The organism is Rosistilla carotiformis (genome assembly GCF_007753095.1).
Taxonomy (GTDB): domain Bacteria; phylum Planctomycetota; class Planctomycetia; order Pirellulales; family Pirellulaceae; genus Rosistilla; species Rosistilla carotiformis.
In genome coordinates this window covers 4,627,411-4,858,096 of record NZ_CP036348.1, presented here as the reverse complement: position 1 = coordinate 4,858,096, position 230,686 = coordinate 4,627,411, and the positions used below count along the sequence as shown (strand labels likewise).

Here is a 230,686-nt window from a genome sequence, read left to right as displayed (position 1 = left end):
GGTCATCGACAGGTAAGGCGGTTCGGTGATGTCGTCCAACCAGTGGCCTTCGATGCCCACGGTCGATGGATTCATGACATAATCACCGACGATCGTGGCGCCCCCCATGGGGACCGTCTTGCACGGTTCGATGTTGACGATGCTTCCCTTGAGGGCGTCCAATTGAACGAGCGTCGCGCCCGACAGGAAGCTGACATAGCGGTCGTCGACGCCAAGCGAAAATTTGGGCTGGCGTGGCTCACCGGCTCGTTGAACCCACACCGTTTCGCCGGTCTCGGCATCGAGGGCTTGGACGGTACCATCGGCACCCAAGGCATATAACCATATTTGCGGGATGACCTTCTCGCGGATCTCCCCCTTGATTCCGCGCGCTTTTAGGAACAGCAGTTCGCGCTCTGCGGCTTTGCGGACCGCTTCCTCTCCGATGGGCTTTCCGCTGACGGGATCCAAGCGGTCCGTTGGCGTTCGCCAAACAAGCTTTTCACCATCAAAAATATCGATGAACTTTTGCGAGCGGGTTTCGTCGACATGCAGCGCGATGTCGACCAGGCGGCCAACTCCCGAACCGGCTTGCAGCGTTTTTCCCCAGGCCTGTTCGAGTCCCAGATGGGTTGCTTCGTGCGACGAAAGCACTGCGGGATTGTCCCCGTGGGCGATCGATGTGAGCAACAGGAACGCCAGGCAGGGTAGGACTGGGTTTCGGTACGAAAAGTTCATGGAGAGCCTCGAAGAAGGTTCGAGCATTGGCGGTGGACGAAGCTTCGGTAGCAGATGAGCAATCGCTCGCAGACCGCCCGATGCGTTTGATCCAAACATCAGCGAGCGCACGCGAGCGGAAATCGCGGAGACGAACTTCTTCATTGTAGCCAGATGGCCGTGCGTTGCGAAACGAGAAATCAATGAAAAAGCGGGTCGCACCGCGCGTTGGCGGCACGACCCGAGAATTCGGACCCCATTGCGTGTCGGGCTATTTCGAAACCAATTCAAAATTGGCAGCTTCGGATCCCTCTTCGGGGACCGAAAGATTGAGTTCCGTTTTACCCGGATCGCTGTAGCGGGCTGGCAACAACTCCTTGGGCCCCGATTTTGAATTGGCGAGTGCCGGATCACCTGCCATTGCCATCATTTGCCCTTCGTCGATGGCCCCGTCGGCCCCCACCATCGCTCCCTCGGGAATCGACAGCTTACTGATGTAGACGGTGTTCGGACCGGCGATCGCTCCCTCGGAAAGCACATAGGCACCCGAGGCGTCGGTTTTCGCCGAACTGCTGAATTGGCCGTTGATGAAGTAAACATTCGCCCCTTCGACAGGAGCGCCATCGAGCGTCACGGTCCCTTGGACGCTAACGGTCGCAGGGCCGGTCGAAGAGGAATCGCAACCGGCGCAGAGGAGTGCTAAAAGTATCAAAATCACATTAAAACGCATCGATCCATTTCCTAAATAAAATATGCTGCCCGAAGGACCGGTCGACGGCGTCGCCGGTCCTCTGAAAGTCCACCATCCAAGTTTCGATCGGTTTAGTAGTCCGAAGGAACGGGCAGGCCATCACGGATGTAGCCCAGTTGTTGCAATGTCAGATAGTTCATCGTTTCGGTTAACAAGTGGACCGACCCATCGGCAAAGACAAAGTTGGCCCCGCCAGGATGCTTGCTGCCGAAGACCCATGCATAGGTTCGGCCCTGGGCATCGTTGTTGTAGGCTCCGTTGATGCTGTAATTTTGTGAGTAGGCTGCAGCGCGGGTTTGAGAAATCTCTTCGGTGCTGCTGTTGGGCAGATAGCCGTGGCAGCAGGTGTGCGTGCCGGTCATCCCCCAGGGTCCATAATCAGCCGAAGTTTTAAACGCACCACCGGTCGCTTCCCCGATCGCAATTGTCGTCGACGTGCCATCGGTCATGGCGGCAAAGTTTGCAGCCCCATCGTTTCCGAAGACACCCTGGTGGATATTACCTGAATAGGTGTTCCATGGCCCGCTGTAGTCGGTGAAACTGCCAACGGAAAAGACATAGCTGGTACGAATCGCTTCGCGCCGCGAGTACATGCTGGTGCTGCCGGCGGAAGTGCTGACAACCAAGCCGGAGCTTGGATCGGAGGGGCATGCCAGTACATCCAGCGGCGCGTTGTACAGGCCATCGTTGATCGTATCATCCCCCGCGACCAGGCCGCCGTAGGGGCTCGAACTGCTGGAACAGACGTTGTAATCGTACTTGTCGGCGAGCGCCGATTGCTCAAAGAAGGGCAACATCAGTGCCCAACCGGTGGTGTTTTTGATCCCGCCATGCTGCGCGTGATAGGTCGCGTTGTTGTAGCGTCCCGAACCTAGCAATGCGGGGGGGAAGGTCTTGAATGTGTCGTGGTAATTGTGCAGTGCAAGCCCGAGTTGTTTCAGGTTGTTGCTGCATTGCATCCGGCGTGCGGCTTCGCGAGCGGCCTGTACCGCGGGCAGCAACAGTCCAACCAGAATTCCGATAATGGCGATCACGACTAACAATTCGACTAAGGTGAACGCGAATCTTGTCTTTTGCAATTTCATTGAACGAGAGCCCTGTGGCAGCGAGAATTTGCGCCTGTGTTCGAAGGCGAAGATCGAGCGCAAAACGCTCAGAGTGGTCCGCCTAGAACACAGCTGATGAGAACGACGAAAAACGAAGCAAAAATCCGAGTTGAGAAAGCTGTTCGCGGTAGGGGGACGGCACTGTGCGGCAAGGCTACAGCACGAGTTGACCCGAGAGGGGCGAGGTGGGAATCGAACCTTCAGCGAAGCTCTACGAACCAGGTTTTGCTGTCTAGCCTATGGAGCAATGTTTATGCCATTTGCAATATTCTGCTCGCTTCTATGAAACGGTGGCCGCGTTTCCCCTTAACGGCTCTTTAATGTGTGGCGAGGGGACGTTAAAGGGACTGCCCTGTTCAGCGGTAGCGCGTGTTGCTGCAGTTCGTTGCAGCCGCTGCCCATGAAGCGCGCACTTTCCATAGCGTCTCCCGATTGCTCGGGCGACCGGTAGCGTTGGCGATGTTGTAGCGAAGGTTCTTCTTGAAAGTTGGTTCGCCGTTTCGAACGGCTATTTCGCTTCCAAGGCAAAGTTGGCAGCTTCGGTTCCCGGTTCGGGGACTGTAATCGTTAACTCCGTCTTGCTCGGATCGCTATATTTTACGGGGACGATTTCCTTGGGCCCCGACTTCGATCGCGCGAGTGCTGGATCGCCAGCCATCGCCATCAACTGCCCCTCGTCGACTCCGCCGTCGGGGCCCGCCAGAGCGCCCTCGGGGACCGATATCTTGCTGATGTAGACGGTGTTTTCGCCGGGCAAAGCGCCTTTAGTCAGCTCATAAACACCCGCCGCGTCGGTCTTGCCCGCACTGCTGTATTGCTCGCTGAAATAGTAGACGTTGGCCCCTTCGAGAGGTTTTCCGCCAAGGGTCACGGTGCCCCGCACGCTTACCGTCGGCGGTTCGTTGGACCCGGGACCGCAACCGGAACTAACGGCGGTGAGAACAAATAGAAACATCGGGAAGATCGTGCGCATCGGTGATCAACAACCTCTGAAATGGAACGTTGTGACGGGCCGGCCGCACGGAGCGGCCGGCCATCGGAATAGAAGAGAAACGAAAGGGGACGTGGCGCGATTAGTAGTCCGACGGTAAAGGCTGTCCGTCGCGGATGTAGCCCAGTTGTTGCAGCGTCATGTAGTTCATCGTTTCGGTCAGCAGGTGAACCGAACCATCGGCATAAACAAAGCTTGCTCCGCCGGGATGCTTGCTGCCGAAGACCCATGCGTAGGTCCGTCCCAACGAATCGTTATTGTAAGCCCCGTTGATGCTCCAGTTTTGCGTGTAAGAAGCGGCGTAGGCTTGGGTCAGTTCGGTGGAACTGCCGCCGGGAAGATAGCCGTGGCAGCAGGTGTGCGTCCCGGTCATGCCCCAAGGTCCGTAGCTGGACGATGTCTTGAACGGACCACCGGTTGCTTCGCCAATGGCGATCGTCATCGACGTGCCGTCGGTCATGCTGGCAAATTTGGCCGCTCCGTCATTGCCGAAGACGCCTTGGCGTACGTCGCTGGAATAGGTTTCCCATGGGGCGCTGTAGTCGGTGAAGCCGCCTGTGCTGAATAGATAGCTGGTTTGGATCGCATCGCGGCGCGAATAGAATCCGGTTCCGCCGACTTCCACGGACCATACGCGGCCGGCGCTTGGATCCGATGGGCATTCGAGAACGTCGAGCCGCGTGTTGTAGAGGCCATCGTTGATCGAATCGTCCCCCACGACAGCGAGCCCGTAGGGGCTGGAGCTGCTGGAGCAGACATCGTAATTGTACTTGTCGGCGATCGTCGACTGCTCAAAGAAGGGTAACAGCAGTGCCCATCCGGTCGTGTTTTTGACCCCGCCGTGCGCCGCGTGATAGCTGGCGCTGTTGTAGCGTCCCGATCCCAACAATGCCGGTGGAAACGTCTTGAAGGTGTCGTGGTAGTTGTGCAGCGCTAGGCCGAGTTGTTTCAGGTTGTTGCTGCATTGCATCCGGCGTGCTGCTTCTCGAGCGGCCTGTACCGCGGGGAGCAATAGTCCAACCAAAATGCCAATGATGGCGATCACGACTAACAATTCGACCAATGTGAACGCCGACTTCGATTTCTGAATAGTCATCGGTACAAAACCTCCCTAAATATAGAATGGAACCATCCTTTCAGCATCGCAGTGACCGGGGCACGAACGTGCGTTGGAATAAACCGAACTGCGTGCGCGAACAATGTGATAAAGTCGAGTTTCGCAAGCCGAAGCTATTGGGAACGCTTTGACGTCGCGTTCCGCGTTTTGGAGCTAGCAGATAAACAAAAGGTGATAAGAAGCAACGGGGTCCTGCTCTGCGATCAAGACTTCATGCACCTCTTGGAGAAAGCAATGTCTATGCCATTTCCGACGATCCGACGAGCTTATTGCTTGAGGGAAGCGATCTTCTCTTAAGGTGCTGTCACTGGGTATCTGGTTTCCGTTCGCGTTTCGGTGGCAGGCTGTTCACATCCTTTGGTTGCCTGTATTCTTTGCAAGGACTGCCTGTGAAACGCGCAGATTTAGCGCTGACGCCACTTGTTTGGCGCGACGTGCATTCGTCGGTTGAACGCGCGATAGAAGCTCGACAGATCTTCGAAGCCACACTCGAAAGCGATCGAGACGACGGTCCGATCGGTCTGTTTCAGCAGATGACAGGCATGTTCGACGCGTCGGTCGGTTAGGAATTGCAGCCACGTTTGACCGGTCGCTTGGCGAAACAGTTCCGTGAAGCGGCGGCGGCTGATTCCCAGTTTTTGCGCGGCGGAATCGATATCCGACGCGTCGAAGAAGTGGGCGCGCAGTTGTTCGATATATTGAGCGACCGCTTGGGCATGCCCGTGCATCGAGGGGCTGTCTGCGGCTGGCAACGATCCCGGTCCGCGATCGCCCGCCAAGGTTCCCAGCAGTTGAATCGCCAGGCCGGCGATCGTTAGTTCGCTGCCGCGACGCGGAACCGATTGCTCGTACAGCATCCGACGCAGGTTGTCGCGGATTCCCGGCAGCGCGAGTTTGTTGACCGATCGCAGCCCAGGCTTGCACCACTGCGCGGCAGCATCGTGCCAGGCGTATAGCTGCGTCGCGATGCAGACGCCGTAGATCGAAAGCGGATCTTGGGGATCGTCGACGATCGAATGTTCGTCCCCCGGCGGGATGATTACCGTATCGTCGGCTTGGCAGGCGACCTGGCGTTTTCCGATTCGAATCGTCCCGCGTCCCTGCATCACATGGAAGATCTCCAGGAAGGGATGGCGAGACGGTTCCATTTGGAAGTCGGCGGCGTGATGACTTTCCAAAACAAACACGCCCCATGCGGGGATTGTCACCTCGACCGGACGCGTTTGCTTTTTCACAGGTTCGCCTCGTCGAAAGTTTACCGGTCGCGAGCGGTCACGCGCCATCGTTCCCCCGTCACCCGGCCTCCACGGACCACGGTTGCATGCGAATGCAACGCGACCGTTGGGCAAATATGGCGAGGGATGGCGATCACGATATCCCCGACATGAAGCGACGCGGCGTTTGGCGTTTGCAGGACCAAATGCTCTTCGCTTTGTCCGATCGGTTGGGCATCGGGCAGGTCGGGGAATTGGAATCGTTTCTCTAACGGCATCTCTGCGGAGATCGATTTGTGGCCCAGATCGATGCAGATTTTCCCCTCGCCCGGCTTGCTGATGACTCGGGAAATCAGTGCCGCAGCAACGGTCATCGGTAGATCGGGGTGGGCGTTTCCGTATCCGAAATCCCACAACAAAGTGGTCCCAGGACTGCAATGCCACGAGGTTTCGGCGGCCCAGATGCCAAACGTGGGCGATCCACCAACGATCACCCGTGGCGACGGGTGTTGCTGCTCGTGGCGAGCGACTTTGCCAAGGATCTCTTTGACTTTTTCGGTGCGGACTTGCAAGTCGGGATCGTGCAGGTGGCCGTCGTAAACGTGTAAGCCGGCGTAACGCAGCCCCGACAGCGAATCCAGATGCGCTCGCAATGCATCGCTTGGGTTGCCCAAGAGAATCCCGGTTCGATGCATCCCGCAATCGATGTCGATGTAGGCATCCAATGGATTCTCGGCGTCGCCACACTTTTGATTGATTGCATCAGCCGCGTGTGGGTCGTCAACTAGAACCGCAAATTGAGTGTTCGGGAAATCGTCGATCAAAGTTGCTAGACGGTCGACCTTGGGGCCGACCAATTGATGCGCAATCAAGACCTCACGGGCGCCAGCGGTAGCGGCCATTTGAGCTTCCGATAACGTGGCGGCTTTAAATTTTGTGATCCCCGCATCGACCTGCATCCGGGTGATCTCGGGGATCTTATGCGTCTTGACGTGAGGGAACAGGCGGTCGACGTGGTCGGGGCCACCGACAATTTCGATCATCCGATCGATGTTCTGTTGAACCGCGTCGGCATCGATGAGCAGTCCGGGAGATTCAACGCCGTCGAGGCCTGGGATGTCTTTCCAATTCATGATGGCGAGCCTTTGGAGGGATGGATGCGAGGAGATCGCAAAGCCCGCGCGGTGTTTACGTGGGGCGATGGCGATCGGCGCAACGCGGGCGTAACGATTGGAAACGCATCCCGCGTTGTCGGAGGAAGGCGTTTAGCATAACCGACGACGGGCTCACGCAGCAGCCCGCGACGACATGCTGAGCATTTGTGTCAATCCGGCACAGACCTCGGCAACCGGAATCGCCTGCATCGACCAATTGTCGGCGCCACGCCGTTCGCGGCTGCTGCCATCGAAACGCGCCTTCTGAATCGAAAGGTGTTGCGGTCCATAAGGCCCCGACAATTCGGGACGCGTCGGTCCGTGCAGCGATAAGCATCGGGTTCCCACGGCAACCGCCAGATGCATCGGCCCAGTGTCGCTGCTGAGAAACAACTTCGCCTGTTTCAAGACCGCCGCCAATTGCACCAGCGACGTGTCCCCTGCTACCTTGGCAATGCCGTTGGAGGCCGAGCAAATCTCTTCGGCGAAACCGCGTTCACGATCCCCAGCCCATACAACCAAGGTCGGGATTTGATGTTCGCGATGCAGCCAAGTGGCCACCTCGGCGTAGCGCTCGGTCGGCCACAACCGGCTGTCCCAACCGGCTCCCGGATTGATGATCACGGGGCTGGGATGGTCGACGCATTCCTGGACATGTTGTTTTGCCCAGGCAAGCGTTTCGTCGGGGATGTTTAGGTGGAATTGCGGCTTCGACGGCACGATATCGATGGGCTTCAGAAGCGTCGCCTGGGCGTCGATCAAATGCCGTTCGGGATCTCCATCGACGGAAACGGTGTTCAACCAGGGGGCCAGTTCGCGGCCTCGCGGTTTGGCGAATCCAATCCGCAATCGAGCGCCACTCAACCATCCCAGGGCCGCGCTTTTCGTGAGGCTTTGCGGATCCAAGACACAGTCGATCGGTTCCTGTCGAAGCATCCGACGCATCGCCAGCAATTCGCTCGGCTGGCGCAGGTAGCGTTTGGGCACCACGATCACGCGGTCCACATCGGGGCAGATATCCAACAGCTGCTTTGCGGCACACGATACCGCCCAGGTGATCTTGGACTGTGGCATCGCTTGCTTAATCGCCGCGGCCAATGGCATCGTCGCGATGCAATCGCCGATCGCGGACAAGCGAGTAATCAAGATGTGATAGGGATTGTTCGACATGCGAATGCTCGAAAGAAGGGATTCGTGAATGGGGATTCGGGCTGAGTTTTCGGTAAAGTCGACTACTTTGGTTTCGGTTTTGGTTTCGGCGGTGGATCGCCGGGCGGTTTTCCTTCGCTCGATTCCTCGGAGACCTTGGCCGCCTCTTCAAACGAGACGGTTTTCAGTTCATCGCCTTGCGTCGCGTCGAGCACAACCGCCTCTTGGCCTGCCGCCATCACGCCTGGTTGTGGCGGTGCACCGGGGACGATCGGATACCCATCTTCAAACCGGATTTCATCGGATAAATCCACAGCGGGACGCGGCGTCCGCAGATTGCTGGCATGCGGGGTTTCTTCGTCGTGGTGAAATGGCAGGTTCCGTCCGGCCAACCGCGTGTCGTCTCGAACGGTTCCGCTTTCGAACGGCCCAACGCCCATTACCCATGTGTCGCGGGAGTCCGATTCGCTGCGTGAGATTCCCGACTGCCAGACGGCTTTGCGAGTTTCGCGGTCGTAGGCGAATGCTGCGATTTTTGCGGACGCTTCGTTCGATTCACGTCGCGCGAACGAGAGTTCTGGGATCGTGGGAACCGGCGGCGCCTCAGCGACTAGCGAAGCGGCTGTCGACAACGCGTTGCTGGCGGGAATTCCATAGATGACCTGGTAGCCATCGGCCCCCAGCGTTCCGACGCGAGCCTCGATGATCAGTTCGGCATCCTTGCGTTCATCTTCCAATAGGCATCCCGCCGCGATGATCTGTTGTCGCAGCGAACTGATAATGTAGTCCGAGTTTACGAACAACAAACCCTTCACCGGTTGCACATAGGTGGCGTCCAGGTAGACCTTTCTGCCGGTCAGCGGGCGAAAGTCGATCGCCGTGATGCTGCGGTCGACCGCGTCGGACAACAACAACTGGTCGGTTGCGGTTCGCGAACTTGTGGTGCCGCAACCCATTAACAATGAACTGGCCAACGCCCAAGTTAGCGTTGCGACACGACAGTAGGTTTCCAGTCGAGCAGGCATCGTGTGTGGGGGCGGGAAGGAATGGAAGGTGGGCGGGAGTGGAAGGGATGCGAATGTTTGAGGTGCGTTGCGGTTTGCATCTTCCGGCGTCGGCGCACCGGTACCCCATGGACGATCGAAGACGGCCCGTGGGGTGGCGATGCGTGGTCCGAGGCTATCGGTTTTGAGGGGCTTGTCCAGGCGGAAGGTTTCCTTGTTCTTGTGCCATCTTCGGCGGTGTCCCCGTATTGAACTTGTTGCGAATGATTTTCCAATCCGCGGGGGGCGAGACATCGATGAAGTTCTGCCCGAAGATGCCTTCCATCGCTTTGGAGAATAGATTTCCGTTGCGTTGGACATCGGTGAATTCATAAACGTCCCGTTCGGGATTGTTGCGTTGATCGAAGTTTGGCGGAAACAGGACCAAGGCCTTCGGCAGGAATTGCTTGGCATCGATGATGATCATCACCTTCAGGAATTCGGCGCGGTCCTTTTGATGTTTGGGCCACGCTTCGAGCCAATATTCGCCCTGCTCCTTGGGTGGCAGTTCTTGCAACCAATAGCGATCTTTCATCTCTTGAGCGTGCAGGTTGAAGACAAACGGCAGCGGGCTGGAAACAATCTGCGTCCCTTGCATTTCAGGCGGCAGTTCTAAGATCTCACACTTCTTGTTAGCGCGATCAAACTCCAGCAGTTCTTTTCCCGTGCAGACCCACCACTCGCCGGGTTGGTTGGCTTGCTTCTTGTAGATCGGTGCCTTCTCGGGGTCGAATCCGTTGAAGAACAACATCTCTTCAACGCGGTACATTCCTTGCGCGGGCGCTTGGTATTTCACTTCGCCGCGGGCCCAGGTGGCGTGAATTTCTTTGGGAGCTTGCAGCGGACGGAATTGCCATCGCTTGAAACTGGCCGACAGCCGCTTGGTCGAATTGCTGGACGTTTCCCACGCTGAGAGCAACTGGTCCAATCGGGCTTGTTGTTCGGCGGTCAAGGCGGGGAATGGCTGCGATGCAACTTGCGGCGGGGTGTTTCCCGCAGCGGGGGTTGTGGTGCTGGGGCGTTGAGGCTGCCCGTTGTTCGGTTGCTGCGCCAAACAGGTTGCTGCAATCAGCAGGCCCAACATGCCGATCGGTCGAATCAAATGCATCATCCGTGACGCCCTTTGAATGGTGGAAGGTTTGGTTGTGTGCGGAGATCAAAGCGGAACACTAGCAGATCGATCGGCGATTCCGAAGATCGATTGCGACCACTGTGGGGAACAATAAGCGAAGCGATACGGTGGTTGGAATGTCAATTTGCGACAAGCGAGGGCCCTTGGTACGATGCCCCGCACCGATTGGGTGTGCTTGCCCAACAAAATTGCTCCCCCGCAAAGGAAACCTATGTCTGCATTGAGTGGTCACAAAATCTTGGTCTTTGTCGGCGAGATCTACGAAGACTTGGAACTTTGGTATCCAAAGCTCCGCTTGATCGAAGCGGGTGCCCACGTTGTGGTCGCCGGTCCCGAGGCAAATGCGAATTACAACGGCAAAAACGGCTATCCCTGCACTTCGGATGTCGCCATCGCGGAGATCGATCCGGCCGACTTCACCGGCTTGGTCGTCCCCGGGGGCTTTATGCCCGATAAGCTGCGTCGCGATCCCAAAGTGTTGCAGATCGTCCGCGATTTTCACGATGCCGGGAAACCGATCGGTGCGATCTGTCATGGTGGTTGGATTCCGATTTCCGCCGGCGTCTACAAAGGCATCCGCGTGACGGGGTCTCCTGGGATCAAAGACGATCTGGTCAATGCGGGGGCGATTTGGGAAGATGCCGCCGTCGTGATCGACCGCAATCACGTCACCAGTCGTCGGCCCGACGATCTGCCCGATTTCTGCCGTGGGTTGATCGAAGTGCTTGCCGCGGGGGACGTTTGATCTTCGGAAACGGCTATTTGCCGATGCAAAATTCGCTGAAGATGCGATCCAAAATGTCGTCGGTGTAAACCACACCCGTGACCCGGCCGATCGCGTCGAGCGCAAAGCGAAGCTCCGCAGCCACCAGCTCTTCTCCCAATTGGTCGCGGATCACTTGATGGGCATTGGCCAACGCGTCGGTCGCTTGCGCTAGGGTTTCGCGGCAGCGAACCGCCGTCGACGAAATCGTGCTCGATTCGGCAACGTCCGAGGTCTGCAACCGATCGCCGATGCGGGATTTCAAGTTCGCAATTCCCTGGTCGGTCAAGCTGCTGGTCAGGACCCAATCGTCGTCGACCCAATCGGGCAACGTTTGGCAACGGTCTCGTTTGGTGCCAACGAACAACATCGGTCGGCCTGCGGCGCGGTTCCCCGAATCGGCCCCTGCCGTGCGAAGCGTTTGCTGCCACGGCAGCAATGACGTCTGCGTGAGATCGACACAAACCAATAACAGATCGGCTTCTTCGTGCGCCCGATCGCCCAATCGTTGCGCCTGTTGATTGATCGCATCGTCGGTCGCTTCAATGCCCGCGGTATCGATCACACGCACCGCCAGACCACCACAATCGATCGTTCGTTCCACACAATCGCGTGTCGTTCCGGCGAGTTCCGACACGATTGCAATCTCTTGGCCACTTAGCGCATTGATCAGGCTACTTTTGCCAGCATTCGGATCGCCGCGCAAAACGACTTGCGGCGGGCCGGTTGCGGCTTCACGCGAGGTCATCTGTTCGGTGATCGCTTCGATCTGATGGCAGATCCGTTGAATGTTCGACGATAGTTCGGCTTGGGTGATGAATTCGATGTCCTCTTCGACGAAGTCGAGCCCCGCTTCGAGATGAGCTAGCAAATTCAGCAGTTCCGTCCGCAATTGGTTCAACGGGCCCGAGAGCCCTCCGGACAGCTGCCGCAGGGCGGTATCAAGCGTTCGCTTATCGTCGGCATCGATCACGCCCAAAACCGCTTCGGCTTCGGTCAGGTCCAATCGACCGGCCAAAAACGCACGCATCGTAAATTCGCCCGGTTCGGCCATCCGAGCCCCATGATCCAACAAACGCTCAAGGGCGGCATTCAGGATCGGCGCGGCACCGGGCAGATGAATCTCGGCGCTTGGCATCCCGGTGTAACACCGTTCATTGGGCCACAGCAAAATGCTTGCATCAACTTGTCCTAAGGGAGGCCCCAATTCGATCGGCGTGCGGATTCGTGAGGCCCGCGTGGGAATCGAATCGCAACTGGGGCAAATCGTTTGCAAAATCCGCGTCGTTTGAGGGCCACTGATACGGACGATTCCACGAATCGCCGCTCCCGGCGGAGATGCTATCGCGGCGATCGTGTCCTCGTTGGCAAACATAAACCGGGTCCTCTGGCATCGCGGCTGCGATTTGATAGCGTTCGCCGCAGCGGCAAACGACCCTCAAACGCAATACTGCTATTGTCTTATTACACACATCAAAGAAGAATTCGCACAGTCAACCGCACCGGAGCCGTCACCGCATGAACCACCACCAATCCAGCAACCCGTTCGCCTACCGGCGTCAACGGCGTTTCTCCGGTTGGCCCTGGTGGGTTGCAATCGGTTTGGTCGTCGTTTTGACGGTCTTTGTCGTGCCGCGCGTCTGCAATTGGTTTTTGTTGAACCAGCTTACCCAAGGCATCGAAGATCTTCCATCGGGACCTCACAGCGAACGGTTGCAATCGATTGGGCACTTGGGCGTTTCGGGCATTCCCGTCTTGGTGCAAACCTTGGCCCATCGCGACCGCAGCGTTGCGCGTTCGTCATTGCAGGTCTTAAAAAACATGCAGGACGTGATGATGCAAAAGGGGCCCGTCGATGGGGCCGCGTGCCATTTCGAACTCACCCGTCAATTGTCAGAACGCTTGCCTGAAATTCCGAATGAGCGTTATCCATGGGTGAACGAACTGCTGACCCAGACTTTGCTCGATACGTTGGACATCGACCTGCAACGCGCCAAAACCAGCTACCGCACCGCGACATCGCTGTTGTCGCAGATCGGGTTGCCAGCCGACGCGACCGCCGACGCGCCAACTCTGTTGACCACAACGTCGTCGCTACCAACCGTTGCCTCGCCGCAACCCTTTGCCGCGGCTACAACGGGCGAAACCGAGTTGCTTCCCAATTTGCAACCGTTGGATTTACAGCCGATGGAATCGGAGCGGGTCGCAACGAACGTTCTCGATGAAAACATGTGGGTCGATCCCACCCGACGCCCGGCCACCGCCACACCTCCGGCGTTGGTGGAAACCAGCACGCTGCAACCGGAAATGCTGACAAGCGGCCCCGCATCGACGGCGATTGTCCAAACGTTACCGATTGGCGGGGAGGCACCGATCCTTTCGGCGGGAGGCTACTCGACCGACGGTGCGCTGGAAGCCTATTCGACCCGCGCTGTGATCGATCTGTTGTCCAGCATTCGCAAACCGCTGGCCCATGCGGCGCGCAGCGAACTGGTGAATCGTGGATTTCAGCCCGCCGACCTCAGCTTGGCGATTCGTTTGGCGTCGACCAACGCTGCAGTGCGGAACAGCTTGATCGACGAGATCACGCAACGATCGGACATCGACCCGCGTCAGTGGCTGCTTTGGCTTGCCGAAGATGCCGAACGAACGGTCCGGATGCGTGCCTTAGCCGCATTGGGAACGATGACCGACCCGAACATCGCCAAGGAACTTCGCACGCTGCTGTCCACCGAACAGGATCCGGCCGTGGCCGCTCGGATTCGGCAAGCTTTGGTACGCTAGCTGGCGTCGTTCGACGCTCTTAGCCTTCCCCATTGGGAAGCTGACGCACGCTGCCGATCGTAACCGCTTCCCCGGTTTCGGCGCTTTGCACGGCGGCAAAGCAGAGTGCTAATGAATCGAGGTTCTCCCGTGCGTTGTGTTCCGGCAATCGATCGTCTTCGATGGCCGACAGCAGTTCTCCCATCGATCCTTGAAATCCCTCTTTAAACCAGCAACCTTCCAACGGAACGCGATACGAGCCCGCGTCGAGAAAGCCTTCGATGTAGGGTTGATGGTTCAAGCCGGGGCCTTGCGATCGCAGCGTTCCCCGCGTGCCGACGATCGTTGTCGAATCCAATTCGCCACGGGTGACGTGCCCATTAAATGACATCCGGACCTGAGCGGTGGGGTATTGGATTACCACGGAAGCCAACGCGTCGGGGCGGAACTTCTGGTCAACCCTCTGGGTTGTCGCCGCCCAGACCTGGGTTGGCTTTTGGGCGGCCATCCAACAGGTCGTGATGTCGAACCAATGGATCCCAAAATCGAACAGGATCAGATGCTTGATCCGCTCCAACGCCTCGATACCAGCGATCCAGGTTTGATCCCATTGCAGCGAAAAATCGATCGACACAACATCGCCGATCAGTCCCGATCGGACCGCTTGATCGATGTATCGAAAATGAGGTGCCCAACGCCCATTCTGATTCACCGCCAGACGCACGCGGTGCTGTTCGGCCAGCGCGACCAAACGCGCGCCGTCGTCGAGATCCAAGACCAGCGGCTTTTGGCTCAATAGATGTTTGCCGGCAACGATCGCATCTTCAAGGATCGGCAACCGATCGGCGGGATGAGGCGTCACGTCGAAGACTTCCACATCGTCGCGAATCAACAACACCCGGTAATCGGCAATTGCTTCGGCGTTGGGGAAGTAGCGGTCTCGCACCGCTTCGGCTTTGGAAAGCGTGCGGTCGACAATCGCGACGACGTTCAAACCGGCGTCGCGGTAGGCCTGGAGATGCGATCCGCAAATCCCACCCGCACCAATTAAGGCAATCGTGCGATCACGATTGCGTGGCATTGGCGGGCGGTAATCGATGACCGGCGGATCGATCGCGGCCGGCGGTTTCGCCGGGCTGAGCCCATAGTCGTCACTTGAGCTCATCGATGTTCCGCTCCGCAGTCGGCCGGCGCCGAAACCGAGCATCGCTTCCGAGCCGGGGGACGTTCCGTCGGGCCAGGTCGCGGCCGACGGTACAGGCGAACGTGCCGCTTGCGCCGTGCAGCCAAGGCACTACGTGCCGTAGGCCGATTTGAAGAATTCAGCCTTTTCCTTCTTGGCTTCCGCTTCCGACAACGCTTCGTCGGCCGCTGCCTCCAGCTCGCCAACCTTCGTTTTGATGGTCGACAGGTTTTCCTGTTCAGCCGCTTGAGCCTTCTGCATTTCAGCCAATTGAGCTTGCAGCTTCTTCATGTTCTCTTCGAGCTGCTTCAGTTGGGCGTCGCGAGCGGCCATGGACGCGGCAACCTTTTCCGCCGCAGCGGCTTCGGCTTCCATCGCCTTACGTTTGGCTTCGGCTTCCGCTTCGGCCGCCGCTTGCGCTTCGGCCAGCTTTGCCGCTGTCCCTTGGAACGCGACGAATTCGGTCTTCAAGCCTTCGAGTCGTTGTTGCGCGGTGGCCACGTTGGCGCGCGCGCCTTCGGTCTCGGTCTTCGCCGTTGCCAGACCGGCCGTGGCTGCGTCCAGAGCCGTCTTGGCATCGGCGATCTGCTTTTCAATCACGGGGACCTGAGCGGTGTTCTGTTGGATTGCCGCTGCAAACTTTGCGACCTCCGCTGGCTGGGCAGCTGCCTTTTTAGCGAGCTCAGCAACCTTCGCGGTGAGTGCTGCTTCTGCCTCTTTCGCGGCAGCGATCATCGGCGTGACCGTGTCGACCGACTTCTTCATCTCCGCGACTTTCGCCTCCGCAGCAACACGAGCGGCTTCTTCTTTGCCGTCGGTCTCGATCAGCACCTTCTGTTTCGCGGTAAGATCGGCAGTCTGTTTCGCCATCGTGGCCAAAAGGGCTTCGGCTTCCTGACGTGTTTTGGTGACTGCAGCGATTTCCGTGGCGTGCTTTGCCGAGGCAGCAGCTTGCTTTTCACGTTCGGTTTTCGCGGCATCACGCTTTCCCGCCAGATCGGCAATCTGTTTTTGGCTGGCAGCCATGACCGCGGTGCTGTCCGCTTTCTGTTGCTCCATCGTCGCAACCTTGGCTGATGCGTCGGTCAGTTGTTTGTCGGCAGCTGCCTTGGCGGTGTTGGCCGCGGCCAATTGCTGGTCCAAAGCTGCTTTTGCATCGGTGGCCGCTTTCGCTGCCGCCTGAGCTTCCGTCAATTGTTCGTTCAGCGTTTTCTTTTCAGCATCGTCTTTCGCTTCGGCGATCTGCTTCTGCAACGCCACGACGGCGGTGTTCTTTGCGTCCAGGTCGGTTTGAGCTGCAGCAACCTTCGCGCTGAAATCGGTGATTTGATCGGTCGCCTTCTTCTGCGCGCCCTTGGCGGCTTCAACGGCTTGCGTGGCAGCGGGGATCGCTGCGGTCAAATCGGTCACTTGCTTGGTCGCTTCGGCCAATTTCGCTTCGGTCGCTTTGATCTCGGCTTCTGTCTTGGACTGCAGATCGGCAGCGTTCTTTTCCGCAGCGGCGGCATCGGCTTGAAGCTTCGTCAACGCGGCGAGCTTTGCTTCTGTAGCTGCCTTGGCCTGAGTCGGCGCGGCCATGTCGGCGGCAAGTTTTGCAATCGCCGCGGCAACGGTTTGGTTTTCTTTGCGGGCGGCTTCACGGCGGGCGGTGGCGTCGGTCATCGCTTTGCTGCTGGCCTGCATCTGCGTGCTGGCGTCTTGCATTTGCTTGGTCAACGCCGCAACCTTCTGTTTGGCTGCTTCCAAGAGCTTGGTTTCAGCATCTTTTTGAGCCGTCAGCTCGGCAGCCAGTTTTTCGGCGGCAGCCTTATCCGCGGTTGCCTTGGCAAGCGCCGCTTTGGTTGCGGCAAGTTTGGCGACCGCAGCATCGTGTGCCGCTTTGGATCCGTCAGCGGATTTCTGCGCCTCGGCTTGTTTCGCTTCGAGCCCGGCCAACGCCTTCTGCAGTTCAGCGACTTTCGCTGCCTGAGCGCTCTGTTGTTGTTCCAGGCTTGGCGGGTCGGGCGTGATTTCAATCGCTTGTTTCGGATCCGCCACACTCCAAATCACCGTTCGTCCCGACCAATCGCCGCCGACAATTTTTTTGCCGTCGTGGGTCATGGCGACTTCCAAAGCGGGTTCGCCAAACGCTGGTAGGGTTGCAACGGCACCGCCGTTGGCGTCCCACAACTTAATCGTGCGATCCTTCCCGCTGGTCGCGATCTGCCCGTCTTTGGCCATCATGACGCCGGTGACACTGTCGTGCGCCTTGAAGCTTTTCAGTTGTTTGCCTTCGGTCATCTCCCACAGCTTGACGGTGCCGTCTTCGCTGCAGCTGGAGAGGACGTTGGAGTCGGCTCGCCACGAAACGCCCCGAACCGCCGCGGTGTGACCGATCAAGTCGAGATACAGTCGCCCGGTGTCCGCTTCCCAAACGTGCAAGCCGCCAGCTCGATCACCCGAAGCGATCAAGATTCCATCGGGGCTATAATCGACACAGTAGATCCAGTCGGTGTGTTTTTTCAGGTCGAATAGCTTTTCGCCGGTCGACGTGTCAAAGATTCGCAGCATTTTTTCCGGACCGCCCAATGCGATCCGCGACATGTTGTCGTTCATGTCGGCACCAAATGCGGTGTCCAGTTCGTCGCCGACGCGGAACAATCGATCGCCGGTTTTGACGTCGTAAACCGCTGCCACACCCAAGGAGGAGTGGGTGCCTCCGGCAACCATCAGGTAGGCACCATCAACGCTGAAGCGGATCGTTTGCGGAACGCCTTCAGGGAATGGAAGGACACCTTCCAATTGCCCGGTGTCGGTATTGTAAAGAGAGATTTGGCGTTGGCCGCCAACGGCCATCAAGGGAGCCCATGGGCTGGTTGCGATCGCCGATGCCGCAGCGCTGCGTTGGGTCGTGATGACGGGGACCCGCCATACCGATTCGGGCATCGTGATCACATCGGGCTTTCCGCCGGCGTCCATGGCGGTAAACGAAAGCGATGCCCCTTTTTTCTTCTTGGCCTTGCTGCCGCTGTTCTCCAGGACACCGCCATCGATCCAATTCTTGATGATGTCCAATTGTTCCTTGGGCAACGGTTCGGAATTGGGTGGCATCACGGGCGTATCCTCGTGAGTCATCACCTGATACAGCCGGCTGCTGCCCGAGTCCCCATCGAAGACGACTTCGCCACCGCCACCACCTTCCATCAACGCCGCATAACTATCGATCGCGAGGCCACCCTTCGCATCGTTTGCGTTGTGACACTTCAAGCAGTTCTGCCGAAAGATGGGCAGCACATGATCGATGTAATTCAACTTCGGCTTGTCGGTCGGCTTCTCGTCGGCGGCGTGCAAGGTACCCAACGACGAGGCAAACAACAGGAGAAAGGAGATTCGTTTCATGGCGGCGAATGCAGTGGGGTGGGGGAGGGAATCATCCGAACGTCCCGCCGCGCAACGCGAGGTCGCGGTGGGGATTGAAATCGGCGATATCGATCACGCGTCACGAACGTGCGTGGAACGCGAGACCGAGATGGTGACTCGACAACGATCAACCCGTTGTCGAGCGTTCGCAAGCGCCACGCTAAGCGGCGCTGTATCGATCTATTCTACACGCGGATCAGTGATTGAAAACAAATTCTCGGCTGTTTAGCAAAGCCCAGAAAATGTCTTCAAGTCCTTCCTTGGGAGTGGGCGACTTTCCAATCGTTGCCAACAACTCCGTCTTTTCCGCGTCGGTCGGCTTGCGAGACAAGCAACGGATGTAGAGCCGTTCGAGCGCTTGCTCCGGAGTCGCTTCGCCAGCCAACAATTCATCGACAACCTTGCCCTGGGTGATCTTTCCGCTGGTGGTGCCGCTGTTCAACAGGTGCAACGCTTGGGAGAGTGAAGGATCGGTGGAAGCTTCGCAGTCACATACGGTGTCGCGTGGAGCGCGGCCAAAGGTGGTGAGGAAGTAAGTCGACGTGCGACCGTCGGCAATTTGTACCGCCCGAGCGCCCAATGGAAGACCACGGAACTTCTCGTTCGTGTTGGTCACCTGGCCGATGCAATCGAGCAGCATTTCCGCTGGAATGCGGCGGACGGTTGCATACGCGAAATTGCGGGTGTCGGTCTTGTTGCTTTCGTTTGCCGTCGCACTGCGTTGGTACGCTTCGCTGTTGCAGATGTCACGAACCAATTGGCGGAAATCGAATTTGTACTCGCCAAGTTTGGTGCCCAACAACTCAAACAGTTCCTGATTGGAGGCAGGGTTGCTGATTCGAACGTCATCGACCGGTTCAACGATGCCGACGCCCATGAAGTGAGCCCAGACGCGGTTGGCAATGCTGGTAGCAAAATAAGGATTCTCGGGGCTGGTCAGCCATTCGGCCAGCACAACCCGGCGATCTTTTCCCTTGGTGTCAGCGAATTCACCGCCCAGGAACTTGGGTGGGCTTACCTGGTTGGTAACCACGTGTTTGACTTCGCCACTGCCACGGTTGTAGATGATTCTTTCGCGGTAGTCCTCAGCTCCCTTGCTGCCGACTTGGCAGAAGAAGGCGGCAAAGCTGTAGTAATCGTTTTGCGTCCAGCGATCAAACGGATGGTTGTGGCACTGTGCACATTGCGTACGAATTCCCATGAAGACTTGGGCGACGTTTTCAGCGCGTTTAAGCGTATCGGTTTCGATCTGATAGTAATTGGTCGCTGGGCTGCTGAAGGTACCGCCGGTGGCACCCAACATTTCGCGAACCATTTGGTCGATCGGAACATTGCGAGCGAACTTGTCGGTTAACCATTGGTTGTATAGGAACGCCGACTTGTAGCTCACTTGATTGGAGCTCTTGATCATCAGCAGTTGAGCGAATTTCATCGCCCAGATTTCGCTAAACTCTTTGCGTTCCAGCAAGCGGTCGATCAACTCGGCTCGCTTTTGCGGTGCCGTGTCGGACATGAACGCTTGGTATTCCTCTTCGGTCGGCATTTGGCCGGTGACGTCCAGGGTGATACGACGCAAGAACTCTTCGTCGCTGCACAAACCGCTCGGTAGGATTCGCAACTGGTTCAGCTTCTTGCCGACCGATTCGTCGATGTAGTTCCCCGTGATTTGAGGAGCTTCGTATTCCAGATTCTCGGGCAGCACAATCACTTGGCGGCCTTCGGTCTTTGTTTCGAAGCGAGCCATGATGAAGGCTTCACCACGTGCACCGGCAGTCACGTTCCCAGCGTTGTCGATGGAAGCGGAGGTTTCGTTGTTGGTCATGAACGCGGCGAGGTTGGACACGTCGCGCGTGGTGCCGTCGTCGTAGTGGGCGACTGCAATGAACTTTTGCTTGCTGCCCGCACCTTCGATGACTGCTTGAGGAGGGTAGATTTCCAGTTTCGAAACCGCTGGGGGCGGTGTGGGATCATTGGGGGCGCCGTTCTCGAGCCATTCGAGGATCGTCGCGTAATAGACGCTGTCCTTGTCAAATAGCTTGCCGCCGGTGTGCGTGACCGCGCCGGTTGCTTTGGTTAGAAACAGGCTGTCGGCAGGGACTGCCAAGTTGATCCGACGCATTCCGATTTCACGCGTGATCCGGCTGTAATCCCCTGCGGGGTCGTAACCGAACAGGCTGATCATGAAGCCGTCTTTGCCGATTTTCGCGCCGTGGCAACTACCCGTGTTGCAGCCGCTGCGGGTCATGATCGGAACGATGTCTTTTTCGAAACTGATCGGCAGTTTTTCGGTGGGACGGGTAACCTTGACCGGAATCCGAATCTCGCTGGATCCGTAATTGCAAACCAGTTCGGTCGCGCCTTCGGCCAACGGAGTCAGCTTAGTGCCTTCGAGTTTTGCAACCTTGTCACTGGCCAGCGTCCACTTTGCCGTTTCCGTGACATCCAACGTCACATCGTCTACGCGTTTAACAACGGCGATGAAGTTTTGGTAATCGCGAGCGGTATCCAGCGAAATCTCTTCGGGATAGACGGACAAGTTGACTGACGCCGAGGGGGCGGGGCCATTGGAACTTGCTGCCGCAGGAGCCGCTGGTTCGGCAGACCAGGCAAACGCACTGGTCAACAGGACGGCCGAGAGTGTCAGGGATATTCGACTCATGATCATTACCTTAGGGTCGTTATCGTAGCTTTTAACGGTGGGTGGGCATCCCAGCCCAAGCGGTTTTCCTGTGGCGATCATCCTGATCCGCCAAAACCAATCGAAGCAAGTCTATCGACAATTCCGCCAAACTAGTTGCCGGCGCGGGCTTCTTCACGCATTAAACGAAGCTGTTCCAGACGACTCAACGGTTTGGCTGCCGCTGGTTTGGGTGCTGCCGGTTTTGGGGCCGCAGCAGCCTCTGGTTTGGGTGCGGGTTTCGCCACGGGGGCGGGCAAAGGTTTGTCGACCTGCAAAATGCCGGTACCTTGAGTTTGGGTGATCACGCCTTTGTCGCTGGTGATCTTCGCTCGTGCGACCAGCGTCTTGTGTTGTCCGACGCGCGCCTTCTCATCAACCTTCACGGCGAACACGATTTGTTCGGTTTCGTTGGTGATGGTCTGCTTGGGGGCTTCGCAAGTAACGCCCGCTGGGATGCCAACCAATTCGACTTCGCAAGCGCCTTCGAACGGTCGGCCAATTTCCAGGTCGACGATCACGCTGGCGTCTGCACCCAATTCGGTCGACGTCTTGGGGAAGCCGAACGTGAAGATCTTGTCTTCGATGTTCAACGTGATCGGTTCGGAGGCGATTTCATAGGATCCGTTGCCATCACTGAGGGTGGCACAGGCGATCACGGGCCATTCACCGATCGCTGCCGAACCGTTGGCGGTGATTGGGATTTTTGCTTCGTTGGTCCCCTTTGCGATCTTGATACTGCCGCTGGAACCAATTCCCGGAGGATTGTACAGCAGGCGAATCGCAACATCGGCGTCGTAGTCGCCGCGGTCGATCGTGACGGTCAATTCCATCGATCCGTCGCGAACGACGGGTACTTGCGGCTGAACGATTGCGATCGTGCAGGGTGACTTTTGCGTGACGGCGATCGCAGCGCGATTCGATCGATATTCGAACGGAACCGCATTGTTGAGGCCACCGACCAATTGGTGTTGTTGATCAAACCGAGAGACGATGTCGTCTCGTTTTTCAACCTTGCCAACCAAGTTAACCAATCGCCCGTCCAGCGGTGCTTCGGCGGTCGCGGTCAGCAACAACGGAACGGTTGTCCGATTGGCTGGCATTTGAATGGGTGTTGCAGTCACGCCTTCGGGAAGGTTCAACGCTTCGATATCGATTGCACCGCCAAAGGCCTTGCGAGTCGCGTTCAACATCACGGCATGTCGATTGCCTTGAGGGACAGGAATCATCGTCGCTTCATAGCGGCTGCGATCGGGCAGCGAAAGTGTCAGTTCAGGACCCGCCGTGACGGCTTCCAAATGATAGGCATAGCCTGGGCCACCGCCTTCCAAGTGATCGCTGATGCGAACGTGATACACGCCATCGGCAGGGATCTTGTATTCGAGGAAGCTGTCGGGGCCTCCGGAGTCATCGTTGCCTCCAACACGGCCCCCTTTTTCGTTGTACAGGTTGATCACTCCGTCAAGCTCGGATCGCAACACGTTGCGTGAGAACAACCGGAGGCCAACGGTTTGGTCTTTCTTCGCTTCAAAGCTGAAGAAGTCGATGTCGCCAGGTTCGGCCAAGATGCCACAAAACGCTGCCGGGAGCGTGCCAGCTGTCGATTCTTTGGTCGAGTTGTTCGGCTCCTGTTCGATCACGTTGCCCTGCGGCTGGACGCGGATGTAGTTTGGCGATGGGCTGGTGCCATGTTCGTTGGAGACGACCACAGGAAACGATTCCATCGGTTCGCTGGGCAATTGAATTGATTCGGTCCACTGTTGGCCATCGATCGAAATAAACGTGGCGTTGAGCAATTCGCCAGGTGCCCCGCCCGCGGGAACAACGGCAATCGGACGTGGGAAGGAACCAATGTGCAATCGGTAAGCATCGTTGCGACCACCAAACGAACTGTCGCGAACCATGACGATATAACGGCCGTCTTCGGGCGCCGTGATCGAACAAACACTATCTTGTTGCAACAACGGTGCGTCGTCGCTGAAAGCCAGTTCAAAGCGTTCGCTGTTTAGGATCGCGATGTACGGATCAAAGAAGGGGTCACCGCGGCCGCGACGCAATCGCGTTCCTTCCACCTCGGCCGTCAAGCGTTCGCCTTTCTTTAGATCGACAGCGAAATAATCGACATCCTCGGTGGCGATTTTGCCTTCGATGGTGACGTTGGTTTCGATCAGCTGTGGCGTTTCGATATCGCTGTTCGGTTCGACCTCGTCGACGTTGGGCATCGAGCCCACAGCGAACATGATCATGTCGCTGATATCCGATTCGGTCACCAGGCGAACGGGATACAGGCCTGGCGGGGTATCGGCGGGAACTTCAAGTTCCGCTTCAACCTTGCTGTTGTCGACGGGAGTCACCGAGAGGACGTTGATACCGGGAATGTCAAACAGCAGCTGCCGTCCGTCTTTGATCCGCGTGCCGGTGAAGATCACCTTCTGCGTAGTGCCGCGTTGAATGCCTCGCGGGATCGATCCGCTGAGTCTTGGTTGAGCTGCGGTGGCAAGCCCAGCCAAAACAAAGACGATCAATGACGCCATCGCCAGCTTTGGCAAGGACATGAAGGGAGAGCGGGTGCGACGTTCAGCAGCGGTCAGGTAGCAGGTGCGTTGCATGGCAATCGGTTGCTCGAGCGAGGTGGGAGGGGGGATACGCGGAGCTGGGCGGGCTCGCTCGCAGGTTGAAGTGCGAGCGAGCGGAAGTTTCAACGCCAGCAGGACTGAATCTCTAGGATAGTCGCTGCCGGCAATTCAACTAAGCCAAAATTTCTTTGATGACTTTTCCACCATCGACGATTTCGATCGGGCGGTCACCAGGAGCCATCAATTCCTTGTCGGCGACGATTCCCAATTGGTGGTACATCGTGGTCGCCAAATCTTCCGGCGAAACAGGATCAAATTCAGGTTCCGACGCCGTGGCGTTCGAAGCTCCGTGAATCATGCCACCCTTGATTCCACCACCGGCCAGCATCACGCTGAAGACCTTTGGATAGTGATCGCGGCCAGCATCCTTGTTGATCTTTGGCGTGCGGCCAAATTCGCTGGTGACCATGACAAGGGTCGAATCCAACATGCCACGTTGTTCCAGATCCTTGATCAATTGAGCCAACGCGTGATCCAGTGGCGGCGTCGTGTTCTTCATGCTGTTGGTGATGTTGGCGTGCATGTCCCAACCGCCATAGGTCAGCGTAACCAAACGGCAGCCGGCTTCGACCAACCGACGGGCCATCAGCATTCGCATGCCAGCGGCGTTGTCGCCGTAGGCCGCCTTCATCTTCGCATCTTCTTTGTCCAAGTCAAAAGCTGTCTTGGCTTCTTCACTGCCCAGCAAGCTGTAAGCGCGGTCATAGAAGGTGCTCATCGCCCCCACGTTGTCGGCGCTGGTCAACGAGCCGAACTTTTGGTTGACGACTTCCAACGCCGATTGGCGACGCGCGAAGCGTTCTCCATCGGCACCCTTGTACAGGTCCAGGTCGCGAACCTTGAAGTTCTTGGATGCAGGGTCGGCACCGAGTGCAAACGGGCCGTACGAGCTGCTGAGGTATCCGCTGCCAGCAAATTCGTTGGGCTGGTTGGGGATGCAAACGTAAGGTGGCAAATTGTTGCGAGGGCCGTATTCGTGGCTGACAACGCTGCCGAAGCTCGGGAAGATCAAAGCCGGGCTGGGCTTGTAACCGGTGAACATGTTGTGCGTGCCGCGTTCATGGGCCGCTTCGCCGTGGGTCATCGATCGGATGACACAAACCTTGTCCGCAATCCCAGCGACTTCTTTCATCGCTTCCGAAAAGACTTCGCCCGTGTTGGTCTTCACGGTCTTCATTTCGCCACGGTATTCGATCGGGCTGTAAGGCTTGGGATCGAAACTTTCCTGCTGGGCGATACCGCCGGGCAGGAAGATGTGGATCACGCTTTGCGCTTTGGCTTCGATGAAATCGTAGTGCTTCAGGTCGGCGCGCGCTTGTTGCATCGAGAGCAATTGTGGAAGCGACAGCCCCAAACCGCCCAGGGCACCTGCGGCGACAAATCCACGTCGACTGATTGCGTTACCTTGACACTTATACATCTCAAGAGACTCCTGGCAAATTGGTACGATCAAGCACTGGCGAACCCATTCGATTGCGTTTCAACCAATCGGTTCGTGTTCGTTTAACTGCCGGCCTTCTCCACGATGGAGATGGTCCTGCATGCTGCCGACTTGGGGTAATGGATACAACCGCTTTAGCCACTTCGGCTGGGCGGCTTGTATTTTAAGGTGGGATAACGGAAGGCTAGGTCTTCTGGTGTTACAATCGAGTAATGTAACACAGCCGGCACAGGTATGTCAAACATTTCGGTATTGTGGACGGCCTAAATCAGTCGAACCCGGCTCAAGTGTGCTAATTTCCCGCCCTTTTGGGTTCGCGAAAAAGTAAGGATAATGAGGGTTATCAAGGATGGGCGGGGTAATTGGCCGCTAGCATTCGTCAACCCTCGGGGCCTAAAAAAAATTTAAGATTTTTGCGCAGGCGAATGGTCTATTGGGCGAATTCGCGGCAAGCGACGGCACTTGATGAGTCCCCCTAGGTGGCGTTTGGCGGTCCTTCTGGGAGAGTTTTGAGCCTTCGAACGTCTCCGCGTGACCAAAAGATCGTCAAACCCGCATCGGGTTTGACGAAATTTGTTTCGAACGCGATTTCGCTGGCCTGAAGCGGCTACTAGAATACTCCCTTGCTCGGTTAACCTTTGACGATCGTACTTGGAGAAAACAGATGCGAATGATTGCCGTATTAGGGCTTCTTGGAATCAGTGCGGCTTTGTCGTTGTCGGCGATCGCCGAAGATGGCGAGCCCAAGCATTCGATTAAGGAATGCATGAAGACTTGCTTCAAAGGGCCTTTGGTCAAGAAAGTGGCCGGCGGAGAAGCCTCCGACGAAGAAAAAGCGAAACTGCACGAGATGATGGTTTCGATGGCAAAAGCGACGCCTAAGAAAGGCGATGCGGAAAGCTGGAAGATGAAGACCGAAGCATTGGTCAAAGCGGCCAAGGCGGCAGTCGAAGGTGAAGCTGGGGCGGCAGAGGCGCTGAAGAAAGCTGCCAACTGCAAAGCATGCCACTCGGTTCACAAATAATCGGATTCGGTAACGCGTTCAAATCGGAACGCTCTGAAATAGAGAAAGCCAGGTGAACCCAATGGGGACACCTGGCTTTTTTTGTTGCCCCAGGCCGACGACAAAGCGGCGATCCGGTGAGGGTTGTAGGAGGGGAACGCGGGGGGCTAGACGTACGATGTCCCGTGATTGGGCAACACGAAAACGTTATCTTGAACCGTGTCGGCCGTCGTGTTCTGACGGATGATGTCACTCAGTTGCGTCTCTTTCACCATCGCCAAATCGGATGCCGAAAGGGCTGTCTCGTACCAGTACCGATCACCGTCACGCAATCGTTCAAATTGGTCGACGATGATCGTGCGGAAGGTTTCGCCCAAGTTGCCATCGCCGGCATGGTCTTCCGACAATCCGCCAACCCACAGATCGATGTCGTCGATCGATTCATAGGCCGATTTCAAACGGGCGACGATTTCGGGATCGCTCGAGACTTGTTCGAAGCATTCAAATCGATCCAGACCTAGCGATTCGCGGGTGTCGTTGTAGCTGGACAACCCGTGGTCGCGTCCGCGTTGGATATTCAGGGACGCCAGATCCATGCCGCCTTCACCAGGAGCGCCGAACAGAAAGTTCCGGATGTCATCGATTATATACGGATCGATCGTTTGGCTGACATTCGCCGCCGCACCTTGCAGGATAGGATCGATGCCGCTTTCGATTAACGTATCGGTTGCAAAGAAGGCATCCCTCAAGGAGACATGTCCGGCTGCGATCTCTTTTCCGGCGGCATCCAGTCGCAATAACTGTGGCGATAGCGTGGTGTGTCCAAACCGGAACGCGGCCGTTGAAAACTCGGTGGCGACTGACGGATCCACCGTGGCGTCGTATCCGGTGTAGGCACTTAACGCGCCTTCGCCAAGCAACGTCGGTAGAAACTCGTGGTAGGTGATGTGTTGCAGTTCGGCACCGACAATCGCTCGGGCACGCTGGTAGATCTCTTCGTCGACCGCGGCGTCACTTAAATCGCGGTCATGGTATTCGGTAGCGGCAAGATCGGTTGCGATTCGATTGTGTTCGCGAGCAAACAACGTGTGCATCGAACTCAATGCGATGTTTTCGCCGACGCGTTCGTCACCGGCGTAAAAACTCTTCTGGCCACGTGCATCGATCTCGGTTGGTAACAGGTTCTCGGGCATGTCCAATTGCCCCCCCTCAAAGCTCCGCAGTCGCATCTGCGATTCCGTATCCGAACCGTAGACTTGCGACGCGTCGATGAAAGCGGTTAACACATTGTATTGCTGGCGCGTTCCGTTGGCATCCAGTTCGTATTCCGAGCGTGTTAACGGAATCTCCGCCGTGCCGGTGCCATCGGGATCAAAATAGGGATCGCCCTTCGGAACGGTGATCGGGAACGATTCACCGGAATCCACTTGGCTTAGATCGATGTCATGATCGATGAACTGCCCCCAGAGCCACAGGAAATCGGTAATCCCCTCTTCATTCCTCATGCTCGTTTCTTGGTCGTTCACCAAGTTGCTGATCTCTCGGGCACTCGAGCGATCGGCTCCCGCTGGGGCTTCGAGTCCGTCGGCATAGTCGGCAGGTGCCAGACGAACTAGTGTGCTACCGGTCGCGCCAAATCCGGTACCGTTTTGAAGGTTGTTTTCCGTGCCGTCGATCGTGCGGAAATCATCGGAGAATGTGGCGACAGAATCGTCGGTGGGGCTATCGATAGGCGGGGCAGGGTTGGTGGGATCTGCTGGGAGGGTCGGGAGGTCCCCGTCTCCGCCGGACGTGATTTGGTGTGCGCCGGTAGCGTCTACGTTGAATTGGATGGTTAGATGATTGTTGTCGCCCACGATGTTGATCGTCGGGGCCAGGACGATCTGAACGTCCTTTCCGGTCGCGGATGTCAGTAGGTCGTCGCGAACTTCACGCAACAGGTTTTCCAAGTCTTGAACCAACTGGCTCGTGAATTCGCTGGCGTTCGTCGTGGTGAGATCCAGCGCCGGAGGATCGGTGGTCGGCGAGGTCGGCGCGTGATCGAAGAGATCGCTTTCCCCATCACCGTTGGTCTCCTCAAAGCGATGAACGGTTGCGGGCGTCTCCGATGGGTCTGTATCGTCTGCATCGGGGGGTGCGTATTCGTTAGCTTCAGGGTGATCGACGTTCAAAATATCGCTGACCGCCGCGCCGCACATGCTGCTGGCCGAAAGCACGATCAGTGGTTCCAGCGTTTCTATGCGAAAGTCGTGGCGAACATCACTTTGCGATCCGTTTCGTGGATGCGTGTTGGCGGCAGCAAATAGTCCGGCAGCACGCTTAATCCAAGAATGTGTTGCTTGACCTGACGTGTGGGAGTCTTGCATCTCAATAATTGCCTTTGACCGTTGTAGTAGGGACGGCGGGGCGCAAGTGGGCACCCTATCGATGGCCGACACTTATGCAAGCTAAGTGCCAATCCCTTCGTAACTTGGTTTTCGCAGCAAAGGACACCATTTTGGCTAGGTGACAAAACGTCCCTGTCGCGTTGAGGCATCATGTGGCGTTGAGAAAATACATCACGCGAATCCCAAATGCCCTGTCTCAGGTGCCGTGTTCGAATGGGATTTGATGAAAACGCAGAGTCGCTGAGTGCGCGGAGAAGCGGTCAGATCTTTAGGACGATGCAATCGATGGCCGATGCTATCGAACGCTTTGCCAAAACGACCACGGGTTTCAGTACTACAGCCCATGTGATGGAAGAACAGTTCCGCCCAGCCTCGCGATGAGCCAAGAAGGAGGCGAAGCATATCTCGATAGAGCATCCCGAATCGCCCGAGCAATACAACGATTGCGTGACGCCGGAAACCCTTCAGAAATGCAAGCGACGTCCCGTGCGGTGAACCTCAAGCTGCTGTTGCCGAACGCGTTCGCTGCAGTGAGGAGCGCCCCGACCTGAATTCCGACTCGAGAGTATCCTTCAGCACTGGTTGATTGTCTTTCACAGCGACCAGATATTAACCGCCAGAATCCGTCATGTGTCTTCAGGAATCTCGATGGCAAAACATCGCGTCGCAGGTCACCAGTCGCCTCTCCAAGGCAATGCTTCGCAACAATCGCATCGCCGATTTGTGTTCTTTGGTATGACTTGGCATGCGCGTCTGAGCGAGCACGCCGCCGGTGGCCGTGTCGAGCATCGAAAGCAAGTGGACGCATTGCCGGTGAGGCTGGAAGGTTCGACAAAGCGTCTTGCCATCGAGTGCCACAGGAGCAAGTTCGCCAGGAACGGCTGCAAGCTACTGCGTCACCCAAGCTCGAACTGCATTCTCCCGCGTCTCCGGCGGCAAACCAAGCAAGGCAACTCGAAAGCAGTTTGATATAGGCGGCCTTCTTGTAAAGCTTATCGAACGCCAAAACTCTGGGTGTCGGTCGTGCAACCATTGAGCAATCGCAGTGCATCCTTTAGCCCCGGTTAAGAGACCACAAATGATCGCCGCCTGCATGGCAGCTAGGGAATGGCGTCGTCCCTTTCGCCCGCGCTCGTCGGGAATGGCTGCCAAAACAGACAGTAAGCTTCCAGCAGCCGGAAGTTTTACAGTCGTCTCTCCGTAGTTTGGATCGAACTCCATTCGCCTCGACCAACGAATACTACGCAGCAAGTCCCACAAAATCAAACATTGAATAGCCCTGGAGCTGGGAGTTGCAAACGGGAGGGCAACCAGCGAGAATAAGCAGTGCACTTGAAGCTGTTCTCACGGGGCAACCAGTGACAATAAGCCCATAAATCCTATTCTCAGCCGGGCCGACCGGTGAGAAACATAGTTAGCCAGCAAAGTCGCATGATTGGAATCACTGTTGATCCATGCCCGATGTGCGAGCTATTCGCGCCCATCATCGAAACCGCGGATTCCTGCTGGTGGTTCCTCGGTGGCTACGGAATCCAATTGCCCGCCCCGCCGAACGCCGAAGACCCAAGCGTCGTTTTAAAACACATGGAGTCGCAATCACGTGAGTACGCCAACTGGTTGAACGACGACTTCGGTTATCGCGTGGGTAAGCCCGGCTGGTTTTCACGCTACGCGAACTACGCTGACACAAATTGGGCTATGTATTTCGGATGCAACAATGCGACGGAGATTCCAACACAAACTCTTGATTGGCTGGAGAACTTCACAAGCAACGGGACTGACTGGTTCGGAGATGCTGCACAATGGGGACTCCCAACTGACGTGGCATTCGTTTGCCGAAACATAGATGATGCATTGTGGCATGTATTCACACGTGACCCCCAACATCATATGGCCGTTCAACAGCACCTGACCTTGCAATCGATCACTTTCCGACCGTTCGTCGAAACGGCTGGCTAACAAAAGCGTGAACCGGAGTGGCGATTCACGCCGAATTTGAAATCAACGTCAACCGTCGCCACCCGGTTACGCTAAGCGTTCCCCGACTGAAGAATGAAGCCGCCACGCAGCCTCAAGATTACCGACCACGAAATTGGTTCTGGACGACCATGTGTGCCCGGCGATCTCGCTATCTGCAATTGCGTTTGCACCCAACGCAAAGGCGAGGTGCTGTTTTCCTCTGACACGAACTCCCCGTACCTAATCCGAGTTGGTGGGCGTGACTGCAACGCCGGAATTGAATACGGATTGCTCGGCATGCGAATTGGCGGACGACGGACCGTCATCGTACCGCCCAACTTGACGTATAATGAACGCAAGACATACCCTGACCTTCCCGGAAAAGAATTGTTGGTCTACGAACTGCGACTGATCGACTTGCCCGAGAAATGGGATCCTGAAATGGAGCGTCGCTTGGCGGCGAAAGCCGACTCGTAGTGGATCGACCCAAACGGCGGGGAACCATCACATGCACCGAAGTCGGGCTTGCGGGCTTTTTCAAATGGAACATCAACCGTCCCGACTCGGTGATGTGTAACGTTCGTCGCCTGAAAATCGTCGCTTCATTCTTCGATCACGCCAGACCCGATTAGAATTCGTCAATGCACCCGTTTGTTGAAACAATCAGTATCGCAGGTGGCATTGCCGCGGCAATCGTGTCCGCCATCGTCCTACTGACACTATTCTACAGAGGCATGGCGTGGATCACTGGCGGTGCAAAACCAGACACAATTGCCGTGCGTGGTGTGCTGAAGAAAGACACGCTGGCCACCGTGCACGTCGCTGGCCACAAGCCGTTCGAACGTGTGCGATTCATCGGGTTCACAAATTCCCAAACAATGAAGACGCACCTGCCGTTTGAACTCAACGGCATGGTGATACTCGAAGACGAAGCGAAAACTCGCTTCTTGGTTCGTGCCAAAGACATTAGAATGATCGTCGTGCCGTCAGACGGGGAGCACCTGCCTTCGATGGAATCAAATTTGTAGTCAACGGCGAGGCCGTACGACAATAATCGCCCTAAACACGGCGACGAACAATGTGTTGCACACGGAGCGGCGGGCGGCGTCGGTCTTGAAGTCAATGTCGTTCGCCGCCGCCCGGTGAACACAAGCGTTATCCGACTGAAATCATTCCACTCGCACATCTAATCCAGCGGGACATAAATGGTACTCTATCAATTGTACGCAATCGACACCGCAAAGCTCGATAGTTTGCTTTCGACCCCCAGTGAATCGCAGTTGCGTTCCTTTGCTAATCACTTAACTGAGAACCCCCAATCAAACGCCTATTTCTCTAAAAAAAATCCGCCAAAGTGGAAGTCTGAACCGGTTTCATGGGTCGCCGAACGATTGCTTGCTGACGATTGGTATGCCGACCTATCGGAACCAGAGATGGTTGCTTGGGACGGTGCAATACAAGAAGCACTTCGCGATTCTGAAATGCGATCAACAGGAGACTTCACGATCCTTGACGTCGACGGAGTATCTGCCTGTCTTTTTGATTTCGCCCATGAGGCCGTTGATCAATCTGGCCGCGATGCTAGATATCTGCAACTAACACCGCTTCGATTCCACGAATTGCCTGCCTCGATTAACGCAGTCGAACCATCGGAACGCATCTACTGGCCCGAACACGCCGTCGTATCGCCCACCCAGGTGAAGCAAATCGCCGACACATTTCGCAACTACAAAACTTTGGTCGACGGGTTGACACCCCGAAAGCCGCAGCTTGCCCGGCAGCTCCAGACTGAAGGATTTGACGCCGCTGGGGACATTCCCGACCTGCTGACATTCCTCGATCAACTCGTGTTGGCCAACGCCACTTGGTACGCTCCAGTGGACTGCTGACTGGCGGATAACAATCCCGTGAACCGGAGTCGCGTTTCAAGCGTTTTGGCGATGGTAAACTTTTTCGACGCGACCCGGTTACGGGTGGCGTTCGCCTACAGAGGTCTCCGCCTGTGAAAATCGTTCCCCTCATCGTGACGTACAACGGGGGCGCTAGCGGTCCGTGTATCATGCGATGCGTTGATTTCCTGATGGCCGGTGAACCCGATTCATTCGGGAATGCGATCGAGCAGATTGACATTTACCCCCGCTGCCAGACGCGTGATCCGATCATCACTGGCCTCGAATTCATGTTGGATCGTTTTCAAGAGGGACTGGCGACATTGCCGTTCATTCGATTTCGCCGAAAGGCTCGTCTTTTTGAAGTTTCTTACGCAAGCGCGTGGGTTCACTCGGATTCCATGTTCAGATCATCAATAACTACATTGCCGCCATCGGAGTTCGATTGTCTTGTTCGCGAATTCGCTACTGCACTCTCATTCGTGCGATCGCGTGTCAAGAAATCAGACGACTTCGACGTGGATGCATTTGACGCCCACGTGCGACGACGCGTTGAGAGTTTGGATCAACCTGCCGGTTCACACGCAGATGAGTCGGCGAACAATGCGGTGAACGGGAGCCGCCGATGACGCCGGTTTTGAAATCATAGTTTTTTGGCGGCGGCCCCGTTACCGCTGCCGTTCGCGGAGCCGTGATGTCTCGCCGACCACTCATCTGACACGTTTATGCGATACCAAGTCATATTCCAATTTCCAGAGGCGTATTTCCCAACGCTCGACGATCTCATTGCGTTCGAAGCCAAGCTGATTGCATCACTACCAAAGACCTGCGACGTCGACGGGTACGACACGGGATCAGGGACCACGAACTTCTTCGTCTACACGGACTCCCCATTGGCTGCGTTCAAGAACTTTCGAACCTATCTGGGGACGAACCAGGTCGAAAAGAATCTTCGTGTCTCCTATCGCGATGTAGATGGAGATGCCTACACAAATCTTTGGCCATTTCGTGACTCTCGTCCATTTGATATAATGTACCCCAAGGGCGTTGATCCGTTTTCCGCGAAATCAAAACGCAGTATTCCTAAACGCAGCCCTACAGGTGTATCGAAGCTTGAGACGCCTGCTGCTGACGAGTGGCCAACTCAATGAATTGGGGCAATCGATCGGCATTAACACGCACAAGCGATCCGCGAACCATGCCATGCACCGGAGTGGCGGTGGCCAGCGGATTTGAAATGGAAACTTTACTCCCGCCACCCGGTGATGGCGGTCGTTATCCGGCTAGACGTTCACAATGAATCCGATTCCCAAATCACTCGCGAGTTGGATCACGTCCGTAGTGGCAGACGCTCCCGACAACGTGTCCCTCGTCTACCTTGAATGGAATGACGCCCGACGAGGACCGCGGAAGGTCATCTCCTTCCACGCGTTTGGATACTCACTTCCTGACTTTCACCCTGAAGACCCCTCTTCGCTCGGCGCGCTCTCGGAATGGCAGTGGGAGGCACCGACTAGCGGCGAGATTTCATCTACAAGACAGTGGGACGATTTGGCGTTACGATCCGCCCTGCTCGACTTGTTTTCGCGAGACGAATCCCTCGGATCGCCTCTAACGTCTCGTGGCGGGCAGATCGCCTTTGGCCCTCACGAGAGCACAGTTACCGTCTTCCCGGAGCAAAGTACGCGGCCGTCTTCAAGCGTCTACTACGAACTTCACGTCGCGCAAGCCAGCAACAGCGTTGATGTTCACGATGACCTGCTCGACAATGATCCAGTGATGCTGCAAAGGGTAATTTCCAATCAGAAACTGGATTATCCGCTAACCGAGAATGCCACGTTTCATCTTCAGGCGCGCGGCAAGGAGTTAGACTTGTTGTACGCGGTGCGTTGGTTTATTTGCAGTGACCGGATGCGTGATCTAATTCAGGCAGCCACTCAGCATTGCCAAGTGTTTCCAATTCGCCTCTACCGGTCCAAGAAGGTCGCGCCCGACAAACTGATCGCGGGTTACTCTGTGGTTCAATTGTATGAACAACTGGAGTGTCTTGACCCTGCCGATGTGTTGCCGCCCCCTTACGACGGTTTCTTACCCGAATTCGATCCAGTCAAAGGCTACCGTATCGTCCGGTCGCTTGCGGGTGATCGCGAGATATTTCGGATTGCATATGAATATCGAAGGCTTGTCGTGTCACAATCGTTTCGCAATAAGTGCGACAGTCTTGGAATCACAGGTGTTGAGTGGCTTCGCAGGGAGTCCGTGGAATGATAGTCGGATAACAACGTGATGCACGACGAGTCGCCGAGTCGTGGTTTTTGAAGCGGAGGATCGCTCGCGGCGACCGCGTGATCACAAACGTTATCCGACTGATGTGCGAGTGAAGGCCTGAACGCAAGCCCATGATGCTCAAACTCCGATGCGACAAATACCCTCCGCTAACTATCGTTGCTTGTGCTGACGGAGAACACGAATTTCGCACTGTTGTAACCGATAGTCGATTCAAGTTCGACGTCGTCGACGAAGGCGGATCTATAGTCCTTTCGTCTCGGCCGCACTCGGAACGTGGGCTGAAATTCCTCGCGGGGCATGGTGAACACTGTATCTCTGACGGTACGTCGACTATCGCAGCAATTCACTACGGCGGAATTCTTGGTCTCCGGCGAACTGCAACTGTTGCGGGTACTTCAAATCCCTTTCCACGCTCAAGCAAATTCACCTTCATGGATACATGCTGGACATATTCTGGTAAGATTCTTAAAATCGAACGACTAAATGCCACAACCCTGCCTGCAATCATGGGACTCGCATTCTACTGGATGGTTCGGGCATCGAATTCTGACCACGGATCTTAAAAGCTGCAACGATCCAATGCTCGGCGGATAACCAAGCGATGAACGCGGAGTGGCCGACAGCGCGTTTTCATATGGAAGATCAACCGCGGCCACCCGGTTATCGCTATCGTTATCTGGCTAGAGACCTATGACGCGAACTCCACCCGTACTCGATGAGGCTTTGGTTCAAACGCTTAGCAAATTAGCATCCGAAATTGATGGCTCAAGCGAAACGGATTCTGCGGAACTGGTAAAAACATTCAACGCGATGGCCGGTACCCACATTCCTTATTTGGAATTCCAAGGCGTTTACGGCGCGGAAGAACATGATGCTTATGTGCGGCGTTTACTGACGGCGAAACTGACGAAGGCTGACCCAAGTCTTGATCGAACTGAATTGATCAAAATATTCACGCGTATAACCCAAGATCCAGCGGATGATGCATACCTTCAATATGCGTTTACAACAATCGAGAAATCCTTTGGCGATTCTCAGGTTTCTGATTTGGTTTTTTGGCCCAATCATTATTTTGACGATGGTAGCGACCCGGATGAACTGACACCTGAACAAATGGCGGACGCAGTACTCGATCGCTATGCGAGAAAAGGTGCCAGATAACAATATGTTGAACCGGAGTGGCGAACATGCCGGTTTTTGAAATCAACGTCAACCGTCGCCACCCGGTTAACATTGCCGTTATTTTGCAGGAACTGAATCGTGCATGACTGGCGGCAAGCGCTCCGTGATCTCGTGACGATCGGTAAGTCAGATACTTTTCCGCTGCTAGTATTCACAGCCAATCCGCCCGTCAACGCTCCATGGCCGCAGAATCTTCCGGCCTCAAAACCCGTTCACGAACTATTCCAATTATGTGACGGCGGGTTCTTCGCCGATTACAACTGGCTCGGGCTGTCAACAGAGTTATCGGAGCGTGAACGACTAACCCTTCAAAACGCTTATTGGCACGAACATCTGACAGACTACTATCCCGATGGAACTTCGCCACTAGCGAAAGGACAACACTTGATCCTCGGAAATGATGCCTCAGGTTCTCCGTTGATTTGGGATCGGAACTCGGATTGTGTGTCGACGTTCTTTTTCAAGGGCGGTGATTGGGAACCTATAGCACCAACATTCGAAGAATTCATGACTGACCTGTTCTTTCCCAAGACAATCGATGAGAATGACATGTGGCACGAAGCGTTGGCCCAACTCAAAGAACAAGCAAAATAACAAAGCGTTGGACGCGGAGCCGCCGGTCGCGTCGTTCCTGAAGTCAAGGTTGATTGGCGGCGGCCCGGTCAACGCCGCCGTTCGCCGACAGATACTGATGCTTAACTGGTCACGCTGATTGATACGTCGCTACTCCATCTTTGCCACCTTGCTTGCAGCCGCTTGGGTCGTCATGACCTTCACGCACGAATGCGGACACATCGTCGGCGGCATGGCTTGCGGCGCGACACTCACCGACTTTGACCTCGTCCCGTGGCGGATGCCGTATAGCTTGCACTCTCCCGATCCGCACCCGCTCGTGACTCTTTGGGCTGGGCCACTGCTTGGCGTCGCCGTCCCACTGATTGCTGCGTCGATCATCCGCAAACGCTGGGCTTGGTTCATCGCTGACTTTTGTGTGATCGCGAATGGCGGCTATCTCGCATTGGCTTGGCTATCGGGTGACCGCTTCCTTGACACACCTCGCTTGCTTGCCGCAGGTGCGTATCCCGCATCAATCGTGGTATACTGCATCCTCACAATTGGGGCCGGATATGTCTGGTTCCGGTCTGACTGTATCTACTATCTAGCACCGACGACAAAAAGCGGCGAACCATCCGATGCAACCGAGTCGCGGTAGCGGGGCGTTTCGAAATGGAAGATCAACCACCGCGACCGGCTGATCGGTGCCGTTATCCGACTTAGCATGCTCGAACTTGCGGCGTCTACAAACGCGATTCACACAGCAGGAAAACAGACTGGACGATCATTCGCCCGGCAAATGTCGCTCGTTGCGTCTGAACAAACTTGGCGCAGAACCGGACGCTCGCTCGAATTGCAACTTGGAAATCTGCAATGACCGCCCGCCGTAAAGACCCGAACACGAAATACTACTACTTCATCGACATCGACCTGTACTCACGCCAAATCATTAGCTGGGATACTGACACGCAAAACAATGTTGACTTTAGCGAGCTGACCAACGGTTGCTACCGCGTTTTTCTAACCAAGGGCCAGTACGCCAAACTCGTGAAGCAACTTGATGAAGCCCGGTCGTGATTTGTGCGAGGTCGATGCTTGCAGTCGTCATAGGCGGATCGCTACACTCGTAGTTGTCGAGGGGCGTGCGGTGCGCACCCATCCTCCAACCAAAGCTGCGGATAACAATGCCGTGCACCGGAGTACGGCTTGCAAGGTTTTTGGAATGGAAAATCAACTGTCCGTACCCGGTGACGGCTGGCGTTACCCGACTGAAATCGAATGACACCAACGGAATTCAAATCGCGATACATTGCATCGCTTCCTGATGTGCCAGACGAACTGCGAGAAGAACTTGACCTCGAACGCTTTGTGGCCTTTGACCCTCAAGTCGTTGCCGCACACGAACTGAATCCTCAAGACGCGGCGATTCTCACAGAGGTCGGGTTGCCGAACTCTGCGTCGCCGTGGTTGACGTTCGATCTCGATCCGAAGCGTCGACTATCACCTATCGAGGGATTCCCGCAGATGCTCGCGATTGGCTCCAACGCGTACGGCGACTATGTTTGCCTCGACATGGATACAGGTGCTGAGGTTGTCTACATAAATCACGACAACTTAAACGCTCGAGTTTTCATCAATGCTTCGGTCTCTACTCTCGCCGAATCGCTCTGCCTATACTTAACCCACCGGCATAAGGGAGAGCCCAAAGACTTGTTAACTGCAATTGGTTCCATCGACCCTGATGCAATTGCTGACGGTACCTTTTGGAACCATGAGACTACTGCACTTGCTGAGAACGGCGGGTAACAATCGCATGCAACGGAGCCGGCGGTCGGGTCGGTTTTGAGATCAACGCGTATCGCGCCGGCCCGCTGATGCGTAGCGTTCTGCCAATTGCTTCAATGGACCTACTTGATCGATTCCTCGGACATGACGCTTGGGCCACTGAGCAACTCCTTGGAATCTGTGCGCAGCTGGCAGACGATGAACTAGACCGACCATTCGATATTGGTCACCAGACGATACGTCGAACGCTCGATCATATCATCCACAACATGGAGATCTGGTCGTCACTGATGGCCAACGACCCAATTGAACGCGCTTCGGACGCATCAATCTCTGCTATGACTCGACGGCTCGAGGTCGCAAGCGCACGGTTAGGAACGATTGCTCGACAGACTGCTGATTCCGGCGGTTGGGACGAAATGTGGTACGATCACCTCGAAAACCCACCGCGAAACAAACGGTTTGGCACCGCAATTGCGCACGTAATCACTCACAGTATGCACCACCGCGCACAACTGCTCTACATGCTTCGACTGACCGGGATCACAGACTTACCCGAGGGCGATGTCTTCAGTTGGGAGACCCAGAATCGAGGCAGAACGAACGGATGAACCGGAGGACCGGTGGACAGTTTTCCGAATGGATGCTCAACTCCCGGTCCCCGGTTATCCGGGCCGTTACCCGACGGAAAGCGTGTGACTGGAAACCGTTCTGTGATGCTTGACATTTCGGCTCGCATTGATGCCGCCCTACATTCTGACGATGCATGTCACGACATTCGAATGCTCGCACGAGAATTTGTCTCCGAAGGCCACTCGAAGCATCTCTTGAACGATGCGTTTCTCGACGCTCTCGCTTTGTTCCCCGCCAATATTCGGGCTGCCTACCCGTTTCAACACGAACTCCGAGAAACGCTGCAACTTCTTGCGTTGTGGACTCGCGATCACCACACTCAATGGCCTGCCCCCTGGTACTCCGGGCAGGGATTTGAAAACCACAAGACTCCAGAGGAAGTGGCGACTGCAGAGAACTGGCTGCGCGACGAACTCGCTTTTCGTATTGGACGGGCGCGTGACGGCGGGTAACCATGTGATTCAACGGAAGACGGGTGGTCCGTTTTCTCGTCTGCTTGCAAGCTATTCGCCCGTCCCCGCTGATCACAACCGTTCTGGCTGGCGAGCTATTCACGTACGCCGCTCAATCTCTTCGACATGCATGAAACATCCCTCATCGGCGCGACACGAATGCAAGGCAACTTGATTGCCGCATTCGTCCTGCTTGTGCTGGGCGTCGCGTTGTTGCGATGGCTCCATCGAAAGGACAATGCGAAACGCGGATTCAATTGGGCACCAGTGATCGCATTTATATGCGGTCCTGCGATCGCTACGGCTTACTTTGTTGCTGACGTCCTGTGGTTCGGACACGGCACGTATACCATCGCGAGCGACTACTTCGACACCTTCTGGCGCGTCCTTGTGATCGGTCTGGCTGCTGGGACGCTGGGGGCGATCGCCTTTTGGATGGAACCTAGATCCCGGCGACATCACGCGCAATAACGGGTATACTGGAGCCCAGGATCAACTGTTGCCTTGGTCGTCCGTCGTAAACAGCCAGAACCATGGGATTCAACGGAGCGGCGGTGGTGCGATCTTTCGTGATATCAACGTCAACTCCCGCCGCCCGCTGATCCTTGCCGTTATTTGAGCAAAACCTACCTGAGCGGAAACAATGCTCGACCGACGTCCGAATTTGCCGCTAATCGATTTCGTAATCTCTAACGACGCTTCCACGCACGATATACGGTACCGAACCGTTTGCCACTGCAATCCATTGAGGGACACGGGACTGACCAGACAACGAACTCGACTTTGGTTCTCGGACACCTGGAAACGATCTGCGTTCGATTACTGGAACGCTTGCGATAATCCGGCTATGAACGATCACTTCGTTTACACGTTTCGCGACTCTGCTGCTCGATGCTGGCTCGATGTTTTCGTCACTTCGAAACCGAGATCGCATTCAACCAGATACTCGATTTGCGACAGACAGACGCTTGCGATATCATCGTTCGATCGGTTGCTGGAACTGATCGGCCTCGAAAAACAAAACTCAAATAACCAACGGATGCACCAGAGTGTCGGTGGCCACGGTTGGTGGTAGCTAGACCGTCCAGTGCCGCCACCTGGTGATCCGAAACGTTCTGCCACAAAAGCACATGCCTGACGTAACGTGGGTCCTTGAGCCCGACATCTTTCCTGAGACACACGAGCCGATCCGGAACGCCATCCGTGATCGCGGGCATCGTCTCATTGATTGGTCCGACTCTTGGTGGTCCGATGGGGTCCCATCGCGAGTGCCTAAATCGTCCGTCGTCTTTCATGGCTCGCTCGGTAACGCTGCACGAATCACCAATGAACTTCACTGGACTCCGGGATCGTTTTGCCCAGTCGAATCATTTCGTTGCTCATCATGGTACGAATCTGCGCGGCAATGGCTTGTGCATGTTGAGTGGACGGTCTGCGCCGCAAGCGAACTCGTCGCTAACGCTCGCACGATTGCAGATCAACTCGGCGCAACCGATCGCCTATTTGTGCGTCCCGACAGTCCGCTGAAACCATTCAGTGGGCGGGTTGTCGATATAGCCACGCTGACACTGGCCAAACTCGATCATGGTTTCTACTACGAGGACGATTCGATACCGGTAGTTGCTGCGCCCATTCAGCAAATCGGCCACGAATGGCGTTTCTTGGTCGTGAATCGTGCGGTCATCACCGGATCGGCTTACGATCCACATACCAGAAAGCCCGTAATCGTTCCCTTGGACTCGACGGCCGCAGCATTTGCCTCGACGGTCGCTTCCGCACTTCCGCAACCCGACATCGTCTACGTCCTTGATATTTGCGAATCCAATGGCCAACTGCGTCTCTTGGAATTGAATCCATTTGGTGGGGCTGATCTATACGCGTGCGACGCAGACGCGATAATCAACAGCGTCTCGGCAATCGCAGCCGCAGCGTAAAAGTGGCAGAACCATCGCATGCACGGGAGTGGCGGTGGCCAGCGGATTTTTTAAAATCAACATCGACTCCCGCCACCCCGTGATGCGGGTCGTTCGTCGATAGGAGGTTCTCATTGCAAAAAAATGTCTGGCGAGATGAAGTTGCCCGCGAAAGGCTGGTGGGATGGTTCGATCGCTTTCGCGATAAAATCCAACCGCCTGTCGAGAGCCTCAAGGTGCCATCGAGATATGGCCCGAGCCACGTCTTACTTGCCGGTCAAGCCGACGCGCCACCGCTCATATGCTTGCACGCGATGCGGACCGGCTCGGCATTTCTTGTTTCGGAGCTCAATCCGCTTCTGGACCGGTTTCGTATTATTGCTCCGGACCTACCGGGCCAATCCGTTCACGGTCCGCAAATACGATTGTCCCTGAAAAATGGCGCTCACGCCCAATGGCTATGCGATGTTCTCGATGGTTTAGACCTCGACACGGTCAACATGTTCGGGGTGAGTTGGGGTGGATTCGTCGCTCGCCAGACGGCGACGTTGATTACTGAGCGAATCGATCGGTTGGCCCTGTTAGTCCCGGCTGGAATCGTCCGCGGTTCGCATACTGCCGGGCTTATTAAGATGGCTTGGCCAATGCTTCGCTATCGCTTCTCCCGATCGAAGCGAAATCTGCAACGTTTGATTGCCCCATTATTTACAACATGGGATGACGATTGGGCTGGATACACCGGCGACGCCGTGCACGACATGCCGTTCGACTTTCGAATTCCGCCCCTCGCATCTGACAGCGAATTGCGTCAACTCAGAATGCCGTTGTTGGTACTCGGTGCTGAGGAGGACATTTCCTTTCCCGGTGAGAAACTTGTCCGGCGAATCATCGCAGAAGCCCCCAATGCCTGCGGTGAAGTCATACCGGCATGCAAGCATTGCCCGCCAACAACGCTGGAATTTCGTATTTGGCTCGCACATCGCCTAATCGCGTTTTTCCTCGGAGATCGAAACGACGAACCAAGCGATCCACCCAAGTCGCCGATCGGGCGCGAATTTGAATCATAGTTTTTTTGCGACGACTGGGTGATCGCCAGCGTTCGCCGACTGAAGTGTTGCTAGCGTGCATACGCTACAATTTTGGCATGGACACTGTTTACATTGAAACCTCAATCGTCAGCCACGCGTCGGCACGCCCAAGCCCAAACATCCCGATCGCCGCGCTGCAACATCAGGCCGCGAGTGGTGGAGTGTCGAGCGGCCGAAATTCAGTCTTGTCACGTCGCAGCTTACAATTGTTGAAGCATCTGACGGCGATCCATCAGCGGCCTCCGATCGACTTAAAATGCTAGATGGATTGCCATTGGTTCCCCTCGGCCCAGATGTCGATGCATTGGCCAAATTGATACTTGCCAAGCACATGATGTCGCAAAAGGCGGCCGCCGATGCGGTGCATGTTGCCGCAGCCGCGATCGCCGGTGTAAACTATCTACTGACGCAAAACTGCAAGCACATTGCAAACGCTCACGAACTTCCTCGGGTCTATCGCTTGTTGGAAGAACAGGGTTACGACCAACTGCTGATTTGCACGCCGACTGAATTTTTAGGCGGAGAAAACGATGACGAAGAATCCAATACTTGACGAATTGCATGCGACACGGGAACGACTGCTGGTTGAATCCGGTGGCACAATCTCTGGTCTATTAGATCGCCTTCGCGCCGAACAAGCGACTTCGGACCGCCCAACCTACAAAGCGGCGAACCATGCGATTCAACGGAGCGGCGGTGGTGACGTTGCTGCCAATGGAGAATCCGCTCCCGCCGCCCGCTGATCGCTACCGTTCGCCAATCAAATTATGCTCCCAGAAGACTTAGGAACAGTAGACCGGAACGTCCCTACTGGAGTCTCTCAAGACGTGAGCAACCTTTTTCAGTCCGCCCAGCAGGAGTATCTTTTTTGTGGAGGATGTGTGACGGTGTATTACTAGCGTTTGAAAGCACTTAGAAATGAAAATAAAACAGACACGAACGAAATTTACATTGCCGCTCTTCACAGCTCTGGTAGTTGCTCAGACCGGCATATCACGCGCTGCACCGCCTGTATCGGAGTCGCGTCTCCAGACTTATGAGGAGCGGGTTGAATCCGTGACGGAGACCCCGGGCCTGGTCGCCTTCTGGGATTTTGTGCAACGTGAAGAAGGAGTCAACGGAACAGGGAAGTTTGTTGCGCACACAGCAAAGGGAGATGAGCACCGGTATGTGCTTGAGCCACATAATATTTCTGTAGATTACTGGCACCAGGGGGAAGAGGCGTCATTGGCTGATTTTCCTTTGCTGAATCGTGGACCTTTTGGGCAGGCGGTGCAATTCCGGGACCCGAAGTCCGAGACTGACCTTCCGGTTTTGATGGTTCCGAGATCCTTGCTGCACGATACGCCGCTGGATATCAAAGGGCCCGGTAAATCCGTGACCATGTTGGTTTGGCTCATCTATCAGGGGGAAGATCATGGCATTGCCGGAATGTGGCTCGAGGGCACGGATACACCCGGCGTCAAAGATCCCGCTCCGGTGCAGGTCAAGGGAGCACGGCAGTTCGGCTTATTCGCCGGATTGGGTGCGAATCCAGGTGGCGTAAGTGCCCATATTTCCGAGAATGGTCTCTCGACCTTTGGAGATCGTTATGCGCGGCATATGTCAACGACGTCTGAGAAGATGAAAAAGATCAGCGTAGATGCCAAAGGGGCGGATCTCGATAAGGGATGGTCAACCATTGGATTCACTTTCGATAGCCAAACGAAAGCGGTTAGGTCCTTTCTTGACGGTTCATCCAGCGAAGTGTGGGTCGAGAATCCAGAGAAGGACCGACACTACAAATACGCAGCGGAAGCCTGGCAGAAGGGCAAACTGGCTGCGTCGAAGCAACCGGTAGCGGACTCGGAAGCGAATGAATTTTACTCGCCGCCGGAGACAACTCCTTTGAGCGAAAAGATTGTGTCTGAGACTGCGGGAGAACGCGTTGTCGAGCGCACTTATGAATACACGAAAGTGCGTGTCACTTTACGTAAAGACAGTCAAGGGCAGGTTAGCGAAACGGTCTCCAGCGCGCTCGTAGCGCTGAAATCAAATCCCTATTGGTTTGGTCACGATATTTATGCTCCGCGCACGCTTGCCGAGGGCGGACCATTCACCGTGGGGCGCGTGATTCACAGCAATCGCCACAAAACTCTTTCCGCCTACATTGGAGGTGTTGCCGTTTTTGATCGTGCACTCACATCCGAAGAAATGGCGTGCCTGTCAGCTATCGGCCGCGATCAGCCCATCATCACTCCCAGCAAATAGAACAGACTTCAAGCGTGGTGCGTGAAACGGGTCAGGGTGTGAATGGCACGGTGTTAAGCGACGCCACGTTTCCTTCCTTCGTGTAGTGAGGTCCGAACGGCTAACAAGCCGGCGATGGACAAGCCCGATCCCGTTTCGAGTTGATTGACTTCCCTGATTCGATTCCTTATTCTGCTTTCGAGGCCGCGCTCCCGGATCGGGCTGCCATGCCTCAGACGCTATGCAACCCGTGGAACCAATTGCAATGAATCCACAAACCCTTGCCGCGTGTCCCAACCAGGGGCAGAACACGACTCGCCGTCTTCGTCTTCGCTCACAACCAAAGGTGAAGGTGACTCCATCGCCTCCGGCAGGTCGAATCGTACTATATGCCACCGAACCTCCCCACACCGAAGAGAGCCAGTTTCAACATCACTGCCTCGGCGATAAACGCGAAACACATCCAGCTTAAATCCACTGCCCAAATACTCGACCTCAAAGTCTGGGTCAGTGCGATCCAACATTGCCCCGAATGCACTTAAAACACTCATTGTGATCTCGCATAACCAAGCGATGCAGCGAAGCCGCCGACACCGCGTTTAATTTATAGCAAGCTCTTATTCGGCGGCTCGCTGATCGCCAACGTTATGCCGCTGAACCACACCGAGCTCCATGAACACAATCGCAGCATGTATGCAGCACACGGAGTTCGTATGCGATCCACATCTCGTCATCGCCATTGACGGGGGCCCGCTCGATCGCATCCTCTCTGCTGCTTGTCCGCATCAGAAGCTCAATGGACTTGTGCCAGCGATGCTCGACTGGATTCATGGTGATCGGGAACGTCAAATGGTATGGCAGTGAATAATGCCCGCTCATGCTACGCGTTCGATTGCTCCAGTTCCGATTTGTCCGGATGACCTTGATCTACGATGTTCTGTCATTGTGGCGGACGTTACCTCTACTGCTGACGCAGTCGTGTGGCAACGATTGGGCCTCGACCATTCTGAACCAGACGAGTTGCCTGAAAACATAGGGACGAAGGTCGAATGGCTCGGCGGTGTCGGGCCATTCACATTTGATCGCGTGGAGTACAAACAAATGGTCGATACCTTCCGTCGATCCACAATTCATGAAAACACGGCATAAATCGGGTAGCCGCGGCCATCGCTGACCGCGGCCCCCCACACCACCTAGCGTGCGGGTCCGCACTAGGCGGTTCGACGAAGCGGAGCAAGCTCGGCCCAGAGAGGTTTTATAGAGCTCCGTCCTTTTTCGGCAATCCACTTGTTGGTCATTCCGACTCCACTGGCAATCGTCTTGGACATGCGTCAGGGGCCTTTGAGACTTCGCGCGAGCCGGTACGCCTGACGTCGCAGAACTCCGTGATTCGCGAGCATTTTGCTCGCTCGACCTTCGGCCCCCTCCCGGCTAAATATCGCTTGAGGATCTAACAAGAACGTTGATCAACCAATTTCTGACCTTTCAACACTTCCGGTTGGGGATCGCTTGCGTATTGTGCATGCAATTTGGGACACACTGCCTGACGATGTTGACCTTTCGCCGTCTGCGGAGCAACAAGCCGAAATTGACCGTCGACTTGCTTCCGACCATGTAGACCCATCGACCGCCGTGTCGCGCGATGAAATGATGCGGCGCATCGAGAAGCAACGGTGATGTGGCATGTTACGTAGCGTTCGGAGATCGAAAATGATGTTTGCGATGCCGCCGCTTGGTATGACGACTAGCTCCCGGGACTCGGCGATGAATTTATTGCCGAATACGTTTCGGCGATAAGCTGAATCCAGGGCAACCCACTACTGTTCGCGATCGCCAAGAACGGACTTTGCCCGTGCCGACTTAAGCGGTTTTCCTATATCATTCATTTCAAGGTCGATGGTAGCGATATCTTGGTCGTCGCGTTAATGGGCGGTGGTCGCGATGACTCCTCGTTCATTCACCGCAAAGGTTGGCCAAGGGTTGTTACGGAGCGGCGGTGGCACCCTTTTCCGTTTGCTTAAAAGTCATTCGCCGCCCCCCGCAAAACCCTGCCGTTCTGCAATATGGATCTGAATGAAGTCGCAATTGCTATGAAGGATCCGCCGAGCGGGCCTAGCGGCTTTGTCGACTTCTTCGTACGCACATTGGCAATGTTGCCACGTTCGGTTCGTTCGCAGGCTTTGGGACGCGGATGACGATTCGCGTGAAGGGGCGCTCGCATGGATGCTCAAGCGTGGCGACGAAGATTACAAACTCAATTGGATTGATTCGATTTTGCTTTTACATTGCAGAGCGGTCCTCATAGCCGAGTTCGGTTCCTCGATTGATGTGGTTGCAAAAGAAATCCAAGACAGCGATCACATAACCAACCCAAGCCCGCTACCAATCCAACCGTCGGACTTGACGGACATCGTCATGCCGCTGAACACCCGACGTCATTGAGAGACGCCACGGACCTTTGCCACTATGGGCGGAGGGGTAGGTTTCATCGTGTGAAACGCCAAAAGCTTCCAACTTCTTCAACCGGGTGCAGCGGTTTCCAATTATCCTGTGGGGCACCCCAATCGCTGGCCAACCAAGGCTCCATTCAAAAGAATGTGGTGCCGGTGCGGGAGGATTCGTCGCAGAACGTGGCGTCGGGGATCGAACAACCGCACGAGGTGTCGAGAAGTCGGTTCATCGGGCACGATGGTTTGAGCCACGATTGCGTTGGTGCGATTTCAACTCTGGAGGATTGCGAATTGGGCGTCCCAACGTTTTCGGATGATGAAGTCCCATAAAAGATGGAACGATGGTCAGGGGGCGAGTCGGGTCGCGATGTGTGAACGGGGGCAGCGGGAACGCGGCCGATGACGAAAAGGTGAAGAAGCTGGTCGCTTTGCTAGAGCTGAGGATTCCGCCGATTTGGACCAATTTTAAAGTCATCGGCTGAAGCCTTGACTCCAGCGTTTGACTGCAAATTGAGACGCTTTTTAGGCGGCTTTATCTTCGGCGACCGGGTCGCTTTGCGTTTCGTAGACGCCCGCTTCGCTGGCACCGTCGCCATTCCAGTCGCCCGCGACGGGCTGACCGTTGGGCGAATGGGGCTGATCGAAACGCGTGTCGTCCGCAGAAATCTGACGATCGGAATTGCTGTCGAGGATCCAGGTGTTGCCGCGAACGACGCCTAGATCGTCGATGCCGTCGCCGTTCCAATCGCCAACGATTGGCAGGTCGCCGGGTTCGCCAAATTGGACGGTTTCGTCTCGTGAGGTCCAGCGTCCGTCACCATCGCTGTCCAACATCCAGCGTCCAGCCCGGTAGATGGCGATCGTATCGATACCGTCGCCGTTCCAATCGCCGGCCAATGGCGTATCGGCATTGTGTCCATATCGGAACACGTGATCGATCAGATCGCTGCGGACCTGGCCGTGTTCACGCAGCTGCAACACGCGGTGCCCATCGGTCGCTTCGGGATGCATCGGCGGTTGGTTCTTCGGTCGCAAACGGCGGATGTTATCGGGATCGGGCAAACCGGGATCGCGGACGATCGCTTCGGGATCGCGGTCCCATTCGGGGCCAAAGATGCCAATGTCGTCTTTCCCATCGCCATCCCAGTCGCCAACGACGGGACGGTCCATTTCGTTACCAAGTTGGATGTACAGGTCGTTGCCATCCCACTTGCCATTGCCGTTGACGTCGATGAACCAATGTCCTTCGATAAAGAGGGCCAATTCATCGCGTCCGTCACCGTTGAAGTCGCCAGCCAGAGCGATCGCATCGTCGTCGCCCAAGAGCATCGACGACGACTGGGGCAAGACGTTGCCTTCGCGATCCATCAGGATCCAGTTTCCCTTCTCGCGGAGATTGTTTGTCCAGGCGGCGGTGTCTAACACGATGCCCGCGTTTTGAATCACCTTGCCGCCGGAACTTTGCAACGCCGTTTCGCCACGTGGGAATCCGCCGTCGATGACACTCAAGTGCCATGTGAAGCCCGGATCGTCGTTGGCCCAAATCGGATGGTTGATTTCGATCGCGTCGGCAAAGTTGATCAGCAACGGCGCGACGGGGAACTGTTCAATCGGTGGTTGGATGACTTGGATTGGTGGCGGATTCCATTCGACAGGTGGGATCGACGGAATTTTATCGATCAAGACTTCGCTGAAGTTGTTCTCGACCGACGCGCCACCCACGGGCAGGTCGATCAAGATGATGCCGTCGTTGTTGGGATTCGTGGCGCTGTCCAACGCCAGCGTTTGCAGCTGGAACGTGGTCGTCGAATCTTCGGGCTCGTCGGCTGCATTGACCGCAAACCCGCCCAGGCTGCCGGCGGTGTCCAAACCATCGATGTATCCATCGGGTTGAATCTGGTAGATGTGATACGTCGCCGCTCGCAGACCCGTGAATTCGTAGTAGCCGTTGGCATCGGTGACGACGCGAATTGGTCCGTCGCCATAGACGCCAGGCAACGCATTTTCGCCAAGGAAGGCTTGTCCGAGAACGTTTCGCAGTTCCAGCGTGACGCCCGCCAAGGGGGTGTCGTCGCCCGTGCGAAGACCGTCGGAGATCCCTCGCAAATCTTTCGGGTCGGGAACTTGCGACAGCAACCGCACGCCGCCGTCCTGGAAAACGTATCCGCTGATCATCGCCGGTGGCAACTCACAGAAGTCGTTGTTCAGCGAGTGTTGATTGGCCAGCAAGCCGATCGCCACGATCTGGTTGATGCCCGAATCGTCGCCACCGGTGGTTCCGGCGTGTTGGTCGCCGTCGAAGTATCCGGTCGGTTGCACTTGAATCACCGAATACGAACCCGGTGCGATCTCTTTGAATTCGTAGAAGCCCGCGGTATTGGTGAGCGTCGTTGCAACGAGCGTTCCGTCGGCGGAATACAACTGCATTTCGACGTTGGCCAGCAACTCTTCATCGGGGTCTCGAATGCAATCGCCATCGGTATCGACGTGAACGTAGCCAGAGATCGATCCAGGGGGCAGTTCACAGAAGTCGTTCGATTCGCTGTCTTGACCCGCGGCCAACGGAATCTGCGAAATCCGATTGGTCACCGAATCGTCGCCGCCGGTCGTGCCGGCGTGTTGGTCGCCGTCGTAGTATCCGGTCGGTTGCAGTTCGACGACGGTATAGTCGCCCGGTGCCAAATCGGTAAACTGGTAACGACCGTTGATATCGGTCGTCGTCGTCATGATCAGCGTGCCGTTGCTGTCGTACAGTTCGATCGTCACGCCCGCCAAAAGCAGTTCGTCGGGATCGCGAACGCAATCGCCATCGGTATCGACGTGGACGTAGCCGGAGATCGACCCAGGAGGCAGTTCACAGAAGTCGTTCGATTCGCTGTCTTGACCCGCGGCCAACGGAATCTGCGAAATCCGATTGGTCACCGAATCGTCGCCGCCGGTCGTGCCGGCGTGTTGGTCGCCGTCGTAGTATCCGGTCGGTTGCAGTTCGACGACGGTGTATTCACCCGGAGCCAGGTCGGTGAATTCGTAGCGTCCCAAGGTGTTGGTCGTTGTCGTCGCGATCAACGTCCCGGTGTTGTCGTACAGTTCGATGATGACGCCCGCCAAAAGCAGTTCGTCGGGATCGCGGACGCAATCGCCATCGGTGTCGACGTGAACGTATCCGGAGATCGTTCCGGGAGGCAATTCGCAGAAGTCGTTGAACTGGGAATTGTCGCCAGAGCTGAGCGGAATCTGTGAGATCCGGTTGATGACCGAATCGTTGCCGCCGGTGGTTCCGGCGTGCTGGTCGCCGTCGTAATAACCCACAGGTTGAATTTCGACGACGGTATAGTTCCCAGGCATCAGGTTGGTGAACTGGTAGACACCCGCGTCGTTGGTTGTCGTCCGCTGCAGGAAATTGCCCGCCGCGTCGTACAGTTCCACGACAACTCCGCTGAGCATCAATTCGTCGGGATCGATCTCGCAATCGCCGTCGGTGTCGACATGGACGCGACCGGAGATTTGCGCGGGCTTGAGTTCGCCGAAGTTGTATTCGACGCCGGCAAGTCCTTGTTTCAGCGTGATCTCGACAATCCGATCGCCCGGGTTGTCGGCGCGGCCCACGGTCGCGCCGGCAATGATGCCGGCGGTATCGAGGCCGTCGAGGTATCCGGCAGGCGTGGTTTCACGAAGGGTGTAGTTGCCCGGCAACAGATTGTCGAATTTATAGAATCCGTTGGCGTCGGTTTGTCGCGATGCAACGACCACTCCGGTGGAATCGATCAGATCGACACGGGCTCCCGGAATCGGAGTCTCCGTGGCATCGCGGATGCCGTCGTTGGATTGATCGTGGTAAACGTAGCCCGAAATACTCGCCGGTGCGGCTTCGCAGAAATCGTATTCCGTTCCCACGCCGCCGGCTGCCAAGGTGATCGTCGTGATTCGGCTGCCACCATCGACACTGCCGACCATTTGGCCGTCGATCACGCCAACATGTGCCGCTCCTTCGAGCAGTCCGACGGGGGTGTATTCGATGATCCGGTAGTTGCCTTTGACCAGGCGATCGAATTCATATTCGCCGAGCGAATTGGTGCGCGTCTCGGCGATGAAGTTGCCTGCGGAGTCTTCCAAAACGATCCGGACATCCTCGAGCGGGATGTCGTTACTCTCGTCGTGTGGGCCAAAACAATCTTCGCCGGGAGCGACCAGATAGACAGCTCCAGCCAACGAGCCCAGCGGCAGTTCGCCGAAGTTGTAATCGATACCGACCGAACCGCCTTGCAAATCGATGTCGTTGATCTCATCGCCGGGGTTGACCGCAGCACCAACCAAGATCCCGTCGACGGTACCGGCGGTATCCAAACCGTCCGACAGATCGTGAGGCATCACGGTTTCGACGACTCGGTAACGGCCTGGGGCCAGGTTGGTGAAACTGTAGGAACCGTCGGCGGCCGTCGTGGTTTCGACGATCTCTTCGGGGGCGATCGTGTCGACGGGAATCAGGCGGATCGTTACGCCCCCCAGGCCGACTTCGCCAACATCCTTGATGCCATCGTCGTCGTCGTCGCGGTAGACGAAGCCGCTGATTTTCGCCGGGTCCGCTTCCGCAAAGTCATAATCGACCGCGTGCAGATCGCCCAACGGAATTTCGATACCGGTCAGCACATCGTCGTTCAAAACCGTGCCGATCACGCTGCCGTCGATCGTTCCAGGAACCGCACCGACGCTGAACAATCCGGTCGGCTGCGTCTCTTCGATGCGATAGGTTCCGGGCAGCAAACCCAGTTCGGTTCCAAAGCGGTAGTCACCATTGGCGTCGGTTTTCGTCGAATGTCCGGTGGACTCAAATTGTCCCGACGTTTCGTTCAACAGGTACAGGTGCAAGGAGACGTCAGCGATCCCTTTTTCCGATCCGCTTTGAACCAGATTGAGATCGTTGTCCAAGTAGACGGTACCGGCGATCGAGATCGGCTTGGGCGCTTGTTGCAGTGTCACCAGTGCCGCAGCGGTTCGGTCGGCGTGGCTGAGGACATCGTTCCCCGCGTCGGGAGGAAGATCGATCCCGTACAGCGATTTGGGGTCGCCGTACTTATTCTCGAAGATGTTCGAAACGGTGATGTCAAAGTAATGTGGCGCTTCAAAGGTCGCCGTGAGGATCGAATCGTGGAATTCCTGACCCGATTTGATCACGTCCAAACGACTGTTGAAGAATTCGACATCATCGCTAACCTTCAAGATCTCATCGACGTCCAGACTGAAGATCAGTTTGTCGCCGGCTTGAAAGTTATTGAACTCCAATTCCAACAGCATGCCACCATCGGAAACGGTCGCTGTGACCGACGCGGCGGGATTCGACGAAAGGAGGCTAACCACTTTGAAGTCGTGGTAACCCGCGGTGCCTCGCCCCCCAGCCTTGGTGTCGAAGATGGCGTCGCCAACGGTAAAGCCGTCGTTGTCTTTATCGAGATTGATCGACAACTTCGAAAGCGACGTTCCATCGGCGCCACCGACAAACGACAATTGAAACTGATCGGGGCGCGAGTCATCCCCTTCGTCGATCGTATCGTGGCCGAAGCTGGTTTCCAGGTAATCGGTTTCGATGTACACCAACCCGACATGGATCGGCAGCGCCGCATCCATCACGCAACGCGCTTCGAGTCGCTCGACCGTGCGGAGTCGGCGAATCGCGGCAGCGGAGGGAGTCTTGGATCGCAGGAATTTGTTGAGTGCTCGTTGAAACACCATTATCGCTCCGTTGCCTGTGTCGAAATTGTGTCTGCCGCTTCCACGCCCGGAATACCAGCGACCGTTTCGTGTTGTTGGATCTGTGACAGTCGCCAGAATCGGATCGACGTGTCGTAGCTGCCCGAAATCAAGTGCTCGACGTTTGCCTTGAGCACGGCGACCGTGCCTTGATGACCGGTCAGCTTCTTGGTGATTTCGCCCGTGTTGACGTTCAGAACGCGAATCAGGTTGTCCGAGCCGCCGACAGCCACATGCTGCGAATCGATCGCAGCGACTGACAACAGCTTGCAACCGGGGATCGTGACTTCGCGAAGCATCTTCATTTGCACTGTGTCGACGATCGCACAACGGCCATCTTCGCCGACCGACACGATCATGTTGGCGCCACGGACCAAGGTGCTGTCACGCAAGCGGCCCAGGTGCAGCGAGACGGCACCCAAATTCTCTCCGGTGTCCGGATGGATGAAATGCAATTCACCACTGCGACCGCCAACGGCCAGGATGTCGTTCACCTCGGTGAACAACGCCGTGCGTAGATCGCGGCAATCGCAGCTCAGCTTGGATTTTGGGATCGGATTGGATTGCATCAGAAAAATTTCTGAGTCGAAGCCGACCGCCGCGATTCGTTTGCCGCTGTCATTGAAGCGGACGCAGGCCAGCGCCGGGCCACCGGCGATATCGGTCGGGTTTTCCCATTTGCGGCTTCGTTGCCAAACTTGGATCCGGCCATCGTTGCCAGCCGACAGCAACATCGAGCCGTCGGGGGCAAAGTCGAGCGAGCGGACCCAATCGCTGTGTTGGCCAATGATGCGTTGTTCAGAGAAGTCTTTGCCCGACAGCAGACGGACCGCATGGTCGTCTCCCGCGGCAGCCAGTAATTCACCATCGGGGCTGATCGCCAGGGCGGTGATCACCGGTGGGTAATCGCGGCCGGCAACCGGTTGCAGCCGGATCGATAGGTTGTTTGGGATGGTCTCGATCGCACGGCAGATCGACAGTTCAGTGCACGCCATTACTAGCGTCAGCAGAACCAAAGCAAAGCGATATAACACGGGGATCCCTCTTGAATTTGACAGGCCAACGCAGCTCGGGCAGCGATCGACGCGCAGAACTCCAATAGGCGATATCGGCGTTACCGACCCGTGGCAATCAGCGATTCAAAGCTCAAGTTGCCGTTTATCCCCCTCAAAATCGGACGCTATCAAATGGAAATACTCGGTTCTTGGCGAGATTCGCTGCAGTTGGGGGGGCGATGCGCGGCCCTTTGCGACGGGCCGCCGGGGCGTTGGCGTGGAAATCCGGGGCTCAATCGCGGGCGAAGCAAGAAAGTTTGCCGGATTTAACGATTCTGCCCGGTTTGATTTAAGAAATTCAACATCGATAGCCGCCGGGGACCGTCAATTTGCTTGACCCTTTGTGGGCGGATTCCTACAAATAGATCGACGCCCAATGGTCGCTCGCTCCAACGGAGTCGGCGGCCCTCTTTCTCGCGGGATGCGTGTGAAAGAAGGGGATCAGTTTGGCCAGGATCGATTCCGAAACGCCCTCGAGCGGGAATTGCCTGAGCCGTGCAACTGTTGCAGACGGAGCACCAAATTCAGCTGGTGCGGATTGCGACGGTTAACTCTTCCAAAAACTGATCCACTTTTTTTGACCGGGCACTAAGCGTGACCTATATTCTCGTGGTTGCTAGCTGCATGCCAGTTCCAGCGGCCACCAGTGGTGCCCTTCCCCACCGCTGCCTCCCGCGCTCCGATGGATTCTTTAATGTTACGAGAACACACGGGCTGGCGACCCTCCCTCGCTCTACTGGCTTGCTTGATGGCTGGTCCATCGATTGCATTGGCGCAGCCGACGTCGAGTCCGGCTGCTGTCGATCCGATTTCGGCTCAATATGAAGCAGGCATCGCGTTGGAACGCGCAGGCAAATGGCCTGAAGCGATCCGGCACTACGAAGCGGCATGCCGACAGTATCCCGACCAACAAGCATTTAAAGATCGTTTGACGATCAGCCGGATGCACTTTGACGTGCGTCGGCGCTACCAAGACACCAGCTTCTTGCGTTCGGTCGACACGATGAGCTCGCCGCAGGTGTTGGACATGTACGACGAGATCCTCAAGAATCTCGAACGTAATTATGTCGACGCTCCGGCCTGGACCGAAGTCATGCGTCACGGGACCGCTTCACTGGAAGTCGCCTTGATCGAACCGTCGTTCGTTGAGCGGCATCTGGCGAATGTTCCCGCCGACAAGATCGAAGCCTTCCGCCAATCGGTCCGGTTTTACGTTCAAGATCGCCCTCAAGGGACCCGATTCGATTTGCGAGCGAACGCCTCGTTTGTCGCCGGCGTTGCCAAGCAGCATCTAGGCCTGTCGCCGACCGCCACCGTCTGGGAATACGTTTGCGGTGCCGTCGCCACGCTCGACACCTACTCGCGGTTCTTGACCGGCAACCAACTGGACGAAACCTTCGCGAACATCGAAGGCAACTTTGTCGGTTTGGGTGTGGAGTTGAAGGCTGAAAGCGATCGCTTGCGAATCGTCAGCGTGATCGGGGGCGGTCCGGCCGAACAAGCGGGCCTGAAAGCGGGCGACGCGATCGTGGCCGTCGAAGACAACTGGACCAACAAGGTCACCCCAGATTACGCCGCCGATTTGTTGCGTGGCAGCGAAGGCAGCTATGTCAATGTGGTCGTCGAAAGTTTGGGCCAACCCCAACGCTCCATGAAAGTCCAACGCCGTCGCGTGGAAGTTCCCAGTGTGGAGAATGTCCACATCCAAGACAGGACGGACGGCATCGGATACCTGCGTTTGACAAGCTTCCAAAAGACGACGCTTCGCGACATCGATCAAGCCTTGTGGCAACTGCATCGTGAAGGGATGCAGACGCTGATCTTGGATCTGCGTGGCAATCCGGGCGGACTGTTGACCGCCGGCGTCGACCTGGCCGATCGCTTCCTCAGCGATGGTCGGATCGTGCAAACGCGTGGCCGCAACAGCAACGAAAACTTCGATTACGTCGCCCACCGATCGGGCACCTGGAGTGTGCCGTTGGTGGTTTTGGTCGACGAAGATAGTGCGAGTGCCAGCGAGATCTTTGCGGCGGCGATCTTCGATCACGGCCGTGGCACGATCATCGGCAAGCGAACGTATGGCAAGGGAACCGTGCAGGGGATCTTCCGAATGAAGAGTGCTCACGCCGGACTGTGCCTGACCACCGCCAAGTTCTATTCGCCCAACGGTCGGCCGATCAGCGGAAGTGGCGTAACGCCTCACATCCCTGTCGAAGAACAAGCGGTGGCAATGCGTCCGGTGGTCAACCAAGCCGGCGCCCCACAGCAACCTGCCAAGACCGATATGGTTTTGGAAACCGCGGTTGAATTCGTCCGCGGCAACGCCCGCGTTAGCCTGCGACCTCAGCCGTAGCACCGGCCGTTGCAAGAGATCATGAACCCGAAGCGCGAGCGAAGCAGTCTCGCGACGCTTGCAAAAAGCTTCGCTCGCGCAGCGGGAATTCATGAGTCGGTGTTATCGAGATCACGGCGGGGATCCGCCGCAGCCCGCACGAATCATTCCACCTGATGCGGCAAGGGGTTTCCTTGCAGACCCGCCAGTAGATTGTCTGCCGCGATCGTTGCCATCGCATCGCGACTGGCGACGGTGCCACTGCCCACGTGCGGCAGGATCACGCAATTGCTGAGTCCGCGCAACGGGCTGTCCGCTGCCAACGGTTCCGGTTCGGTTACATCCAACCCCGCGGCGAAGATCGTTCCCGATTGCAGCGCCTGGTGCAACGCTTCCTGATCGATGATCCCTCCGCGAGCCGTGTTGACCAGCACGCTTGTCGGCTTCATTTGAGCGAACGCTGCGTCGCCGAACATCTTCTCGGTTTGAGGGTTCAGATCGGTGTGAACGGAGACGAAGTCGCTTTCGGTCAACAGCGTGGAAAGCTCAACACGCCGTGCGTTCATTTGGTCGTCGATTTCCGGCTTGTCGCTGCGCGATGTGTACAGCACCGACATGCCCCACCCAAAGTGCAGTCGCCGCGCGACCGCAGCCCCAATCCGCCCCATCCCGACGATCCCAATCGTTTTGCCCACGAGGTCTTGGCCGATGAAGCCCATCGGTTCCCAAGTGGCCCACTCCTGGTTGGTGACGTTGTCGATTCCTTCCCGCATCCGGCGTGCCGCGGCCAACAACAGGCCCACGGCGATGTCTGCCGTCGCTTCGGTCAGCACGCCGGGCGTGTTGCCAACGGCGATCCCGCGGCGCGTCGCTTCGGCGACATCGATGTTGTTGTATCCGACCGCAAAATTGCTGACGACTTTCAATTGCGGCCCGACGGCATCGAAGAATTCCGCGTCGATCCGGTCGCTTAAGAGCGTCAGCACTCCGTCGCATCCGGCGGCGCGTTGTTGCAATTGATCGCGCGATGGGGGCATGCGTTCGGGCCAGACGTCGCAATCGCAAACGCTGGAAATTCGATCGAGTCCCGCGGCGGGAATCTGACGGGTAATAAAGACTTTCATGGTGCGGGGGCCCTGGTCTGTCGTGGGGAGAGCGAAATCAGTCTGCCGACGCGGTTGGTCGCGTTATGACCCCGAAACGATGGCGCATCGAGGCACGATCTGGCTGGGAAAGCATACGAAATTTCGGTTTCCAGGGGCAGAAGGCTGCCGACGCCAGCCGGTGCAAGTAGAATTGGGGGTTTGGGGGGAATGTGTTGGCGGGAAAGTCGTGCTCGCGGAATTGCATATTTTGCCCAGCTGCTCTACCTTAGCAAATCTTGGCTTCGATCTCCCACAAGTAACTCCGAAGTACTCTCTTGATCACTCACCTTGGCTCAAGCGGAATTCGCCGCTTCCCCGCTGTCGTTCTCTTCGTGGCGTTTTTGCTGCAAGCCGCCTGTTGTCTCGGCCAGTTGTCCCGTGGGGATAGCGAATACTTTGCCGATCGGATCGATGGCGCCGCAGCGCAGCTGGATGTGGCCGCCGTTCCTTCGTTGGAGGACTTTGTCGTTCGCACGCAAACGGCGATCGCTACGGTCGAACAGGAACTGGGGAAAGGGAACGATCCGGCCAACGCCGCCGCTTGGCTTGGTTACTTGAAGCTTTCGGAATTGTCCGAAGCGTTGGCTGCGTCGGCTCAATGGAAGCAACCACCGACGTCGCGCGACGAAGCGAAGCGTCAGATGTTGGCGATGGCCCAATTGGACAAGGCCTTGGGGGATATGCGATTGCGATTGACGATCAATTATCCGGGATTGGAAAAGGCGCAGATTCCAGCCTTGCGAACCGCCGTGCGGAACTTGGACGCGATGTTGCGTCATCGCGATCCAGCGCGGTCGATCGAATATGTTCGGGTTCAGATGCGAGAGACAGCGAAGGCCTTGCGGGATGCCGACGAAACGACGGCGGCCGAAGCGTTCTACCAATTGGATGAACTGACACGGTTGTTGATCGAGACCGGCCAGGCACCTTTGTTGGTCGCGGACCTTCGCGGCCGATTCCGCCACGCGAATCTGCGCGTTGGCATCGGTGGTAGTCTGATTTCGCGGATCGCCACCCGACCTTTCAACGAACCGACAGCGATTAACGAATGCCTGCTGGGAACTTTTGTTCGTGGGCAGGCGACGCTTCGCGGCACGGTGACCACGACGTTGCTGCCGTCCGATGGCGTCGCGAAGATTCAATTGATTCTTAACGGCGATCTGACCAGCCAGAATCGTGGCTATCGAAAGCCGGTGACCGTCGATGCTTTGGGATACGGTCATGTCACGGCGACGAAGGTGTTGTACTTGGATGATGCGGGCATGCGTTCGGAGCCCGCCGTTGCCAGCGCTCGCTTGTCATCGAAAATCCAACGCGTCAATCACCCGCTGAAGATCGTCCGCAAGATCGCGATGAAGAAGGCACAGGAGCAGAAGGGAGCCGCAAACGCGGAAGGGAGCCGTCGCTTGGAGCGTCGCGTCGCGAAGAACTTTGATCGCCAAACCGACGAAAACGAACCGCTTGGCGATGGCAAATCGACTCCCGTCCGCGATCTGATGGCCGTCTTGGGACGCTTGGGTGTCGAGGAACCCTCGCGTCTCTGGAGCTCCGAAAGTCGCTATCTGTTGACGACGCTACGCCAACAAACCGATCAAGACCTCGCCGCCGCAGTCCCTCCGCCGTCGGTTGCCGGTTCGCATGATTTGTCGATCCAAATTCACGAATCGCTGATCAACAACGTGATGACACAAATCCTGGCGGGCCGCACGATGTCCGGAACGCAATTGCAGCAGCTGGGAAAATCATTGATGCCCGAGCTGGACTTTGACAATCCGGAGACCGTTGGAGACGATTCCGAAGAGTCCGAACCACCGGTCATCACCTTTTCCCGCACGCGGCCGATCATCTTTGAAGCCCGAGACGGTAAGGTTTGGATCGGGATGCGGGGGACACGATTTCAGCAAGGGGATCAATCGCTGAAAATGCCGATCCGCGTGCGGGCAGAGTATCTGCCAACGTTTGTGGTGGGACATGGGTATGTGTTACAACGACAGGGGGATGTCGAAATCGACTTTCCTGGCACCCAGAGGCTGTCGATTGGGCAGATCGCCACGCGCAAGAAGATGGAGCGTGTGTTTGATCGCTCGTTGCCAAAGCAATTGCTGGACAAACCGGTCCGGGTGCCCGTAAAACAATTGCCTGAAAGCGGAATCCGCGTTCAAGAGATCTCAGCTCAACAGGGGTGGTTGTCTCTCGGAATGCGATAGGAAAGCACGTTACGGAGGTTCAACATGGATGATACGCAACAGACACCACCGCGCTGGGTCGAGATCGAATTTGATTGCCTGCCGCTGCGGACGGTCCAGCGTGTCGACGTTCCCTTGGATGCGTCGCCGCGATTCGAAGCGTTTGTGTTGCGGGTCAAACAAGCGATTCAAGAGCATGGGGTGATGAACACCTACTATCTCCACAACGCCCGTTGCACGTTCCATTTCACGAACGATCCCAGCCATGGCATGGTGCAGTTCAAATTCGAAGGAACGGTGTTTACCAACGCGACCGACACCGCAACGATCAGCTGCCATTTAGATGTCCAGCCCGATGGGGAAACCTGCGACTGGTTGAACGAAGCGGTGATGCGTTGGTTGGCCGAATCGGTGCGGCACGCGCTGGTGGTCGAATTCGATCGTTACATTCAAGCCGGCGACCTCTCCAAAGCGGCGCAGCGGATCGAACAGATTCAGGCGGAAAGCGACGCCGCCGAAGGCTATTTAGGTATGTACCTATAGCCAGTGTTTTTTGTCCCCAAGGAGTTTCGTGTGATGAGAACGCTGTTGGTTTGTCTATTGGTATCTCTCGTATCAACGTCGTTGGTTGCTCAAGAGGTTGCCTCGGAGATTTCCGAGCGCGATCAGAAATTAGCGGCCTACTTGAGCGGTTCCAAGTTTATCGGCCAGTTTACCGTGATCGGGAAGGCCGACGACAAGATGCCCAAGGAAGAGTACACACTGAAAACCGTGGAGAAGATTCCTGGGGGCGATCTCTTCATGATCACCGCTCGAATCAAATATGGTGACAAAGACGTGGAGGTTCCATTGCCGATTCCGATCGTCTGGGCAGGGGAGACGCCGATGATCTCGTTGGATGATTTCACGATCCCGGGGATGGGAACGTTTTCGGCAAAGATCGTGATCAACAAAGGACGCTATGCCGGCACGTGGTCGCACGATCAGCATGGGGGTCACATGTTTGGCGTGATCGAAAAGTCCGAGGCTTCGGAAAATGAAGCCTCTCCGAAAACCACCCCCGACGCGACACCGCCGGCCAAGCCTTCATCATAATTTGAACTTCGCTACGCAGTCCGCATCGTGACCAAGGTGATCCCTCGTTGCGGTAGGACTTCCCGAACGTTCATCGCAGCGGCGACGCGAGCATGCGTCGTAAGTGTTGTGGCGATTGTCATAGGCCCCCTCGTTTTTTCTGCCAATCCACATTCGGTTTGGCTACACACTTTGGTATAGGCAACTACAATCCAAAAGGAATGGATGGATTGAGCTTCTTTTAGGTCGTATCGGAGGCCGACGATGGCAACGAATCACACGAACAAACAAGATTTTGTCGACGATGATTCGGCAGGTTACACACAGGATGAATCGGGCTTCAAGTTCTCCGAGGCACGGCATTTGATCCGCGATCTAGGACGCCCCAAGCCGATCATCTACTGGCTTGATTTTCTGCCCTGCATCCTGATCGCTCACGTGTTGTTCATGACGATGCGTTACATGCATGAGATCCTGCCCGAGGATCCGAGCCGCGCCTATTTGGTTCAAGCGATTCTGTTTCCGGTTTGTGTAATCCTGTACATGCGGTGTGCGATGTTCATTCACGAACTGGCGCACTTCGGTGATAAAATACCTTACTTCCGGCAGGTCTGGAATTCGCTTTGTGGCGTGCCATTTCTGATACCGTCATTTGTGTATCTGCCGCATATTGATCACCATCGACGCAAGAGTTACGGGACCGATGAGGATGGAGAGTATTTTCCGTTGGCGCATATGTCGCGGTGGTACATGGTCGCGTTTTTGCTTCACAATTTGATCGTGCCCATCATGGCCTATCTACGCTTTCTCGTGGCCAGTCCGATCTGTTGGGTCTATCCTCCGGCGCGGCGTTGGGTCCATCGACACGCTTCAACGATGGTCGTCGATCCGTTTTATGAACGACGTGACGGTTCGCCCGAACTGATGCGGTTGGTCGTTCGCCAAGAGGTCTGTTGTTTCCTGTGGCTGCTCTGGTTCACGTTTGGCGACTGGATCATGACCGGTCAATTGGTCAGCCCGCTGTGGTTGTGGGGCTATCTGATGGGCGTCGCTGTGTTGACGCTCAACGCGGTCCGCACGCTGGGGGCTCATCGCTGGGCAGGAGATGGTCGTGTGTTGAGCTTTGAAGAACAACTGCTCGACACGGTCAACTATCCCGATCGGCCTTGGGTCACCGAATTGTGGGGCCCGATCGGCACTCGGTATCACGCCTTGCATCATCTGTTCCCTACCTTGCCCTACCACGATGCCCCCGAAGCGCATCGCCGACTGATGGCAGGCTTGCCGGCCAGTTCGCCCTATCGGGAGACGGTTCGCACCAGTTTGTTGGGTGAAATCTATGTTTTGTGGCGTCGTGCAGACGAATCGGCCACCTCGCGCGAACCGATCGCCACCTGACGGATGGGGCAGCGATCGCGTACAATTGCTGGCGTCAGAGTGGTACTGGGGTGATCGAATCGCGTTGACGCAGCGGAAAGCCGTGGATTTTGTGGACTCGCAGCCGAGCGAGGGGCAATTGGCATGGATTGAATTGCCCGATGCTACTAATCTAATAACGCCATATTGCGCGTTAACATGTGATCTCGTCGTAGGCACGACCAACGGCGTGATGCGGATCTCTTGCCGGTTCTACTGAATATCTGTTCATGAAACCAACGTTCCTCGCCCGCCGCTCGATTTTTGGTATCAACAATGCCTTGCTGATCTTGCTGGTTGTCTGCTTCCTGGCGCCGATCGGAATCCGTGGCGCGCGGCAGAGCCTGCAGAGCAACAACAACAACGTCAAGGATTGGTTGCCGTCGGACTTCCCCGAGACGACCGAACTGGAATGGTTTGGTGAGTATTTCTCGGGTGAACGGTTCGTGATCGCGACCTGGCCCGGTTGCAATGAGAACGATCAGAAGTTGAAGCTGTTGACCGATAAGCTGCGCAGCGAAGCGGCCGGCGGCCAACCGCCCGAAGGCTTGCCCGATTGGGAACGTGCACGCAAGTTGGCGGAAGAGCTTCAACTGTTGGCCCCTCGCGACTTCCAGACCAACTGGGGTGGTCGCAATGAAAAGTGGCTCAACAGCCCCGATGGCACGCTTTACTACATCACTCCCGATGGGCGATTGTTCCGTTGGGCTGGCAAGGAAGGTCCGCTGCCCGCACTGATCCGTTCGGTACGCAAGTTCCTGCGCGGCGGCACGGTGGAAGGGCAATTCATCGCATCGTTTGGCGAAACGGCGGGGCAACCGAATTCAGAAAAACTGAACCCTTATTACAACGATCCGCATCTGTTGACCGCGGCTTTGTTCCGCACGATTCAAACGGGGCCCGAGATCGCCCAGCAATTGGCGCAAGAGAACGGCCCGTTGTGGCCTGTGGCGGCGATCAACAAGGACGACAAAAAAATCATCGCGCGTCGATTGGCCGAGAAGCGGTTGACCGGCACGTTGTTCGCTCCTGCGGTCCCGATCGATTTCGCTTGGACGCCCGAGGCGTTTGCCGAACAAGTTCCCGCTGCGGCGCTGCCTGAAGATTGGCAGCTGCAGTGCGCGGCGTCGATTAAACAAATTGTTGACGAGCGGTTTGATGGCGAGTTGGCGAAACTGAAACACGCCCCCACCGATGTCCGCGATCAATCCTGGTACGACATTTTCGATGCGATGGGCGTCGAGCCGCCACCGCGTCAAAGCTGTGTGTTGGTAACGCTGACGCCCACGGCGTTGGACAATCTACCGTACGTGGTCGGTCGTGGTTTGCTGGGTGGACCGAGGGGCCGGATGTTGCAGCTGGCCGAGGAGAGTGGTGTGAATGCGGCCGCTTCGCCATCGGCGGTTCCACCACCATTCAACTATGCCGAACGGCACGCTTCGTTGGTCGAACCCGCAATGCGGATGGGCGGTCCTCCCGTCGATAACGTGTCGATCGACGAAGAGGGACAGATCACGCTGATTCGGTTGATCGGCTACTGCGTCCTGATCGGATTAACGCTGTCGATGCTGGCCTTCCGCAGCTTCAAACTGACCTCGATGATTTTTGTCGTCGGTGTCTTGGCCGCGGTCAGCAGTTTGGCTTTTGTGCAAATTGCGGGTGAACAGATCGACGCGATCCTGATGAGTATGCCCTCTTTGGTCTACATCTTGGGCCTATCCGGCGCGATCCACATCATCAATTACTATCGCGAAGAGGCCGCGACGCGGGGTGTCGAAGGTGCGGCGGAACGGGCGGTGTCCCATGCATTTATGCCTTGCACGCTGGCTGCGATCACCACGGCGATTGGCCTGTTGAGTCTCAACACCAGCAACATTATCCCGATTAAGAAGTTTGGTTTGTATTCGGCGGTTGGAGTCGTGGCAACGTTGGTGTTGTTGTTTGCCTACCTGCCGGCCGCCCTGCACGTGTTCCGTCCCGAACCGCCTGCCGAAAAGAAAACGAAGCTTCCCAAGGGACGCCGCGACGACGAGCCCGATTGGCTGACCCGACAATGGATCTCCGTCGGCACGTGGGTCACCGGGCACTACCGCTTGGTCGGCTTCGCTTGCGCACTGTTGATGCTCACCACGGCGATGGGGCTTTCGAAAATCGAGACCTCGGTTCAGCTGTTGAAGCTGTTCGGCAGCGAATCGCGAATCATCCGCGACTACGGCTGGATCGAACGCCACTTCGGAAAACTGGTCCCGATGGAGTTGGTGATGCGTGTGCCACCGGGAATGCAACGGGAACTCAATTCGCCAACCCATCCCACCGAACCGACGGCTCTTTCCCAGCTGGAACGTTTGCAGGCGGTCGACCATATCCAACGCGCTGTCGAAAGTGCGTTCGGCGAACATGGCACGGGAGTCGTTGGCAATGCCATGTCGGCAGTGACGTTGATGCCCGAATTGCCCAAGCCGACCAATTCGCCGACCAACGCGACACGCTTGGCGTTCAACAGCGCTCTCGCTTCGGCCCAGACGCAATTGTTGGGCAGCGATTACGTCCAGCATGAACGCAGTGGACCGTGGGAGGAGAGTGAGCTGTGGCGGATCAGTCTCCGCGTCGGTGCACTCAGCGATGTGGATTACGGTGAGTTCGTCGGCAATCTACGCGATGCCGTGGAGCCGGTGCTGCAGGCGTATCGCTTCCGTGAGTCGATCCTCACGAGCTTGGCGGAAAAAGACAAAGGGATCGTGTTTGTTGTCGGAGCCGATCGCCCCAACGAAGAGTCGTGGGAGAATGTGCTGGCCCGTGATGACGTAGCCGCCTCGGCGGACGATTCCGCGCAGGTCAACCAACAACTGATCTTCGAAGCGACTTTGGATGATCTGTTGCACAACGAAAGCAAGATCCGGACCGTGATGTGGATCGCTCCGGAAAAGATCAAAGACAACCCGAACAAGTTGGAAGTCTGGGCGCGCAATTTCGCCAAAGCGGATTGTGTGGTCATTGCCGAGGACCAGTCGGATTTTGATGTGGAGTTCATCCGCGAACATGCGGCAGCCGTCGTCGATGCGCGCCCCATGCAATGGATTCCGACCGCAGCCTCCCTACGCGACGGATACCCCGATGTCGAAAACGCGGGTCCGTTGCAAGTGGTTTACACCGGGGTGGTGCCTTTGGTTTACAAGGCCCAACGGACGTTGTTGTTCAGTCTGGTCGAGAGCACTTTCCTGGCGTTTGTGTTGATCGGGATTGTGATGTCGGGGTTGTTGAATCCAGGGGCGATGTTCGGGAAATTGCGGCCGAGGAACGTGCTGTATGGGATTGGTGCCGGGATGGTATCGATGTTGCCGAATCTGTTTCCGGTGATTGTGATCTTTGGAATCCTGGGACACACCGGATCGATTGTCGATCTTGGCAAGATGATGACCGCCAGCGTGGCGATGGGCGTTGCGGTCGACGATACGATTCACTTTCTCGAATGGTTCCGACAGGGCTTGGCTCAGGGAATGACACGTCGGGAATCGGTGATCGAGGCCTACCGTCGCGTGGGGCCAGCGATGACCCAAACGACGATTTTGGGCGGATTGGGGTTGTTCGTCTTTGCCCTAAGTTCGTTTACGCCGACGCAAAGTTTTGGCGTGATGATGTTGCTGTTGTTGGTCTCTGCGTTGGTCGGGGACTTGATCTTCCTGCCCGCGATTCTGGTCAGCCCGTTGGGGAAAGTCTTCCGCCCTCGCGATGAAGATCTAATCGCCAACGCGACCGGTGACAGTCGCCATGGTCCGAATCCAAACGGTCCGAATCCAACCTTTGACGAAACGAACGACCTGCAGGGATCCGACGACTCGCCCGCCGCGGTGGGTGGTCGTAACGGAACCGGTCGAATCGATACGCCTCACGGTTCGGGGCGTCAGAGTGCCAGCGCGTCCAAGGCGCATGGCGACCCGGTTTCCTGATCACCTGGAAGCGGATCCGATATCGCCGATAACGCGCCTTTGCGTTGCTTCGGGCCGGCGCATGCCACAATTCCTATTCAGGAGGTGCGGCTGGATTCAAGGGCTCAAGCGGATCAAACGTTTTGCGTTGGAAGCCGCAGGCGTTCGACGATGAAGTAGAATGGGATCGCGGTGAGAGCGTGTCGAAGCGATTTCGCCGGAAGGTCTCCATCGGCAAGGTGCATCTATTTCATGAGTGTTCTGAATCGTCGCGTTTTCGTTCGACAACCGTTGCTGGCTGCGGCGGCGATGAGTTTGCCTGCCGTTTGCGGCGCCGGTGCTCCCGAGGTGAAGACGACCCAGGTTGCGGCGGACGGTTTTTTTACCGTGGATCGGCGGAATCATCGTTGGTGGATCGTGTCACCCGATGGACGCGCCAATTTCTCATTGGGGTTGAATCATATTGATCCCGCGGTGCTGCAGCGCAGCGAGCAAAGGCTGTGGCAAAAGCAATACGGCGGCGACGTGCATCGTTGGCTCTCCGAAAGCGTCCGTAAGAACCTGATCGATTGGGGGTTCAACTGCGTTGGCTTCAGTGCCGATGAGGTGGTGATTGACAAGGATCAACGACGCCACGGTCGAAGCCTTTCGTTTGCCGACCACCAATCGCTTGCGATGCCGTATGGTTACCTGTTGCCGTTTGCGTCGAACGATCCGCACAGCGGGCAAGCACCGCCAAGTGACTACCGTGGCGCAGACTTTGCTCGCTGGTGCGACCGCGTCGCGCAAACGCATTGTCTGCCGATGCGTGACGATCCGCTGTTGATCGGCTATTGGTCGGCGGAGCGACCCGATTGGAACCGTTCGCGATTCTCCAGTGCCACCGAATTGACCGAACAGGCCGCAGCCTACTACCAGACGATTCGGAAAGCGATCCGCCGTTACGATCCACATCATTTAATCTTGGGCGATCGCTACGATGCGGGGCGTCCGTTGTCGGCGTCGGTGGTTCGCGCTGCGTTGGACGATGTGGATGTTCTGAGTGTCGATTGCAGCGGAGACGCGGTCAACGTGCATCGGCAACTTTCGCGGATGGCGGAATTGTTTAACCGTCCGATTTTGGTCGCCGACCATGCACTGGACCGACAACCCAACGATGGGCTTTGGCCCCCGCGTGAAAACCGTTTTCACGATCCGGGTGGTTACGGACGCACGGTTCGGATGTTGACAGGAATCCCGCAGGTTGTGGGCTACCATCTGTGCGGCGGCTATCTGCCTAGCGAGGCATTGCGACGAGGGCTGTTGGACGCTCAAGAACGTCCCGACCGGCACGCGATCGAAGGAATCCGGCAGGCGAACCAGATGGTTCCCCAGTGGGTTGCCCGATCATCGGTCTCGGCAAGCGAACGGTAACGCCAGGGGGGCGAATCGCGATCGATTCCCCTTCGGTCACGGTCGCCGCAGCGCGTCAGACACAAACCAGATTCAAAACATCGTCGTCCAGTTTTTTCTTGTCGGGGCAGCCGTTGGATTTCCACCAACTTCGGGCCTGCTGACGGTCCCAGAGATCTCCGACGCTGCATTGGCGTAACGCGTCGCCCAATTCCTGGACGTTGTCGAAGCGATCGTTGCGATCCTTCTGCAGGCATCGCAAGATGATTTCTTCGAGGTCGGCGGGTACGTCGTCGGCGATTTCGGACGGGGGAATCGGTTTCTCGTTGGCTTGAGCTAGCAGGATCTTCATCGGGGTGCTGCCCTGGAACGGCGGTTGGCCGGTCAATAAATAATAGGCCACCGCACCGAGTGAATAGATATCGGAACGATGGTCCGGCGTGTCGCCAAGGGCCTGTTCGGGAGACAGATACAGTGGCGAACCGGTCACGGTTCCGTCGCGGGTGAGGTCCAGGTCGTCGTTTTGCGTCATCGGTTTGACCAAACCAAAGTCCAACAGTTTGGCAACGTCCGAAACGCCGCCGCGATGGGCGACGAAGATGTTCGCCGGTTTGACGTCGCGATGCACCAACGATTCCCCGTGGGCCTCGACCAACGCATCGCAAACCTGACTCAACAGATACGTCGTCCGCGACGCGGGCATGGGGCCGTGCATCTTGACCACTTGGTCCATCGTCAGTCCGGGAAGATACTCCATCACGTAATAGAAGGTTCCATCGGCGGCGTGTCCGTAGTCAAAAATTTCGACGGTATTCCAGTGGGTCAGCCGCGCGGTCAATTGCACTTCGCGTTCAAAACGATCGATCGCCAACTGATCGCCCGCTTTTTCGGGGCGGATCAGCTTGATCGCGCAGGGCCGTTTCAGCAGCATGTGCTCCGCCAAATAAACCTCTCCCATGCCTCCTGCACCTAACAGACGCTTCAATCGGTACTGTCCCAGTTGCCGGGCTTCGAAGGCTTGACGCCGCAAGCGGCCGATCGTGTAGACGCCCCAGGTCGCCGCAAGGGCCGCGATGCTCAAAATCAAAGCGACCTCCAATGTTCCAGGACGAATCTCAGGGTTGCCGGCTGTCAGGGCTTGGAAGAACGGGCAGGTTTGATAAACGTAAAACCACGTTCCAAAGCCCATCAACGCGAAGGTGCTGTTGACGATCGCTGCCCGCTGCCATGTGTTGGGAATCAGCAATGCATAGGTGAAGATCAGGATGATCCACATCGGTGAAATGGGGGCGATGAATCCGTGCCGTGCCCCGTGCAACAGGAACGAATACCCCAGCACCAAGAAATAGGCGGCGGTCGATCCAAACAGCAGCAGTTCCGTCAGCCGAACGTGCGCCTTGACTTTGGAGCAATGCATGCACAACCTCAGGCCGATCGTGCCGCAGATGGCCGTGACGATCGCATGCATCCCTAGCGCCACCCATTCCAGCGTCGTATCGATCGATGAAAGTTCAAAGAGTCGGCGGACCAGGAACGCGCCGAGCGCGACAAACATGATCAACGCCGCGGCGCGTAAACGATCGGCCAGAAGCGCTTCGGTTTCGGCGCTCAAACCCATCGCACTGCCGGTTACCAAATGCGGTGCCGCACGAACCGCAGGCTTGGGGTTCGCAACCAATTCGACAGGGCCATCGAGTGTTTGAGCGATATGGATCGATTCTGATACGGTAGCCATGCGGTAGGCTCATCGGGGTGGGCGGTGACGAATTGCATGTCCGATCGCGGCACGCCTGCCGAGGCAGGGGAGCTTTAAGTCGAATTATAGCGGTTCAGCCAACTTTTGAGCATTGGCTGCTGTCGACTCGCTTCAATTCGATAGGCAAACGGGGTGAGGTTGTTGGAAGAAAGGGGGGCGATTGCGTTCTCGGATTTGTTGTTCAAAGACGTAACTTCTGCCAAAAAGGTTCATTGCCAGCTAACTCCATTCGCGATAGCAATGACCGGTCTGGTGCAACGGGTTCATCCAGTCAGTGGGAGGTGATTTGCTTGACTCGGTCGCCGCTGTTTTCAATAGCGTTTTCTCGGGAGCCCCTAGAGTAAAATTGGGGCATCCAGATTATCATTGCCAGTCCCTGCGGACGGAAATCCGTTCGGACATTGCATTTGCTGTAACCTGTTGGCAGCGAGTGCGTTGCGAAATCATCGCCACGGCGCTAACGATATCCTCTCGGATCGTCGGCGGTTTCCGGCCTCAGCAGGCACGACAGCATGGCCCCGCGTTTGTTGAAAGCGCACCTCGAACCAGTCACTTGGTTGGTCGGGGACCCGCTGGGGCCTGCCTTTGCCCTTTCCACAAATCACCCCTGTTTCCGCACCAAGGACCAAATGCCAAAACCAACTTGGAAGTTCGATAATTTTTTTCGTTTTTCACGCTCGATTCGCAATGCAATCTCGCATCGGAACGCAATGCATGCTCCCGCCAAGCGAAGGAGGTCCCCGTTTGGGGGTACAACCGCCTTGCTTAGTCTCGTCGTGTTGGCGAGCCTGACGGCGGGCACCTCCGCAGTCGACCTGTATGTGGCATCGGATCGGCCCGCGGCGGGTAATGGAAGTCAAAGCAAGCCGTTTCAAAACGTCATACAGGCCCGCGATGCAATCCGGGCTGCGCGGAAATCGGGTCAGCTGAAGCCGGACCAAGCGGTCACCGTCCATATCGGCCCAGGGACGTATCGCGTCGAGACGTCGATGGAATTTAAGGCGGAGGATAGCGGCAGCGCCGAGGCGCCGATCGTCTACCGTGCTGCGAAGTCAGGAACCGCGACGATCAGTGGAGGCATTGCGCTTGCGCCGACCGATTTCTCTGCGGTCACCGATCCCGCAATCCGTGATCGTCTGGATGCGAGCGTTCGCGATCAAGTGCGCGTGGCAGATCTAACGGCGATGTTTCCCAAGGGGATTCCGGCGTGGAACAAATCATTTCGCGGGTCGCCTGCGGGCCCGTGGTTGTATGTTGATGCAGAACCGATGACGTTGGCGCGGTGGCCGAACTTGGATGCCGAGAACGAAGGCTGGGCGGAATTTTCCAAAGCCGTCGATTCCGGGTTGGCTAAGCCCGATGCGAGTGATCCGGAACTTCGAAAGGCACATCCCGGATCGTTCGAATTCGACGACCCTCGCCCGGCCCGATGGAACTTGGATGAAGGGGTTTGGTTGTTGGGATTTTGGACGCACGATTGGTCGGATGAAGTGATCCGCATCGGCGACTACGACGCGGCCAAGAAGGTGATTCAGTTGGCGGCGCCGCACAACTACGGAATCATGGCGGGAACTTGGGGCGGGGCGAAGCGTCGTTTCTTCGCGTTCAACGTTCTGGAGGAATTGGACGCGCCAGGCGAATGGTATCTCGATCGCCCGAATCGTCGACTTTATTACCTTCCTCAGGAAACCGCTCAGCCGGAATCGATCGTACTGGCGACGCTGAACCAACCGTTGGTTCGCTGTGACAACGTCGAACACATTCAATTCGCGGGGCTGCGGTTTGAATACGGTCTTGCCGACGGTCTCACGTTGAAGAATACAAAGCACGTGGAATTGGCGGGCTGTACGATCGCGAACATGTCCCGTGGCGGGCTTTCGGTCAACGGGATCGAAAACACGATCCGGTCTTGCGATCTGTACAACTTGGGAACCGTAGGGATGTCGGTGCGTGGTGGCGATCGCAAATCGTTGACGCCAGGGAATAATCGCTTGGTCAACAACCACATTCACGATTACGGCAAATTCCAACGCAGCTACGCCGCGGGAATCAACGTGCAAGGGTGTGGCCAGATTGTCGAGAACAATTTGATTCACGATGCGCCCCATAACGCGATCTTGTACGGTGGCAATGAACATCGCTTTGAACGCAATGAAATCTATCGCGTGGTCATGGAGACCGGCGATTCGGGAGCGTTTTATACGGGGCGCGATTGGACCAGCCAGGGCAACGTCTTGCGCCACAATTACATCCACGATTTGGGCGGCGGCGATGCGAAGCATGTCAACACGATGGGGGTCTATCTGGATGATTGCGATTCGGGGGACACGATCGAAGGCAATGTTTTTGTGCGGGCTGGCCGGGCGATCATGATCGGCGGCGGACGCGACAACCGCGTCCTCAATAACGTGGTGATCGATTGCCCGATCGGATTGCACTTTGATGCTCGGGGGATGACTTGGAAGCAATGGAACAATCCCAAGTATGCGGGTTGGAATCTGGAACAACGCGCCGAAGCGATGGACTACAAAAATCCTCCGTGGAGCGAACGCTACCCCGATCTGGCAAAGATCATGGACGATTCACCTCAAGAGCCGCTCAATAACGTGATCCAACGCAACGTCTTCGTCGACTGTGCCAAGCAAGTCGGTAGCTTAAGCAAAGAAGTGATGCAGTTGCTGGACAAGGTGGACATCGCCGACAACGTGGCGGTCAACAGCACCGGTGCCGAGAAAGGTATCGCCACGACCAAAGAGCTGAAGGGGTTCACGAACATCACCGGGACGACCGAGCAGCCTGCGACCGTCGCGATCGCCAGTTCTGGCGGCAGCGGCATGGCGTTGCAGGTTGACGCTCGTGTGGCCAAGAGCGTTCCCTCATTTGAAGTGATTCCGTTTGACAAAATCGGACTCTTTCAAGACAACTATCGCAAGACATTGCCCGTCCAGAATCAATCCAATTCGAATGAACTATAAGAGGAACGACATGAGTTTTACTCCCATGAAATCTAGCATTGGCCCGTTCGTCGCGCTGACGATCGGTCTGTCCAGCTTGCTGCCGGCGACACCAAGTGTGGCTGCGGACGCGCCCGAATACGCAGCCGTCACCGCCGAACTGGTACGCCCACGCGGTGGCTTGGGCAACGTGTTCCAGAAGTTGCGCGACGGCAAGCCCGTCAAAATCGGATACCTCGGCGGATCGATCACCGCAGCTGCCGGCTGGCGCGTGAAAACGCGTGAGTGGTTTGCCAACCAGTTCCCCGACGCGCAGGTCGAAGAGATTCATGCAGCGATCGGCGGCACCGGGAGCGATCTGGGCGTCTTCCGGGTGGGCCGCGATGCGTTGCAACACAAGCCCGATCTGTTGTTCGTTGAGTTCGCCGTCAACGATGGGGGGGCCGCGCCGCAGCAGATTTGGAAAGCGATGGAAGGGATTGTCCGGCAAACGTGGGCGGCTGACCCACGTACGGACATCTGCTTCGTGTACACATTCCGCGTCAACTACGAAGGGGATCTGGAAAAAGGGCTCTGCCCGCGAGCGGCGTCGGCGATGGAGATGTTGGCCGATCATTACGACATACCATCGATCAATTTCGCGCTGAAAGTCGTCGAAATGCAGCAGGCGGGCAAGCTGATTTACAAGTCGGATCAACCGACCGAAGCGGGAATCGTGCGATTTTCATCCGACGGTGTCCATCCGTTGGACGAAGGTCATAAAATTTATGCCGAGGTCGTCGCTGCCGCGGTCGAGCAAATGCTCGAGACTTCGACTCCCATCGATCACCGATCGAAGCTGAAGACGCCGTTTGTCGCCGACCATTGGCAAGCTGCGAAAATGGTTCCCGTGACCGCGGCGATGCTGTCGCCCGAATGGAAAGAATTGCCCGCGGACGATACGCTGGCAAAACGGTTTGGCAATCGCATGGGCTCGCTTTTTGAAGCCACCGAACCGGGCAGTCAATTGAGTTTTAAGTTCCGTGGGTCGACCGCCAAACTCTACGATCTCGTGGGGCCCGATGGCGGTCAGGTGATCATCACCGTCGACGGGGAAACGAAGTCGAAGGCAGTGCCACGCTTCGATAGTTACTGCACCTACCATCGGATCGCGACGCTGACGGTTGCCAGTGGATTGGATCCCAATGAAGTCCACACCGTCACGGTTGAGGTGGATTCGGAACAGCCCGATCGTCAGAGCGTCGCGTTCCGTCTGAAGGATCCTGAGACGGAACTCAAGCAGCCGAAGTATCAAGGAACCAACCTTCGCGTTGGCCAGATCTTGGTGTTGGGCGACGTGATTCCTTAACGACGCGATCGTTGCGATTGTCTAAGCGAAGCTCGCGCCACGACCCATTGATTTCCTCGATTGGGAAAACAGAACGGGCATGTGGCGCGAGCTTTTTGTTTGCGCAGCGGCCACGGCGTTGCCGGCGCCTCGTCGTCGCCGGCGTTGCTTGTCCGCATCCGATGGGACCGATAGGATTCAATCGCCTGTCCGATTCCGAGTCGTCCGCGTGTCGGCGTCGATTCCACGGGCGCGACCGATCACGACATCCGCCCCCTTCAATTCACCGGAACCATGCAACCTCGCAAACGCAATCCCGTGCTCTTTTCGGCTGAATCGACGGCGCTTGCCGACGATTCGGAATTCCGGTTTCAACAAGATGTCCTAGCCGGGTTGGCGAAAACGCCAAAACATTTGCCGTGCAAATACTTCTACGATGAACGTGGGTCGAAACTGTTCGACGAGATCTGCGAACTGGACAGCTATTATCCGACGCGGACCGAAACGCAAATCATGATCGACAACGCCGACGCGATCGGGCGACGGATCGGTGCCGGGGCGGTGTTGGTGGAGTATGGCAGCGGCAGCAGCACCAAGACGCGGAAATTGTTGGATCATTTGCCCGATCCCACCGCTTATATTCCCGTCGACATCTCGGAAGGTCATCTGCTGATGACGGCGGACCGGCTGCGTTTAGACTACCCCGATCTCGACATCCACCCGATCGTTGCGGATTTCACGCAGGGCTTTGACCTTCCCGAGGTGTACCGCGATGCGCCGCTGACGGTCTATTTCCCCGGCTCGACGATCGGTAATCTCGAATCGTCCGATGCGGTCGATCTGTTGGGGCGCATCGCGGGACAATGCAATGCTCAAGGTGGGCTGTTGATCGGTGTCGATCTGGACAAGGACGAACAAGTGTTGTTGGACGCTTATGACGACAACCAAGGCGTGACCGCTGAATTTAATCGGAATCTGTTGCATCGGATCAATCGCGAATTGAACGCCAACTTTGCGGTGGAGCGATTCAAGCACGTGGCCATCTACAATCGTGGCGAATCGCGGATGGAGCTTTATTTGGAGAGCTGCGTCGAACAGGTCGTGGTTGTTGGCGATTCGCAGTTTGCGTTTCGTCAGGGGGAAAGAATCCTCACCGAGTATTCTCATAAATACAACGTGACGCGGTTCGCCGAGCTTGCGTTGCAGGCCGGGTTGGGCGTCGACGAAGTGTGGACCGACGCGAACGGCTATTTTGCCGTCATGCATTTCAGCGCGCTGTGATCGGCGGCCGCGTCCACGGGGAACGGCGGGGCAAGCGGTTCCTTCGCCTGTGGCGATGTCGCACTTCGATGGTTCACGCCGCCAATTCTTTTCGTCTGGCGAGTGTCTAAGCAACCAAGTGTGGATGTTCCGCACGATTCGGTGGGATCGTGGATGCAATCGGCGGATCTGACCGGGGCTGCTTCCCTCCATGCACACGGCGTCATTTCGATTGGTCTATAATGGTGCAGATTGTTGTTTGAACATCCTCCAGTTCGGGCGGATAGCAAGCTTAGGGAACTTGCAGGCCCATTGATCAGCGGTTTTCTCGGTTCGATCGCGAAAAAATGAAATGTTTTGACTCATTGGCGCGTGGCTTGCTGTTGTTGAATCGAGACATTTCGTCGACCCGGTGCCCGGTTTGTAGGCGTCGGGCGTCGAAGCAAACGAATGAAAACCAGACCGGCCGTCGTTTGGATTCCATCGATGAGAAGGCGATTGGATTCTTGTGCGGCGCAGAAATTTTGGGCGGAACTTAGCGATGACTGCAATCATTCACCCCGGACACGAAATTCAACTTTCAACCACGCATCAGGACGACATGAGTCTGCTCTCCAAAGAGAATCACCTTAAAATTACGCTCATTAGCCTGCATGGCTTGATCCGCGTCAAAGATCCCGAATTGGGATGTGATGCCGACACCGGCGGGCAAGTCAAATACGTTTTGGAAATGGCGCGGGAATTGGCCGCGCAACCCTATGTTCGCGAAGTGGAACTGCTGACGCGTCAGGTTCTGGACGCCAAAGTCGACCCCTGCTACGGCCAATTGGAAGAGCAGATCGCTGAGAATGCAAAACTGATTCGAATCCCTTTCGGCCCCAAACGTTATCTGAAAAAAGAGGGGCTGTGGCCGTATCTGGAGTTGTTTGTCGATCAGACGTTGGTCCATTTCCGACGCCACGGATTGCCCGATATCATCCACGGTCATTATGCCGACGCGGGCATGGCGGGGGCGCAGTTGGCGCGTTTGCTGCACGTGCCCTATGTCTTTACGGGACATTCTTTGGGACGCGTGAAACGGGAGCGATTGTCGCTGGGAAAAACCAGCGAGGAGACGCTCGAACGCCGCTACAAATTTGGGCTTCGCACCGAAGCCGAAGAGATGGCGTTGGAGACCGCATCGATGGTTGTCACCAGCACCAGCCAGGAGGTTGAGCAGCAGTATGCGATGTATCACCATTACGTCCCCGAACGGATGGAGGTGATTCCGCCGGGGGTCGACTTGGATCAATTTTCGCCGCCGACCGAGGATTGGCAACCGCCGAAGATCGCCGACCAATTGGGCCGCTTTTTACGTGATCCCGACAAGCCGATGATCTTGACGATGGCGCGACCGGATGAACGCAAGAACCTTGAAAAATTGGTCGAGGTGTACGGCCGCAGCGAAGAATTGCAGCAGACCGCAAATCTTGTGATGCTGATGGGAACGCGCGACGATCTCAACGAATTGCCCCGTGGGCAACGTCAGGTGATCGACAATGTGCTGCATCTTATCGATTACTACGATCTGTACGGTAAAGTGGCCTATCCCAAATCGCATGGTCCGGGGGATGTTCCCGACCTGTACCGCCTGGCCACGGTGGGCAAAGGGGTGTTCATCAACCCGGCGTTGACCGAGCCGTTCGGATTGACGCTGCTGGAAGCGGGCGCGACTGGTTTGCCGATCGTGGCGACCAACGATGGCGGCCCGCGCGACATCATCGCGAATTGCGAGAATGGTCTGTTGGTCGATCCGATGGATGGAGACGCGATCGAGAAGGCGTTGTTGCGCGTGTTAACCGAACCCGAACAATGGCACACTTGGTCTCAGGCGGGAATCGATGGGACGCGGAAGCATTATTCGTGGAGCAATCACGCCCGGCGCTACTTGCGAGATCTGAACGATATCTTGGAGCATTCGGCGAAACCCGCGCTGGTGGATCGTCCGCGTGCCCGTCGGATTCCCGAGTTCGATCGGCTGTTGATCACCGACCTCGACAATTCGTTGACCGGCGACGACGAATCGCTGCACGAATTGGTCGATCTGATTCAGCAGCATGAGAATATTGGATTTGGTATCGCCACCGGTCGCCATTTGGACAGCGCGATGGCGCTGATCGAAGAACTGGGGCTGCCGCGTCCGGATTTGATCGATACCGATGTCGGCACGCAATTGCACTATGGGCCCAAACTGACTCCCGATCGAACGTGGCAAAAACAGATCGGTTACGCTTGGCAACCCGAAGAAATCCAGAAGGTGTTGGACGGTCAACCTGGGTTCTATCGGCAGACGGCCGATCACCAATCGGAATACAAAATCAGTTATGAGATCGATCCTGAGACCTCGCCTTCGGTGACGGAGATCAAAAAGACTCTTCGCGAAGCGGGGCTACGTGCTAAAGTTGTGCTGTCATTGGGAATGTATTTGGACGTCATTCCCGTCCGCGGCGGCAGCGACCTTTCGATGCGACATTTGTTGTGGAAGTGGGGGTTTTCTCCCGAAAATGTGTTGGTTGCCGGCGATTCGGGTAACGACGCGGGGATGCTGTTGGGGCGAACGCTGGGGGTTGTCGTGGGGAACCACGGTCCCGAACTGGAGCGTTTGCGGAACCGTCCGCGAATTTATTTCGCCAAGGGAGAGCACGCCCGTGGAATCCTTGAAGGCATCGAGTACTACAACTTCCTAGAGAACATCGTCATTCCGAATGATCGTATCGAATCCTAACGGAGCCAGTCCACGCGGTGGAGAGTCTGTCGCATCGACGTACCAATTCGAAGCGGATTTGTCGCTGAAGCGTTTGCGTGGTGTGTTGGATGCTACGTGGCAACGGTTGGAGGTCGAGCCGGATGTCGTGCATGATTTCGAAGTCCGACTGACGCAGCATTGGCGTCCGTTGTTTCGGTTGTTAATGCAGCTGTACGGTACGCGCTACGATTTCTTCTTCCACCTGCAACAGATCCTTGTAACCGCCGCCGAAGCGTGGGCGGTGCGGTCGCCCGTGCTGCGCGCTCAAGATCATCATCGGATCAATGAACCCGATTGGTTCTCGTCGCAGAAGGTGGTTGGAGGGGCGCTTTATGTCGATCTGTTCAGTGAAAATCTTGGCAAGTTGCGACAATCGATCGGCTACTTTAAATCGCTCGGATTGACGTACCTGCATCTGATGCCGTTGTTCGCCGTGCGGCCAGGGGATAACGATGGCGGTTACGCGATCAGTAATTATCGCAGCGTCGATCCGCGGTTGGGGACGGTTGAAGATCTGCGTTTGTTGGCGGATGAACTGCGGGCTGCCGGGATCGTGTTGGTGCTCGATTTTGTCTTCAACCACACGTCTGAAGATCACCAATGGGCGCTGCAGGCGCAGGCCGGTGACGAGGAATTTCAACGCTACTACCACATCTATCCCGACCGCGTGATTCCCGATCAGTATGAGCGGACGTTGCGGGAGATTTTCCCAACCGTTCGCCGCGGAAACTTCACGTGGCATGATGGGATGCAGCAATGGGTTTGGACAACGTTCAACAACTTCCAATGGGATCTGAACTACAGCAATCCCGCCGTTTTTCGGGCGATGTTGGAAGAGTTGTTCTTCATTGCCAATACCGGCGTCGACATGCTGCGGTTGGATGCGGTGGCGTTCATCTGGAAACAGATGGGGACCGGGTGCGAGAACCTGCCCGAAGCGCACATGTTGATCCAGGCGTTCAATCGGTTGTGCAGTATTGCCACGCCGGGCCTCTTGTTTAAGTCCGAAGCGATCGTCCATCCCGACGACGTGGTCAAATACATCGGGGAACGGGAGTGTCAGGTCTCGTATAACCCGACCTTGATGGCGCTGTTGTGGGAATCGCTGGCCACCCGTAGCGTTCGCTTGTTGTCGCAATCGCTGAGTCATCGGCATAAATTGCCGCCACGGACCGCGTGGGTCAATTACCTGCGATGCCACGACGACATCGGATGGACTTTTGACGATGCGGACGCCGCCGCCGTGGGGATCAACGGATTCGATCATCGGAATTTTTTGAATCGCTTTTACACGGGGCAATTTGAAGGTTCGTTTGCCCGCGGTGTTCCGTTTCAGGAAAACCTGCAAACCGGCGACATGCGGATCTCCGGGACGATGGCGTCGTTGGCGGGGTTGGAGCAGGCGATCGAAGAGGATTCCGAGGAGTTGAAAGAGCTGGCGATCCGGCGGGTGCTATTGCTGCAGGGGATCACCTTAAGCATCGGCGGGATCCCGTTGCTGTACCTTGGTGAAGAGTGGGGGATGTTGAACGATTATGATTTCGTCAAGGATCCCGCCAAGGCGGGGGATACCCGTTGGATCCATCGCCCCAAGATGCAGTGGCAATATCTGGACGAATTGGACGATCACATCGCGTCGGGAAACGGGTCGATTCGGTCGCGGATCTTTCTGTCGTTGCAGCGTTTGATCGCGCTGCGGCGATCGCTGCCCGCGCTGGCGGGTCAACAAATGCAGCTTGTCGATTTGGGGAACCCACACGTGCTCTGTTTTGTGCGGATGAACGAAGCGCACCGGCTGATCGTGATCGCCAACTTCAGTGAATACCCGCAAGTCATCGCCGGCAACCTACTGCGGACCGCGGGCTTGGGGCGATTTTTCGAGGACGTGATTTCGGGCGACACGGTTTCGACCAGCGCGTCGCATGAACTGGAGTCGTATCAAATCATGTGGATGCAGCGGGTCTAGGCCGTCGGCATGATGTTTTCATTTGCTGGGACCCAGAATTGCATTGGATGTGATGACCGCTCGACCTACCGTATTGGCAACCGATCTGGATGGCACGTTGATCCCGCTGGAAGGCAACCCGGCGAACCGTCGTGATCTGCTGCGGTTGCATAATCACTTTGAATCGGCCGATGCGACCTTGGTCTTTGTCACCGGACGCCATCTCGAATCGGCGCGGCAAGCGATCACCGATTTTCAATTGCCTTGCCCCGATTGGATCGTATGCGACGTTGGCAGCACCATTTGTCGGTCGTCAGGCGATGGGCGGTTTGAATCGGTGGCGCCGTATGAGGCCTGTCTAGACAAGCTGGCGGATGGTGTTTCTTTGGCCGATGTGCACGCCGCACTGAAATCGATCGATGGACTGCGGTTGCAAGAGTCTGAGAAGCAGGGGCGATTTAAGCTCAGCTACTACGCCGATCAGGCGGTGCTCCCGACGGTGACACAGCAGGTGGGCGCGCGGATTTCCGAGCTGCCGTATTCCATGATCTCCAGTGTCGATCCGTTTAATGGGGACGGGTTGATCGATTTGTTGCCTCGTGGCACGTCGAAGGCCTTTGCGCTGCAGTGGTGGACCGAACATGTGGGGCGTGAGGCGACCGATTTGATTTTTGCGGGGGATTCGGGAAACGATTTGGCGGCGCTGACGGCGGGTTATCGAGCGATTGTCGTCGGCAACGCCAGCGATGCGGTCGTGCAGGCGGCGCGGGCGGCACATCGCGATGCAGGATGGACCGATCGGCTGCACGTGGCTCGCGAGGTTGCTACCAGTGGCGTGCTGGAAGGCTGCCGGTTTCACGGGTTGATCGACGCGGAATAGCGTTCGGTCACGGGCCGATAGGAGTGCGAAGCGAGTCGGTTAGGAAGGCCGCTGCTCTGCTAAGAAACGCCAATATTTATATCGGCGCATAAAAACGCCCGCTCAGGCGGGGCAGGTACCCGAGCGGGCCTAAATCCGGTGAGAACGGGGCAGTAATCTCACCGGAAAGCTTCAGAAGCTTGATGTTTTGTTGATGCCTTCATTCTAAAGAGGGCTCGGATTGTGTCAACTCGCTGCGCCTGAAAAAGAGAGAAATAATTCGAATTTTGATGCAGGTTTCCAGCGTTATTTACGGGCCCCTGGAGTGGTGAAGGGATGGCTATCGTGTGGGGTGGTGATTCCGCTGAACATCGCGGGCTGACGCTGACTTGTTCCGATGGCGTGAATGTCCGAGATGAACGCAACGTTCGTCATGTTTAAGAAGGATGATTTCTGGGGATATCAAAGGTTGTCAGCCCGCGTTTCTAGGAATCCAAGGGCGTGTTATGATTGCCCGCATGAATGAGTCTGCTGCCCCAACGAACGATGAATTTTCGGAACTGATCGGCAATCTGTCGGTTTTGGTCGTCGACAACGATCGCGCCCATGCGCGCGCGATGACCGAGAGCTTGGAAAAAGTGGGCTACCGATGCCAGGTCGCTGTCAGCGGTCCCGAAGGTTCCAAACTGATTGAATCGGATCATTTTGATATCGTGATCACCGACATGGTGATGAACGACATCGATGGGATGGAAATCCTGCGTTTGACGCGGCAACGGTTGCCCGATTGCGAAGTGGTGATGGTGACGGGGCACGCGACGGTTCCGACGGCTGTGGAAGCGATGCAGCACGGCGCATTCAACTTTCTTGAAAAACCGATCACGCCCAGCCGATTGCGGGCGATCACGGCCAAGGCGGTCGAAGCGATCAGCTTGCGTCGCAAGAACACCGAGCTGCACCAACGGCTGGATGAGAAGTTCGGTTTCGAGGGGATTATCTTTGCCAGTGCGGAGATGCAGGCGGTGATCGATCGCCTGAAGCGAATCGCCCCCACCGATGCGACGGTGCTGATCACCGGTGAAAACGGGACCGGCAAGGAATTGGTCGCCCAGGCGATTCACCAAAACAGCCCGCGCAAGGCCAAACGGATTGTGGCGCTTAATACCGGCGCGATCGCGGAGAATTTGGTCGAAAGCGAACTGTTTGGGCACGTGAAAGGTTCCTTCACCGACGCGATCGGCGATCGAGTTGGCGCGTTCGAATACGCCAACGGAGGCTCGCTGTTCCTGGACGAAGTCGGTGATATGCCGATGAGCACTCAGATCAAGTTGCTGCGGGTTTTGGAAGAGCATCGGATTACGCGGGTTGGCGACAATAAACCGATCAAGGTGAATGTCCGTTTGATTAGTGCGACGAACCGTCCGTTGGATGAAATGGTCACGGCCGGAACGTTCCGCAGCGATCTCTATTTCCGTTTGAAGGTCGTCACCGTGCGGATCCCGCCGCTGCGTGAGCGTCGCGACGATATCATTCCGCTGATGGACCATTTCCGCAAGCAATTCCTTAAACGGCACGGCAAGCCGGCGGCCAGTTTCTCTCCAGCGGTGACGAAGCGGTTCTTCGCCTACGATTGGCCTGGGAATGTCCGCGAACTGCGGAATTTTGTCGATACGATGGTGGTTTTGGACACGGACGAAGTCCTCGATATCGACGATTTGCCCCCCGAGTTGGCGGATGTTGATGAATCGACCGTCGCCAGCCAGTTGACCGGCGACATGAATCTGTTGGGCAAGCCGCTGGCGGATATTGAGCGTTGGGCGATCGAGGAGACACTGAAACTGACCGGGGGTAACCGCGAGGAGGCCGCTCGGATTCTAGAGATTGGTGCCCGCACACTGTATCGACGTTTGGACCAATACCGGGGGAAAGAGGAATCGGCTGAGGAAAACGATTCGTCCGACTGACCATTCCTGCGAATTTTACTCCTATCGCTTTGGGCCTTCGTGCGGTAAACTGCCTCGCATCATCGAGCCTCAAAGAACTGCACGGCTTTGATGGGTCAAGCGAAAGTAGACGTTGACCCCCGCGGATGCTAGGCATTGGTCCTAGGATTCCCATCGCGGCTCGATAGCGACGAGGTCTTCCATCATGCTGCCAACGCCCACCTGTGGCCTCAGCAGTAATTGCGAATGACAGATTGTATGACACGCCACGCACCGGCATGACGGGTAAAACCCGCACTCCATTGGCGATCTTAAGTCAACTTCTGTGTCGATCGCACCATCGAAGGTGAAGCAGTGTCGCTTGCGTCTAACCCGACTCCGTTGCGACACCTGATCCCTACCTTCATCGACTATTGTCGGGTAGGGCCCGATCCCTTCATGGAAGCCTTATGTCTGAATCTATGCAATCTGAAAACAATCAAGAACAAGAATTCCCGTCGTACGAAGAAGCGACTGCTGCTTACAACGACACGTACGTCTACGAAGCGACTCCGCTCGACCCCGCTGTCGAATTGCTGCTAGCTCAGTACAGCCAACCCGTCTCCGATTCGGTGGGCCTCGAGTCGATCTCTTATGACAGTCACTCGATCGAGCCAACCGCTCTCGAAGAAACTGTCATTGAAGAAGCTGTAGCTGAAGAAGTTGTAGCTGAAGAAGTTGTGGCTGAAGAAGTTGTGGCTGAAGAAGTTGTGGCTGAAGAAGTTGTGGCTGAAGAAGTTGTGGCTGAAGAAGTTGTGGCTGAAGAAGTTGTGGCTGAAGAAGTTGTGGCTGAAGAAGTTGTGGCTGAAGAAGTTGTGGCTGAAGAAGTTGTGGCTGAAGAAGTTGTGGCTGAAGAAGTTGTGGCTGAAGAAGTCGTAGCTGAAGAAGTCGTAGCTGAAGAAGTCGTGGCTGAAGAAGTTGTGGCTGAAGAAGTTGTGGCTGAAGAAGTTGTGGCTGAAGAAGTTGTGGCTGAAGAAGTTGTGGCTGAAGAAGTTGTGGCTGAAGAAGTCGTAGCTGAAGAAGTCGTAGCTGAAGAAGTCGTAGCTGAAGAAGTCGTAGCTGAAGAAGTCGTAGCTGAAGAAGTCGTAGCTGAAGAAGTCGTAGCTGAAGAAGTCGTAGCTGAAGAAGTCGCGGTTAAAACGCCAGCGGCGGCGCAAGTTGCTGTTACCGAAGCCCAGTTGGCCGAAGCCGCACGCGACGAAAAGGCGGCAGCTAAGGCGCCCAAGACGCCAGCAGAGACGATGTTTTCGGATCTCGATCTGAGTGCCGAAGTTCAGCAGGCGGTATTGAAGTCGGGCTATGACAAGCCGACGCCGGTTCAGGCTCAGATCATTCCATTCATGTTGCAACGACGCGATCTGTTGGCACAATCGCAAACCGGAACGGGGAAGACCGCCGCGTTTGCCTTGCCGATCCTTTCGCAGATCGATCTTCGCGCTCCCACGCCTCAGGTGTTGGTGCTGGCACCAACGCGTGAATTGGCGATTCAGGTTGCCAAATCGTTCTCGACGTACGGAGCCTGCATTCCTGGTTTCGGCGTTTGTGCGATCTACGGCGGTCAGGACTACGAAGCTCAATTCCGCCAGTTGCGACGCGGTGTTCAAGTGGTCGTTGGCACGCCGGGACGCGTGATCGATCACATTAACCGAGGCACGTTGAAGCTGGATGGCATTCGTTGTTTGGTGTTGGACGAAGCGGATGAGATGCTGAACATGGGCTTCTTGGAGGACGTTGAATTTGTCCTCAAGCATGCTCCCGACGAGCGGCAGATCGCATTGTTTTCGGCAACCATGCCGACTCCGATTCGCTTGATCGCGGACCGTTATCTGACCGATCCGGCGACCATCACGATCAAGAAGAAAACGATGACCGCCGATTCGATTCGGCAGCGTGCCGTCTTCGTGGCACAGCGTGACAAGGTCGACGCGTTGACTCGGCTTTTGGAAGTCGAAGAGACCGATGGCGTGATCGTGTTCACCAAGACACGTGACGCGACGATCACGGTCGCTGAGGAATTGTCGCAGCACGGTCTGGCGGCTTCGCCGATCAACGGCGACATGCCTCAGAAGGTCCGTGAACGAACGATCGAACAATTGAAATCCGGAAAGCTAGATATCTTGGTTGCGACTGATGTTGCGGCCCGTGGTTTGGATGTGCAACGCATCAGTCACGTCTTCAATTTCGATCTGCCTCACGACAGCGAATCGTATGTGCATCGGATTGGCCGAACCGGTCGTGCCGGACGCAGCGGCGAAGCGATCATCTTTTTGTCGGGCAATCAACGCAGCAAGTTGCGGGTGATTGAACGGGCGACAAAGCAGCCGATCGAAATCATGGACCTGCCCAATTCGAACGATATCAACGCTGTCCGTGTTAAGCGATTTAAGGACCAGATCACCGCGATGACGGCGGATCAGGACCTGACGATGTTCAAGGACCTGTTGACCGAATACGCCGAAGAAGTGAACAAGCCGATGGACTTGATTGCTGCCGCATTGGCGCAACTGGCCCAACAGGGGCGTCCGTTCCTGGTCAAAGACCGACCTCGTAAGGAATCCGCTGGCCGTGGCGAGGAGCGGGGACGTGGACGTCGCGATCGTTTTGATGAAGATTCGTTTGATCGCACCGAACGCCCACGTCGCAGCGGGAAGCCCGGGCGTCAGTTGGGTGAACCCGAATCCGGCATGACCCGTTATCGCATTCAAGTGGGATGGCAAGACGGAGTGAAGCCAGGCAATATCGTGGGTGCGGTTGCGAACGAAGCGGGCATCGCCGGCGATTGCATCGGGCCGATTCAAATCAATGATCGCTACAGCACGATCGATTTGCCCGAAGGCATGCCCAGTGACATCTACCACACCTTGTCGAACACTTGGGTGTCGGGGAAACAGCTGCGTTTGCGTTTGGAAAGCGAAGGCGGTTTTGATGCCGGTCATGCACCGCGGAAAGACTTCGGCAAGGGCAAACGCAATGGCCAAGGATTTGGCGGCGGCGGAAAGCCAGGTTTTCCTAAGTCGCAACCGGGCAAGCCGTTTGCCGGTGGCAAGAGCAAGAAACGCAAAGCGAAAGCGTAAGACGGCGCCGCGTTAAAAGAAATCGATGAGGACGCGTTGGTGATGATATCGCCGGCGCGTCCTTTTTTTATTTGCCCGCAGCCTGCTGTGATCACGATCGAAGCGGCAGGCATTCGCCGTCGATTGCGTTGCGGAAACCTTCCAGCAACGCAGTTCGCGTAAATGTTAAACGTCGGCCGGGTTTACGTTGCCGGATTCTCACCGCGTGGTTCGCGGGCGATCACAACGCTGCAATGGGCATAGCGAAGGACGTATCGCGAGACGCTGCCCAGCAGGATTCGATTGATGATATTGCGGTGGTGGTCTCCGGTGATCACCAGCTCGCAATGATGGCGATCGGCGTATTTGATCAACGCTTCCCCAACGTGCGCCGCAACAACGACCGACGTTTCAACCGATGGAATCGCAACTTGCGCCAGTTGTTGGATCTCATGAGCGTGTTGTTCACTGGTTTCGCGTTCTTGTTGCCAGTGTTGATCCATGTGTTCCAGCAAATCCTGGCGGTATAGGGTCATGTCTTCGATCACATGGACAAGGTGCAAGACCGCGTTGGCGGGCCATTTCAGCCGCTTCAAAAAATCGATCAACTGCACATCGTCCTTCGATCCGTCCAGGGCGACCATGATGTGGCGCGGTGGTTCTTCCTTGTTCTCTGACTTCGGAGGGCGAACGACCAACACGCTGCTGGCGGTGTGAGTCGCAACGAAATCCGAAACGCTGCCGAGCACGACCCGTTCCATCATCGATTTTCCAACCGCTCCCATCACGATGAGATCGGCGTTCCATTGGTCCGCTTCGGTGCGGATTTCGTAGCCCGGAGGCCCGACGACCAGGTTCTGGACCGACGTCGCCGTGCGAGCTTCAAACTTCGTGCCCACGGCGGCCAGGTGTTCACGCAGCGCCGCTTCCTCTTCTTGCATCACCGATTGCACGACCGGTGGCAAGCCGGAAAATCCCACCGACGCCGTCACGGGAACGCTGCTCAAAACGTTCAGATCGACGGGTTCGGAAAATTCCAATTGCTGCAGAAAATCAGCCGCCGCATCGGAGGAGATGGAACGGTCAGTTGCCAATAATACACGCATGCGTCACGCCTCAATGCCGTTGGGTAAGTCCAGAGAGCCGTCTAGTTTGGCATGTTTTCAGACTTCGGGCTAGCCGCGCCCGCGCCGTCGGTGGGGAAATCGATCGACTGGGAAAGGAATGAGTCGCTGCGCGTCGCGAAGCGAGCGATTCGCCGGGCGTTAAGGCCTGTTGGGCTCCGTTTTTCTGCTGGAAGCGGGGCTGTCGATTGTTCACCCATCGATAAGTTCTGTTACAATTAGCATTGGCAGCGGTGCGCACTTTGGTCGTGCATCGCACCCGTCAACGCAACACCAACCAGTGGCTTAACATACGAGGCTTTTGCGATGGAAAACACCCAGCAGTTCCCTGCGGCGACGCCATCCGACGACGACGGGGCGGAAGTTCTGCCCGTGGCATCGGGGTTTCGTGGCATGCTGCACGGATTTGGGGCGACCGGCGTTTCGACGTTGGTTCATATGGTGATCTTGCTGTCGCTGGCGTTGATCACGTTTGAAGACCCTGTAAAAGTGATATCGCAGATTTTGGTCGTTCCGACTCCGACCGTTGAAGATCCGCCGGTCGAGATCGAACTGGATCCCGAAGTCGAAATCGTCCAGCCAGAAAACGTGGCGTTGTTCACCGCGGCCCCGGCGATGGGGATGACCAGCAACACGCCCGCAGCGGTCAGCAAACCGGCTCTGGATCAGACGTTGGTCGCCAAGGCGAACACCTCCAAAATTTCAATCGATGCGCCGACCGTCGCCATGCCAAGCAGCATGTCGTTGATCGCGGCAGTTCCCGATGGCGAGGTCAAAGGGGAGGCCCGCGATATCGTCGACAGCTACCAACAAGCGATCGATCGGATCGCGCAAGAATTGGTCTGGATGATCGACAAGGGGCCGGTCTTGGCGGTGTGGTGCTTCGATCAATCCGAAAGTATGAAGGACGATCAAAAAGAGATCCGCGACCGGATTGAAAACGTTTACCAACAGCTCGGCTTGGATGATCGTGTCGGTTCGGGCAGCGACGCGCTGTTGACCGCCGTGACCAGTTATGGCGAGCGGTTTATTGATCATACCCAGCACAAACCTACCAGCGATCGGAACAAGGTCCGGCAAGCGATCGATGCGGTTCCGATCGATAAAACAGGTAAGGAGATGATGTGTGCGGCGATCGGGACTGCGATCACCTCCTACCGTGATTTGGCCCGCCGGGGCCGCCAGATGGCATTGATTTTGGTCACCGATGAGAGCGGCGATTCGGGTAACAACGATGTCTATATGGAGAAGGCGATCGAAGTCGCCAAAGCGGCGAAGTGTAAGATCTTTGTGCTCGGCCGCGAATCAGTGTTTGGTTATCCGTATGCCTACATTCGTTGGAATCATCCGCAAACCAAACGAACCCACTGGCTGCAAGTCGATCGTGGACCGGAGACTGCGTTCCCCGAACAACTGCAAACCGACGGCTTCCGTCGCCGGCATGATGCATTCAGCAGCGGGTTTGGCCCTTACGAACAATCGCGAATGGCTCGCGAAACCAACGGGGTCTTCTTCATGTTGCCTAGCGTGGAGACGAATCTCGTTGGTGCGCAGAAGGAACGCTACGAACTGGACGCGCTGCGTCCCTATCGTCCCGATCTGCGAGCGCGCGTCGAAGCGTTTAAGGATCGCAAGCAGTTCCCGCTGAGGACTTTGATTTGGCAGGTGATTCAAGATCTCAATCCGCATCAGCCCGGCGCGCAAAAGGCGGTTGAATTGCGGGTGGAATTCTCGACCAAACCGGCGGAATTTGTTCAGCAAGTGCGGCAGGAACAGGCCAAGGCCAAGATGCATCTACAGTACATGGCCAAGGCAGAGCAAACCTTGTTGGAAGGAAAGAAGTTACGCGAGCAGGAGGCCGATCCACGTTGGCAGGCGAATTACGACATTATCCTTGCTCAATTGATTGCCTATCAAGCACGCGTGTACGAATACGGCGTCGCGTTGGATGAGTTCTTGAAGAACCCGAAGACCGCCGCACCGATGAAGGGGGGCAAGGTCTTCGTCCACTGGGACATCTATACGAACAGCAAGGTCCGCACCGACGACGCCAAGCCCTACATCGAACGGGCCAAGGGGCTGTTCAGCGAAATCGTGACCACGCACCCGGGGTCGCCTTGGGCGGCGCGGGCAAAATGGGAACTAGCGCGGGGCTTTGGTGTTGATTTGCGAGCCGATTACCATGTCCCGATCGTGGAAGTGAAAAATCCAACCCCACCACCAAAACTGTAGTTCCCCATCGGGCGTGTCCGCTGCGGTTCGTCGGGTTCATTGCACATTGTGCCTAGGGCACGATATCATGGCCACTTCATTCCCGCGGTTGGGTCGGTTGTTGGATTCTGGAGAGAAATTAGATGCCGTTGTTCGAAATTGAAACCAATGCTCACATCATCATCACGTGGGCTGCGGACGAAGAAGCCGCCCATGCCGTGGTGGTCGATGCCTATCCAACCGATAACGTGATTCGGATGACCAAACGCCCTCGCGACAGTTGGGTCATTTCCAAAGGCGCATTGGGGCTAACGACGACCACGACATTGGACCCTTGCGTCACCGCACGCGATTGTTTGGCAAAGTCGGCGGGCGATAAAGTTCACGCGATCAGGCTCTATATGAATCAAACCGGAACCGACTTGGACGCCGCGCGGAAGGTCATCGAATCGAACATGGTGATGGGCTGGTAGTTCGCGTGGGTTAGCTTGTGACAGCCGCCGAGCAAATCCGCAGCGGGACGCGGGACGCGGGATCGCGGTGGATGGTTGAACCGAACGCGGGCGTGTTTGGGAGTGGATCACCCCTTGGAAATGTACGTGTCCTCGGTTTCACCAACCCGCGGCTGCGATAAGGATTCCGAATTGTCGAAGCTCTTTTCGCAACCGTCGCAAGGCCAGCGCCGGCCTGCGAGTTTTCGCATCTTTTCTTTGGGGATGTTGCTGTTGTTTCTGCCGGTTGTCGGTTGCGACGGCTGCCGGCAATCGGGAGATCCCGATCTCGAGGACAAACCGACCGAACCGGAAATCGCCGTCGGCATCTTGCGGACGATGCCGACTCACGCCGATTCGCCGGTCAGCTTCGTGAAGCCCGCGCACTGGGCCGCCGCCTACCAGGATCTCAAAGCGACACGGCAGGACCATCGCGGCGCATTGGTCACCGAATCGCTGGCCCTGGATCGATCGCGGTTGCCCGTTGGGAACACCGATTACAGCTTTGTCTTCTCGCGTCCCGCGGCATTGGCCAAAGGTCAGCAGAAGCGTTTCGATCTCCAGCTTTACATGCCGCAGCTCAGCGAACCGGCACAACGCGGAATGCTGCTGCAAAGTTCGTTTTCCTCGCGGCAAGGGACACTGTTTGAAGGTTTGCAATCGCGGATCAACGCGATGCCCGCTCACCAATACTTCTTTGTCGTGCTGACTTCGCGTCCGGCGGAATTCGCTTACATCGGCGACGACGACTGGCAACGGATGCGGTCGGATGAATTGGGGGACGCGGAGCAAAATGTCCACTATCGTATGGTCGCCCCCAGCACCGACGGTGTGATTCCGCTCCCCGACAGCTTCCTGCAATGGACATCGATCGCCTATCTGTTGTGGGATGATCTGGATCCCGAAGCGTTGACCGCCGATCAGCAGCAGGCGTTGCTGGATTGGGTCGCGTGGGGAGGCCGCGTGATCGTCAACGGGCCCGCCGCGGCTCCCGGCTTTCGTGGGACTCCATTGGAAGCGTTGCTGCCGATCCAGGCGACGGGGCGAACCGAATTAACGGGAGCCGAATTGGCGCCGTTGGTTCGCCAATGGCAGATACCTTCCGCATCGGACGACGCCGCGGCGGCCGACGCGTTGCCGACGACGATCGACGCGCTGGATGCGATCGATTCGATGCCAGCGGCGGGTGGGGAGATGTTGCCGTCGGCTCGCGCAGTGGATGGAACCAACGCGTTGGTGATTGAAAAGTCAAGTGGTGTTGGGAATGTGGTGATCACGCGGTTCGACCTGACCTCGGGATGGTTGCGGAAGTGGAATCATGCCGCGGGGTTTTATAACGGGGCGCTGTTACGTCGTCCGGCTCGCGACTTTTTGCCGTTGGATTTTGGCGTTCAGACGGTTTTTGCCGACGGGCTCGAGAAACAGACTCGGAATTCGCAACTGGTTTCCGGATTGCGAATCCTCAGCCGCGACATGACAGCGCTTTCGGCCAACGCCGCGGCGATCGAAGGCTCTCTAGCGAACAAGCCCGCCGCGACGGCATGGACCAGCGAGCGCTATGATCCGAATGTCGCTGGCGGCGTCGGGGCTTGGAATGAAAAGAGCGGGATGTCGACCGTCGCCCGCAATCTGTTGCAACAAGCGGCGGGAATCGAGATTCCGCCGGCGCGGTTCGTCGCCCGCAGTTTAGTCTGGTATCTGGTGATCCTTGTCCCGCTGAACTACATCGTCTTTCGTTTGCTGGGACGCTTGGAATGGGCTTGGGTTGCGGTCCCAGTGATTGCCGCTGGCGGCGCGATTTGGGTAGCGCGACAGGCTCAATTGGACATCGGTTTCGCGCGCAGCCGCAGCGAGATCTCGCTGTTGGAAATGCAAGCGAACCATGATCGCGGGCATCTGACCCGGTATTTGGCGTTGTATAATTCGTTGAGCACAACGTACGACGCCGCGTTCGATACCCGCGAAGCCTTGCTGACGCCGGTCGCGATGGGCGCCAGCCCCCGTGGCGTGGTAGAACGCCAAATACAGTTCCGAACCGGATTCCGTGCGGGAGTTCAGGTGCAGGGGATCAGCGTCCCTTCGAACAAGACACAGCTACTGCATACGGAGCAAATGGTTTCGCTAGGAGGAACGTTGTCGCTGGCCGACGATAATGCGACGCTTCGCAATGACACCTCCTTCGAATTCGAAGACGTGTCGGTCGTGCGGCGTGGCGATGAGGGGCAGTTGGAGGCTGCTCCGCTGGGACCGCTGCAAGCCGGCGAATCGGTGCGGTTAAAGTTCCAAGCCATCGAAGGCCTCGTGCCGTTGGGGGCAAACGTTTCCGACGAGGCGACCGAATTGATGCGGCTCGTTTTAGGAGAGTCGTTGTTGCCCGCGGGTGAAGTGCGGTTGGTGGGGCGCGTTGCAACCGCGCTGCCCGGATGCGAAATCACGCCCTCGGCGTCGCAGGTGCAAGCTGAGACCGTCCTGCACGCAACGTTGCGTCATCGGCCCCTGCCACCGGCGCGGCCCGATGTTCGGATGCGGCCGCCGGTGGAAGTCGATGCGGAAGATTTTAGCGAACCGCCAAAAGAGTAGCGATCGCTAAGGGGATCGACTATAAAGCGGTTTGTCTCATCGTCCTACCGAACCACGCTCATCGAGGCGGATGTCATGTATCGAACCGCGTTTTCTATCGGTCCTTTGTTTTCGGTTGCTAGCCGCTGGTTGCCTCCTCTTGTGGCGCACGGTCGTGGAGTGTGTACGATCGCTTTGGCGATTGTCTTCGCGAGCTTGTTTGGATCGATGGGCGTCGCTCAAACAACCGATGGCCAGCGGATGACAAAAGAGTTCATTCCGGGCGAAGCGATCGCGATGTTCCAGGTCCATCCGCAGGCGATCTTGCAAGATCCGGCGCTCCGGTTGGCGCCGATCGAAGTGATCTCGGCGTCGGGGAAACATCATGTTGGCGTCGATCCGGTCGACATCCTCGCGGTGCGCGTCGTGATCGGAATGCCTGGGCCCGGAGGACCTGAATTTGGTGCGGTGGTGACTTTGGAAAAGCCGCTTGAGATCGAAAGCCTTAACGACAAGGTGATCGATCGGACCAGCAAACGCGAGGTCGACGGCAAGACGTATTATTCGATCCCCGATTCGCCTCCCAATGCCGTGCTGCATCAAATCAGTCCCACGCAGTGGATTGTGGGAACCGAATACTTTGTGACGCGGATGTTGTCGGATCAGATCACCGATGGCCCATTGGCCCATCTGACCAGTCAAACGGTCGATAACGGACAGGCCCAGGCGTTGATCGTTGTGGAACCGATCCGGCCGATCTTGTCGGGATTTGTGAACCAAGCGTTGTTGCAAGCGCCGGAAGAGCTGCAGGATTTGAGCCGGTTGCCCGAACTGCTCGATTCGATCGAGCTTCGCTACACGGCCAAGACGGGATTCGCCGGCGACATGACTCTGAATGCAAGCGACGATGTTTCGGCGGAGGAAATGGAATTGGTGATCGAAAAGACGCGGCTCTACGGTCGTGATTCGATGCTCGAATCGATCCCGCTACTGTTAAATGAAGAGGGGCCGGTGGCCGATTCCATGCGGGCGTATGGCGTTCGACTGGTCAATACACTCTTCGATATGATCCGTCCTCAAGCCAAGGGGCGTAGCATCGTAATCAATACTTCCGATATACAGGTCGACGTCGCATCGGCGAGCATCTTGGTAGGTCTGCTGCTGCCCGCCGTTCAAGCGGCACGCGAAGCGGCCCGGAGAATGTCCTGCCAAGGCCATTTAAAACAGTTCGCACTGGCGGTCCACAACTATCACAGCGTGCACAAAAAGCTGCCGTCGAACATCTCCGACAAAGAGGGCAAGCCACTGTTAAGCTGGCGAGTGTCGTTGCTGCCGTATCTCGAAGAGAACGAATTGTATTCGCAATTCCGTCTCGATGAGCCATGGGACAGTGCCCATAATCGCCCGTTGGCCCAACGCATGCCCGAGTTGTTTGTATGCCCCAGCAGCCCTCAGATTCCCGGAAAAACCGCGTACCAAGTTCCGTTGGGGAAAGGGCTTTCGATGTTGGCCGACAATCCGCTCCGGTTTCGCGACATCATCGATGGAACCAGCAACACCGTGATGATCGTGGAGACATCGCCCGAGTGGGCCGTCGATTGGACCGCTCCGGATGATTGGACCTACGACGCCGACGAACCGCTGGCCGGTTTGGGAGGTCATCATCCTGGCGGCTTCCACGTGGCGATGTTTGATGGATCGGTGCGATTCGTGACGCTCGCGATCGATCCGACCTTGTGGTACCAGTTGCTGACGCGCGCTGGTCGCGAAGTGATCGAAGGCTTCTAGACGTCGATCGATTGCGACCGGGGACGATCGGCCCCCGAGGCGCTGCAGGTCCAATTTTTGCTAGGTTTGTATGCTTGTACGCGATGCGGTCGAATCCGATTTGGATGCCATTTTCGAGATCTTGAATCACGAGATCTTAACCGGCGTGAACACCTTTAAATTGGATCCGTTGCTGGCCGATCAACAGCAAGCGTGGTGGAAACTGCACGTTGCCGATCGGTATCCCGTGTTGGCGGCCGTAGACGAGTCGTCGACGATGTTCGGTTGGGCGTCGCTGTCGCCGTGGGCGCTGCATGTCGGCGGATACCATCGAACAAGCGAAGTTTCGATATGGATTGCCGAACCTTTTCGCGGCCGCGGCGTCGGTAAAGAACTGTTTGCTGCCTTGATCCCCCGAGCGCGGCAGATCGGGTTTCGGGTGTTGCTGTCGAAAGTGGAAGCTTCCAATCAAGCCAGTTTGAAGCTGCACTACCGGTTTGGGTTCCGAGATGTTGGTATCATGCATGGCGTGGGGGACAAATTGGATCGCCAACTCGATGTCGCGATTTTGGAACGGGACCTGTCCCAGGTCGAATGATCGGCCGCCCCGCGCTTCCCGCTTTCCCGCCCGCTCATTGAACCCTAGGAACTGAATCGATCGTGTTTTCAAACAAAACCTCCATGTCTGCTGGAATCCGCTTGCGAACTCAAACCCTCCTAACGTTCGGCTTGGGATGTTGTTGGCTGTTGGTCACCGCAGGGTCGATCGTCGCCGATGAACCGGCCGCCGAGGCTGCCGCGGCGGAAGTCGCTGTTCCCAAGGATCCGCAACAATTTCACCTGTTCTTATTGGTTGGCCAATCGAACATGGCCGGTCGCGGTAAAGTTGCCGACCAGGACACGCAGCCGCACCCACAGGTGTTGATGTTTAACAAAGCAAACCAATGGGTGCCGGCCAAAGACCCTTTGCATTTTGATAAGCCGGGAATTGCAGGCGTTGGTTTGGGGAAGACCTTTGCCATCGACTACGCCGCCGATCATCCTGGTGTCACCGTGGGACTGATCCCTTGCGCCGTTGGCGGATCGTCGATCACGGTCTGGAAACCGGGCGGATTCCATAAACAGACAAAGACGCATCCTTGGGACGACTGCCAAGCGAGGACGAAGCTGGCGCTCCCTGCCGGAACTCTGAAAGGAATTCTGTGGCATCAAGGAGAATCGGATTCGGGAACATCCTCCGCACCGGGCTATCAGGAAAAACTGATTGATCTGGTCGCGAGGTTCCGCGCCGACGTGGGGGCCCCCGAGGTTCCGTTCTTGGTGGGCCAGTTGGGACAATTTGCCGATCGACCCTGGAGCGATTCGAAGCGGATGGTGGATGCGGCGCATCGAAGCCTTCCTGAAAACGTGCCGCATACCGCCTTTGTCCCCAGTGATGGCTTGACGCCAAAGAGTGACAATGTGCATTTTGATGCGGCATCGATGCGGGAATTTGGGCATCGTTATTACAAAGCTTATCTCGAGTTGCAAACGCGATAGAGAGGGCGGCAGAGTTGGTGGGCGCCGGTTTGCGTTGCCACGCCGATCGGTTGCCGCTATCGAGCGAAGCGGCTGCGGTGATCGAAACCTCGGTCGCGCGGCGAATCGAATTGAACTGTGGGGAGCGGATGTCGCTGCCCGATCGAATTTCCTGAAGGATACAAACAACAAGTGCGAGACGAGCAACGAATCGAGAGTTTAGCCAGCGAACGGAGTGTGCTGGTGCGTTTGCTGTTGCCTGATCACCAATCCGAAGTCGATCCGCTGGCGGAATTGACGGGCTTGGCGACGACGGCGGGAACCGAAGTGGTGGGCGGATTGGTGCAGCGTCGCGATAAGCCCGACCAAAAGACTTTTATCGGAAAAGGAAAGGTCAATGAACTGAAAGGCCTGATCGATCAATTCGAAGCCGATGTGGTGATCTTCGATAACGATTTGTATCCGGGGCAGACGCGTAATTTGGAACAAGCGCTTCATACCAAGGTGATCGACCGGACCGAGTTGATCTTGGACATCTTTGCATCGAACGCGCAAACCTACGAAGCGCGGTTGTCGGTCGAACTGGCTCAGTTGGAATATTCGCTGCCGCGGCTGAAACGGATGTGGACTCACCTGTCGCGTCAATCGATGGGCGTCGGCATGCGTGGCCCCGGTGAAACGCAGTTGGAAGTCGACCGCCGGTTGGTCGAGAACCGGATCCATGAGCTGCGTGAATCGCTGCAGAAGGTCGAACGTCGTCGTGAGCGGCAGGTCGCCGCGCGTAGCGACAACGCAACGGTCTCGCTGGTCGGATACACCAACGCGGGGAAGAGCACGTTGATGAATGCGCTGACCGGGGCGGGAGTCGAAGCGGCGGACAAGTTGTTCGCGACGCTCGACACACGTACCCGCCGGTGGCAATTGATCGGTTGGGGCCCAGTATTGTTAAGCGATACGGTCGGGTTCATCCGCGATCTCCCTCACCGCCTGATCGCCAGTTTTAAAGCGACGTTGGAAGAGGCACGCCAGGCGGAGCTGCTTTTACATGTCGCCGATGCGAGTAATCCAGCGGTGTTGGATCAGATCCATGCCGTCTATAAGGTGCTCGAAGAGATTGGCATCGAGGAAAAAGATACCTTGTTGGTGTTGAACAAGATCGATGCGATCGAATCCCGCCAGTTGTTGGAACGGTTCATGGACCGGTATCCCAACGCGCTCACCTGCAGTGCGAAAGCGGGGGTCGGTTTGAAAGAACTTTCCTTGGCGGTTGGGGATGCGCTGAGTCGTGAATTTTTGGATTTACATGTCGACATCGATCCGGCCAATGGCAAACTGCAAGCCTACTTGAGTGCCAAGGGCGAAGTCTTGTCGCGCGAGATGACGAATGAGGTGATCACGGTTCACTGTCGCATGCCAAGGAAGACGTTGGGTGAGATTCGTCGCACGGCCTTACAGGTTCGCAGCGGCGATAGCCGGCCGTTGCCGCCGGAGCCTAGCGAAGACGACTTTCGCCCCAAGAACAAGAATGAAACCATTGAAACGGAATAACCCGCGGGTGCCGCAGCGGATGGACTTTTGGTAAACAGAGTACCCATTCGCCGTCCGTCGGTTGGCGTGAAACCCACTTTGAACCTTTGCAATATGCTGATGAATTATCAATTGAACCTACGGAAGATCTCTCGGGCACCGCTACAAATCACCTGCCTTCTGGCGATCCTAGCGTGTGTCTCGTGTGCGGGCACCTCCGGGGGCGGCCCTGGACCACGCGACCCCGATGCGCCGACCGACTTCACGAAGACGGAAAGCGGATTGCGGTACCGGATCCTTCGCGCGGCCGACGGCCCTCAGCCCACCGCGACCGATGAAGTGACCGTTCACTACCGCGGTTGGTTGGACGATCAAACGATCTTTGACAGTTCTTATAAGCGGGGCCAACCGGCAACGTTCCGGTTGGATCAAGTGGTTCCCGGTTGGACCGAAGGATTGCAGTTGGTCAACGAAGGGGGAATGATCGAACTGACCATTCCAGCGCATCTGGGTTATGGCGCGGCGGGTGCGGGATCGACGATTCCCGGCGGTTCCACACTGCACTTTATCGTCGAATTGATCAAGGTCCACTGAGCTAACAGACGTGGAACAGCTCGCGAAGCGGTGAATCGACGGAGATCGCGTCGCCGCCATCGGCTTCGTGAGCGGCGAGCTTGTCGAGGACCACGTCGAGCGCTTCGACCGGCGAGAGCTCCGTAGATTTTGCGGCCAGCAGGTTAGTAAAATCACCCACCGTGCGCAGTTGCTCCAACTCGGGATCATCGAATTCGATCATCCACTGCAATTCCAACTCCACCGCAATCACGGCGATCTTGCTGCAGGCGTGCGAAACGTTCATCGTTTGCTGGATCGACCGGCCGAGCGAACGCAGGGAAAACCCACAACCGCTGCACTGCGAATTCAGCGAGACCAAGTCTTGGATTGGGTATTGGCCACGGTGGCCACATTTGCAATCGAAAGGCATCGGATCTTCAAAGTACATCGGTCGACCAGGTTTCCCGTTTGGGTTGTAGGCGTTTGGCGTCGGATTACGCTTTGCCGGTTTTCAGTTTTGCGGCCATCAGCGTATTTTGCAACAACATGGCAATCGTCAATGGGCCGACGCCTCCGGGAACCGGAGTGATGGCGCTGGCAACGGCGCTCGCTTCTTCAAAGTGCACGTCGCCGACCAAACGGTCACCGACGCGGTTGATGCCGACATCGATCACGACGGCCCCCGGTTTGAGCCACGACCCGCGAACCATTTCGGGCCGGCCGACGGCGGCGACGATGATATCGCCGCTGCGCACGATCCCTTCCAGATCATCGCTTTGCGAATGCGCAATCGTGACGGTCGCGTTGGCAGCCTCGGGACCGCAGGTTCCATCGCGAGCGGCCAACAGCAGCGCCATCGGCTTGCCGACGATATCGCTGCGACCGATCACGACGACATGTTTTCCGGGAACAGGGATCTGGCAACGCTTCAGCAGCTGCACCACACCGTGAGGCGTGCAAGGCAAAAAACGCGGCCGCCCTTGGACCAGCAAGCCGACATTTTCGGGACTGAACGCGTCGACATCTTTCATTGGATCGACAACGTCTAAGATTTCGCGTTCGTCCAGCCCGGCCGGAAGTGGCAACTGGACAAGGATCCCATCGACGTGCGGATCGTTGTTCAAACGCTCGACCACGGCGATTAATTCGGCCTGCGAGGTCGACGCGTCCAGGCGATGCAATTGGCTGTCGATGCCAGCACGCTCGCACGCGCGCTGCTTATTGCGAACATACACCTCGCTAGCGGGGTCTGATCCAACCAAGACGGCCGCCAGACAGGGCTGTTTCCCCCCCTTAGCGACCCAGTCTGCGGTCTGTTGAGCCGTCTCGCCGCGAATCTCCGCAGCGATCGCTTTGCCATCGAGAATTCTTGCTGTCACAGGAGTTTGCTCGCTCGAAAAAGATGAAGGATTGGAAGGGCAGCGGGGACCCAACACGCAGCAAATTCAAGGGGCTGCGGGTACGCAGGGGCAGCTTAAAGGATGCAATGCACGATCGTCTACTACACTAACGAGATCCTGCTCCACCAGCGGTGGGGCCCTGAACCGGCGTGGTCAAAAAACGTCTAAATCGGTATAGTTGATCTAAGTGGCACAGTGTCACTTTGCACTCAAACTGAAATCGCTGCCACTTTTGGCATGCAATGAACTGTTATTAAGGATCTCCGCTCAATGTCCACCGATGCTCCCAAGCTGAGCCCCGTCGAAGGTTTTAAGGACGAATCTCGTTATCTTCGCGGCACGATCCCAGACGAATTGAAGGCGGATACCGATCACTTCGGCAAAGGCGATTTGCAGCTGTTGAAGTTCCACGGGACGTACCAGCAGGACGATCGCGATTCGCGAAAATCGCCCGGTGGAAAAAGCTATTCGTTCATGATCCGCACCCGAATCCCGTCGGGCGTGCTCACCTCCGAACAATTCCTGGCCCACTTGGATCTTTGTGACGAATTCGGCAATTCGACGATGAAGCTGACCACGCGTCAGGCGATTCAATTGCACGGCGTCCCAAAAACCGATCTGAAGACAACGATCGCGCGGATCAATGAGTGTGGTCTGTCGACTCTGGCTGCCTGCGGCGACGTCAATCGCAACGTGATGTCCTGCCCCGCCAAACGTAGCGATAGCATCCACGACGAAATCCAATCGACGGCGCTTGCCTTGGCGATGCACTTGGCACCCCGCACGATCTCCTACCGCCAATGCTGGCTGGTCGACGATGAGACCGGTGAGAAGCAGTTGCTTCAGGACGAGAAGGCACCCGAAGAAGTGGAACCGATTTACGGCAAGACCTACCTGCCGCGGAAGTTCAAGATCGGGATCGCCCTGCCCGAAGACAACTGCATCGATGTCTACACCCAAGATCTGGGTTTGATCGCGGTCGTTCGCGATGGCAAGCTGATCGGATACAACTTCACCGTTGGTGGCGGCATGGGCACAACTCCGTCGGCCGCCAAGACGTTCCCGGCGTTGGGCAAGCGGATGGCATTTGTCAAATCGGAAGATGTCCTGAAGGTTGCCGAAGCGGTTGTGATCGTGCAACGCGACCACGGGAACCGTGAAGATCGCAAGATCGCCCGTTTGAAGTACTTGATCGCCGATTGGGGTGTCGAAAAGTTCCGCGCTGCTGTCGAAAAGCAGTTTGGTGCTCCCTTGGACGATTGCACCGAAGACGATGTTCACGGCTTCGACGACCACATGGGATGGCAAGACCAAGGGGACGGCAAGTGGTCCTATGGTTTGAATGTCGAAAACGGTCGCCTGTCCGATGGTCCGGAGCGACAATGGAAGGCTTGTTTCCGAGAAATTTGCGGCGAACTGAAGCCCGAGATTCGATTGACCTCGCATCAGAGTGCGATCCTCTGCGACATCGCTCCCGACGACAAACCAAAGCTGATCGAGATCCTCAAGAAGCACGGGATTCCGGTTTCCGAAGAGGTCAGTACGGTTCGCCGCTGGTCGATGGCCTGTGTTGGTTTGCCAACCTGTGGGTTGTCGATCACCGAAAGCGAACGCGCTTTGCCCGGAATGATCGATGAACTGGAAGCTCCGTTGGCCAAGTTGGGGCTCGACAAAGATGCCTTCACGATCCGGATGACCGGGTGCCCCAACGGGTGTGCGCGTCCTTACAACGCGGACATCGGATTGGTCGGAAAAGCGAAAGGGAAATACACCGTGTTCGTGGGGGGCGCATTGTTGGGCAACCGGCTCAACTACATCTTCCGCGATTTGGTCCCTGCCGAAGAGGTCACGTCGACTCTGGTCAGCGTCTTCACCGCGTACAAGAACTACCGGCAAGAGAGTGAGACGCTTGGTGACTTCTGCGCCCGCGTCGGTAAAGAAGAACTCGAGAAGCTGTGCACCGCGTCGGCTTAAAAACGCGCGCGTTGTCCTTTTGATGAACTACATTGCCCAACGTGTCCGTCGCCGATACGTTGGGTTTTTCAATTCCGCCGACCGATCGATCGGTTTCGATGTCGGTAGCCGATCGTGGCGAGACCCGTTGCGATTCGCCCGGTTCTGTTTCTTTCTTTCGCCCTCGCTTCTGGACCGCCCGACCTATGGATCGCCCCGCAAATCAAATCCGCGAAGTTTCGATCGAACGCCATTATCTGAAGTCTTCCCCAGGAAGCGTTTTGTATCGTTGTGGTGAAACGGTGGTGCTTTGCACCGCGTCGGTCTCGAAGACGCTGCCGAAGTGGCGGGAAGGGTCGGGCAAGGGTTGGGTGACCGCCGAATACAACATGTTGCCGCACAGTACGTCGTCACGAAAGCAACGCGACCGCGGGGGCAAGGTCGACGGTCGGACGACGGAGATCCAACGTTTGATCGGTCGTAGCCTGAGGGCCGTCGTCGATCACGAAGCGTTGGGTGAATTGGCGGTGAATATTGACTGCGATGTTTTACAGGCAGATGGAGGGACCCGAACCGCTTCGATCACCGGCGGTTTCGTCGCTCTGGTCGATGCGGTGCGATCGGTGTTGCCCGACGCAGAAATCGGGCAAGGACCGATCCGCGATTATGTCGCGGCGATCAGTTCGGGAGTGATCGACGATCAAATCTATCTGGACCTCGACTATCGCCTGGATTCCGCGGCGGATGTCGACATGAACATCGTGATGACGGGGGCCGGTCGGTTCGTCGAATTGCAGGGGACGGGCGAAGAAGCGACGTTTGACAGCGATCAATTGGCCCAGTTGCTGGCCGTTGGCAAACAAGGGATCGACCAATTGGTCGCATTGCAAAAGCATTCGCTGGCACAATAGCAAGGTTGGGACGAACCGCGCCTTCCATCGATCGAACCGGCGGGCGCGATAGCGTCCGGGGGAAGTGTCTCTTTTTGCTTCCCCCTCTCTGCCCGGTGACGCGGCGATTTCTTGTCAGCCTTCTCGGGTTCGGGCCTCACAAACGGTTTAATCGATACCGGAATGCGTTCGATCGCTGCGGCGCGGTCTGGCGCCGATTCTGAATCCTCAAAACTTCTCAGAATGCAAAGATACGGTACGCATCGGCAAACTATGTTTGCGTGTGGCGTGATTCGAGTCGCCGTTGGAGCTTTGGAATGGGCAATTCTGGGGCGGGGCTGGTGATTCGAAGTCCATGACACGAGTTCAATCGGAGATCTGAGCGATGTGCGGTAACCGCGGTCGCTCGCTTCGGCGGACGCTCGGATGTGTGGATGCGATGGCGGGTCGCGTAGCGCTACAGAATCTAGCTGCCACTGCACCGGTTGGGGCACAACCTTGAAATGAACGGGAACAAGTTAGAGGGGCAAACGATGCGTGTGATGTTTGTGGACGATGAGCCGCAGGTCCTACGTGCGATCAGTCGCATGTTGGACTGTGCCGACGTCGATTGGGACTTTGGAACCGCGAGCAACGGTCGCGAAGCGATTGGAGCACTGCAAGCGAACGATGTCGACATCTTGGTGACCGATATGCGGATGCCTGGGATGGATGGCGCGACCTTGTTGGACCATGTCAGCCGGCAGTCGCCAGGCACCTCTCGAATCATCCTGTCGGGCCAAGCCGATCGCGACACGATGTACCGGGCCGCTTTACCCATGCATCAATTTTTGTCGAAGCCTTGCGACGCGAAAACGCTTCGCGACGTCTTGGCTCGCACCGATGCAATTCGCAATGCGTTCGGATGTGCCGATACGCATCGGGTGGTCGGACAGATCTCTTCGCTACCGACGACGCCGGGACTGTTGGAGCGTGTGGTTGCGGAGGTGAACTCGCGGAATGGTTCGATTCAAAAAGTGGGAGCCCTTATCGCGTGTGATCCCGGTTTGACCGCGAAAACCTTACAGTTGGCTAATTCGGCCATGTTCGGCTACAACGGCAGCGAATACAGCGCCACCCAAGCCGCGCGAGCGATCGGAATCGACGCGATGCAGGCCCTTGTTGCCATGTTGGAACATTTTTCGCCAATGGAAATTCCCGAGGGGTCGGGGTTTTGCATCGAACAGCACGCCGCCCATGCCCAACGCGTGGCTCGCATCGGCTGCAAGATCGCCCAAACCGAAGGCTGGTCGATCCAATTGCAGCGGGAAGCCTATACGGCGGGCCTGCTTCACGACATCGGTCGATTGATTTCGGTCTGTCATTCCCGCGTTTCTCGTCCGTTGGTCGGGGCGACGGCATTGGGAAGCGATTCCTTTTGGCGCACCGAAGTGGGCATCGATGAGATTTGCGACGACAAGCTGGGGGCCTATTTGCTGGGGCTGTGGGGATTGCCGTCGGAGATCGTTCAGGCGGTGGCGTTGCATCAACGGCCGACGGAGTGCCCGCTGGATCGCCCCTCGGCTGCCGCCGTCGTATGTGCCGCCGACTGCATCGCACATGAACGATCGGATCCTTGGTCCGATCGCGACATCGAACACTGCGAAGATCTGCTTTCCAGGTTAGGGCTTTCCGGAAGACTGAATACTTGGCGTACTGCCGTCACCGACGAGGAATAATGCGATGAACCGAAGAGTTCTGTTTGTTGATGATAATCAGAAAGTGTTGAATAGTATCGCACGCCAATTCGAAGGAGTGCTTGATTACGAAACGGCCAATGGGCCGCACGAAGCAATCGATCTGCTGGATTCTGAAAATCCATTTGCCGTCGTTGTTTCGGATATGCGGATGCCCAAGATGAATGGCGCCGAATTGCTGACGCACGTCCGCACGGTTGCTCCCGATACGGTGCGCATCATGCTCTCAGGATATGCCGACCTGCAGGCCACGATCAAAGCGGTCAATGAAGGGAACATCGCACGATTTCTTTCCAAGCCGTGTCCACGGGAACTGTTGGAACGGGCGATCCGAGAAGGTCTGGAGCAATACCAGTTGGTGACCGGGCAACGCGAACTGCTGGAAGGCACATTGCAGGGCAGCGTGACCGTGTTGTGCGCGATCCTCTCGTTGGTCCATCCGTTGGCCTTTGGGCGGGTCAGCAAAGTCCAACGGATTGCGTTGGCGATCGGAAACCAAATGCAGTTGGAAAACATCTGGGATCTGAAGATCGCATCGATGTTGTTCCCGTTGGGATGTGTCTCCCTTTCCGAACGCGCCTTGGAATGCATGCTCGAAGGGATTCCCGTTCCGGACGAAGAGCGGTCGGCGTACGAACAGCATCCGTCGGTGGCCCGTGCGATGTTGCAAGAGATTCCCCGATTGGAAAATGTCGCCGCGATTGTTTCCTATCAGGAAAAGGGCTTCGATGGCAGCGGTTCCCCCTTCGACGACGTCCGTGGAACGGACATTCCCATCGGGGCGCGGATTCTTAAGGCAGCGTTAAATTTTGAGATCGCGCTCAAACAGATGAGTGATGTCCCGGCGGCGTTTGAAAAAATGCAACAGCAGGCAGAACGGTACGATCCCGAAGTTCTCGAAGCGCTCGGCCGGCAGCTTGACGTGGGCCTGTGCCAACGCTCCCGACGAACGGTCGCGCTGGCCGACTTGCGGCCAGGGATGGTGCTGGCCGCCGATGTCCGCTTGGAAGGAGGGAAGTTGGTGGTTGCCAGTGGACAACAGGTCAATGAATCGATCCTCCGCAACCTGGAAACGTTCTGCGAGTTTGGGCAGATCGATGGTCGCTTCGAAATCGAAGCGGTTCCTGGATCGGAACACGCCGAATGCGAAGCGGTTTGCTAACGCGTTCGACACCGAAGGCGGTGGGCCGATCGATCGAGTCGCTTTGAGAACCGCAACGACGGCGATCGCGTCGAACCTGAAGCGACCATCGGTTGCATCCTGGGCAACGGTAATTCACGATGCGCTCGCGTCGCACGGCTTTTGTTCCCCGGTCGCAGACGGCGCGAGCGCATTATCCATTTGGGGCGAGCGTCGGCGCGATGCTATCGACGGTGCGATCCTCGTTGTCCGATTTCACTTGGCTTTCTATACTCAGAGGCTGACACGCTGAGTTCTGAAATCGGAAGGGATTGCCATGCCCAGTTCGCCTCCTACCACGACACCTGCAGAAGCCTCCAAGCCTTTGTTTTGGGGGGTGGATGTGGGTGGAACGAACATCAAGTTCGGCTTGGTAGACGATTCGGGGAAAACGCTGCATTTTGATCATATTCCGACTCAGGAATCCGAAGGCCCGCAGGCCGCCGTCGATCGAACCGCCGCGGTTCTGGCGAAGGTTCAGCGGGACTTGGGCTTCTCCAATGCCGACGTTCCGATGATTGGGCTGGGGACGCCTGGATCGATGGACATCCCGCGAGGCTATCTGTTGGATCCTCCGAATCTACCGCATTGGTGGAATTTTCCGATACGCGATGCCTTCGCCCAAGCAACCCAGCGGCCGGTTGCGTTTATTAATGACGCCAATGCAGCGGCCTACGGCGAATTTTGGGTCGGGACCGGCCAACGCCAGGATAGTATGGTGTTGTTAACGCTGGGGACCGGCGTTGGCGGCGGCGTGGTCGTTGCCGACGAATTGATCGACGGCGCGAACAGCTTTGGCGGCGAATGCGGGCATCTGATCGTCGACCCTTCACCAACGGCTCGGTTATGCGTTTGGGGAGGCGGTCGCGGCCAATTGGAAGCTTACGCGAGTGCCAGTGCGGTGGTCGATCGCACCCGCGAGCGTTTGACTGCAGGGGGGACCAGCAGCCTTTCAGGTTTATTGGGGGGCAGCAACTCCGAACTGTCGGCCAAAGCGGTCTACTTGGCAGCGGAGCAAGGGGACGCGATGGCGCTTGAAATCGTCGACGAAACCGCGTTTTGGTTGGGGATTGGAATCACGTCGATCGTGCATGTCATCGACCCAGGGTTGGTCGTGCTGGGCGGCGCGATGGATTTTGGCGGGGAAACGTCTCCGGTCGGTCAGCGATTTTTGGAAGGGATCCGGAAAGAGTTCCACGCCCGCACGTTTGCCCACGTCGCCAAGGGAACCGAAATCGGGTTCGCTTCGTTGGGCGGGGATGCCGGGTATTTGGGATCCGCCGGATTTGCCCGAAAGGTCTACAGCAAGCGGATGCCGTAGCCGTGGAGTATCGTATCGCGGTCATTTCGATCGGCGATCGCACTAGGAATTCATTGAGAATAAGCCACCCGTGGAAATCAGAAACTTTTGTATCATTGCGCACATCGATCACGGCAAAAGCACGCTTGCGGATCGCTTGTTGGAATTCACCGGAACGGTGACGCGTCGCGAAATGAAAGAACAGTTGCTGGACGATCTCGCCCTGGAACGCCAGCGCGGAATTACCATCAAAGCCCGCTCGGTTTCGATGCGGTATATCCATCAAGGCACACCGTACGAGGTGAACTTGATCGATACTCCCGGCCACGTCGACTTCCAATACGAAGTCTCGCGATCGTTGAGCTGTTGTGAAGGGGCGCTGCTGCTGGTCGATGCCTTCCAGGGCGTCGAAGCGCAGACCGTCGCCAATGCGTACAACGCGATGGAGCACGATCTGAAGATCATTCCGGTGATCAACAAGATCGATCTGATGCACGCGCGGGCCGATGAAGTGACCGAAGAGATGGAGAGTTCGTTGGGGATCGATCCCGACGACGTCGTACGGTGCAGCGCCAAAGCTGGAATTGGCATCGAAGAACTGATGACCGCGATCATCGAACGCGTTCCCGCGCCGACCGGCGACGCCAACGCGCCGCTTCAGGCGATGGTCTTCGATTCGAATTACGACGATTTCCGTGGCGCGATCACCTACGTTCGGATGATGAACGGAACGGTCAAGAAAGGGCAGAAGATTAAGTTCCTGCGGGCCGGGTCGGTTCATGAAGTGGTCGAGCTGGGACAGTTCGTTCCGCAACGGAAATCGTGTACGGAATTGACCGCCGGCCAGGTCGGCTACCTGATTTGCAACATCAAATCGCTGGCGGACGTTCATATCGGCGACACCGTCAGCACTCCCGGCAATGACGCCGCCGAACCGTTGGCTGGTTACCAGCGTCCCAAGCGGATGGTTTATTGCGGGTTGTATCCTAGCGATGGCCAAGAATTCAGCGATCTGCGCGACGCATTGGAGCGGTTGGCGATCAACGACCCCAGCTTTGAATTCGAACCGGAGACTAGCGACGCGTTGGGCTTCGGTTTCCGATGCGGATTTCTAGGCTTGTTGCACATGGAAATTGTGCAGCAGCGTTTGGAGAGCGAGTCGGACATCGACCTGGTGCAAACCGCGCCGAATGTGACCTATGAGATCGTCGACACGCGCGGCAACAAACGCGAGATCCATAAGCCACAGGATGTACCCGATCCGAACGACATCGCCGAATTCCGGCAACCGATCGTGCGGTGTAACATCGTCGTGCCGTCGGAGTGTATCGGCACGGTGATGAAGCTGTGCCAAGACCGTCGCGGGATCTTGCGCGGCAACGAATACCTCAGTCCCACGCGGTCGATGATCAGTTATGACATCCCGTTGGCGGAAGTGATCTACGATCTGCACGATAAGATCAAAAGCGGGACCCGCGGGTACGGGACGTTGGATTATGAATTGATCGGTTATGAACCGGCGAACCTGGTCCGAATGGACATCTTGGTCAACGGGAACCGCGTCGACGCGTTAAGCATCATCTGCGATCGGGGCGACGCCGACCGTCGTGGCCGTGCGGTGGCGAAGAAGCTGAAATCGGAGATCGAACGCCATATGTTTGAAGTCGCCGTGCAGGCGGCGGTTGGCAGTCGCGTGATCGCGCGGGAGACCGTTCCGGCGATGCGGAAGAACGTGACCGCCAAATGTTACGGTGGCGATATCACGCGGAAACGCAAGCTGCTGCAAAAGCAGAAGGAAGGTAAGAAGCGGATGAAGGCGATCGGTAGCGTCGAGATCAGCCAAAAAGCCTTCATGAGTGTGCTCAGCAGCGGTGAAGAGCACTGATCACCGTGGCGTGGTGTTGTCCGCGGTTCGCGGAGAGACCTGCCTGCCAGAACGCCCGGATCTTTGGTCCGGGCGGGCGTTCGGCTCCCCTGATTCGCTTGTGGCAGGCGGAACCTACAGCAGGCTTTCAAGACGCGAAAGGGCCACCATCAATTGGTTCCATTCGCTGACCACGTCGTAGGTATTCATCACCTGGGCGTCGGTCCGATCGAATCCGATTTCGCTGATCGAAATCTGTTGATCCAAGACCATCATCCCTTCGCTGGTCGCCATTTCGCATTTGTCGTTGGCCGAGACATTTTGGTCGTCATACATCGGCACGACTTGTTGCATCGCACGATGGACGGCCCACAGGGCGGCCTTGTGCGAATCGTCTGCCGAAACAACTGCCTTCATCGTGCCCGATTCAATGTAGTACTTGGCCATCGTTGATCTCTCCGTCGCAGGGGTGCAAGGTTCCTGTCCGCGGTTCCTCCCGCCGACATCAGAACTATCGCACCGATGACGGACACGTTAGGTCAGACCTCCTCGTGCATCGCTTCGCTGAATCGATATCCGACTCCGCGAACCGTTTCGATCACATCGGCATAGGGTCCCAATTTCTTGCGGAGGGCCCGAATGTGGACGTCGATCGTCCGTTCGAGAACCATCGTATCTTCGCCTAATGCGGCGTCGATCAATTCGGCGCGATCGAATACGCGACCCGGTTGGCGGATCAAGGTGTCCAGCAAGCGGAATTCGCTGCGGGTCAGATCCAACGGTTCTTCTCCGACAGTCGCTTTGTAGCGGCGTCGATCGACGCTGACCGATTTGTAGGTGACGATATCCTGGTTCTTAATCGCCGCGGCCTGCTCGCGTCGCCGCAGCAATGCTTTCACGCGTTGCAACAGCACCGCCACGCTGAACGGTTTGCAAACGTAATCGTCGGCACCGATCGAGAACCCGGCGATCTGATCGGAATCTTCCGATTTTGCGGTCAGCATCAGGATCGAGATGTTCTTCGTGTCCTCGCCCGCACGCAAGGTGCGACAGACTTCCAGGCCGTTGAGCGAAGGAAGCATCACGTCGAGAATGACGAGGTCGGGCAGCTTCAGGCGAGCTTGGGTCAGCGCATCGCGGCCATCGAGGGCACGCGATACCTCGAATCCTTCCTTTTTCAGATTGTAAATCAACACCTCGGCGACGCTTAGATCATCCTCGACAACGAGAATTTTTGTATTCGGCATGCGTGTGAAGACCTTCGTTGAGCCCGATGAGTGAGTCTGATTTTGAAATTCCGCGATCGGCGGTTCGGCCACCCGCGGTCGATGGGCTTATCGTCGACCACCGACGACGAATTGGCTACCCCGAAGTGGTTAGTGTCAAATGAAGATTGGGTTAGGGTTGTGTTAAGCCAATGGCGGGTCAGGTTCCCGTGGCGTGGGCCGAGTGGTGTATTCTATCGCGATGGCGGTATTTCAACAATCGCTTCGCTTGTCTTTCCCCCTGGCCGATATTCAAAAAGAGGGGTGTTGGTTTCGGTAAGTTATCCACGTTGAACGTCTTGGTCCAACGAATCGGCCGCGATCCAGCCGCTCATCATCACCATCGGCATCCCCGGTCCTGGATGGGCTGCGCCGCCGGCCAGGTACAGTCCGCGGATGTCTTTGCGGCGATTGGCTGGTTTAAACGCGCCGGTAAACTTTCCGTGACTTGCCAGTCCGTAGATCGCTCCATTGAGCACTCGGTAGCGGTTGTGGATATCTTGCGGCGTCAGGACGTGTTCGACTTGGATGTGGCTTTCCAGGTCGTCCAGTTCCGCGGTCTCCTGCAATTTTTCGATAATGCGGCGGCGGTAATCGGGCAGCATCGCCGTCCAATCATGTCCCGGACGCAGGTAGGGCGTGTGAACCAAGACGTACAACGCTTCGCCCCCTTCGGGTGCGACTTGCGGTTCGGTGACCGCAGGGGCGCATACATAACAGGTGGGTTCGGGAGCCAGTTCGCCCCGGCGGTAGATGTAATCAAACTCCTCTTCCGGATCGCGAGAGAAGACAAAGTTGTGATGGAGCAGTTGTTCGTAGCGCCGATTCAGCCCCAAATACAGCACCACGCCGCTGCAAGCCGGTTCGGGATTGTGGAGTTTCCAGCGGGCTGCTGGGCAATCTTTCAGCAGCTCGCGATAGGTGCGAACCGAATCGCAATTGCTGATGACCGCGTCGGCGGGAAGGATTTCGCCGGTGGTCGTTAGCACCCCGGTAGCCCGGCGCGATTCGACGAGGATGCGCGCGACGTCGACACCGACACGAATCTCGACCCCCAATTCGATCGCCAATCGCGAAAGCCCTTCGACGACCGCGCGGGTTCCGCCCATCGGATACCAGATGCCCTCGGAGGTCTGCATGTGAGCGATGCCACATAAAACGGCCGGTGACGCTTTGGGGGATGACCCGACATACTGGGTGAAGTGGTCGATCATCTGAGCCGCACGGTCGTCGGGAATGTGTTGGCGGACGACCTTGGAGACGCTCTTCCCCATCCGCAAGCTCATCACATCCCTCAGCACTGCCGGCGAAAACGCTCCGCTGGCGTCCATCGTATCGCGGATCGAACCGACGCTGCGCCAGAAGAAAAAGCGTTCGGAAACCTCATGCATTTGTTTGGAGAGCTGTAGGAAGCGGTCGTATCCCCGGCCGCTGTCGGGCGAACCGGTGAATTCATCCAATCGACGCTTCATCTGTTGGACATCGCTGACCAAATCCAAGACGCTGCCGCCATCAAAGAAGCAACGCCACTGCGGATCCAACGGAACCAGTTCCATGTAATCGCAGAGATCGCGGCCCGCTTCGTCGAAGACCCGCTTGAGTACCGATGGCAAGGTTAGGATCGTTGGGCCCATATCGAATCGGTAGCCCCCCGATTCAAGCAAAGCGGCTTTGCCACCGACCCATTCATTTTTGTCCAACAAGATCACGCGGTGCCCGCGCGCCGCGGCGGTGCATGCGGCGGTCAATCCCGCCAGGCCTCCGCCGACGACGACAACGCGTTGGGAAACTTCGGTTCCTTTAGCCATGATGTTTGTTCTGGATGTCTCGAGTAACTATTTCCGACTTTGCTTGATCCCTTGGACCAGCCGCCCCAGTCCACGAAGTCGCCGCCGCCAACCGGCCGCAAAATTTAGTTGCAATATTCCGGCCAAGATCTCTTCGTCCCCAGCCGTTGGCACCGTGAGGTGTCTCGGGTGACGCAGCGTCTGCCGGGTGATCACCCGGGGCGTCGTCATCGCCAATAATCCATCGCGGCCCCGTGTCGTTCCAAATCCGCTTTCGCGACGTCCCCCAAAGGGTAGCCGAGGATCGGCGGTGGGCACAATGAGGTCGTTGATCGTGATCGTTCCAACCTCCAGCGCAGCGGCGAATCGCTGGGCCTCTTTGCGTGGTCCAAAGATCGATGCGGCCAAAGCGTACGGCGACCGGCTGATAAGTTCGACCAACGGGTCGCTGGGGGAATAATCGCAAACCGCGGCGATCGGGGCGAACACATCGGCGGACATGATCGACCAATCGGGGCGGGCTCCAAATAAAAGCAACGGCGGCGTGGTGCCGGTCGCTTCGAACCGTTCCCGATCCCAGGGGCCTCCGACCCACTGGCCGCCACGATCGATCGCGTCTTCGACCACCTGGATCATCCGGGGGCGGACGGCGGGATGGACATGCAGCCGCGGTTGCTGGGCCAAGCGACGGCCGAAGAGTTTGCGGTAATGGTCGGATTGTTCTTGAGGGACAAAGATCCGCCGCGGCGCGATGCAGGTCGCACCGCTGTTGAAACTCAAACCGAACCGCAACGCATCGGCGACGCGATTGGAATCCGCCCCCGGCAGAACGACCATCGCGTCGCAGCCGCTTAATTCCATCGCCGTCGGGGTCAGCGTCTCGGCAGCCGCGGTCATCACCTTGCGGCCGGTCTGCGACGACCCCGTCAAGACGATCTTTTCGACGCCCGCACGAATCAGCCGCTCTGCCACGGCCGGATCGCTGTCGACTTGTTGGATCAGATCGGTCCCCACGGCGGCTTGGAAACAATCGACAAGCGTCGCGGTGGCGGCTTCACATCCCGGAGCGGGTTTCAGCAGCACGGCATTCCCCGCGACCAGTGCTTGTGCCGTTTGAACACCGGCTAAAAGCAGTGGGTAGTTCCAGGGGGCCAGGATCAGCACACGCCCCAGAGGAACCCGTTGGATCTCGCTGTGGGTTCCCCACAGCCAAAGCGGCCTGCCAGCGATGCCCTGCTTCTGACTTTTTAGAACCTTCGCCGCGTGGCGTTGCAGGTAGCGGAGCGCTTCGCACAAGGGAAGCAATTCGGAAGAAAGGGTTTCCGTTTTCGATCGCCGCTGTGGCAGCGTGACCAAGTCGCAGAGATCGTCGGCAGCTTGGGCGATTTCGGTTTGAACGGGATGCATCCGCGCCGCACGCTGACGAACGTCGGTGCGGCCCCAATCGACTTGGGCTGTCGCGGCACGGGCCAACGCGGTTTGAATGTTTGTCGCGTCGATCAAGTTCACAGTGTGGACTTCAAAAATGCCTCCGCCGCATCCATGGTACTGCCACTTTCGGGAGGCACACCGATCCCGTACCAATCGCCTCGAATCCGTTGATAGTAGCCATGCCCCACGATATGTGGGTTGGCAGGATTGCGGCTGCAGAAGCGAATCAGAATCTTCCGTTGGTCGGCACTGGTTTCGATTAGCGATGGTTCGGCGTGCAGGCGGTAATACTCACGCGGTGCCATCACAATGACCAGAGGAATGCCGTAATAAAAGTATAACGCTTCCTGCAGTGTGCAGGGGGCGTTGGTCGATTGATAGGCGAATGTGCGTGTCGATATTTGAACGATTTCGGGGACCGCACCGCGTCCATTTCGCAGCGTTTGATCGATGCCACCCAATGCATGAAACGTTCCCAACGTGTCGTTGCACAACAGCTTCATGATCCGGCTGGGCGTCCCCTGGCCGTATAGCACCCAACCCGAATCGGTTTCCGATTCCAGAGCATACGCGGGACTCTCTTGCATCGGAGTGATCCGCGCCATCGTGGCGGTGGTGCCGGCGTCGTCATACTCCAGATAGATGTGTCCGCCACGCGTCGTGACTTCAATCGCCAACTCCGTCATCAGCGGCGACAGTGCGATGCTCTCTTGGATGCGTCGCACCGCGGCGATCCGTTGGGCGTTGGTGATGTTCCGAGACTTCACTTTCTCGGGAACAAGCGGTTTCTTTTTTGGCACTTCACGGACTCCCTTGCGTTGGCGACGAGTGGCCGCCGATAGAGGCGTCCTGATTCCGATCCTCAACGGCTATGGAACCTATTTAAAAAGAACCCTCTAACATGTCATCCTACCCTCTTGCTAACGACTTGTCTGTAAGGGGATGACAGCAATTTGGAAAGCAAATTTATTGGATCGACGCGCCTTGCAGCGGTCGTTGCAATAGACACCGCATAGGCTCCAAAAAGGGGGCTTTGTGGTGTGGATCTAATTCAGTTCTTGGTGTTGAAGTTCTTCGAGAACGCGCACCCAAGGGCGTTGACCGGTCGATCCGGCATTCGATTCCCGCGCTGTTGCGTGCTGCAGGCAGCGATCATTCAGCGCGCGCCACGGCGTAGATTGCTTTGACAATGTTGCCTTCGGAAGCGGTTCTTCCATCGGCAAATTCCAGGCGCTCGCAAGGTCCGCCAGTCCCTGGCGATAGCCGGTCACCGCGGCCGTTGGCTTGCCGAGTGCTTGTTGGGCGAAGCCCCATTGGATCTGTGCCCACGCCCGATTCGTCAGCCAATCGGTGCGGTTCGGGTTGCGTTGCAGCGTTTCATCGATCCTGTCGATCAGGTCTTGAAGGATGTGGGCTGCGGCGAGGTATTGGTGGTCTTGCGTATACGCCGCGGCCAGAGCCGTCTCGATGTCAGACGTCAGATGCAGTAACGGTGTCGCATTTTGGTCTGCCCACAGCGTTGCATTACTCAGCCCCCGCCGAAGGGCCGCGATCGACGGGCCGATGGCGTTCGAACGCAGCAGGGCGGTTCCTAGTTCCAGTTGACCGTAGGCGAGCGTTTCCAGCGATTCGGAGTCGGCGTGGAACGCATCGGAGAGCGATTCGAGCGATTGCAATTCAGTCGCGAGACGGGCGGTTTGCCGTTCGGCGGATTCGCCCGAACGGAGCGCCGACCGCAACAGTCCCGTCGCGGCGCGGGTGCGGTCACGTATCAGGGAACGTTCGGGAGTGTCGGTGGATGGAAGGGATGTGAGTTCCGCTTGCGCGATCTGGTAGGTTTGCTCCGCCGCCAGGAAATCGGACGCCATCCATTGAAGGTCGGCGATCTGCAACAAACAGCTTGCGGCCTCCTGTTGTTGGTTCGGTTGAACTGCCAGTCGATGGTAGCGGGATCGATAGTGTCGCATCGCGTTCTGCAGCAGATCGCGTCGCAGCGGTGCGGCCTCGGAATCTTCGGCGAGGGCCATGTTGAATTGTCGCAACCAATCATCGGCGGCGGCTTGGACTCGCGCCAACTTTTGATGGGCCGCGTGCCGTTCGCGTTCGGCTTGTTTGCGAACAACAACCTCTTCCGCATGCGCCGCCAATGCCTGTTCTTTGGCACGGCGTTCGGCACGATGTGCCTGGCTGACGATCACGCTGGTGATCGATGCCGACAGGGCGAGGATCGTCGCCCCGACGATGGTCGCGGCGACGAATGCTGGCCGTCGGCGGCACGCGCGGCCTGTCCGTTCGACCAGGGATTCGCGGTGGGAACTGACCTTCTCTCCCGCCAGAAAACGGCTGACATCGTCGGCGATCTGGAGGGCGGTTTTGTAGCGTTCGTGAGGCTGGGGGGCGATCGCTTTCATGCAGATCGAATCCAGCGGCGGCGGGACGCTACGGTCCTGCTGGCGCGGCGACAGGCAATTCCCCGCGATGACGTTGGCGATCGTGACCTGGAAGTCATCACCGTGATAGGGTGTGCGGCCGGTCAATATTTCGTAAAGGATGATGCCCAACGCATAGATGTCGCTGTGCGGGCCTAGCTTGTCGATCGCGCCGGTCGCTTGTTCGGGCGACATGTAGGCCGGTGTGCCGACGATCGTTCCCATGCGCGTGTGGAGGGCGTCGGCCGATGGGGCGTGAGCCGTTGGAGACGATTCCGTGATCGGCAACCCTGCGGCCACGGTTGCCATAGAATTGGCGTGCGGTTGCGGCGGTTCGGCCGCGTCAGCCCCCAGACGCTTGGCCAAGCCCCAGTCGACGACGACGGTTTCGCCAAACGGACCGACAATCACGTTGGCTGGTTTCAGGTCGCGGTGGATGATTTGTTGTTCGTGGGCGTAGCCGATGGCGTTGCAGATGTCGACAAAGCTGCGCAGCAAGTCATACAGCAGGGCTTGCTTTTTGCGGCCGGGCAACAGGCAATGGTAGTCGCGTAGCTTGTGCTCCAACGTCACGCCGTCCAACAGCTTCATCGCGTAAAACGGTTGGCCGTCTTCGTGGCGCAGTCCTCTTTCATAGACGGGGACGATGCCCGGGTGTTGCAATTGTGCGGTGATCAGACCTTCGTGCAGGAACCGCTGGACCAAGTCGGGGTTCCCGGCAGCGTGCGCTCCCAGTTGTTTGACGGCGACGTGCCGGTCCAGTTGCCGGTCGTTTGCCCGCATGACCACGCCCCAGCCGCCACGGCCCAGTTCCTGGTCGCCGTGGTAACGATCGGCACCCGACGGGACCGGCGCGTCATGAAAGGGGACCGGTCCGGCGGGGCTCGCGGTGGAGTCGGAAGGTTGTGTGTCCAGCATCAATGGATGGCCCGATGGAGAGGAGTGTTTGGCGGCGATGGCAAATGGGATTCGCCGTGCAAACATAGGCTTTTCTAGGGGCGGCGGCGTCTTAAACGAACCCTGGAGATCCTTGGGATCGGGCAATCCGAACATTCCTGCCACCTGGTACAACGCGGTTGCCAGAGACTGGGATCGGGTGAAATTCTCTGTCGCACCGCTGCCTCAGCCCCCCGCCCCTTACAAACGTAACTCACCTTTGGCTGCAGGGAATCGTGTTTTCCCTAAACGGATCTGAAGCCTCTTTCTTCGCGCACTTCACGGGAACGTCCGAATGTCCATAATCCAAGGTCCTACGTTATGGGTGGACGCAGCCGTCGCAGCGGATGTCGGTTCGCAGCGTTGGTTGGTCCAGATCCACCCACTGGATTTGGATCGCGGGCCGATCGAAATCAGCGAGACCATCTTGATTGGCCGCGACGCGAACTGCTGTTTGCACCTGCCCGACAACTCGGTTTCGCGACGGCACGCGGAGATCGAAAAACAGGACGACGTGTACACGATTCGCGATTTGGAGAGCACCAACGGAGTGGTCATCAACGGCATGCCGATTACGGAGCACGTGCTGCAGACGGGCGACCGCATCCAGTTAGGCAGTCGCATCTTCCGTTTCCTGGCCGATCACGATCTCGAGGCGCAGTATCACGAGACCGTCTACGCGATGATGACCCGCGACGGGCTGACGGGCGTTTTTAATAAACGCTACCTGTTGGAAAGCCTCGATCGAGAAGTCGCCCGTTGCCGCCGCTACCAGCGGCCGATCGCCGTCATTCTTTTGGACGTCGACCACTTCAAATTGATCAACGACACGTACGGCCATTTGGCTGGCGATGAGGTCTTGCAGCAGTTGTCGATGCGGTTGGAGCACGTGCTGCGTTCGGATGAAATTTTGGCCCGGTTTGGTGGCGAAGAGTTTGCGATCGTGATCGTCGAATCGGATCGAGCGAAAGCGTTGGATGTTGCCGAGCGTTGCCGCAAGGCATGCGCCGAAGCCGCCTTCGAGACTTCGGCGGGACTGCTTGAAGTGACGATCAGTCTGGGAGTCTCCGCACCCGCGGTCGACGAAATCGAAACACAGTCGGCATTGCTTGATGCGGCCGACAAATTCTTATACCAGGCCAAGGAAAATGGCCGTAATCAAGTCGCCGGTTAACGTTCGACGACTCGTTTTCGACGTGAACGAATTCCGGACGGGCCCATCGGCGATGGCTGTCGTGAGCGGCGGGAATCGTTGCCGCGTCATCGGCTGCGGCTTCCCGACGGAAGCTTGGCAAGACGGGAAATTCAATTGGCGCAGTTTGCGCGGTCGCTTACGCTATCGGTCCGGTGCCTGCGGGGGACACGGTTCCCCCGAAGGCGAATAGGTTCCAATTGAAGCGAGGTAGCGTCGTTATGCCGATCGAATTTCCCTGTGACGGGTGCCAACAGAAGTTGCGTGTCCCCGACAACAGCGCTGGCAAGCAGGCCAAGTGTCCCAATTGTGCTCGGATCTTAACGATCCCCGCGTCGCAAGCCGCCTCTCCTGCAGCGGCTCCCGCTCCAATGCCTCCGGCCGATGACGACCCCTTCAACTTTGGTGGCGGCAGCGCCCAACCGGTTTCGGGTGGTCACGGTTTTTCACCGTCGGCGTCTGCGAATCCCTACGCTTCTCCGACGGCTGCCGCTCGACCGATGGCCGGCGGCAGTTCGGGAGCGATGTCGGTTCAACCGATGGATCCCGCGGGGGCGGTGACGATCGCGTGGGAACTGTTCAAAATGAATGCGGCCCTGCTGATCGGTGCCTTCCTGACGCAGTTCTTCCTGAACATGGGAATTTCAGTGGTGTCGGCGATTCTGCAAGTCGCGTTGGTCCAAGCGTTGGGAGATCCGAATTCGCCAGCGATCGCGTTAACTAACGTGGGGACGTCGGTGCTGAACCAATTGTTGCAACTGTGGATCGGAATCGGGATCCTGCGGATCAACCTCGCTGTCGCACGTGGGCAAGAGGCGAATTTCGGTATGCTTTTCAGCGGCAGCCCCTACATCCTCCGCTACATCGGCGCATCGATCTTGTTTGGATTGGGCATGTTTGTCGGCATCCTGTTATTGATCGTGCCGGGGATTTATTTTGCCCTCACCTATTGGTCGTACTTTTACTTTTTGGTCGACCGCGATTGCGGCGTGATGGAATCGTTCCGGTTGGCTGGTGAACATGCCAAGGGGAATCGTGGCAATGCGTTTTTGATGGGCCTGATCTCGATGGGCCTGAGCATGTTGGGGGCGCTGCTTTGCGGTGTCGGGCTGTTGGTCGCGGTTCCCGTTGTCTCGATGATGATGACGATCTGCTACCTGATGATGACAGGGCAACGGTTCTGGCAGCCGCGCGCTGCTGGAATGTAGTCCTTCACGCTCCGTTGGTCCGCCGCTGGCAAACTTCGTTTCTCGTTCGGGCTGTCGGTCGCGGCAGTCCGAATGGAAGGCCGACCATATCCATTCGGAATCGGTTGGGGCGGTGGACCGCAAGCGACTTCCGTTGTCGGAACCGCTACAGTCGCAGCCATTCGCGAAACCCCGAGACGATCTCTTGGGGTTGCATGGCGATCTGAGTCGCGACGAAGCCTAGGATCACCAAGGCCACCAACAGCATGCCGGCGCCTTTGCTGCGGGCCGGGTTTTCGACCTGACCGATTTCGTGCCGCGACGCTTGCACAAATCGACGCCAAAAGACAGGCGAGATCGTTTGCATTTGAGGCACCACCTGCGGCGTGTCGTGGGGAGAAAAGACCTCTAAGCGGACCGAAGCGGCAACGCCGGGAAACCATATCTGTTCCCCTTCGAGTCGCGCTCCGGGGTCGATCGATCGCGCCGCCCGCAACAGCGGTTCCCGCACGTCGGACGCTGTTGTACCGTAGATGACCATCCGCGGTCGCATCGTCAGGATGATTAACAGCAGCGTCAGCAGAAAGAACGCGGCCAACATCAACCACACGATCCAGCCCAGCATTCCGTAAGCCATCGTTGGAAAGAAGAGTACCAACGGGCCTGCCAGTACAAAACCGCTGGCACCAATCGCAAGTGCCACCGTGTCTTGTGCACCGGTTGTTACTGTGGGACGCCGCGCCGATTGCAGGTATCCGATCACCAACAGGTAGATCGCCAAGGGGCCGAGTGCCAGTGCGATGGAAAAGGAATCAATCATGGCGTCTATCGTAGACCGGTCGTCGGAAGAATAACAGTCGCGATCCACTGCAAACAGCTGGTCCGCGTCAGTCGCTCTGAGGGGGATTCCAAATTTGGCGTTGCTGGTCCAGGAAAGCTGAATAGGTACCCGCTTGGATATGCGTTCGCGCTTCCCGCACCAACCGCTGATAAAACGTCAGGTTGTGGATCGACAACAGGATCGGCCCCAACATCTCCCCGGCGACAAACAGGTGGCGAATGTAGGCGCGGCTGTGGCGGCAAGCCGGACACGGGCAATCTTCTTCCAGCGGCCGAGCGTCTTCACGAAACTTGGCGTTTCGCAGCTTCATCGATCCGGTGGCGGTGAAGGCCAGTGCGTTGCGGCCGTTTCGCGTCGGCATCACGCAATCGAACATGTCGACCCCGCGAGCGATCGCTTCGACCAGATCGATCGGCGTGCCAACCCCCATCAGATACCGCGGCTTGGCCTTCGGCAGATAGGGGATCGTTGCCTCGATCGTCTTGTACATTTCCGCCGGCGGTTCGCCAACGCTGAGGCCCCCGATCGCGAAGCCTTCGAAGTCTTCTTTGCTCATCTCCTGAGCGCATTGCCGTCGCAGTTCGGGATCCAGTCCCCCTTGCACGATCGCAAACCGAGCTTGGTCTTCGCGTGAGGCATGTTCCAGACAACGCTTCGCCCAGCGGATCGATCGCTCCATCGCATCTTCGATCACGGCCGGTTCGTTAGGTAACGCGATCACGTGGTCCAAGACCATTGCCACGTCGCTGCCTAGCGATTCTTGAATGTCGATCGAATGCTCGGGGGTCAGTTCGATCGCGCGGCCATCGATGTGCGACTGGAACGTCGCACCGTGCTCGGTGATCTTCGTCAGCTGGGCGAGACTGAAGATTTGGAAGCCGCCCGAATCGGTTAAGATCGGGCCGTCCCATCCGCTGAAGCGATGCAGGCCGCCGAGCGAACGAATCAGTTCATGGCCGGGGCGTAGCCCAAGATGGTAGGTGTTGCCGAGGATCATCGAAGCACCCAACTGCTTCAATTGATCGACCGTCACCCCTTTGACCGTCGCCTGAGTTCCCACGGGCATGAACGCCGGCGTGGGAACTTCGCCGTGAGGCGTCGTCAACAAACCAGCGCGGGCCTGAGTGTTTGGATCTTCGGCGATCAACTGGATCGTGACGGCAGGCAATATCGACTACCTTATTCGCCGCGAAGCGTCAGGTTGTGCTGTTCGAGTTTCTCGCGAATCTCAACCAAGCTGGTCACACCGAAGTTCTTGCATTCGAGCAATTCGTCGGCGGTCTTGCGAAGCAGTTCGCCGATCGTGTTCAGTCCCAAGCGGACCATGCACTTACGAGCACGAACCGACAGGTTCAGATCCGAGATCGGACGATCCAACAACGCTTGTTCCGCAGGGGACAGGTGCGAGGTGTCGACGGGCGGATCGGCGGTCTTCTTTTCATGAGCGAACTGGCCAAGGGTCAGTCCCTTGCTGCTCAAGATCTCGCGAATTTCGTAGAGGCTGGTTTCGCCGAAGTTCTTGCTGGCCAGCAGTTCCGCTTCGCTGGTGCGGGTCAAATCGCCCAGCGTATCGATACCCATCTTGGTCAGACAGTTGCGACTGCGGACCGACAGTTCGAAGTTCGAGACCGAGATGTTCAGCACTTGTGCCAAACGGTCGTTGCGGCGTTGCGTTTCTTCGTCGTATAGGACGTTGCCCGATGCCGACGCGTCCTTCATGTACAGGCGAGCCTGTGGGTGGTCGGGGTAGCAGTCGAGGATTCGCTTGTAGCAAAGTTGAGCCTTGCCGAAATCGTTACGATCTTCGCTCATCAGGCCCAAGTTGATCAGAACGCCGACGCCGGTTGGGAACGCTTTGGAAGCGCGTTCGTACAATTCGAGGGCGGTTTCGTCGTTTCCGTGGCGGTCGTTTTCAACGGCCAAGCCAAACAACGCTCCGGCGTGTTGTGGGTTCGATTGGATGGCACGTTCGTACAATGCAACGGCTTCGGGCAGGTTGCCGCCCAAGGCAGCAACGGTTGCCCCGCGTTGGTACAGGTATTCCGCCGATTGCTCAACAGGGCCGAACATGTTGTCCAGTGTGGCCAACGCTTGTTCGGCGTTCCCCATGTAACGTTGGACAGCGGCGATTGCCAGATTGCATTCGTCGGCGTTGTATCCCGCGGTGCGGGCCGCTTCGAACGAAGCCATCGCTTCGGCGTAATCGCAGTGTTCGAAATGGCAGCGACCAATGTAGAACTGAGCCAACGCACCGCCATCGGCTGATTGCAGGGTCTGCTTCGCATCTTGGAAGCGTCCCAGCAGGAATTGCCCGATGCCCAGTCGCGTTTGCGACGCTGGCGTTCGGTCGGTGTCTTGCTCCAACAGCCCAACGCCTTCTTTCAGTTCCGTGAAGTGCGTGAAATCATCGGAGATCGCTTGTCGAATCACATAGATTTCTTGTGGTCCAAAAGACGCGTTGGATAGCAACGTTTCCTTCAGATCGAGCATGTGAGCTTCAGCCATGGAGTTGGGTTCCTACAGAAGGGCAAGCGGGCCTTGCGAGGGCGTGAAGAGCCGATGGTGGGACTTGAACCCGCAACCTATTCATTACGAATGAATCGCTCTGCCAGTTGAGCTACATCGGCCTGATATTTGCACAGCAAAGAAATAGCAAGATAAAAGAAATTCCCATATTTCGTCAAGAGGACGCCTGGGGGAGATTTGTTTTACAATAAATAAATGCCGCCGTCACCGGGAGACTCGTTGCAATGCTTAATGCCCGCGCCGAATCGATCTTCTCAAAGTTTGGTCTTCCGGTCGACCCGCAAGCGGTGGCGGTCGGCGGAAAGTGGTCCAAGGGGCGAGGGAATGAACTGACCGTTCGTTCACCGGTCGATGCGACGCCGATCGCTTCGCTGACGATGGCCACGTCGGACCAGGTGGCCGAAGCGATCGCCGCGGCGCAGGAGGCTTTCGTTCGGTGGAGGATCGTTCCGGCACCGGTGCGTGGCGAATTGGTGCGACAAATTGGACAAAGCCTGCGGTCACAAAAATCGAATCTTGCCGAACTGGTCAGTTGGGAAATGGGCAAGATCATGCAAGAGGCGTTGGGTGAAGTCCAGGAAATGATCGACGTCTGCGATTTCGCTGTCGGGCTCAGCCGGCAGCTTTATGGCAAAACGATCGCTAGCGAACGTCCGCTGCATCGATTGGCAGAGCAGTGGCACCCGTTGGGCCCTGTCGGGGTCATCAGCGCTTTCAACTTTCCCGTCGCCGTCTGGGCTTGGAACGCGATGATCGCGTTGGTGTGCGGCGATCCGGTGGTCTGGAAGCCCTCGGAGAAAGCTCCGCTGTCGGCGCTCGCCTGCCACGGGATCGCATCGCGGGTGGCGGCGGAGATGCCGGAGGCTCCCGAGGGGTTGTTGAGCTTGTTGATTGGTGATGCGGAGGTTGGCAAGGCGATTGCGGATGCGCCCGGATTGCCCTTGGTATCGGCGACCGGTTCGGTTCCGATGGGGCGTGACGTGGCTGTTCGCGTCGCTTCGCGTTTGGGGCGCTCGTTGTTGGAATTGGGCGGAAACAACGGCATGATTGTCGCTCCGTCGGCCGATTTCGAGCTAGCGACGCGGTCGATTCTGTTCGCCGCGGTCGGCACTTGCGGCCAGCGATGCACTTCGCTGCGGCGGCTATACGTTCACGAATCGATCGCCGACCAACTGACCGACGCATTGCGATCGCTCTACGGCAAGCTTCCGATCGGCGATCCGATGCGCGAGGGGATCTTGGTCGGTCCGTTGATCGACGAGCCCGCGTTTGTCGCGATGCAGGCGGCTCTGGCGACGGCTCGCGAGCAAGGCGGTGCTGTGTTTGGTGGAGATCGCGTGGTCGATGACGTTCCGCAGGGGGGCTACTACGTGCGTCCAGCGATCGTGGAGATCCAGGCCGATGCAGCGATCGTGCAGCAGGAGACGTTCGCACCGATCCTGTACGTGATGCGTTACGAAGATCTCAGCCAAGCGATCGCGATGCACAACGGCGTGCCGCAAGGGTTGGCATCGGCAATCCTGACCAACGACGTTCGCGAGGCGGAGCTGTTCTGTTCCCCCGCGGGGTCGGATTGCGGGATCGTGAATGTCAACATCGGAACCAGCGGCGCAGAGATCGGCGGCGCTTTTGGCGGCGAAAAGGAGACCGGTGGCGGGCGAGAATCGGGCAGCGATGCTTGGAAGGCGTACATGCGGCGGTCGACCAACACGATAAACTACAGCCGGGATCTGCCGCTGGCCCAAGGGATTCAGTTCGATTTGGGGTGAGCCCGGGCGTTGGGTGAAAACAAAAAAACACCCGATCGAATTCGACCGGGTGTTTTTATGTAACCTATATACTTGCGGGGATCACACAAAACATGTGTTTCCCGAGTGGAACTATTCGCGAGGGCGAATCGCTCCGGTCAGGCCGCTATAATCAACGCGGTCGGATCCGTGCCACAGTGGTTGGCCCAGTTCGACACGCTTACGCAGTACTTCGATCTTTTCGGACGAGCCTGCGGGGGCATCGGTCTCTTTGAAGTCGTTCCAGTCTTGAGGAACGAAGTCTTCATCGTGGCCGTAGCGAAGGATGGCTTCAAATACGTTCTTACAAACAGTCATTAATCTTGTCCTCTCACCGAGATCAGTATGCACTCCGGCACTGATTTCGGCACGTGATAGCTTATCGCATCGTTCTTCCGTGGATGCGCTAAAATCTGCCTCCCACAGGCAGATAGATGTGTCAATGGGAGTTGGGGGCTGACCGTAGATTATCGATCGAAGCTTGATGCATTATTCATAATTCATTCCCAGAGTCAAGTTTTTTGTTTGGTGCATTTTCTGCCCCAAGGGGAAATAGACACGATCCCGGCGAAAATTGAGTGAAGCTAGGTAAATATTAAGAAAATCGCGTGGGAATTCAAAGAAAAACCGACGCGACTGGGGATCGGATGTTGCCATAGAGGGGGCTTTCTGAATGGTGGATGTTTTTCCTAAAACGCGCTGTGGCGGAAGTTAATATGCCTTAGTGGGCCATTTGGGCGTCAAGAGGGCTTGTGAGGCGTTGCGGTTTCCGGGTTGGAATGCTTCCCTTGGGTAAAATGCTGCGATTCTGCGGTATACTCGCTGCGACGACAAAAATAGATCCAGAATGTTTTCGGACGGCTGCCGCCCTAAAATGCCTATTCGGACTAGGTTCCCTGTTGCGTTGTCGCGTCCCGGTGATGGACCTCGACGGCAGCGTGCGCGATCGACAGGTCATCGGGAAGCATCTTTTTAAACTCCCCCGGTGAAACTGGGTTGGATGACACAATAATGATCTCGGTTGCGTAGAGTCCGGGGCCGATCGACCAAACGTGCAGGTCGACAACATCGTGGTCGTCGTCTTCGATCGCATGCCGGATGCGATCCAACACAGGGTCGGTTGCCTGGCGGTCCAGCAGAACATCGCTGGTGGTTCGGATCAGGCTGATCGACCATCGTGCCACGACGACGGCGCCTACAATTCCTATGATAGGATCGAGGAAAGCCCAGCCAAAAAACTTTCCCGCCAGCAGGGCGGCGATGGCCAGGACGCTGGTCAACGCGTCGGCAAGCACATGCATGTAAGCGGCTTGCAGATTGTGGTCATGATTGTGACTGCAACCCGATCCGTGCCCGTGATCGTGTTGGTGTCCTAGCACCAGCGCACAGATCGCGTTGACAACCAGGCCGACCACCGCGACGAGGATCGCTTCGTTGAAAGAAATTTCCACAGGGTCGATCAGCCGGTGGACACTTTCCCAAACCATTAGTAGTGAGAAAACCCCCAGCAGCAACGCGCCGGCAAAGCCGCCCAGTGCGTTGACCTTTCCGGTTCCAAAGCTATACCAGGTGTCGTGGGCGTAGCGGCGAGCGTACATGTACGCGAAGACGGAGATCGTCAACGCAGCGGCGTGCGACGCCATGTGCAAACCGTCGGCCAACAGGGCCATCGAATCATAGACCTGGCCGGCGATGATCTCGATCACCATCATCGCCAAGGTGATCGCAATCACCACGATGGTCCGCGATTCCCCAGGCTTCTTTTGGTCCTGCCCAAAAGAATGGTCGTCGTGCCAGTCTGCCAGCTCTTGATTGCTCATCGTGTCGCACGATTTCCATTGTGAAGGGGCGCAGGTCCGCCGCGGCGGATCGACGATCTTATCATAAGGCGTTCGGAAGCCCTTGGCGTTTGATTTGCGGTTCCGATTCGCGGTCGCCGTCGGGGCCGCGTGGAATTTGCGTCGATTTTTGAGGATCGTATTGATTTTTCACCTCGCTCGAAATAGTCTCGACTGTATTGCCAAAAGGGCGCAGTTTGCCCAGTGTGAGCATGTTGAAGCCGCAAGGGATCCTTTGATGACTAATTTGAGAGTATTTGCCTGTTCGCTCCTGTTTCTGTGTGGCTCCATCGCGAGCGCTCAGAACGATGCTGGGATTCAGTATCAGGGCATCGATTCGTCGCTGGCCCAGCAGTGGGTGCACGTCGATTCCACCGGGGCGGTTCATGGCCAGATCGATGTGCCTGCGGCAGGTGGCCTGCGACGTGCCGACCTGGCGCGGATCGCTTTGGTTCCGTTGGGCGTCGGTGAAGGGGCGGCAACGCTGCGTGGCAAGGCGACCTTGGAGGGGAGCTTTACGATTCAAAACGTGCCAACCGGAACCTACGCGTTGGTGGTTCACAGCAGCAGCGTGACGGCGTCGTACGTGGTGCATGTTCTGCCCGCCAGCGATGAAGGGGCATCGGGTCCGTTGCAAGTTTTGGCCGCTCGCACCAGCAGCGCGTTTGTCATGCAACGTGTCCGCAGCTACATCCCGTTGCAATCGGCACTGCCTTACTCGGTTCACCAATTCGACGCCGATCCGATTGCCAATCGCAAGCCCACCGGCGAAGGACAGGTGTTCGCCAACGCAGCCGGTTCGGTTACCGGTCGCTTGGCATTGCCCGTCGGCAAAGATGGCAAGGCGCAACCGCTGCAGAACATGAACGTGATCGTCGTCCAAGGGGACAAATCGGTTGCGATGGCGACCGTTGACAGCGACGGTGGGTTTACGATTCCCAAGCTGACTCCCGGATCGTACGGGTTGGTTGCCGCAGGGGAATCGGGTTTTGCTGTCGTTGGCTTTGAGTTGACCGTTCCGACCACGGCATCGCGATCGGCTGACGCAGTGCGATTCGTTTCGTTTCACGCCGCTGCGGTTGGCGAAACGGAACTGAACGTGGAAGTCGTCCCTGGCTTTGCCGTCGACCAATTGGAAGATGAATTGCAACGCGACGAGAAGGGCGAACTGGAAGAGGTTGGTGAAGGCGTCGTGTTGGACGAATTCGGATGGCCAGTCGATCCCAACGCTGCCCAAATGGGGCCCAGCCCAAGCACTGCAGGTTCGGCACAAGCAGGCACCACCGGTGGTGGCGGCGGTGGCGGTGGCGGTGCGGGTGGCCTGGGAGGGCTTGGTGCAATCGGGCTAGCGGCAGCCGCACTGGCGGTTCAGAACAGCGATAACGTCGCGAGCCCTGCGAGCCCATAGGCTGTGCAATCGGGCATCGTTCGCCGTGAGCACCGGATCGACAAAGGTTTGTCCGGCATCGCGGGATGCCCCTGCAAACTCGAGACGCCCCGTTCGTGGGGCGTTTCATTTTGCCCTATCGAAACGACTCCCACCGCGGCCACTTTGATGGCCGCTTTTTTTGTCTTGCCCTACGACAATAATCCTTCGGAACTTGCCAGCTACCGTCGGCTGCGTTAACTTCGGGGATCGACAAAACCAGGCAATCTTGGGGCTATCGATTCGCGGACCCCCAATGTCGGTTCCCACCTGCGATCTGCTTGCGTCGCGTTGGTTCGTCCGCCAAGATTTGTTGCTCGACCGACACCTCGTTGAAATCGTCTCACCTGTCCCTTCTTCACGGATTTGATCGAATATGAGTTTAGATACAGCCATTGCCGAGGCCAAAGCGAAGCTGGACGCTCACACGCATGAGATCGTTCAGTGGCACTTCCACGAATCGACTGGAAGCCCGTTTTGGTTGGAGAAGAAGAGCGAGCTGAATTTTGATCCGTTGACCGAAGTGAAGTGTTTCGACGATCTGAAGAAGTTCCCTCTCTTTGAAGACGATTGGTTGCGTGGCGGTCCGGTACGCCGTTGGGTTCCCAAGGGTTACGAAAACGAACCGGTCTACGTCTTTGAGACCGGTGGCACAACCGGCGTCCCCAAGAGTCGTGTTGTGATGCGCGATCACTGGATCGATTACGAAATGTTCAGCGACACGCTGCCCGAGGAGCATTTCCCCAAGGGAGCGAACTGGTTGATGTTGGGCCCAAGCGGTCCGCGACGCTTGCGGTTGGCTGTCGAGCACTTGGCACAGCATCGCGGCGGGATCTGCTTCTGCGTCGATCTCGATCCACGTTGGGTCGTCAAGCTGATCAAAAAAGGCTGGATGGAACATCTGGAAGAGTACAAAAAGCACTGCATCGACCAGGCGATCACGATCTTGACCGCGGGTCACGACATCAAGTGCATGTTCACGACGCCCAAGTTGTTGGAGTCGTTAGGCGATGCGTTGGAAGAACGCGGCAGCAGCATCCAAGAAATGGGCATCAAGGGGATCTTCTCCGGCGGCACCGAGTTCACGCCACAGTGGACGCGGTACGCGGTCGAGGAATTGTTAGGCGGTTCGCCCGAAGAGGGAGGCGTCTTCATGACGCCAACTTACGGCAACACGCTGATGGGACTGGCTTGCAGCAAGCCGATCACCGCGGCCGACCAGTACAAGATCAGCTACTACGCGCCGCAACCGCGCGCGGCGACCGAAGTCGTTGAGTTCGAAGATCACACGCAGGTCGTCGGCATGGGGGGCACCGGACGCGTGAAGTTGTATACATTGACGAAAGAGTTCTTTGTGCCCGGTTTCCTGGAACGGGACGAAGGCGAACGCGAAGCTCCGTTCGACAAGTTCCCTTGGGACGGTGTCAGCGGCGTGCGTCCGTTCCACGAATTGGCATCGTCGACGACCGTCGGCGTTTACTAAGTCGAAGAACCTTTCCATCTCCTTACGCCTCCGGTTTGCGGAGGCGCACGAATCGGCAGCCTGCGAGAAAACCATGTTACAATTGCCCGCTCTGCGTTGGGGAAAACCTTACGAATCGCTCGAAAAGCAAGAAGTCGTTCACTTCAACACCGGCGAACCGATCGCAATGGTCAACCAGGTCGGTGGCGGGATCGTGCAACGCGATTTGCGAAAATCGCAGAACGCGCGCGACGCGCTGCGAAAAATCCCCACCGATGAATTGATGGGGATGTGCAAGAAAGCGGCTGAGTTGTTCGAGAACGCCGAGTTGCCGATGGGCGATTCGACGCAGACCGTCGACCAGTTCGTGCACCAGCAATCGGCCAGTACCGGTTTGCCCGAACACATGTGTCGCGCCAACCTGAAGAAGAATTCGTTCTGTTTGGCCAACATGGACAAGATCCTCGACGCGCTCACCCGCGGATTGGATCGCAACATCTTTGCCCGCGGCTACGGCGAAGAGGGTCGCGGCGTGATCGTCAGCTACCAAGCGACGACTCCAATCCTCGGGGCCGTGTTGCCCAACAATTCGCCCGGCGTGCACACGTTGTGGTTGCCCGCGGTCGCATTGCAGGTCGGCCTGGCGCTGAAGCCCGGTTCGCAAGAACCGTGGACTCCGTATCGCATGGTCGCCGCATTTATCGAAGCGGGTGTTCCAGCCGAAGCGTTTTCGCTGTACCCCGGCGGACACGACGCTGGCGGCGCGCTGTTGGCGAAATGCTCGCGATCGATGGTCTTCGGCAGTGCGCAAACGCTCGCTCAATACGCCGACAACCCTCGCGTCCAAGCCCACGGCCCCGGATTCTCGAAGATCATCCTGGGAGACGATGTCGTCGACCAGTGGGAAGATTATCTGGACATGATGGTCGAAAGCGTCGCGATCAACTCGGGCCGCAGCTGTATCAACTGCTCGGGCATCTGGGCCAGTCGCCACACCCGCGAGATCGGCGAAGCGATCGCCAAGCGGATCGGCCCCATCGACGTTAAACCGCCATCCGACCCAACCGCCGAATTGGCTGCGTTCACGATGAAGCAGATGGCGCTCGGAACCTGGGCGATGGTGGAACAGGATCTCCAAGAAGCGGGCGTCACCGATCTGACGGCCGAATACGGTGATAAACTGATCGAAAAAGAGCGCTGTGCCTACCTGCGACCGATGGTCGTGCACGCCGATTCCCCCGATCGCGGCGTTGCGGCAAAGGAATACATGTTCCCGTTCGTCAGCGTCGTCCAATGCCCTCAAGCCGACATGTTGCGTCGAATCGGGCCAACTTTGGTTGGCACCGTGATCACCAACAACGAGGATCTGATCCGCCAAGCGGGGGACAGCACCGATATCGATCGCTTGAACATCGGCCCGATCGCGACAAACCGCCTGAATTGGCTGCAACCGCACGAAGGAAACATCATCGATTTCCTTTACCGATCGCGTGCATACCAGGTTGCTGAGACCCCGGTTGCCGCGGCGCAGGGTTAATTTCTCGACTGGCATCGAAGGCCAGCTTCCACGCCGACCGTGCAAGATTGTCGCACGGTAGGCGTCCCGGACAGCGAACCTAGGCGGCTTAGGGGCGTCTTAGTGACTGTTGGCGAGGTCCATTCGCAGGCTGTTGCGCAATCATTCCCGCTAAAAAATCGCAGGCCGGATCTCTTACCCATTTGCCGGAAACGCTGCATCCGGCATAGAATGTGATTGCTTTTGGCGGAAAAGAGCCGAATCAAGTCGGCGATTTCTGAAATTTGCTTTACTTCCGCCCGCCCGTTTTTTCGATACAACCCCTACAGACTCACCTTTGCATCCACGCAGGACGATAGGCTCTCATGTCGGTACAACCTGAAGGTCAGCTGATTGCTGACAAGGAAATTTCCGAGGTCGATGGAATCACGGTTCGCCTAGCTGGCGATTCGGGTGACGGCATGCAATTGCTGGGCACTCAATTGACCAACACCAGCGCGCTGCTGGGTAACGACGTCGCGACGTTTCCCGATTTCCCCGCCGAAATTCGTGCCCCGCGTGGTACGCGAGCCGGCGTCAGCGGGTTCCAGGTTCAATTCGCCAATTCGGAAATTTTCACTCCCGGCGATACGTTGGATGCGTTGGTGGTGATGAACCCCGCCGCGATGGTCACCAACATTGCCGATCTCCGCCGCGGTGGACTGTTGATCGTCAACGAAGACGGCTTCGATGCGAAGTCGTTGAAGTTGGCTGCGTTGACCGAAGATCCCGTGACTGAGGAAATCGAAGATCGCTACCGCGTCTTCAAAGTGCCGATGACCAAGTTGACTCGCGATGCGGTCAAGGAACTTGGGCTGGGCATGAAAGAAGCCGACCGTTGCAAGAACTTCTTTGCGATGGGGTTGGTGTATTGGTTGTTTGGGCGTTCGTTGGAACCGACCCTGCGATTTATCGAGAACAAGTTTGGCAAGAAGTTGCCCGACGTTGCCGCTGCGAACGAGAAGTCGCTTCGCGCGGGCTGGGCGTTCGGCGAAACGACCGAAACCTTCGGGATCACTTACCGCGTTGCACCGGCCAAACTGAAGCCGGGAACCTACAAAAACATGATGGGCAACCAGGCTTTGGCTTGGGGCTTGTTGGCGGCTGGAAAACGCAGCGGCAAGGACGTCTTTTACAGCGGCTATCCGATCACGCCCGCCAGCGACATCCTGCATGAACTGAGCCGATACAAGCATTTTGGAGTGCGTACATTCCAAGCCGAAGACGAGATCTCGGCCTGCTGTGCTGCGATCGGTGCTGCGTTTGGTGGTGCGATGGCCGTGACCGCCAGTAGCGGACCGGGAATCGCGCTGAAAGCCGAAGCGATGGGCTTGGGCTTCATCTTGGAACTGCCGTTGATCGTGATCAACGTGCAACGCGGCGGACCCAGCACCGGGTTGCCGACCAAGACCGAACAGAGCGATCTGTTGCAAGCGATGTTCAACCGCAATGGTGAATCGCCGCTGCCAGTGATCGCGGCTCAAAGCCCTGGCGACTGCTTCGATGCGGCGCAAGAAGCTTGGCGGATCGCAGTGAAATTCATGACTCCCGTGATCCTGTTGTCCGATGGCTACATCGCCAACGGTAGCGAGCCGTGGAAAGTGCCTGACGCGAATCAGATGGAACCGATCGTGGTCACCCATCCGCCGGATGCGGCCGAAGGGGACGCACCCTTCATGCCGTACGCTCGCAATGAAAACCTGGCGCGTCCGTGGGCGATTCCCGGAACGGCCGGACTGATGCACCGCGTGGGCGGTCTGGAAAAGGCAGATGGTAGCGGCGCCGTCAGCTATGACCCCGACAACCATCAATTGATGACCGACAAACGGGCTGCAAAGATCGAAGGGATCGCCAACGACATCCCGCTGCAAGAAGTCTTCGGCGAAGAATCGGGTGATGTTTTGGTGATCAGCTGGGGCGGAACCTACGGGTCTTGCCACACGGCGATCGATCGTTGCCAGCGCGAAGGGTTGAGCGTATCGCACGCTCACATCCGTTACATGAATCCAATGCCCCGGAACTTGGGCGATCTGATGCGATCGTTCCGGAAAGTCCTGGTTCCTGAATTGAATTCGGGTCAGCTGCGGATGTTGTTGCGTGCGAAGTACTTGGTCGATTGCATCGGCTTCAACAAGGTCAAAGGCAAGCCGTTTAGCGTGACCGAGCTGATGGATCAGATCCACTCGATCGCTGAAAAACCGAATCTCAATGGCAAGCAAGTCGATTAGCCCATCGGCTGACCGACCGTGGTGACATCCAATAATCTACGTCCTTTCAACTCTATAGATTCCATGAACTTACCTGTTCTAAAAGCCGCCGATTTTGCCAGCGACCAAGACATCCGATGGTGCCCTGGATGTGGCGATTATTCGATCCTGGCCCAGATGAAGAAAGTGCTTCCCGAATTGGGAATCGCCCGTGAGAACACGGTCTTCGTCAGCGGTATCGGTTGCAGCAGCCGGTTCCCGTACTACATGAACACTTACGGGATGCACAGCATTCACGGTCGTGCACCAACGTTTGCGACCGGATTGAAATCGACGCGCCCCGACCTTTCGGTCTGGGTGATCACCGGGGATGGTGACGCGCTGTCGATCGGTGGCAACCACTTCATCCACGTGTTGCGCCGTAACTTGGACATCAACATCGTCCTGTTCAATAACCGGATCTATGGGTTGACCAAGGGGCAGTATTCGCCAACCAGCGAAGAGGGCCAGGTGACCAAGAGCACGCCGATGGGATCGATCGATCATCCTTTGAATCCATTGAGCGTGGCGATCGCTGCCGAGGCGACCTTCGTCGCCCGTTCGCTCGACGCGCACGTCAAGCACTTGGCCGATACCCTGAAGCGTGCTGCCGCACACAAAGGGACCTCGTTGGTTGAGGTTTATCAGAACTGCAACGTCTTCAACGACGGTGCGATGGCGTACGCTCAAGAAAAGAGCCAGCGATTGGAAAACACGATCGAACTGGAGCATGGCAAGCCGTTGATCTTCGGCACCGATCGCGACAAGGGAATCCGCCAGGTTGGCACTCAATTGGAAGTCGTCAACTTGAAGGATGTTGCGGAAGACGATCTGTTGTTCCACGACGAAAAGGCGATGGATCCGTCGCTGCACTTCCTGCTCAGCCGCATGCGTCACCCGGTGATGCCCGAACCGATCGGCGTCTTCCGCGATGTCGAAGGGGTGGCGACCTACGACGAACAGATCAACGGCCAAGTTGCTGCAGCGAAGGCCAAGCATGGCAATGGCGATCTGAACGCCCTGTTCAATTCGGGCGACACCTGGGAAGTCGCTTCGTAATCGAGACGCCTTTGGGCCCGCTCCACAATGCACCCGCCCGGCAAAGCTGGGAGGGTCGAAGAATAAGCGTTTAGCGAGTTTTTCGTGGAGGGCATTCGCCCAGATCAAGGCGGCCCCGATACTTCGTGACGCCCCTTTCCGAACAATGCTTCGCGCGTTCGTCCCTCCCCTGCAAACTTCGTTTGGGGAGGGTGAAGTATTTCCGAAAGCATCGAAAAGACGGCAATGCAATTCACCCGCCCGGCAGATGTCGGGAGGTTCGGAAAACAAGTGCGAAGCGAGTTTTACGGTGAGGGCGTTCACCCGGATCAAGGCGTGCCCGATCCCTTGTGACGTCCCTCCGCGAACAACGCTTCGCTCGTTCGACCCTTCCCCGCAAACTTGGTTTGGGGAGGGTGCATTCCGACGCGATAGCAGCCACAATTCGAACGAACGAGTTCCCCCGGCCGTCCGCTCAGTCGAACAGGGACACCGGTGCTGTCTGAAATCGCAATCTACATACTCCAAGCAGGAAGATCTTTTGGACGCAGCGACCTCGACGCCAAGCCAGCCGACGCGAATGATCCATCTGTTTACCGACGGGGCGTGCAGCGGTAATCCGGGACCCGGCGGATGGGCGTATGTTTTACGCGACCTGCAGAGCGGCACGGAGAAGGAGTGTTCGGGCGGCCTGGTGGAAACGACCAACAATCAGATGGAGATGTTGGCCGTGATTCGCGGTTTGCAGGCGCTGAAGCGTCCCTGCAAAGTGACGCTTTATTCGGACAGCAGCTACGTTGGGCAAGGGCTCAGTAAATGGATGCCCGGTTGGAAGCGGAACGGTTGGCGTCGCAAGGTGGGATCGAAGTTCGCGGAACTGAAGAACGCCGATCTTTGGAAAGAACTCGATCGCCAGTTGCAGGTCCATGCGGTGACCTTCGAGCATGTCAAAGGCCACAGCGGTCATGAAGAGAACGAACGTTGCGACCAATTGGCGGTCGCGGCGTATCAACAATTTTTGTGAGCTCGCGGTTTAGTGAACGGGGCGGATCGCTTCGGCCTGCCGCAGCAGTCGGTTTTGGCGATGCCGGAATCGTTGGGTCAGCCAGCGGACTTCGCTGTCGAGTCGCTGCTGTGCGATGGCCGACAGCAGCGGTTCTGTCGACGACGCGACGGGCTTTGTTTCCGCGATCGACTTCGGGGGCGGCAAGGGGCGGTGGGGGCCTAACTTGCCTTGCACAAACGCCTGCTGCAACTGCTTGCGATCGGTTGGCGTGCCGACAGCGATGGACAGCGGGTTGGACCATTGCAGCGGGCATGTTCCCCGCAGCGTGTCGCCGGTTCGCGATCGCGCTTGATCCATCGCCACGATCCGTTGTTCCGCTTCGCCAATGTTGCTGTCTAACAGAAGGATCCATTGGGACGCATTGCGTTGGTAAAACAGCTCATGCATCTCGCAATGGCTTTGCAGGAAGCGGTCGAGGTTGCGAGTCGGTTCGGTCGGCATCGCTTGGACCGCGCTCACGCCAACCATCGCCACGCTGTGTGGGTAGCGTGGCGGCGGTGTTTCGATGGGCAGCGTCTGCACTGGGGAGACATTCGGTGTGCTGCGACGGGTCGGACGGATGCGTTGTCCCGCGGGCTGCGGAATGGGGGATGTTGCAGCGTTTGTCGTCTGGATGCTTTCGCGCCAGCGGGAGAAGCTGTCGACCACCGCGGAGGCGCCGCCGGTGGGCAATTCCAGGCTGAACCGTGCGCCTTGCCCATGGGCACTGACAACATCTAGCTGTGTGAAATGTAAGGCAGCGATCTGTCGACAGATCGACAGCCCAAGCCCGTGACCATCCAATTGGCTGACGCCGCGTTGGGAAAGTTGGGACCATTGTTGCGGGGCGATCCCTGCGCCGGTGTCTTCGACCGACAAACGCATCCGATCGCCACTGCGGGCCAGTTCGGTCCGCACGGTCACTTGGCCCGATTCGGGAGTGGCACGGAGCGCATTGTCGATCAAGTTCACCAGCAAACGTTTGACCTTGTCGGCGTCGGCAAACATCGCCGGCAGATGACGCTCGAAACCTATCCATTTCAAACCGATGCCACGGCCTCGGCGGGTTGATTCGATCAACGGTTGGACTTGGGCTGGAAGCTCGCACGCCGCGATCCAGTCTCTGGCGATCCGCGGGCTTCCGGTTCGGACGCATTCGAAATGCAGCATGTCGTCGATCAGACGCTGCATGTCGTTGCATCGTGCCACGACCGCTTGGAGATGTTGCTTTTGTTCGGCGGAAATCGGGCCTTCGATCCCATCGGCGACCAATTGCGTCAGCTCACGAGCCGCGGCCAGCGGCGATCGCAAGTCGTGAGCGGTGTCGGTCAACAGATGTCCGGCAAAATCCAAAGCGACGCGTTGTTCGTCGTTCGGCTTGGCGAGATGGCCCGTAAGGCCGGCCTGAAACATTGACAACTGCGGCATCGAATTCATCCCTGTTCGATTTTATGGTGAACGTGTCCGCTATTCTGGTTCGGCAAATCTTAGCGGCTGGGTGCGATTGAAAGCTTGGAGAAGACGAACCATTCGATGGGCCTGTTGAAGAAAAACGAATGTGCCGGTTGGATGGCCCGCGTGTGCGGATCTCCGTAGCGTTTGCGGTCGCCTTGGGGGGCCCCCCAGTTTGCGAACGCGGGTTCCCTTGGTCCGGCGTTTCTGAGAAACTGACGTTCCGATTTACCTTTCCTGACCAATCGAGTTGGAGGATGGCCGCGTGCCGCCGGAAATACGTCGAGCGTTCCCATGGTTCTTGATTGGTGTCTGCGGCTGCGCGGTGATTTGGGCGCTTTCGTTTACGACACTGGAACCCGCCGATTTCGCCTTTCAAAATGGCGATGATGTCAAGACACTCGATCCGGCCCGAGCCACCGGAGAACCCGAGCACAAGATCTTGCAGGCCCTTTTTGAAGGTCTGCTGCGATCGGTTCCTGAGGGGCCGGTCGACGAGAACGGCCTGCAAGCGGTGACCGTTGTGCCGGGGATGGCCGATCTGCCGGAGATCTCTGAGGACGGCCGCACGTACACATTTCGTATTCGTGAAGGGATGTTGTGGTCCGATGGGACTCCCGTCACGTCGGAGGATTTCGCTTGGTCGTGGCAGCGGGTGCTGCACCCCGAAACGGCGTCGGAATATTCGTCGCAGCTGTATTACGTGGTCGGCGGCAAGGAATATAACACCGGGGAAATCAAAGTGGGCGACCGCGTGGAGGCGGAACTGAGGGACCGCCCGGGAAGCCCCGATCCGTTGCAACCGTTCCCGCGGGGAACCGTTTTGCATGGGGTGCTGAAGTCGATCGAAAAGCCTGAGCGGCCGGAGATCGAAGACGAATCGAGCGACCTTGGCAAGTCATTACTTGCCGATTGGCAGGAATCTTGGGTCTATGCGATCGACGTAAAACCGGTGGGCGATCAAGGGATCGATTGGGATGCCGACGGGGAGCTGCGGTACTTCACCAAGCAGCCCGGCGGCGGCAGCTTTGCCGACGGGACGCTCGAATCGGTGCATCAGGTGTTGATCGATTTTGCGAACTTCGGTGGCGTGGCAACTCCCGACGACAAAACGCTGGTCGTCCAATTGAACGAACCGACTCCGTTCTTTTCGTACCTGACAGGTTTCTACACGTTGTTTGCCGTGAACCGCGCTTGCGTTGAAAAGTTTGGGGCCCCGGCGTGGACGAAATCGGAGAACATGGTTTGCAACGGGCCGTATGAATTGGAGTTTCGTCGGATTCGCGATCGGATTCGGTTGCGGAAGAACCCGTATTATTGGAATACCGACGCGGTGGCGCTGGATCGGATCGATGCCTACAGCGTGAAATCGCAGACAACCGCCTTGAACATGTACTTGAAGGGGCAACTGCACTGGGCGTCGGATGTTCCGTTGTCGGTGATCGAAGAGATCCAGCAGCGCGACGATGCCAAGGTCGGTGTTTCGCTGGCGGTCTATTTCTATCGACTTAACACCAACCGCAAGCCGTTGGATGATGTTCGCGTTCGCCACGCGTTGAACCTGGCGATCGACAAGCAGCAGATTGTGACCGAGGTCACGCGGGCCGGGCAAATCCCCGCCGGCAGTATCGTGCCACCGTACCTGACCGAATACCAGAGTCCTGAAGGGGAAGGGTATGATCCCGAGCGGGCGCGTCAGTTGTTGGCCGACGCAGGTTTTCCCGGAGGCCGCGGAATGCCCACGCTCACGATTTTGTACAACACCAGCGAATCGCATCGGGCGATCGCCGAGGTGATCCAACAGCAGTGGCAGAACAATCTGAACGTGAAGGCTTCGCTGGAGAACATGGAGTGGGGGACCTATTTGGACAAGGTCTTCACGGTCGATTACACGATCGCCCGTGGCGGTTGGAACGGCGATTACCCCGATCCGAATACGTTCTTGGATATGTGGACGACGGGAAATTCGCACAACAGTACCGGTTGGAGTCGACCGGAGTACGACGAATTGATCGCGCGATCGCAAGCCGCCAGTGGGGAGGAACGGATGGAGTTGTTGCGGGAAGCGGAGTCGATCTTCTTGGAGGATCTTCCGGTCATTCCCCTCTATTTTTATACGCGGACCAATTTGTTTAGCCCGGACTACGCAGGTTTTGAACCGAACGTGATGGACCAACATCCGCTGCACCTGATTCGGAAACGCGAACGCATCGATGAATGACCGTGTGCCTCACCCCGCGGACCGCGAAGACGGTTTGTTGGCCAGTTATGCGATGCACAGCAATGATTCGCTGGGCCGCAAGCATGCCGAACCAACCCATCCCTATCGGGGGCCGTTTCAACGCGATCGCGATCGGATTCTGCACTGTTCCGCATTCCGCAGGCTGGCCGGCAAGATGCAGGTCTTCACCGGCGACATGGGGGATTACCATCGCACGCGTTTAACGCACACCTTTGAGGTGGCATCGATCGCGCGAACGATCGGTCGCGTGTTGCGATTGAACGAGGATCTGATCGAGGCGTTGGCGTTGATGCACGATATCGGGCACCCGCCTTATGGCCACTGTGGCGAGGATGTGTTGCACGATTGCATGCGGCAAGCGGGCGGGTTTTCGCACAATCAGTTTGCGCTGACAATCGTCGAAGATTTGGAGCAGCGATTTAATCGCTTCAGCGGGCTGAACCTGTCGGCCGAAGTGCTGGCCGGTCAAACCGAGCGAGCCAATAAGCATCAACCGGCCGATGTCACCGCGCCGCTTTTGGAAGTGCAGGTGGTCGATGCTGCCGATTCGATGGCGTATGACGCCCACGACATCGACGACGCGGTCCAGTTGGGCTTGCTGACGATTGAAGAACTTTCCAAGGTGCCATTGGTCGATCGAGCGCTGCGATCGATCGAAGCGAAGTATCGCAACCTGCCTCCGAAACAGTTGCGTCCGGCGCTGGTGCATGAATTGGTCGATCTGCAGGTGAGTAATTTTCTTGAGCACAACATTCCGCGGATTCATGCGGCCCAAGGCAAGACGGCGGCGGAGGTGCGTGCCGAAGGATTGCGTGTGGAAGAGGATCCGGCGTTCCGTGGCGAGCGCGGGGAGTTGGAAAAGTTTCTTTTTGAAAACATCTACCGTCATGCGCGGCTGTTGGAAATCCGTCGTTCGGCCGGCGAGCGACTGGAGCAATTGCATTCCCGCTTAGTGGCCGATCCGAATCGGTTGCCGCTGCGCTTCCGTCAGCGTGCGACCACGGTCGGACCGATCCGCGCGGTTGGTGAATATATCGCGGGGATGACCGATCGGTTCTGCGATCTACAGCACGAGTATCTGTTCTCGGGGCCCGGGCCGTTGGCCGATTGGTAGCGCGGCGGTGAGACGATTTGCGCTGCGGGAACGTCCGCCCGGCGTTGGGGGCGGCGACCGTTTCGATCACGCGGGTTTCCCGTCTGCATTGGGATTTGAACAAAGTTGCCCAGTTCTCCCGTATAGTAGCGGATCAGAATCTAACGCAAAAATCATCTGTTTTATGCTTCGCCCCAAGGATGTTTGGGGAAGGATGATTTATGATTAAGCACGCAATATTGCTTCCGACGGTTCTATGAACGAATTAGGTATAAGGCCAAGTTATTCTTGGCCGCGGGCAACTACCTATTCCCCCACCCCTGCGATGCATCTGTCGCTTTACCTGATTGATCGTTTCGGAAGTTGGCGAACTTTTACGCGGTGGAATCGCCCCACCATAAGAAACACTTATAGATAGGCAAGGTAAAAACTAATGAGTCTGCTCCTCTTACGCGCGGTCTTCCTGCTGGTGGCCGGCGGGATCTCCGCATTAATTAACTATGCGGTGCAAGCGGCCAATTCTTCGTTACAGGTGACGACCCCCTCGTGGGTGCCCTGGGCCAATTTCTGCATCGTGATGGGGCTGGCGCTGGCCGTGATCGCTATCGATGTCTTTGTTCCCACAAAGCGGATCGATGCGATTTCATCGATCTATTTTGGCTTGTTGGTGGGCGTTTTGCTGACCTATGTGCTGACCATTGCGCTGGCCCCGTTGTTGGCCGAACACATGCAGACGCCCGTTCGCTTAGTGACGGGCATGGTGCTGTGTTATATCTGCATCAGTCTGTTATTGCAGACGAAGGACGACTTTCGATTTATCATCCCGTACGTCGAATTTGTTCGCGAGGTGAAGGGTTTCAAACCGTTGATCTTGGACACCAGCGTGGTGATCGATGGCCGGATCGAAGATTTGGTCGGGACCGGGATCTTCGACAACCAATTGATCATGCCTCGGTTTGCCTTGAGCGAATTGCAGGGGATCGCCGACAGCAGCGACAAATTGCGGCGCGCCCGCGGTCGGCGCGGACTGGATGTGCTGAACCGGTTGCGCGCCAACGACGCGGTGGATTTGCAGATCTTCGATCGCGATCTGCCGGAGTTCGCCGGGCAGGCCGTCGATTTGAAATTGGTGCTGCTGGCCAAACACCTTGAAGGCAAGGTGGTCACGGGGGACTTCAACTTGAACAAAGTCGCCAAGATTCACAACGTGCCGGTGATCAACCTAAACGAAATTGCGAACTCGCTGAAGCCGATGTATTTGCCCGGAGAGCAGTTTCAATTGAAGGTGATCAAAGCGGGCGAAGGACAAGATCAAGGGATCGGTTACCTGGAAGATGGCACGATGGTTGTCGTCGAAGGGGGGCGTGACAAGATCAACAAGGACCTGATGGTCACGGTCACCAGCACGCTGCAGACCAGTGCCGGGCGAATGATTTTCACGCGGCACGACGTGTGAACGCGATTGGGTGGATGTGCCCGATGGGGAACCCGTGAGATTGGTTTCCCTTGACGCCTGTTTGGTGGGGTCTTGCCTGCCCGTCATAAACGTTGGAGACGATTCGCAGCCGATGGGAAGTTGCGTGCGAACCATTGGTTTTTTCTTAACCGAATTGTCGCGATGCTATCGTGCGGTTAAGATGCGAAGCGAATCGTTTGGAGTTATGTTTCGAAATTTGGTGCGTGGAGACACCCCTTGATGAGTACGGCGACTAACGGCGAAGCAACAATAACCGGAACGGCTCGATTGAGCGTTGGCGATACTCACATCGACATGCCAGTAATCGAAGGTACCGAGCACGAACGGGCTGTCGACATCAGCAAACTGCGGGGTGAGACCGGTCTGATCACGATCGACGAAGGTTTTGTGAACACCGGCAGCACGACCAGTTCGATCACCTATCTCGATGGTGAAAATGGAATCCTCCGCTATCGCGGGTATCCGATCGAGACGTTGGCCAAGAATTGCGATTTCGTAGAGACCAGCTATCTGCTGATCTACGGCGAACTGCCAACGGCGGATCAATTGAACGAGTTCCGGTCGTCGATCCGCAAGCACACGATGATTCACGAGGATATGCGTTCGTTTTACAACGGCTTTCCTCGCGACGCCCATCCGATGGCGATCCTGTCGAGCGTGGTCGGCGCGTTGTCGACCTTCTATCAAGATTCGCTGGACCCGCACGATGCGAAAGAGGTCGAAATTTCGATCCATCGCTTGTTGGCTAAGCTGCCAACCATCGCGGCTTACAGCTACAAAAAATCGGTCGGCCAACCGTTCCCTTATCCGAACAACGCGTTGACCTATTGCGAAAACTTCCTGGAGATGATGTTCGGCACGCCCGCCGAAGACTATCACCCGGATCCCGATTTCGTGAAGGCGCTGAATCTTTTGTTGATCGTTCACGCCGATCACGAGCAAAATTGCAGCACATCGACCGTTCGGATCGTCGGCAGCAGCAACGCCAACCTGTTCGCATCGATCTCTGCTGGCATCTGCGCCTTGTGGGGACCGCTGCACGGCGGTGCAAACGAAGCGTGTGTGAACATGCTGCAACAGATCGCCGACGATGGGGGTGATGTTGAAAAGTACGTCCGCATGGCAAAAGACAAACAAGACGGCTTCCGTCTGATGGGCTTTGGTCACCGCGTTTACAAGAACCGCGATCCGCGTGCGATCATCATCAAAGAAGCATGCGACACGCTGCTAGCCAAGATGGACATCAAGGATCCATTGTTTGACGTAGCCCAGCGATTGGAAGAAGTCGCGCTGCAAGATCCTTATTTTGTCGAGCGGAAGCTTTATCCGAACGTCGATTTCTATTCCGGCGTCATCTATCGTGCGATCGGGATTCCAGTGCAGATGTTTACTGTGCTGTTTGCGATGGGGCGTCTGCCCGGTTGGATCGCCCACTGGGTCGAAATGCACAATTCGCCCGGCACGCGGATCGGCCGTCCTCGCCAGGTCTACACGGGGCCGACGCAGCGCGACTTTGTTCCGATCGAAAACCGATAATCGCGAGTGGGGCGATTGCTGGCAAACATAAGTTGGCCGAAATCGACACATTTCTAAACTTTGGCTCAAGTCGACGTTGACGAGTGTGGGAAATTTTTCCCAAACTCCCGTCGCTTGATGTGATGGCTCCCCGATCGTGAGAACGATGCGTTGGGGGGCATCCGGCAAGTTCTGAACGAACATGTTTCCAAAGTTTTCGTGATCGCCCTCATGATTTCATTCTCTACATCGCGTTGCCCGACGGTTTCGCCTGATACGTTCTCCGGTTATCCGTTGCGTGTGGGGTGGAGCCTGTTTGTGGTTATCTGGCTGATGAGCAGCATTGCGGTCGCGCAGCCTCCTTCGTCGAACCAATCGGCGGACATGTGGCGTCCCTACCGCAAGCCGGGGACCGCGGTTCCTAATCGCGATACGCAGCCGCCGGCGAAGCCTGCGACGCAGGAATTGCCCCGCCGATCGACCAACGACCCATTCGCGGATGATCTGTCGGGTGGTGACATTGCGCCACCGACCGACAACGCTTCGCAGGAGGGCGGCGCGGCGGCAGGGTCGCAGATCGCGTTGGCCTCGCACGAAGAAGAATCGCTACCGCAGGAGCCCGCGCCGTTTCAGATCCCACCGGGATTGGACGTCCCGCCGTCAGCGAACCTTGTCGGTGCCGGGAATCCAGTGGGACGCGTTGCTCGGGCCAGCTTCGATCCGATGTTGATCGAATCGATGGATGGCGAGGTGTATGAAGACTATGGAGGCGAAGGGGCTATTGTCGGTGGTTGCGCCAATTGTGGAGGCAATTGCGGCGCGTCGGGAATCAACTACTGCCAGGCCACATGGACCTTCAGCGCCGAATATCTGCTTTGGTCGATGTCGGGGTTTGATATCCCCGCGTTGGTAACCAGCAGCCAAGCGGGGACGCCCCGCACGGACGCGGGAATTCTGGGCGAACCGAACACGCGGGTATTGTTTGGCCAGCAGACGGTGGTCGATGGCACCCGATCGGGAAGCCGGTTTTCGTTAAGCCGCGTGCTGGATCCTAGCGGGATGAAGACGATCGAATTGAGCTATTTCTTTTTGGGCAAGACTAGCGATTCGTTTAACGCCAACAGCGACGGTGCCGGGATTCTGGCGCGTCCGTTTTACAGTGTCGAATCGGGGGCGATGGGGCCCAATGCGGAATTGGTCGCATTTCCCGGCGTGCTGGAAGGAAACATCTCCGTTTCCGCTAGTACGCAGATGCAAGGAGGTGGGCTGGTGGCTTATCAAGTGATCGATCGCAGCGATTGCCGTCAGATCCGCCTGTTCGCTGGCTACAACTATCACGAACTCGAAGAATCAGTACAGGTCCAAGATTTCAAACGAACACTGGACTCATCGTTGGGGCTGGCTGTAGGAACCACGATAGCAGAATCGGACCGGTTCGATACCGACAACCAGATAAGCAGCTTTGTCTTGGGGGCGGACTTGCACGCCAGGCATCGTCGCTGGTCGGTCGGGATGATGATGAAACTAGGCTTCGGCAACAACCGCGCAACGGCGACTTTGGATGGAAGCACGACCACGACCGTGCCGTTGGCGGGCGGAGACGACGTCAGTACCGTCAACACCGGATTGTTGGTGCTGGAATCGAATCGTGGCGTGTACGAAGGGAATGAATTCACGATGATTCCACAGCTGGGGCTGGACGTCGGGTTTCAATTGACACGCGGCTGGTCGGCGCACGTCGGGTACGACTTTATCTATTGGAGCCGTGTGGTCCGGCCTGGGGACCAGATCGACACAAATTTAAATCTCAGCCAGTTGGCGGCCGGCGGACTCAGTGGGTTGCCAGCCCCCACCATGCCTTGGAAGGTCAGCGATTTGCGGGTTCACGCCGTCGATTTCGGTTTGCAATTCGCGTACTAGAGAATTCATCGTCATTCTATTGACCCCGCGGTCCTATAATCGCTACCGTCACCGCATGAAGTGGATCGCACCTCCTATCGAATCTTCGCCCCTCCTAAGTTTGCTGCTTAGCGTCGTTGCGATTGTTGCGTTGCCTGGAAGCCTGCCAGCCGACGATCAGCCAACCGATCAATCGACGGTGCTATTGAATAACGATCAAGTGCTCTTTGGTCGGGCTCAGCAAGAAGGCGACCGGATCGTCATCGAACAAGCCGACGGCGGGATTATCCGGATGCCTGTTGATCGCGTGTTGTGTTGGGGGCCGAACTTGAAGGCGCTCTACCAATTCCGACTCGATCAACGCGACCGTCCCAGCATTCGGAACCATCTGATCGATGCACGCTGGTGTTTAAACAACGGCTTGTATCGTGAATCGGCAAACGAATTGATGCAGGTGTACGAGTTGTCGCCCGGAAATGGGGAAGCACAACGCTTGGAACAACAGCTGCGATTGTTATCGGATAACGTCCAACAGGTGACTGCCGAAGAGCCCGCGGTGGCGCCGCGTGTTGCCGATCATGTCCATATCTCACCGTTGGCAACGCAACAGTTCACGCGTGTCGTTCAACCGATCTTGATGAATCGTTGCGGTGCGTGCCACGACAGCGGAAGCGAAGGAAAGTTTTCGTTGCTGCGTCTGCCTGGCATCAGTCGCGTTTCGGCGTCGATGACGCACCGGAATCTGCAGCACGTGGTCACTTGGATCGATACCAGCGACCCGATGAAGAGTCCATTGTTAGAGTATTCGCAGCGTGGGCATGGTGGTTCCGATGAGGCACCGCTTGGGAAATCGCAAGCCAGTGCATTCGCAAGCCTCGCCTATTGGTGCAGCCAGTTCGCCATCGCGCCGCCGGCAGCCGAACCGAGTGCGATGCCCATTCCCACCAGCGCCGCCATCAGTCCTTTCGACCAGCAGCAAGCCAACGCATCGTTGGTCGCTGTCGATGCGATGCCAACGCCGCAGCAGAATCCGCTGCCGGTCGAACCGGCGGGGGAATCCCAGCCGCAACGTTTACCAACGGTTGTCGATCCGTTCGATCCTGAGATCTTCAACCGCAAGCATCATTCGCAACGCACCCGCTAGGTCGGTGCCCCTTGGGTTGCGAGGGCCTCTTAGAACGCGATGTTCATCCGCACGCCGGCGACAACCGCCGGATCCAGTTCTTTGCGAGCTTGCGAAAGGACTTGGAAGTCGGGCGTAATCGTGATCGCTCGAGTCACAGCGACGTTGTAGAACAGTTCAACACCTTGGCCGTCACCAATCGGACCGGCAACGGTTTCTAACAAGGGGCCCACTTTGTCGCTGGTTCCGGAGTAGTAGTATCCGACGCCAAACGAATCGGCGGTTCGACTTCGCAAGGGGCTCGATCCGCCCAAACCTGCCGATAGGAAGTATCCGATCGGATTGGTCGATTCGTCGGCGATGCCGGCGCGAGCAAAGTAGCCCCAGCCTCGCGACGGGTTACGCGAATCGGAAACCAGATACTGATCGCAGTTCCAGTACAGCGACCACGATCCGGCGTGGCGTTCGATGGTAACATCGGGAAGAATGATGCGAGGATCTTGTCCGATCGAAACATAGTCGCGGCTGCTCCAGGTTCCACCAAACAGTTGATGCCCGGGCAGGCCAAAGAAGTTGGTTGGCAGACGCAATTCGGTCGACAGGGTCACCCCTTCGCTGAACAGCTCGCTGAAGCCCGTCGTGTTGGCGGTGTCTGTCGGGTTCAGGACCAGGAACGTCAACAGCGGTTCGCCTTCGTTCAGGAATGCAAACCCGGCCCCCAGGGTCGAATAGGGGACGCTGCGAAGCGCGATCGACGAACTGACAAAGGCCATGTTGGAGAACTGACGAACGCCGCGGCCGTGCGCGAATGCGTTCATGTCACCATCAAGCGTGTCCATCTTTCCGGCGAACATGATGAAGTTCTCCGACAGGGCTTGCGTTACCAAGACGTTGGTCAGGTAGACATGTTCGCTGTCGGAGACCGGAAGGTCTGCGGCGATCGTGGCAGGCAACAGGGCGCCAGTGATTTGCGAAACGGAGTCGCCCATGCGATGTTCGGCACGTAGCTTCAGGAACAGGCCTTCTTGAACGCCCATCTTGCCGAAATCGAAGTTCATTACGTAGTCGCCGTGCCGCGCGTAATCGAATCCGGTTTCGAGGCCGCCGCTGGTGTTCCCCATGTAGAACTGGGTCACGTTGTTTTGCATCGTGATCCCGCAATCGGCAAATGATGCGCGGATCCGGTGGAGCGATTTGCAAAGCTCACACGAACCAAGCCCTTCGCACCCAAGGCAACCGCAACCGGCGTCGACGGCGCAACCGTCGCACCCGCCGCAGCCATCGCACCCGCTGTCGCAGGAAATTAGGGGGGGGCAATCGCATGCGTTGGTCTGTGCGAAGGTCGGAAGTGGGCTCCCAACGATTCCAAGTAGCAACACGAGGAGAGTGGGGATCCCAGCCCATGCGGTGCCCATCAAGGGCGCGAACTTCCGTGTTCGGTCCGTCATTGCAAATGCCTGTAAGTGTATCGATGGTGAGAACTCCGGCTGTCTCTCATAGCTAGCCGGATCGAGGGGGTTGCCCCTTCCTCTAGACGTTAGTTCCCGTCGAATAGCTCTATCGGAGCGTGTTGGCGATTTTTCGAAGAATGCTGTGCGAATCGGTTGAATTGCGGCCAGCCCACTCGGTCCAAGTTCGGCTTTTGTGGGTTGAGGGGTTTTTGATACGCCGAGCGTGTGCAGTTGTAGCAAAGCGAGGTGTTGGTGGGTTGTGCCGATGGTGAGGATGGGGCCGTTTGCTCCCCCTACTTTTGGTCAGAGAGGCGATTCGGGTTGTAACGGTTTTAGGACCTTGAACCGCTTGGATGAACTATCTCGTCGGTTCATTGCGTTCTGGATTTGACTTGAGAATTCGGGCAAACAGACTCGGCAACGTTGGCTTGTGTTGGCGGAAGTTAGCAAATTCGGATGTTTGTGCCCGCCAACGGCGTGCCAGGACGCGATTTCTTGTCAGCGATTCTCAGGGCGGGCGGCGTCTGGGAGCCCTCTGATTTTCAATCTTGAACCACTTTGTAAACCTTCGAATTTTGCCATGACTACCTTGCTTCTGTCACATGCGGCGACCGTCGAACGGACTCCAGAATTGCGGTTGGAACCCGAGGTTGCAATCTATTTAGGGAAACGATTGCTGGTGCAAAGGCTCGCAACCTCGCTGCCGTTGGTTGCGGTGGATGCTGCCGTTGTTGTCTCTCTGATCACGATCTTGGAAGCGCTGGTTGGATTGCCCGTCGCGTTTGAAAACGCTTCGTTGGGCACGGTGATGTCGGGCAGTTTATGTTGGGTGCTTTTGTTGGCTTCCTATCAACTGTATCCGGCGATCGGGCTGAATCCTGCGATCGAATTGAAGCGGTACACGTGTGCTTCTTCGATTGCGACATGTTTGTTGGCGATTGGAGTTCTAGGATTTTCAACGTTCGATTCTCATAGCGTGACGATGTTGGCAATGCTTTGGGCAGGCAGTGTCGTGGCTTTGCCCGCCGCACGCTGGGTGGCTCGCCGACAACTCGCACGAACCACGTGGTGGGGGATGCGATGTGTGGTCGTGGGCGAATCGGCAACCGAATACTTCAACGGCCAAAGCCCCTGGAATTTGGCAAAGCTTGGCTACCGAGTGCTTGGCTACGTTCGCTGTTCGGATCCCTACTGGGAAAGCTACGATCACGACAGCGGAGGTTTGGAGTACCTGGGGCCGACCGCTGAATTGCACGACATCTGTCGCTCTGTCGGCGCACCGAGTTTGCTGGTTTCCGACGACCAGAATGATTTTTCCGAGAAGGCGATGGGGCAGCTGGGGCTGCACATTCCGCTGATCGAGCGTTTGGAATTTTCTTCGGGCGGCTACAGCCAAGAGCGTTGTCCCGGTCTGTTTCCATTGTCGCACACCGAAAACGGGCTGTTGCAGCCAGGGAATTTGCTGCTGAAACGCTGCCTCGATTTGGTCGCGGTTATCGCGGCGACCCCCGTCTTGATTCCGGTGATGGTGGCGATCGGTCTTGCGATCAAATTGACTGCCCCGGGACCGATCTTCTACCGGCACCGCCGTGTGGGGCGGTACGGACGCGAAATCCAGGTCTGGAAGTTTCGCACGATGGTTCAAAATGCCGACCAAGTTTTGCAACAGCATTTGGACGAGAATCCGCAGTTGCGACGTGAATGGGAGCTCGACCACAAGCTGAAAAAAGATCCGCGTGTCACGCGCGTCGGAGCGATTTTGCGGAAGACGAGTCTCGATGAATTGCCTCAATTGATCAACGTCTTGATGGACGAAATGAGTCTCGTCGGGCCGCGTCCGATCGTATCGGCCGAAGTCGAAAAATATGCGGAAGCCTACCCGCTTTACATCGCCGTTCAGCCAGGTCTGACCGGCCTGTGGCAAGTCAACGGTCGCAACAACACGACGTACGAACGACGCATCGAACTCGATCGCCGCTATGTCAGTTCATGGTCGGTGTGGCTGGATTGCTACATCCTGTTGCGAACGATCAAGACCGTCGCATTCTGCGAAGGGGCTTACTGATTCGACGCGACTTCGAGTCGCCTTGAGGCGGTGCTTTCGGACGTGCCGTGTGATGAAGGTTGCGGTTGGAGTTCGTGATTTCGCGAGGTAAAGCTGGCAGGCAACTGGAGTCGTCGCGGGGGAGACGCTACGATGCGCTTGCCGTGCGGGAAAATTGGCAGTCTTGCCACGCCGCGGTGGCTTTTTCCCAAGCATAGGACTTTAGATGCCAGCGGAGCGATTCGGATCGATGTCGACACGTATTGAAAAACTGCGCAATTTGTTGGCCGACCAAGCCGTCGATTGCTTGTTGGTGACGGGCGAAACCGATGTCCGCTATCTTTCGGGGTTCACCGGCGACAGCAGCTATCTATTGGTCTCCGCCGATCGGTCGGCGATCCTCAGCGACCGTCGCTACGAAACACAAATTGCGGACGAATGCAGTGGGTTCGAAGCGTTTGTGCGTGGCCCCGATCGAACGATGACGCAATTGGTCGCTCAAGCAATCGACGACTTCGCCGCCGAAACGATCGGTTTGGATGCAAACGACATCAGCTGGGCCGCGGTGGAAGGTTTCCGCGACGCGCTATCCAACAAGAACTTGATCGCGACCAACGGGCTTGTCCCGCAGTTGCGGCAAATCAAGGAACCCGACGAGATCGCGACGATCCGCGAAGCGGTACGGATTGCCGAACGGACTTTCAACGCCATTGGATCGACCTTGCGATTGGGGCAGACCGAACTGGAGATCGCCCACGAGGTCGAACACTGGATCCGTTACTTCGGTGGCCAAGGTTGCGGGTTTGCCACGATCGCAGCGATCGGTCCCAACGCGGCGCTCCCGCACGCCCACCCTGGCCAGCGACGCGTCGGCGAAGACCCTGCGATCCTACTTGATTGGGGGGCTCGGTTCGGCGGTTACACGAGCGATTTGACACGGATGATGGCCATTGGCGGGCCATCGCCAGAAATGGCCGAGATTTATCCGGTTGTTTTAGACGCACAGCTGGCGGCGATCGAGGCGATCGGTCCGGGGGTGGAATTGAAAACCGTCGACGCTGCGGCACGCAACGTGATCGCCGCAGCCGGCTTTGGCGACTATTTCAGCCACAGTTTGGGGCATGGGATTGGTTTGCAAGTGCATGAATCTCCGCGGCTTTCGGCGATTTCCGAGGGGAGATTGCAGCCTGGCATGGTCGTGACCGTCGAACCGGGGATCTATTTTCCTGGCAAAGTGGGGGTGCGGATCGAAGATGACGTCTTGGTGACCGAAAATGGCCACGAAGTCTTATCGAGTTTGCCAAAGGGTCTCGATGATTGCACCGTTATCCTGTAAAAAGTGACCCGGTGTGAAATCCGCGTGAACCCAATCAGCGGCATTCCAGAAATCAGGATGTCGGCTGTCTCGTCTTCATACAGGCCAAAAGTCAAAAAACGCAACGAACTGCGATGCCAATCGCTGCGAAAACGCTTATATAAGAATTCGTTGTAGAACCCATTGTCGGAGTGAACATGTCAGGCGACGTTTTTGATATCGAACAGATCCGCAAGCTCGTCGAGCTGATGGAAGAACATAATCTTGCCGAAGTCGATTTGAAGCAGGACCAGAAAGAAATCAAACTTTGCCGTGGTGGTTTCGCTGCGGCTCCCGCACCGATGATGATGGCTCCCGCCGCGGCACCTGCAGCACCGGCCGCTGCCGCCGCAGCACCGGCCACCGATGGGGCAAACATTGCGATCATCAAGGCACCGATGGTCGGCACGTTTTATGCTCGAGCAAACCCCGAAGCCGCTCCGTTTGTGAAAGTGGGCGATTCGGTCAACGCCGACACGACCATCTGCATCGTCGAAGCGATGAAGGTTTTCAACGAAATCCCTGCCGAAATTTCGGGCAAAGTCGTCGCGGTCTTGGCCAAAGATGGCGAAGCTGTCGATTTCGGCAAACCACTGTTTAAAATCGACACCTCGGCGTAGCACGTCGTTGGGTCGAAGTTCTGCCGTCGCCGACACGCTCCGCGTCGGGCGCGTCAGCCCTCATTTGCTTTCACCTGCCGGCGACTTGTCGTGCGCAAAGGCCTTCCCTGGGCTGCGCGATCAATCGCCCTGACTTTGGAAAATTTGAATCGGATGTATAACCGGATCCTTATTGCAAACCGTGGTGAAATTGCACTGCGAATTATCCGTGCCTGCCGCGAGATGGGTATTGAATCGGTCGCTGTGTACAGCGAAGCGGATCGCGAATCGGCGCACGTTCGATTGGCCGACGCCGCCTATTGCATCGGGCCGGCACGCAGTTCGGAAAGCTACTTGCGGATCGATCAAGTGATCAGCGCGGCGGAAGTTAGCGGCGCCGAAGCGATTCACCCCGGCTACGGTTTCCTCGCCGAAAACGCCGACTTCAACGAAGTCTGCCGCAGCTGCAACATCGATTTCATCGGTCCGATGCCCGAATCGATGGAGATGCTGGGCGATAAGAACACCGCCCGCGCTCTGGCGCAGTCCGCTGGAGTCCCTGTTGTCCCGGGCAGCGACGGTTTGTTGACCGACACCGAAGAGGCCCTCGCGGTCGCCAAAACGATTGGTTACCCGGTGTTGATCAAAGCGACCGCGGGTGGCGGTGGCAAAGGGATGCGTGTCGCCGAGACACCCGACGTGCTGGAAACGGCGCTGCAACAGGCACGGCAAGAAGCCGAAGCCGCGTTTGGCAACGGGGGCGTTTATCTGGAAAAGTTTATCGAGCAGCCGCGTCATATCGAAGTGCAAATCATTGCCGATCAACAAGGCAACGTGGTGCATCTGCACGAACGCGATTGTTCGGTGCAACGCCGCCATCAAAAATTGATCGAAGAGGCGCCGTCACCCCTGTTGCCTGAAAAACGTCGCAAGGAGATTTGCGACGCGGCGGTTCGGTTGATCCAAAACGCCAACTACTACAACGCGGGAACCGTCGAATTTATCGTCGATAAAAACGACGACTTCTACTTCATCGAAGTCAATGCTCGCATTCAAGTCGAGCACCCGGTGACGGAGATGGTCACGGGAATCGATCTGATCAAGCAACAGATTTGTGTTGCTGCCGGACAACCGTTGCCCTTCACGCAGGCGGATATCGTCAGCCAAGGGGCCGCGATCGAATGTCGCATCAATGCCGAGAACCCCGATAAAAACTTCATGCCCAACCCGGGCAAGATCGAATCGTTTTTCGCCCCCGGAGGGCTCGGCGTTCGCTTCGATTCCCACGTCTACGCGGGCTACACCGTTCCGCCGTATTACGATTCGATGATCGGTAAATTGATCGTTCATCGCCCGACGCGGCAAGAAGCGATCGCGTGCATGTTGCGTGCGTTGTACGAATTGGAAGTGGGCGGAATCGCCACCACGGCTTCGTTGCACCGCAAGATTTTGGAGCACCCTGAATTCATCGAAGGTCGCCACGACACGACCTTTATCGGGAGGGAATTCAGTACCTGATCGTCCAGGTTGAGGTTTACGCCACAGCGCGGCCAAGTCTATACTCCGCCGCCGCTGGACCAAGATGGTCGCCAGCGTTTCCCTCAGTCAACCTTGGGACGACGAATGTACCGCTGGGTCCTTTGCTTTCGCTATCTGCGAACTCGTTATATCGCCTTGGCATCGATCATCAGCGTCACCCTTGGGGTGGCAACGCTGATCGTCGTCAACAGCGTGATGGCTGGCTTCTCTGCGGAGATGCACAAACGGATGAACGAATTGCTGTCCGATGTGGTGATCGATTGCCACAGCAGCGGCGGCATGCCCGATCAAGAAAAGCATCTCGAACGCATCCGCCAAGTCACCGGCGATAAATTGGTGGGGGCGACCTGCAGTGTTCACGTTCCGGCGATGCTGGGAATCGAACACAACGGCCAACTGATCACCAAGCAAATCAACTTGATCGGGGTCGACCCGAAGACCTATGGCGACGTCAGCGATTTTGGCCGCTGCCTGCTGCATCCCGACAACCGCGAAACCGCGTCGTTCGAACTCTACGACAACGGTTACGGCAGCGACCGAAAGGACTTTCCCGAATCGGGATGGGTCTATCGACGTGCTTGGGCGGCGTACCAAAAGGCTTACCAAAACGAGATTCGCGAAGCGGAAGCGGCGCGGAAAGCGGCCGGTAACGCAACCGGGGCATCGGCGGGTCCGAACATCGATTCCTTTGGATCCGATGGACTTTTTTCGCAAGTTGCCGAAGAGACCAGGAGCCGCGAATTTGATCCGCAGGACGAACAGCACTGCGGCATCATTCTGGGCATCACCACCTGCAGCACCCGTTACCGCGATCCCGATGGCGAAGTGGGCGATTACTTCTATTGCCGACCGGGCGACGACGTTCGCGTGATTTTCCCCAACGCTGGCGACGACACCAAGGCACTCAACCAACACTTCACCGTGGTCGATCTCTACGAGAGTGGGATGAGCGAATACGATTCGACGTTTGCTTTTGTGCCGTTGGACCGTCTGCAAGAGTTCCGTGGGATGGTCGATCCGTCGACCGGCGTTCGCAGCATCACGACGATCCAATTGAAGCTGGCCGAAGGAACCGATCTGGCCGAAGTTCGCGATGCACTGCGTCGTGAATTCCCGCCAGACATTTACGCTTACAACATCCAAACTTGGCGCGACATGCAAGGCCCACTGCTGGCCGCGGTTCGTTTGGAGACGACGATCCTGAACGTACTGCTGTTCCTGATCATCGCGGTTGCCGGATTTGGTATTTTGGCGACGTTCTTCATGATCGTTGTTGAAAAGACACGCGACATTGGAATCCTGAAAGCGTTGGGCGCGTCGAACGCCGGCGTGATGAGCATCTTCCTCAGCTATGGACTGCTGTTGGGAATCGCTGGATCGGGAGTCGGTCTTTTGGGCGGGCTTGCCTTTGTTCACTACATCAACGACATCGCCGGCCTGATCGAAAAGATCACGGGACAGGAAGTCTTTGATCCAACCGTCTACTACTTCAATTCCATCCCAACGATTATCTATCCCACCACGGTGGTTTGGGTGATGATTGGCGCGGTAGCGATCGCTGTGATGGCGAGTGTTCTTCCTGCATTGCGAGCGGCGCGAATGCATCCCGTAATGGCGCTTCGTTATGAGTAACCAAACCATGAACCGAGTGATCGAACCCGTGTTGTCGTCGTTGGATTCCTCCGAATCGTCGGCAATCAATGCGCCGGCCCAAGAACCGATTTTGGCGGTCCGCGGATTGGTGAAAAGCTACCACAAGAATCGGATCGAGGTGCCTGTTTTGCGGGGCGTCGATTTTGATATCCAGCCCGGCAGCATGACATCGCTGGTCGGTCGCAGCGGCAGCGGTAAGAGCACGCTGATGCACTTGATGGCGACGCTGGATCAACCCGACACCGGCGAGGTTTGCTTTGAGGGGGCACGCATCGACAACGCCCCCGCCCGACAACGCGACTATTATCGCAACCATCAAATTGGGATGATCTTCCAGTTCTACCATCTGTTGCCAGAACTGACGGCGCTCGAAAACGTGATGGTGCCGACGATGATCTCTCGGCGGTTGTTTTCCTTTTTGAGCATCAAGAAGACAGCCAAACAACGAGCCGAACAGTTGTTGGAAATGGTCGGCCTTTCGCACCGCACGCACCATCGTCCCAGCGAAATGAGCGGTGGGGAAATGCAACGCGCCGCGATCGCGCGGGCCTTGATGAACAATCCAACGTTGTTGTTGGCCGATGAACCGACGGGCAATTTGGACAGCAGTACCGGCCATGGAATCTTGGATCTGTTGCGCAAATTGAACGACGAAAACGACCTCACCATCGTGATGATCACGCACGATGATGCGATCGCTCGTCAGGCCGATCGTTTGGTGCGGTTGGAAAACGGATTGGTGGTCGATGAGGACGATGCCTTTTGCGTGATTCGTTGAACCCAAACTTCTGCCAGCGTCTGCGTCAATGCGCGACGCGATCGGATCCGCAGTCGATCTGGCAACGCGGCGTCTTATCGTTCATCGACTGCCAATAAAGCTTCAGAATGTCTCGCGCCTCCTACCCACTGTTAGCGTTCCTATGGCTCGGCTTGCTGTCGGGCTGCGCACAGTGGAAAGATTCCCACGAAGCGGGGTCCGGGCTGACAACGCCCCGTCCTTCGCCATCGTCGTCGGTGATCGATATCGGTTTCATTCCTCTGCCGATTCGCGACGAACAGGTCGATTGGCGGTTGTGGAACGACGTCGACGAACAGGTGCTGCCCGACAAGCTACGTCAACAACTGGCTGCCAACGGATTGCGCGTCGGTCGCATCTCAGGTCGTTTACCCGATCTGGTTGCCGAAGAACTTAATGCCGCTCCGGAACAAGAGTCGCTTCAGTTCCTTGAACAGGCCAATCTATTGTCGGAGGTTGCGCATGGTGGTCGCCGCGTGTATTGCCGCCCCTCGACACGGTATGAATTGCCTGTCCGATCGCAGATGCGAGGGGAGGTTTCCGTGCTGGTCAAACAAGGAGATTGCCTGACCGGTCGATGCTTGATCGATCCGCTGTTTCAATTTTCGTTGGAAACGCGGCGTGGAGACAACGGCGAAGTGATTCTGCGATTGGTACCGGAAATCAAATCGGGGAACATGAAGCAGGCCTGGATCAGTAACGAACAGGCGCTCCGACTAGAGTCGCGGCGCGACGTCCAAGCGTTGGATCATCTTGCGATCGAGATCCCGCTGGAATTGGGGCAAGCGGTCCTGATCTCCCCCACGGCGATTCCTTGCGGGATGGGGGAAAAGATGCTCATGGGACAGCGGGTCGACGAATTGCAGGAGGTCGTTGCGGTGGTCCTTCGGCTTTCCGAAACGCCATCGATCGCAACCGTCACGAACTAACAACGCCCCGGTTAAGAAAGGTGGTGCATCGTCCCGTGGCGACGCCTGGATTGCGCACACCAAGGGGGGCGTGGGCGGCCTTTCCAGACGCCCGTCCTTGAAAGCCTTCCTTGTCCTGCTGACAGCATTTTCGAAACATTTTTGTTGCGTCGGCATCTTTTTTGGTTAACCGCCGCCGTTTAGTGCGGATACGGGTTTAACCGACCAACATTCGTTTGGGGGTTCCCTAGCGGCTTGCTGGCAGGGTCTCATCTTTTTTTTAAAAAATTTGCTTTTCGCAACGACTTCCGATTTAATATTCGGTGGTTCCAGATAGCCCTCATTATGCGGGGGTTAATGGGTGGGCTGGCACCGATGAGGCTTTTCTAGGGACGGTCAGCGTCCGTTGGTTGCGTTTTTACGTAGTGATAGCGTGTCCAATCTTTTGAGTGCGGATGACCCGCGCGGGCGCCTTATCTATCGAGTCTATCGAAGGGCATCGGGTGGTTGTTGTGAATGACTATATGGACGACGCGAGGCATACGCCATCGACGGTTCCCATCCTGAGGATCGACACACCGACGGTTTATTTGGTTGATTCAGACGAGAACGCGGCCTTGGCGGTGAAGCGGTTGGCCGACGCGATGGGGTTGGCGTTGCGGTCCTTCCGCTCGGGTGAAGACTTCTTGAAATCTTACGAAGGGGCCCCGGGCTGTTTGATCACCGATATTCGGACGCCGTTAGGCGTGACGGGGATTGAATTGCAGTCACGGTTGTCGCGGGCGCCGGTCGCGCTACCGTTGATCATCACGGCTTCGGGAGAGGACGCGTCGCTGGCGGTTCGCGCAATGCAAAACCATTCGGTGACGCTAATCGAAAAACCGTATCGTGATCATGAATTGATCGAAGCGATCCAAACCGCGCTGCGGTGCGACAGGATGCATCGCCAACAGGACGCGAAGGCACGCGACGTCTGCAGTCGGCTGGCAACCCTCTCTTCCACCGAAATGGATGTGTTGGAGCAAATCATCGAAGGCGTGACCAACAAGGTGGTCGCGAAGCGATTGGACGTTAGCATTCGAACGATCGAAAACCGACGAAAGCGGATCTATGAAAAGATGAATACCGATTCGGTGGCGGTGTTGGTTCGGATGGTGGTCGAAGCGAGGATTCGAATGGGGCAAGAGATTCATCAGACGCGAGAGGATTCGCCGTCGACAGCATCGAACTGATCTCAACCGAATCGTGGGGGCCCCCTTATCCTATCGCAGACGTCCGCTGGCGATCGGTCTACAATTGCGGTTCCAACCGCCCCGCCGATCTCGCTTGCAGGATGAGACCCTCATGTTCCGATGCTTTGCCCGATACAGCCTGTGTCTGCTGACTGCAATTCCTGCATGCAGCGCCAACGACCCAGAGATTCAATCCGCACGCGACGGCAACAACACGCCTACGACGGTTTCATTGACCGAAGCGTTTTGGCCCTCGTGGATGGGCCCCCGGCATGATGGCATCTCGACAGAATCGAATTGGTCTGCCGATTGGCCCGACGATGGCTTGCAAATTGTCTGGACTGGTCAACTCGGAATCGGTTTCAGTTCGATCTCCATCGCTGACGGTCGGCTGTTTTCGATGGGGCACATCGACGGCGAAGAGTTTGTCTATTGTTTGGATGCCGCGACCGGCAAAACGATTTGGACGCATCGGTACGCTTGCGAATTGGTCGACAACCTCTATGAAGGTGGCCCCGGCAGCACGCCGACGATCGATGGTGATCGCGTCTATACGCTCGGCAAACAGGGCCAGTTGTTCTGTTTTCGCGCCGCCGATGGAGAGATCGTTTGGCAGAAGGATTTGCAAGTCGACCTCGAGATCCCGATGCCCGAATGGGGATTTAATAGCTCGGCACGCGTCGTCGACGATGCCGTTGTTTTCGAAGCCGGCCGCGTCGTCTCCTACCACAAACTGACCGGTGAGAAGAACTGGCAGAGCGAACCGCATCGCGCAGGTTATGGCTCGGTTGCCCGCTTCGCCGGTGAGCGTTCGGGCTTGTTGGCGACGCTCGACTGCGATGCGGTCCGGATCACCGCTGCGACCGACGGATCGGAGATCGCTTCGTTTCCGTGGAAGTCCCCGTTTGGTACCAATTCAACGACGCCAATCTTGGCTGGCGACAAGATCTTCATCTCGACCGGATACCAGGTCGGATGTGGGCTGTTCCAGCTGCAAGAGGATGGCCTCGATTTGATCTACGAAAACCGGTCGATGCGAAACCACTTCAACAACTGCATCCTCTACGACGGCTACCTCTACGGTATCGACGGCAATTCAAACCTAGGACGCGTGGTCCATTTGGTCTGCATGAATTTGGAAACCGGCGAAGTCGCTTGGCGCGAGCGTGGCTTTGGATGTGGATCGCTGATGATCGCCGATGGCAAGCTGGTCATCCTTGCCGACGACGGAAGGCTGGTTTTGGCAGAAGCCAACCCCAAGGAGTACCGCCAGCTGGCAAGCTCCCCCTTTCTCGAAGGGCGATGTTGGACGGTTCCGGTACTGGTTGGCGGCCACATCTATGGCCGCAACGCCGCAGGCAAGATCGTCTGTGCACGCCTGCCCGCCAAGCCTGCAGCGACCTCGGCTGGCTCTTAAGCCAGCAGACCTGGGATCACTTGCCCCGGCTGCCCGTCGGTGAGCGTTTGGTCGCGGTTGGCGCGATGGAACGTCAACTGTTCGTGATCCAGTCCAAGCAACCGCCCTGTGGATGGACATTCGTGGGCATTCAAACTTGCCCACGTTCTCGAAAATGCTGGTCAAGCACCATCATGGATGGTCCGAACCGCCTGGAAGATCGACCGTGCTTGTGTCCAGTGGATCATCGTCGTCCGGTGGATCCGGAATAGGAGTGATCGAAACGAAAAAATCATTCCGCCCATTCGTCAGGTGGCGGCGATAGCAAGTTTTTCCACCACCTGCTGGACGGGGATGCTGGGGCCTGCCTCCCCGCGAATTATGCCCGTCCCTAATTGCCTTTCCTTAGCATCTCTGCGTTTTTGCTGCTGGCACTGCGATGCGGGGCCAAGCATTTTATGGATGTCCCCTTGCTGCCTCCTTTGGTCACCTTTTCAATGGTCTTTGGCCTTGGCCATCAGGAAGTCCGTTCGCTCCACATCTCGTAAATATCTCTCCGGCGCTTAAAGGCTTCGCGGCCTCCTTCCATGATCGTCACGATAGCCTGTTGCTGGTTCGGGCAATCTATACTTCCCAGTGCGACTTGAATGTCCTCTTCACAGGTGCATGAAGCAATCTGTTCCGAGTCGCCCAGAACTGGAATGTTCGGATTGTGAGTTGCGAAGACGAACTGCGTCTCTGGTTTCAATCTCCGAATCAGCTTGATGACATCATCGTAAATCGTCTGGTTGTCCAAATCATCTTCGGGCTGATCGATAATCACGACATCGCTATCTCGTTGACTGAGGACAAAGAGAATTAGCGCTGAAGCTCGCTGGCCCAGAGAATGACTCTTTAGCTTTTTGCCGTGATACTTGATCGTGTAGCTATTTGGCACTTGCCAAGTCAGAAGTGATTGAAGATTCTCTTCGAACCACTGTTCAAAGGTGGCGGCTGAATTCCCAAGAGTTGTTCGTGCAGCTTCCATATCCCGATACACTGCCGCCCCGTCGACAAACTTGTCAGCAATGAGTTGCAGCTTATCTTTTCGTATTTTACTGCCCTTGAACGTGTCAACCAAATAGTTCAGAAATCCTGCTTTATCGCCCCGGTAGCCGATTTCGATTTGCAGGCCGGTCTCCTCCTTGTTGATCGCTTGAAGCCTTTGCTCGATGAGCTTGAACTCGTTGTGATACTCGTCAGTTAGGGTGACGAGGTGCTGCAACAAGACATTATCGATTGCGGACTTTTCATCTTTCTCTTTCTTGACTTGCTTCAGTTCGTCTTCGGTCTCGTCGATGATCTTCTTCAATTTAAGAATGTCGTCAGGCTCGACGGATGATGCCCCCTTGTCTTTCAACTCCTCCAAAAGCTTTCGAGATTCTTCGGCGAACTCTTCCTTCAACTCATCCTTCGACTTTTCAAACTCTGTTGCCAGACGATCCAGTTCACCCAAAGTCGCAGTGGCAGCTTCGATGTGTGACTTGACCGTTTCAAATCCCTCCTGAATCTGGCCAAACGTTTTCATGAAGTTTGCAAAAAACTCAGCGTTATGTTCGGATTCGTAGCTGGAATGTTCTGCAAACTCAGGTTCAAACTCTTCGACCATCTCGTTCAGAGATTGCAGGTAACGTTCAACGAGAGTCGTGACCTTCCCAATGAAATGTGAATCAGAATTGAAAGCGACCTGCTTTTTCAGCTTCTCTTCGACCCCGTGATCATTAAACACTTTGAGGCGGTGTTGGGCGTCTTGCTTTTTGGCAAGAACTTCTTGCTCTCGATCCGCCGCATTAGAAAGCTTCTTCAGCTTTCCCACGGTTTCTCTGACTTGCGATTGGCGTTCAACGATTGATCGCCGAACGCCCTCAAGTGCTTGGCCTACCAGCTTTTCAACCAAGTCCTTTTCAAAGCCAGGGTCTTTGCTGGACAAATCCTTCTGGCCGAAGTAGATCGGCTTGTGGAGTATTGTCTCTTGGATGCTGATTCCCGGTTGCACGTCGCCTTCGATATACACATCGGGCTTCTGTCCTAGTATTCGCCGAATTTCGTACTTCTTTCCATGGCGGTCGGTGACTCCCAAAGTAATCTTGCCACCGCTTCCGAGTGCGTGCCGAATTGCACCTTCCTTGTACCCGTCCTTGTCAGCGTTCTCAGGTAACTCAATCCCCAGAGCGTATCGAACACACTCAATGATCGATGACTTACCACTGCCTCGAATTCCGATGAGCGTGTTCAATTCGGGCGAAAGATCAATGTGAATCCCATCCAGCCGGCTGCCATGAAATTCAACCCAATCAAGTCGAGAGTGCTTTGAGACGGGCGGCTCTGTTGAAACACGATGTTTGTAGTCGAGCAGTGCAAATTTGACCGCATCAAAGGTGAATGCGCCGAGTTTCAGGTCGCACTGTTTACCTTTGCCGATTTCTTCGATGCTCTTGCAGTCACACCCTTCAACTTCGGCAGGATAGAAGTCGCCGAGATGCCCCTGAACTTTGGTGCGGTCATCCCGAGTACGAACTTTCTGAAACCCGAGGCATCGTTTACGGAACGGTGGGTGTTTCCCAAGCTCTCCCAGACGGCCTCCTGCCAACTCTTTCCAGAGGCCACTACCGGCTTCGACGTGTGCAAAAACAATGAAGTAATCCCTCTGGAACTTGTCCAGTTCTCGGATTGTGTCATTCAAGTCATGGTTGGAGCGACCATTCTCGTTCTCGAAGTTGGCGATACCAGCAAACGTTACATCGAGAAAGTTTTGAATGTAATTCTTAGTCTCTTGATTCGTGATCCAGTCTGGCGAAAACACAATAAGCGTGTGGATTCCGTTCGCACCATCCTTGACCGACAATTCGACGCCGGGGAGCAAGAGGATTTTCTGCTTCTTAGCTGCTTTCGCCAGCGCCTTGTATTCGTCCCGGTCGAATTTGTTGTGGTTGGTAATGACGCCGACACGAATTTCCGCAGTCTTCATGGCGTCAACATAGTTGGACACAAACTGCGACTCGTCGCCGTTGTACTTGAATTCCTTGTCCGCTTTCGTGTGCATGTGAAAGTTCGCACGCACCCATGTCGTACCTTGGTCAAATACGCCTTTTGAATCGCTCATCCACACGTCCTCCACGTCGAACATGAGGCGTCGAAAATCCTCTTCGAGGAGACGATAGTTCCATGTCTGCTCGCGACGTCGTAGCATAAGGCCGTAAAGTACCATCCGTATCGTGTCGCTCGCGCTCGCACCACGCCTGGATAGGCTGACATCGTCACTGTCGGTGTTATCGGGCTGTGCGCGAACGAAATCGACGCGGGCCCAAATGGGACGGGAGAGCTCATCATGGCCTTCTTCCTCTTTAGTTTGCGGGCTGCAGTAATCTTTGCTTTGCACTCGAGGCAATAGCGGGTGACTTTTGAGGGTTCGTTCATTGCTTCGTACTCCCGGCCTTTTTGTTTGAAGACGGTGAGTCGGTCGTGTAGTGGGTGGTGCCTTGTTGAAGTTCTTGAGCGACTTTGGTTCGGAGCGATTCGGGGGCGATGACATCGGCGGCGGTGCCGAAGCTGAGGATATCGCCTTTGATTTTCTTCGTGCTGGTGAGCGTGACGCTCGCGTCGAGACTGCCGCCCGGATCAGGTGGCTCCGTTTGCATTACGTTGATTTTTCGCTCGGCTGAGTTGCGTGCCCCGCTGCCTCGAAAGCGAATCCGGAGGGCGATTTTGGGGACAGCCAAACTTTCGGTTTGCTCACGCAATGCGGTGCTGGGAGCTGATATTTTGTGTGAGGGTGGATGGGGAATCTTTAGTGGAGGGGAGACGCTGCGACGCGGACTCAATGCGTGTTGAGTGTGCTATGTCCGCTCCAAAGCTATTGCTAGGAGCAATAGTCGGTGGTTCAGTTTGAAAGCGGCCGCAGTTCAGCTGAGTTTGAGGGACGGTGGAGGAGCTTTACGGAGGGGCTGGACCAACTAATGGGTTTTGGGGAGCTTGCATCCATGCTTGCCTGCGCCGAGCGGCTTCTTGGCAGAGACTCTGCGATGTACCAGCAGCTCGTTTGAACAGACGCCCGAATCGCTTGACCAAATCGCACCACGCGGGGGCGTCGAGTCCGATGCGAGTCAAAATGGGGGCGAGTTCGGCGGGGATCGAACCTCGTTTGTCGTCTCGCAACTGACGCCCGGTCCAATCTAACAGTGCAAGGTACTTGGACAAGGATATTGATAAGAATCCTTTGCAGCTCGACCGTCGATGGCTCGAATCGATGTCTGCGCCGATCGGATCGTCTCGCTCGTTGATCTCCACTGGACTCATCCATCCGCTGTTGTGCGGTATTCGGCTCCGCTCCCAATCATGAACGTGCTGGCGGTTTTGCTCCGAAGCGCAAGTGATATCGTCGATTCGCTCTTTGGCTCCGGTGTATTCACTCGATTCGAGCGTCTGGGCGATCGTAGCTCGAATTGGATTCAAATCGACATAGGCTGCGCAGGCCATCAAACTCGCCTCATCGAGAATTACTTGGGCTTTAAAACGACCTTCCCAAAAGTGTCCACTCACGTCATCTTCGGCGTTGCTGCGTCGGGCGATGTTCTCCGCCGTGCACCGCATCCACCAACTAATATCCGACAGCCGACGACGGCGCTGAGCAAGAACTTGTTCGTTGTTGACGATCGTCGCAATCTCTGCGCCGGACGGTTCGGCGAGCGTCCCGTCATCATTGCGGCTGTGGCGGATGGGAAATAAGCGAAGCCACCGCCGCGCGACCTCCTCGTCGGACCAGGCAGCGACGACATCGGGACGGCTGCGAAGCACCAAGTGCAGGTGATTGCTCATAATCGAAAACGTCAGGCAATCGATTGCAAAGCAGGAGGCCAGAAATTCGAGTCGTTCTCGGATCCAACCACGGCGGTGCTGAAACGATCGTCCGGTATAGGGATCCTCGCCACACAAGAAAGCGCGACGGACACATCGCTCGATACAGTGCACGATCTGCACCTGCTCCGGATCGATCACCTCACGCCGCGCTTGCCGAGCCATCGCAAAGCCCTCCCGATACAAGCCAAGTCAAATGTCGTTGCAATTGCTTCTTTATTAGCTTGCTAGGGAATTCTAGGTAAGTGCCTCTGCAAAGGCAATCATTTAGTGGATGTCCCCTTTCGGCCTTTTTAATGGATGTCCCCTTTCGGTGACCTTACGTCGAGTATGGAATCCTAGGGATATCGAAAGCAAGATCGAAGCAACTCAACATTTGAAGAACGAGGACCGCCGAGATGGCTTGCTGAATCGGGCATGTCGCGGAAACAGGTGGGACCACTGGCTTAGGAGTGGATGATTGGGAACTTCATTCTGAAGAGTGCGGCTGGAAGTAGATTTCTAATGCTCTGACTAGGCCAGGTGTCGCGCAACGGTTGCGCAATGAATCAGTTTCCCTTGTCGGCTCCATACTCCTCGCCATACGGTGTCGACAACATGTCCGTAATCCCCAGTTCATCGCGAAGCAAGAAGGCCACGGCAACCAGCAGACACAGGCAACCAAACGCGACCAAAGCGCTTATCGATTTCGGTGGATTTTCGGGCAATGCGACGGATTTACCTCGCCTATCGAGATGCTCCGAATAAAGGTCGCACAGTGCCAGCACAAACACAGGTCTAAGGAAAAGCATCACCACACCAATGGCGATTAAGAGTGGGCCTGCGATCCAAAAGTAAGCCTCAAACATATGACTTTCGATCGGCTCGTTTTTTGGAATCACATCGAAAAACGCGAACATCCATATTGTGCCTACGTAAGTCCCGATTCCAACAATCCAGCAAACGGCCGAATACCCTGCGCGGAGCTTGGCAACTTCCCAAAAGTTTTGCTTGACGAAGACGACCGAGTTCTTGCCGGACTGCAACAGATTGTTCCCCGTCACGATGCTCGGAAGTATCCCGGAGACACCAAGCTTCCATGCATAATACAGGCTTTCTTGCATTGCCCGTTGTGCCTGTGTTCTCCGATCATCCTTCGAAGGCAGGCGCCGAAGGATCTGACGAACGGTTATCCAGCCATCCAACCAGTGGAACATCCACAGGGACCAACTTTGCGGCAGCACCAATCGTATGCACGAGGCGACAGTTGATTCCCGTCCTTGCCGATGCAAGAAATGAGCAGCTCCCATGCAGCCCGTAAAAATGCCAACGGGAAACGCAGCAAGACCAACACAGACAAACGACCAGATCAAAAACACGACATCGGCAATGGAGCCTTCGTCCGATTCTTTGGCGCTCTGCCATACTTCCTCTGGAATCCAGGCAAATATTTGAATCCAAAGCAGATAGGCGGCACCGATCGAAGCCCATTGGAGCAAGCAAAAAAAGATGATTTCCTGTTCCTTCAACATCAACTTAAGTGCTGCACCGATGTGTGATCCAAAGGCCGCAATACCGCCGACCGGCTTCTCATCGATACGCGGATGGCTTTTGATTTGATTGGGAACAAACTCGATCTGATTGAAAAATCCCACATCAACTCCTCGAATACGTGACGTTCGTGGACACTCCCCCGGCTAGACGGAATAAGTCGATCCTTGAGGATGTGTCGACATCCAGATTGGAAGATCAACGTTCGGTCTGCTCAGTCTGGGGTGTCATCATGCTGGCTTGCCATGCTGTCAGCCACGCCATTCGGGTTGCGAAATTTTATCGCGCGCATTCTGCCTGGTCCACCTGCACGGATGCGTGCGAGTAGCCGCGTTAGCGGTTCCTGCCAGGCTGATGTCGCCAGCGTTGCGGACATTTGAGCCCCGGCTGCTACCCTGCTTCGGTTGGCCAATGACTGAGTTCGCTGCGTTGGACGAATGCGAGCTGACTCGCTGTTTTTCATTGCCCGCTGACCAGCGGGATCCTGTGGCGTCAATCCGAATCATATCGGCGTCCCACGCGGAGAGATTATCTTGCGAAGCGGGCACCAAACGCTTTAGGGCTGGACAGAAAACCGAGTTCTTAAAAATATAGTGCGGATCCAACCAGTGTTTTTAAGTCCCCCTGATTAGTTGAACGGATGGTTTGCAGTAATTGAGAGCCCTCTCCGGGAGGAAAGAAGTGAGGGCGATAATCGGACATGGTTCATGATGTGCTGGGATCCGACATTAGGTTGCCGGGCAAAATGTGGCTGTCCCTCAATCGTGTGTTTCACGGTCAGCGCATTGCTAGCTCTACATATAGAGAACAAGGCCCTTGCTAGGTTAAGCCGCAGGAAGCGCATGCACTGTCCCCGCCAGTAAGTAACGTCAACACGTTACTTACTGGCTTTAACCAATGCTTGGCTTTCCCGATAGTATTTGATGTAGGCAGGCGGATCGACAATCCAGGTGGTGACCATTGGATTTAGCGAGTCGTCGGGCGTTAAAGAGCCACCAGCTCCCCAGTGCGGCATCTCAATAGTGGAACCGAGGGCTGGGCCACTTGCGTTGATGATCGCATCGTCCTGAATCTCTGCTCGACCTGGTGGTTGCCAAGACCGCGAAACCAGATGGTTCGAATTTAATTCCGGTAGAAGCATTTTAGCGTCTTGGGAGAACTTCGCTCCTTCCTCTACCTGGCCCGGAGGTCGCCAAGTCGTTCGTTCTCCGTTTTCCAACCACAAAGATTCTTTTCCTATTCCAGAAGGCAACGCGAGGACTTGAGAGTCGTGTCGTTTCTCCCTCCAGAAAGAACTGATCGGCAGGCCCGATGCCGAATTTCCGTTGTTAAAATTCTCTCTCGCACTTCCATATTGATCAGTCAGGCTCTTGATCAGTGCCCCCCGCCACAACCGGCTAGCCATTTCCTGATCCGAGACGTGGCGGCGCATCCACATCGCTACGACTTTGCGACTCGCCGCGGGGGGCTCGTCGAAAATGGCCATGTACTGTCGGCCGTCTTTGGATACGAACAGGCGACCGGAGGTGTAAGGCTGAATCTTCTTAAAATCGGCCGGAGTCGGCTGCTTCGAAAGCCCTCGGTCAGCGACCAACACCCGTCCAACGTCCAGATGCTCTTGGATTGCTTTTTCGGCGTCGTCAAAACTCATCCCCAGTTTTACGCCTGCGATCGATTTATCGAACTGTTTTGAACCGCTATCCTCCTTCGCTGGCTTGGGTGGTTGTGCTTTTTCAACCACTCTTTCCTTAATAGCTCGGTACTCTTTGAGAACTAAAGGTAAGACGGTTTTGCCCGTGGCTGGATCAACCAATCGGGCTGATTTTAAACGCATTCCGATAATTGCGTACTTCCCCGCGTCCCTCATGCGATCGTCTTGGGGGGCCGTACGTCGATACCGCCAATAGCCATCGATCCAGTGGTGACGAGGAGGTTTGTCAAGAAGTTCGAATGTCTCAGGGTGCAGCACAACTTCCAATTTTGGATTCTGCGTCGAAGCGGATAGTTCAGCATTCTCCGGAGGCCAGATCTCCTTATCAAATCGAAGCAACGGAAAAATCGGTTCCGACTGATTGGCGACCGGTATGCCCGCAATCCGCCGATTGCTTGCGGCGGGCCATTGGCTAATCTCCCCCTTGGCGTCAGGAATTGCGTATTGCTGATCTAGAAAGACATCAGGCGGGGCAAGCGAAAGCAGCTCCGAGATTGCACTGATTTCCTCAGCTGGCATGGGGGGATGAATGCGTTCGGGGTTATTGAGTTCGTAGATGATGTCAGAAATACGCAGGTCGATGGTTAGCCATCGATATGGCTGGCCACCGGAAAGAATGGCTGGGCTGCGGATGCTTTTATCATTCCCCACGAATTCAAAATTCTCAAATTGAACCGCGAAGTCCTCGGGTAGAGCTTCACTCCAGCGACGCGTCCACGCCTTGAATTCATCGGCTTGAGGTTTGCGTTCCTCGAAAGCTGGAAGTTGACGGGATCCTTTCTTGAAGAAACGGACGCCATCGCTGGTCACGCCCGACATCCCACTATTCTCCAATCTCCATCGCATGGCCATGAGTTGATCGAGTTGCTGTTCGTTTTCAAGAAACTCTGGAGCAATTTTGCCAATCAGGGGAAGAACGTTTTGTGGCGTGAACCGATGCGGACCTGATTGATCGCTGGGGACCGTTGGAATCGCCCTCTTCGGTTTGTTGGCTGCCAGTTTATTCAGCGAGCCTACATCCAAGGCTTCCGAGAAGATAATCGTTTTTTCGTCCGAGAGTGCGATAAGTTTCTGGGGATTTGCTTTCAGCACCACGTAGGGCTGATCTCCGATTAAGTTCTCATGGACCTCCAGTCCGGTCACTTTGAACTCACCCTTGACCGCAATCGGGATATCGTCCGGTTTCAATGCCAGCGACTTATCGACAACCTCCTTGGGCAGTTTTCTGACCAGGGTGTCGACGGGGAATCCGAAATCGAGCAGAAACTGAAGACTCTTGTATGCAGTGCCCGGCGCTCGAAACAGATTGGTCTGAGTTCCCTTTTTACTCAAGCGGCCCCGTTGATCGAAGGCCAAGTTTTCATTCAGCGAATAGTGGTGATCAGGTTTGGCCCCCAACTCTTGCAGTTTTTCATGCAGTTCTGGACGATGCGGGTGGTCAATAACCGTTGGCTCATCGGTGTCCCCATTCGTTTGGACTTGGACGAGTATCTGGAATCGGTCTTCAGCCACCTGATTCCGTTTGACCAACCAATTGGTCAAGCACGATTGCTGTTGTGGACTTAATGTTTCCACTTTTTCATGAGCATATCGGCCGTTTCGTCCCAAGTAGGTCGGAAAGAAAGGGCGCCGACTGGGTGCCAGCATTTCATCTCCCTGTGCCTGGAGGCCCGCCAGGATGCTGATCGCCTTGTTCCGTTGTTCCTCGTCGGGCTCTTGATTTAAACGAGCAAAATTGGCAACTGCGTGGTTCGCTTGAAAACTCTCCTTGACCACTCGATTAATCGCTGCGTAGCGTTCTTCGTCCAATTTGCTGATGTGTCCCCATAACGCCCCCCAAAACTCTGGGTGAACTTCAAAGGTCGGATCGTTGGCTGCCAATCCAGCCAGCGCCAACTCATCCAATGGAATTGGCTGACCTTTTTCGCCGATGACTTCGTGGCCCTCATTCAACAACACGGGGGCCGGTAATGACTGCAGGTCGAACCGATGCCGCAGCGTTTTGAGCGTCGGTTCAGCGTACAGCCCAACGGACTCGACCTTGGCAAAAAACGCTGGTTCTTCGCGTGCGACATGGCCCAATAGTGGCACGCTTTGAAAGGTTACTACCGTGCCTACAAAGGCCCACCGTTCGATCTGATTTCGCCCCAAGAAAGATCGGGTTTTGGATGGCAGGTTTTGAACCACCGATGGGTCAACCTTCCAAAATGTTGAACCTTGCAATGGTGAAGCCAATGTATTCCATTTCTTTCGCGACGCTCCCGTTGTCGGCAAGACTGGCAGCGAGTCGGCCCATTCCGTCCCGGGCGCCATCGGTTCGAAACTTTTGGTCAACGCGGCGACAGCCATTCCGTTGCGAACAAAGTCATACGTTGACGGGGCGGCAAAAAGTCTCGCGTTTGGAGTTGCGTAAACCTGGGTTTGCGCTAAGTTTGCTTCATGCTAACTCTACGCGACCATCATACCGGTGACCTGTTCGATCCATGGGAATATCTGGGGCCCAAGCGAAGACGTTTGCTTGATCGGAGTTGGGCCGGAGTTTTTCGGGACTATTTGTTGGAGCAGCTTCCTGTCCGCGATCTTGCGACCGGGTTTCGCGATGATTTTGGGCGTCCGACGAAGGATATCTATGTCGCGATCGGTGCGTTGATTCTTCAGCAACTCCATGATTTCACCGACCAGCAAACCACTGAAGCAATCGCGTTGAATATCGCTTGGCATTACGCGTTGGATATCAGGCACAATTCCGATGCATACATCTGCGAGCGAACGCTCCGCAACTATCGCAAGAAGGTGCTCGACGCTGGCCTTGATCAAGTTCTTTTCCGCACGCTGACAGACAAACTCATCAAGGAGATCGGTGTCGACACAAGCAAGCAACGCCTTGACTCGACCGCAGTACGATCAGCCATCCGTGGATTGACTAGGCTGGGAATATTAGTCGAGGCAACGTGCAAGTTTCTGCGGGAGCTCAAACGAAAGCATCCGGAACAATATTCGTTGGTCGATCCAGAAATCATTCGCAAATATGTAACGCGAACAGGCGACGGTTGCTTTGGCGACACACGGCCCAGTGAGTCAAGAAAGCGGATATCGGAAGCCGCCGGAAATGTCTTTAAACTCGTTGAGTTCTTTCAAGAAACGGAATGCTCGACTTTAGAGAGCTACCAGTTGCTACGGAAAATTTTTCACGAGCAGTGTGAGGTCTCTAGCACAGGTGAAGCACCCGTCACTGTGCGGCCACCGAGTAAAACGGGATGTGATGGCGTGATCAATCCGGCTGATCCCGATGCTCGCTACAACAAACATCGCGGCACGGGCTATCTCGTACAGATCATGGAAACGTATGACGAGGAAGATTCCGAGGAGCCAGATACTTCAATCACTCCAAAACCTGATCTGATCACCCATGTGGCTGTGGACCCGTTAACAATGCACGACAAAGACGCACTGACTCCTGCATTCGATGACACTGAGCAGCGTGGCATCAAGCCGCAGGAACTTCTTGCCGACTCGCACTATGGATCGACTGAGTGCATCGAAAACGGAAATGGTCGCGATGTTGAAATCGTTGCTCCGGCGCAAACGCCTAAAGGAAAGTTGCAAGGCAAGTTCACGCTTGAAGACTTTGACGTCGATGACGAAGGACGCATTACACGGTGTCCTGCCGGACAGCGGCCTGCAGAGACGAGCGTCGCTGGCATTCGTCTTCAAGTCATTTTCATGACGGAAACATGTGAAAGTTGTCCTCACAAGGATCGGTGTCCAGCATCATCGGTAGGACGTAGTTCAGTTCGCTACCAATACACACACGATCGCGTGCGCCTTCGACTACGCAGATTGAAGGAAAGAGGCGACGAGTTCCGTGACCGTTATCGATGGCGTGCCGGAGTTGAGGCAACCATGTCAAGGCTCAAGTACCAGATGGGAATGATTCGATTGCGAGTCCGAAAGATGCTCAACATCACCTATGTGGCAACCCTGCGCGCGCTCGGGCTGAACATCCGTCGCGTTGCCGCCTACCGCTCGGCAGTTGGGTAAAGCAGGTGGTCTGCGCGGGCATCTGCCAGCAATGCATCGGCGCCACGTCTCCCTGGCCCTAGCTGCGCATCGAGAAGGTCGGCGATTGCGTGAAAAAATACTGCTGATCGAAAATTCTTCATACCATTCGAGATGACCTTTTTGCCGCCTCATCATACGTTGAAAATCGGGCCTGGGAAACAAAGCGGAGGCGGATTGGAGAATGGACAGCCAAATCGGCGAGTTGTTTCGCATGTTTCTGCTCAAAAGCCTGTCGCGACGCGTTCCTTTGGAATTCGTCGGCACCCTTCCAAACGCCAAGGGCGCCGTCTGTTTGGAATCGGTACTGGATATACGTATCCGCGATATTTTTGGGGAGGTGGTTGGCAATGAACGTCGGTAGTTGGTCCTCAAAGTAGGAGGGGGCGGCACCGAGAACGACTCGTTCGATAAACCTTGCCAGAGCCGCCCGTTCGTTCGCCAGTTGTTCGTTCGCCTGTTGGTATCGTCTTCTACTAGCGTCTGACTGGTTTGCCCCCGCAGGATCGAGGAAGTGCCCCGCTCTGACGACCGGCAAACCATTCAGCGTCGCTAAACCATGCTGAGACGCAAGACGTTGCATATCGCGATCGATCTGATCGCCCGCGACCGGTTGTTGAGTGTTCTGCGTCAATCGCTCGGCCGCTTCCGAAGCATAAATCTGATCTTGCTCGCTCAACACGTTGATCGCGACTTCGATGATCCGGCCGTCCTTCCTCCGCAACTTCACGCGATCGTCGGTTTGGCCAATCAGGGCCGCCTCGACCGAGTGTTTGCCATCTGCGGTCCGCCAAACTCGGGGTTCCTGGGCGTTTAGATCGGTGAACGCCGTGAGGCAAGATGCGACAACGAAAATCAGAAACTGCAGATAGTTGGTCAGGCGAACGCTGAACATACGGGCATTCCGCAAACGTGTTTCTTGTTTTATTCTTGGACCCATGATTTGCCTTTCATCGAGGATCGTTTGAGGACGGTTGTTCGAACGAATACGGACGCGTTTAAGATCCGCATACTGCTGCGAGTACCGCGAGAGTGCCGAATGCAATCCCCAGTACGAGAACCACCGTCAGGATCAAGAAGCAGAGATAGAGAGACATCAGCGTGAGACCGAGGGTAAGGCGGCACAGGAATTTCACCATCAAGGGGGCAAACCAACCAATTGCAGCCATGACCAATAGAAGGAGTCCGGTGCATTCGAGGTGTACTCCAGCAACCAGAAACGCCAAGACGCCAGTCGCCTTGAATACCAGCCCCGTCCAGCTGGGGACCCATGTGAAACCGGATGAAACAAAGTCGATAATGTTGTCTGTCCATTCGGCTGCGAATTCTGCCGCGTCGTCAAGAATCCCCGGTCCTGTCGCGACTGCGGCGTCTCTGCCAGGCCTCATCTGCTCCCTGACCCGTTCCGAACTTATCAGGCTGTGGTATTGACTGGCTCCGTACATACTGGCAATGCTCGCGACGTTTCCTTTACCGTCGATGCTGGCTCCGAGGGCGGTATAGAAGTCATTGTCATTCATTGGTCGGTCCTCGCGGTGTTGGTTGATTTGCGTCTCTACATCACTTGGCGTCGTCGTGCTCGCGCGTGTGCAAAACTTGCTGAGATATTTTCACTGCCCCGCTTAGAGGCGTTCCTTGCCGTAACCGCTCGCAATGCTGAACCATTCTGGAAGGCTGGGCGTGCAGCGATTATTCTGTTCGGTTATGAATTGCCCGTCGGGAGGGGCGTGCTCATGGGATACTTTGTTTGTTTTAAGGCAAGGGAGTGCCGGAAAACGCGAACGGTCGTTTCTGGCCGGGGGTGGCCGGGCAAACAGCTTTTCCAGATTGTGTTCTCCACGCTTGTTGGCGAGATATCAGGGACGTGAGTGCAGTCGAGCCTGACGCTTTTCAACCTTTTTTCTAGTTGTTCTCCGTTCCCAAAAACCGCAGCATTTCCGCGTGACAGACACTCCCGAAAAAAACGATGCAAATGAGTGGGATCCGTCGATTTACGACGAATTGCATCGCATGGCTGAGAAAGCGCTGGCGGGGGAACGTGCCGGTCATTCGATGCAACCGACGCTCCTGGTCAACGATGCTTTTCTGCGGTTGCAGGACCAGAGAAATGTGGATCCTGGGGACCGATCGATGATGCTCGCTGCGGGCGCGACGATCATCCGGCGGCTGTTGGTGGACTACGCACGTCAACGAAAACGCCAGAAACGCGGAGGGAAAGATGGCCGGGGAATTCCGTTGCACGTTTCGGTCGCCGATAACGCCAAAGGTTTAGACGTCCTCATCCTCAACGATGCTCTGGAAGCACTTGCGAAAGAGTTGCCACGGGCTGCGAGGATTGTGGAACTGAAGTTTTTTGGCGGACTGAAGGGCGAAGAGATCGCTGAGCAGCTGAATATTTCGCTGCGAACCGTCAACAACGACTGGAAATTCGCCAAGGCATGGCTGTACCGCGAACTTGGACCGGACGACGAGAACGACTAATGACTGACTCCCCAACTGCAAGGGCGCAGGAACTGTTTCTCGCGGCTCTCGAGCTGCCGGACACTGAACGCGAACCCTGGCTGAGACGTGAATGTGCGACCGATCCACCTCTGTTTCGTAATGTGATGTCGTTACTGGGACACGCAGAGCCTACCTTCGATCGGCTGGAACAGAATTTGGACGATGTTATCGCGGACCTACCTCGTGCTGAAGACAACCAACCGTCAAGCCCTCAGCATGAACCGGACGCTCCATCGACAGTCAGTCGTGATGATTTTCTTTCCAAGCTCGCCGAAGTGGGGGTCCTTACTTCGGATGAGCTTGAATCGATCAGTCATTCGACGTCCGTGGACGATCCCGGCACAGATCCTCGAACACTTGCATCGAAACTCGTCACTGAAGGTAAGCTAACGGACTACCAAGCGTCTGCGCTGTTGAAGGGAGAGCCCGATCTGTTGATCGACAAGTATCTGATTCTCGATTTGATCGACGTCGGCGGGATGGGGATGGTGTTCAAAGCCATACATCGCACCATGAATCGTGTTGTTGCGGTGAAGATGATTTCGCCGCAGATGCTCGGCTCTGCAAGCCAGGTCAAACGTTTTCAGAGAGAAGTCCGTGTGGCCGCCACTCTGGAGCATCCCAACATCGTGCGGGCGTATGATGCCGACAAAAGTCGCGGCGTTCATTTTCTGGTGATGGAATACGTCCGCGGCGACAACCTAAACAAGTTGGTACGCGATTCAGGACCATTGTCACTCAGCCTGGCGGTTGACTATATCCGTCAGGCGGCTGTCGGGCTGCAACATGCCCACGAGCGTGGGATCGTGCATCGGGATATCAAACCCGGAAACCTGCTGGTTAGCAGCCAAGGAACGATCAAGGTACTCGATCTCGGACTCGCGCACATCGATGATTCTCTTCGCCACAAAGATGCGGAGCCGGAAGACGAAAGCGGGCGCACTCAGGTCAGCCAAGCTGAGCTAACCACTGCCGGTGCGATACTCGGCACGGCATCGTTCATGGCACCGGAGCAATCACTCGACGCTCATTTGGTCGATTTTCGGTCGGACGTCTACAGCCTCGGATGCACGCTGTATTTCTTGCTTACTGGGGACACGCCCTATTCCGGTAGCACCGTGTTCAAAGTTTTTGTGGAACATCGCGAGGGCGAGATTCCGTCGTTGCAGGAGGAACGTCCAGACGTACCGGATTCGGTTGAATCCGTTTTCAGGAAGATGGTCGCCAAGAAACCAGACCATCGATTTCAGTCGATGAGTGAACTGATCGTGGCGTTGGAAGATTGTCGCATCGCGCGTCCGGAGTCGCAAAGTCCTGCTTCGTTGCCGGATGCCGCGGCGCCTGCCGAAACCGACGCGGGGAAGGTCGCAACCTCGGGCCAGTCCGTGCGCTCCCCAGTCACCAAGCAACGAATGCCCCTGATCTTTGGGGCAATCTTTGCCGTCGTGCTAATCGCGCTTGCCGCCATTTATCTACCGGAGTGGAAGTCTTCACACACCTACGCGCCGTCGGGCGTCACAACCGAACCCGGTATAACATCGTCAACCAGCGAAGCATTGGCCGATGCGGATACAATTGCTACGAACCACAACCACTTTGTCCAAGCACACGGTTCCGCAGCGGACCGGATTACAGCGGGCAACTGGGATTGGGAATTGGACAAGAATCTCGGCCCGATAGTCAATTCCCCACAGATGGAGTTTGGTGCCGATATGTCTGCCGATGGGTTGACGCTCGTCGTCTCGTCGAGCCGGGGCGTCGACTCCACAGACCGGGACCTTTTTATGTTAACTCGGCAATCAGCAAACGCTGAGTGGTCCGAACCCGTCGGATTGCCGCCGGAGATCAACACGAAGGCCGGAGAGACCTCGCCCCAATTGTCAGACGATGGTTTGACTCTCAGCTTTATGCGAGGTGCAAAGCGATTCACCGCTCGCCGAGAAAGCAAGAATCAACCCTGGTCGCCGCCGGTTGAGGGCGCTGACGAGGCCGGGCTTCCGCCCAACATCGTCAGCCTGACACGCGATCGGTTAACGGCGTTCAGCATGCGAAAAAAGGTGCTCTCGGAGACCGAGTCCCGGTACGTGCTGCAGACTTGGCGACGCTCATCACAAAAGGAGCCTTTTGGTCCATCTACGATCTCCTCATTTGATGCTTCGGGGGTACCGATGAAGGGCGCGACGTTAAGCAAGGACGGACGTATGTTTGTTTCTGCGACGCAGATCAATCCAGGCGAGACGCCCATACGGACAGCCCTGTTTTGGGCAACAAGGGATGACTGGACGGCACCATGGTCCGCCCCGGTTCGCATGAACCTCCCCGAAATGAGCGGCATCGGTACACCGCGTCTGTTATCCAACGCGACGTCACTTCTTTTTGTTGCCCAACACGCTGACGGTGGACACGGTCGTGCCGATATCTGGATGGCTAGTCTTGTCAAGAAAGGGGACGCAGAAGGGGACACCCCAAGAGATCGGGCAAAATGAGGCTGTCCCTCAATCGTGATGCCTGGCCAAAGTGTGCCTGTCCCCAATTTTTGGGCCAAAGTATGCCTGTCCCCAATTTTGTTGAAACGATGCGCGCGGTCGGCTGAAGCCTTCACTCCAGCGGAAATTGGGGGACAGGCAGTTTTGTCATTGTGATCGAATGAAGCACGATGCAAAACAAGAAGCCCAAGCACCGGGAATGCCGAGACTGCGTTTCTGTTGAAACGCCTTGGAGCCGGTGGCTTCTCAAGCAAGCAGGTTCACTGAGTGGACATCGCCACGCCTTTGGGAAGGACGCGCGGCGGGGTACGCTCGCGCTGCAACGAGAAAATATGATACGACGTGCTTAAGCCAACAGTCCTGGGATCACTTGGCCCGGTTGGCCGTCGGTGAGCGTTTGGTCGCGGTTGGCGCGATGGAACGTCAACTGTTCGTGATCTAGGCCAAACAGATGCAGCAGCGTGGCGTGGTAGTCGAAGTGGTTGACGACATCTTCGATCGCTTTGTGCCCCCACTCATCGGTCTTGCCATGCACGTGTCCGGCTTTAAAGCCGCCGCCGGCGACCCACATGCTGAAACCGTGGGTGTTGTGATCGCGACCGTATTTCGCCCGTCCGGCATCGTTTTGCACGACAGGTAAGCGGCCCATCTCACCGCCCCAGTGGACGACTGTCGAATCGAGCAGCCCACGCTGTTTCAGATCCCGCACCAACGCGGCACTCGGTCGGTCGACCTTGCGACACGCGGCTGGAAGGCCCTTGATGATGCCGCCGTGGCTGTCCCACAACTGGTTCGCGGTGTAGACCTGCACAAAACGGACGCCACGTTCGATCAATCGGCGAGCGATCAGGCAACGGCTGCCGTAATCGGCGGTCTCCTTTTCGTGCATCCCATACATTTCCTGAGTCGCCCGGCTCTCTTGGCTCAGGTCCATCGCATCGGTCGCGGCAACTTGCATCTTCGCCGCCAATTGGTAACTGGCGATCCGAGCTTGCAGATCGTGTTGCCCGGGCCGTTGGGCGCGATGCTGTTCGTTCAATTGCTCCAGAAATTCGAGCGCTCGCGCTTGGGCTTTTCCTTTCAGGTGAGCTGGCGGAGTTAGGTCGAGGATTCGCGGTTCGGTCGGCCGGATCACGGTTCCCTGATAGACCGATGGCAGCCAGCCGTTGGACCAGTTTTCCACGCCTTGCACGGGCAGTTGGCCTGGATCGATCAACGCCAGGAACGAGGGAAGGTTATCCGCTTCGCTCCCCAGGCCGTAGGTCAGCCAGCTGCCCAGCGAGGGTCGGCCGGCGGTGATTCGGCCGGTCTGCAGCGCGCGGATCGATTGGCCGTGGTTGTTGACTCCGGTTTTGGTCGACCGGATCAGGCAGATTTCGTCGGCAATCGACCCGGTGTGCGGGATCAGTTCCGACAATTCCATCCCACATTCGCCCTGCGGCGAGAATTTCCATGGCGAAGCAAAGATCTTGGAACTTGCGTTAGCCGCGTCGTCATATTTGATCTCGTCGGGGAAATCTTCGCCGTCATGTTTGACCATCTCCGGCTTCGGATCGAACATGTCGTGGTGGCTGGGCCCGCCCTGCATCCACAACGAAATCATCGCCTTGGCTTTGGGCGGATGGTGCGGTTGCTTGGGGAGCGTGTCGAAGGAGAGCGGTTCCAGGTTCGGCTGTTGTGGATTCGCTTTGGCTTCCTGTTGGTTCATCCATGCCATCGCCAACGATCCAACGCTCATCGCGCTCGAGGCCATGAAGTGTCGGCGTGCCGATACGCTATCGATATTTGGTAGGTTCGTCATTACGTCTTAATCCACGTACAAGAATTCGTTAGAGCTGAACAACATCTGGCACAATGTCGCCAGCGCTTCCTGGTCCGGAGTTCGTTGAGGTTTCTTCTTTGCATCGGCCTTGTAAGCTGGCTGCGTCGCAAAAATGGCCGACTGTTCGGCGACCAATTCTTTTGCCGCAGCCCGTTCGTCGTCGCTGCAGGCGCGAGCGAAGATCAATCGCCAAGCGAGCTCGATTTGCGTGTCGAGATCATCGGCGGCGTCGCGTTGCAATCGCTCGGCAAGCAACCGCGAGAACTCGAGCACTTGATCGCTGTTGAGCATCATCAGCGACTGAGTCGAACTGGTCGAAGGTCTTCGCAGATCGCAGTTCGGAGACATGATCGGTTGATCAAACGCTTCCAACACGCTCAACGGTTGGCTTCGTCGGACCTGGACATAGACGCTGCGTCGCAGATCTTCCCCCTTCATGTCGATCACCGCACCGGGGCGGCCGGCACTACTGTTTTCGATTCCGATCACGAAGCGTCCGACGGGATCGGGCATCACGGGAATGGCCGGTCCAAACGGCTTGGAATTGATTTGGTCGGCGATCGCCAACATGCTGTCCCGGATCGCTTCGGCATCGAGACGCAACAGTCGCGCCCCGCCGTAGAGTTCGTTGTCCGGATCGGCCGCGATTTGATCGGGCGCGACGCGCAATTGTTGTTGCCAGGCTGTCGAAGAGAGGATCAACCGGTGGATGTGCTTCAGGCTCCAACCACTGTCGATAAACTCCGAAGCCAACCAATCGAGCAATTCCGGATGCGACGGCAGTTGACCAAGGATGCCAAAATCGTTCGGGGAAGTGACCAAGCCGCGGCCAAAGTGATGCATCCAGATTCGGTTGACCAAGGCCCGGGCTGTCAACGGATGTTTGGGGTCGGTTAACCGCCTGGCGAATGCCAGCCGTCGCCCTGTCGTTGGCAACGCGGTGTCGTTGGAGGGGACCTCGGGAAGGTCGACGTTCATCGAAACGACGGTCAGTCCTCCCGGTTGCAGTTCCTGCTTGGGTTGTTCGTGATCGCCGCGATAGAACAATTGAGTCACCGGCACGCGTCCGGGAACTTCAGTCAACGCGCGGACAAACTCTTGTTTCGGCTTCGTGTCCCGAACCTTCTTCGCCTCTGCCGCCATCGCCTTCAATTCGTCCGAGGCCTTGCGATCGTAGAGGTACAGCGAACTGGCCGTCACGTTCAGCTTGGGATACTTTTTGATCAACGCTTTCTGTTCATCGGTTCGCTCTTTGACCGGTGTCTTGTGAGTCTCGCGAGCCAGTTCGTGCGTCTCTTCGGGCAGCTTCTCCAGTTGTTTTTCGAACGTGGCGTCGATGAATTCGGTCTGTTTGGCGATTCGCGTGGCGTCGAGCTTCTTGGCTTCCGCTTCCACCTTCGCCGCCTCGGCTCGCATCGCATCGGTGTACAGCGAAACCAAACGCTTCGGCGGGCTACGCCATTTCTGCCAATCGAATCCCGGTTCGAAGATCGCTCGGAAACGGAAATAGTCTTCGTGTGAGATCGGGTCGTAGCGATGGTCGTGGCATTGGGCGCAACCGACCGTCATCGCCATCAACGATGAGGAAACGATCGTGACCGTGTCGGCGATCGTTGCATTGCGAGCCACGTTGACGTCGTCGACAGCGCCGCCGGTTCCGTCGGGAGCCATCCGCAAGAATCCGGTGGCGGTCAGCAATTCGGCGTCTTCGTCGCTCAAGTTGTTCAACGGCGTGGAGATCATTTCGTCGCCCGCCAGTTGTTCGTGGATGAAACGATCGAACGGCTTGTCGTTATTAAAGGCGCGGATCACATAGTCGCGGTATCGCCACGCATGGGGCCGCGGCGCGTCGACATCGTTGTACCCTTCGCTGTCGGCATATCCGGCGACGTCCAACCAGTGCCGGGCCCAGCGTTCGCCATACTCATGTTCGCTCAACAAGCGATCGATCCACTGCTGCCAGGCGACCTGATCGTTTTCGGCGGTAAACGCTTCCACCGCTTGAGGTGTCGGTGGCAGGCCATGCAGGTCGATATGCAACCGGCGAATCAAAGCATTGGGAGCCGCTCGGGGGCTGAAACCGAATCCCTTTTCTTCCAGTTTGGCCAACAAGAAGGCATCGATCGGATTGCTGACCGATTCCGTTGCGGCGACCTCGGGAACGGCTGGACGCACGATCGGTTGCAGCGACCAATGCGACCGTTCCTCTTCGGTGATGAACAGCCCGCCGTCGAGCGATTCGGGTTCGGGACGAAGCGTGGTCGCTCCCGAATCGATCCACTGTCGGACGATTTCCAGTTCTTCTTCGCTACACAGCTTGCTCTCATCGGGTGGCATTTCGCCATCGCGCATCCGCTGGTAAAGCACGCTTTCGGCGGCAGCTCCGGGAACGATCGAGGGGCCCGAATCGCCTCCGTCGTGCATGAAGCGAACCAAGCGTAGATCGAGCGAACCCTCGGGGTGCTCCTCTTCGCCGTGGCAATGGAAGCAGTGCTTCTTAAAGATGGCCCGGACGTGCGTTTCGAAATGCGGTGGCTCGGCGGGTTGGCCGCTCACGGCAACTTGGGGCAGCAGGAAACTGATCCCAGCGACAATCAAGCCAATGGTGACGAAAGGTTTCTGATGCATCGCAAACCTGACGGGAAGGAGGGGCCTGGCACGCAGACACGTCATGCGAAGCGAGACTTCGCCGACGCGAGGCACCAGGATTAGGAAGGAGGATTGGAGGCGGGGGGAATCTCATTGTGACATGAATCGCAACGAGATGAAAGACATCTACGCACTATCGCAATGAATCATTCTCGTTAAGCTAGGATTTGCACGTTTGCGACGACTTTTCATGATGTGGGATCGATCAAGACGATGAACGCTATCGAGCCGGGATTTCAGTTTGCCAGCGACAACACCTCGGGAGTTTGTCCTGCGGCGTGGGATGCGATGTTGGAAGCCAACAGCGGCTATGCAGCCTCTTATGGGGACGATCGCTGGACCAAACGGGCGCACGAACTGATCCGCGAGATCTTCGAAGTCGATTGCCACGTCTACTTCGTCTTTAACGGAACGGCCGCGAATTCGTTGGCGTTGGCCGCGATGTGCCAATCGTATCACAGCGTGCTTGCGCACCAATTGGCTCATGTGGAGACCGATGAATGTGGCGGTCCGGAGTTCTTTTCCAACGGCACCAAGTTGCTGTTGGTCGAAGGGGAAGGGGGGCGTGTCGATCCGGCAGCGGTCGAACGCGTGGTGCGTCGCCGTTCGGACGTCCATTTTCCGAAACCGAAAGTCCTCAGCATCACTCAAGCGACCGAGATGGGGACGGTCTATCGGCGTGACGATCTCGACCGGATCTACGAAACCGCGCGACGCTTGCACTTAAACCTCCATATGGATGGCTCCCGATTCGCCAACGCGCTTGCGACTCTAAACGCTTCGCCCAAAGAGTTGACTTGGAAAGCCGGCGTTGACGTGCTCTGTCTGGGCGGAACCAAAAACGGGATGGCCGTCGGCGACTGTGTGGTCTTCTTCAATGACGATCTCGCCTTTGAGTTTGAGTTCCGTTGCAAGCAGGCCGGCCAATTGGCTTCGAAGATGCGCTACCTTTCGGCCCCTTGGGTGGGGCTGTTGGAATCGGGGGCCTGGCTGACGAATGCCCAACATGCCAACGCGATGGCCAGCCTGTTGGCTCAGCGACTGCAAGCCTTCCCCAGCGTCAGTGTTCGCGATAGCGTCGAATCGAACGCCGTCTTTGTGCAATTCCCACCCGCGGTCGCCACGGCACTGCGGGCTGCGGGGTGGCACTTCCATGATTTTATCGGTGTCGGTGAATCGCGATTGATGTGCTCGTGGGCCACGAGCGAGGCGGAGATCGATGCGTTTTTGAAATCGCTTGCCGACGTGGTCGATCAAAATCCCTGAGATAGCGTGTTGTCTGCCCCCAGGCTATGATGGGGCCTTGCTATAAAGCGATCGCTTACAACCAGCCGTTTCGCCCGCCCTGTTTTCCTAACTTCCGTAAACCCAACCTGCTGTGACCGAATCCCACCCGCACGCCGCTGCTGCCGAATCGATCAGTTTTGTGATCCCGGTTTGCAACGAAGAAGACAGTCTCGACGAATTGCATGCGGCGATCTGCGAAGTGGTTCAGGCCCAGGGTTACGACGCGGAGATGATCTTCATCGATGATGGATCGACCGATGCGTCGTGGCAAAAGGTGGAAGCCTTGGCAGCCCGCGATCCTCGCGTTCAAGGGCTTCGTTTTCGAACCAATTTTGGAAAGGCTGCCGGCTTGGCGGCGGGGTTCGACACCGCGCGGGGCACCTTTATCATCACGATGGATGGCGACCTGCAGGACGATCCGAAAGAGATCCCACGTTTTTTGCAGCGGTTGCACGAAGGGTTTGATGTGGTCAGCGGATGGAAGCAGGTCCGGCACGATCCGTGGCACAAAGTCTTGCCCAGCCGAGTCTTTAATTGGATGGTCGGTGCGTTGACGGGCGTTCGCATCCACGATCACAATTGTGGCTTCAAAGCCTATCGCCGCGAGGTTTTTGACGAAGTCAAACTGTATGGCGAACTGCATCGCTTTGTCCCCGTTTTGGCCGCGGCCAAAGGATGGCGGGTCAGCGAGATCGCTGTCGAACACCATGCCAGAAAGTACGGACACTCCAAATATGGCGTCCGCCGTTTGGTCAAAGGTTTCCTGGATCTTGCGACCGTCTATTTCTTGACTGGTTATGCGCAGCGTCCGCTGCACTTGATGGGAACCACCGGAATTCTAAGCACCTTGCTCGGGTTAGCCGGTTTGGTGTGGCTGTCGTTTGCGTGGGTCTTTTCCAGGCTGAACGATCTGCCCGGCGACGACGTGCATCTGCATACGCGAGCGATCTTTTATTTCTGCATCGTCGCTTTTTTGGTCGGCACTCAATTGATGATCGCCGGATTGTTAGCCGAATTGCTGACGGCGACCTCGCGACGCGATGTGCAACCGTATTCGATCGCCCAGCGAACCAAGGCGGCATCGAATGACTGAAACCGACGGTGCCAATGACCGCCAAATGCGGCGGATGGTCTATCTATTGTTGACGATCATTGCCACGGCGATGGTCGGCGGTCGGATCGCGGTGGTGCAATCAAGTACCGGCGAAGTTCCCTTCTTGAGTGCCAATGATCGCAGCCGGTGGTGTACGATTTCCGCCTTGGTCGACGACGGCACTTATGCGATCGATCGGCAAATCAACTATCGCGAACCGGTACGCAAACGCCGTGTTTGGTATTCGATCGATCTGGTTCGGCATCGCGGTGCCGATGGGGAACAGCACTACTACAGCAGCAAGCCGCCGTTGTATCCGACGATGCTGGCCGGGGTGTATGCGGCATTTCGAGCGTTGACGGGGGCGAGTCTTTTCGCCGATCCGTTTTATGTCGGCCGGTGGCTCTTAGCGATCACCAATTTGTTGCCGATGATAGGCTACTTTGCGATCATGCTGTCGCTGATCGAACGCTTTGGGAAAACGAATTACGGTCGGCTGTTGGCTGCCACGGCGGTCACATGCGGCACGTTGTTAGTGCCGTTTGCGATTTCGTTGAGCAATCATCTGCCAGCGGCGATCAGTTCCGCGGTGGCGCTGGTCTGCGTGCTCGCGATCGGCGATCGGCGTGGTTCGTTGTGGCTCGGCTTTGTGGCTGGTTTAGCGGGAGGATTCGCTGCGGCGAACGAACTGCCTGCGCTCTCGATGACCTGTTTGTGGGGCGCGTTGCTGCTGTTGTCGGGCGGCCTGCGGGCGACATCCATGTACGCATTGGGGCTGCTGGTCGTGGCCGTGGCATTCTTCGGAACGAATTATTACGCGCACGGCAGTTGGCGGCCGCCTTACATGCACCGTGGCAACGGCCCCATGATTGCGCGGATCGATGCGGGCGCCGAAACACCCGATGTTGCGATGGTTCGATCGGCATTGATCGAGGCGGAAGGGGATGCGGTCGAAGCCGTTTCGGAACAGACGCCTTTGGAAATCCTGGAGACGACAAAACCGCACCTGATCGAAGTTTGGCTGCCCGAGACGCAACAGCGGTATGCCCTGACGCGCGATGACGCCGGATGGAAACTGTCGCACTGGGACGACTGGTACGAATATCCGGGGACCTATTGGCAACCGCGCTATCGGACGGGAGTCGACAAAGGGGAGCAATCGCGTGGCCTGTATGCCTTCCATGCAACATGGGGGCACCACGGGATCTTTTCGCTGACGCCGATTTGGGTGCTTTCGATCATTGGTTGCGGGATGTGGGTTCGCAGCGGATCGGTTTGCTATCGCAACATGAGCTTGGCGATTGGGCTGGCGACACTGGTTTGCTTTGCCTTTTACATCGCACGTCCACTGATCGACCGCAACTACGGAGGCGTCAGTTGTGCGTTTCGGTGGATGTTGTGGTTCATTCCGCTTTGGATTTGGTTATTGCTTCCAGCCGCCGATTGGATTGCGAAACACCCTCTCGGGCGGGGCTTGGGCTATGTGTTGCTAGCTGTCGGGCTCTTTTCGGTCGTCTGTTCGCTCGAAAATCCGTGGCAACATCCCTGGATCTATCGATACTGGGACAATCTGGGCTGGCTTAGCTATTAATGGCTGGACTACGATGCGCGGATGTATCTCATCCGACCCCTCTACGTTTTTTCAGCGATCCTAATCGTCGCGCTCGCAGCGCGGTGTGGGGCGGCGTATTGGTGGCAAGCGCGGTTGGATCGACAAGGCCAGCATTTTGCCTTCGGTGATTCTCAAAGCTATTGGACGCTAGCAACGCAGATCGCGCGCGGCCAGCCGTATGAATATGGTGGCCCCGAAGCGAAGATCTTCCGGGTTCCGGTCTACCCCCTGATGATTGCTCCTTGGATCGATCGCGACGATCCGTATCGGAACGTTTTGGCGGTTCGATACATGGGGTGCGTACTGGGAACGCTGGCGGTCGCGGGGGTGATGTTCTACGCCCATCGGTTGTTTGGAGCGAACGCGGCCGCATGTGCCGGCGCGTTGGCCGCCCTGCATCCGGGGGCGATTTCGATGAGCATCCTGATCCTCAGCGAAGCCCCTTTTTGTCCGATGATGGTGGGCAATCTGTGGCTGTGGCGACTGGCTTTCAACGCACCAAATCCTAGGGCGACGTTGGGTTGGTCGCTCGCCGCCGGAGCGCTCTCGGGCGTTGCGGTCCTCGCTCGACCCAGCTGGCTGCTTTTCGCAGGCTTTGCTTGCCTTTTTCAGTTCCTGTTGGTGCCGAGCCAATTCCGCAAGACCGCAGGGATGGCAATCGGGATGCTGATTGGCTTCGCCGTGGTGATGTCTCCCTGGTGGGCGCGCAGCTACCAGATTACCGGTCATTTTGTGCTGACAACGTTGCAGGTCGGCCCCAGCATGTACGACGGGCTGCATCCGGGGGCGACCGGAGCCAGCGACACGGGGATGAGTTTCAATACGGAATTTGCGCGGCAGCAACGCCTGGCCGACGCCGTAGCAACTCAGCTGGATAGCACCTTCGAATACCGTTTGAACCAACGGATGTCGAAAGCTGCCAAAACGTGGGCGATGGAGAATCCTGGGGAAGTGCTGCGGTTGGCGGTGGTGAAAGTCGCCCGCACCTGGCGGCCTTGGACCAGTGCTGAAGAGATCCCAGGTTTTGCAATCCGGTTTGCGTCGGCGGCGGGAATGGTGATCGTGGTCGTCCCGGCAGCGATCGGTTTGTGGCGTTACCGTCGCCGTGGCTGGGACGTGTGGATGTTGTGGGTTCCCGCGATCTACTTCACCTGCCTGCACGCAATCTTTATTGGATCGATGCGATATCGTTTGCCCGCAGTCTTCATCCTGACGATCCTTGCTGCCCCGGTTTGGGCGACCTGGCTGCGACGTCTTATGTCTCGCGATACGGAACCTGTTTCCAACTAACATGTCAACGGTGACCGCATTCCGACAACGCGCCAAGGCAGGGGGAATCTCTGTTTGGGTGCTGATGTCGTTGTTGCTGATTGCTGTGGCCGCCGCGATTTGGTCGGCGCTGCCGATGACCGCCGGGGAGCAGGTGCGCCGGCATCTGTTGGGGAAACTGAGATCCCATTACCGCGATGCGCATGTCGACATCCGGTCGGCGCGCTACGAACCCGGTCGCGGGATCATCATCGAACAATTGGTGCTCGGGGATGCGCGGCGGCAATCGGATTGCCAAGCCTTTGTCCGAATCGAACAGATCGTTGTCGACACGAACCTTAGTCTTCAGCGCTTGGTCGATTTCGATTTCAGTCCCAAAACGGTGACCCTTCGCGGCATGGAGGTGAAGTCGCAAATCGATCCCGATGGTCGGCTGGCGGTTGAAAAGTTCATGCCGTTGCCCAACTTTGGTCCGGGGGCGGAGACGATCTTCGTGGAACGCGGTTCCTTGGCGATCACCGACGCCGCCAACCCGGAAGGGCGTCCGGTCGTCATTCGCGAAATCCGAGGCCAGGTCCTCAACCGACCCGCCAATCCGGAAGATCCTAAACGGTATCAATTGACCGCCGAATCGGACTTCTTCGAATCGTTGGACCTGCTGGCGGATGTCACTCCCGAAAAGTGGAACGTGCGATCGCGGATCGTACGGGGAACGTTCGATCGTGCGTTGGCCAGTCAGTTGCCGTTTTGTGTGCGGCAACGGATCAGTAAATTGACGGGGCTTTCGACCGTTTGCGATGCGGTCTTTTCAGCCGAAGGCGATTCGCAAAACGGAATTCGCAATTGGGTCGGCAAGGTCGATTTGATCGACGGTCGCTACGAATCGCCGTTTCTGCCGTACCAGTTGGAGCGTTTGCAGGGGGAATTTCTTCTGCGGCCGCAGGGGTTGGAAGTTGTGTCGTTGTCGGCGCGGATCGGCGATGCGTTGTGCCAGGCGAAAGGGACGACGCAGGGCTGGTCTTGGCCGATGCCGATTGCGTTTTCGCTGGACACCGAAGAGTTATTGTTGCACGAGGAATTGGCATCGTGCACGCCGCAGAAATGCCAAGAGATCTTCCAACGTTTGTTGCCTCGAGGACGCATCGCCGCCAATGCGAACGTCCGGTTTGATGGTCAGAAGTGGAGTTGGCAATCGGCGATTCAATGCCTTGGCGTCGACGTTCAATTCGATCGGTTTCCCTATCCCGTCAAAGATATTCGTGGGACGATCCTGTGCAGCGATCGCGAAACCGTTGGCCAGGGGCTGGTCGGCCGGTTGGAAGGGCAACCGCTGCGTTGCAACGTGCGGCTGGAAAAGGCCGATCGGGCCGCGAACAATCGCACCACCTTGGTCGAACTGTCGACGCAAGGTCCGCTGACGATCGATGAAACGTTGCTGACCGCGTTGACGCCGCGTGGCGAATCGACCTCGAAGCTGGAAACCTTGGTCCGTTCGTTGAACGTCTCGGGCAAAGTTGCGTTGGCGAGCAGCCGTTTCGAAAGCTGGGCCGACGGAACACGTACCAAGTTGATGGACCTGCGATTCGAACAAAGCAATCTGCGGTACGATCGCTTTGCCTATCCGATCCACGATATTCAGGGGCAGGTGTTAGTCGAAAACGATGTCGTCCACATCTCCAACATGCGGGGACAGAGCATCGATTCGGCGTCGATTTCGGCGCGAGGGATTTGCCAAACGGAACCTGCCGGGACGCGGTTCCAGCTGGAGATCGATGGCTACGGCATCTCGATGGACCAATCGCTGCGGCGCGTGTTGGCGGCCGAGCACCAATCGATTTGGGACACCCTGGGCCCTTCGGGGGTGTTGGAACATTTGAACGTTCTCGTCGATTTGCCCGCTGGCGCGACCGTTCCCAAACTGAAGATCATGGCCGATCAATACCCGCGTGACGACACTACGCCCCGTTCGGTCAGCATCACGCCCGAGAGTCTGCCCTATCGTTTGAACATCACCGGCGGACGAGCGGAATATGTCGACGATCAAGTGCTGATTTCCGACTTGCAGGGCTGGCACGGTCAATCGAGGCTGAACGCGCAAGGACGCTGTGTGCGACAACAGGATGGGCGTTGGGTGTTGAGTGTCGATGCGCAACCGCCGACCCGTGTTTTGGTCGACAACGATCTGTTGACAGCGCTTCCCCAAGAGGTGCAAGGCACTTTCCGAGCGATGCAATTGTATGGTCCTCCGGTTAGTCTGCGCGGCACTGCCAACTTTGCCTTTCCCGATCGCGCGCATCCCGATCTCGATTTCGATTGGGATCTGCGACTGCAATTGGAAGGCAATCGGATCGGCGATGCCGGTCCGGTGCACGATATTCGCGGCGAAGTGCATCTTGCCGGAGAACGAATCGATCAAGCGACCATCGCGACCGGCAGCGTACGGTTGGATTCGATGCATGTCGACAATGTGCAGATCACCAACGTCGAAGGGCCGATCTTGATTCGCGAGGACCAATTGTTTGTGGGACAAGCGGTTCATGATGGCAGTTCCGAAGCGGTCGCCGCGTCGACGAAGTCGATCCGTGGCGGGGTGTTTGGCGGCATTGCGGAACTGGACGGCCAGATGGATTTGACCAGCGGACGGTTTGACGTCAACGGTCGGTTCGACAGCATCGACTTTGCGACATTGCTGCGCGACATGGCGCAGCCTGCTTCGCAGACGAAAGGGAAAGGCCGGGCGGTGATGCGATTGCGTGGTCTGCTGGGCGATTTCCAAACGCTCTCGGGACAGGGAAGCGCTCGGTTGACCGACGCCAGCCTCTACGAACTGCCTGCGGTCGTGCGTCTGTTGAATATTCTTAGCGTTAAACCGACCCACGACGGCGACCTCTCAAATTGCGAAATGCAGTTTCGATTGGATGGGGAGCAGATCCATTTCGATGACATTCGAATTTGGGGCGATATCCTCGTGCTGCGTGGTTCGGGGACCGCAAACCTCCGCCAGGAACTCGACCTGCGATTCGAAACCGGTGTCAGTCCGAACAATTTATGGAGCCGATTGCTGAATCCGTTGAAGGATCAACAGTATACTCTTTGGACGATCGATGTGACCGGCACGTTGGCCAACCCGGTGTTCGACAAACGGACTTTGAAGCAGATCGAACAGGCGCTCGAACGGCTGTTCCCTGAATTCGACGGGGACAGCTCCAGCCGGCGATCGGCCCAACGCACCTCGCGACAGGAACTCTTGACCCGTTAGCTCAACTCAACAGGGGAGATGATTGCGATGTCCATTCAACCCAGTGCTGCCGTGACCGGATTGGCCGGGACGGCTCGAGCCCAACAGCGTGGCAGCGATACCGAGACGGTGCGGAATCAACAGGCTGCGGTGAACCAAAGTGAATCGCCGGGGCAAGCTGAAGGAGCGGATCAATTGACGCTCGAGGCGAGCAGCAAGACCGGGGATCGCGACGGGGATGGGCGACGCCCGTTCGAACTGCAAGAACGCGAACAAACCGACGGAGAGCAATCGGAGTCGACGTCGCACGTCAAACCGATCGACGACGACTGTGGCGAGCAATTGGATCTGGAAGTCTAGGCGAAACGCCACGCGGAATCGAAACCTGAGGCCAAGCGTCGGCTGGCAATGGTCTCCTTGGAAATAATGTTGGTCGGCGGGGGCAGTGATCGGCTATAATGGGGGCCCCGCTTCCCATCTCGCCCCTTCCCGCCACGGATGATCATGAATCGCCTACTTGCCTGTTCGCTGTTCGTGCTGCTGACCGAGCCGTTGGTCGCCGAGGATCCGATCGATTTTGTCGAACAAGTGCGACCGATCTTTCAAACACATTGCTACGCTTGTCACGCCGAAGCGAAGCAGAAAAGTGGCTTCCGGTTGGACATCAAGTCGGCTGCGTTTGACGGCGGCGATGGCTATGGCGCCGCGATCGTTCCGGGCGAAATCGACGAGAGCCCGTTGATTGAATTGATCACCAGTGACGATGCCGACACGCGGATGCCTCCCGAAGGAAGCGGGCTGTCGCCGGCGGAGATCGATCTGTTGCGTCGGTGGGTTCAACAGGGGGCGGCGTGGCCCGAGGGCGTCGACCTTGCCTCGCTGGAAGACCGCACCGACCACTGGTCGTTCAAACCGCTTGCATTTCCGATCGACGCGGCGGTTTCCGATTCGCAAACCGCCGCGGACGGGCAGGTCGATGCGGCCAACGATTTGCGGATCGATGCGTTTGTGCAAAACGAACTGCAACGCCACGGGCTGGCATTCTCCCCGGCGGCGCCGCGTCGCGATTGGCTTCGCCGCGTCAGTTTCGATCTGATCGGCTTACCTCCCACGCCGCAACAGATCGCCGAATTCGAACAGGATGATTCGAGCGAAGCCTTCGGCCGCGTGGTCGATCGATTGTTAGCGTCGCCGCGCTACGGAGAACGCTGGGGACAACATTGGTTGGACGTGGTGCGGTACGCCGACACGCATGGCTTCGAAGTCAACACGCCGCGCCCCAACGCTTGGCCGTACCGCGATTATGTGATCGCGGCGTTCAACAACGACACGCCGTACGACCAATTCATCCACGAACAATTGCACGGCGACACGCTGCAGCAGGATGCGGCGACCGGTTTTTTAGTCACCGCGGCGGCGCTTTTGCCGGGGCAAATCGGCAAGGACGACGCGTCGAAGCGGTTGGCTCGGCAAGATGAACTGGCCGAGATCGTGATCAATACGGGAGAGGCGTTTTTAGGTCTCAGCGTTGGTTGCGCTCGATGCCACGATCACAAGTTCGATGCGATCTCGCACACCGACTATTTCGCGATGCAGGCCTTTTTCAGCGGTGTGAAATATGGCGAACGACCGATCGCGTCGGATGATAGCGATCGGCGGCGTCGTCAGGCGGCAAAGCTGGCGGCGCGAGTCGACGAGATCGAAAACGAACTGCAGCAAGCGGCCGATATCGCGATGCCGACGGCGACCGATCCGCAGATGAATTCGCTGGAGTTTGAACCAATCGATGCGCGGTTCGTCCGGTTTACGATCCACGATTGCAATCGGCATCCTTCGTTGGGGTTGATCGAACCGTGCCTGGATGAGTTCGAAATCTTTGCCGCCGATCCGGTGGAGACGAACGTGGCGTTGGCGTCTCGCGGAACGAAGCTGACCGCATCGGGCAGCCGCACTTCGGACAAACACCGACTCGAACACCTGAACGATGGCCTTTATGGGAACAGCCACAGTTGGATGTCCGATACCGCGGGGCGCGGTTGGGTGCTGTTGGAACTTCCCGAAACGACTTCGATCCAACGTGTCGTATGGAGCCGCGATCGGCAAGGGAAATTCAGCGACCGGCTGCCGACGGCCTTCACGTTGCAGGCGGGGCCTTCGTTGGACGCGATGCAACATCTGGCGGGCTTGACCGAAGCGCAAGTGCAACGGTCGCAATCGCTGCGCGACGAGAAGCAGTCGCTGGAAAAACAGATCGAGCAACTGAACAAGACGCCCCAGGTCTTTGCCGGCAGGTTTACGAAACCCGAACCGACCTATTTCTTGTTGCGTGGCGATCCCGAACAGCCGCGCGAAGTCGTTCCGCCGGCGGTGCTTGCCGCTTTGGGAGACGTTCGTCTGCCCGACGACGCGCCCGATCGAGAACGCCGCGTGGCGTTGGCCGATTGGATCGTGCGCCCCGACAATCCGCTGACCGCTCGCGTGATGGTGAATCGGATTTGGCAGTGGCATTTCGGGACCGGATTGGTTGGGACGCCAAGCGATTTCGGCCGCAGTGGCGAGCGACCATCGCATCCGGAGTTGCTCGATTGGTTGGCGGCCGAGTTCATTCGCAGCGGATGGTCGGTCAAGCATCTGCATCGCTTGATCGTGCTGTCGCAGACGTACGGGCAATCGAATCAAATCGTTCCCGCCGGACAGGCGGTCGATGCCAGCGTTCGGTTGCTGTGGCGATTTCCGTCGCGACGAATGGAAGCCGAAGCGATCCGCGATTCGATGCTGGCGGTCAACGGTCGTTTGAATTTGACGACGGGCGGCCCAGGCTTCGATCTGTTCAAGTCGCGTGGGGGATTGAGCGGGTTCCCGCCGATCGAATCGTTTTCCGATCAGGGGCTGCGGCGGATGGTTTATGCCCACAAGATCCGGATGGAACCCGAAGCGGTCTTCGGCGCGTTCGACTGTCCCGACGCCGGCCAAAGCGCCGCCCGACGGCGGCAATCGACGACGCCGATCCAGGCGCTCAACCTATTTAATAGCCGGTTCACGATCGAGCAGTCCGAGGCGCTGGCCGCTCGTGCAGCGGCCGACGTTGGCCAGGAGGTGCGCGATCAAATCCAGTATGTCTATCGGCTGGCATTGGCTCGCGATCCCGAACGCGATGAATTGGATTCTGCTGAAGCGTTGGTCGGCGAGCACGGCCTGCCGACGTTATGCCGCGTGATTTACAACACCAACGAATTCCTGTTCATGCCGTGATCGTTCATGCGATCGGACATCCCAGCCCACGGTTCCTGAAAAAGAGCATCGAAGTCATGAACAATCGACGACGTTTTCTCAGCGATGCGACGACCGGTATCGGTTCGATCGCGCTGGGCAGTTTGTTGGCGGGAGATCGCGCCACCGCAGCGCAGCCCGTGATCGATCCGGCGCAGCCCTATGCTCCGCGACCGCCGCACTATCCGGCCAAAGCGAAGAACGTGTTGGTGATCTTTTGCGCCGGGGCGGTCAGTCAGTTGGAGACGTGGGACTTTAAGCCGGAGCTGATCAAGCAGGATGGCAAGCCGTTGAAGGATGGTCCCGCGGTGACGTTCCAGGGGCCGGCCGGAGCGCTGGCGCGACCGCAGTACACGTTTCGCCCACGCGGTGAAACGGGGAAGATGGTCTCCGACATGATTCCTCATCTGGCCGAACTGACCGATGAGTTTGCGTTTATCCATTCGCTGACCAGCAAAAGCAATACGCACGGACCGGCGGAGAACTTCCTTTCGACCGGCTTTGTCGAGGACGGTTTCCCCAGCGGTGGTGGATGGGTGACGTATGCGTTGGGGAGCGAAAATCAGAACCTTCCAGCGTTTGTGGCGATTCCCGATCCGCGGGGCGTGCCGCAGGCGAGTGTCAATAATTGGGGAGCCGGTTTCCTGCCGGCGGAGTTTCAAGGGACGCCCTTCAGTTCGAAGAATCCGATCCGGCATCTGGCGCCCCCGCCGCAGGTTTCCGCGGCAGCTGATCGGGCGGCGCGGGACTATCTGGAAAAAATGAACCAACGGCATCTGGAGCGGCATCCGGCCGACGGCCAATTGGCCGCGCGGATCGCCAGCTACGAATTGGCGGCGAGGATGCAGTTGAGTGTTCCGGAGATCAGCGACTTGAGCACCGAGACAGCTCAGACGATGGCGATGTACGGCGCCGATGACACTTCGAATCCGATCAAGGCGGCTTATGCAAAGAACTGCATTTTGGCGCGGCGGTTGATCGAAAGTGGCGTCCGGTTTGTTCAGCTGTTCAATGGTGCTTACGCCAGCGGCGGCGAATTGAACTGGGACGGGCACAGCAAACTGAAGACGCAGTACGATCGGCATGCGGAGATCCTGGATCAACCGACCGCGGCGATGATCCGCGATATGGAAGCGCGGGGGCTGTTGGAGGAGACGTTGGTCGTTTGGTGTACCGAATTTGGCCGGATGCCCATGTTCCAAAAGGGAGCCAAGGGACGCGATCACAATCCCGATGGGTTCACGTGCTGGTTAACCGGTGCGGGGGTGCGGCGGGGCGTCAGTCATGGGGTAACCGACGAATTGGGACGCAAGGCGGTGCAGGATATCCATCCGCTGTACGATCTGAACGCGACGATCCTGCATCTGTTGGGGCTCGATCACGAGCAACTGACGTTTGAACACAACGGCGTTCAGCGGCGGTTGACCAATGTCGAAGGGCATCGGATCGCCGAAGTCTTGGCCTGAACCGCCTGTTTGGTGTGGCAGGCGATCGCACCTATTTCGTCAAACTGGGCAAAACGTTATTTTGACGTGCGGGTTCGCTGCGGTTTGCGCACGCGCAGCGGGCATCGATTTTGGAACCCTTTCCTGGCGGTTGGCGACGCGAGCGCGCGTTCACCCTCACCATTCCAACTTGGCCCGACGCGGGTCGATGAGACTGAGAACGACGATGCAATTTACGAAGATGCAAGGTGCGGGGAACGATTACGTTTACATCGATTGCTTTGCCCAGCCGACCCCCGCAGATATCGACAAGCTGGCGATCGCGATCTCCGACCGGCACTTCGGCGTCGGTGGTGATGGCTTGGTTTTAATCCAGCCCTCGGAAATTGCCGACGCGCGGATGCGGATGTTCAACGCCGATGGCAGCGAATCGGAAATGTGTGGCAACGCGATCCGCTGCGTCGCCAAATACTTGTACGACCACGACATCCGGCGGATGCCGACGCTGAACATCGAAACGGGCGTGGGCGTTTTGAAATTGGAACTGCAAGTCGAAGGGGATCGGGTGCACCAGGTGACGGTGAACATGGGGAAACCGATTCTGGAAGCGTCTCAGGTTCCCACGACGATCCTGCCGTCGGGCTCGGTGGTCGACGAAACGTTCGAGATCGATGGCCACACGTTGTCGGTGACCTGTGTTTCGATGGGCAATCCACACTGCGTCTGCTTTGTCGAATCGGCAACCGATGAACTGGTGTTGGGGCTGGGCCCGAAGATCGAAGTCGATCCGCGGTTTCCCAATCGCACGAATGTCGAATTTGTCGAAGTGATCAATCGCGGCGAATTGCGTCAACGCACGTGGGAGCGTGGTGCGGGGGAGACCTGGGCGTGTGGCACCGGAGCGTCGGCGGTTTGCGCGGCAGCAGTGCTGACCGGACGCGCCGATCGTGAGGTTCTGATCCATTTGCTTGGCGGCGACCTTCGCTTGCGATGGGACGAGACCAGTGGAGAGATGTTCAAGACCGGGCCTGCGGTGGAAGTTTTTAGTGGCCAATGGAACGCTTAATCCTCGCGGCGGTGCAGGGGTTGGGATGGGGAGCGATGAAAACCAGCCCGTGCCAATCGATCGCGTTGCAATTTGAAGGAACGCCGCTGTGAAACTGACATCGGGATGGATCGGCGGTTCGTTCAGTTTGGGGACGGCGATCGCGGTGCGCGCGTGGATGAAAACACTGCGGTTCCAAATTTCGTATTACGACCCCAGCCACGATCCGGTCAACGCTTCGTATTCCACGCCGGGGATTTATATCTTCTGGCATGAATACATTCCGTTCATGTTCTATCTGCGCGGGCACAACGACGTCGCGATGTTGTTGAGTCAACACCGGGATGCGGAGACGTTGGCGCGGGCGACCCGTTTTGTCGGCTTTGGAACGATCCGCGGTTCGACGTCGCGCGGCGGGATCACGGCGTTGCGGAAGATGTTTCGGCAGGGCAAGTCGATGAATCTAACGATGACTCCCGACGGCCCACGTGGTCCGCGTCGCGAACTTGCTGCGGGCTGTGTGTATCTTGCGTCGCGTTTGCAGCTGCCGCTGATTCCGTTGGGCCTTGGATATGATCGACCTTGGCGGATCCAACGGGCCTGGGATCAGTTCGCGGTTCCGCGCCCCGGCAGCCGGGCTCGAGCGATCATGGGACCAGGGATTCGAATTCCTGCCAAAGCCGATCGCGACGACTTGGAGACCTACCGGCGACAGGTCGAAGTCGTTCTGAACCAATTGACGGTCGCGGCCGAACAGTGGGCTGAAACCGGACAAGCCGTCGGCCAGCCGTTTGTCGCCGCGCGTGCACCACGCATCTTGCCATGGATGCGCGATCCGTCGGATGACGGCCCCACCGGTTTGCGGTGATGTTGGCGCACCGAGACCTTTAAAATTTCCCGTAAGGTTGCGGGGCGCTCGGGGGCCGGCAAGCGTCACCGGTTTTAGACCAGCATCGAACTGAAGATCAGCCAACGGAAGGTGAGGATCGTGCAGACCAGGCACATCCACCAACATGCCGTTTGTGCGAAGCGGTGTTTCCGCAATCCAATCAACAGCCCGCAAGCGGTTAGCGTGGCGATCGCTTTGAAGGTGATCAACGCCACCGGCGAATCGACGAATTGGGCGCCGACAGGATTGATCTCCCGCATCTGCCCCGCTTGCGATGTCAGCAGCGTCCAGGCGAGATCAAGCGATGCGTGGGCGCAGATCAACGCGACCGATACGACGGTGGCGCGCGACATGAGGTCCAATAGGTTTGCCTCGGGAAACAACGCTGGCGTCTTGGGGGTGGTCATCATCAGATGTCCAAACGCGTAGACGCCCACGATCAAACCAAACATCGTCATCGGATAGGTCAGCTGGTTCAGTGCCGTCGCCGCACTGACCTGGGCGCGGTTGATTTGTTCAGCCTGTTCGTAGCGTTCCACGACAGCGGTTGCTGCGTCGATCAAATCTTGCGATGGCTTGTAACTGGCGAACCATGTGTCGATGGTCTTGAATCGTTCTTTATCGGTGACGGCTTCTTGGAGGTCGCGATAGAGGTCCGATTCGCGATCGAACTTCAACAGGTTCCCGCAAAAAACAATTTCGTTCAAAATCACCGCGGGACTGTCGCTGAAGGCGAAGACCGCTCGATTGGCGAGCAACGAATCGACCACGTATCGCTCATGGAAACGGTTGTTTCGGAATTGACGCGAAGAATCGTCATCGCGTCCACGGTTCCGCGACGTTTGACGGGTGCCGACCCAAATTTTGTAGCCGTTGGCCGATAGGAATTCGGAATTTGGGATGGAAGTGATTTCCAAGGGACAGGCAACGCGTTCGCCATCGACGAAAAGATACCCCTCTTCCAAACGGTTGACGCGCGACTCCTGTTCAATCCGTCCGCCGCGTTCACGGAACGTATCACGAGCCGTGTCGGAAGGTCGTCGACTGGCGACGCTCATCTCCAGATTGGTTTCTGCCAACGCGGAAAACGGAACGGAAAGGATGGCCGAGCACAGGATCACCGTTCGTAAAATCATTCTGTCCTTCTTTCACGCGATCGTTCTCCGGGTGGCGTCGGCACGTCGGTTCAAGATCGCTGTCCCAACCGCCGTCCGATCCAGAGCCCCATCTTTGCGGGGATTATTTCCGCCGTCAACGCATGGCAATAGAAACCCGATCCACGCTGAGAAGTTTCGGACGCGCATGCAAGTTGGTCTGGTTTTGCGCGGCATTTGCGAAGCAGGACGGGGAACAGGTTTTTCGTTTGCGCATCGACGATGCGGGGAAGGCCTGAATTTTCAGCGGAACTTTGTCGAGGCTAGGCGGTTTTAATTTCTCGGGTGACGTAGTTTCCGTAGCGGTCGTGCGCTAGACTGAACGGCAGCACATTCTGCGGATGTTCGTGACCACCCGAGGCCCGAATTTCGCAAGTTCTCATTCCTGAAGCCTAAGGACGATTCGACTTTGGCCGTTAGCCCATCGACAGCAATGCGTTATCAGCAATTGGACCCCGACGTCCGTTTGATGCTGCGCGTACGCAACGATGACGCCACCGCGTTTGAGGAATTGGTCCATCGCTATCAGAACCGTCTGGTGCAATTGTTGGAACACTTGGCACCGCGGCGGGACATGGCCGAAGACCTGGCGCAAGACGTTTTCTTGCGCGTCTATCGGGCGCGGAAGAGCTACGAACCGGGAGCAAAATTTTCAACGTGGTTGTTCACCATCGCGGGCAACGTCGCTAAGAACGCGCTCCGTTCGGCAAGCCGACGCCGTGAAGTGCGGGCGACCGACGCGCCACGACGCAACGCGGACGAAAGCGATGCGACTTTGGAATCGTTGGCCTTGGCCGCCAGTGGGCAGATGCCGGCGCGACAGATCGAAGGGTTGGAACGGGCCGAAATCGTTCGAATGGCAATTCAGGAATTAAGTGAACGACAACGGATGGCGTTGTGGTTGAGTCGTTTCGAGGAGCTCAGCTACGCGGAGATCGCCGAGGTGATGAAGATGACGCCGCAAGCCGTGAAAAGTCTGTTATCTCGAGCACGCGTGAATCTGAAAGAAATTCTTGAGCCGTACATGAATCAAGGTTCCCACTTGGCAGCCTCCAGCAAATCGACCGACGCCGACGATTGATCGCATGGCACCTTAGGTCGGAACGTTCAAATTTTTGAATTTCATTCCATCGGTACGAACACAAACCGCAGCCTTTAATTTCAAGTAGAACAATGGAAGCAACACGCCCGATCGACGACGGTTCGCCCAGCGACCTCGACGAACAATTGGTTGCCTATCTCGACGGTGAACTCGAAGATGACCAAAGGGCTGCGCTCGAAGAACGTTTGATGGAGGACCCCGATTGCAAACAGCGGTTGCGATCGCTTCAGCAAACGTTCGACATGCTGGATGAATTGCCGCGGACCACGGTCAACGCCGACTTTGCACGGACGACGGTGGAGATGATCGCGATCAGTGCGTCCCAGGAATTGGACATCGTCAAACAGCGGCGGCCTTGGAAATTGACCGCCGCGTCGATCGGATTGCTGTTCACCACCGCGATCACGTTCCTTGTGGGCGTGGTGATCGTGCGTGGTTACCAGCAGGAACAAAAACGCGAACTGTTGGAAGGTTTGGCCGTGGCCGAACATCTTCGCGCCTATTCGCAAATCAAAGGGGAAGCGGATTTGAAGTTTTTCGCCTCCCTGGCGCAATTGCCCGCTTGGCAAGAACACATTTCGATCAGTCACGATTTGGAAGAACTGCCAGATCGAAAAATCGAAGCCCGGTTGTCAGCCGTCGGCGAGACCGCGCGGTCGTCGCAGTTGGCTGAGATGTCGACCGATTTGAAGCGAGACCTGCAGCTGCAATACGAGCAATTGAGTGCTCAGCCGATCGACCGGCAAGCGGAACTAAAGGGCTACGTTCGTCAGATCGAAGCCCGCGACGACGCGGAGCAGTTGACCGAAACGTTGGTTAGTTATGTCGATTGGCTCGACACGCTTTCGCCTCCCAAACAGACCAAACTGCAATCCGCATCGGCTTCGGAGCGTTTGGATTTGGTGATCGAGACGATCCAAGAGGCGCGGCAGGGAGACCATGAACAATTGACAGCTGAGGATCTGGACAAGCTGTATCAATCGATGTTCGAAATCGCACGCTCGCGTGTCGCCGAATTGCAAAAGGTGTTTCCCGAAGACGGGCTTGCCGATTTGCAACGTCGGGCTCAGAAGGTTAGCAAAGAGCAGTCGTTGGACGTCGACGATGTTTTGGCCCACATGCTGGTCAAGACTTTCGTTTTGCCCGGGTTGCGAAACAACTCTCCGAAGGACGCGGGGCCCTTTCCGTGGCTATCCAAGTTACGGCCGCTGACGCCGCGGGAACAGCAATCGGTACGGCAATCGCTGACTCCGAAAGCGGCGCAGTTTCTGCAAAAAGTGGAGGGTTCGACAGACGTGTCCGGTCGTTTGTTCTTCTGGGCGATGTTCGCAGCCTGGAAGCGATCACCGATCGATGGAATCGGCAATAGTCCGTTGGACGCCTATGAATCGGCCGATGCGATGTGGCGGGAACGGATCGATTTGAGCGATCCCAACGAAGCGCTGAAGGCGCTCCGCAGTCGTGGCGGCGGACGGTCCAATTTCCGACCGTGGGACGGCCGTGGAACCGAGGGGCGTGGCGGTGATCGCCGCGGGCCCGACGGACGCGGACCCGAGGGTCGCGGTGGCGGATTTGATTCGCCCGGTTTTGATGGTGGGAAGCGTGGCGGCGGTCCGCCGCGCGGCGAAGACCGTCCGTTTAACCGACGTCCGCCTCGGGACGAGGAACGCGCGCCGGTCGATCCTGCGACCACCGACGCGGTCTTGAAATAATGTGATAGGGCCCAAACGGTGGCGTTGTCAGTTGCCCCTGGGCGCCGGAATGCTTCGCTCGTACTACGCCAACGGATCGATCGGCGTTTCGCTTTCGGGCATCGGATTTAGCGCGGCCAGTTCATCCAACACGCGCTGCGGTGTCGAGACGCGGCGGATCATCACGTCGCGGCCGACGTAAAGTAGATTCGCGGCAACCGCCAACAATCCCATCGTCAGGACCATCCAGGGGATCGAGACCGCGGTCGCGCCATTGGCGAACTGCCTCAGCGTCCAAGCCCAATTGGTGATCTGGGTTTCATCCCAAGTGAAGCTGCGGAAGTTGTTTACGTACAGGCCGATCGAATAGGGGATGATGCAGCCCAGCGACATCATCAACAGCGTGGCGACAAGGGACACAAACGGGGTGACGCTTCCTTTGCCGCGGACCAGCGAGACCAGCAAGTGCGTGATGCCGAGAAAGAACATCATGTAACCCAGCAGCGTCATCCCGAGCGGAACGGTCGATTGGTTGTTCGCCACGCGATGGATCACGCCCCATGCTTCCAACGCATAGATCGCCGCGACGATGCCGGCGAAGCTGGAGATGGCGAAGACCATGCCGGTCCCCGGGCCAGGATTCAGCCAGGTCAACAGAACGCGACCGAGAAAGGTTTTGGGGAGTCCGCGTCGGACCCGCGCCGACAAAGTCTCCGATTCACCCAACATCAATCCGCCCATCGCGATCCAATAGAAAGCCGATAGCACGAGGATGACGATGCCCGTTCCGCGTCCCGGAAAGAAGTCGTAAAACATGCTGCGCGAAAATCGGACTCCCAGATCGTTGGAGTACATGATCAGGTAGAGTGCCCAGAAGATGGCCACCCCTTGCAGCACCAGCATCATGATTCGCAACCGCGTCGATCGGTTTTCGCTGACCGGCGACAAACTGGCGGCCGACGCGACGATCAAGAAAATCGAAACGACTAGGTAGAGAGTAAAGATTGCTAGCAGCAGTACCAGCAGTTCGCTGTCGTCGCTACGAATTCCCGACGTCATCAAGGTCATGGCAAATGCGCCGTGCAGGTATTCCGCCAACAGGACCAACAACAACATTCCGATCATCAGCAACGATTGCAGCGATCGCGTGTTGGAGATCGATGCGAGGAACAGCCCGACGACGACCATAAAGACCGATGTCAGAAAGGTCGACGCGATCAGTAGCGCAATGCTGGGCAGGTCGATCCCGCGCAAGATGTAGGTGAAGGCAACGCACGGAACCAGCGCGGTGAAGTAGATCACCAACTGCAGCACGGAACTGGCCAGTTTGCCGAGGATGATTTGGTAGGACGAGAGTGTCGTGATCGACAGGACTTCGTACGTGCCGTCCTCGCGCTCCGCCACCAACGATCGATTGGCGGCCATCGGCGCGACCAACATCATTGGCACCGCGAGGACCCAGTAGTATCCCAGCAGCATCGCGCGGCCACCGGGAACATAATAGATCCCCGGCATCATTAATAAGGTACCGGCGAACGACCAGATCCAGGCGCCCAGCAACAGCACGGCGAAGGTCCAGATAAATTGGCGACTCTTTAACGCCTGCCGCGCTTCTTTGACAAGGATCGGATTGCACCAATCCCCCGCGCGATCGAAGAACGCATCGATGCGTTGGATCCACAGCGGAGCTTCCGCCGTTGTCGGTTGCACTACTTCCTGACTCATTGCACCAACCCTTCGGTAACTTGCATGAAGACATCTTCCAGCGATCGGGCGTGCGATGAAAATTCCGCGACACTCACCCCCGCCGCGATCAGCGATGCGAGCAGCGTCGCCTGATGGGTGACATCGCCTTCGTATTGGAAGCGAACCAATTCTCCATCGACGATCAAGTGGCTGACATGATCGTTGCTCTCCAGCATTTGAACCGCCGTGTCGCGATGGTCGATCACCCGAACCACAAACTCGCGATGGGTGCGCTGCTGGCGTTGGATCTCATCGACACTGCCGGTCGCCAAAAGACGCCCCTGTTCGATGATCCCGACCCGATCGCACATCTCGGCTAGCTCCGTCAGGATGTGGCTGCTGACCAAAACGGTTTTGCCATCTTCGGCCAGCGCCCGGATCATCCTTCGCAATTCGATCCGCGCCCGAGGATCCAATCCGGCCGCCGGTTCGTCGAGGATCAGAACTGCCGGATCGTGAACCAAAGCTCGGCCCAGGCACAACCGCTGCTTCATCCCTTTGCTGAGTCCGCGGATCGGTTTCTCGGCGATACCGTCCAATCGCGTGAAGTCCATCACCCAGCGGACTCGTTGGTGCCGCTGGCGCCCGGCCAGTCCGTAGGCTCGCGCGTAGAAGTCGATGTATTCGTGACAGTTCACGCTCGGGTAGGTGCCAAACGCGTCGGGCATGAATCCCAATCGACGGCGAACGTGATCGGGATCATTGACGACCGAAAAACCATCGACATACGCATCCCCCAGCGTCGGCAATTCCAGCGTCGCCAAGATCCGCATGCTGGTCGTCTTCCCCGCGCCGTTGGGGCCGATGTAGCCGAACACCGTTCCACGGGGAACACTAAACGAAACATCGTTGACCGCGCGGGTCTTGCCAAAGCTGCGGTGCAGACGCCGCAGTTCGATCACCGCATTGTCGCTGTGGTAGGGAATCATTCGTCGCTCTCCGCAGTTTCGTCGTTCGTCACCGGAGCGACTTCGCCAGCGGCTTCATCGCGATCACCATCGCTGTCGGGTTCTCCGACAAACCGAACTTCACCCATCATCATGTGAATGCATTCAACCGGCTTGGCACCATCGATTCCGATCGCTTCGGCGGGAACATCCGCCAAGGCGACAAAGTGGTTCGCGGGGGGCGCACCCTGTTCAACCATCGTGTTCCGGAACATCGCTTCGACCAGCCCCCCCACGCTGGAGGTGTTGAAGATCCGTGGTCCACGGGAGTTGCGAAGCCGACGCCGGTTCCCCAAACGAAGCAGTTCGCTTTGCGAGGCGTCCTGATATCCGGCCGGCAACTCCGGTGCGTTGTCCAAATAGTTCGTTGTCATCCATCGCGCGGCATCGACGGGCAACATCGCCACCGCGTCGGCCGCCCCTCGGGCTTCGATCGCTTCGGCGACCCAAATGCGTTTGCTAGCGTCGGCAAGAAGGATCGATTGGATCGGGTGTTCGGTTCGATTTTCGACGCGGACGATGCCTTTACCGCGACGTGCAACGATCGCACCGCCATCCATTTGGGGTGTGATCGCGACGAATTGCGATTGCGTTCGCGAAGGCATGAAAGTGCCTTGCAGCCGGATCGCATCTGCGTCGATGACCACCTGCGCGGCGCCGGCGTCTTCGTTTTCTTGCGTCGCGCCACCACCCGGTTGCTGCGGTTCGCGCAACGGGTAGACCGCCGTGTCGCGCGACCACGCGACGCCGTCGCGCGGCCGGAGTCCGGAGAAGTACGTTTGTCGTGACCAGTTCACGCCGGCGCCGCTAGCATTCAGTAACGTCAGGTGCCGGATTCGGACCCGGCTGCCGAAGCCGTCGGCGATCATGGCGTACAGTCCAATCGCGGCGGTGCAGATCAGGGCCACGATCGGGGCGAAGACGAAAAACAGATACAGCCGTTTGAGGTACAGGAAGACGTAGTACGAGACGGGCCCGACCAGCAGCACAAACAGCGAGATCATCCCCAGGAAGGTATAGACCGGAGGCTGGCCGACCTCGGCGATCAACCAAGTCCAGAAGTTGCTGTCGCCATGAACGATGTCGAACCCCAGCCGATTTTCGGTTCCGATTTGCGCGGGGGTGGCCGTGACCATCGTCTTCCATTGGGGAATTGATCCGGGGAAGGGATAGGGATCGTCGATGTGAACGATCTTGCCCGCCAGGTACCGATGGGTCGTGATCCGTTGTTGGACCGAACGGGCTCCTTCGACCAGCACAAACGGATGTTGCAGGTTCGCGTTGTTCATCACCCGTTCCATTGTGGAGACGAGATCCTGCGGAGCAAAGCTGTGTCCGGTGGTCGCTTGGCTTTGTAGCGGAGCGGTTTGCGAGGCCTGTTGGATCTTTGAAAGGGGCAATCGTTCCCACGCATCGGACATTGAAAACAGTGCGGACAAACTTCGACTGCCCGCATCGCCGTAGGTCCAAAGCACCCCGCCGGTCGAAAGCCATTGCTGCAATGCCAACAGAGACGTCGGGTTCTCTTCCGCGATCCGTTGCAACGTTTTCACCGAGACCATCACGGCATCGGTGTCATTATATAATGTCCACCGGTCGGGCAGCCGATCTTCGTGCACGGTCTTGATCGCAAGAGGTGTCGGGCCAGGGGGCCGGATCGACAACTTCGCATCTTCGTGATCCAGTTGCTTCGGTCGCAAATAGTGCGCCGGTTCCATCTCACCACGCGCCGCCCACCATAACGACCGGCAATCCGGAAACCGCTGCCAGTCCGGCGGATCGGAATCGACAGTCCGCGATTCGATGATCGTGAGGGTCAGGGCGGGAATATTGTCGGTGCTCAAAAAGATCGGGGTCGCCGATTGGCTGTCGTGACCCGGCAACACGGCGCCATCTTCCAAGACGCGAACGCGGCACTGCGTCCACGGGTAATAGATCGGAACTTCTAGCACCACGCGATGGATGCTGTCCGATTCCGCCAAATCGATCGTCTGACGGAAATCAAACGTGTTCTGATTTGGCGGCGCCGAGCGCGGCCGCAATTCGATCGTCAGCTTTCGGTCCGCTGCGAAAGTGGGGCCGATCGAACGCACCTCCACCGTGACAGGGCAGACTCCAACACGTTGGGCCGATCCCGCCGTCACCGTCAATGCGATTCCAGAACCCTTCGCGCCATCGATGGGAAAATCTGCTAGCAATTCATCGGCAAGCAACGGGTTTGTTGTCAGAGAGCCTAGCGCGATCGTGATCGCAACCGCCAGCAGAACCGCTGTTGCCGCGGGGATTCCGTTGCGGCCAATACCGCGTGAACCAATCATGCGTCCGCCTCAGCGTCATCGCGAGTCGAACGCTCCGCGGCCTGCTTGCCCGAAGCGTTTCCCAAGTTGGCCAACGCGTTGGGCGCCCAGATCAGCATGAACAGGACCGCGTAGATCGCAAACATGCCAGCCATCACCGCCAGGGTGACCATCGCCGCCGAGGCCCATTGGCTCCCCAGCACCGATTGCCGGAAGATCCATGCGACCAGAACCGAGAGGGTGAAGAGGATCGAGAACCACCGCAAGGTGAACCGGGGCAGCAAGCCATCGGATTCGACGTTTTCCATAATTGTAGATGAGCCCGCTGGATCACTCGCTGTCGGCGATCGGTCGTTCTGGATCGCGTCGGGCGGAGTGGATTGGATTGTTGGGGACAAGCTTGATCGCATCGGCCAGCACGCTTCACGCCGACCGGTCGGCGTGCCGGTGGGCGAAGCGAGCGCCTTGGTTGCTGGCCACATTGTAGGAGCAACCGAAGAGGCGATGCAAACACCCATGCTGGCATTTGTCGAACACTCCGTTACGATAGGCGACCAATGAATGGTTGCTCAGCTTAGGCGGAAGCTGCGACTCCTCTCCCTCCCCCACGTCGCAAGGTCTCATCTCGTGAGCAACGACCGATACCGCTGGTTTGCCGTAGGCGACATCAACGCCTTCTTTGGTTTGATGTTGGATAACGTCGCGGGGCTGATCTTGGTGGTCAGTCTGTTAGCGGGCGTCTTCCAGTTCCCCGCCGAATTCGCCGTGCAGGCGATGGTCCCCGGAACGGCGATCGGCGTCTTCGTTGGCGATTTGATGTTCTTCGCCCTCGCATTCTGGTTGGCCAAGCGGACGCGCCGCAGCGATGTCACCGCGATGCCTTTGGGGCTCGATACGCCCAGCACCTTCGGGATGGTCTTCTTTGTCCTCGGTCCCGCCTTCATCGACGGCAAGGTTCGACTGGGGCTCGATGAAATGGAAGCCGCCCGTTTCGCGTGGCACATTGGCATCTGGGCGATCGTGATGAGTGGCCTGTTTAAAGTCGTCTGCTCGCCGGTCAGCGGTTGGATTCGACGAAGCGTTCCGCGGGCGGGGCTGCTTGGGTCGCTGGCGGCGATCGCTTTGGTGTTGATCAGCTTTCTTCCGCTGCTAGATATTTTGAAAACGCCGTTGGTCGGCTTGGTCGCATTGGCGATCGTATTGACTTCGCTGATCGGCCGGGTGCCGTTGCCCCTTCGTGTGCCCGGCACCTTGGGCGCGTTGATCGTTGCCGGAGGGATGTTCTACGTGTTGCGGGCGTTTGGCGTCGAAGGGTACGTGGCGTCGGGGGAGCATTCGATCACGCCGACGATGTTTCCATCGATGTGGTTGGAAGCGTTTGAGTTCCAGTGGCTCGATCGCTTTAGCGAAGCGATGAAGTACATGCCGATCGTCCTTCCGTTTGCGATCGGAACCGTCGTCGGCGGAATCGATTGCACCGAGAGCGCCGCGGCGGCGGGAGACGAATACCCGACCGGGACGGTGATCTTTGTCGAAGCGATCGCGACCTTGGCGGCTGGGCTGTGCGGCGGCGTGGTGCAAACGACGCCTTACATCGGCCATCCCGCTTACAAGCAGATGGGCGGCCGCAGTGCTTACACTCTGGCGACGGCATTGCTGATCGGAACCGCGGGGGTTGGCGGCTACTTCGTCTACTTCTACCAGATCATCCCCGAAGCGGCGGTCTTTCCGATTCTGATCTTTGTCGGTCTGGAGATCACCGCGCAAAGCTTCTCTGCAACTCCCACCCGGCACTACGCAGCGGTCGCGTTGGCCTGCGTTCCGGCCCTCGCCTTTTTAGCCAACAGCTTTCCATCGCAGATCTTTGGCGATCCGGCCTACTCGATCGAAGGGCTCGGCGATCCGGGGTTGCGGGACAAACTGCAAACACTGCTGATCCTTTCCAACGGATTCATTCTGACAAGTCTGCTGTGGGCGTCGGCACTCGCTTCGATCATCGACCAGCGATTGCGTCGAGCCGGGGGGCTGTTTCTTCTTTGTGGTTTGCTGACGGTCTTCGGGGTGATTCATTCGCCCGTTCCTGGATCGCCGTTGTATTGGCCGTGGAGTGCGGAGGCGGCGATGGTCCGCCAGTTCGCGTTGGGGTACGCCGTGACCGGACTGCTGTTGGTCGCTTGGTCGTACTGGTTGTCGGCGATCGGTGCGCCTTCGGACAGTCGCGCCGAAGAGGTCGAATCGGAATAGCCGCTCAAGTTTGCCGTCTCGAGGGGTGTGAAACCGGAAGAGTTTATGCACGTGTTCCACGTGGAACACGCCGGTTTCGGGCAGGCACGACGGCGGATCGAGATCCATCGGGAAGCTCGCTCGCGGCGATTTGTTTCGGGCGTGACGGGGCCTTATATTGTTGAGTGCTATTTTTTCCGCTTCTTATCTTTCCCCGGGAACGGCTTCATCTATGAATACCCTTCGGATCGCGTGCGCCCTGTTGGTCGCATCGGCGGCCAGCGGCTGCAGCAAAGAGAAACTGAACGAACTGGTCGATCAGGAAAAAGAGACGGCGACCAGTGTCGCGTCGGACGTTTCTTCGGAAGTGAAATCGGCGACCGAAGAGGCGGTTGCCAAAGTGGAAGCGACGACCCAGCAGGTTGCCGAGACCGCGGGGGATGTCAATGGCATCGGCGATACGACCGGCAAGGGGATGATGACGTTGGACTCGCCGACGGAGTTTGCCGCAAGTTATGTGCAGCTGATCGCGATCAACCCGGGACGACCGGCGGTCTTGAAAATCTCCAGCAGCAAAGATGGCGACGACGAGACCTTTCCCGCCTTTCTGTTGCAGGCGAATCTTTCGGCGGCCGGAGACCTGAACGCATTGGCGGGGCAGACGGTTTCCGCACGGTTGTTCGCGCAGAAGGAAGCGGGCGGTACGATTTGGTTCTCGCCCGACGACCAACCGGTTCCGGTCTCGATCGCCATCGATCAGGGAAAGGTGACCGCTCGGATCGAGAATGCCTCGGTCATGAACAGCAGCTCCTCTCAGGAGACCGCTGTTTCGGGAATCTTTGAATGTGCGCTGCATCCGTAAACGCCCGGCGCGCTGGGGCGATGCCTTGTTCCTTCGGATGATGCTCTGCGATTGGCGCATGGCGTCCTTCCGCTGATTCTGTGTTGCCTGTCGAAAGTTGTTGTTCCGATGAAATCGATCCTGGAAGAAATCACACTGACCGATGTTCGCGATGGCGACTTCCGCGTGGCCGTGCTCCCCTTTGGGGCCACCGAACCTCACAACCTCCATCTGCCCTATGGGACCGACACGATGGAGAGTCGTTGTATCGGGCGGGCGGTTTGCGAAGCGGCCAATGCCCAAGGGGGCCGCGTGGTCTTGTTGCCGACGATCCCCTACGGCACCGAAACGAACATGAACGCGTTGCCGCTGGCGATGAACCTGAATCCGTCGACGATGTTGATGGTGGTGAAGGATCTGGTGGAATCGATCCAACGGGCGGGGATCCGGAAGATCGTCTTCTTGAACAGCCACGGCGGCAATGAGCTGAAGCCGATCCTGAGGGAACTGCACGGCCAATGTGCGTCGCAGATCTTCCTTTGCAATTGGTTCCAGATGGTTCGCGACCGGTACCACGAGATCTTCGACGTTGCCGAGGATCACGCCGGCGAAATGGAGACCTCTTTGGCGTTGGCCTACTTTCCCGATTTCGTCGTCCGTAATTCGGACGGCTCGCTGCGTGGGGATGCGGGGGCAACGCGCCCGATGCGGTTCGAAGCACTCAACGAAGGCTGGGTTTCGATCACCCGTCCATGGCATCTTTTAACGACGCAATCCGGATCGGGGAATCCGCACGCGGCGACGGCCGACAAGGGGCGGGCGGTGATGGATTTGATCGTCCAGCGGATCGCACCGTTCTTGGCAGAGTTGAGCCAAGCGGAAATCGACGACACCTTTCCCTTTGCATAAACCCGGCACAGCCGATTGCGGGAGGGGATCGAATCCCGTTTTCCGCAGCGGCATCGTTCGAACACCTGCGACAACTTGGGGCCCGATGCGTACAATGGACGGCTGTCCCTGAAGTCTCATTCCGTTACAGCCCCCAAAGTCTACATGCCGGAAATTTCCGCAATCCGCGCCCTGCGCTACAACCTTGGTCACGTTGGTAATTTGAGCGACGTGGTCGCGCCGCCTGCCGATGCGATCAGTCCCGCAATGCAGGATCAGCTCTACAAACGGCATCCGGCCGGTTGCGTTCGATTGATCGCCAATCGCGCCGAACCGGGCGACGGTGCGGACAGCCGCGATGAACGGGCGGCGCGGTTTTGGCGACGTTGGCAGAACGAGGGGGTGCTGCAAGACGAAGCCGCTCCCGAGGTCTACATCTACCAACATACCTATCTCGACCAAGGGCAAAGCGTCACGCGGCGGGGGATCCTGTGCGGCGTGCGGTTTGATTCTCCCGAGGACCGCCGGCTGTATACCGCTTTGGAAACGACCGATGCGGTGGTTGAAGCGCGGTTTGAATTGATGCGGCGGTGCGCAGCGAACCTGACCCCGATCGTTGGATTGTGTTCGGATCCCGAGGATCGGCTGCTGCAGTTGGTGGAGGGAGCAATTCAGGAGGGGCTTGAAATCACGTGCGTCGATGATGTCGGCGTGCGACATTCGATCTGGCCGGTCAGCGACGACCGCACGATCGGTTCGATCCAGGAATTGGTCGGCCCGGCGCCGATGTTGGTGGCCGCGGGAGAGGATCCTTTATTGGCCAGCCGAAAGTATCGGATGTGGCTGAACGACTACGAAGGTCCACTGGCCAGCGATCATCCCGCCAATTTTGTGCTGACGCTGCTGTTGCGGATGGAAGACTCGGAAGACCTGTTGGCTTCAACGCATCCTGTTTTCCGCGGCCCCACGCCGCTGACCAGCGAAGATTTGGTTGCACGGATTGGGGAATGTTTCACGTGCAACACGATTGTCGAAGGTCCCGATTCGGCGGAGGTCGCGTGGAAGCCGATTGCCGCCAGCGATCATCAAGGCCGGTTGGCGATCTATTGCGGAGGGGATCGCCGTTGGGTTTTATGTGAGATCAAAGAACCGGGCATCGATCGGCTGCGGGAGCTTTGTCCGCAAGCGAGCGATGAGTGGTGCGAGCTGTCGATCAACCAGCTGCATCATTTGGTAGTGGCCGATCTGTTGCAGATCGCCGACGCCACGGTCGAACCCTGTCGCACCATCGACGATGTGGTTGCAACGATTGGTGAGGATCAGGGGTGCTGCATCGCAGCGTTGGTTCCGCCGATCGAAGTTGACGCGATGGAAACGATCGCAGTTCAAGAGGAGCGTCTGCCAGCGAACACGTTCCACATGACGCATGAACCGTTGAGTGGACTGATCTTTAATCCGCTGCAGCGACGCTAGGCCGAGGTTCGATCGGTCGGCTGCGGGACGGTGGCGTCTGAATGATTTGGCCGCTTGCCACGCTGTTTCCGATTGCGAAACCATGCCGCTCCGGCCAAGCCACTGGCCATCAAAGCAAGCGACCCCGGCTCAGGGGCCGCGGCGGACTGGACCTGGATAGGGTTGAAGCCCGTGGGGTTGTTTCCGCCAAATGCAGCGAAGTCGAAGATTGGAATTTCAAATCCGGGAGCAAGAACGGTGTTCTCGAAACTGGATATCAGTTCGTTGCCGTTCGGCCCTGTGAACCTGGATCCGTAATCGAAAGCGACGTCGACGGTCGAGATCGTCCCCGACTGATTCTCCTTTCCGGCAAAGAAGCTGGCTACATAGATCCCAATGAGATCGTTGGTGTTATTAAATTGTAGGCCTAGGCCGGCGGTCGTTTCGGAGATTGGATTGCTTCCAAATTGGAACGCGCTCGAAACCACAAAGTCGGTAGCCAACAACAAAACATCCGATCCGTTGTACCAAGCAGCATCTCCATCGGGAGAGGTATTGTCGGCCAGCGTTCCGGTATCCGACCCGGTAAACGAAAACGTCTTATTGTTCGTGTCGAGCACGAGGATAATGTCGGCGTGCGCTGATTGAATCGACACAAAGAGGCTGCACAGCAGGGCAAACGAACGAACACACATCCCGGAGATCTCCTTATCGGTGGTCACAGTGACACACACCGCGATTGTGTGGATAACGCATGCGGCATGTACATGCGTACCTATGGTACGCTTGGTGTGTGAGGCTGTGAAGCGGTCGGGGCGGAGGCTACGAAAATTTTCCCGGGCACGTGGGCCGATCCGCCGTCCGATCCGGATGGGGAGCGTTCGTCGTGTTGTTTGGATTTGAGAATGCCGTGGCAATTCCTTTGTTCGGCCCTGTTGGAACCGTTTCAATTGCTACCGTTTCCCGTGAAACCCGCTCACGTGAAACTGGCATTCTGCTTTTTTGCACTTCCGCGTTAGAATGCGATTCGACGAGACGGCGTCACCGGATGGTGATTTGCCGTTCGTCGAAGGCGGCTAGGACGGCTGCCATCCCAATCTTCAAGGAGGCTTCGCGTCGAGTCTGACCGCTCGACAATGCGAATAACGATGGGTCGGATCTTGTGCGTTGCAAATCAGAAAGGGGGCGTTGGTAAAACCACCACCGCCGTCAACCTCGCCGCCGGCCTGGCTCGCGGTGGGTACAAGACGCTGCTGGTCGATATGGATCCGCAGTGCAATGCGACGAGTGCCCTCGGGCATGAACCGGCCAAACGCCATCCGTTGATCGATCCCAATACATTGCGTGATAGCATTTTGGTGTCGACCGAGGCGAACTTGGACCTATTGCCCGGCAGCCGTTCATTTCAAGATGTCGACCAGCTGGCCAAGGCGACCGGTTCGGAAGCCTCGCTGCTGCGAAGTCATTTGGAGACGGGGCTGCATTCTTATGATCACGTTCTGATTGATTGCCCGCCATCGCTGGGGACCTTGACCCGCGCCGCGTTGGCTGCATCGACGGAAGTATTGATGCCTATCCAATGCGAATATTTTGCGATGGAAGGGCTGACCCAGATGATCCACGTGATCCGTGAAGCGATCCAGGCGACCGATGGTCGGCTGACCTTCGGCGGGATCTTGTTGACGATGTACGATCCTCGATTGGAATTGACGCACGAGGTTGATTCGGAGGTTCGTGAGTTCTTTGGCGAAATCGTGTTCGACACCGTTGTCCCACGCGATGTCGCGTTAACCGAGGCACCTAGCCACGGCGAAAATATTTTTCAGTACGCTCCGCGATCGCGCGGGGCCTACGCTTACACTCAGCTATGCATGGAGGTTCTCGGCCGTGACTAAAGATCGAAGACTAGGAAAAGGTTTGGCGGCGCTCTTGGGCACTCCGATCGAAAACGAACGTGGCGGCGACATCGGATTGTCGACCGACCCGCGTCCTGCATCGTCGGCAGACGAGGGACCGGTCGTGCAAAGGGCGACCAAACTGCAGGCCAGCGACATCGACGACGGAACCACTCCGGCCGGAAAGCTGGTTCATTTGAACGTCTATGAAATCGACAACAATCCATTCCAACCGCGTCGTCAATTTAATCCCGACGAGATCGCGGCGTTGGCCGAAAGTCTGAAGTCGCACGAACAACTGCAACCGGTGATCGTTCGTCGCGATGGACAACGCTTCCAATTGATCTCGGGTGAACGTCGTCTGCGGGCTGCGATTCACGCCGGGATGACAACCGTTCGCGCGGAGATTCGCGAGGCCGATGATCGCATGGTCGCCGAGTTGGCGATCGTTGAAAACTTGCAACGCAAGGATTTGAATGCGGTCGAGAAGGCGATGTCGTTCCGTCACTATATTGAACAGCATGGCTGCCAACAGAACGAACTGGCCAAGCGTTTGAAGATCGATCGCAGCACCGTCGCCAACTTGATGCGTTTGCTGGAACTGCCAACCGAAGTCCTTGATGCGATCCAAAAGGAAGCGCTGACCGCGGGGCACGCGCGGGCTTTGTTGCCGCTGGGCGACGAAGACTTGCAATGCGAACTTGCACAAACGATCATCAACGAGCATTGGTCGGTGCGACAAACCGAAGCGTATGTTTCGGACCAATTGCAGGCCGAAGAGGATCTTGAATCGGGCGAACGTGGAAACGCAACGCCCCGAAAGAAGCAGGTCACGTCGCCTCAGGTTTCTTCTCTAGAACGCCAGTTGCGGATGGATTTGGGAACCAAGGTCGAGATCAAACAGTCGTCCAAGGGGAAGGGGAAGATCGTGGTCCACTTCACCAATCCCGACGAATTCGAACGCATCACGGCGATGATGGCCGGTCAGGTGAGCGCTCCCGAAGTGGCTGCGGCGTAGCGACGACGCGGATCGGTTCGGTCCTTGGAATCGAAGGGCCGAAGTCGGGAGTTGCGGAACGGGACCGCCGCGAAGTGCGGGCCCGTGACACCGAGGTTGGGAGTATTGTGTGACGAAAGGTGAATTGACCGCTCCGCGTATCGGAGCCTTGACGATATTGGCGGCCATCACGACGGTGGTTTTGCAAATCGTGTTTGGCGTGTGGACGCGGTACTATTACGGTTCAGCTTTCGGACAAGCGGCATGGATCGGGCTGATGTGGCTCGGTTGTTCGATGACCGCCTCGGTTTGCTTCTCTCCGATTTTTTCTTGGCGCCGAGTTCTGATCGGCGTGTCGGGTTTCGGATGGCATGTGTTGTTTATGTCCGTCTGTTGGCAGGAGCCGCCCGTTCGGTATCTGTTGTTGTTCGGAACGCTGGTGGGGCTGCAGGTTTGTGCATCGCTGATGCTTGGCGTCCCTGTGTGGCTTGGTTTTCGAACGGCGGACGAACCGGTTGCCGACGGATCGCTAAGGTACCGGTTTACGATCCGGTCGATCTTGTTGACCACCGCGATGGTCGCGGTTCTATCGTCGGCAACTCGAGCGTATTCGATCACTGCGGCGGCAGCGCCTTTGTTGGCGGTCCCGCTGTTTGTACTTTTGTACATCGGTGCCGCATCGACCATGTTGGCGACTTCGTATGTGCGTATTCGGGCGTGCTGCTTATTGGCGGTGCTGTTGTGCGGCGCGATCCTGTATTCATGGCTTGCCCGCGCCTTGTCCTCCTCCGTGGTCGACGCGCTGACGCTGCGCGAGTTCATCCTTTCGTTGGGATCGGTTCCGTCGGATGCGTTTGTTGTGGAGTTGCAGTTTCTTCAGTTCGGTCTGTTTGCATTCAGTTGTTGCTTGTGGTTTGCGTTGGGACGGATCGACGCCCGCGACTTCGAACGACGGCGCTTTCTTCGGGGTGCGTTGGCGGCCAAAAAGACGACCTAGTTTACAGGATCGTTTAAACATGCCCTGCTAGCAAATCGGATTGCGCCGATCGTACGGGTTTGGTGCCAGAGGGGGCGGCCGGAATTCCGAATGCTATGAAAGTGCGTTGGGAATGGATTCCGCGCCTTTCGAACCGCTGACCAAAGCCGCAGCATGTCACGTTTCTTGATTCTTTGCAGTGTGCTCGCTTGCACCGTTGGATGCGGCAAGCACGCGATTAAAACAGATAGCTTGATTCGGTTGGTCCCCGCCCGAGTGCATGTCTCGGCCGATCCGATTGCGATGCAACCTCAGGTTCTTCGCGACCGTTCTCCGCTGAAGACGATGCCCGTGCAATCGGGAACCAATCGCAAGATCGCGCTGATCGATGTCGATGGCCTGCTGGTGAATCAAAACCAGGCTGGGATCGGTTCGATGGGAGACAACCCGTTGGACATCTTCCGTGAGAAATTGGATCAGGTTGAACGCGAAGGCGATATCTCGGCGGTCATCATTCGGATCAACAGCTACGGCGGCGGCGTCACCGCGTCGGATATCATGCGTCGCGAACTGGAATCCTTTCGCGAGCGAACCGGGATGCCGATCGTGGCCGTCTTGATGGATATCGCGACCGGTGGTGGATACTTGCTCGCGACGGCGGCCGACCAGATTGTGGCCCATCCGACGTCGATCGTTGGTGGATTTGGTGTGATCTTGAATCTGTACAATCTCGAAGACGCGATGGCGCAATTCAACGTCTCGGGACAAACGATCCGGGCCGGAAAGTTTGTCGACATCGGTTCGCCCGAGCGATTCTTGGAAGAGGACGAAGAGGAATTGTTGACCGAGATCGCCGAACAGTACAACGAACGGTTCAGGGAGGTTGTGCTGCAATCGCGTCAGCGGATCCATCGCGATGCGGATATTTTCGACGGACGGATCTTCACCGGAAAGAAGGCTGTTGAGTTGGGCGTCGTCGATCAAGTCGGCTATATCGACGATGCGATCGCGGCGGCGCGTGCCTATACGGGTGATCCAAATTCGTGTGTCGTGATGTTGCATCGCGAGCAAGACAAGGCGCGAACGCCGTATGCGATGACCCCCAACGAACCGACTCAGTTGATGGCGTTGCCACAAATTCCTGGCTTGATGCGTGCACGGCTGCCAACGTTTATGTACATTTGGCAACCCGATCCCGGTCTCGCTCCTTAAGTCTCGCGGTAACTCATGCTCCTTCAAGAACTGCTGCATCCGAAAATCAACGAGGTCCTCGCACGCGGGGGCCATTACAGCAAAGTGCTGATCGCCGACTCGAATTATCCGGCCTATCACACGTTGGGGCCCAACGCGGAATTGGTTAGCCTGAACCTTTCGCCCGGTCTGGTGTCGGTTTGCCAAGTGCTTGCAGCCTTGTTGACGGCGGTTCCGATCGACGCCGCCCATACGATGATGTATCCGAAATCGGGACCCTACGCGTTGCCGGCCGATCCGCCGGTGTGGGATTCGTTTCGGCAGATGTTCGCCGATGCCGGAAACGATCTTCAGCTGCAATCGATCGAACAGATGGCCTTCTACGACGCGGTCAATTCACGCGAGCACATCTTGACGATTCAGACGGGCGACCAGGCGATCTTTGCCAACCTGTTGTTGACGATCGGTGTCCGCCGTAGCGCTTCGTGCGGAAAGAAACCAGGGTCAAGAAGTTCGCGCGGGGATCAGTGATTGCCGCGCGCTTTGACCGGCACCATCGCGGTTTTGGCGATCAGTTTCATGTCCAGCCAAGTCGATCCGTGATCGACATAACGCAAGTCCATTCGCATCCAATCGTCGAACGCGATCGCTTCATGTTTGGCGGTTTGCCAGATGCCAGTGATTCCCGGTTTGACATCCAGTCGTCGGCGTTGCCATGACGCCACCGCGCGGCTCTCGGCCCACGGCAGTGGTCGCGGTCCGACCAGCGACATCTGCCCTAAGAAGACGTTGACCAGTTGCGGCAGTTCGTCGATGCAGGTCGCCCGCAACAGTTTTCCCACCGGCGTAATCCGGGGATCGTTTTTGATCTTGAAGGCGGGCCCGTCACGTTCGCTCAACGGACGCAATCCAGCTTGTTCTTGTTCGGCGTCGATCCGCATCGTCCGCAGTTTATAGATCGTGAACGGTTTGCCGTCGGCGCCTTCGCGAACTTGGCGGAAGATCGCGGGGCCTTTGGAAGTGCAGCGGATCGCCACGCAGGCGAGCGTGATCGGGATCGCAGCCAACGTCAGCCCGACGCCCGATCCCACGACATCGACCAAGCGTTTGGCGACCCCGCGGCGGCGCCCCGACATCGGTGGCGGAGGACCCAGGTGCTGCGAGGGGGAGTCGTGATCGTCGGGACGATCGAAAAGATGTTCCTGTTGCCAGGCCACTGGATCGTAGACAAACAGTTCCAGTTCACATTTCAGTCCGGCAGACGCCAGTATGTGGTGCAGGTCGTCGACCACGATCTGGCCACCTTGTTGCGGTGTATCGGTTAAGACGATACCCACGGTGATTCGGCCACGGTGCCCCACCGTATCGGTGGTTCGCAAGCGACGATGCAACAGCCGAGCAAGTTTCACGAAATCGCCACGACGTCGGTTTTCAGGGGCCAAGACGACGTCGATCAAGCAAAATGGGATCTCACGGCGGTCGGAACGGAGCCGTTCGCGATTCAATTCACGGCTTAATTGACGCTCCGACAGCAACAGCGGAGTAAGCGCTTTGCTTGCCCGATAGCCTCCCAACAGGTTTGGCATCAATGTGCGTGTCATCTGTATGCATGTTCATCAAAGGTGTCATCTGCGTCGTTCCTATAGTAACCAGTTGTGCACCTGTGAAAATGGAGAAATCACAATATTTTGTAGATTTGGTGTGCCTGTGAGGGTTGGGCAGCCCCGCTGAAGTAGGGGGCGGTTTTCGGTTGCTTGCAATCAAACTTTTGCGTCCCAACGGCAGGCGAGTAACGCGCATGCGAACAGACGGACAGCGAAGGAAAGCGAACGGTCAACCTAACCGGCCGTGTTGACGCAGGACTTCGTAAACGGCGATCGCCGCAGTATTGGACAGGTTCAAGCTGCGGACCTGTTCGGTTGTTGGAATCCGGATGGCTTGTGGCGAATCGAGGTCGAGGATCTCTTCGGGTAAACCGGCCGACTCACGCCCGAAAACGATCGCGTCCCCCAAGCCGATCTCGGCCTCCCAAAGGCTGCGTCGGGCGAAGCGGCTGAAGTACCAGAACTTCCGCTGCGGCAGGGCTTGTTGCACTTCGCCGATCGAATCGACCAGTTGCAGATTCAGCATGTGCCAATAATCGACGCCGGCTCGGCGGACGCTGTGCGCATCGATCTGGAAACCAAGCGGCCGGACAAGCCATAATTTGGCTCCAACGGCGACACACGTCCGCCCAATGTTTCCGGTATTCTGTGGAATCTCGGGCTGGTACAGTACAACATGCACCGGTGGCTCGTCGACTTGCAAACAGGGGGCGGCATCGGCGAGACTATCGCTCGGCACGTCGGGCTCGCTAGTATCTGACGACTTATCATTTTCCATCTTGGCAGCTCGGTTATTGTGGGTTGCTGCTGACGAACCGCGACACAGGACAACCCTTTTTCGACATGGCAATTCGAGTTACCTGTGAAAAGTGTCTGACGCGATTCAACGTCAGCGATAAATTTGCTGGAAAGAAAGGCCCTTGTCCTAAGTGCAAGGCGACGATCCAGATCCCGGATAAATCCGAAGAAGTCGTCGTTCATGCGCCGGTGGACGATGGCCCCAAAGATTCCACGGGCAAGAGCGTTCTGAAACCGATTATGCGCGAAGAGGTGCGAGTTACCAAGCTCGGCATTTTTGCAGTGGCCGGTTCGATCCTTGCCGCGATCATCGCCGCGATTGTTTTGCGATCGATGGAATCGGTACCCGGTTGGGTTCCGCCTTTGGGGGCCTTGTTGCTGGCACCGCCGTTGGTCTGGTCGGGATACACGTTTGCCCGCGAACAAGAATTGGAACCTTTCTATGGCAGCGAACTGCAAGCGCGTGTGGCGATCTGTTCGGTGCTGTTCGCCCTTCTGTGGGCGCTTTATGCGTTTGTTCCGGCTTACGTGATGGACTACGACAGCGTCGCCGAAATGCCGATCGGTGCGGTCTTGGTCGCGTTGGCGGCGATGTTGGCCGTTGGCACGATCATTTCCGTGACGACGTTTGAATTGGAAACCGGTGGCGGCGTCGTGCATGCCGGTTTCTATATCATCGCGACGCTGTTATTGGCGATGTTGGCGGGCATCCCGTTGTTCGCCTGGGCCTGATTTTGCGGGGCTTGCGTCTCGCGAGGCACTGTCATTGTTGCTGCGGCCGGTTTTCGTAACAATACACGGCCGTGTGTTCCGATTCTCGCCTCATTAACGATTCCCCAGCTTTGCCCTTATGTCGCTATCTCAGTTATTTCGCAACGGTGGATGCCCGATTTCGTTCGAGCTGTTTCCGCCGAAGACGCCCGCCGGGTTTGAGTCGTTGTACGAACACGTCGAAAGCCTCAAGCAATTCGATCCCGCTTTCTTCACCTGCACGTACGGCGCCGGCGGATCGACGCAAAACAGCACCTTGGATGTCGTCCGCGAAGTGAAGCGACGAACGGGCAAACCGGTCGCATCGCACCTGACCTGCGTCGGTTCGACTCAGGACCAATTGCGCAGCTACCTTACAGAGGCCGGCGCGTTAGGCGTCGACTACATCGTCGCGCTCCGTGGCGATCCGCCCAAGGGAGAGACTTCGTTCACCGCGGTCGAAGGCGGTTTCCGGTATGCCAACGAACTGGTCGACCTGATCCATCGCGAATTCCCCGCCTTCGGGATCGCCGTGGCGGGCTACCCCGAAGTCCATCAGGAAGCGGTCGACGCCAATGTCGATTTGGAAAACCTGAAACGCAAGGTCGATGCGGGGGCTGACTGTGTCGTCACGCAATTGTTCTACGACAACGACGACTTCTTCCGTTTCCGCGACGCCTGCCAAGCGGCGGGAATCGAAATACCGATCATTCCCGGTCTGTTGCCGATCACCAATTTCGCGCAGGCCCAGCGGATCGCTTCGATGTGCAAAGCCAGGCTTCCGCAAGGATTGGTCGACCGGTTCAATGAAAACGATACGGCCGATTGGCAATTGAAAGTTGGCATCGAACATGCTCAACAGCAGACGAACGATCTGATCCGTCGTGGCATCGACGGGCTGCATCTGTATGTGCTCAACAAGAGCCAAGCGGCGGCAGAAGTTTTGGCGGGCGTCGATCGCGGCTGATCGGCACCGTGGCTGCCAATCTCGGCGAGCGGGCGAGCGGGAAGTTTTGGTTTGTGAACAGGCGGGATCCTGCGGATGTGCTTACGCACCGCTGGTGAACCGTTTATCATCATGGCCAAACAACTCACCCCCTTCCCTGTTCCCTGGAATTCACAAGCCATGCCCGATTGCATTTCTTTGAAACCGAACGTCGACCTTGGGGTTGTCCCCACGCACCTGAAATTTGTCGGAGGCTTGGTCCCCGACGAAGCGGGCAAATTGCCTCGTGACGCCGATGGGAAACTGGTCGTCGTCGCGAACATGGCCAAGCTGTGCAGCGAATCGTTGGTCCGCATCAGCTGCGTCCAGGTACCGTTCTTTCCCGGTCTCGACGAAGCCGATGTGCAAGAGATGGTCGACGGGTTCCGCGAACTGAAGCTGCAGGTTCATTTCATCATGATGGTCGGCGGCGCCGATCCGATGAATCCCGATGACGAAGACGCGGTCGTGGAGATTCTTGTCGGCGGATTGTCGGCGGCGAAGAAGCACGGCATCGAAACCGTTTCGTCGACGTCGGTCGAAGAGTGGTTGAAGCCCGGTGCGACGCGTAAGGAAGGGGACGAGTTCACCGCCGCGGTCGCGCAGAACGTTCGCGTTCACAGCCGCGCTTTTAGAGAAGCCGAACTCGATGGATCGCCCGTCAAAGCGTGGCACATCGAGTTCTTGCGCGGTGGCGAATTCAAGACCTTCACCGACATCGGCCGGATCTGGACGTTTGTCGAAGCGGTCAACAAAGAGATCGGCAAGTCGTTCTTCAAGGTGATGGTCGACGCCGCCCACTGTGGCGATTCGACTCTGTCGATTCCCGAGAACGAAGCGATCATCCAAAAGATCGCCGATGGCGACGGGTTGGGTATCTTCCACGCATCGGCCAAGACGACGCGCGGTTGTCTATCGACCGACGATGGTTGGATCGGCGCGCTGCTAACTGCATGTGCCCGCACCGGGAAACTGAAGACCGCCTTTGTCGAAGTCTTCCATCACGAAGATGCGGCGCTCGAAGGCTTGCGGAATCTCGATCCCGGCCACGGTTTGGATACCTGCGACGGACGGACTTACGACCAGGTCGTCTTGGATGGATTGACCGATGTCGCGCGACGGTTGAACAACTTGTCCGTCCGCGGGATCCTTTAGGTTCCCACCGGCGAGAGCGCATAAAAAAACCGGTCATCTTCATAAATGAAGATGACCGGCCATATGGTTATCCCTCAGTTATTGCGGCAAAAACGGAGCCGCTGGGAGAATGACAGGTATCGGACGTGCTACTGCACTAGCCCTTAATTGATACGAGTCAACCCGATTAAATTGGTCTCTCTGCCGGAATGCAATCTGAAGGATGTGTAGAACAAATTCATGTCCCACAGTCGTAATCTTAGGTCAGCCGAGGCTGACGGCAAAGGTTAGTTCGGCGGTTGAGGGCATTTTGAATCAGCTTTTTTTTGACGAAGCGGGCTGTCCCTTTTTTGAGCCGATTGCTTCCTCATCATCTCTCCAATTTACAACGGGCATTTGACAAGCGATTCGCTTGTTTCTGCCGCCACTTTCGCCCCATGTTCGACGTTTTTTGCCTCGAAGGAATTTAATGACTCAGTTCAATCAAGCCGCCTTTCAGACCGCCAACGACCTGGAAGAGAACCTCGCAGAATATCGCGTCGGTTCGACGACAATTGGGGGCGCGACGCTGTTCGATCTCGGGATCGAGCACCGCGGGGGGCTGGTCGCTGGTGAGATGCTAGCGGATGTCTGCTTGGGAGCGGCGGCTGATGTCTTCGCCGCCGCCGAACCGGGAGCGATTGGAACGGGAGTTGTTGTGAAGGTGGCGACCGATAACCCTGTCGGTGCCTGTTTGGCATGCCAGTATGCCGGGTGGCCTCTTTCGGTCGGCGATTATTCAGCGATGGTCAGTGGCCCGATTCGCCTGTTGCGTGGCAAAGAACAACTGCTTGAAAAACTGGGACTGTCCGAACGGGGTGCGATCGGTGTGGCGGTGTTGGAAGCGGACACCTATCCCACTGAAGCTGCGGTTTTGAAGATTGCAGAAGAATGTTCGATCGAGCCCGAACTGCTGACGATCCTGATCGCTCCAACAACCAGTATCGCCGGGAACATTCAAGTGGTCGCGCGAAGCGTCGAGACTGCGATGCACAAGCTGCACGAAGTTGGCTTCGACGTCAACGATGTTCTGTCGGCAACCGGCAGCGCGCCGCTTCCGCCGCCGGCGCTGAAGTCGATCGATGGGATCGGCCGCACAAACGATGCGATCCTTTACGGCGGATCGGTCACGTTGTTCGTCGACGCCGACCAGGCGGTGATCGATGAGATCGGCCCGAAGGTTCCCAGCAACAGCTCCAGCGACTATGGCAAAACGTTTGGCGAGATCTTTGCTTCTTACGAATATGATTTTTTCAAAGTCGATCCGCTGTTGTTCAGCCCCGCCGTGGTGACGTTTGTCAATCTGCGCAGCGGGATCAGCCGCACGTTTGGTCAACTGAGGCCCGACATCTTGGAAGCGTCTTTTGGTTGTAAGTCGTAATGAAGTTCTTAGTGCTCGGTCCCGATCGCGGCTGGCATGCGAACCAGTTGCGTGCCGCCGCCGACAACGCGGGCGATTCGATCGCGTTCACCGACTATGAAGCGTTGTCGTCGGTCGTCGGTAACGGGGATCCGCTGCGTTGTGATTCTCCGGCGGGCGATCTGCATGCGTTCGATGTCATCCTGACGCGGACGATGCCATTGGGCACTTTGGAACAGGTGACGTTTCGATTGAGCATCTTGCATGCGTTGCAAGAATCGGGAGTGCGGGTTGCCAATCCGTCGCGCGCGCTCGAGATCGCGATCGACAAATACGCCACCACCGCGCGGCTCCAACGACTCGGCTTGCCCGTGCCGCGGACCGCGGTGTCGCAGACGCGATCCGATGCGATGGCGGCCTTTGAACAATTTGATGGGCCGGTGGTGGTCAAGCCGTTGTTTGGCGGCGAGGGACGCGGCGTGATGCGAATCGAAACGCGTGAACTGGCGTGGACCACCTTCACGACGCTCCAACAGCTGGGCGCGGTGATCTACCAGCAGGAGTATATTCCCTGCAATGGCCAAGACCTTCGGCTGTTTGTCGCTGGCGATTTGGTGTGGGCGGTGCAAAGGTGCAACCCGGATGATTGGCGGACCAACGTTTCGCGAGGCGCTACTTGTGAGCAGGTTGCGGTGACCGAGGCGTTTCGCGAACTGGCGACCATTGTCTGCCGGTCGCTGCAGTTGCACGTCGCCGCCATTGATCTGATCCAAGACGCTGCCGGGCGGACCTATGTGCTTGAAGTCAACGGCGTGCCAGGTTGGAAAGGGGCACAAAGTGTGATCCAGGAGAACCTAGCGGATCGGATCATCGAAAGTTTTCGTGCGCCGATCCCTGTCGTCGGTTCGTGAACCAACGCGTTTTATAATCCTCGAACATCGATCGTAACCCCACCACATCCCCATGACAAAATCATCCATAGAGGAAACCGTTCGCTGCAACGTTGCCGATCGATTGGCAGCGTTTGCCAAGTCGCAGCCCGATCAGGTCGCGATCGCTTTTGCCAAACCTGGCCGCAAGCCACGCTATGACACGATCACATTTGCCGACCTGGATCGACAATCGACTTGGATCGCGCGCGGTTTGTTGCGGCACGGGATCGCGCCGGGAACACGGTTAGCGATGTTGGTCCCCTTTGGGATCGACTTCATTCGTTTAGTTCTCGCTCTCTTAAAAGCCGGGATGGTGCAGGTTCTTGTCGATCCCGGGATGGGGAAGAAGAACCTGATCGAATGCCTCGCCGAATCGAAGCCGCAGGGTTTTGTTGGAATCCCCAAAGCGCAGGTCGCCCGGTTGTTGTACAGCCAGCGTTTTCCTGAAGCCAAGCAAAACATCTGCGTTGGGGGACCGATCGCAATCGGTGGCGTGGCGTTATCAAAGATCGAAGCGCTGGGCGAAGAGCCTCTCGATTTGCCGGTCACTTTGGAATCGGAATCGGCGGCGGTTATTTTCACCACCGGCAGCACCGGACCGCCGAAGGGCGTTGCTTACACGCACGGGACGTTTGAGCATCAGGTGCGGTTGATTCAACAGCAGTACAACGTGACGCCGGGGACGGTCGATCTGGCATGTTTCCCGTTGTTCGGATTGTTCGATGCGGTGATGGGAGTGACGACGGTCATCCCCGACATGGATCCGACTCGCCCCGCCGATGCCGATCCCGAAAAGATCTTGGCCGCCATCCGCGACTGGAAAGTCACGCAGGCCTTTGGTTCACCGGCGCTGTGGCATACGGTCAGCAAGCACTGCGTCGGTGGCGGGATCTTTTTGCCGACGGTACGCCGCGTGTTATCGGCCGGTGCGCCGGTTCCTCCACAAACGTTGGCGGCGGTGCGCAAGATGATCCATACCGAAGGGGAAGTCTTCACGCCCTACGGTGCGACGGAATCGCTTCCCGTGGCATCGATCGAATCTCGCGAGGTGCTGGACGAAACGGCTGCGAAGACTCGCCAGGGGAAGGGAACGTGCGTCGGGCATCGGTTCGCCGACATGATGTGGCAGGTTGTCGAGATCGACGACGGTCCGATAGCCGAGATCGGCGACGCAAAACCTGTTTCGCAAGGAACGATCGGGGAGCTGATGGTCAGCGGACCGGTGGTGACGCGGAACTATGTAACCCGTCAGGACCAGAACGCGATTCACAAGGTGCAGGATGGGACGCGGATCTGGCACCGGATGGGAGACGTCGGCTACTTGGACGATCAGGATCGCTTTTGGTTCTGCGGCCGGAAGGCTCATCGAGTCGAGACGCCGTCGCAAACGCTGTTCACGATCTGTTGCGAAGCGGTCTTCAACGAACATGCCGATGTCTATCGAACCGCCTTGGTCGGGCGTGGTGTCCGCGGCCAGCAGACGCCGGTCTTGATCGTCGAACCGCACGCCGATCGACGTCCAAAATCGGCGGCTGAACCGCAGGCGTTGATCGACGCATTGCAAGGGATCGGCAAGTCGTATCCTCACACCGCCGAGATCACCGACATCCGGATCTATCCCGAGCGGTTGCCGGTCGATATCCGCCACAACTCGAAGATCTTTCGAGAACAGTTGGCCCAGTGGGTGAAGTAGCTTTCGTTGCATGTGTCGGCCTCCGGCCTTTTGGGATTGGGGCCGCTTTGGTTCCGGAGGTTTACACCTCCGGCAGTTCCTATGCCGGCCTCCGGCCTGAAGCTGGAGGTTTGGTTGGGGAGTGCTACAGTCAGTGCCTCGGCAGCCCACAGGCCGAAGGCCGACACACCCAATGCCGGCGGTGTAAGCCGCCGGTCGCAGGTGACCGAACCAGAAATGAGGCCGGAGGCCGACACACCCAATGCCGGCGGTGTAAGCCGCCGGTAGCAAGTGACCTCACCAGAAATGAGGCCGCAGGCCGACACATCCAATGCCGGCGGTGTAAACCGCCGGTGGCTGGTGAGCGAACAACCACTTAGGCGAGCGGCTCGCCTCGTGGTTCGCTGTTCAATTGCCGCCCAGTCGATACAATCGGGTTCTTTCAAACGTTGCTCCCCGATTTGGCAAGGATGATCTTCTGATGCCGTTAGAAAAATTGTTCGTTTCCGACGCACGCGATGCCGCGCATGTTGGCAAGACGGTTTTGATCCAGGGTTGGATCCGCACTCGCCGCGATTCCAAAGGTGGCTTTAGCTTTTTGGAAATCAACGATGGCAGTTGCATGGGGAACATCCAAGTTATCGCCGACGCCGATCTAGCGAACTACAAGGACGAGATCCAGCGGTTGTCGGCCGGTTGCAGCGTCGCGATCGAGGGAGAGGTCAAAGCTTCCGAAGGGAAACAGGCGACGGAAATCCAAGCTTCGCAGGTGACGGTGCTCGGTTGGGCCGACGATTTCCCGCTGCAAAAGAAGCGTCACTCGTTCGAAAAGCTTCGCGAATGGGCTCACATCCGGGCTCGGTCGAACACTTTTGGCGCGGTCGCTCGGGTTCGAAACCAGATCTGCCAATCGATCCATCAGTTCTTCCACGAGAACAACTTTCTGTACGTGCACACGCCGATCATCACCGCCAGCGATTGCGAAGGGGCTGGCGAGATGTTTAAGGTGACGACGTTGGATCTGGACCGATTGGCCAAGTCGGGCGGTCCGGTCAATTACGAATTCGATTTCTTCGACAAACCCTCCTTTCTGACCGTCAGTGGCCAATTGGAAGCGGAGACCTATGCGACCGCCTTGGGGCGGGTCTATACGTTTGGCCCCACTTTCCGAGCGGAGAATTCGAACACCAGCCGCCACCTTTCGGAGTTCTGGATGATCGAACCCGAAGCGGCGTTCTTCGATCTGGCCGACGATATGGCTCTGGCCGAATCGTTCCTGCGAAAGATCTTGTCCGACGTGCTGAATCGATGCGACGAAGACCTGCAGTTTTTCGACCAACGGATTCAAAAAGGGCTGATCGAATCGCTGCGGAAGGTCGCCGAAACGCCGTTCCAACACATGACCTATACCGATGCGATCAAGGTCTTGGAGAACTGCGGTGAGTCGTTCGAATTTCCGATCGCTTGGGGAACCGACCTGCAAGCCGAACATGAGCGTTACCTGACGGAGAAGCATGTCGCCGGGCCGTTGATCCTGACCGATTACCCGTCGACGATCAAACCGTTCTATATGCGGTTGAGCGACGATCGGAAGACGGTCGCTGCGATGGACGTGTTGGTTCCCGGCGTCGGTGAAATCATCGGCGGCAGCCAACGCGAAGAGCGGTTGGATGTGCTGACGCAGCGGATGGCCGAGATGGATCTTCGCGAAGAGGATTATTGGTGGTATCTGGATCTGCGTCGCTACGGCACCGTTCCACACGCCGGATTCGGTTTGGGGCTGGAGCGATTGGTGCAGTACACGACCGGAATGGCGAACATTCGCGACGTGATTCCGTTTCCACGGACGCCCGGAAATGCGGAGTTTTAGTTGGAAGGCTTCGCTTCGATGCCGCAGAACGAACCGCCGGTGGGGCGATTGGCCCCGTCGCCCACCGGGGCGCAGCACCTTGGCAACGCGAGGACCTACATCCTCGCATGGCTCTCGATCCGCAGCCGCGGCGGCCGCGTGGTACTCCGCATCGAAGATATCGATTCGCCTCGCGTAAAGCCTTGGGCGGTGCAGCAAGCGATCGACGATCTCGCTTGGCTGGGGCTCGATTGGGACGAAGGGCCCGACATCGGCGGCCCGCACCCGCCCTATATCCAGACGCAGCGGATCGATCGATACAGCGCGATCTTAGATCGATTGCGCGATCAGGAGCTTTTGTATCCGTGTGCTTGCACGCGGAAGGACATCGAAGAGGCGGCGTCGGCGCCGCACGAAGCGCACGACGGGCCGGTCTATCCCGACACCTGTGCCGGCTGGCGCGTGGGCGATTCGCTGCCCGAGTCCGGCCATTTTTGCTGGCGTTTTCGATCGCGGCGGCAACGCGTCTCGTTTGTCGATCGCGTCGCGGGGCCGCAATCGAAGGTCCCCCATGCGGAGCTGGGCGATTTTCCCGTGACGCGGAAGACCGGCGAAGCGGCCTATCAGTTGGCGGTCGTTGCCGACGACATCGCCATGGGAATCACCGAGGTCTGCCGCGGTGACGATCTGCTGTCGAGCACCTTTCGGCAGATCGATCTGTTCGACGCGTTGGGACATCCATTGCCCCAGTTTGTTCACGTTCCATTGGTGGTCGGCAGCGATGGACGACGGTTGGCCAAGCGGCATGGCGACACGCGATTGAGCTACTTTCGCGAGCGTGGCGCGCGGCCCGAATCGATCGTCGGCTGGGCGCTCTGGTCGGCGGGACTGATCGAATCGTGGCAACCGATCCAACCGCAAGAGTTTGTCGAATCGTTTGACCTCGACGCGCTCGCGGCGGGCGAAACGATCGTCGCGCCGGAGGACTACGAGAAAATTATCGACGCCTCATTTTAGAGCGGTTGTGGTATGATGCGATTCTGGAAAACCGAACTGCTAAAAATCCGAGGCCTTTGAAATGAGTTGGATCCGTCGCGTTCTTGTATTGTTCACGCTGTTGGGATTTGTCAGCGTGGGACGCTCGACCCTTGCCGCCGATCCACTCTCGCTGAGCCTCCGGTATCGAACGCCAACCGATCAAGATTCGGGGTTGTTTCATACGCTGCATCGCGACGCCGCTTGGAATCCGAAAGAGACGGCGATCATCTTGTGCGACATGTGGGATGTGCACAGTAGCCAAAATGCGGTGCGGCGAGAAAAGCAGATTGCCCCGCGGTTGCAGCAAGTCGTCGAAAAGCTTCGCAGCGAAGGGGTGACCGTGATCCACGCACCCAGTGGATGCATGAAGTTTTATGCCGATCACGAAGCGCGAAAGCGCGCGATCGACGCTCCCGAAGCGAGCCATCACCCGGAAGAGATCAACGCTTGGTGCTTCAAGATTCCGCAGGAAGAAGCGGGCGTCTATCCGATCGAACAGCGCGATGGTGGGCGGGACGACGATCCCGTTGAATACGAGGCTTGGGTGAAGGAGCTGACCGCGAAGGGGCTCAAGCCGTTGTCGCCGTGGAGTCGCCAGATCGATGTGCTGAAGATCGATGCCGGTCGCGATTACATCAGCGATTCGGGAACGGAGATCTGGAACGTGATGGAAGCGGCCGGAATTAAGAACGTGATCCTGGCCGGCGTGCATACGAACATGTGCGTCTTGGGGCGGCCGTTTGGATTGCGACAGATGGTGAAGAACGGAAAAAACGCCGTCTTGATCCGCGATTTAACCGACACGATGTACAATCCGGCTTCGGAGCCGAAGGTCAGTCATTTCACCGGGACCGACTTGATCGTCGAGCACATCGAAAAGTTTGTCTGCCCCACGATCACCAGCGATCAAATCATCGGTGGCCAAGAGTTCCGATTTGCCAAAGACGATCGGCCTCACCTGGTGATGCTGGTCGCCGAACGGGAGTATGCGACCGACAAATCGCTGTTGGCCTATTCGGTCAAGCCGTTGGGTAAGTCGTATCGTGTCAGTTTTGTCTACGCCGATGCCGAAGACAAAAACGATCTGCGCGGCAGTGAGGTGATCGAATCGGCTGACCTTTTGTTTGTGAGCGTTCGCCGGCGGACGCTCAAGACGGAGCAATTGGATCGCATGAGAGCACACATCGCGGCGGGGAAGCCGGTCGTGGGAATCCGCACGGCGAGCCATGCGTTTCATTTGAACAACGCCGCTCCTGCGGAAGGGTATGCGGAATGGAAAACCTTTGATCCCGACGTCTTTGGCGGGAATTATACCGGGCACCACGGCAACAAGCTGTTACCGCAAGTCACCTTCGCGGCGATCACGCATCCGATTCTGGAAGATGTCGATCGGATGCCCTATATCTCGGGAGGGTCGTTGTATAAAGTATCGCCCTTGGCCAGTGGAACGACGGTGTTGATGACTGGCAAGTACGAGGGCTTGCCGGCGGAACCGTTGGCGTGGACCTTCACTCGGGCCGACGGGGGGCGATCGTTTTATACTTCGTTGGGGCATGCCAGCGACTTTGAACAACCTGCGTTTCGCCAGATGTTAAGCAATGCCATCGGTTGGGCGTTGCATCGATCGGTTGCAACGCAGGCCGTTGCGAAACCATGATTCGCCATGAAGCGTCGACGCCGTCGACCGACTCGGGTAGTATGTCGTGGTGTCGCATGAATGTTCCGTTGTCCAACGTCCCACCTTTTGGAATCCTTCTCCCCGCCGACGAACATGACTATTGATCCCGTCAATTCCATCGAACCTTCCAACCGCAGCTGGCTGATCGGATCCGGCGACGACTGCGACGTGGTGCTCTCGCATCCCAAAGTTTCCAAGCATCATTGCCAATTGACGCGTTCGGGCGATCGGCTTTCGATCCACGACGTAAATAGCGAAACGGGAACTTGGGTTGATGGCGTGCCATTTGTCGGTCCCAAACCGATCCGCCGTGGATCATCGATCATGTTGGGCGAAACGGTTGAAATGTTATGGCCCGTCGATCTGCTCCACTTTAAATCCGTGATCACGATCGGACGTTCACCCGAGAACGATGTGGTGTTGGATAAACCGAATGTATCGGGGCGGCATGCGCGTTTGATCGACGATGGGAATACGTTGTGGATCGAAGATTGTGGCAGCACGAACGGCGTGGCTTTGAATCGCCCCGACAATTTGGTGCGACATCATCGCGTGGTTCCAACCGATGCGATCTACCTGGGATCGACGCGGATCACGATCGACAGGATTTTGCAGGTCGGATTGGCACGCGAAACGGTTAATGGCAAAGAGGTTGCCGATCGTTTGGCAGAGAAGATGTTGGCGACGACACAGGTCAGCAATGTCGAACGGGCGCGAAAGCGGAAGGTTCGCAGCGCGCTGATGACATGCATCGCGATCGCTTCGATTTTGTTGGGGGCCGCGTGTGCTGTCTACTTTGCGAAGGTCTCCGATACGCCGAGCAAATCGGGCGAGCGAATTCCGAAGATGGTCCCTTAGCGTCCCGTTGATGCGCTAAGGTTCAGGCGATCAACGAACGTACTTTCTCCGCGATCGCATCGGGTTCGCTCATCCTGCCCGAGCCCCGTTTTCGGCAACTCAGCCAACCTTCTTCGGGACCAATCTGGTGAACCCCATCGGCTTCCAACTGTTGGAGGTTCCGTTGGACCGCAGGTTTGCTCCACATCTGATTGCTCATCGCCGGGGCGATCAACACCTTGCAATCGGCTTGTAGATAGATCGTGGTCAATAAGTTGTCAGCGATCCCGTTGGCAAACTTGCCAATCAGGTCGGCGGTCGCCGGTGCAATGCACAGCAGATCGCACCCTTCGGACAATTCGATGTGCGGTCCCAGCGGCCAGATCGTAGGAGCGTATCCGGTCGTTGCAACGGGATGTCCCGAGAGGGCTGCGAGCGTGTTGACGCCTATGAATTGTTCGCTGGCGGCGGTCATGACGACACGCACTTCGATACCCCCCTGAACCAATTGGCTGACCAGGCTGGCAGCTTTGAATGCCGCGATGCCACCACCAATCCCAACGACGACACGCGGGGGACGATTGCTGCTTGAAGGAAGTGTGTTCATGCGTAGGATTCGCCGCGACGTTTGCGTCGGGAATGTTCATCCGAAATTGAAGTGTTCACAAAAACAGCGCGGATCGAGCGCGATGAAATCGGTCCATGCCTGTCCCGACGGGCAAACGGCACTTGAGAGTCATTATCGCCACAATCGTCAAGGTTGTTCAATCCGGCACACACTGCGTATTCGTCGGGGTTCCTGGTCAACGGAAGGGTTTGTTCAGAAGGATCAAAGAACCTAACCCCCCCAAGAGCCGATGAAATGGGTGGCCATCCCACCCTATACGGCTCGCCCGCATCGAGCCGTATCTTCGAACTAAACCACTTTATTCCAGACGCGTGCCGCGGTCCAAGTATGGACAGCCGTCGTTACGACACATGCGTCGATCCGTCATGGAGGATTTATAATATGTCGCGCAATTTACGTTTATTCCTTTGTACGATTGCCACAATTTACGGTGTTTCGCAAGCTGCGGCACAATCATTTATGGGGCCCATCGCGTTGGCACCGGTCGCCATCGAAAGCAGTACCCCGCTGGCGATCGTGCGATGGAACAATCAAATCTGCCCGCAGGCTGGTACGCACGATACCGCGGGGCCACGCATCGCGGCCGCCATCGAAGCTGACGAAGCTGCACCGATCGCTCGCGTTGCCGACCTACCCGCCTCTGAAGTTGTTTCCAGCGACGCCCCAGAACTGGATCTCGTGGATGTTCCATCGATCACCCAGGCTACCGAAGTCGGGGCAGAGAGCCCTAGCAGCGACTCGGTCTTGATCGTTGAAACGACGGACACAACAGCAGAAGATACAGACGCCTCGGGTGTCGAGGTGTCGTCCGACGTCGCACAAAATGAATTTGCAACTTCTTCGGATCTGGACGAAGAATATCAACCGTATGACATCCCGTCGACCGATATCGTTTTGGTCGAGATCTATCCCGCGGAAGCACGCGTTGCCAAGAACTTTGTCGAGCTGCCAAGCGACGTTTTGGCGACAGCGACCCCGGATAGTGAAGTCGCGGATGTGAACTCCGCGGCTCAAGCCCCTGACGACGACTCCAACGATTCGCAGTCCAGCGTCGCGACGATCGATGCTGTTGAAGATGAAAGCGCCGGCGAATCGGTTGTCGAAGCGTTGCACGGGGCCGATGACCAGCCGGTGGCTGACTACAACGACGATGAACTGTTTGCACTCGAGGGTTGGGATCATGCGGAATCCTATAACGACCCAAGTGACGACGCCATTGTCCCGAGCACTGACGACGCGGCCGCAAACGATGCCAACGAAGCATCGCAACAAGCCGAAGAGCTCGGTATGCCACAGCCACCGGCGGCGGAATCTGCCGCAATCGACACGCTAGTCGACGCCGCTCTTGAAGTGACCGATGCGAACCTGGACGCCGACGTCGCAACGTTGAACCAGATCGATCCTGCGGTCGAAGAAGCCGAAGCCCTGCTGGCTCAAGTGCTCGACGAAATCGAAGTCGAAGCGATCATGGCTGCCGAACTGCCCGATAGTGAAGCTTTGGCAATCGACGTCGCGGCTATCAACAGCGATCTTTCCGCAGCCGCCGACGACATCGCTGCCAGTGAAGACGACGAACTGGCCCTCGTCGCCGACGATTCGACCATCGAAGAAGCGGAGCTGGACGGCAAAATCGCCCTCGATGGATACATCGCCGACGAGATGCTCGCGCAAACCGCGGAATTGGATGAAGTCGTTTACGACGACGTTGTCCAAAGCGATCTGGCCCAAGAAGTCGCTGCCGATGATGGCTACAACCACGACTACCGCTATTACGATGATCACGAATTCTTGGCCGAAGACGTAGCCGACGTTTCCATCGCTGAAGTCGCTGTCGATGAAGTCTCTGTTGATGAAGTCGCTGTCGATGAAGTCGCTGTCGATGAAGTGGCTGTCGAAGAAGTTGCAGTCGAAGAAGTTGCAGTCGAAGAAGTTGCAGTCGAAGAAGTTGCAGTCGAAGAAGTTGCAGTCGAAGAAGTTGCAGTCGAAGAAGTTGCAGTCGAAGAAGTTGCAGTCGAAGAAGTTGCAGTCGAAGAAGTTGCAGTCGAAGAAGTTGCAGTCGAAGAAGTTGCAGTCGATGAAGTTGCAGTCGATGAAGTTGCAGTCGATGAAGTTGCTGTCGAAG

The 230,686-nt window shown here is 57.1% G+C and carries 171 protein-coding genes and 1 tRNA gene (1 of these 172 cut by a window edge); 113 read left to right on the top strand and 59 right to left on the bottom strand.

Features of this window, described 5'->3' with window-relative positions; genetic code table 11:
* The 10 genes from Poly24_RS17555 to Poly24_RS17510 all read right to left on the bottom strand — a co-directional run.
* Positions 1-717: the start of an outer membrane protein assembly factor BamB family protein gene (locus tag Poly24_RS17555; protein ID WP_197451993.1), read on the bottom strand. It extends 843 nt beyond the left edge of the window; only the first 717 of its 1,560 coding nucleotides appear in the window; it begins with the start codon at positions 715-717; its stop codon lies off the left edge, out of view.
* 250 nt (positions 718-967) lie between these two features.
* Positions 968-1,426 (bottom strand): carboxypeptidase-like regulatory domain-containing protein, encoded by a 459-nt coding sequence (locus tag Poly24_RS17550; protein WP_145098304.1) that lies wholly within the window; start codon positions 1,424-1,426, stop codon positions 968-970.
* A gap of 92 nt (positions 1,427-1,518) precedes the next feature.
* Positions 1,519-2,532, bottom strand: coding sequence for a DUF1559 domain-containing protein (locus Poly24_RS17545; protein ID WP_145103068.1), 1,014 nt, complete (start codon positions 2,530-2,532; stop codon positions 1,519-1,521).
* Positions 2,533-3,061: 529 nt separating this feature from the next.
* Positions 3,062-3,508, bottom strand: a complete 447-nt coding sequence (locus Poly24_RS17540; protein ID WP_145098300.1) for a transthyretin-like family protein — start codon at positions 3,506-3,508, stop codon at positions 3,062-3,064.
* Positions 3,509-3,626: 118 nt separating this feature from the next.
* A complete protein-coding gene (locus Poly24_RS17535; protein ID WP_145103065.1) occupies positions 3,627-4,640 on the bottom strand; it encodes a DUF1559 domain-containing protein in 1,014 nt (337 codons plus the stop codon).
* 425 nt (positions 4,641-5,065) lie between these two features.
* Positions 5,066-5,896, bottom strand: a complete 831-nt coding sequence (locus Poly24_RS17530; protein ID WP_197451992.1) for a helix-turn-helix domain-containing protein — start codon at positions 5,894-5,896, stop codon at positions 5,066-5,068.
* Between the two features lie 20 nt (positions 5,897-5,916).
* The gene (locus Poly24_RS17525; protein ID WP_145098293.1) at positions 5,917-7,008 is read right to left on the bottom strand and encodes a D-TA family PLP-dependent enzyme; all 1,092 of its coding nucleotides are present in this window, start codon (positions 7,006-7,008) and stop codon (positions 5,917-5,919) included.
* A gap of 153 nt (positions 7,009-7,161) precedes the next feature.
* Positions 7,162-8,199, bottom strand: a complete 1,038-nt coding sequence (locus tag Poly24_RS17520; RefSeq protein ID WP_145098290.1) for a glycosyltransferase family 9 protein — start codon at positions 8,197-8,199, stop codon at positions 7,162-7,164.
* 62 nt (positions 8,200-8,261) lie between these two features.
* Complete coding sequence (locus Poly24_RS17515) at positions 8,262-9,203, bottom strand: DUF6655 family protein (protein WP_145098287.1); 942 nt, start codon at positions 9,201-9,203, stop codon at positions 8,262-8,264.
* A 154-nt stretch (positions 9,204-9,357) separates the two neighbouring features.
* Positions 9,358-10,332: a TIGR03009 domain-containing protein gene (locus Poly24_RS17510; protein ID WP_145098284.1), complete on the bottom strand. Its 975-nt coding sequence runs from the start codon at positions 10,330-10,332 to the stop codon at positions 9,358-9,360.
* A 232-nt stretch (positions 10,333-10,564) separates the two neighbouring features.
* On the opposite strand from Poly24_RS17510, the gene Poly24_RS17505 reads away from it, so the two are divergent.
* Positions 10,565-11,098 (top strand): type 1 glutamine amidotransferase domain-containing protein, encoded by a 534-nt coding sequence (locus tag Poly24_RS17505; protein WP_145098280.1) that lies wholly within the window; start codon positions 10,565-10,567, stop codon positions 11,096-11,098.
* A 13-nt stretch (positions 11,099-11,111) separates the two neighbouring features.
* Here Poly24_RS17505 and mnmE read toward each other — a convergent pair whose 3' ends face one another.
* Positions 11,112-12,491, bottom strand: coding sequence for a tRNA uridine-5-carboxymethylaminomethyl(34) synthesis GTPase MnmE (gene mnmE / locus Poly24_RS17500; RefSeq protein WP_145098277.1), 1,380 nt, complete (start codon positions 12,489-12,491; stop codon positions 11,112-11,114).
* A 143-nt stretch (positions 12,492-12,634) separates the two neighbouring features.
* Here mnmE and Poly24_RS17495 point away from each other — a divergent pair, with 143 nt between their 5' ends.
* A complete protein-coding gene (locus Poly24_RS17495; protein WP_145098273.1) occupies positions 12,635-13,900 on the top strand; it encodes a HEAT repeat domain-containing protein in 1,266 nt (421 codons plus the stop codon).
* A gap of 19 nt (positions 13,901-13,919) precedes the next feature.
* Here Poly24_RS17495 and Poly24_RS17490 read toward each other — a convergent pair whose 3' ends face one another.
* The 5 genes from Poly24_RS17490 to Poly24_RS17470 all read right to left on the bottom strand — a co-directional run bounded on the left by Poly24_RS17490 (position 13,920) and on the right by Poly24_RS17470 (position 25,194).
* Complete coding sequence (locus Poly24_RS17490; RefSeq protein WP_197451990.1) at positions 13,920-15,044, bottom strand: Gfo/Idh/MocA family protein; 1,125 nt, start codon at positions 15,042-15,044, stop codon at positions 13,920-13,922.
* Positions 15,045-15,173: 129 nt separating this feature from the next.
* The gene (locus tag Poly24_RS17485; RefSeq protein WP_145098264.1) at positions 15,174-18,440 is read right to left on the bottom strand and encodes a c-type cytochrome domain-containing protein; all 3,267 of its coding nucleotides are present in this window, start codon (positions 18,438-18,440) and stop codon (positions 15,174-15,176) included.
* Positions 18,441-18,657: 217 nt separating this feature from the next.
* Complete coding sequence (locus tag Poly24_RS17480; RefSeq protein ID WP_231753201.1) at positions 18,658-21,120, bottom strand: DUF1549 and DUF1553 domain-containing protein; 2,463 nt, start codon at positions 21,118-21,120, stop codon at positions 18,658-18,660.
* 131 nt (positions 21,121-21,251) lie between these two features.
* On the bottom strand, positions 21,252-23,747 hold the full coding sequence (locus tag Poly24_RS17475; protein ID WP_145098255.1) for a PPC domain-containing protein: 2,496 nt from the start codon (positions 23,745-23,747) through the stop codon (positions 21,252-21,254).
* Between the two features lie 139 nt (positions 23,748-23,886).
* Complete coding sequence (locus Poly24_RS17470; protein ID WP_145098252.1) at positions 23,887-25,194, bottom strand: DUF1501 domain-containing protein; 1,308 nt, start codon at positions 25,192-25,194, stop codon at positions 23,887-23,889.
* Positions 25,195-25,879: 685 nt separating this feature from the next.
* On the opposite strand from Poly24_RS17470, the gene Poly24_RS17465 reads away from it, so the two are divergent.
* The gene (locus Poly24_RS17465; protein WP_145098248.1) at positions 25,880-26,239 is read left to right on the top strand and encodes a hypothetical protein; all 360 of its coding nucleotides are present in this window, start codon (positions 25,880-25,882) and stop codon (positions 26,237-26,239) included.
* Between the two features lie 146 nt (positions 26,240-26,385).
* Here Poly24_RS17465 and Poly24_RS17460 read toward each other — a convergent pair whose 3' ends face one another.
* Complete coding sequence (locus Poly24_RS17460) at positions 26,386-28,584, bottom strand: peroxidase family protein (protein ID WP_145098245.1); 2,199 nt, start codon at positions 28,582-28,584, stop codon at positions 26,386-26,388.
* 909 nt (positions 28,585-29,493) lie between these two features.
* On the bottom strand, positions 29,494-29,826 hold the full coding sequence (locus Poly24_RS27875; protein ID WP_145098242.1) for a transposase family protein: 333 nt from the start codon (positions 29,824-29,826) through the stop codon (positions 29,494-29,496).
* 210 nt (positions 29,827-30,036) lie between these two features.
* Here Poly24_RS27875 and Poly24_RS17450 point away from each other — a divergent pair, with 210 nt between their 5' ends.
* From Poly24_RS17450 to Poly24_RS17355, 21 genes are all read left to right on the top strand, one after another.
* A complete protein-coding gene (locus Poly24_RS17450; protein WP_145098239.1) occupies positions 30,037-30,564 on the top strand; it encodes a hypothetical protein in 528 nt (175 codons plus the stop codon).
* 93 nt (positions 30,565-30,657) lie between these two features.
* Positions 30,658-31,041: an FKBP-type peptidyl-prolyl cis-trans isomerase gene (locus Poly24_RS17445; protein ID WP_145098234.1), complete on the top strand. Its 384-nt coding sequence runs from the start codon at positions 30,658-30,660 to the stop codon at positions 31,039-31,041.
* Positions 31,042-31,205: 164 nt separating this feature from the next.
* Positions 31,206-31,592 (top strand): hypothetical protein, encoded by a 387-nt coding sequence (locus tag Poly24_RS17440; protein ID WP_145098231.1) that lies wholly within the window; start codon positions 31,206-31,208, stop codon positions 31,590-31,592.
* Positions 31,593-31,769: 177 nt separating this feature from the next.
* The gene (locus tag Poly24_RS17435; RefSeq protein ID WP_145098227.1) at positions 31,770-32,453 is read left to right on the top strand and encodes a hypothetical protein; all 684 of its coding nucleotides are present in this window, start codon (positions 31,770-31,772) and stop codon (positions 32,451-32,453) included.
* Between the two features lie 113 nt (positions 32,454-32,566).
* Positions 32,567-33,082, top strand: a complete 516-nt coding sequence (locus Poly24_RS27135) for a hypothetical protein (RefSeq protein ID WP_197451989.1) — start codon at positions 32,567-32,569, stop codon at positions 33,080-33,082.
* Positions 33,083-33,178: 96 nt separating this feature from the next.
* Positions 33,179-33,604, top strand: a complete 426-nt coding sequence (locus tag Poly24_RS17430; protein ID WP_145098223.1) for a hypothetical protein — start codon at positions 33,179-33,181, stop codon at positions 33,602-33,604.
* Positions 33,605-33,749: 145 nt separating this feature from the next.
* Positions 33,750-34,721, top strand: coding sequence for an imm11 family protein (locus tag Poly24_RS17425; protein ID WP_145098219.1), 972 nt, complete (start codon positions 33,750-33,752; stop codon positions 34,719-34,721).
* A 711-nt stretch (positions 34,722-35,432) separates the two neighbouring features.
* Positions 35,433-35,903 carry a hypothetical protein gene (locus tag Poly24_RS17420; RefSeq protein ID WP_145098215.1) on the top strand — a complete coding sequence of 157 codons (471 nt, stop codon included), beginning with the start codon at positions 35,433-35,435 and terminating at the stop codon, positions 35,901-35,903.
* Positions 35,904-36,002: 99 nt separating this feature from the next.
* Positions 36,003-36,518 carry a hypothetical protein gene (locus Poly24_RS17415; protein ID WP_145098211.1) on the top strand — a complete coding sequence of 172 codons (516 nt, stop codon included), beginning with the start codon at positions 36,003-36,005 and terminating at the stop codon, positions 36,516-36,518.
* A gap of 148 nt (positions 36,519-36,666) precedes the next feature.
* Complete coding sequence (locus Poly24_RS17410; RefSeq protein ID WP_315852210.1) at positions 36,667-37,137, top strand: hypothetical protein; 471 nt, start codon at positions 36,667-36,669, stop codon at positions 37,135-37,137.
* 215 nt (positions 37,138-37,352) lie between these two features.
* Positions 37,353-37,556, top strand: a complete 204-nt coding sequence (locus Poly24_RS17405; protein ID WP_145098207.1) for a hypothetical protein — start codon at positions 37,353-37,355, stop codon at positions 37,554-37,556.
* A 201-nt stretch (positions 37,557-37,757) separates the two neighbouring features.
* On the top strand, positions 37,758-38,285 hold the full coding sequence (locus tag Poly24_RS17400; protein ID WP_145098204.1) for an SUKH-4 family immunity protein: 528 nt from the start codon (positions 37,758-37,760) through the stop codon (positions 38,283-38,285).
* 68 nt (positions 38,286-38,353) lie between these two features.
* Complete coding sequence (locus tag Poly24_RS27870) at positions 38,354-38,875, top strand: DinB family protein (RefSeq protein ID WP_391556896.1); 522 nt, start codon at positions 38,354-38,356, stop codon at positions 38,873-38,875.
* A 171-nt stretch (positions 38,876-39,046) separates the two neighbouring features.
* Entirely contained in the window at positions 39,047-39,349 is a 303-nt protein-coding gene (locus Poly24_RS17390; RefSeq protein ID WP_145098197.1) for a hypothetical protein, read from the top strand.
* Between the two features lie 126 nt (positions 39,350-39,475).
* Complete coding sequence (locus tag Poly24_RS17385; RefSeq protein WP_145098195.1) at positions 39,476-39,820, top strand: hypothetical protein; 345 nt, start codon at positions 39,476-39,478, stop codon at positions 39,818-39,820.
* A gap of 941 nt (positions 39,821-40,761) precedes the next feature.
* A complete protein-coding gene (locus Poly24_RS27865) occupies positions 40,762-41,283 on the top strand; it encodes an ATP-grasp domain-containing protein (protein ID WP_391556895.1) in 522 nt (173 codons plus the stop codon).
* A 113-nt stretch (positions 41,284-41,396) separates the two neighbouring features.
* The gene (locus Poly24_RS17375; RefSeq protein ID WP_145098189.1) at positions 41,397-42,329 is read left to right on the top strand and encodes an alpha/beta fold hydrolase; all 933 of its coding nucleotides are present in this window, start codon (positions 41,397-41,399) and stop codon (positions 42,327-42,329) included.
* A gap of 277 nt (positions 42,330-42,606) precedes the next feature.
* Entirely contained in the window at positions 42,607-42,903 is a 297-nt protein-coding gene (locus Poly24_RS17370) for a PIN domain-containing protein (protein WP_145098186.1), read from the top strand.
* Positions 42,881-43,093: a hypothetical protein gene (locus Poly24_RS17365; protein WP_145098183.1), complete on the top strand. Its 213-nt coding sequence runs from the start codon at positions 42,881-42,883 to the stop codon at positions 43,091-43,093. The genes Poly24_RS17370 and Poly24_RS17365 overlap by 23 nt, the downstream gene beginning before the upstream one ends.
* 175 nt (positions 43,094-43,268) lie before the next feature.
* Positions 43,269-44,600, top strand: a complete 1,332-nt coding sequence (locus Poly24_RS17360) for a hypothetical protein (RefSeq protein ID WP_145098180.1) — start codon at positions 43,269-43,271, stop codon at positions 44,598-44,600.
* 1,452 nt (positions 44,601-46,052) lie between these two features.
* Positions 46,053-46,256 carry an addiction module protein gene (locus Poly24_RS17355; RefSeq protein ID WP_145103059.1) on the top strand — a complete coding sequence of 68 codons (204 nt, stop codon included), beginning with the start codon at positions 46,053-46,055 and terminating at the stop codon, positions 46,254-46,256.
* Positions 46,257-47,551: 1,295 nt separating this feature from the next.
* Here the strand turns inward: Poly24_RS17355 and Poly24_RS17350 are convergent.
* Together Poly24_RS17350 and Poly24_RS17345 are read right to left on the bottom strand one after the other, a co-directional pair.
* On the bottom strand, positions 47,552-52,756 hold the full coding sequence (locus Poly24_RS17350; protein ID WP_145098176.1) for an MSCRAMM family protein: 5,205 nt from the start codon (positions 52,754-52,756) through the stop codon (positions 47,552-47,554).
* Entirely contained in the window at positions 52,756-53,808 is a 1,053-nt protein-coding gene (locus Poly24_RS17345) for a WD40 repeat domain-containing protein (protein WP_145098173.1), read from the bottom strand. The genes Poly24_RS17350 and Poly24_RS17345 overlap by 1 nt, the downstream gene beginning before the upstream one ends.
* Before the next feature lie 715 nt (positions 53,809-54,523).
* Here Poly24_RS17345 and Poly24_RS17340 point away from each other — a divergent pair.
* Positions 54,524-56,182: a S41 family peptidase gene (locus Poly24_RS17340; protein ID WP_197451988.1), complete on the top strand. Its 1,659-nt coding sequence runs from the start codon at positions 54,524-54,526 to the stop codon at positions 56,180-56,182.
* A 143-nt stretch (positions 56,183-56,325) separates the two neighbouring features.
* Here the strand turns inward: Poly24_RS17340 and Poly24_RS17335 are convergent, their stop codons facing one another.
* The gene (locus Poly24_RS17335; RefSeq protein WP_145098167.1) at positions 56,326-57,285 is read right to left on the bottom strand and encodes a 2-hydroxyacid dehydrogenase; all 960 of its coding nucleotides are present in this window, start codon (positions 57,283-57,285) and stop codon (positions 56,326-56,328) included.
* Between the two features lie 296 nt (positions 57,286-57,581).
* Between Poly24_RS17335 and Poly24_RS17330 the strand changes: the two genes are divergently transcribed.
* The 6 genes from Poly24_RS17330 to Poly24_RS17305 all read left to right on the top strand — a co-directional run bounded on the left by Poly24_RS17330 (position 57,582) and on the right by Poly24_RS17305 (position 67,321).
* Positions 57,582-59,513, top strand: a complete 1,932-nt coding sequence (locus tag Poly24_RS17330) for a hypothetical protein (protein WP_145098164.1) — start codon at positions 57,582-57,584, stop codon at positions 59,511-59,513.
* A gap of 24 nt (positions 59,514-59,537) precedes the next feature.
* Complete coding sequence (locus Poly24_RS17325; RefSeq protein WP_145098161.1) at positions 59,538-60,035, top strand: hypothetical protein; 498 nt, start codon at positions 59,538-59,540, stop codon at positions 60,033-60,035.
* Positions 60,036-60,068: 33 nt separating this feature from the next.
* Positions 60,069-60,587 carry a hypothetical protein gene (locus tag Poly24_RS17320; protein ID WP_197451987.1) on the top strand — a complete coding sequence of 173 codons (519 nt, stop codon included), beginning with the start codon at positions 60,069-60,071 and terminating at the stop codon, positions 60,585-60,587.
* A gap of 243 nt (positions 60,588-60,830) precedes the next feature.
* The gene (locus tag Poly24_RS17315; protein WP_145098158.1) at positions 60,831-61,964 is read left to right on the top strand and encodes a fatty acid desaturase family protein; all 1,134 of its coding nucleotides are present in this window, start codon (positions 60,831-60,833) and stop codon (positions 61,962-61,964) included.
* A 248-nt stretch (positions 61,965-62,212) separates the two neighbouring features.
* A complete protein-coding gene (locus Poly24_RS17310) occupies positions 62,213-65,929 on the top strand; it encodes an efflux RND transporter permease subunit (RefSeq protein WP_145098155.1) in 3,717 nt (1,238 codons plus the stop codon).
* Positions 65,930-66,160: 231 nt separating this feature from the next.
* Positions 66,161-67,321, top strand: coding sequence for a hypothetical protein (locus tag Poly24_RS17305; protein WP_145098152.1), 1,161 nt, complete (start codon positions 66,161-66,163; stop codon positions 67,319-67,321).
* Positions 67,322-67,376: 55 nt separating this feature from the next.
* Here Poly24_RS17305 and Poly24_RS17300 read toward each other — a convergent pair whose 3' ends face one another.
* A complete protein-coding gene (locus Poly24_RS17300; RefSeq protein ID WP_145098148.1) occupies positions 67,377-69,035 on the bottom strand; it encodes a serine/threonine protein kinase in 1,659 nt (552 codons plus the stop codon).
* Between the two features lie 782 nt (positions 69,036-69,817).
* Between Poly24_RS17300 and Poly24_RS17295 the strand changes: the two genes are divergently transcribed.
* The 7 genes from Poly24_RS17295 (at position 69,818) to Poly24_RS17265 (ending at position 82,150) form a co-directional block, all read left to right on the top strand.
* On the top strand, positions 69,818-72,031 hold the full coding sequence (locus Poly24_RS17295; RefSeq protein ID WP_197451986.1) for a right-handed parallel beta-helix repeat-containing protein: 2,214 nt from the start codon (positions 69,818-69,820) through the stop codon (positions 72,029-72,031).
* Positions 72,032-72,041: 10 nt separating this feature from the next.
* The gene (locus tag Poly24_RS17290) at positions 72,042-73,358 is read left to right on the top strand and encodes an SGNH/GDSL hydrolase family protein (protein WP_231753200.1); all 1,317 of its coding nucleotides are present in this window, start codon (positions 72,042-72,044) and stop codon (positions 73,356-73,358) included.
* Positions 73,359-73,631: 273 nt separating this feature from the next.
* Entirely contained in the window at positions 73,632-74,618 is a 987-nt protein-coding gene (gene egtD / locus Poly24_RS17285) for an L-histidine N(alpha)-methyltransferase (RefSeq protein WP_145098142.1), read from the top strand.
* A 520-nt stretch (positions 74,619-75,138) separates the two neighbouring features.
* On the top strand, positions 75,139-77,361 hold the full coding sequence (locus Poly24_RS17280) for an HAD-IIB family hydrolase (RefSeq protein ID WP_231753199.1): 2,223 nt from the start codon (positions 75,139-75,141) through the stop codon (positions 77,359-77,361).
* Positions 77,342-79,348 (top strand): alpha-amylase family glycosyl hydrolase, encoded by a 2,007-nt coding sequence (locus tag Poly24_RS17275; protein WP_145098139.1) that lies wholly within the window; start codon positions 77,342-77,344, stop codon positions 79,346-79,348. Before Poly24_RS17280 ends, Poly24_RS17275 begins: the two co-directional genes overlap by 20 nt.
* Positions 79,349-79,400: 52 nt before the next feature.
* On the top strand, positions 79,401-80,207 hold the full coding sequence (locus tag Poly24_RS17270; RefSeq protein ID WP_145098136.1) for an HAD-IIB family hydrolase: 807 nt from the start codon (positions 79,401-79,403) through the stop codon (positions 80,205-80,207).
* A 497-nt stretch (positions 80,208-80,704) separates the two neighbouring features.
* Complete coding sequence (locus tag Poly24_RS17265; protein ID WP_145098133.1) at positions 80,705-82,150, top strand: sigma-54-dependent transcriptional regulator; 1,446 nt, start codon at positions 80,705-80,707, stop codon at positions 82,148-82,150.
* 557 nt (positions 82,151-82,707) lie between these two features.
* Here Poly24_RS17265 and Poly24_RS27465 read toward each other — a convergent pair.
* Positions 82,708-83,325, bottom strand: a complete 618-nt coding sequence (locus tag Poly24_RS27465; protein WP_231753198.1) for a hypothetical protein — start codon at positions 83,323-83,325, stop codon at positions 82,708-82,710.
* Positions 83,326-83,346: 21 nt separating this feature from the next.
* Between Poly24_RS27465 and Poly24_RS17260 the strand changes: the two genes are divergently transcribed.
* Entirely contained in the window at positions 83,347-85,242 is a 1,896-nt protein-coding gene (locus tag Poly24_RS17260) for a DEAD/DEAH box helicase (RefSeq protein WP_231753197.1), read from the top strand.
* Between the two features lie 182 nt (positions 85,243-85,424).
* Here the strand turns inward: Poly24_RS17260 and Poly24_RS17255 are convergent, their stop codons facing one another.
* A complete protein-coding gene (locus Poly24_RS17255; RefSeq protein ID WP_145098130.1) occupies positions 85,425-86,327 on the bottom strand; it encodes a universal stress protein in 903 nt (300 codons plus the stop codon).
* Positions 86,328-86,651: 324 nt separating this feature from the next.
* On the opposite strand from Poly24_RS17255, the gene Poly24_RS17250 reads away from it, so the two are divergent.
* The 9 genes from Poly24_RS17250 (at position 86,652) to Poly24_RS17215 (ending at position 97,012) form a co-directional block, all read left to right on the top strand.
* Complete coding sequence (locus Poly24_RS17250) at positions 86,652-88,577, top strand: vWA domain-containing protein (RefSeq protein WP_145098127.1); 1,926 nt, start codon at positions 86,652-86,654, stop codon at positions 88,575-88,577.
* Positions 88,578-88,699: 122 nt separating this feature from the next.
* Complete coding sequence (locus tag Poly24_RS17245) at positions 88,700-89,029, top strand: DUF6793 family protein (RefSeq protein WP_145098123.1); 330 nt, start codon at positions 88,700-88,702, stop codon at positions 89,027-89,029.
* A 171-nt stretch (positions 89,030-89,200) separates the two neighbouring features.
* On the top strand, positions 89,201-91,627 hold the full coding sequence (locus tag Poly24_RS17240) for a hypothetical protein (RefSeq protein WP_145098120.1): 2,427 nt from the start codon (positions 89,201-89,203) through the stop codon (positions 91,625-91,627).
* 159 nt (positions 91,628-91,786) lie between these two features.
* Positions 91,787-93,394: a DUF1559 domain-containing protein gene (locus Poly24_RS17235; protein WP_197451985.1), complete on the top strand. Its 1,608-nt coding sequence runs from the start codon at positions 91,787-91,789 to the stop codon at positions 93,392-93,394.
* 70 nt (positions 93,395-93,464) lie between these two features.
* Complete coding sequence (locus Poly24_RS17230) at positions 93,465-93,971, top strand: GNAT family N-acetyltransferase (RefSeq protein ID WP_145098114.1); 507 nt, start codon at positions 93,465-93,467, stop codon at positions 93,969-93,971.
* Positions 93,972-94,054: 83 nt separating this feature from the next.
* A complete protein-coding gene (locus Poly24_RS17225) occupies positions 94,055-94,912 on the top strand; it encodes a sialate O-acetylesterase (RefSeq protein ID WP_145098111.1) in 858 nt (285 codons plus the stop codon).
* A 29-nt stretch (positions 94,913-94,941) separates the two neighbouring features.
* Entirely contained in the window at positions 94,942-95,067 is a 126-nt protein-coding gene (locus Poly24_RS27670) for a hypothetical protein (protein ID WP_261343094.1), read from the top strand.
* A 16-nt stretch (positions 95,068-95,083) separates the two neighbouring features.
* On the top strand, positions 95,084-96,439 hold the full coding sequence (hflX, locus tag Poly24_RS17220; RefSeq protein ID WP_145098108.1) for a GTPase HflX: 1,356 nt from the start codon (positions 95,084-95,086) through the stop codon (positions 96,437-96,439).
* 99 nt (positions 96,440-96,538) lie between these two features.
* Positions 96,539-97,012, top strand: coding sequence for an FKBP-type peptidyl-prolyl cis-trans isomerase (locus Poly24_RS17215; RefSeq protein WP_145098105.1), 474 nt, complete (start codon positions 96,539-96,541; stop codon positions 97,010-97,012).
* Position 97,013: 1 nt separating this feature from the next.
* Here Poly24_RS17215 and Poly24_RS17210 read toward each other — a convergent pair whose 3' ends face one another.
* A complete protein-coding gene (locus Poly24_RS17210) occupies positions 97,014-97,421 on the bottom strand; it encodes a hypothetical protein (RefSeq protein WP_145098102.1) in 408 nt (135 codons plus the stop codon).
* Positions 97,422-97,467: 46 nt separating this feature from the next.
* Positions 97,468-98,352: a bifunctional methylenetetrahydrofolate dehydrogenase/methenyltetrahydrofolate cyclohydrolase FolD gene (gene folD, locus Poly24_RS17205; RefSeq protein WP_145098099.1), complete on the bottom strand. Its 885-nt coding sequence runs from the start codon at positions 98,350-98,352 to the stop codon at positions 97,468-97,470.
* A gap of 291 nt (positions 98,353-98,643) precedes the next feature.
* Between folD and Poly24_RS17200 the strand changes: the two genes are divergently transcribed.
* The 6 genes from Poly24_RS17200 to lepA all read left to right on the top strand — a co-directional run bounded on the left by Poly24_RS17200 (position 98,644) and on the right by lepA (position 107,317).
* Positions 98,644-100,347: an NADPH-dependent assimilatory sulfite reductase hemoprotein subunit gene (locus Poly24_RS17200; protein ID WP_145098096.1), complete on the top strand. Its 1,704-nt coding sequence runs from the start codon at positions 98,644-98,646 to the stop codon at positions 100,345-100,347.
* 185 nt (positions 100,348-100,532) lie between these two features.
* Complete coding sequence (gene rph, locus Poly24_RS17195; RefSeq protein WP_145098089.1) at positions 100,533-101,237, top strand: ribonuclease PH; 705 nt, start codon at positions 100,533-100,535, stop codon at positions 101,235-101,237.
* A 482-nt stretch (positions 101,238-101,719) separates the two neighbouring features.
* The gene (locus Poly24_RS17190) at positions 101,720-102,934 is read left to right on the top strand and encodes an HDOD domain-containing protein (RefSeq protein ID WP_145098086.1); all 1,215 of its coding nucleotides are present in this window, start codon (positions 101,720-101,722) and stop codon (positions 102,932-102,934) included.
* Between the two features lie 4 nt (positions 102,935-102,938).
* Positions 102,939-104,114, top strand: a complete 1,176-nt coding sequence (locus Poly24_RS17185) for an HD domain-containing phosphohydrolase (protein WP_145098083.1) — start codon at positions 102,939-102,941, stop codon at positions 104,112-104,114.
* A gap of 295 nt (positions 104,115-104,409) precedes the next feature.
* Positions 104,410-105,453 carry an ROK family protein gene (locus Poly24_RS17180; RefSeq protein ID WP_145098080.1) on the top strand — a complete coding sequence of 348 codons (1,044 nt, stop codon included), beginning with the start codon at positions 104,410-104,412 and terminating at the stop codon, positions 105,451-105,453.
* A 52-nt stretch (positions 105,454-105,505) separates the two neighbouring features.
* Positions 105,506-107,317, top strand: a complete 1,812-nt coding sequence (gene lepA, locus Poly24_RS17175) for a translation elongation factor 4 (RefSeq protein ID WP_145098077.1) — start codon at positions 105,506-105,508, stop codon at positions 107,315-107,317.
* A 114-nt stretch (positions 107,318-107,431) separates the two neighbouring features.
* Here lepA and Poly24_RS17170 read toward each other — a convergent pair whose 3' ends face one another.
* From Poly24_RS17170 to Poly24_RS17150, 6 genes are all read right to left on the bottom strand, one after another.
* Positions 107,432-107,743: a hypothetical protein gene (locus Poly24_RS17170; RefSeq protein WP_145098074.1), complete on the bottom strand. Its 312-nt coding sequence runs from the start codon at positions 107,741-107,743 to the stop codon at positions 107,432-107,434.
* 92 nt (positions 107,744-107,835) lie between these two features.
* On the bottom strand, positions 107,836-108,543 hold the full coding sequence (locus Poly24_RS17165) for a response regulator (RefSeq protein ID WP_145098071.1): 708 nt from the start codon (positions 108,541-108,543) through the stop codon (positions 107,836-107,838).
* Positions 108,544-108,842: 299 nt separating this feature from the next.
* Positions 108,843-110,369, bottom strand: coding sequence for a phytoene desaturase family protein (locus Poly24_RS17160; protein ID WP_145098068.1), 1,527 nt, complete (start codon positions 110,367-110,369; stop codon positions 108,843-108,845).
* Between the two features lie 27 nt (positions 110,370-110,396).
* Positions 110,397-111,857 (bottom strand): aldehyde dehydrogenase family protein, encoded by a 1,461-nt coding sequence (locus Poly24_RS17155; RefSeq protein ID WP_197451983.1) that lies wholly within the window; start codon positions 111,855-111,857, stop codon positions 110,397-110,399.
* Positions 111,854-112,579: a hypothetical protein gene (locus Poly24_RS27130; protein ID WP_197451982.1), complete on the bottom strand. Its 726-nt coding sequence runs from the start codon at positions 112,577-112,579 to the stop codon at positions 111,854-111,856. The genes Poly24_RS17155 and Poly24_RS27130 overlap by 4 nt, the downstream gene beginning before the upstream one ends.
* A gap of 246 nt (positions 112,580-112,825) precedes the next feature.
* Complete coding sequence (locus tag Poly24_RS17150; RefSeq protein WP_197451981.1) at positions 112,826-115,126, bottom strand: serine/threonine protein kinase; 2,301 nt, start codon at positions 115,124-115,126, stop codon at positions 112,826-112,828.
* A 313-nt stretch (positions 115,127-115,439) separates the two neighbouring features.
* Here Poly24_RS17150 and Poly24_RS17145 point away from each other — a divergent pair, with 313 nt between their 5' ends.
* On the top strand, positions 115,440-116,318 hold the full coding sequence (locus Poly24_RS17145; RefSeq protein ID WP_145098063.1) for a diguanylate cyclase: 879 nt from the start codon (positions 115,440-115,442) through the stop codon (positions 116,316-116,318).
* 239 nt (positions 116,319-116,557) lie between these two features.
* A complete protein-coding gene (locus tag Poly24_RS17140; protein ID WP_145098062.1) occupies positions 116,558-117,544 on the top strand; it encodes a DUF975 family protein in 987 nt (328 codons plus the stop codon).
* A gap of 145 nt (positions 117,545-117,689) precedes the next feature.
* Here the strand turns inward: Poly24_RS17140 and Poly24_RS17135 are convergent, their stop codons facing one another.
* The 4 genes from Poly24_RS17135 to Poly24_RS17120 form a co-directional block, all read right to left on the bottom strand.
* The gene (locus tag Poly24_RS17135) at positions 117,690-118,343 is read right to left on the bottom strand and encodes a hypothetical protein (protein WP_145098061.1); all 654 of its coding nucleotides are present in this window, start codon (positions 118,341-118,343) and stop codon (positions 117,690-117,692) included.
* 67 nt (positions 118,344-118,410) lie between these two features.
* Positions 118,411-119,532, bottom strand: coding sequence for a tRNA guanosine(34) transglycosylase Tgt (gene tgt / locus Poly24_RS17130; protein WP_231753195.1), 1,122 nt, complete (start codon positions 119,530-119,532; stop codon positions 118,411-118,413).
* Positions 119,533-119,543: 11 nt separating this feature from the next.
* Positions 119,544-120,869: a DNA-directed RNA polymerase subunit alpha C-terminal domain-containing protein gene (locus Poly24_RS17125; RefSeq protein WP_145098050.1), complete on the bottom strand. Its 1,326-nt coding sequence runs from the start codon at positions 120,867-120,869 to the stop codon at positions 119,544-119,546.
* Between the two features lie 49 nt (positions 120,870-120,918).
* Positions 120,919-120,991: transfer RNA gene (locus tag Poly24_RS17120), tRNA-Thr, on the bottom strand.
* Positions 120,992-121,114: 123 nt separating this feature from the next.
* On the opposite strand from Poly24_RS17120, the gene amaB reads away from it, so the two are divergent.
* Positions 121,115-122,659, top strand: coding sequence for an L-piperidine-6-carboxylate dehydrogenase (gene amaB, locus Poly24_RS17115; RefSeq protein WP_145098047.1), 1,545 nt, complete (start codon positions 121,115-121,117; stop codon positions 122,657-122,659).
* A gap of 111 nt (positions 122,660-122,770) precedes the next feature.
* Here the strand turns inward: amaB and Poly24_RS17110 are convergent, their stop codons facing one another.
* Positions 122,771-122,995, bottom strand: a complete 225-nt coding sequence (locus tag Poly24_RS17110) for a hypothetical protein (RefSeq protein ID WP_145098045.1) — start codon at positions 122,993-122,995, stop codon at positions 122,771-122,773.
* Between the two features lie 569 nt (positions 122,996-123,564).
* Complete coding sequence (dmeF, locus tag Poly24_RS17105) at positions 123,565-124,497, bottom strand: CDF family Co(II)/Ni(II) efflux transporter DmeF (protein WP_145098042.1); 933 nt, start codon at positions 124,495-124,497, stop codon at positions 123,565-123,567.
* Between the two features lie 256 nt (positions 124,498-124,753).
* Between dmeF and Poly24_RS17100 the strand changes: the two genes are divergently transcribed.
* From Poly24_RS17100 to rnhA, 6 genes are all read left to right on the top strand, one after another.
* Complete coding sequence (locus Poly24_RS17100; RefSeq protein ID WP_145098038.1) at positions 124,754-125,923, top strand: carboxypeptidase-like regulatory domain-containing protein; 1,170 nt, start codon at positions 124,754-124,756, stop codon at positions 125,921-125,923.
* 394 nt (positions 125,924-126,317) lie between these two features.
* Positions 126,318-127,424: a hypothetical protein gene (locus tag Poly24_RS17095; RefSeq protein WP_145098035.1), complete on the top strand. Its 1,107-nt coding sequence runs from the start codon at positions 126,318-126,320 to the stop codon at positions 127,422-127,424.
* Positions 127,425-127,497: 73 nt separating this feature from the next.
* Complete coding sequence (locus Poly24_RS17090; RefSeq protein ID WP_145098031.1) at positions 127,498-128,940, top strand: aldehyde dehydrogenase family protein; 1,443 nt, start codon at positions 127,498-127,500, stop codon at positions 128,938-128,940.
* A gap of 344 nt (positions 128,941-129,284) precedes the next feature.
* Positions 129,285-131,186, top strand: coding sequence for a 2-oxoacid:acceptor oxidoreductase subunit alpha (locus Poly24_RS17085; protein ID WP_145098028.1), 1,902 nt, complete (start codon positions 129,285-129,287; stop codon positions 131,184-131,186).
* 63 nt (positions 131,187-131,249) lie between these two features.
* A complete protein-coding gene (locus Poly24_RS17080) occupies positions 131,250-132,263 on the top strand; it encodes a 2-oxoacid:ferredoxin oxidoreductase subunit beta (protein ID WP_145098025.1) in 1,014 nt (337 codons plus the stop codon).
* A gap of 520 nt (positions 132,264-132,783) precedes the next feature.
* Positions 132,784-133,266 (top strand): ribonuclease HI, encoded by a 483-nt coding sequence (gene rnhA / locus Poly24_RS17075; protein ID WP_231753194.1) that lies wholly within the window; start codon positions 132,784-132,786, stop codon positions 133,264-133,266.
* 9 nt (positions 133,267-133,275) lie between these two features.
* Here the strand turns inward: rnhA and Poly24_RS17070 are convergent, their stop codons facing one another.
* Entirely contained in the window at positions 133,276-134,715 is a 1,440-nt protein-coding gene (locus Poly24_RS17070) for a sensor histidine kinase (RefSeq protein WP_197451980.1), read from the bottom strand.
* A 289-nt stretch (positions 134,716-135,004) separates the two neighbouring features.
* Between Poly24_RS17070 and Poly24_RS17065 the strand changes: the two genes are divergently transcribed.
* The 6 genes from Poly24_RS17065 to Poly24_RS17040 all read left to right on the top strand — a co-directional run bounded on the left by Poly24_RS17065 (position 135,005) and on the right by Poly24_RS17040 (position 144,109).
* Positions 135,005-136,960 (top strand): peptide ABC transporter substrate-binding protein, encoded by a 1,956-nt coding sequence (locus tag Poly24_RS17065; RefSeq protein ID WP_145098019.1) that lies wholly within the window; start codon positions 135,005-135,007, stop codon positions 136,958-136,960.
* Complete coding sequence (dgt, locus tag Poly24_RS17060; protein ID WP_145098015.1) at positions 136,953-138,095, top strand: dGTP triphosphohydrolase; 1,143 nt, start codon at positions 136,953-136,955, stop codon at positions 138,093-138,095. Before Poly24_RS17065 ends, dgt begins: the two co-directional genes overlap by 8 nt.
* A gap of 412 nt (positions 138,096-138,507) precedes the next feature.
* On the top strand, positions 138,508-139,530 hold the full coding sequence (locus Poly24_RS17055; RefSeq protein WP_145098012.1) for a PIN/TRAM domain-containing protein: 1,023 nt from the start codon (positions 138,508-138,510) through the stop codon (positions 139,528-139,530).
* Between the two features lie 240 nt (positions 139,531-139,770).
* Positions 139,771-141,087, top strand: coding sequence for a citrate synthase (locus Poly24_RS17050; protein WP_145098009.1), 1,317 nt, complete (start codon positions 139,771-139,773; stop codon positions 141,085-141,087).
* Between the two features lie 210 nt (positions 141,088-141,297).
* Complete coding sequence (locus Poly24_RS17045; RefSeq protein WP_145098006.1) at positions 141,298-142,986, top strand: BBP7 family outer membrane beta-barrel protein; 1,689 nt, start codon at positions 141,298-141,300, stop codon at positions 142,984-142,986.
* Between the two features lie 55 nt (positions 142,987-143,041).
* Positions 143,042-144,109, top strand: a complete 1,068-nt coding sequence (locus Poly24_RS17040; protein WP_145098003.1) for a hypothetical protein — start codon at positions 143,042-143,044, stop codon at positions 144,107-144,109.
* A gap of 29 nt (positions 144,110-144,138) precedes the next feature.
* Here Poly24_RS17040 and Poly24_RS17035 read toward each other — a convergent pair whose 3' ends face one another.
* On the bottom strand, positions 144,139-145,236 hold the full coding sequence (locus Poly24_RS17035) for a carbohydrate porin (protein ID WP_231753193.1): 1,098 nt from the start codon (positions 145,234-145,236) through the stop codon (positions 144,139-144,141).
* A gap of 883 nt (positions 145,237-146,119) precedes the next feature.
* Between Poly24_RS17035 and Poly24_RS17030 the strand changes: the two genes are divergently transcribed.
* The 9 genes from Poly24_RS17030 (at position 146,120) to Poly24_RS16990 (ending at position 157,081) form a co-directional block, all read left to right on the top strand.
* Positions 146,120-147,604, top strand: coding sequence for an exopolysaccharide biosynthesis polyprenyl glycosylphosphotransferase (locus Poly24_RS17030; protein ID WP_145097998.1), 1,485 nt, complete (start codon positions 146,120-146,122; stop codon positions 147,602-147,604).
* Positions 147,605-147,833: 229 nt separating this feature from the next.
* Positions 147,834-148,919 carry a M24 family metallopeptidase gene (locus Poly24_RS17025; RefSeq protein WP_145097994.1) on the top strand — a complete coding sequence of 362 codons (1,086 nt, stop codon included), beginning with the start codon at positions 147,834-147,836 and terminating at the stop codon, positions 148,917-148,919.
* Positions 148,920-149,095: 176 nt separating this feature from the next.
* Positions 149,096-149,557, top strand: a complete 462-nt coding sequence (gene accB, locus Poly24_RS17020; protein ID WP_145097990.1) for an acetyl-CoA carboxylase biotin carboxyl carrier protein — start codon at positions 149,096-149,098, stop codon at positions 149,555-149,557.
* A 153-nt stretch (positions 149,558-149,710) separates the two neighbouring features.
* Positions 149,711-151,054 (top strand): acetyl-CoA carboxylase biotin carboxylase subunit, encoded by a 1,344-nt coding sequence (gene accC, locus Poly24_RS17015; protein WP_145097987.1) that lies wholly within the window; start codon positions 149,711-149,713, stop codon positions 151,052-151,054.
* Between the two features lie 105 nt (positions 151,055-151,159).
* Positions 151,160-152,707 carry an ABC transporter permease gene (locus Poly24_RS17010; protein WP_145097984.1) on the top strand — a complete coding sequence of 516 codons (1,548 nt, stop codon included), beginning with the start codon at positions 151,160-151,162 and terminating at the stop codon, positions 152,705-152,707.
* Positions 152,700-153,506: an ABC transporter ATP-binding protein gene (locus tag Poly24_RS17005; RefSeq protein WP_231753192.1), complete on the top strand. Its 807-nt coding sequence runs from the start codon at positions 152,700-152,702 to the stop codon at positions 153,504-153,506. Before Poly24_RS17010 ends, Poly24_RS17005 begins: the two co-directional genes overlap by 8 nt.
* A 107-nt stretch (positions 153,507-153,613) precedes the next feature.
* Positions 153,614-154,453 carry a hypothetical protein gene (locus Poly24_RS17000; RefSeq protein WP_145097980.1) on the top strand — a complete coding sequence of 280 codons (840 nt, stop codon included), beginning with the start codon at positions 153,614-153,616 and terminating at the stop codon, positions 154,451-154,453.
* A 491-nt stretch (positions 154,454-154,944) separates the two neighbouring features.
* Entirely contained in the window at positions 154,945-155,664 is a 720-nt protein-coding gene (locus tag Poly24_RS16995) for a response regulator transcription factor (RefSeq protein ID WP_197451979.1), read from the top strand.
* Between the two features lie 112 nt (positions 155,665-155,776).
* Complete coding sequence (locus Poly24_RS16990) at positions 155,777-157,081, top strand: PQQ-like beta-propeller repeat protein (protein WP_197451978.1); 1,305 nt, start codon at positions 155,777-155,779, stop codon at positions 157,079-157,081.
* Here Poly24_RS16990 and Poly24_RS27125 read toward each other — a convergent pair.
* From Poly24_RS27125 to Poly24_RS16965, 6 genes are all read right to left on the bottom strand, one after another.
* Positions 157,078-157,215 carry a hypothetical protein gene (locus Poly24_RS27125; protein WP_197451977.1) on the bottom strand — a complete coding sequence of 46 codons (138 nt, stop codon included), beginning with the start codon at positions 157,213-157,215 and terminating at the stop codon, positions 157,078-157,080. The genes Poly24_RS16990 and Poly24_RS27125 overlap by 4 nt on opposite strands.
* Before the next feature lie 362 nt (positions 157,216-157,577).
* Entirely contained in the window at positions 157,578-160,478 is a 2,901-nt protein-coding gene (locus Poly24_RS16985) for a TrlF family AAA-like ATPase (protein WP_231753191.1), read from the bottom strand.
* A gap of 34 nt (positions 160,479-160,512) precedes the next feature.
* Positions 160,513-160,818, bottom strand: a complete 306-nt coding sequence (locus Poly24_RS16980; protein WP_231753190.1) for a WYL domain-containing protein — start codon at positions 160,816-160,818, stop codon at positions 160,513-160,515.
* A gap of 214 nt (positions 160,819-161,032) precedes the next feature.
* Positions 161,033-162,118, bottom strand: a complete 1,086-nt coding sequence (locus Poly24_RS16975) for a hypothetical protein (RefSeq protein WP_231753189.1) — start codon at positions 162,116-162,118, stop codon at positions 161,033-161,035.
* A gap of 383 nt (positions 162,119-162,501) precedes the next feature.
* Positions 162,502-163,587, bottom strand: coding sequence for a hypothetical protein (locus Poly24_RS16970; RefSeq protein ID WP_145097974.1), 1,086 nt, complete (start codon positions 163,585-163,587; stop codon positions 162,502-162,504).
* A gap of 773 nt (positions 163,588-164,360) precedes the next feature.
* Positions 164,361-167,417, bottom strand: coding sequence for a hypothetical protein (locus Poly24_RS16965; protein WP_145097971.1), 3,057 nt, complete (start codon positions 167,415-167,417; stop codon positions 164,361-164,363).
* A gap of 216 nt (positions 167,418-167,633) precedes the next feature.
* Here Poly24_RS16965 and Poly24_RS16960 point away from each other — a divergent pair, with 216 nt between their 5' ends.
* On the top strand, positions 167,634-169,235 hold the full coding sequence (locus Poly24_RS16960; protein ID WP_145090452.1) for a transposase: 1,602 nt from the start codon (positions 167,634-167,636) through the stop codon (positions 169,233-169,235).
* Between the two features lie 118 nt (positions 169,236-169,353).
* Here Poly24_RS16960 and Poly24_RS16955 read toward each other — a convergent pair whose 3' ends face one another.
* Together Poly24_RS16955 and Poly24_RS16950 are read right to left on the bottom strand one after the other, a co-directional pair.
* The gene (locus Poly24_RS16955) at positions 169,354-170,148 is read right to left on the bottom strand and encodes an SHD1 domain-containing protein (RefSeq protein WP_197451976.1); all 795 of its coding nucleotides are present in this window, start codon (positions 170,146-170,148) and stop codon (positions 169,354-169,356) included.
* Between the two features lie 103 nt (positions 170,149-170,251).
* On the bottom strand, positions 170,252-170,773 hold the full coding sequence (locus Poly24_RS16950) for a hypothetical protein (protein WP_145097965.1): 522 nt from the start codon (positions 170,771-170,773) through the stop codon (positions 170,252-170,254).
* 421 nt (positions 170,774-171,194) lie between these two features.
* Between Poly24_RS16950 and Poly24_RS16945 the strand changes: the two genes are divergently transcribed.
* Together Poly24_RS16945 and Poly24_RS16940 are read left to right on the top strand one after the other, a co-directional pair.
* A complete protein-coding gene (locus Poly24_RS16945; RefSeq protein WP_145097962.1) occupies positions 171,195-171,734 on the top strand; it encodes an ECF-type sigma factor in 540 nt (179 codons plus the stop codon).
* On the top strand, positions 171,734-174,241 hold the full coding sequence (locus tag Poly24_RS16940) for a serine/threonine protein kinase (protein ID WP_145097959.1): 2,508 nt from the start codon (positions 171,734-171,736) through the stop codon (positions 174,239-174,241). Before Poly24_RS16945 ends, Poly24_RS16940 begins: the two co-directional genes overlap by 1 nt.
* 346 nt (positions 174,242-174,587) lie before the next feature.
* On the opposite strand, the gene Poly24_RS16935 is transcribed toward Poly24_RS16940, so the two are convergent.
* A complete protein-coding gene (locus Poly24_RS16935; protein ID WP_145097956.1) occupies positions 174,588-176,042 on the bottom strand; it encodes a DUF1501 domain-containing protein in 1,455 nt (484 codons plus the stop codon).
* 6 nt (positions 176,043-176,048) lie between these two features.
* On the bottom strand, positions 176,049-178,691 hold the full coding sequence (locus Poly24_RS16930) for a PSD1 and planctomycete cytochrome C domain-containing protein (RefSeq protein WP_145097953.1): 2,643 nt from the start codon (positions 178,689-178,691) through the stop codon (positions 176,049-176,051).
* Positions 178,692-178,925: 234 nt separating this feature from the next.
* Between Poly24_RS16930 and Poly24_RS16925 the strand changes: the two genes are divergently transcribed.
* The 10 genes from Poly24_RS16925 (at position 178,926) to Poly24_RS16880 (ending at position 193,839) form a co-directional block, all read left to right on the top strand.
* Positions 178,926-179,978 (top strand): threonine aldolase family protein, encoded by a 1,053-nt coding sequence (locus tag Poly24_RS16925; protein WP_145097950.1) that lies wholly within the window; start codon positions 178,926-178,928, stop codon positions 179,976-179,978.
* Between the two features lie 112 nt (positions 179,979-180,090).
* Positions 180,091-181,092: a glycosyltransferase family 2 protein gene (locus Poly24_RS16920; RefSeq protein WP_197451975.1), complete on the top strand. Its 1,002-nt coding sequence runs from the start codon at positions 180,091-180,093 to the stop codon at positions 181,090-181,092.
* Positions 181,085-182,683: a hypothetical protein gene (locus tag Poly24_RS16915; protein ID WP_145097947.1), complete on the top strand. Its 1,599-nt coding sequence runs from the start codon at positions 181,085-181,087 to the stop codon at positions 182,681-182,683. Before Poly24_RS16920 ends, Poly24_RS16915 begins: the two co-directional genes overlap by 8 nt.
* 21 nt (positions 182,684-182,704) lie before the next feature.
* A complete protein-coding gene (locus tag Poly24_RS16910; RefSeq protein ID WP_145097944.1) occupies positions 182,705-183,994 on the top strand; it encodes a glycosyltransferase family 39 protein in 1,290 nt (429 codons plus the stop codon).
* Positions 183,995-184,004: 10 nt separating this feature from the next.
* The gene (locus Poly24_RS16905; protein ID WP_197451974.1) at positions 184,005-187,232 is read left to right on the top strand and encodes an AsmA-like C-terminal region-containing protein; all 3,228 of its coding nucleotides are present in this window, start codon (positions 184,005-184,007) and stop codon (positions 187,230-187,232) included.
* A 27-nt stretch (positions 187,233-187,259) separates the two neighbouring features.
* Positions 187,260-187,571 carry a hypothetical protein gene (locus Poly24_RS16900; protein WP_145097938.1) on the top strand — a complete coding sequence of 104 codons (312 nt, stop codon included), beginning with the start codon at positions 187,260-187,262 and terminating at the stop codon, positions 187,569-187,571.
* Between the two features lie 144 nt (positions 187,572-187,715).
* The gene (locus Poly24_RS16895; RefSeq protein WP_197451973.1) at positions 187,716-190,463 is read left to right on the top strand and encodes a PSD1 and planctomycete cytochrome C domain-containing protein; all 2,748 of its coding nucleotides are present in this window, start codon (positions 187,716-187,718) and stop codon (positions 190,461-190,463) included.
* Positions 190,464-190,519: 56 nt separating this feature from the next.
* A complete protein-coding gene (locus Poly24_RS16890; RefSeq protein WP_145097931.1) occupies positions 190,520-191,947 on the top strand; it encodes a DUF1501 domain-containing protein in 1,428 nt (475 codons plus the stop codon).
* Between the two features lie 205 nt (positions 191,948-192,152).
* Positions 192,153-192,992 carry a diaminopimelate epimerase gene (dapF, locus tag Poly24_RS16885; protein WP_145097928.1) on the top strand — a complete coding sequence of 280 codons (840 nt, stop codon included), beginning with the start codon at positions 192,153-192,155 and terminating at the stop codon, positions 192,990-192,992.
* 88 nt (positions 192,993-193,080) lie between these two features.
* On the top strand, positions 193,081-193,839 hold the full coding sequence (locus Poly24_RS16880) for a lysophospholipid acyltransferase family protein (RefSeq protein WP_145097925.1): 759 nt from the start codon (positions 193,081-193,083) through the stop codon (positions 193,837-193,839).
* Between the two features lie 74 nt (positions 193,840-193,913).
* On the opposite strand, the gene Poly24_RS16875 is transcribed toward Poly24_RS16880, so the two are convergent.
* Entirely contained in the window at positions 193,914-194,996 is a 1,083-nt protein-coding gene (locus tag Poly24_RS16875; protein WP_145097921.1) for a hypothetical protein, read from the bottom strand.
* A gap of 427 nt (positions 194,997-195,423) precedes the next feature.
* Between Poly24_RS16875 and Poly24_RS16870 the strand changes: the two genes are divergently transcribed.
* Both Poly24_RS16870 and Poly24_RS16865 read left to right on the top strand, forming a co-directional pair.
* On the top strand, positions 195,424-196,095 hold the full coding sequence (locus tag Poly24_RS16870; RefSeq protein ID WP_231753187.1) for a sigma-70 family RNA polymerase sigma factor: 672 nt from the start codon (positions 195,424-195,426) through the stop codon (positions 196,093-196,095).
* A 92-nt stretch (positions 196,096-196,187) separates the two neighbouring features.
* Entirely contained in the window at positions 196,188-197,828 is a 1,641-nt protein-coding gene (locus tag Poly24_RS16865) for an anti-sigma factor family protein (protein ID WP_145097915.1), read from the top strand.
* A gap of 63 nt (positions 197,829-197,891) precedes the next feature.
* On the opposite strand, the gene Poly24_RS16860 is transcribed toward Poly24_RS16865, so the two are convergent.
* From Poly24_RS16860 to Poly24_RS16845, 4 genes are read right to left on the bottom strand one after another with little or no spacing between them, the layout of a single operon-like run.
* Entirely contained in the window at positions 197,892-199,532 is a 1,641-nt protein-coding gene (locus tag Poly24_RS16860) for an ABC transporter permease (RefSeq protein ID WP_145097912.1), read from the bottom strand.
* Positions 199,529-200,482 carry an ABC transporter ATP-binding protein gene (locus Poly24_RS16855; protein WP_145097909.1) on the bottom strand — a complete coding sequence of 318 codons (954 nt, stop codon included), beginning with the start codon at positions 200,480-200,482 and terminating at the stop codon, positions 199,529-199,531. Before Poly24_RS16855 ends, Poly24_RS16860 begins: the two co-directional genes overlap by 4 nt.
* The gene (locus Poly24_RS16850) at positions 200,479-202,818 is read right to left on the bottom strand and encodes a hypothetical protein (RefSeq protein WP_145097906.1); all 2,340 of its coding nucleotides are present in this window, start codon (positions 202,816-202,818) and stop codon (positions 200,479-200,481) included. Before Poly24_RS16850 ends, Poly24_RS16855 begins: the two co-directional genes overlap by 4 nt.
* Positions 202,815-203,105 (bottom strand): hypothetical protein, encoded by a 291-nt coding sequence (locus Poly24_RS16845; RefSeq protein WP_145097902.1) that lies wholly within the window; start codon positions 203,103-203,105, stop codon positions 202,815-202,817. The genes Poly24_RS16850 and Poly24_RS16845 overlap by 4 nt, the downstream gene beginning before the upstream one ends.
* 319 nt (positions 203,106-203,424) lie before the next feature.
* Between Poly24_RS16845 and Poly24_RS16840 the strand changes: the two genes are divergently transcribed.
* From Poly24_RS16840 to Poly24_RS16825, 4 genes are all read left to right on the top strand, one after another.
* On the top strand, positions 203,425-205,041 hold the full coding sequence (locus Poly24_RS16840) for a permease (RefSeq protein ID WP_315852208.1): 1,617 nt from the start codon (positions 203,425-203,427) through the stop codon (positions 205,039-205,041).
* 211 nt (positions 205,042-205,252) lie between these two features.
* Positions 205,253-205,882: a hypothetical protein gene (locus Poly24_RS16835; RefSeq protein ID WP_145097898.1), complete on the top strand. Its 630-nt coding sequence runs from the start codon at positions 205,253-205,255 to the stop codon at positions 205,880-205,882.
* A 108-nt stretch (positions 205,883-205,990) separates the two neighbouring features.
* The gene (locus Poly24_RS16830; RefSeq protein WP_145097894.1) at positions 205,991-206,770 is read left to right on the top strand and encodes a creatininase family protein; all 780 of its coding nucleotides are present in this window, start codon (positions 205,991-205,993) and stop codon (positions 206,768-206,770) included.
* A 144-nt stretch (positions 206,771-206,914) separates the two neighbouring features.
* Positions 206,915-208,222, top strand: coding sequence for a DUF1015 family protein (locus tag Poly24_RS16825; RefSeq protein WP_145097891.1), 1,308 nt, complete (start codon positions 206,915-206,917; stop codon positions 208,220-208,222).
* Here Poly24_RS16825 and Poly24_RS16820 read toward each other — a convergent pair.
* Positions 208,219-208,896: a PEP-CTERM sorting domain-containing protein gene (locus Poly24_RS16820; RefSeq protein WP_145097887.1), complete on the bottom strand. Its 678-nt coding sequence runs from the start codon at positions 208,894-208,896 to the stop codon at positions 208,219-208,221. The genes Poly24_RS16825 and Poly24_RS16820 overlap by 4 nt on opposite strands.
* Before the next feature lie 453 nt (positions 208,897-209,349).
* On the opposite strand from Poly24_RS16820, the gene Poly24_RS16815 reads away from it, so the two are divergent.
* From Poly24_RS16815 to Poly24_RS16795, 5 genes are all read left to right on the top strand, one after another.
* Positions 209,350-210,096, top strand: a complete 747-nt coding sequence (locus tag Poly24_RS16815) for a ParA family protein (RefSeq protein ID WP_145097884.1) — start codon at positions 209,350-209,352, stop codon at positions 210,094-210,096.
* A complete protein-coding gene (locus tag Poly24_RS16810) occupies positions 210,089-211,114 on the top strand; it encodes a ParB/RepB/Spo0J family partition protein (protein WP_145097881.1) in 1,026 nt (341 codons plus the stop codon). The genes Poly24_RS16815 and Poly24_RS16810 overlap by 8 nt, the downstream gene beginning before the upstream one ends.
* 109 nt (positions 211,115-211,223) lie before the next feature.
* Positions 211,224-212,090 (top strand): hypothetical protein, encoded by an 867-nt coding sequence (locus tag Poly24_RS16805; protein ID WP_145097877.1) that lies wholly within the window; start codon positions 211,224-211,226, stop codon positions 212,088-212,090.
* A gap of 153 nt (positions 212,091-212,243) precedes the next feature.
* Positions 212,244-213,281 carry a S49 family peptidase gene (locus tag Poly24_RS16800; RefSeq protein WP_145097873.1) on the top strand — a complete coding sequence of 346 codons (1,038 nt, stop codon included), beginning with the start codon at positions 212,244-212,246 and terminating at the stop codon, positions 213,279-213,281.
* A gap of 15 nt (positions 213,282-213,296) precedes the next feature.
* Entirely contained in the window at positions 213,297-213,791 is a 495-nt protein-coding gene (locus Poly24_RS16795; protein ID WP_145097869.1) for an RbsD/FucU family protein, read from the top strand.
* On the opposite strand, the gene Poly24_RS16790 is transcribed toward Poly24_RS16795, so the two are convergent.
* Positions 213,785-214,861, bottom strand: a complete 1,077-nt coding sequence (locus Poly24_RS16790; RefSeq protein ID WP_145097866.1) for a sugar transferase — start codon at positions 214,859-214,861, stop codon at positions 213,785-213,787. The genes Poly24_RS16795 and Poly24_RS16790 overlap by 7 nt on opposite strands.
* 232 nt (positions 214,862-215,093) lie before the next feature.
* On the bottom strand, positions 215,094-215,642 hold the full coding sequence (locus tag Poly24_RS16785; protein ID WP_145097862.1) for a tRNA (cytidine(34)-2'-O)-methyltransferase: 549 nt from the start codon (positions 215,640-215,642) through the stop codon (positions 215,094-215,096).
* A 65-nt stretch (positions 215,643-215,707) separates the two neighbouring features.
* Between Poly24_RS16785 and Poly24_RS16780 the strand changes: the two genes are divergently transcribed.
* From Poly24_RS16780 to Poly24_RS16735, 10 genes are all read left to right on the top strand, one after another.
* Entirely contained in the window at positions 215,708-216,394 is a 687-nt protein-coding gene (locus Poly24_RS16780) for a zinc ribbon domain-containing protein (RefSeq protein ID WP_145097858.1), read from the top strand.
* Positions 216,395-216,512: 118 nt separating this feature from the next.
* Positions 216,513-217,379: a methylenetetrahydrofolate reductase [NAD(P)H] gene (gene metF, locus Poly24_RS16775; protein WP_145097854.1), complete on the top strand. Its 867-nt coding sequence runs from the start codon at positions 216,513-216,515 to the stop codon at positions 217,377-217,379.
* Positions 217,380-217,454: 75 nt separating this feature from the next.
* Positions 217,455-218,552, top strand: coding sequence for a hypothetical protein (locus Poly24_RS16770; protein WP_145097851.1), 1,098 nt, complete (start codon positions 217,455-217,457; stop codon positions 218,550-218,552).
* 448 nt (positions 218,553-219,000) lie between these two features.
* Positions 219,001-219,951 (top strand): methenyltetrahydromethanopterin cyclohydrolase, encoded by a 951-nt coding sequence (gene mch, locus Poly24_RS16765; protein ID WP_145097848.1) that lies wholly within the window; start codon positions 219,001-219,003, stop codon positions 219,949-219,951.
* Entirely contained in the window at positions 219,951-220,841 is an 891-nt protein-coding gene (locus Poly24_RS16760; protein ID WP_145097844.1) for an ATP-grasp domain-containing protein, read from the top strand. Before mch ends, Poly24_RS16760 begins: the two co-directional genes overlap by 1 nt.
* A gap of 52 nt (positions 220,842-220,893) precedes the next feature.
* On the top strand, positions 220,894-222,555 hold the full coding sequence (locus Poly24_RS16755; RefSeq protein WP_145097840.1) for a fatty acid CoA ligase family protein: 1,662 nt from the start codon (positions 220,894-220,896) through the stop codon (positions 222,553-222,555).
* A gap of 460 nt (positions 222,556-223,015) precedes the next feature.
* The gene (gene asnS, locus Poly24_RS16750) at positions 223,016-224,404 is read left to right on the top strand and encodes an asparagine--tRNA ligase (protein ID WP_145097837.1); all 1,389 of its coding nucleotides are present in this window, start codon (positions 223,016-223,018) and stop codon (positions 224,402-224,404) included.
* Between the two features lie 18 nt (positions 224,405-224,422).
* Positions 224,423-225,400 carry a tRNA glutamyl-Q(34) synthetase GluQRS gene (gene gluQRS, locus Poly24_RS16745; RefSeq protein WP_145097834.1) on the top strand — a complete coding sequence of 326 codons (978 nt, stop codon included), beginning with the start codon at positions 224,423-224,425 and terminating at the stop codon, positions 225,398-225,400.
* A gap of 61 nt (positions 225,401-225,461) precedes the next feature.
* Positions 225,462-227,078, top strand: a complete 1,617-nt coding sequence (locus tag Poly24_RS16740) for a ThuA domain-containing protein (protein WP_145097831.1) — start codon at positions 225,462-225,464, stop codon at positions 227,076-227,078.
* A gap of 114 nt (positions 227,079-227,192) precedes the next feature.
* Positions 227,193-227,957, top strand: a complete 765-nt coding sequence (locus tag Poly24_RS16735) for an FHA domain-containing protein (protein WP_197451972.1) — start codon at positions 227,193-227,195, stop codon at positions 227,955-227,957.
* Between the two features lie 22 nt (positions 227,958-227,979).
* On the opposite strand, the gene Poly24_RS16730 is transcribed toward Poly24_RS16735, so the two are convergent.
* Positions 227,980-228,543, bottom strand: a complete 564-nt coding sequence (locus Poly24_RS16730; protein WP_145097823.1) for a flavoprotein — start codon at positions 228,541-228,543, stop codon at positions 227,980-227,982.
* Between the two features lie 402 nt (positions 228,544-228,945).
* Here Poly24_RS16730 and Poly24_RS27460 point away from each other — a divergent pair.
* Positions 228,946-230,686 (top strand): hypothetical protein (locus Poly24_RS27460; RefSeq protein ID WP_231753186.1); only part of this gene is annotated, 1,741 nt, incomplete at its 3' end.

What these genes read in the sequence shown, in the direction of transcription:
- Poly24_RS17550 (WP_145098304.1), bottom strand. Translation starts at nt 1,426, where the DNA reads ATGCGTTTTAATGTGATTTTGATACTTTTAGCACTCCTCTGCGCCGGT.
- Poly24_RS17545 (WP_145103068.1), bottom strand. Translation starts at nt 2,532, where the DNA reads ATGAAATTGCAAAAGACAAGATTCGCGTTCACCTTAGTCGAATTGTTA.
- Poly24_RS17540 (WP_145098300.1), bottom strand. Translation starts at nt 3,508, where the DNA reads ATGTTTCTATTTGTTCTCACCGCCGTTAGTTCCGGTTGCGGTCCCGGG.
- Poly24_RS17535 (WP_145103065.1), bottom strand. Translation starts at nt 4,640, where the DNA reads ATGACTATTCAGAAATCGAAGTCGGCGTTCACATTGGTCGAATTGTTA.
- Poly24_RS17525 (WP_145098293.1), bottom strand. Translation starts at nt 7,008, where the DNA reads ATGAATTGGAAAGACATCCCAGGCCTCGACGGCGTTGAATCTCCCGGA.
- Poly24_RS17520 (WP_145098290.1), bottom strand. Translation starts at nt 8,199, where the DNA reads ATGTCGAACAATCCCTATCACATCTTGATTACTCGCTTGTCCGCGATC.
- Poly24_RS17515 (WP_145098287.1), bottom strand. Translation starts at nt 9,203, where the DNA reads ATGCCTGCTCGACTGGAAACCTACTGTCGTGTCGCAACGCTAACTTGG.
- Poly24_RS17510 (WP_145098284.1), bottom strand. Translation starts at nt 10,332, where the DNA reads ATGATGCATTTGATTCGACCGATCGGCATGTTGGGCCTGCTGATTGCA.
- Poly24_RS17505 (WP_145098280.1), top strand. Translation starts at nt 10,565, where the DNA reads ATGTCTGCATTGAGTGGTCACAAAATCTTGGTCTTTGTCGGCGAGATC.
- mnmE (WP_145098277.1), bottom strand. Translation starts at nt 12,491, where the DNA reads ATGTTTGCCAACGAGGACACGATCGCCGCGATAGCATCTCCGCCGGGA.
- Poly24_RS17495 (WP_145098273.1), top strand. Translation starts at nt 12,635, where the DNA reads ATGAACCACCACCAATCCAGCAACCCGTTCGCCTACCGGCGTCAACGG.
- Poly24_RS17490 (WP_197451990.1), bottom strand. Translation starts at nt 15,044, where the DNA reads ATGAGCTCAAGTGACGACTATGGGCTCAGCCCGGCGAAACCGCCGGCC.
- Poly24_RS17485 (WP_145098264.1), bottom strand. Translation starts at nt 18,440, where the DNA reads ATGAAACGAATCTCCTTTCTCCTGTTGTTTGCCTCGTCGTTGGGTACC.
- Poly24_RS17480 (WP_231753201.1), bottom strand. Translation starts at nt 21,120, where the DNA reads ATGAGTCGAATATCCCTGACACTCTCGGCCGTCCTGTTGACCAGTGCG.
- Poly24_RS17475 (WP_145098255.1), bottom strand. Translation starts at nt 23,747, where the DNA reads ATGCAACGCACCTGCTACCTGACCGCTGCTGAACGTCGCACCCGCTCT.
- Poly24_RS17470 (WP_145098252.1), bottom strand. Translation starts at nt 25,194, where the DNA reads ATGTATAAGTGTCAAGGTAACGCAATCAGTCGACGTGGATTTGTCGCC.
- Poly24_RS17465 (WP_145098248.1), top strand. Translation starts at nt 25,880, where the DNA reads ATGCGAATGATTGCCGTATTAGGGCTTCTTGGAATCAGTGCGGCTTTG.
- Poly24_RS17460 (WP_145098245.1), bottom strand. Translation starts at nt 28,584, where the DNA reads ATGCAAGACTCCCACACGTCAGGTCAAGCAACACATTCTTGGATTAAG.
- Poly24_RS27875 (WP_145098242.1), bottom strand. Translation starts at nt 29,826, where the DNA reads ATGGAGTTCGATCCAAACTACGGAGAGACGACTGTAAAACTTCCGGCT.
- Poly24_RS17450 (WP_145098239.1), top strand. Translation starts at nt 30,037, where the DNA reads ATGATTGGAATCACTGTTGATCCATGCCCGATGTGCGAGCTATTCGCG.
- Poly24_RS17445 (WP_145098234.1), top strand. Translation starts at nt 30,658, where the DNA reads ATGAAGCCGCCACGCAGCCTCAAGATTACCGACCACGAAATTGGTTCT.
- Poly24_RS17440 (WP_145098231.1), top strand. Translation starts at nt 31,206, where the DNA reads ATGCACCCGTTTGTTGAAACAATCAGTATCGCAGGTGGCATTGCCGCG.
- Poly24_RS17435 (WP_145098227.1), top strand. Translation starts at nt 31,770, where the DNA reads ATGGTACTCTATCAATTGTACGCAATCGACACCGCAAAGCTCGATAGT.
- Poly24_RS17430 (WP_145098223.1), top strand. Translation starts at nt 33,179, where the DNA reads ATGCGATACCAAGTCATATTCCAATTTCCAGAGGCGTATTTCCCAACG.
- Poly24_RS17425 (WP_145098219.1), top strand. Translation starts at nt 33,750, where the DNA reads ATGAATCCGATTCCCAAATCACTCGCGAGTTGGATCACGTCCGTAGTG.
- Poly24_RS17420 (WP_145098215.1), top strand. Translation starts at nt 35,433, where the DNA reads ATGACGCGAACTCCACCCGTACTCGATGAGGCTTTGGTTCAAACGCTT.
- Poly24_RS17405 (WP_145098207.1), top strand. Translation starts at nt 37,353, where the DNA reads ATGACCGCCCGCCGTAAAGACCCGAACACGAAATACTACTACTTCATC.
- Poly24_RS17400 (WP_145098204.1), top strand. Translation starts at nt 37,758, where the DNA reads ATGACACCAACGGAATTCAAATCGCGATACATTGCATCGCTTCCTGAT.
- Poly24_RS27870 (WP_391556896.1), top strand. Translation starts at nt 38,354, where the DNA reads ATGCGTAGCGTTCTGCCAATTGCTTCAATGGACCTACTTGATCGATTC.
- Poly24_RS17390 (WP_145098197.1), top strand. Translation starts at nt 39,047, where the DNA reads ATGCTCGCACGAGAATTTGTCTCCGAAGGCCACTCGAAGCATCTCTTG.
- Poly24_RS17385 (WP_145098195.1), top strand. Translation starts at nt 39,476, where the DNA reads ATGCATGAAACATCCCTCATCGGCGCGACACGAATGCAAGGCAACTTG.
- Poly24_RS17370 (WP_145098186.1), top strand. Translation starts at nt 42,607, where the DNA reads ATGCTAGATGGATTGCCATTGGTTCCCCTCGGCCCAGATGTCGATGCA.
- Poly24_RS17365 (WP_145098183.1), top strand. Translation starts at nt 42,881, where the DNA reads ATGACGAAGAATCCAATACTTGACGAATTGCATGCGACACGGGAACGA.
- Poly24_RS17360 (WP_145098180.1), top strand. Translation starts at nt 43,269, where the DNA reads ATGAAAATAAAACAGACACGAACGAAATTTACATTGCCGCTCTTCACA.
- Poly24_RS17350 (WP_145098176.1), bottom strand. Translation starts at nt 52,756, where the DNA reads ATGGTGTTTCAACGAGCACTCAACAAATTCCTGCGATCCAAGACTCCC.
- Poly24_RS17340 (WP_197451988.1), top strand. Translation starts at nt 54,524, where the DNA reads ATGTTACGAGAACACACGGGCTGGCGACCCTCCCTCGCTCTACTGGCT.
- Poly24_RS17335 (WP_145098167.1), bottom strand. Translation starts at nt 57,285, where the DNA reads ATGAAAGTCTTTATTACCCGTCAGATTCCCGCCGCGGGACTCGATCGA.
- Poly24_RS17325 (WP_145098161.1), top strand. Translation starts at nt 59,538, where the DNA reads ATGGATGATACGCAACAGACACCACCGCGCTGGGTCGAGATCGAATTT.
- Poly24_RS17320 (WP_197451987.1), top strand. Translation starts at nt 60,069, where the DNA reads ATGAGAACGCTGTTGGTTTGTCTATTGGTATCTCTCGTATCAACGTCG.
- Poly24_RS17315 (WP_145098158.1), top strand. Translation starts at nt 60,831, where the DNA reads ATGGCAACGAATCACACGAACAAACAAGATTTTGTCGACGATGATTCG.
- Poly24_RS17310 (WP_145098155.1), top strand. Translation starts at nt 62,213, where the DNA reads ATGAAACCAACGTTCCTCGCCCGCCGCTCGATTTTTGGTATCAACAAT.
- Poly24_RS17305 (WP_145098152.1), top strand. Translation starts at nt 66,161, where the DNA reads ATGAGTGTTCTGAATCGTCGCGTTTTCGTTCGACAACCGTTGCTGGCT.
- Poly24_RS17300 (WP_145098148.1), bottom strand. Translation starts at nt 69,035, where the DNA reads ATGGCTACCGTATCAGAATCGATCCATATCGCTCAAACACTCGATGGC.
- Poly24_RS17290 (WP_231753200.1), top strand. Translation starts at nt 72,042, where the DNA reads ATGAGTTTTACTCCCATGAAATCTAGCATTGGCCCGTTCGTCGCGCTG.
- egtD (WP_145098142.1), top strand. Translation starts at nt 73,632, where the DNA reads ATGCAACCTCGCAAACGCAATCCCGTGCTCTTTTCGGCTGAATCGACG.
- Poly24_RS17280 (WP_231753199.1), top strand. Translation starts at nt 75,139, where the DNA reads ATGACTGCAATCATTCACCCCGGACACGAAATTCAACTTTCAACCACG.
- Poly24_RS17275 (WP_145098139.1), top strand. Translation starts at nt 77,342, where the DNA reads ATGATCGTATCGAATCCTAACGGAGCCAGTCCACGCGGTGGAGAGTCT.
- Poly24_RS17270 (WP_145098136.1), top strand. Translation starts at nt 79,401, where the DNA reads ATGACCGCTCGACCTACCGTATTGGCAACCGATCTGGATGGCACGTTG.
- Poly24_RS17265 (WP_145098133.1), top strand. Translation starts at nt 80,705, where the DNA reads ATGAATGAGTCTGCTGCCCCAACGAACGATGAATTTTCGGAACTGATC.
- Poly24_RS17255 (WP_145098130.1), bottom strand. Translation starts at nt 86,327, where the DNA reads ATGCGTGTATTATTGGCAACTGACCGTTCCATCTCCTCCGATGCGGCG.
- Poly24_RS17250 (WP_145098127.1), top strand. Translation starts at nt 86,652, where the DNA reads ATGGAAAACACCCAGCAGTTCCCTGCGGCGACGCCATCCGACGACGAC.
- Poly24_RS17245 (WP_145098123.1), top strand. Translation starts at nt 88,700, where the DNA reads ATGCCGTTGTTCGAAATTGAAACCAATGCTCACATCATCATCACGTGG.
- Poly24_RS17230 (WP_145098114.1), top strand. Translation starts at nt 93,465, where the DNA reads ATGCTTGTACGCGATGCGGTCGAATCCGATTTGGATGCCATTTTCGAG.
- Poly24_RS17225 (WP_145098111.1), top strand. Translation starts at nt 94,055, where the DNA reads ATGTCTGCTGGAATCCGCTTGCGAACTCAAACCCTCCTAACGTTCGGC.
- Poly24_RS17215 (WP_145098105.1), top strand. Translation starts at nt 96,539, where the DNA reads ATGAATTATCAATTGAACCTACGGAAGATCTCTCGGGCACCGCTACAA.
- Poly24_RS17210 (WP_145098102.1), bottom strand. Translation starts at nt 97,421, where the DNA reads ATGTACTTTGAAGATCCGATGCCTTTCGATTGCAAATGTGGCCACCGT.
- Poly24_RS17200 (WP_145098096.1), top strand. Translation starts at nt 98,644, where the DNA reads ATGTCCACCGATGCTCCCAAGCTGAGCCCCGTCGAAGGTTTTAAGGAC.
- rph (WP_145098089.1), top strand. Translation starts at nt 100,533, where the DNA reads ATGGATCGCCCCGCAAATCAAATCCGCGAAGTTTCGATCGAACGCCAT.
- Poly24_RS17190 (WP_145098086.1), top strand. Translation starts at nt 101,720, where the DNA reads ATGAACGGGAACAAGTTAGAGGGGCAAACGATGCGTGTGATGTTTGTG.
- Poly24_RS17185 (WP_145098083.1), top strand. Translation starts at nt 102,939, where the DNA reads ATGAACCGAAGAGTTCTGTTTGTTGATGATAATCAGAAAGTGTTGAAT.
- Poly24_RS17180 (WP_145098080.1), top strand. Translation starts at nt 104,410, where the DNA reads ATGCCCAGTTCGCCTCCTACCACGACACCTGCAGAAGCCTCCAAGCCT.
- Poly24_RS17170 (WP_145098074.1), bottom strand. Translation starts at nt 107,743, where the DNA reads ATGGCCAAGTACTACATTGAATCGGGCACGATGAAGGCAGTTGTTTCG.
- Poly24_RS17165 (WP_145098071.1), bottom strand. Translation starts at nt 108,543, where the DNA reads ATGCCGAATACAAAAATTCTCGTTGTCGAGGATGATCTAAGCGTCGCC.
- Poly24_RS17160 (WP_145098068.1), bottom strand. Translation starts at nt 110,369, where the DNA reads ATGGCTAAAGGAACCGAAGTTTCCCAACGCGTTGTCGTCGTCGGCGGA.
- Poly24_RS17150 (WP_197451981.1), bottom strand. Translation starts at nt 115,126, where the DNA reads ATGCTGGACACACAACCTTCCGACTCCACCGCGAGCCCCGCCGGACCG.
- Poly24_RS17145 (WP_145098063.1), top strand. Translation starts at nt 115,440, where the DNA reads ATGTCCATAATCCAAGGTCCTACGTTATGGGTGGACGCAGCCGTCGCA.
- Poly24_RS17140 (WP_145098062.1), top strand. Translation starts at nt 116,558, where the DNA reads ATGCCGATCGAATTTCCCTGTGACGGGTGCCAACAGAAGTTGCGTGTC.
- Poly24_RS17135 (WP_145098061.1), bottom strand. Translation starts at nt 118,343, where the DNA reads ATGATTGATTCCTTTTCCATCGCACTGGCACTCGGCCCCTTGGCGATC.
- Poly24_RS17125 (WP_145098050.1), bottom strand. Translation starts at nt 120,869, where the DNA reads ATGGCTGAAGCTCACATGCTCGATCTGAAGGAAACGTTGCTATCCAAC.
- amaB (WP_145098047.1), top strand. Translation starts at nt 121,115, where the DNA reads ATGCTTAATGCCCGCGCCGAATCGATCTTCTCAAAGTTTGGTCTTCCG.
- Poly24_RS17110 (WP_145098045.1), bottom strand. Translation starts at nt 122,995, where the DNA reads ATGACTGTTTGTAAGAACGTATTTGAAGCCATCCTTCGCTACGGCCAC.
- dmeF (WP_145098042.1), bottom strand. Translation starts at nt 124,497, where the DNA reads ATGAGCAATCAAGAGCTGGCAGACTGGCACGACGACCATTCTTTTGGG.
- Poly24_RS17100 (WP_145098038.1), top strand. Translation starts at nt 124,754, where the DNA reads ATGACTAATTTGAGAGTATTTGCCTGTTCGCTCCTGTTTCTGTGTGGC.
- Poly24_RS17095 (WP_145098035.1), top strand. Translation starts at nt 126,318, where the DNA reads ATGAGTTTAGATACAGCCATTGCCGAGGCCAAAGCGAAGCTGGACGCT.
- Poly24_RS17090 (WP_145098031.1), top strand. Translation starts at nt 127,498, where the DNA reads ATGTTACAATTGCCCGCTCTGCGTTGGGGAAAACCTTACGAATCGCTC.
- Poly24_RS17085 (WP_145098028.1), top strand. Translation starts at nt 129,285, where the DNA reads ATGTCGGTACAACCTGAAGGTCAGCTGATTGCTGACAAGGAAATTTCC.
- Poly24_RS17080 (WP_145098025.1), top strand. Translation starts at nt 131,250, where the DNA reads ATGAACTTACCTGTTCTAAAAGCCGCCGATTTTGCCAGCGACCAAGAC.
- Poly24_RS17070 (WP_197451980.1), bottom strand. Translation starts at nt 134,715, where the DNA reads ATGCCGCAGTTGTCAATGTTTCAGGCCGGCCTTACGGGCCATCTCGCC.
- dgt (WP_145098015.1), top strand. Translation starts at nt 136,953, where the DNA reads ATGAATGACCGTGTGCCTCACCCCGCGGACCGCGAAGACGGTTTGTTG.
- Poly24_RS17055 (WP_145098012.1), top strand. Translation starts at nt 138,508, where the DNA reads ATGAGTCTGCTCCTCTTACGCGCGGTCTTCCTGCTGGTGGCCGGCGGG.
- Poly24_RS17050 (WP_145098009.1), top strand. Translation starts at nt 139,771, where the DNA reads ATGAGTACGGCGACTAACGGCGAAGCAACAATAACCGGAACGGCTCGA.
- Poly24_RS17045 (WP_145098006.1), top strand. Translation starts at nt 141,298, where the DNA reads ATGATTTCATTCTCTACATCGCGTTGCCCGACGGTTTCGCCTGATACG.
- Poly24_RS17040 (WP_145098003.1), top strand. Translation starts at nt 143,042, where the DNA reads ATGAAGTGGATCGCACCTCCTATCGAATCTTCGCCCCTCCTAAGTTTG.
- Poly24_RS17035 (WP_231753193.1), bottom strand. Translation starts at nt 145,236, where the DNA reads ATGCAAAACAACGTGACCCAGTTCTACATGGGGAACACCAGCGGCGGC.
- Poly24_RS17030 (WP_145097998.1), top strand. Translation starts at nt 146,120, where the DNA reads ATGACTACCTTGCTTCTGTCACATGCGGCGACCGTCGAACGGACTCCA.
- Poly24_RS17025 (WP_145097994.1), top strand. Translation starts at nt 147,834, where the DNA reads ATGTCGACACGTATTGAAAAACTGCGCAATTTGTTGGCCGACCAAGCC.
- accB (WP_145097990.1), top strand. Translation starts at nt 149,096, where the DNA reads ATGTCAGGCGACGTTTTTGATATCGAACAGATCCGCAAGCTCGTCGAG.
- accC (WP_145097987.1), top strand. Translation starts at nt 149,711, where the DNA reads ATGTATAACCGGATCCTTATTGCAAACCGTGGTGAAATTGCACTGCGA.
- Poly24_RS17010 (WP_145097984.1), top strand. Translation starts at nt 151,160, where the DNA reads ATGTACCGCTGGGTCCTTTGCTTTCGCTATCTGCGAACTCGTTATATC.
- Poly24_RS17005 (WP_231753192.1), top strand. Translation starts at nt 152,700, where the DNA reads ATGAGTAACCAAACCATGAACCGAGTGATCGAACCCGTGTTGTCGTCG.
- Poly24_RS17000 (WP_145097980.1), top strand. Translation starts at nt 153,614, where the DNA reads ATGTCTCGCGCCTCCTACCCACTGTTAGCGTTCCTATGGCTCGGCTTG.
- Poly24_RS16990 (WP_197451978.1), top strand. Translation starts at nt 155,777, where the DNA reads ATGTTCCGATGCTTTGCCCGATACAGCCTGTGTCTGCTGACTGCAATT.
- Poly24_RS16975 (WP_231753189.1), bottom strand. Translation starts at nt 162,118, where the DNA reads ATGGCTCGGCAAGCGCGGCGTGAGGTGATCGATCCGGAGCAGGTGCAG.
- Poly24_RS16960 (WP_145090452.1), top strand. Translation starts at nt 167,634, where the DNA reads ATGCTAACTCTACGCGACCATCATACCGGTGACCTGTTCGATCCATGG.
- Poly24_RS16955 (WP_197451976.1), bottom strand. Translation starts at nt 170,148, where the DNA reads ATGTTCAGCGTTCGCCTGACCAACTATCTGCAGTTTCTGATTTTCGTT.
- Poly24_RS16950 (WP_145097965.1), bottom strand. Translation starts at nt 170,773, where the DNA reads ATGAATGACAATGACTTCTATACCGCCCTCGGAGCCAGCATCGACGGT.
- Poly24_RS16940 (WP_145097959.1), top strand. Translation starts at nt 171,734, where the DNA reads ATGACTGACTCCCCAACTGCAAGGGCGCAGGAACTGTTTCTCGCGGCT.
- Poly24_RS16935 (WP_145097956.1), bottom strand. Translation starts at nt 176,042, where the DNA reads ATGACGAACCTACCAAATATCGATAGCGTATCGGCACGCCGACACTTC.
- Poly24_RS16930 (WP_145097953.1), bottom strand. Translation starts at nt 178,691, where the DNA reads ATGCATCAGAAACCTTTCGTCACCATTGGCTTGATTGTCGCTGGGATC.
- Poly24_RS16925 (WP_145097950.1), top strand. Translation starts at nt 178,926, where the DNA reads ATGAACGCTATCGAGCCGGGATTTCAGTTTGCCAGCGACAACACCTCG.
- Poly24_RS16915 (WP_145097947.1), top strand. Translation starts at nt 181,085, where the DNA reads ATGACTGAAACCGACGGTGCCAATGACCGCCAAATGCGGCGGATGGTC.
- Poly24_RS16910 (WP_145097944.1), top strand. Translation starts at nt 182,705, where the DNA reads ATGTATCTCATCCGACCCCTCTACGTTTTTTCAGCGATCCTAATCGTC.
- Poly24_RS16900 (WP_145097938.1), top strand. Translation starts at nt 187,260, where the DNA reads ATGTCCATTCAACCCAGTGCTGCCGTGACCGGATTGGCCGGGACGGCT.
- Poly24_RS16895 (WP_197451973.1), top strand. Translation starts at nt 187,716, where the DNA reads ATGAATCGCCTACTTGCCTGTTCGCTGTTCGTGCTGCTGACCGAGCCG.
- Poly24_RS16890 (WP_145097931.1), top strand. Translation starts at nt 190,520, where the DNA reads ATGAACAATCGACGACGTTTTCTCAGCGATGCGACGACCGGTATCGGT.
- dapF (WP_145097928.1), top strand. Translation starts at nt 192,153, where the DNA reads ATGCAATTTACGAAGATGCAAGGTGCGGGGAACGATTACGTTTACATC.
- Poly24_RS16875 (WP_145097921.1), bottom strand. Translation starts at nt 194,996, where the DNA reads ATGATTTTACGAACGGTGATCCTGTGCTCGGCCATCCTTTCCGTTCCG.
- Poly24_RS16865 (WP_145097915.1), top strand. Translation starts at nt 196,188, where the DNA reads ATGGAAGCAACACGCCCGATCGACGACGGTTCGCCCAGCGACCTCGAC.
- Poly24_RS16860 (WP_145097912.1), bottom strand. Translation starts at nt 199,532, where the DNA reads ATGAGTCAGGAAGTAGTGCAACCGACAACGGCGGAAGCTCCGCTGTGG.
- Poly24_RS16855 (WP_145097909.1), bottom strand. Translation starts at nt 200,482, where the DNA reads ATGATTCCCTACCACAGCGACAATGCGGTGATCGAACTGCGGCGTCTG.
- Poly24_RS16850 (WP_145097906.1), bottom strand. Translation starts at nt 202,818, where the DNA reads ATGATTGGTTCACGCGGTATTGGCCGCAACGGAATCCCCGCGGCAACA.
- Poly24_RS16845 (WP_145097902.1), bottom strand. Translation starts at nt 203,105, where the DNA reads ATGGAAAACGTCGAATCCGATGGCTTGCTGCCCCGGTTCACCTTGCGG.
- Poly24_RS16835 (WP_145097898.1), top strand. Translation starts at nt 205,253, where the DNA reads ATGAATACCCTTCGGATCGCGTGCGCCCTGTTGGTCGCATCGGCGGCC.
- Poly24_RS16830 (WP_145097894.1), top strand. Translation starts at nt 205,991, where the DNA reads ATGAAATCGATCCTGGAAGAAATCACACTGACCGATGTTCGCGATGGC.
- Poly24_RS16825 (WP_145097891.1), top strand. Translation starts at nt 206,915, where the DNA reads ATGCCGGAAATTTCCGCAATCCGCGCCCTGCGCTACAACCTTGGTCAC.
- Poly24_RS16820 (WP_145097887.1), bottom strand. Translation starts at nt 208,896, where the DNA reads ATGTGTGTTCGTTCGTTTGCCCTGCTGTGCAGCCTCTTTGTGTCGATT.
- Poly24_RS16815 (WP_145097884.1), top strand. Translation starts at nt 209,350, where the DNA reads ATGGGTCGGATCTTGTGCGTTGCAAATCAGAAAGGGGGCGTTGGTAAA.
- Poly24_RS16800 (WP_145097873.1), top strand. Translation starts at nt 212,244, where the DNA reads ATGTCACGTTTCTTGATTCTTTGCAGTGTGCTCGCTTGCACCGTTGGA.
- Poly24_RS16795 (WP_145097869.1), top strand. Translation starts at nt 213,297, where the DNA reads ATGCTCCTTCAAGAACTGCTGCATCCGAAAATCAACGAGGTCCTCGCA.
- Poly24_RS16790 (WP_145097866.1), bottom strand. Translation starts at nt 214,861, where the DNA reads ATGACACGCACATTGATGCCAAACCTGTTGGGAGGCTATCGGGCAAGC.
- Poly24_RS16785 (WP_145097862.1), bottom strand. Translation starts at nt 215,642, where the DNA reads ATGGAAAATGATAAGTCGTCAGATACTAGCGAGCCCGACGTGCCGAGC.
- Poly24_RS16780 (WP_145097858.1), top strand. Translation starts at nt 215,708, where the DNA reads ATGGCAATTCGAGTTACCTGTGAAAAGTGTCTGACGCGATTCAACGTC.
- metF (WP_145097854.1), top strand. Translation starts at nt 216,513, where the DNA reads ATGTCGCTATCTCAGTTATTTCGCAACGGTGGATGCCCGATTTCGTTC.
- Poly24_RS16770 (WP_145097851.1), top strand. Translation starts at nt 217,455, where the DNA reads ATGTGCTTACGCACCGCTGGTGAACCGTTTATCATCATGGCCAAACAA.
- mch (WP_145097848.1), top strand. Translation starts at nt 219,001, where the DNA reads ATGACTCAGTTCAATCAAGCCGCCTTTCAGACCGCCAACGACCTGGAA.
- Poly24_RS16760 (WP_145097844.1), top strand. Translation starts at nt 219,951, where the DNA reads ATGAAGTTCTTAGTGCTCGGTCCCGATCGCGGCTGGCATGCGAACCAG.
- Poly24_RS16755 (WP_145097840.1), top strand. Translation starts at nt 220,894, where the DNA reads ATGACAAAATCATCCATAGAGGAAACCGTTCGCTGCAACGTTGCCGAT.
- asnS (WP_145097837.1), top strand. Translation starts at nt 223,016, where the DNA reads ATGCCGTTAGAAAAATTGTTCGTTTCCGACGCACGCGATGCCGCGCAT.
- gluQRS (WP_145097834.1), top strand. Translation starts at nt 224,423, where the DNA reads ATGCCGCAGAACGAACCGCCGGTGGGGCGATTGGCCCCGTCGCCCACC.
- Poly24_RS16740 (WP_145097831.1), top strand. Translation starts at nt 225,462, where the DNA reads ATGAGTTGGATCCGTCGCGTTCTTGTATTGTTCACGCTGTTGGGATTT.
- Poly24_RS16735 (WP_197451972.1), top strand. Translation starts at nt 227,193, where the DNA reads ATGACTATTGATCCCGTCAATTCCATCGAACCTTCCAACCGCAGCTGG.
- Poly24_RS16730 (WP_145097823.1), bottom strand. Translation starts at nt 228,543, where the DNA reads ATGAACACACTTCCTTCAAGCAGCAATCGTCCCCCGCGTGTCGTCGTT.